Raw genomic sequence first — 206,704 nt, 5'->3', positions numbered from 1 at the left:
GACTCACCGTCCAGGAAACCGGAGTGCTCACCTGCCGGCGGCTACCACCAAGGAGTCTGCCGGATGGCTTACTCCCAGAACTGATTAGGAACCCCCTGCCATGAGCAGCACCGTCTCGCCCACCCTGCGCCAGGTCGTCGGCCTGCCGGCCGAGCCCGCCCGGCTGGCCGACTCGACCCTCGTGCTGATCGACTACCAGAACACCTACAGCACCGGCGTCATGGCCCTGCCGGACGCCGGACAGGCTCTCGCGGCCGGCGCCCGCCTGCTGGAGCGTGCCCGCGCCGCCGGGGCGCGCGTCGTGCACGTCGTCAACGACGGCGGCCCCGGCAGCCCGTACGACGTCCGCGCCGAGATCGGGGCGATCAGCGCGCCGGTCGCGCCGCGCGACGGGGAGCCGGTGGTGGTCAAGACGTTCCCCGACGCCTTCCACCAGACCGAGCTCCAGGACGTCCTGGCGGGCATGGAGGCCGGGCCCGACCTGGTCCTGGCGGGGTTCATGACCCACATGTGCGTCACCTTCACCGCCCAGGGCGCCTTCCGGCTGGGCTACCGCCCCACGGTCGTCGCCGACGCCTGCGCCACCCGCGCACTGGCCGGCCCGAGCGGCGCGCCGCTGCCCGCCGACGTGCTGCACGAGGCCGCCCTGACGACCATCGGCGACCTGTTCGGCCTGGTGGTCCCCACGACCGACGCCCTGCCCGCCTGACCCGTCCCCGGCCGGTCACCTCTCCGGCTCGGGATCCGTCATCCACGTGACGGCTTCCCGCGACACGAAGAGGACTGATCGATGCCGGCCCGGGCGAAGGGCCGGGGCGTCGGTGACCTGAGTCCAGTCCGGGCCGCGGGGTCAGCCGGTGGCCGGGCGGCGGCGGCCGGCGGTCAGGCGGTCGGCCGGCGTCCGGTGACGCGCGGCGGAGGCGTCGGGCCGCCGGTCGGCGGTGCGCCCGGTGGCCACCAGGCGGTCGGCGGGCCGGTCCGTCGTGCGGCGCTCGTCCTGGTCGGTGGCGGGCTGGTCGGTGGCGGGCCGGTCGCCGGTGCGCTCGGCCAGCAGGCGGCGCAGTTCGCGGCGGCGGGCCAGCCTGCGGCCCGTCCCGGCGGCGATCAGGAAGGCGCCGAAGATGAACGCGGCCGCGGTGGCCGCCCCCGCGGCGAACAGCTCCAGGTCGCCCACCCGGAAGGTGACGCCCATCAGCGTCAGCGCGGCGGTGGCGGTGGTCGTCGTCTGGGTGAACAGGACGACCACGGCGGCCGACCCGGCGACCATGAGCAGCAGGCCGAGCAGGACCATGGTTCTCACTCTCCTCGAACGTCGGCGATCACGTTTCATTGCCGCTGCCCAGCATTTCTTTACTTATGTATGGGCATGCGTCCGGCGTCGAAGAAATGGCCGCGCATTCGCACCTGGAATGGCCGCGCGGAGCACCGCTAATTGCTTCGCGAAAAAATCCGCATTGAGCAGCGGCGCTGCGTCCGGCGGGCAGGTCACGGGGTTTGTCGGCCGATGGGCAGGGGAGAGCGGACCAAGAAGGGAAGTGATAGCAGTGAAAGTGGACACTTTCCGGCTCCTGGCGAACTCCGCAGGAGAAACGGTCGTGCTGCATCCGGCCGGGGACCTTGACCTGCACACCGCCGGCGCCATCGAGGACTGGGCGACCGGCTATCTCGACGGCACGCCGGCCGCCGTCACTTTGATCGATCTGTCCGACGTCGGCTTCATGGATTCGGCCGGACTCGGCGCGCTGATCGGCGCGTGGAAACGCATCACCGCCACGGGACGGACGGTGATGGTCGCCGCGCCGACCCCGCAACCGGCCAGACTGATGCGCATCACCGGCCTGGAAGGACGTCTCGGCGTACGCGCCACCGTCGCCGAGGCGCTGGAGGAGATCATTCCCAGACGGTCGCACGCGCCCGCCTAGGCGGCGCCCGTCCGCAGTGCGCGCGGCGTCAGCCGTTCCTCGCCTTGGCGTAGTCGGCGGCGCCGCCCGCGAAGTCGTACAGGACGACCTGTTCGTCCCCGACCACCCAGGCGTCGTGTCCGGGCGGGCAGACGAAGACCTCGCCCGGCCCCGCCTCGGCCTCGGTGCCGTCGTCCATGCGCAGGCGCATGCGGCCCGAGACCACGAAGCCGTTGTGGTGCACCTGGCAGGACGACGTGCCGGCGATCGGCCTGACGGACTCCGACCAACGCCATCCCGGCTCGAACGTGGCGACCCCGAAGGTCAGGCCGCTCAGCTCGCAGATCTCCAGGTGGCCCTTCGGGAAGTCGCGCCGCTCGTCGGGCTTGTCGATGCTCTTGACCTCAATCATGGCTCACCCCCTCGTCAGCTACCTTCTTACGCTGAATTGTCCATACCGAGGGGTTGGCCAGGGCAAATATCCCTTTGTGGGGATGGGTACGGCCCGCGACGGGGCCGTACCCATGACGTGCTGACTATCCGGCCCAGGGCAGCGAGTCGGACGGCCACGCCCGCTTCGTCTGCTTCTTGAGCGTCTCCTCAGGCGTGCCCACCGCGCAGCGGGTGCCCTGCGGCGGCACCTTCAGGTCGATGAGGTACTGGTCGATGATGTCGGTCTGGCACTTGTCCTTGCCGTAGATGCGGTGACCCCAGCCCTCGTAGGTGAGCAGCACGGCCTTCGCGCCGAGCTGGCGGGTGGCGTTGGCCGCCCAGATCCACGGCGTCGCCGGGTCGTGGATCGAGTTGCCGAGCAGCAGCGGGGCCTGGCCGGTGTACCGCAGCGAGTGCGGCGGGTTGGCGGGGGCGCCCGAGTTGAGGCAGATGGGCAGGTCGTCGGTCGGGTACGGGTGGTACTTCGTGTCCGGCGCCAGCAGGCCGGCGGTACGCATGAGGTCGGCGTACTCGGCGTAGCTGTTCACCTTGAGGTTGTAGTCCTGGCAAAGGATCCGGGTCGGCAGTTCGGCGACGTCACCCTCCACCGGGCCCCGGCCGGGCAGCGGGGGCACCCATTCGGGGGCCGGGCCGCCGTTCAGCCAGTTGATCACTTCGCTCAGGGTGCGCCAGTCGGGTCCCTCGTTGCCCAGCGCGGCGTTGTAGATGACCTGCAGCTCGGTCATCCGCTGACCGGTGCTGGGGTAGACCAGCTCGCCGCGGCGGGCCTTGTCCAGCAGGCTCTTCCAGATCGCGCGGATGTCGCGGCCGTTCAGCACGCAACTGGTGTCCTGCTCGCACCAGCCGACGAACTGGTCGAAGCCGTCCTCGACGGCCAGGGCCTCGGTGGCGAAGAAGCCCTTCACGCCGAGGCTGTGGTCCATGTTGCTGTCGAGGGCGAGCGCCCGGATGCGGCCGGGGAACAGCTCGGCGTACATCTGGCCGATCAGGGTGCCGTACGAGATGCCGTAGTAGGTGAGCTTCTCCTCGCCGAGGGCGGCGCGGAGGGCGTCCATGTCACGGGCCACGGAGACGGAGTCCACGTGGTCGTAGAGCGGGCCGGTACGGGCCCGGCAGTCCGGGTGCAGCTTCTTGGTGAAGGCGTTCCAGGCGTCGAAGTCGGCCTGGCTGCGCATGACGGTCGGCGGCATCTGGTTGTAGACCGACGCCGAGCAGATGACCGGGTGGCTGCGGCCCACGCCGCGCGGGTCGAAGCCGACGATGTCGAACCGCTGCTGCAGTTCCTCGGTGTAGGACCCGGGAGCGCCGTAGACGGCCTCCACGCCGGACCCGCCCGGACCGCCGGGGTTGATCACCAGCGAGCCGACCCTGGCGGCCGGGTCGGTGGCCTTGCGCCGCGCGACCGCGAGGTCGATCGAGGGCCCGCTCGGCTGTGCCCAGTCGATGGGCACGGTCAGCTTGCCGCACTCGGCGCTGGGCTCCTCCTCGCAGGGCGCCCAGGTGATGGCGTTCGTCGTGGTGGTGGCGGGGGTCGCGGTCGTCGCCGCGCTCGCCGCCGGAACCGGGATCAACGCCGCCAGCGCCACGAAGGCGGTGGCGAACAGTGGGAGTGTTCTCCGCAAAATGGGGCTCCAATCAACGGCCGGTGCGCCCCCCGTGGGCATCCGGCCGATCTTGATCATTGCGGTTCGTGGATGGAAATGACGGCAAAATCGGAAATTTCCTCAAAGTCGCCCGAGCGCGCCACGCGCCCCGAGCCCTCCGCCGGACCGGCGGATCACCCGATCCGGTAGGCGCGGATCACCGTCTGCTCCACGGTGTTGCCCCTGGTGTCGGCGGCGCGGGCGCGCAGGGAGACGAAGCCCGCCCCGGCCGGATGGCGCAGCCGTACGGCGCCGCCCGCGACCTTTTCCGCCCGCCAGGTGCGGCCGTCGTCGTAGGAGACCTCCACGGCCGGCTCCCGCGCCGCCCCCGCCTGCCCGCGCACGGACACCGGCACCGCGAACGCCCGGCCGGCGGGCGCGCCGCTCGTCCGGTCCAGCGCGGGCGAGAAGACGACGACCGGCAGCGGCAGCGCGCCGTCCCGGCCACCGGCCGAGCGGAACGTCCAGGCGATCGCCGTGCGGGTGGAGAGCAGCTCCGGGCCGCGCTCGGCCGCCACCTCCAGCCGGTAGGCCGCCTCCCCGGCCGGCACGCCGAACCGCGCCTGCAGACCGGGCTCCTCCGCCACCGGCTCGCCGTCCCGGTAGAGGGCGATCCGCGCCCCGGACACGCTCGACATCCCCGGATGACCGGCCCCGTCGGCGTACAGCAAGGGGGCTGCGGAGATCACGTCGCCCGCGCGGGAGACGGGAGGAGCGCCCTCCTCGGTGACCGGCGCGGGACCGAAGACACCGCGGTTCCAGGTCTCGTCGTAGGCGTGTCCCGCCTCGTACCTGCGGGGGATCGAGGTCAGGTCGGCTCCCCAGGTCGGGCCCATCTCGATGAAGTAGTGCTGCCAGCGGAGGCCGCCGCCGGTGTTGACGTACTCGGTGTGGGGGAAGGGGGGCCGGAACTCGGTCACGAACAGGATGCTGTAGAACCGTCCCTCCGCGGGCCAGGCGGCGCTCGCGGCGTTCGCGTCCGTGCGGCCCGCCGGGGCGCCGTAGTCCCTGCGGATCGTGGCCAGGTCCGCGCGCCCGACCCGGCGGCTGAAGCCGGTCGGCACCTGCCCCTGGACGAACCACGCCAGCCGGTACGCCTGAGCGCTGCCCGCCAGGTCGCCGTCCGGGCCCGGCACCGCCCACTGGCCGGCGACCCTGGTCCGCAGGTCGTACCGGCCGGACCCGACCTGCGCGGTGCGGATGCCGGGCGCGGCGTCGAACATGGTGGCCTCCGCGCCCAGGTAGTAGGGGGAACCGTCCCGGGTGCGGCCGCTGTAGGTCACCTCGGTCATCAGGTGCCTGGCCGCCGGATCGGGCGGCGCGATGGACACCGGGCGCGCCTGAGCCGGGTCCAGCCGCAGGGACTGATCCCGGTCCAGGCGCAGGCCGGGATGGACGAGCATGGTCAGACCCTCGCCGTCGGTGGTCCGGCTGTCGACGACGTAGGTGCCCTTGGCCAGCCGCAGCGTGACCTTGTCGCCCGGCTGGACGTCGACCGGGTTCCAGTCCTTCCGGTCGACGTCGGTCCGGTAGAGGGTGGTCAGCGCGTCCGCGGCGCCCGGCCGGTCGAGGGTCAGGTCGTAGCTCTCGACCTCCTTGACCACGGCGAGCGGCGTGCTCACGGTCGTGCCGTCCCCGGCGGTGGCCTCCAGGTAGCCGCCGAGCGGCCCGTCGGCCACGTCGCCGCGGGTGTCGGCGGTGACGGTCGCCTCCGCCCGGCCGCCCGCGGGGACGGTCAGCGTGCCGGGCGACACCTCGAACACGTCCGCGCCGGCCCGCGCCGACAGGCGCAGCGTCACCGGCTCAGGACCGTCGTTGCGGTAGGCGAGCTTCCTGGTGACCGGCTCGTCGTCGTCGTGCGGCCAGGCGAGCACGCCGAAGCTGACCGACGCGGGGGAGGCGGTCACCGTCTGGCCGATCGCGCGGCCCACGTCGAGGCGGCCCGCGCCCTGGGCGTAGATCCCGGTGCCGGGCTGCGGCCGGGCGGTGGCCATGAGGGCGGCCTTGAGCTGCTCGGGCGTCCAGTCCGGGCGCAGCCCGGCCAGGATCGCGGCCGATCCGGCGGCGTGCGGGGCCGCCATGGAGGTGCCCGACATCTCGACGTACGGGCCGTCGCCGGGGGAGTCCTTGCCGCGCGCGGCGCGGATGGCGACGCCCGGCGCGGTGAGGTCGGGCTTCAACGCCGAGTCGCCTGCGCGGGGACCGGCGCTGGAGAAGACGGCCAGGCGGTCGGCACGGTCCACCGCGCCGACCGACAGGGCCGCGTCCGCGGTGGAGGGCGTGGAGACGGTGCCCGGTTTGCCGTAGTTCCCGGCGGCCACGACGAACAGCACGCCGTACCGCTCGGTCAGCGTCCGGACGGCCTCCTCCAGCGGGTCCAGGCCGGGGGTGTCCGGCGAGCCGAGGCTGAGGTTGGCCACCTTGGCCCCCTGCTCGGCGGCCCACTGCATGCCGGCCAGGATCGCCGACTCCGCGCACCAGCGGTCGGCGCACACCTTGGCGTCCAGCAGGGTGGCGCCCGGCGCGACACCGCGGTAACGCTCGCCGGTCCCGGCGATGGTCGAGGCCACATGGGTGCCGTGCCCGGTGAGGTCGGCCGCGGTGTCCGTGTCGGTGAAGTTCCGGCGGGCCGCCACCTTGCCGGCCAGGTCGGGGTGGGTGTCGTCGATGCCGGAGTCCAGGACGGCGACCTTCACCCCGGCGCCCGTGTGGCCCTTCTCCCAGGCGGCGGGGGCGCCGATCTGCTTGACGCTGGCGTCCAGCGACAGGGTCGCCCGGCCGTCGAGCCAGATCTTCCCGGCGCCGGAGGCGAGCGAGGCCCGCAGGTCCGGCCAGGAGCCGGCGGCGGCGTCGAAGCGTACGGCGGCGCCGTTCACGGCGGGCAGGTCGCGGGTCACCGCCATGCCATGGGCGGCCAGGCCCGGCCGGCGGGCGGCGTCCGGGCCCGCGACGATGAGGGGCAGGGCGCCGGGGGCGTACTCCAGCAGGGTCGTCACGTCGAACAGGCGGGGGTCGAGCCGACCGGCGGCCAGCAGGGGGACGGCGTCGCCGGGCACGACGCGGAGCCGGTCGCCGATCTTCTCCGTGCTGAAGACGACGCCCGTACGGCCCTTGCCCGGCGCGACGCGCACGCCGTCGGCGACGAGACTCACCCGGTCGCCCGTGATCAGCGTCACGGTACGTGCGGGGCCGCCCGGCGGGGCCGGCAGCCCGGAAGGGACGGCTCCGAGGAGCGCGATGGTCAGCGAGACCGCTGTCGTTCTGAGGATCACATGTCTACTTGGCGGAATGCCCGCCCCCTCTTCACGGGCTGAGAGGGCGTGAAGAAGGACGGGCGCTCCCGCCAAGTAGGGGTGTGACACAAACCATGACGGTCGAGGACGAGCAGGCGATCGCCGAGTCCCTGCGCCTCCCCGAGCGGTTCGGGGTGCTCTACGACCGCTACTTTCCCGAGATCCACCGGTACGTCGCCGGCCGCCTCGGCACCCAGGCCGCCGACGACCTCACCGCGGAGATCTTCCTGGCCGCCTTCCACGGCCGGGCCGGCTTCGACTCCGGCCGTGGCGTGGTCCGCGGCTGGCTGTACGGCATCGCCACCAACGTCGTCGCCCAGCACCGCAGGAGCGAGCTGCGGAGGTTGCAGGCGATGCAACGGGCGCCGGAAGGGACGCTCAGCGGCGAACAGGCCGAGGACGGGCACGAGGACCTGGTCGCCGGCCGGCTGGCCGCGGCGGGCGTCAAGGACGACCTGGTGACGGCCCTGCAGGCGATGCCGGACGCCGACCGCGACGTCCTGCTGCTCCTGGCGCTGGCCGACCTGAGCTACCAGGAGATCGGCCAGGCCCTCGACATCCCCTCGGGAACGGTCGGTTCCCGGCTGAACCGCATCAGAAGGAAGCTTCGTGCCGCCCTGGGCGGCATCAATCCCCTGCTTGGAGACTCCCGTGGATGACCTGAACCAGGACCTGACCCTGATCCGCGACCTTTACGCGGCCCCGCCCCCCACCCCCGAGGTGCTGGCCGACGGCCGCGCCCGCCTCGCCGACGCCTACGCCTCCCCCATGGACGCCGGCGTCCGCCGGGAGGAGCGGCGTCCGGCGCTGCGGGCGCTGGGGGACGGCGGGAGGAGCCGGCGGCGCTGGCCGCTCGTGGGGGCGAGCCTGGCCGCGGCGGCCGCCGTCACCGTGGCCGCCACCTTCCTCACCGCCCCCTCGACGCCTTCGACACCCGCGGCGTCCGCGGCGCCCGCCCGGCTCTCGGCCGGTGACATCCTGCTGGCCGCCGCCGGCTCGGTCACCCCCGACGCGGGCGACGGCGCGTACTGGAGGCGCGACGGCGTCGCCGGCCGGTACGAACGCGCGCCCGGCGGCCACTACACCCTCAAGACCACCCGCTCGATCGAGCTCTGGCTCCCCAAGACGGCCGACCGCCCCACCTGGGTGATCCGCCAGGAGCTCGGCGCCAAGCCGGCGACGCCCGAGGACGAGACGGCCTGGCGCGCCGCCGGCTCCCCCCGAACCTGGACCCTGAGCCGAGGCACGCCCCCGGTGAAGCTGCAGGCCGGCCCCGGCGAGCGCGACGCCCTACGCGACGACACCGGCAAGACCCTCACCCTGCTGGGCACACCCATGACGCCCGCCACCCTGAACGCCCTGCCGACCACCCCGGAAGGGCTGCGCGACACCCTCGAACGCGTCGTGTCCAAGGGGTACGGCAAGGAGCGGGTGGACATGAACGCCCAGCTCTTCGAGACCGGCGTGCGGCTCGTCATGAACTTCCCGACCTCGCCGGAGGTGCGGGCGGCGACGTACCGGATGCTGGCCGCGCTCCCGGGGGCGAGCGCGGAGAGCGAGGCCACCGACCCGCTCGGCCGCAAGGGCCAGGCGGTCAGCCGGCCGGCCGGGCCGGGTGAGCGGTACCGGTTCGTCGTGGACACCGCCACCGGCCTGCCGCTGGCCCTGGAGTCGACGATCGGCCAGGACCGCTCGTACGAGGCGATCAGGACGGCCGCCTGGACCGACGAGGAGCCCCGGCTCCCGGCCCTGCGCTACGACGCGGATGGCGGCACGTCCCCGAAGGGGGCGGGCTACCGTGGCAAGCATGAGTAAAGGTGGATTACCCGGCACCGCCGCCACGGCCATCCTCGATTGGCGTCACCCCCGCGTCACCGCCATGGCCGCACGGCTCCCCGGAGCGGGGACGCCGCCGCGCGCCCTGGTACGCGCCGCGCACAGCCTGATCAGCCGGACCATCCGCCCGGTGTACGCGATGAACGACGAGCAGCCGGTCTCCGTGACCGTCGCCCGCGGCCGGGGCTCGTGCAGCCAGCGCATGGCCGTGCTGGAGGCGCTGGCCCGCGGCCGGGGGATCGCCACCCGCGTCAGGGGCCGGGTGGTCGACGGCGCGTTCTGGCACTCGCGCTTCCCCCGGATGCGGGCGCTGGTCCCCGACGACGTCATCCTGGCCTGGCCGGAGTTCCTGCTCGACGGGGGCTGGGTGCCGATCTCCGAGCTGTTCGACGGCCTGTGCGTCACCTCCGGCTTCGGCAACGACGGCCCGGAGACCCTCTTCGACGCCGTCACCCGGACGGTCGTGGACTGGGACGGCACGTCCTCGCCCCAGTGCGACCTGTCCGCCCGGGTCCGCGCGGACCTGGGGTACTTCGGCTCCCGGGACGAGCTGTTCCGGGAGCACGGCCAGACGTTGTGCCTGCCGGCCCGGCTGGTCGCCGATCCCGTGCTGAGCCGGCGCTCCGCCTAGGGCGGCGACGGACAGCGATCATCATCGCCGTCACGGCACCACCCACCCTCGTGCGGGAGGTGTCCCTACCGCCCGGCGCGCGCCGCCCTCTACCCGCCGGAACGGGCGATGGCCAGGACATGGCCGACGAGGGCGGCGTTGTCCGCGGCCGGGCCGCCGTCCGGGTCGAGCAGCGTGTCCTCCAGGCCGATCCGGGTGGCGAGGCCCAGCCGTACGGCCTCCGCCACGAGCGGCCACGTCGCCGGCCCCTCGCCGTGCAGCAGGCGGGGGGCGGGCGACCCGGCCAGGCGGTCCAGAATGGCCGCGGCCCGGGGGATCGCCTCCTCGGACGGCGCGTCGATCACCTCGACGAGGATGCGCGTCATCCGGCCGGCCAGCCCCGAGGCGGTCAGCGTCGCGGCGTCGGCCGGCGTCCACACCCCCGCCTCGACCCCGATCCCGGCCGCCAGCAACGTCCGCGCCAGCTCGCCGAACCCGGGCTCGGACAGGTTCACCGAGGCGAAGTCCGGACGGGCGCCGGCGGGCAGCTCCGCCCAGGCGGTCACCGCGTCCAGGCGGGCCGCGGCGTCGCCGCCAGTGATCCACAGGCCGGTGGACACGCCCACGGGCAGCCCCGGCGTCGCCGCCCGGACGGCCGACGTCGCCGCCCCGACGTCGGCGGCGGCCAGCGACTCGCGCCCCGCCGCGTCCCGCGGATGGACGTGCACCGCCCCCGCCCCCGCCCGCCGCACGGCCACGGCGTCGGCGGCCAGCTCGGCGGGCGTCAGGGGCAGCCGGGGGTGCTCGCCCGCCGCCCGGCTCCCGTTCAGACACGCTTTGATGAACATGGGCCCCATCCTTACCCGGGCGAACCGGGCTCAGGCGCGGCGTCCCGGCCGCCGCCCCGAGCTCTTTTTATGGCATCGGGCGGGGTTTCAGTGGGCGGCGTCCAGGCGGGCGCGCTGGTCGTCGGTCAGCTCCAGGTCCACGGCGGCCAGGCTCTCCTCAAGCTGGGCCACCGACGACGCCCCGACCAGCGGGATCACCGGGAACGCCGAGCCGATCTGCCAGGCCAGCACCACCTGGTTCAGGCTCGCCCCGCACTCCTTCGCGACCTCGCGCAGCACCGCCAGGCGGGCCGGGGTGCCGGGGTGGTCGTAGTCCGGCGGCACCTGCTTGTCCTGCCGGGTGTAGGCCCCGCCGAGCAGCGGCGAGTAGGCGACCAGGGTGAGGGCGGGCTCGGCGCGCAGGTAGCTCAGCAGCTCGGCTCCGGCGTGGCCGAGGCTGCCGTCCTGGAAGATCGACTCCGGCACGTCGAAGCGCGGGCGCAGCAGGCTGTGCTGGTACTGCAGCACCTCGTACCCGGGCAGCCCCGACGCGGCGGCCAGGGCGCGGGCCCGCTCCACCCGCCAGATGGCGTGGTTGCTCGCCCCGAGCAGGCCGACCGTGCCCTCGGCCACCAGGGCGCCGAAGCCCTCGACGGTCTCGGCCACCTCGACCGCGCGGTCCTCGATGTGGGCGTAGAGCAGGTCGATGCGGTCCACGCCGAGGCGTTCGCGGCTGCGCTCGGCCGACTCCCTGATGATCTTGGCGGACAGGCCCTCGGCGTTGTCGACGTAGCTGGTGCCCGGCGCGAGCGGCCGCGCGCCCAGCTTGGTGGCGATCACGATCTCGTCCCCGGCGCCGCTGCTGCGCCGCCAGCGGCCGAGCAGCTCCTCGCTCTGCCCGCCCTGGCCGCCGTCCACCCAGAAGGCGTAGTTGTCGGACGTGTCGATGAACGTCCCGCCGGCCTCGGCGTAGCGGTCGAGGATGGCGAACGACGTCTTCTCGTCGGTCACCGAGCCGAACAACATCGCCCCGAGGGCGAGCACGCTCACCTCGCGGCGGGTGTCCGGGTTCGTGCCGATCGTCCGGTACTTCATGCTGTCTCCCCAGTTCGTTACGTTCTGTACGAGGCCCCAGAACGGGAGTCTGGGGGCTGGAGCGAACTCCAGGTCAAGCCGGCGCGCGCCGTGCCGGCCCACCTCGGCTTCACCGCTTCGCACCCGGACAAGGCCCGCCTCATCCACGCGGCGCCGTACACGCTGGACCTCGGCCCGTACGCCGAGCGCATCGCCGCGGCCAAGGCGTCCCGGCTGTCGAGCGACCGCATCTGGTTGTCGCTCAGCGGTCGAGGGGCACGGCGGCGTTCCGGCCGAGAGGGAGGCTCGTCGGCGGTGGGGTGGTCGCCGGTATGATGGGGGCGGCTTCCCGTGCCGGGAGCCGCGGCGGTGGGGCCCGCCGCCTCCCGCCCGTCCGGGGGTAACCGCGGTGCCGCCGCCAACGGTCCCTGCCAGAGATGTGCCACGCTGGTAGGAGATGCCTCATGACCCAAGCTCGTCCCCCTGAACCTGAACCCGGCCGCGCGCATGCCGCCGAAGGGGCGGGGATCGGCGGCCCGTCCCCGGTCGAAGGCGGGGAGGCCGGTGGGGCGCACGCCGTCGGCGGCCCCGGCGCGCAGGTCGATCCGCGGGCCGCGGTCGATCCCGACGTCGACCTCCACGTGCCCGCCCAGCGCGGGGAGCTGGCCCGCGCCCCGGTCGCCACGCTGGCCGTCATCGCGGCCGGCGGCGTGCTGGGCGCGCTCGCCCGCTACGCCGTCCTGACCGCCTTCCCGGTGCCGCCCGGCGGGTTCGCCTGGCCGACGCTGGCCGTCAACGTCACCGGCTGCCTGCTGATCGGGCTGCTGATGGTGGCCATCACCGAGGTCTGGCAGGCCCATCCGCTGACCCGGCCGTTCCTGGGGGTGGGGGTGCTGGGCGGGTTCACCACGTTCTCCACCTCCATCGCCGACGCCCAGGGGGCGCTGGCCGCGGGGCAGCCGCGCACGGCGCTCGCCTACCTGGCCGTCACGCTGGTCACGGCACTGGCCGCGGTCTTCCTGGGCCAGCTGCTCGGCCGCGGGCTGCTCGGCCGGTTCGCCGCTGCCGCCGAGACCACTGCCGCCGAACCCGCTGCCGCCGAACCCGGTCCCGCCGAGGCCGTCCCCGACCAGGGCGCGCGGGCTCCGCGCGGCGGGAGGCGTCCGTGACGACGTTGCTGCTGGTGGTGCTGGGCGCCGCCGTGGGCGCGCCCGCCCGCTACCTGATCGACCGCGCCGTCCAGGCCCGGCACGACAGCCTGTTCCCGTGGGGCACCTTCACCGTGAACGTGACGGGGTCGGCGCTGCTCGGCTTCCTGCTGGCGCTGCCCGCCGCCGGCGGGGCGCAGGCCCTCCTGGGCACGGGCCTGTGCGGGGCGCTGACCACGTACTCCACCTTCGGTTACGAGACCCTGCGGCTGCTGCAGAACGGCGCCCGCACCTACGCCGCGCTCAACGCCGTGGCCAGCATCGCGGCCGGCCTCGGCGCGGCCTGGTGCGGCATCGCCCTCGCCCAGGCCGTCATCCCGTGAGCCGTCCTGGAAGTTCGACGGCGAGCGGCCGGCGCGTTTGACGATCACTCGACGGGAAAGCTGGAAGGGGCCGGCGCGTACCCCTTCCGACCTCCGACAGACGAGACGATCATGCTTGTGGAGTTCGAGCTGCGCTGTCCCATCAGCGCCGATCTGGCGTTCATCCGCGACCTGGTGCGCATCCACGGCCACCACAGCGGATTGTCCGGCGAGCGGCTGGAGGACCTGGTGCTCGCGGTGAACGAGGCCGTCACCAACGTCCTCGACCATGGCGGTTCGGCCGGCCTGGTCACCGCGACCCGGGACCCGGTCGGCGTCTGCGTGGAGATCCTGGACACCGCGGGCCGCCTGACCCCCGACCACCTCGACACCGCAGGCGTCGACCCGACCGCGTCCCACGGGTTCGGCCTGTGGGTGATCCAGCAACTGTGCGACTCGGTCGCGCTGGAGCGGACCGGCCTCGGCTCGCGGCTGCGGCTGCGCATGCTGGTGCCCTCGGAAACCCCCGGCGCCGCCGATCGCCGCCTCAGCAGCACCATGGCCGGCGGCGCCTTCCCCTGGTCCTAGCCCGGCCGGTGCCGGCCGGGCACGTTACCGGGTACACGAAGTCGGCATGTCAGTAATCATCCGATAACGTAGTGTGATGATGGCTGATGGGGGCGACGCCGGACACCGGCCGGAGGGCTCCGGTTCCGGCGCCCAGCCGGCGGAGTGGCTGCTGCGGGCCGCCTTCGAGGGCACGGGCATGGGCATCTACCTCACCGATCCCGCCGGCCGCATCACGTGGGTCAACCCGGGGGCGACGGCCCTGCTCGGCTTTCCCGCCGACGAGCTGCGCGACGCCGACGCGCACCAGACGCTGCACCGCCGCCTCGACGGCAGCCTCCCGCCCCGCTCCAGCTGCGAGCTGGTGGCGGTGTGCCGGCAGGACCGGTCCGTACGCTGCGAGTTCGCCACCTTCGCCACCGCCGGCGGCCGGCTGCTCCCGGTCGCCTGGCTGGCCTCGCCCATCCACCACGACGGCGAGCCGGCCGGCGTCGTCGTGGTCTTCATCGACGTCGTCGAACGCCTCGACGCGGCCGGCCGGCAGGCCGAAGAGCTCGCCCGTGCCCAGAAGCTGACCGAGCAGTTCCGCCTGCTGACCGAGATCAGCACCGTCCTCACCCAGACGCTGGACGTGCGCGAGGCGATGACGCGGCTCGGCCGGCTGCTGGTGCCGCGCCTGGCCGACTGGGCGGCGGTGGACATGTTCCTCGGGCCGCGCGAGCTGCGCCGCCTGGCCATGGCCTGCGCCGGGGCCACGCCGGTGGACCCGTCGTGGTTCGCCGAGCTGCCGTCGTTGCCGAAGGGCCCCTCGCGGTCGGCGCTGGTCCGGGTGCTGCGCGGGGAGCAGGCCCTGCTGCTGGGGCCGGAGCAGATCGCCGCGCCGCCCGACGGGCCGCTGGCCGCCGCCCATGACGCCCTGTTCAACGTGCTCGGCGGCTCGTCGGCGATCGTGGCGCCGCTGCGCACGCCGCGCCGCGTGCTGGGCGCGCTGACGGTGGCGCGCACCGACCCGGCGCGGCCGTACACGGAGGCCGACGTGGAGCTGGTGGCCGACATCGCCCGCACCGCGGCGCTGGCCGCCGACAACGCCTGCCTGTTCGGCCAGCAGCGCGACATCGTCGACACCATGCAGCGCCACCTGCTGACCGCGCTGCCCCAGGTCGATCACCTGCAGCTCGCCGCCCGCTACCTGGCGGCCCCGGCCGGTTCCCAGGTGGGCGGCGACTGGTACGACGCGTTCGTGCTCCCCGACGGCGTCACCGCGCTGGCCATCGGCGACGTCGCCGGCCACGACCTGGAGGCCGCCGGGCAGATGGCCCAGCTCCGCAACATGCTGCGCGCCCTGGCCTGCGACCACAAGGAGTCGCCCAGCCTGATCCTCGACCGGCTCAACAAGGTCATGGCCGTGGCCAGCGACGCCTCCACGGCCTCGGCCATCCTGGCCAGGATCGAGCCGCCCCAGCCGGAGAGCGACCCGGACACGCGGATCCTGCGCTGGAGCAGCGCCGGCCACCTGCCGCCGCTGCTGGTCACCGCGCAGGGGCAGGCCCGCTACCTGGAGGAGGGCCAGTCGCTGCTGCTGGGCGTGCATCTCGACGACGTGACCCGCCACGACGCCCTGGCGCCGCTGCCGCCGGGCAGCACGCTGCTGCTCTACACCGACGGGCTGGTCGAGGTGCCCGGAGTCAACCTGGACAACAGCCTGGCCCGGCTGCGCCGGCACGCCGCGACGCTGGCCCGGCGTCCGCTCCAGGACTTCTGCGAGCAGGTGCTCGCGCTGGCGCCGTCGCCGCGTACCGACGACATCGCGCTGCTCGCCCTGCGCCTGCCGCCGCGCGGGCAGTAGGCGGGACGTCGTCTCCGAGGCGTCAAGGGGCGGTGAGCGCGGCGTCGATCGACGGGCCGTGGCGCTCCAGCCACGCCTCGCGCCGCTTGATCAGGTCGCCGACGCCCTCCTCCCACATCCGGGCCCAGCCGCCGCCCTGTACCTCGGCGATCTGCCGCATCGAGAACCACGACCGCCGGGTACGCAGCACGGCCACCTCGACCAGGCGCGAACGGTCGACGCCGGACATCCCGTACGCGTCGGCGAGCAGGCGGCAGCGGCGCGGCACGTCCAGCCCGCGCAGGGGCGGGTCGGCGTCGGCCGGGTCGGCCAGCGGCGCCCAGTACGACATCGCGCTCATCAGCTCCTCCACCCGGGTGGCCGGCCTGGCGATGTCGAAGTCGATCAGCCCGGCCGCCACGCCGTCGCGGAACACGATGTTGTCCGGCGTGTAGTCCAGGTGCCCGACCAGCTCCGTCGGGTACGGCGGCGCGGGCGGCATGCCCGGCGGCTCGGTGAACCCGAAGTCCGCCCGCACGCCGTCGGGCGGCACGAACCCCGCCACCGCCTCGTGGTAGGCCCGGATCAGCCGGCCCACGGACGCCAGCCGCTCCTCGTCGGCCAGCCACGCGGGCCGCGGCTGCCCGGCCACCTCACCGGGCACGAAGGTCAGCACCTCGCGACCGGCGGCGTCGATGCCGAGGAACCGCGGCGCGCCCGCGAACCCGGCCTCCTCCAGGTGCCCCAGCAGGGCGTGGACCAGCGGGGCGTTGGGCCCCACGGGGCGGCGTACGGTGTCGCCGACGCGTACGACGCCTTCGGTGACGTCGCCGCCGAGGAGCGGGATCTCGGGTTGGGGCTCGGCGGGCTCGGTGTAGGTGGCGGAGCTCATGATTCCCTGGAGTGGTGAGGAAGTGGGCCGGTCATGATGTCAGGCGTGGGCGGCGGAGGGCAATCGTCCACGGCGGGCCGGAGGAGGACCTGGCGCACGATCTCCGCGACGGCGGCCGGGTGGGTGAGGTGCGGGTGGTGCCCGGCCCCCGGGATGACCGTCACAGGGAGGGTGCTGTCGGTCACCGGGTCCAGCTCGCCGGCCACGAGGTGCACGGGGACGGGGCCGCCGAGCAGCGTGCGGAGGGCGGCGCGCTCGGCCGGGCGGTGGGCGGCGCGCAGCGCGCGGGCGGTGCGCCGGGCGGCCCCGGGACGGCGGAGCCCGGCCGCGGCACTCACGACCGCCCGCCGCGCGTCCTCGGGCGGGGACGCCGGGCCGAGCAGGGTGGCCGCGAGCCGGTCGGGACCCGTCCTGCCGAGGAACGAGGCCGCGAGCAGCAGGGTGAGCGCGGACGGCCGGCGCTGGAGGAAGTACGGCGACAGCAGGATCAGGGCGGCGATCCGGTCAGGATGGGCGGCGGCGTACCGGAGCGCCGGGGCGGCGGCGGCCGAGTGCGCGACGATCACCGGACGGGTGCGCACGGGCTCCAGCAACTCGGCCAGCCAGTCCGCCGCCGCGCCCCCGGCGGGCGAGGAACGCCCCAGCCCCGGCAGATCGGCGACGAGCGCGGGAAACCGGTCCGAAACGGTTTCGGGGTGGGTCGCGGGTGGGGTGCTGTCCAGTTCGTCGAGCACGCCGTGCCAGGAGTCGCCGTCGAGCGGAAGCCCGTGCAGCAGGACCAGCCGCGGCGACGTACGCTCACCCGCCACGTACGTGCGCGACCCCGCCACGCTGTGGAAACCACCGGGACGTGCGGCCGGAGCGGCCCCGAAGCGGTCGGCGACCAGCCGGTCGGCCCAGCGGCGCAACGCGTACTCCACGGGTGGCTGCCGGAGCCCCGCGGACGCGGCGACCCGGTCGGCCGACGCCGTGTCGTACCGGTCCTCGGTCAGGAAGCCCAGCGTCTCGGGCTCGGCGCCGGTCAGCGCGGCCGGCAGGCGGCGGATCACGCCCACCGGCACGCGGACGCGCGGCGCGGGCACGCCGAGATGGTCCGCGAGCAGCCGGATCAGGTCGGGCAGGTCGGGCGTGGCGGGATCGAGCACCCAATGCAGCCCGCCGGGCTCGGGGTCGTGCTCGGGCACGGCGGCCATGAACCGGGCGAAATGGTCCACCGTCACCACCGGGACGAAGGTACGGGCGCCGCCCGGCAGCGCGGGCAGCCGCCCGGCCCACAGGTCGCGGACCAGCGAGGCCAGCCCGAGGTACTGGCCGGCCTCGCCGGTCAGCGAATGGCCGACGACGCTGCTCGGGTTCACCACGGTCAGCGGCACGCCGAGCCGCGCCGCGGCGACCCGGACGGCGGCGTCCCCCTCGGTCTTGGAGCCCTCGTACGCCCCTTTGTCCCGGTACAGGGCCGCCAGCTCGGCCTCCGGGAGCGGATGGCGCGGCCGCGGGTCCAGCCCGACGCGGTAGCCCGACACGTGCACCAGCCGGCGCAGCGCGGGACGGGCGGCGGCCCAGTGCAGCACGTTGAGCGCGCCTTCGACGTTGACCGCCCTGGCCTCCTCGCGTCCCATGCCGAAGCGGTAGACGCCGGCGGCGTTGAACACGTCCCGCACGCCCGCCGCCCCTTCGGCGGACGCGCCCAGCCCCAGGCCGGGCCCGGCCGTGACGTCGCCCTCGACGACGGTGAGCCGCGTGCCGGGCACGCCGCGCTCGCGCAGCCAGCGCCCCAGCCGGTCGTCCGCGCGGCGGACGACGGCCGTCACGGCGCGGCCCTGTTGCAGCAGGTGCAGGACCGTCCATCTGCCGACGAAGCCGGTCGCGCCGAACACCACGGCGTCTTCCATGACAATCCTCTCTAGACCGATCTGCATATTTTGCGGGCACGAAAAACCGCCGGCTCAGGCCAGCAGCCTGACGACCTGGCGGCGGACCCGTTCGATCGGCAGCCGGGACCGGCTCGCACGGGCCAGCACCAGCGCGCCCTCGATCATCGCGAGCACGGTCGCCGCCAGGTCGTCGGCGGTGTCGTCGGCGGTGTCGTGCTCGTCGGCGTGCAGGTGGTCGGCCGCGGCGTGCCCGTCGGCGCGCAGGGCGTCGGCCAGCCTGCGCTGCCAGCCTTCGTAGATGCCGGCGCAGACGCGCCGCAGTTGCTCGTTGGAGGAGGCGACCTCCAGGGCCACGGTCGCCACCGGGCAGCCCTTGGCGTACCCGGCCGCCACCATCCTGTCGGCCAGCGCGTCGAGGACGGCCGGCACGAGGTCCCGGGCGTCCGGCAGCGCGCCGGCCAGATCGTCGATCATGGCGTCGACCTCGCGCCCGGCGGCGGCGAGCGCCTCGCCCACCAGCTGGTCCTTGCCGCCGGGGAAGTGGTGGTAGAGCGACCCGCGAGGCGCGCCGGCCACCGCCAGCACCTCGTTGAGGCCGGTGCCGTGACTGCCCTGGGCCTCCACCAGCGTGCGGGCCGCCGCGATGATGCGCGCCCGCGTCTCGTCTCCCTTGACCGCCATGCGGGCCACAATAGACCGGTCTGCATATTTCTGTCCATGTGGCCGCCGGCGGTGGACCGGCCGCCCGGTGTCGTGAGGGGCGGCCGGCCCGGGGGATCAGGCGGCTTCGTGCTGGCGCTGGCAGTTGATGCAGAACCGGGCCAGCGGCCGGATCTTGAGCCGTTCGAACGGGATGCCCGCCTCGCAGTGCGCGCAGCGGCCGTACGAGCCGGCCGTCAGCCGGTCGCGGGCCTGGGTGAGCTCGGCGATGGCCCGGTCGGCGGTGGCGAGGGAGGCCAGCAGCTCCTGCCAGGTGTCGTCCGCGCCGTTGCCGTCCTGGGCCGCGGCCTGCAGGCCCAGCAGGTGGCGGCTGCGCCGCTCCAGCTGCTCGTCGATGTCCTGGCGCAGGGACTGGAGCTGCACGGTGCTGAGGTGGTGGGTCATGGTGGTTTCCTTTCCGCGCTGTGATTGCGGGGGTTCAGAGGGCGATGACGGGCGCCGCGGGGCGCAGGCACAGCCGCAGCAGGCCGCGGACGGTGGCGTGCTGCGGCTCCGGCGCGGCGTTGACCCGCGAGCGAAGGGCGGTGTGCAGGCGGTCCAGCAGCCGCGTCTGGAGCGCGCCCCCGCCGGTGACGGTCAGGCCGTTGTCGCGGACGGCCGGACGGAGGTGGGCCGGCTGGCGGCGCAGCAGGCCCGCGGTCATCTCCACGACGCCGTCCAGGGCGTCCGGCAGCAGGCCCGTGCTGGTCGTGGCGCTGAGCTGGAGCGCCGCCGCGTCGCTGACCGCGCCGCCGCTGACGACGACGGCCTCGACGATGCCCGCCCCCACGTCCAGCAGCAGGTACGGCCCCGGCCCCGCGACGTCCAGACCGGCGCCGGCGGCGGCGGCCAGCGGCGCCTCGACCAGCGTCACCTGGCAGCCGGCCGCCTCGGCGACGGCCGCGCGCACCGCCTGACGGTCGCTGCCCGTCGCGGCCCTCGGCACCGCGGCCATCACGTGCTCCAGCGGCCGGCCGCCGGCCAGCCAGGCGTCCTGCAGCACGAGATGCACCAGCCGCAGGCAGGCGCCCGGGTCGACGACCATGCCCCGGCGGATCGGGCGGACCGGGATCCCGGCCGCGCTCTCCGGCGACGGGACGACGACCGCCGAGGGACGGTCGGCGATGGCGAACCCGTCCAGGGACAGCGAACGGGTGCGTGAGGTGCCCAGGTCGAGCACCACGTGGGCGCGGTGCACCGCGGATGTTCGCGGTGAGTGTCGGTGGACTGATCCGGCGTCGGACATGACGATGATCGGCTCCTTGCTCTGACGCGGAGAACTCGTACGCGAAAGACGAGAGAAAAGGGGCGCATCCCGCACGCGGGGACGCCACGACGGCGACCTCCGGCCGTACGGGAACGCACGTCAAGGACGTGCGGCACGCGCGAGGACGAGCGCGGAACCCGCGGGCGGCCGGGCGACGCGTGGACCCGGCCGTGCGAAGGCCGGGCGCGACGACCGGCCCCGCGGCGCGCTGGGCGGGCCGGGAGGCGGCGACTCGTGAAGAGGGAGGGAGCTAGATCAGCGGCGGGCTGCGCGAGCCCGCGGTGCGGTGCCCGACCTGCTGCGGGTCGCGGATCGCGGCCGCGTCGGAACCGGGCGCGGGGAGCAGCGCGAGGTGCGCGGCCTCGGCGTGCCGCGCGCCGCGCAGCGGCGGCCACAACGACAGCACGTGGTGCTCACGGCCGCTGGACGCCTGGGGCGGCAGGCTGGGCATCCGGTCGGCGCTCTTGTCCGGGGTCCATTCGTGACCGGCGGACAGAGGGCGCGGGGTCGTCTGGTCGTCGGCGTAGGAAGGGCCGGCGACCAGCAGGGACAGCAGAACCAGGCCCACCACGCAGCACAGCGCGATGGGGCCTCGTGGCGCTCTGCACGGTCCCGTCATAAGGCCGACCATAGCCCAGCCGGTGAGAAAAGGCATTACCGTCCGGTTTCCCGTTACGGCGGTATGGCGCGCGGTCGGCGGGGAGGCGGGGCAGGGGCGTCCGGAGGGGCTTCCGGTGCTGGTGGGGGCGGGGGCGTGCGGGGCGGGGCACGCGGAGGTGCGGGTGTGCGGGACGGAGGCGTGCGGGACGGAGGCGTGCGGGACGAGGGCAGCAGGGCGGGGACAGCAGGGCGGGGACAGCAGGGCGGGGACAGCAGGGCGGGGACAGCAGGGCGGGGTTCGCCGGGACATGGGCGCGTGGCCGGTCGCCGGACCGGGAGCCGGTCTTCGTCCGGACGGCCGGTGTGCGCATGTCGCCGGGAACCCCGCCGTTCAGCGTGCTGGTGTGTCAGCGGGAACTTCGCCGCGGGTCATTTAGAACCCGTCGAAGTTCTCGCCCCACTCGCCCCAGTCGTCGTCCTCGTTGTGGTCGTCGTCCTGGCCATGGTCGTCGCGGCCGTGGTCGTCGTCGTGACGGTCCGGCTTGTGGACGGAGCGGCCGGGAGGGCCTTCCGGACCACGCGGGCCCTGGGGACCACGCGGGCCTACGCGGTGGTGGTGGCCGTGGTCGTGGTCGTCGTGGTCGTGACCGCCGCCCCACCAGCCGCCCCAGCGCGGGCCCCACCAGCGAGGACCGCAGTGTCGCCAGCCGCAGCCGCCCCGGAGGACCGGCTTCTCATCGGCTGGGCTCTGATACGACGCCGTGCCGGCCGTGCTGGCCTGGGCGGCCGGCATCTGGCCGCCACCCAGCAGCAGGCACGCGCTCGTGGCGAGCACGGCCGCCGGCTTCTTCATCATTGATTTCATCGCGCTTTCCGTTCAGAAGTTTCCAGAACCGCCGCGGGACTTCTCGACTGCCGTCGGTCTCCGGCATGAGCAGTCTTACCCGCGCATTGAGTTCGGAGTTCTGACAAGACAGGCATGAGCTGCTAAAGCTTGACCAGATTTACCAGGCCCTTAGAGCCGACTTGTCCAGTTTTATTGCGACAAGAAGTGGTGGTGTCGCTTTACTGTGACTCGATCATTCCCTAGCAGTGTCGCCCCGAAAATGCGGCGCTGCCGGGAAGATGCGCTCCGGGCGGCCGGCGCCGCGGGCACGGGGGTGCCGGTTTGGCCGGACGTCCGCTATCGTCACTGTCGTACTCGGACTAGACAGTGAGGTTGAGCGTGACGGAACGTGTGGACGTACGGCTGGAACCGCTGACCGGCGAGCAGGCGCTCGCGCGCCGGGCGGAGCTGATCGACCTCTACCGCGAGGTGTTCACCGGGCCGCCGTGGAACGAGGGGGAGGGCGAGGTCGCCGAGTTCGGCGTCCGGTTCGCCGCCGACGCGGCCCGGCCCGGCTTCCGCGTGGTGCTGGCCGTCGACGGCGCGGGTCCGTGCGGGTTCGGGACGGCCTGGCCGACCGCGACCCCGCTGCCGCGCACCCGCAGTTACGGCAAGGTGCTCGCGGCGCTCGGCTCGGACGGGGTGTCCCGGATGCTGGCCGGCGCCCTCCAGGTTGACGAGCTGGCGGTCGCGCCGCGCGCCCGCGGCCGGGGTCTGGCCGGGCGCATTCTGCACCTTCTGTGCGGCGAAAACCGAAGCTGGCTACTGACCTCCGTGAACGCCCCCGACGCCATTCGCCTGTACGAACGCCTGGGGTGGCAACGGGCGGGCGAGAACGAGGGAATTGTCGTATTCATCAAGCCCGAGTAACCACGAACTTTCACGCAATCTCTAGACTAGTACCGATATCCAGAACAAATCCCCACGAATATCGAATAAGCCAGACATCACCTCCCAGGAAACTTGCAGGACAAACCACCCAGGCTAAAGACATAACCGCCAAATGCCCCCGTGCTGCTCCCGCCGTGCCGCGCTGCCCACGCTGCGCCCCAGTGAGCTGGGTCCCAGCGCTGCGCGCCAGCGGGCTGGGCCCCGTGCTGCCCCTCATCGTGCTGCGCGCCTGCCCCCCCGCTGCCCCGCCGTCGCCCCTGCCGTCGCTGTGAGGGGATTTGCGTTTGAGTGCGCTCGAAGTTCTACCGTTTCGGACATGACGAACGTTGCTGAAGGATCTGACCGTGAACAGCGCTACGAGCACGGCCTGGAGGTGCTGCGGAAGGTCGACGGCGAGGCCGGGCAGCGGGTCGTGGACGCCCTTGCCGACATCTCGCCCGAGCTGGCCCACCAGGTGGTCGCCTGGGCCTTCGGTGAGATCTACGACCGCCCCGGCCTGGCCCCCCGCGACCGCCAGTTGGTGACCCTGGGCGCGCTCACCGCGCTCGGCGGCTGCGAACCCCAGCTCGACGTGCACATCAACGCCGCCCTGAACGTCGGCCTGACGCCCGATGAGATCACGGAGTCCCTGTTGCACTCGGCCGTCTACTGCGGCATGCCACGTGCGCTCAACGCGACCTTCGTCGCCAAGAAGGTCTTCGCCGAACGCGGCCTGCTCCCCGCACCGGACGGCACGGCCTGACCCCAGGCTCCCGCGCGCCCCGATCCGGCCGGTGACAGCGGGCTGCCCGCCCGGTCCGGCCCGATCCGGCCGGGACAGGGGGCTGCCTCCCGAGCGCCCGGTCTGTCATGATCGACGGGGATGAGCGTGCAGGCGTTACAGGCGACGGACCCACCCGAGATCGGCGGCCACCGGCTGCTCGGGCGCCTCGGCGCGGGCGGCATGGGCGTGGTGTACCTGGCCAGGAGCCGCCGCCTGGGCCTGGTGGCCATCAAGGTCATCAAGCACGACCCGGCCGACCCCGAGGCCATGGAACGTTTCCGCCGCGAGGCCGCCACCCTGCGCGGCCTGCGCAGCCCGTACGTGGCGCCACTGGTGGACGCCCGGGTGACGGCGCCCCCGTACTGGCTGGCGACGGCGTACGTCCGGGGGCCGACGTTGTTGCGGGCGGTGGCGGAACGGGGGCCGTTGCCGCCGGAGCTGTGCCGTCGGCTGCTCGCCGGGCTGGCCGCCGCCCTGGCCGACGTGCACCGGCACGGCGTGCAGCACCGCGACCTCAAGCCGCACAACGTCATCCTGTCGCCGCAGGGCCCGCGGCTGATCGACTTCGGCATCGCGCGGGCCCCCGGCCAGAGCACGATCACGACGTCGGGGGAGATCGTCGGCACCCCCGGCTACATCGCTCCCGAGGCCGTACGCCAGGAGCCGGTCACGGCGGCGGCGGACGTCTTCGCGCTGGCCGGCACGATCGCCTACGCCGCCACCGGCCGTCCGCCGTTCGGGCGCGGCGAGCCGATGGCGGTGCTCTACAGCAGCCTGAACGCCGACATCGACGTGGACGGCGTCGAGCCCGCGCTCGCCGAGCTGATCCGCTCGTGCGCCGCGCGCGACCCGGCGGAGCGGATCACGTCCGACCGTGCGGCGGCGCTCGCCGGGAGCGCCGCGGACCCGCTGTCCTGGGCCTCGGACGCGGACTACCAGGCCCTCGTCGCCGTGACCGGCCCCACCGAGGACAACCCGGCCGAGGACAACCCGGCTGAAGGCAACCCCGCCAAGAGCGACCCGTCCAAGGGCGACCCGTCCAAGGGCGACCCAGCCAAGAGCGACCCGTCCGAGGGCGACCCAGCCGACGACGGCGCCACCGGGACGACCCGGCCCGCGCGGACGTCCTGGCCGGGCCGGGCGCTGGCGGCTGGAGCCGTCCTGCTGGCCCTGGGCGCGACGGCCGCCGTCCTGTTCCCCCGGCTCACCACGCCCACGACGGCCCCCGCGACCGGCCCCACGACGGGCCCCACGACGGCCCCCACGACGGGCGGCCCCGCGGCCGTCCGGGCGACCGTGGCGGACGATCCCGGAACCGCGGTGGTCACCCAGCCGCCACCCGGCCCCACCCCCACGACCCCTGTCCGGTGGCAGGCCGTGCACGGCCCCCGGTGCGTGGCCGAGTGGTTCTACGCCGACCCCGCCTGGCGTCCCGTCACCGGCGGCTGGAAGGGCGACGGCTGCGCGGGCGCGGCGCTGGCGCTGCGCGTCGGGAACGAACCGGCCCACTTCAACCAGGTGGTCAACTGGTACTTCGACACCCGCGGCGGCGCCCGCTGCACGATCGACGTGCACATCCCCGACGACCCCCGCTCGACCGGCCTGGCCTTCTACTACCTGGACGACAACGACACGAACCCGCCGCACCTCGGCCCGCCGGTGACCGTGGACCAGCGCGCCTTCCGGGGACGCTGGGCCCCGCTCGGCACCTGGCGGGTGCCCGCCCCGGGCCGGCTCACCGTCCTGGTCGGCAACCAGCCCGTCACGGCCGACGACACCCACGAGGTGACGGTCTCCGCAGCCCGCGCCCGTTGCCACTGGTGACCCGGCGGCGCGGGCTGACGGGTCAGCGCAGGGTTCTGCCCAGGGTGCCCTGTTCGGGGTAGGAGTACCGGACGCGCAGCACGAGCTTGGCCTTGCGCGGCTGGCTGCCGGCGTAGGCCAGCAGGCCCGAGAAGAAGTCGAGGCCGTCGGCGTTCACCCCGACCTCGACGCAGCCGTGGCTGTACCCCTTGTGCGAGTTGTGCAGGTAGAAGCCGCCACGCCCGTACATGTTCCCCTGGATCGGGGTGAGCCGGACGCGGAAGGTGCCCCAGTCGGGGAAGACCGGGCCGTTGCCGCCCACGGGCAGGAACTGGATGCCCTCACCGGGGTTGGAGACGGCCTTGTCGCCCCGCTGGTTCGCCGCCTCGACGGAGTTCTGCCGGGGATCGACGTGGGTGAAGAACGTGTACAGGCCCTCCGGCAGCGGGCCGTGGTCCTTGCTGTTCTGCATGGCGCCGATCTGGTGTCCCACCAGGCCGGACGTGGCCGCGTACAGCAGCGTGCCGGAGCCCTGGAGGGAGGCGGGCATGGATCTGCGCCAGTACAGGAACTTGCCGGTGTAGACCAGGTCGGCCTGGTCGTCGGTGGGGTCGCGGACGTCGAGGTCGAACCGGCCGAGCGTGCGCAGGGCGCCCGTCCGGGGCACTTCGATGGCCTCGAACCGGCCCGATCCGGGCGTCCTGCCGGTCAGCGCGAACACCCGGTAGGAGCCCTGCGGGCCGTAGGAGGCCCGGGTCTCCTCCAGGAACACCAGGCCGGCGGTGTGGTGGAAGAGCACGGCGTGCACGTTGTCGTCGGGCTGCTCGCCCTTCCACATCATCGGCCGGGTCTCCTCGCCGACGGTGAGGGAGATCCGGGAGACCCGGTCGTTCTGGCTTGTCTGGAAGCAGAAGTACGTCATCGGGCCGTCCGCCGCCCTACGAGATCGTCGCGAGGTTGGACGTCAGCGCGATGTCCGTGCCGGACGACGGCGTGTACTCGTGCCACTCGGCGATGAGCGCCCCCTTCTCACCCGGTTGCAGGATCGGCACGGGAGCCTGCGTGCCGCGGTGGGCGAAGCTCAGGCGCTCGACCGTGAGGTGGGTGGAGTCCGGGATGGCGACGACGAGCTGGGCCTCCTGGACGCGGCGGTCGTCCTCGGCGTCCAGCACGACCGGCAGCCCGACGACGAACGCCGAGCTGTTGCCGACCTTGATGTTCACCGGGTTCGGGCTCGGCGCCAGGTCGGATGAGGACGTGGTGAAGGCGGCGTCCTGGAGCCGGGCGGCCGCCCGTTCGGGGTTGGCGGGCGGGATGCCGGGATAGTTGCGGTCGTCGTAGGCCGCGATCTCCTGCGCGATCGTCAGGTACGCCGCCGGGACCGGCGCGCCGACCGCGCCCCCCTCGGCGAAGCGCATCCACTCCTCCTCCCAGCCCTTGCGCACGGTCAGGACGATCCGCGCGCTGCCGGCCCGCAGGAACGCCTGCCTGGTCGGGTCCGGGTGCCGCAGCTGCCGGATGAACGGCCAGCTCGGCGGGACGTCCCAGAAGTAGGAGTAGAGGAACGTCACCACGTTCTCCCACTCGATCGCCTGGTTGATGAAGCGCACCAGGTCCTCGTGCCGCCGCAGCAGCGTCCACTGCTCGGCGCTGAGCCCGAGGCTCGGCCCGTCGAAGCCGATGCCGTGCTGGAGGTCGACGTGCGCGGCCAGGAAGGCGGCCAGGACGTCGGCGGGCATGAAGTCGAAGTCGCTGCCGAGGACGAACCGCAGGACGCACTTCATGATCTCGTCGCTCTCCTCGCGCCGCAGCGTCAGGGTGTCGACGTTCGCCAGCTTGTCCTCGATGGCCGCGATGCGCGCGGCGATGTCCTCCTGCTCGGCGAAGTACCTGGTCTGGGCGGCGTTGTAGAGCGTGTTCCAGACGTCGGTGCGCCACTGCTCGACGGCCTCGTCCGTGAGGTCGAGCCGCACGGCGAGCCCGACGAACACCCGCTCGGAGTGGTGGAAGAAGAACGTGATCTTGTGGCGGCCGGTGAAGCCGCGCATGTAGGGCGTGGCGCCGTCGAAGGACATGATCCGGTGGTCGCGGATGATGAGCGCGTCCGACAGGTTGCGCCACGTCGGCTCCGAACGGGCCCCGATGACGTCGAAGTTCATCTTGTCGTCGGAGTCGTCCTTGCCGACCTGGGCGTCCAGCATGATCTCCCGGATGTGCGTGCCGCCGGGCACGTCGAACTCCAGGTCCAGGAACCACCAGTTCCCGTCGGTGTTGACGTGCGAGCTGACGGTCAGCGGCGTCGGCTCCTCGGGGTGCGGCCGGACGGTCACGCCGTGCCGGTCGGCCAGCCACTGGTACTTCGGGACGCCGGTCGGTGACGGGTGGCCGTCCTGGTCGACGAGCTCCGTGGTGATGTCGGCGTGCTTGACCGGGAACTCGAAGGGGCCCTGCCGCGAGCGCAGCAGTTCGAGCTCCGCGTACGCCCGCCGCATCGACGCCCCCGGCTCGGGGACCGCGATGTCGTACGTCAGGCGCAGCCCGTACCGGTAGAGCCTGACCCGCCACTTGCGCATCAGGCTGAAGTAGTCGATCCGGACGGGGTCGTTGCCGGTGTTCCTCAGCACCCGGGTCGAGGTCTCCTCCGACCCCGTCACGGTGGTGGTGGAGATGGTCACCTTGTGCTCGCGGCGGGAGCGCGAGGACGCCTTCTGCGTGGTGGCGCGGGCGTGCTTGATGCTCTCGGCGGCCGAGGCCGACTCCGAGCCCTGCGCGGTGAACCCGGTGGTGCTCGAACCGGAGATGATCGGGATGCCGCCCTGGACCGTCCCGGTGATGTTGAACTGGTTGGAGTGCTGGCTCTGCGACGACGTCGACTGCGACAGGTCGGTGTTGTCGGTCACGCCCGTCTCGCTGACCTCCTCCAGCGAGTCGGTGACGATGGTGGTGAACTCCTTCGAGGTGACCGACCACTCCTTGTGCGTGACCGCGGTCACCTCACCGGGCGCGAGCGGGATGGTCGAGACGAGCTCACCGCGCTGGATCCCGACCGGGACCATCTCGATGCGTTCCAGGTTGAGCATGCCGATGGGCGGCGCCGCGGTGTTGACCGCCAGGCCGCGCAGGGCCACCGCGGCGGTGTTGAGCGCCTGCGCGGCCCGGCCGGCCGCCTCCCGGGCGCCCGCGCCCTCCGCCTCGCGCAGGCGTTGTGCGCGCAGCTCGACGAGCGTCCCGGCGAACAGCGCCAGCTCGGCGGCCGGCACCCGCGCCAGCGCGGCGGGGTCGGGGCGCAGCGCCGCGACGGGCTGCTCCTCGAAGCGCCTGAGCAGGTCGAACGCCTCGCCGGAGACGCCTTCGGTGGCGTTCCCGGCCCGGAGGCGGTCACGGACCGCGTCGGTGTCGCCGGGGGCCAGCGCGAGCTGCCGGACCGCCCCCAGCTTGACGATGCCGCCGCCCGCGCCGTCATGCGGGTCGTCGTGCGCGCCGGGCACCCGCAGCGGGACGAGCGTGCCCTTCAGCACCTCCCGCGCCGAGTTGTCCAGCACCGGCGCGGCCGGCGGGGACGGCGGCCCCGCGGCCGCCGCGCTGTGGATGTCTGCCATGGTCGTCCCCCCTCGTGGATGAGCAGCTGTGCCGCCATGGTGCGGGCGGGCGGCGGGGGAGGGCATGAGTAGGGGCTACTCAGAAAAAGGCGGCCCGCGCCTCCGCCGAGATGGCCGTCGGAGGCGCGGGCCGTGCACCGGATCTTGTCAGGTGCGGCGCGCGCGCAGCAGGCGAATGGTGATCGCCGCGCCGAGCAGGACCACGGCGCCCACGACCCAGGGCAAGGGGGTGCTCCCCGGGCCGGGGACGCCGTAGCCGCCCGCGTAGCCGTCCCTGGCGTAGGAGCTGCCGGGGAGCTTGGCGGCGTAGCGCTGTTGCGCCAGCCGCCGGTAGTCGGCCACGGGGACGCCCGCCCGGCCCACCGACTGCGCTGCCTCGTCGTTGAGCGGCACGACCGTGCCGTCGCGCAGGGCGTACCAGGCGTTGAGCTGCGGCTCGCGGAACACGGTGCCGGTCTGGCCCGCGTACCGCTGTTCGTCGCCGCCGCTGGCGATGTTGCTGACCACCCACGTCCCCCGGCGGTCGCGGGTGGTCCAGACGGAGGCGGTCTGCCCGTCCGGCGCGGTGGCCCCGGTGGCGAGGAAGGCGAAGCGGGCGATCTCCGCCGACCGTCCGGCCACGAAGTCCGGGTTGAGGTCGTTGACGGCGACCGTGGGCCCGTCGACCCGCGCCGCCACCGGCGCCAGGCTGGTCTGCCTGCCCTGGCCGGCGAAGAAGCGGCCGACCGTGTCGCCGGCGCCCGCGGCGGCGGCCCTGGCGGCGGCGATGTCGGCCTGGGTGGGCGCGCCGGGGTCGGCCAGCGCCGGGCTCGGGACCCACAGGAACAGCGCGGTCAGGGCCGCGACCGCTGCGAAGAGCTTCATGTCGATGGCCTCCTTCACGCGCCGATGTAGTCGAGCGAGTGGGTCCAGAAGAACGAGGAGTTCGAGACGTAGTAGTTGTAGGTGGACCAGTTGTAGCGGGTGCTGGACGGCCACGGGTTGCTCCAGTACACGTACGACGAGCTCTGGTCGTAGCCGTAGATGACCTCCATGTGGCCGCCGCCGCTGGTCCACTGGATGCGGGCCATGATCGGGCGGTTGGCGTCGATCTCCCGGACGATGGCGGCGTAGGTCAGGTAGTCGTAGACGTACACGCCGGGGTTGATGCCGATCTGGCGGAAGGCGGTCTGGTCGTTGCCGAGGGTGGCCTGGTTGTTCGGGCAGCTGGTGTTGACGCCGCGGTTGAAGGCCAGGTTGCAGAACTGGTTCTGGCTGTAGGAGTACCCGTAGTAGGCGGCGACGGAGTTGCCCGTCGCGGCCCAGCACCAGTTGGAGTACTGCTGCGACTGCTGGGTGAAGTTCAGCTTGTACCAGGTCGCGGCCTCGGCCGGGGGGCTGCTCGCGATCCAGGTGGCCGCCGCTAGGGCGAGGGCCACGGCCAGGCGGAACATAGGCGCTCCTTCTGCTGGGGGGTGCTGCGAAGGATGTTCGACCTGCGGAGATGGCCGTACAAGGGGGAGCGGATTTCCCTGACAGATCACTGTGGAAGGTGACATTTCATGACGTTCATGAAGTGATGACGAATCTGTGGAAATCTGTGAACATTCACAACGTGGCGGATGAGCTCCAGGCCGCGCTGCGCGCCGGCCCCTTTCACGTCGCCCTGCGGGCCGCGGTCGGAGCGCGGGGGCTGACCCTCGAACGGCTGCGCCACCGGCTGGCGCAGCGCGGCCTCCACGTCGGGGTGAGCACGCTGAGCTACTGGCAGCAGGGCCTGCGCCGGCCTGAGCGCGAGGAGTCGTTGCGGGCCGTGGGCGCCCTGGAGGAGATCCTCGACCTGCCGCCGCGCTCGCTGATCGGGCTGCTCGGGCCGCCGAAGCCGCGCGGCCGCGCGCCCGGGGTGGCGTACTCGACCCTGTTCCGGCCCGCGCAGGTGGTCTCCGCCATGCTGGACGAGCTGGACGCGGTGGCCGACGACCGCCGCCTGCACATCGCCGTGATGTACGAGTCGCTGCGCATCGGCCCCGACCGCAGCCTCACCACCCGCGAGACCACGCAGGTGGTGCAGGCCCACGAGGAGGGCGCCGACCGCTACATCATGATCTACCGCGGCGACGCCGGCTGCGACGTGGACCGGGTCGCCGTCACCGCGCTGGAGGACTGCCGCGTCGGCCGCGTCACCAGGGACCGCGAGACCGCCACGGTGGTCGCCGAGCTGCTGTTCGACCGGTCGCTGCGGGTCGGCGACACCCACGTGCTGCGGTACGAGATCGCCGACCTCAGCGGCGCCGAGTCCTGCTTCTACGAGCGCGGCTTCCGCTTCCCGGCCGGCCAGTACGTGCTGCGCGTCGCCTTCGACCCGGTCGAGCTGCCGGTGCGCATCCACCGCTTCGCCCGCCGCGGTCCGGGCGGCGGCGAGCTGACCGCCTCCGAGCTGACGCTGAACGCCCAGCACGCCGTCCACCTGATGGCCGCCGCCCTCCAGCCGGGCCTGGTCGGCATCCGGTGGGCCTGGCCCTGACCGGCGCGTCGCTGTCACACTCCGGGCCGCTGCCGCGTCCTGTCGCCGACAATGACGATGAACGGAGAGGCGATGACCATGAGAGCGATACGCGTTCACCGGCCCGGCGGCGACCTGGTCCTGGAGGACGTGCCCGTGCCGCGCCCGGCGACCGGCGACGTGGTGGTGCGCGTGCACGCGGCCGGTTTCGTCCCCGACGAGCTGGACTGGCCGGGCACCTGGACCGACCGGGCCGGACGGGACCGCGCGCCGTCCGTGCCCGCCCATGAGGTGGCCGGCGTGGTGTCCGAGGTCGCCTACGGCACCACCGGCCTGTCCGTGGGCGACCGCGTCTTCGGCCTGACCGACTGGCACCGCGACGGCGGCGCGGCGGAGTACGTCGCGGTCGAGGCGCGCGACCTGGCCCCGATCCCGGCCAACGTCACCTTCACCGAGGCGGCGGCGCTGCCCCTGGCCGGGCTGACCGCCTGGCAGGGCCTGTTCACGCACGGCGGCCTGGAGGCGGGCCGGACGGTCGTCGTCCACGGCGCGGGCGGCGGCACGGGCACGCTCGCCGTCCAGCTCGCCCGCCGGGCCGGCGCGCACGTCATCGCCACCGGACGGGGGAGGGTCGCGGGCCTGGCGGTGGAGCTGGGGGCGCACGAGTTCGTCGACCTGGAGCGGCAACCGTTCGAGGAGGCGGTCGAGCCGGTGGACCTGATCTTCGACACGATCGGCGGCGACCTGCTCGCCCGCTCGGCGGCCAAGGTGAGGCCGGGCGGCGCGCTGGTCTCGATCACCGCGCCGCCGCCGGTGGCGCCCGAGGGCGGGCGGGCGGTGTTCTTCATCGTCGAGCCCGACCGCGCCCAGCTGGCCGAGCTGGCCGCGCGGGCCGGGGCGGGGCTGCTGCGCGCCCACGTCGGCGCGGTGTACCCGCTGGCCGAGACCGGCCGGGCGTTCCGTGACAAGCGCGGCGGCGTGCCGGGGAAGGCCGTGATCGAAGTCTGACGACCGGGGCACATGTATGGATATTTCGGCCTATTGAGGAAACCTTGACCGGCCTGCCGTATGACCGTCCGGGCCACGGGCACGCGCAGTTACGGAGCCAAGCGACCCGCTGACTCCGCGTATCGAAGAAAGGAACCGTCATGGCGCAGAGCAAGGCCCGCAAGACGAAGACGGGCGACAAGGACAAGGACAAGAGCCGGAGCTCCTCGACCCAGAGCCGCACCGGCGCCGACAAGAAGTCCTCCGGCAACAAGTCCCAGGAGAGCAAGAACCTCCCGGGGCACCACAGCTGAGCCTGAGCGGCACGACGGCGTGACACCCGGCCTGCGGGCCGCGGGTCACGCCGTCTCTCTTGTCGGGGTTGTTCCTGTCTGTGGGCAGATGACCAGAATGAGGAGACAGTTCCTCGTCCCTTCAGTCTCTCCATGCACAACGTTCACCCACGCGCTCCAACGTGTCCGCTCGAAGGGCACGCCGCCTCATCGGCTGCCCGTGAACGTCATGGAAGGACCCGATGCAGCCGATGGCAGCACGACAGTTATCAGGCGGTTCGAGGACCAGGGGACGGCTCGCCGTCACCACCGCGCTCGCGGCGGTGCTGGTGGGCGGCCTCGTGACGGCGGCGTACGCCGACCCGGGTGAGCAGGGCCGCGGCCGGCCGACCCCCACCCCCACGAGCACCCCCGCCCCGCCCGCCCTCACCCCCGCCACCGGCTCCTACCTGGAGGGCACCGCGAAGGTCGCCGCCGTCCCGGTCACGGCCGGTGACAGCGTCACGAAGCTCGACCTCGACGGCACCCCCGTCACCGCCACCGCGACGGTGGGCGTCTCCAAGCTGGCCTTCGACGTCGGCTCGAACTCCACCGAGGCGCAGTACCACAGCTACGTGCAGGTCAACGGCGCCTACAAGGCCGAGATCGGCAACTTCGCCAGCCAGCGGGCCACCATCGAGATCCCGAACGAGCACCTGGTCAAGGGCGAGAACACGATCGAGATCGTGGTCGGCACGATCCAGTCGTCCTGCGGGCAGAACTACGACGACTTCGTGCTCTCGGACGTGGGCCTCGAACTGCTCGGCGAGGTGGCCGACGGCGAGGACAACCCGTACACGCTCAACTTCGGCGACGGCAACTGCGGCAGCAACACCACGCTGCTCAAGCGCGCCACGCTCAAGTTCTTCACCCAGTCCGACCCGCGGGGCACGACCGGCCTCGCCGCCGACCTGGACACCACCGAGCTGACCAACGGCGAGCACGTCCTCAGCGCCGCCACCGCGGCGGGCGCGACCGTCCGGAACACCGTGACGGTGAACAACGCCCCGGCCGGCGCGCCGCGGCTGCTGCCCACCGACGGCACCCTCGTGGCCGGCGTCAAGACGGTGAACGCGACCGTCCCGGCGGCCGGCGCGGGCGGCGTCGAGTCGCTGACCGTGGACGGCGGCAAGCCGGTCACCAGGGCCACGCTCGGCAACGGCGCCGCCATGCTCGCCTTCGACGTCGGCGCGGACTCGATCGACGACAAGTACGACGACTTCCTGCTGGTCAACGGCAAGCGCATCGACCTCGGCGGCACCTATGCGAGCCGGCGCGTGACCGTCGCGGTCCCGGCCAGGTTCCTGACGCCGGGCGAGAACACGATCAAGGTCGTCACCGGCGACTACAAGGACGCCTGCGGCGTCAACCGCGACGACTTCACGATCGCGAACCTCGCCCTGACCCTCGACGGCGCCACGGTGACCGGGAAGGACGTCAAGCCCTCGTACGCGCTGGGCGACGGCGACTGCGGCAGCGACCAGGCCCTCCCGCGCGAGGCCGAGCTGCGCTACACGATCGACGCCCCCGCCGTGCACGTCACCGAGACGCTCGGCGCGGGCCAGGCGACGCTCGGCTTCACCGTGGGCAGCAACTCGATCGAGGCCCGATACCAGAACTTCGTGCTGGTCAACGGCCAGAAGGTGGTGCTCGACGGCGACTTCGCAAGCCGCCGGGTGGACCTGCCGATCCCCAACGAGTACCTCGTGCCCGGCTGGAACACGATCGACTTCGTGGCCGGCACGTACCCGACGTCGTGCGGCGCCAACCGGGACGACTTCGCGATCTCGAACATCGTCCTCACCCCGGCGCAGGGCACCGCGGCCGGTCAGATGGTCAAGCCGTCGTACAGCATGGGCGACGGCAACTGCGGCGACACGGCGAACCCGCTGACCGAGATCGACCTGGAGTTCCTGGTGGACGCCCCGGCTCGCGGCCTGCGCGCCGACCTGGACACCACCGCGATCAAGGACGGCCGGCACACCCTGGCGGCCAGGTCCACCTCCGGCCAGGCCGCCGAACGCGTCCTGATCACCGACAACTCCGCGCCGAAGGTCGCGCGCAGCGTCCCCGCCGCGGACGAGAAGATCACCGCGACGGTCGTCCTGGACGTCAAGCTCGAAGACGCCTCCGGCGTCGTGTCCGGGCCGGACGTCAAGCTCGACGGCCAGGCCGTGGAGCTGGGCGCCCGGATCGGCCCCGGGCTCAAGGCGGGCCGGCACACGCTGTCGGTCACCGGCGCCGACGGGCTCGGCAACACCGCGGCCCGGGAGATCGTCTTCGAGTCGGCCGGCATCCCGGACGCCCCCGCCGAGCTCACCCCGGCCTCCGGGGCGGCCGACGTGACCGACCCCGTCACGCTGTCGGCCAAGGTCGGCGAGCCCGGCGGCGGCCCGGTGACGGCCACCTTCTCCGAGGCCAGGATTCTCACCCCGGACGAGGCGTACCAGGGCACGGCCACGACGCTGCCCACGACGCTCAAGGTGCCGGGCGAGCAGCGGATCAGGGCCGACGGGCTCGAACCCGGCGACGGCCGCACGCTCGACGCCCCCACCGGCCGCGACCTCGTCTACCAGCGCTTCGACGTCAAGGTGCAGGGCCACGTGGACGCGCCCGTGCTGCGCTGGGAGGGCGTCGTCGACCCCGAGCGGCTGGCCTCGCTGCGGGCCTGGAACACCGAGGCCAAGGCGTGGGACCTGCTGACCAGCGCCCGCGGCGGGGCCGACGGCAGGACCGTCCTGACCGCCGTCGTCGGCCCCGAGCACGTGGACCGGCAGCAGGTGCACGTCATGGTGACCGGCGAGGACCCGTTCGCCGACGACATCGACCCAGGCGACCCGAACGGCTTCGCCGACCCCGCCACGTACGACTTCTCGATCGTGCACTTCACCGACACCCAGTACATCTCCGAGGGCGCGGTGGAGCAGGAGACCCCGCAGGAGCGCGCGGTGTGGGAGTCGGCCTACGCCGGCATCGTCAACTGGATCACCGCCAACAAGGACCAGCGCAAGATCTCCTACGTCGCCCACACCGGCGACATCATCGAGAACAACATCCGCAAGCCCGCCGACGAGGCCACGCAGCGCGAGGTCGTCGGCGAGTTCGAGGTGTCGTCGAAGCAGCAGCGTGTGCTGGACCAGGCGAACATCCCGAACGGCGTCATCGCCGGCAACCACGACAACCAGTCGGGCACCGAGGACGGCCCCGGAGCGATCTACAACAAGTACTACGGCCCGTCCCGCTACCAGGACGCCTCCCAGGGCTGGCGGCACGCGAAGTACGGCGGCCCGTGGAAGGAGGGCGACAACCAGAACCACTACGACCTGTTCTCCGCGGGCGGCCTGGACTTCGTAGTCGTCGGCCTGTCGTACGGCGTGACCAGGGAGGAGGCCGAGTGGGCCGACTCGGTCTTCAAGAAGTTCCCGGGCCGCAACGGCATCCTGCTCTCGCACGACTACCTCGTGCCGAGCACCAACCCCGACGGCCGCGGCGCCGCCTTCTCCGCCCCCGACGGCTCGATGCTCTACAAGACGGTGGTGGAGAAGAACCCGAACGTCTTCCTCATCCTGGCCGGTCACGAGCACGGCGTGGGCACCAACGTGAAGCCGAAGGTCGGCCAGGTCGGCAACGGCGTGGTCGAGCTGCTGGCCGACTACCAGTTCTACACGGTCTCGGCCGACCGGCTCGGGCTCACCGAGGTCGGCGGCTACAAGCCGGAGGACCAGCTCCAGTTCGGGGCCAGCTACTTCCGGCTGCTGCAGTTCGACGTCAAGCGGGCCGAGCTGAGCGTGGACACCTACTCGCCGCTGCTCGGCGACTTCGGCGCCGGCGAGTTCGACCCGCTGCGCCGCTACGACGGGCGCGAGGACAACATGGTCCTGCCCGTCGACCTCACCACCCGGACGACGAGCCTCAGGACCGACTCCCTGGCGCTCTACAAGCCGACGAAGATCATCGGCAGGAGCACCGCGGCCTCGGGCCAGGTCGCCTCGGTGACGTGGCAGCACCTCAAGGACGACACGGCCTACGCCTGGTTCGTCACGGCCCGTTCCACGGGCGGCGGCGTCACCGCGTCCGAGCCCAGCGTCTTCGTCACCAAGGACGAGCACGGCCGTCCCGGCAAGTGGGACAAGGACTCGCCCATGTACCGCTGGTTCACCCGCTGATCCGCCCCCCTCGCCGCCCCGGGCCCGCGCCCGGGGCGGCGCCCTTCCCCCCGACCCTGGAGACCCGAGACATGCCTCGCTGGCGCTGGCCGTACGCCGTCGTCCTGGCCGTCATCCTCTGCGCGGCGCTGGCCGACCTGCTGCATCCCGCCCCCGCGGCGGCGCACGACGCGACCACGAAGGCCCACGCCGAGGTGACCGGCACGGCCACCGACGTCAGGGTCGTGCTCGACCTGGAGTACGACCTGCTGATGAAGTCCGCCTGGCTCTACGCCGAGGCGTACGAGGCCGAGGAGCGGGCCGAGCAGCTGCGGCAGCTCGCGGTCAACCGCGACGCCGTGTTCGGCTACGTCACCCGCCGCTTCGCCGTCGCCCGCGCCGGCCGGCCGTGCGTCCCCCGGCAGGTGGGCGGGGCGGACGTGCACCCGCGCGGCAAGGCCGCCTTCGCCACGCTGACCCTCGCCTACGCCTGCCCGGCGGTGGACGGGGGCGAGCACACGATCTCCAGTGCCCTGTTCCCCGACGCCGAGACGTTCGTCCACAGCACCCAGACGCTCCTGCGCTACGACCTCGCCGGCGAGCGGGGCTCGGCCGTCCTGACCGCCGCGAGCCCGACCCTGCGCCTGGCCGAACGGGCGGCGGCCGGCCAGATCGGGGAGTTCTTCCTGCTCGGCGTCGAGCACCTCGTGCTCGGGCTGGACCACGTCTTCTTCCTGCTCACCCTGATCATCGGCGCCCGCGGCGCGCGTGACGTCGTGGTCACCGCCTCGGCCTTCACGCTCGCCCACAGCATCACGTTCCTGCTGGCCGCCATGGGCGTGGTGGCCGTGCCTTCGGCGGTGGTCGAGCCGGTGATCGCCGCCTCGATCGTGGTCGTCGCGCTGGCGAACCTGCTGGGCCGCGACCGGCCGGGCGCCTGGCGGCTGCCCGTCGTCTTCGCCTTCGGCCTGATGCACGGGCTGGGGTTCGCGGGCGCGCTCGACATCCGCGAGAGCGGGTCGTGGGAGCTGCTGCTGTCGCTGCTGAGCTTCAACGTCGGGATCGAGGTGACCCAGCTCGCGATCATCGCGGTGCTCTTCCCGCTGCTGGTGCTGCTGCGCCGGACGGCCGCGGCCCGCTGGACGGTGGCCGCGGTGTCGCTGTCCATCGTGGCGGTCAGCCTGTACTGGTTCCTCGACCGGATCCCGCTCCCGCTCTGAGCGCCCACAGCCGGCCGGCTCCCCAGGCGAGCAGGGCCAGCACGCCGGCCAGCAGGTATTCGATGGCCGGGATCCTGATCGCCTCGTTCGTCCCGGCCAGGTCACCGCGCAGGGCGTACACGGCGAGCAGGGCCGCCGCGTAGCAGCCGGTCAGCGCCCAGCGGGTGGCGCGGGACAGGCCCAGGCCGTGCATCTGGGTGATCACGAAGACGCCGAGGAAGCCGAACAGGAACATCGGCCACAATCCGTCCGGGCCCGAGGTCATGACGGCCACCAGGGTGCCGTGGACGACGACGGCCAGCTCCAGCGTCACCGTCCAGTAGCGGTTGGTGTGCGCCCTGGTGAGGAAGAGGCTGCCCTGGAGCAGCAGCAGGAACATGTAGAAGAAGCCGATCAGGTGGCCGGGCGTGGACTCGGCCGGGTGGTACCAGAAGGTGTAGACCGCCGCCCAGCTGAACAGGTAGCCGTGGTACCGGCGGGCGAAGTCGACGATCTCCCGCCTGATGGGCGCGGGCCGGCCGAGGAACAGGCCGCGCCGCCGGTTCTCCATGATCAGGACGACGACCAGCAGGAGGACGACCGAGCCCTGGGAGCTGTAGATCGACACGTCCTGGGCCAGGCCGTCGTAGAACAGGTGGGTCTGCACGGTGTGCAGGGCGACGAACCCGGCGTTCACCGCCAGCGCGACGACGTTGACCGGGTGGAGACCGGCGGAGTAGCGGCGGACCCGGGTCTGGGCGTGGTGGATGAGCCACCAGAACACGAGCTGGTGGGCGGCGTAACCGGCCCAGGCCGACAGCCTGGTCCACACGGTGGGCTCGGGCAGCTTCCAGTAGTACCAGGACGCGCCCTGGTCGGGCAGCAGCACGACGTCGTCCAGCCACCGGCCCAGGAACCAGATCAGCCCGGTCAGGACGGCGCTCGCGACCACCCCGGCGACGAGTACCGTCTCAGGACGGATCGCGGCTAACGTTTTCTTTCCACGATGGAATACTTCCACGATAGAAATATAAGGGGTGACATGACGGCCTATGACCTGATGGTCCTCATCCGCCGGCTCAACGTGGAGAGCGACCGGTTCGTGGAGGGCTTCGCGGTCGGGCACCGGCTGCACAGGACCGACATGAACGCCCTGGTGGTCATCCTCGACGCCCACCTCGCCGGCCGGCCGCTCTCGCCCGGCGGGCTCGGGGCCGCGCTGAACCTCTCCGCCCCCGCCACGACCGCCCTCCTCGGCAGGCTGGAGCAGGCCGGCCACGTCGTGCGGCGGCGCGACGAGGGCGACCGCCGCAAGGTCGAGGTCGTGCTGAACGAGCAGGCCGTCGAGCTGGCGGGCGCCTTCTTCGCGCCGCTCGTCCGGCGGCTCACCGCGGCGATCGACGCGTTCACCCCCGCGGAGCGCGAGGTCGTCGGCCGGTTCCTCGCGGACGCCATCGACGCGACCGTGGCGGCCAGGAAGGAGCACGAGGCGTGAGCGCGTCCCGGTCGATCGTGATCACCGGCGGCACCCGCGGCCTCGGGTTCGGCCTGGCCCGCTCGCTGACCGCCCTCGGCCACCGGGTCACCGTGTGCGGCACCGACCCGGACCGCGTGGCCGCGGCGGGGGCCGAGCTCGGCGTGCCGGCCGTCGTGGCCGACGTCGCCGACCGCGCCCGTCTCCAGGACCTCTGGGACGAGGCCGTACGGCGGCACGGCCGGGTGGACATCTGGGTCAACAACGCCGGGATCTCCCACGACCGCCTCCCGCTGTGGCGGCTGCCCGCCGCCGAGGCCCGCGCGGTGACCGAGGTCAACCTGCTGGGCACGGTCAACGGCTGCGCGGTGGCGGTGGCGGGCATGGCGGCGCAGGACGGCGGCGGCCACGTCTGGAACATGGAGGGGCTCGGCGGCGACGGCCGGACGGTGCCCGGACTCGCCGTCTACGGCGCCACCAAGCGGGCCGTGACGTACCTGACCAGGGCGCTGGCCAAGGAGGCCCCCGACGGGGTGACGGCGGGCCTGCTCAGCCCCGGCATGGTGGTCACCGACCTGCTGACGCACGGCTACTCGGCGGCCGAGCGGGAACGTTCTGCCCGCATCTTCGCGATCCTGGCCGACCCGGTGGAGACGGTGGCGCCATGGCTGGCCGAACGCCTGGTCAGCCGGGCACGGAACGGCGCCCACGTCCGCTGGCTCACCCCCGCCAAGATCGCCTACCGCTTCGCCACCCGCCGCCCCTGACGCGGCTCCGGTTCAGCCGTCCTGTCTGCGGACGAGGAAGCCGCCGCGGCCGTCGAACTCCACCGCGTACACCGCGTCGAAGCCGTCGGAGGCGCGGGGCCGGCGCAGCCGTCTGAGGGTGGCGAAGACGCCCACCTCGGGGACCCGGGCCCGGCCCGTCCGTTCGGCGTTGCGCTGGAGGGAGGCCTTGACGTTGGGCGGGAACCAGTAGGCCACCACCCGCGCGCCGTGCTCGCGGCCGGCCACGATGAGCGGCTGCCACTCCTCGGGCGAGGCGTTGGTGTTGTCCACGGCCACGTTCCGGTCCTCCTCCAGCGCCTCGCGGATCAGCCGGAGCTGGCGGTGCTGACGGCGGCGCGCGTTGGGGAAGTCGTCCTTGCTCACGTGCGCGTGCGTGGTGGCCAGGCAGCGCCGGTAGAAGGTGGACTTGCCGGAGGCCTGCAGGCCGATGAGCACGGCCACCTCCCGATCGATCATGGTTCCACCCTATTTGGTCCTGGACAGGCTAACGCCGTTAGCCTAGAGTTGGCTAACAGCGTTAGCTTCTTGAAGGAGGGCATCATGACCGCGGTGACCGTCAGGCGGGTGGCCGGCCGTTCCGGGTGGGCCGTGCTCGCCGCCTTCTGCCTCGCGTTCCTCGTCTTCGAGGTGGTCAAGCACGGGGGCGCCACGCCGGTCAGCTCGGCGTTGTTCGTGCTGGCTCCGTACGCGACCAGGCTCGGCGGCCCTGCGGTGCTGCACGGCCTCGCCCACCGTCCGTGGATCCCGCTGGCCGTGCTGGTCGGCTACTCCGTCTCGCCGCTGGGCTGGGTGCCGGTCTTCACGGCCGGGCTGGCCTGGCTGACATACGTCGCCGTCGCCCGGCTCCTCGGCCACGGCCCGAGGAGCGCGCGTGGCTGAGCTGTCGCCGCGCGCGGGGCAGATCGTCGCGGCGGCGCGGGAACTGGTCGAGGCGGGCGGGGCGGACGCGCTGACCATGCGCGCGCTGGCCGCCCGGCTGGGGATCCGCGCGCCGTCGCTCTACAAGCACTTTCCCGACAAGTCCGCCGTGGAGGCCGAACTCATCGCCATCGCCCTCGCCGAACTGGCCACCGCCCTGGAAGGCGCCGAGCACGCCGCCCTGGAAGGCGCCGAGCACGACGACGGCGGGGGCGGCCTGGCGGCGCTCGGACGGGCCTACCGGGCGTACGCGCTGGGCCATCCGCATCTGTACCGGCTGATGAGCGCGGGGCCGCTGCCGCGTGACCTGCTGCCCGCCGGGGTGGAGGAGCGGGCGGCGCTGCCGCTGGTCCGGATCGTCCGGGGCCAGGCCGCCGCCCGCGCGGTCTGGGGGCTGGCCCACGGCCTGGTCATGCTCGAACTCGACGGCCGCTTCCCGCCCGGCGCCGACATCGAGGCCGCCTGGACCGCCGGGATGTCCGCGTTCACGACGGCGGCCCGCTGAGGGTCCGTACGGGGTTCAGGGGCGGGGGTGGAGGCCGTCCAGGGTGAGGGTGAGGAGACGGTCGGCGCGGGCCGGGTCGGGGGTGGCCTGGGCGATGCCCGCCGCCAGCTCGACCAGGTCGGCGACCTCGACGTCCGCGCGCACGGCCCCCGCCTCCTGGGCGGGCAGCAGCAGCCGGGTGGCGGCGGTGCGCAACATCGCCCAGCAGTCGACCCCGGCCCCGTCCTGGGTGAGCATCATCCGCGCCCCGAGCCCCCGGTCGGTCATGGCGTGCGCGACCAGCGACCGCAGCCAGGCCACCAGCGCCTCGCCGGGCGGCAGCGCCTGGCCCGCCTCCTCCGCCCGCGCGCACAGCCGGGTCAGCCGTCCCTCGAACACGGCCGCGAGCAGCGCCTCGCGGGTGGGGAAGTGCCGGTAGAGCGTGCCCGCCCCGACGCCGGCCCGTCTGGCGATCTCGTTGAGCGAGGCGTCGGGCCCCTCCTCGGCGACCACGGCGATGGCCGCCGCCACCAGTTGCTCGTAGTTGCGGCGCGCGTCGGCGCGCATGGCCCGTGCCGGCACTGGACACTCCCGCGGGTTGAATCGGAGAACGTCTCCGATTATAGTCCCGACGTAACCGGAGAAGCTCTCCGCATAGACGGGACGGTGACCCATGACCGACGACGTCCACCACGACGACGGACCCCGCCTGGGCAAGCTGGGCCTGTGGACGTTCGCCCTCGAGGCCCACCCCGCCGGGGCGGCGCAAGAGGCCGCGGCCGAGATCGAGGAACTGGGGTACGGCGCCCTGTGGTTCGGCGAGGGGTTCGGCCGCGACTCGGTGAGCCAGTCGTGGCTGCTGCTCTCGGCGACCAGCCGGATCACGGTGGCCGCCGGCATCGCCAACATCGCCCTGCGCGACCCGATCGCGATGGCCGCCGCCGAACGGGCGCTCAACGAGGCCCACCCCGGCCGGTACCTCCTCGGCCTCGGCGGCCACCGCATCAGCGACGAGCCGATCCAGATGGACGGCTACCAGATCCCCAGCCTGGGCCGGGCGGTGACCACGATGGGCGGCTACCTCGACGCCATGGACGCCGTCCCGCTGGACTCGGCGGCCCCGGCGCACGCGCCGCGCCGCGTGCTGGCCGCGCTCGGCCCGAAGATGCTGGGTCTGGCGGCCCGGCGGACGCTCGGCGCCCACACGTACTTCGTGCCCGTCGAGCACACCGCGCGGGCCAGGGAGGCGATGGGCCCCGGCGCGTTGCTGGCCGTCGAGCAGGCCGTCGTGCTGCACCGCGACCCGGCCAGGGCCCGCGAGGTGGCCGCGGAGCACGTCTCCTTCTACCGGACGGCGGCGCCCCACCAGGCCGCCAGCCTGCGCAGGCTCGGCTTCGGCGAGGACGAGATCGAGCACGGCAGCGACAGGCTGGTGGACGCGATCGTGGCCCACGGCGACGCGGCGGCGATCGAGAAGCGCGTACGGGCCCACCTCGACGCGGGCGCCGACCACGTGTGCCTCCAGGTCCTCACCGACCGCCCCGGCGACCTGCCCCTCCCGGAGTGGCGCGAACTCGCCGCCCTGACCTCCCTGTGACGACCATGCCCCGGCACGGGCGGCGGCCGGGCGCGCGGGCCCGGTCAGTCTGCGGCGGCCCGGTAGCCGGTGGCGCGGAACAGGAACGACGCCCACGACCGGTAGGGCCGCCACGACTCGGCGAGCTCGCGGTAGGCGCTCGCGGGGGCGTCCTCGGGCAGCCCGTACGCCTCGCGCAGGATGCCGAACAGCCGGGGTTCGTCGCCGGGGAACGCGTCGGGCGCGCCGGCGCCGCGGATCAGGATCAGCCCGGCCGAGAACGGCCCCACGCCGGGCAGCGCGCGCAGTTCGGCCAGGGCGTCCTCGGGGGTGAGCGAGCGCAGGTGCTCGGTGGTGAGCACGCCGTCGAGCGCCGCCTGCGCCAGGCCGCGCAGCCACTCCTCCTTCTGCGCGGGCAGGCCGAGACCGCCCGCGTCCACCAGGCTCACGGGCGGCGGGAACGCCTGGTACGCCTGCCCGTCCACGGTGACGGCGGCGCCGTACCGGTCGGCGATGCGCTGCTTGACGCGCGCGGCGACGATCATCGACGAGCGCTGCACGATCACCGCCCAGCAGGCCGCCTCCCACGGGCTCCAGAAGCACACCGGCCGCAGCCCCGGGCGGTCCCGCTGCACGTCGCCGAGCACCGGGTCGGCCGCGCCGAGTCCGGCGAAGCCGGTGGCGTCCACGTCGAGTGACAGGATGCGCGCGATCTCGCCCCGGATCGCCGGGCCGGGGGCGCGGGTGGCGGTGACGGCGACGCCGCCGGGAGCGGCGGTGACGCTCACCCCGATCGGCAGCCAGTCGGACTCGGCGCAGTAGGCGAAGCGCAGCGTCCGGCCGTCGGAGGGCAGCGCGCTGGTGGCCGGCCAGTCCTCGACGAAGCGCAGCGCGGCGCCGAAGTCGAACGGGCCCTTCGCGGTGAGCGTGAATCCGTGCGTGGTCATGGGCCGTATGGTAGGCGCCGCGGCGGCATGCTCCCTGGTGGGGCCGGGCCCGCGCATCACGGGGCCCGGCGGGGGCAGCGGGCGGGCATGTGGAAGTTCATGAAGATCTTCGTGGCGCGCTGGCTGGCCCGTACCCCCTGGGGGTTGGCGATCATGGCCGCCGCCTTCCTGCTCGGGCGGCGGAGGAGGCAGGCCGGGCGGCCCGCCGGACGGCCGACCGGCCGCCGGCGGGCGCGCCGCGAGCCCGCCCACCACCGCCGCTAGTCCCGGACGGAGGCGGGACGCCGGCGGTCGCCCTCCGCGGCCGCCGGCCGTCTGTCCCAGGTGCGGTAGAGGACGGACCGCGCGGCCACCACCACGCAGAACACCCCGAGCAGCAGCCCCCACGTCACGTCCGAGAAGAAGTGCATGCCGCGGTAGAGCCGGGAGTAGGCGACGATCAGCGGGGCGGCGATCCCGATCGTCCAGATCACCACCTGCAGGGCCCGGTTGCGCACGTGCGTCGTCAGCACCAGCGCCAGCCCGCAGTAGAACGCGACGGCGGCGCTGACGTGCCCGGAGGGGAAGCTGGAGGTGGGCGGCGCGGGGTCGAGGTGGGGCACCGGCGGACGGCTGCGGCCGACGGGTTCGGTGGTGGCCAGGAAGACCAGCGACTGGCCCCAGACCGCCGCGATCATGAAGATCGACTCCCGCCAGCGCTTGTAGACCAGCCGGAACAGGACCACCGCCACCGCCGTGAAGGCCACGACGTAGGGCGTGTCCGACAGGCTGGTGCCGTAGTCGGTGAGCGTGTTCCACAGCGACGTGCGGATGGAGGCGAAGCCTTTGCTCACGGCCACGTCGCCGGGCTGGGGGACGCCGACGATGAGCAGCCCCATGCCGTACGTGACGGCGCCCATCAGCACCAGAGGTAACACCAGCGACAACGCGTAGTACCGGACATGCTCAGCTCTGCTCATCGGGCACCTTCACCGGTTCGGGTTCCATACCTTCGGTCAGCGGCGCGGTGGGCCGGCGGCCCGTGTCGCGCCGCCACGTCTCGAACGCCGCCGCGGTCGCGGCGATCACCGCCACGCCCAGCACGATCCCCGCCACGACGTCGCTCACCCAGTGCACGCCGAGGGCGATCCTGGTGAAGCCCACCGAGACCACCACGAAACATGCCAGCACCCAGGCGAGCCGGCGCCCCCACCGGGGCAGCATCGGCAGCAGGAGCAGGGTGACGACCCCGGCCCCGAGCGTCACGTTGACCGCGTGGCCGGAGGGGAAGGAGTCGCCGGGCGCCAGCGCGACGGGGTCGGGCAGGTGCGGTCGCACCCGCGCGACGAGAATCTTGAGGCCGAGCCCGATCAGGCCGCCCGCGGTCACGGTCGTGATCGCCCACAGGGCCAGCCGGCGCCTGCCGTGCACCAGCAGCCAGATCGTGAACGCGGCCACCGCGACGCGCCACGGCCACGGCCCGAACAGGTCGGTCCAGACGATCAGCACCCTGGTCACGCCGGGATGGGCGAGCGCGTACTCGTGCAGTTCATGGGCCACCCCGGCGTCCAGCCGGTTGAGCGGCATCTTGGCCACGACGAGCAGCAGGGAGAACGGGATCATGATGAGCGCGACGGCGAACGCCGCGACCGTCATCCGTGGTCCCAGCCTGTCGAGCAGGAATGTCTTCATCAGAACCTCCGCGATCTCCGCAGCTCCGGCGGCCGGCCGTCGGGGTCGACGGCGAACCGGTAGAGCGGCATGGCCATCGCCCTGCGCACCCGGGACAGCGTGGGGGCCGGGTGCGGGCGTAACCGGCCGGGCGGGCGCGGGCCCCGGCAGCCGGCCGAGTGCCACCCCTCCAGCCGGGCCGCCGACTCGGCGAACGCGTCGAACGCGGCGACCGGGTCGCACAGCTCGTCCCGGCCGGACTCCGACTCCTCGTCCAGGTGCTCGGCCATGAGCGCCAGCCGCAGGTCGCGGGCGAACCGCAGGGCGCCGTGCGGCGGCCTCGGGTCCTCCCGCTCGTCCAGGACGGCGCAGCTGAGCTCCGAGTCGTAGGTCCACGAGCGCAGGTTGACGTTGTCCGACCCGACCGACGCCCACACGTCGTCCACCACGCACACCTTGGCGTGCACGTAGACGGGGGTGCCCTGGTGGTTCTCCAGGTCGTAGATCGCGACCCGGTCGCCGCCGGCCCGCATCAGCCGGTCCAGCGCCTCGACCCGGCCGATCAGGCTCGCCGGGCCGGCCAGCCAGCCGTCCTGGTCGGGGTGGCGCGGCACCACGATGATCATGCGCAGCTCCGGCTCGCGCTCCAGCGCCTGGGCGAACGGCTCGATCACGTCCGTGGACCACAGGTACTGGTCCTCCAGGTACACCAGCGACCGGGCCCGGCCGAGCACCTTGTGGTAGGCGTGCGCGATGCTGCGCTCGCCGTCCGGGGCGAACGGGTACGCGCTGTGCCGGGCGGGGTAGGTGCGCAGGAGCTGGACGTGGTGCGTGCCCGCGCGTGGGGGCGGCGGGCCCGGGTCGGGCAGCGGGGGAGCGTCGTCCAGCTTGCTGAAGTGGTCGCGCAGGCGGCGCAGCGGGTCCCTGGTCTCGGGGGCCGGGTCCTCCCAGCGTTCGCAGAAGGTCTTCTCCACCTCGGCGACCGCCGGTCCGTGGATGGCGAGCTGGATGTCGTGCCAGGGCGGGCGGGGGCCGTACACGTCGGGCATCGGGCAGGGCTGCGGGTCGCCCAGGTGCTCGGCGTCGTCGCGGCGGCTGTGGCACAGGTCGATGCCGCCGACGAAGGCCACGTCCGCCGAGGGGTCGCGGTCGTGGCGGAGGATGACGAACTTCTGGTGGTGCGAGCCGCCCGGCTTGGTCCGGGTGTCCAGCAGCGCCTGCCCGTGCGCGTTCTCGATCTTCTCGCCCAGGTGCCGGTTCTCGGCCGCGCTGAACCGCAGGCGGTCCAGGTGGGAGCGCCAGATGAGGCCCCTGACGATGGCGCCGCGCTCGGCCGCCGCCCCGAGGGCGGCGCTCACCGTGGGGCCGTCGTCGGTCAGCCGCTCGTCGGGGTCGCCCCGCCAGTCGGCGAACAGCAGCAGGTCGTCCTTGCGCAGCGCTTCCAGACGGGTCTTCAGCTCGGCGAAGTACGTGGCGCCGTGGATCAGCGGTCGTACGTCGTTGCCGCTGGACCACGCGTCGAGGCCGGTCGCCCGGTTGTCGCGTTCCTCCTCGGTGAGGAACCAGTCCTGGATGCGCATTCGGCCACCGCTACCCGAACAAAAGCCATCAATAACCCGGTAAAGCCCGGGTAGTGCGGGAGGAGTGTCCCCCACTATCGCGGTTGTCGCACATCAGAAGAAAATCCTCGGCGCCGGCCTGGACCGGCTGCGCGTGCTGCTCACCGAGCGGGACGTCGGCGAGCTGATCTGGCACGAGGTGCCCAAGAGCAAGAAGGCGCCCAAGAAGGTGCGCAAGGCGCTCAAGGCGGGCGCGGAGCTGGTGTTCGTCTGGGGCGGTGACGGCATGGTGCAACGCTGCGCCGACGCCATGGCCGGCTCCGGCGTGCCGATGGCGATCCTGCCCGCCGGGACGGCCAACCTGTTCGCCGGCAACCTGGGCATCCCCACCGACCTGGAGGAGTCCGTACGGATCGGCTTCGAGGGCCGCCGTGCCGAGCTGGACCTCGGGGTGCTCAACGGCGAGCACTTCGCGGTCATGGCCGGCGCCGGGTTCGAGGCCGAGATGATCGCCGAGGCCGACGGCAAGGCCAAGCGGAAGTTCGGCAAGCTGAGCTACGTCAAGGCCGCCGTCCGGCACGTCGGCGGGCCCCTGGTGCCGATGACGGTCAAGGTGGACGGGTCCACGTGGTTCGAGGGGGAGGCGAGCTGCCTGCTGCTCGGCAACGTGGGCACGATCGCCGGCGGGGTCGAGGCGTTCGACGACGCACGGCCCGACGACGGCTGGCTGGAGGTCGGGCTGTCCACGGCCAAGGGGCCGATCCAGTGGGCCCGGGTGATGGGCAAGATGGCCGCCGGACGGTCGGAGGACTCGCCGTTCGTGCGCATCACCCGGGCGCGCAAGGTGTCGGCCCGGTTCGGCTCGCCGATGACGTACGAGCTGGACGGCGGCGACCGCGAGGCCACCACCAAGATCAAGGCGAAGGTGGCCCCGGGCGCGCTGACCGTCTGCCTGCCGTCCTAGCCGGCGCGGGCGGCGTCCATGACCCGCGCGGCGTCGCGTTCGAAGGAGGCGCGGGCGCCGAGCGTCAGGAGGCCGCCCACGATCATGGGGACGACCAGCAGGTACATGCCGCCGATCAGCGAGCCGAACCGGTCGGAGGCGATGCCGACGACGAGCGAGCCGAACGCCCCGGCCGCCGTGATGAGCAGTTGCAGGACGGCGAAGCCGAGACCGCGCGCGGCGGCCGGGACGACGTCGGCCAGGCAGGCCGTCATGTTCGGGATCGCGATCGACATGAGCGAGCAGGCCAGCAGGACCAGCGCGGTCATCGGGCCGATCGAGTCCATGGCCAGCGCGCCGGCCAGGACGGCCGCGCCCGCCGTGATGCCGCCGCCGCCGGCCAGCAGCCTGCCGCCTTTGCGGGTGCCGTGCCACCTGCGGCCCAGCCAGGAGCCGACCAGGGTGCCGGCCAGCGTCCCGGCGATGGTGATCAGGCCGCTCAGCGAGCCGGCGGCGCCGACGCCGACGCCGTACTCGCGGACCATGAGCGTGGGCAGCCAGTAGAAGATCCCGGCCAGGCCGAGGGTGAGCAGGCCCAGCCCGACGCAGACGAACAGCAGCGTCGGAATGCGGATGACCTGCCCGAACTGCTGCCAGAAAGGCGCTTTGGCCGGGGTGGCCCGCTCGGCCGGCTCCGCGGCTTCGGCGGGGGCTCCGGCGACCATCCGGTCCAGGTCACCGCGGCCCGGCTCGCGCAGGAACCAGACGAGCACCGCCGTGAGCACGCCCGGCACCACCATCACCAGGAACGCGGTACGCCAGGAGAACACCTCGGCCAGCACGCCGCCCAGCAGCGTGCCGATGCCGCCGAGGTAGGTCGTGACGCGGGTCAGCCCGTACGCCTTGGCCCGGCTGACCGGGGGGTAGTAGTCGGCGAGCAGGCTGCCGGCCGCCGGGTTGTCGATGTTCTCGGCCGCCGCGAGCAGCACCCGCATCAGGTAGAACATCACGAAGCCGGTGGCCAGGCCCGAGCCGAGCGTGGCGACGGCCCACAGCAGCACGACCACCGCGATGATCCGGGTGCGGCTGAACCGGTCGGCCAGGAAGCCCGCGGGCAGGGAGACGATCGCGGCGGCCAGCGCCGCGGCGGTCGGGATCGAGCCGGCGGCGGTGTCGCTGAAGCCCCACTCCTTCTGGACGAGCGGCAGCACCCCCGACAGCAGGTTGTACTCCATGCGGTCCACGAGCCCGACGACGAAGAGCACGACCAGCGGCGCCCAGCCGAACGGCGCCCTGGTCCCCGCGTCGATGACGCCGGCACGCGGCGAACCCAACGTCCTGACCATGCCCACCCTTCCCGTAGGAAAATCTAGAATGCTGTTCTAGGCGAACGTTCTAGCCAGAGTGGCAGAAGTCACACGATTCGTAAATGGGCGGTTTCTGGGAAATTTCGCAGTTTGGGGCTCATGTACGGTGATCGCATGAATGCTGGGCAGGTCACGGGCGCGATGCTGGTCGCCGGCACCACCTCCGACGCGGGCAAGAGCGTGGTCACCGCCGGGATCTGCCGCTGGCTGGCCCGCCAGGGCGTGCGCGTGGCGCCCTTCAAGGCCCAGAACATGTCGCTCAACTCCTACGTCACCGCCGGCGGCGCCGAGATCGGCCGCGCCCAGGCCATGCAGGCCCAGGCCGCCGGGCTGGAACCGGTCGCCGACATGAACCCGGTCCTGCTCAAGCCGGGCAGCGACCGCCGCAGCCAGGTCGTGCTCCTGGGCGAGCCTGTCGCGGACGTGGACGCCATGGAGTACGGCGCGCTGAAGGACCTCCTGCGGACCACCGCCCTGGCCTCCCTGGACCGGCTGCGCGCCCAGTACGACGTGGTGATCTGCGAGGGCGCCGGCAGCCCCGCGGAGATCAACCTGCGCCGCGGCGACATCGCGAACATGGGCCTGGCCAGGGCCGCCGGGCTGCCCGTCGTCGTGGTCGGCGACATCGACAGGGGCGGCGTGTTCGCCGCCTTCCACGGCACGGTCGCGCTGCTGGACGCGGCCGACCAGGCCCTCGTCTCAGGGTTCGTGGTGAACAAGTTCCGGGGCGCCCGCGAGCTGCTCGAACCCGGCCTCGACATGATCAGGAAGCTCACCGGCCGGTCGGTGTACGGCGTGCTGCCCTGGCTCGACGGCCTCTGGCTGGACGTCGAGGACTCCCTCGCGCTGGACAACCGCCGGGTCGCGACCGGCCGGCCGCTGGGCAGGCAGACGTTGCGCGTGGCGGTCGTCCGGCTGCCCCGGATCTCCAACTTCACCGACCTGGACGCCCTGGCCGCCGAGCCCGGCGTGCTGGTGCGCTTCGTGACCGACCCGGTCGAGCTGGACGACGCCGACCTGGTGGTGCTGCCCGGCTCGCGGGCCACGGTCGAGGACCTGGCCTGGCTGCGGCGCACCGGCCTGGCCGACGCCCTGCTCGCCCGGCGCGGGCCCGTCCTCGGGATCTGCGGCGGGTTCCAGATGCTCGGCCGGGAGATCGTGGACGACGTCGAGTCGCGCGCGGGCCGGGTGGACGGGCTCGGGCTGCTGCCGGTGCGCGTCGAGTTCGCACCGGACAAGCGGCTCGCCCGGCCGGTCGGGCGAGCCTACGGACAGCCGGTCAGCGCGTACGAGATCCACCACGGGCGGGCGACGGTCGAGGGCGGCGAACCCTTCCTGGACGGCTGCCGGGCCGGCGACGTGTGGGGCACCACCTGGCACGGCGCCCTGGAGAACGACGCCTTCCGCCGGGACTTCCTGGCCGACGTGGCCGAACGGGCCGGGCGCGCCTTCGTCCCCGCCTCGGACACCGACTTCGGCCGCCTGCGCGAGGCCCGCCTCGACGCCCTGGGCGACCTCATCGAGCAGCACCTGGACACCGACGCCCTGCTCGGCCTGCTGCGCGACGGCCCCGCCCCCGTGCCCTACCTGCCGCCGGGCGCCCCTTCGGCCTGATCCCGCGGGGAACGCTCGCCCTGGGCGGTGATCCAGGCGTCGATCTCCTCCCAGTGGGAGTACAGCCAGCGGACCTGGCTCTCCCGGTCGTCCCTGGGCACCTCGGCCGCCGGCACCCGCCACCACCTGGCCGTGATCCGCGCCGCGTACGGCAGCCTGCGCCACACGTCGCCGATCGTGACCAGGTCGTCCAGGCCGGTGTGCGCGACGAAGACCACGTCGGCCTCCGGGCAGGCGGTGATCGCGGCGATGGCCCCGTTCGGCCGGGGCGGCAGCAGGTGGGTCATGCCGCGCGCCCGCTCCGCCTCCTCGGCCAGCCCCTTGTCCTCCAGCCGGCGGATCGCCAGCCGCCGCCGGCGCGGGGTGAAGTTGCCGCCCTCGGGGAAGATCACCAGCGCGTCGCGGTCGTCCATGGTCGCCGACAGCCGCCGGATCTCCTCGATCACCCGCCGGCGGCCGGACCGCCGCGGCACGAAGGCGTTCGGCAGGCGGTTGACCACGACGTCGAGCGACGGGTCGTACTGGAGGGCGGCCTTCATGACGATCCGCGGGTGCCGCTGGTACACCGCCAGCAGGTGATGGATCAGCAGGAAGGAGTCGCCGGGCCCGGCGTGCCGGGAGAGCACCACGATCGGGCGGCTCAGCCGGGCGGCGCGCTCCTGCGGGGTCGGCGCGGGCTCCTCGACGTCCACGGTCAGCCGGAAGATCCGCACCGCCGCCGCGTACACCTTGGCCAGGAACCAGCGGATCAGCGCGTAGTGCCGCTCCTGCCGCCGGGCCCGCCCGAACGCCCCCGACAGCCACAGCCCGAGGCACGCGATGAGCACCGCCGACTCCAGCGTCAGCCAGGCCGCGCCGAACCAGACGAACCGCAACCCCCTGCGCTGCGGCGGCGGCAGCCGCAAGGACGCCCCGAACGTGACCAGCAGCCACAGCGGCAACGTCACCAGCACCACCACGGTGACCACGATGACGAGCGGAGCCAGCACGATCCGGCGGACGATACGCGGTGGGATCAACGGCGCCTCCCTGAGGTCTGCCTGCCCTGAGGCCCTACCTTCATCCTCCTCTTGTCCGCAGATAGCGCGAAGAAGCCTGGTACGCCCGTTCGATGTAGGTGGAGATCTGGGACAGGTCGCGGTAGCGCAGGGTGGACAGCGGCGCGGCGACCCCGGCGGGCAGCACGTGCACCTCCACCCCCGGCGGCAACGTGGCCATCTCCTCGGCGAACCGGTAGCGGCGCGCGATCTCGAACGCCACCATCCCCACCTCCCAGAACCGCCGGGGCGCGGTCAGCGGGCGCTCGATCCGGCCGACGTGCAGCACGTAGACCCGCCTGGCCCCGAGCTGCACGGCCCGGCCGACGGGGATGCTGTGCACCAGCCCGCCGTCGAAGAAGTGCTCCCCGTCTATCTTCACGGGCGGCAGCAGCCCCGGCACCGCGCACGACGCCAGCACCGCGTCCACCAGGGGCCCGCTGGCGAACCAGTGGGCCGCGGCCCGCTCCACCGAGGCCGCCACGCACTGGAACGGCACCGCCAGGTCCTCGATCAGCTCCGTGCGCACCGTCCCGGCCAGCACCTCCCGCAGGGGACCGTTGGGATGCAGGTGGGTGCCGGTCCTGGCCAGCGTGGACAGCCGCGTCACCCACGACCCGGCGAACGCCGTGCGCACGACGTCGGACCGCCACAACGAGGTCAGCCGGTCGACCGCCCGCGCCGGGTCGGCGGCGATGAGCGCGCCGTTGAGCGCCCCCACCGACGTGCCGACGACCACGTCGGGCCGGATGCCGAAGTCGTCGAGCGCCTGGAGCATGCCCACCTCGTGAGCACCCAGCACGCCACCGCCACCGAGCACGAACGCCGTCTCCACGCTCTTCACTCTGCCCAATTCAGGCTGCCCATTCTTGTTGCCGTGTCCCGGAAGGGAACCGGCCGGGACGCTGCCGACTTCGGCCAGTGACCCCACCACCGCCCCGGCGGGACGATTCCGGCATGACAGCAGTGGTACAGGCCGAAGGGCTGACCAAGTACTACGGCGGGCGGCGCGGCCTCGAAGACCTCACGCTGGAGATCCGGCCCGGCGAGATCTTCGGCTACCTCGGGCCCAACGGCGCCGGCAAGACCACCACGATCAGGTTGCTGCTCGACGTGATCAGGCCCACCCGCGGCACGGTCCGCGTGTTCGGCCACGACCCGCGCGCCGCCGCCACCCGCGCCCGCATCGGCTACCTGCCCGGCGAGCTGGCGCTCGAAGGCCGCGACCGGGCCCGCGACTACCTGGGCTTCCTCGGCCGCGTCCGCGGCGGGGTGCCGGGCAGCCGCATCGAGGAGCTGGCCGAACGGTTCGACGCCGACCTGTCGGTGCCGATGCGCAAGCTCTCCAAGGGCAACAGGCAGAAGGTCGGGCTGATCCAGGCGTTCATGCACGAGCCGGAGTTCCTCATCCTCGACGAGCCGACCAGCGGGCTCGACCCGCTCGTCCAGCAGGAGTTCCTGGCCATGGTCCGGGAGGTGCGGGCGGCCGGCCGGACCGTGCTCATGTCCTCGCACGTGCTGGCCGAGGTGGAGAGCGTCTCCGACCGGGTCGGCATCGTCCGCGCGGGCCGCCTGGTGACCGTGGAGAACGTGGCCGCCCTGCGCGAGAAGGCCGTACGCCGGATGGAGCTGCACTTCGACGCCCCGGTGCCGGCGTCGGCGTTCGAGGGCCTGCCGGGGGTGCGCGACCTGCGCGTGGAGGGCGCCAGCGTCCGGTGCACGATCGACGGCCGCCCGGACGCCCTGGTCAAGGCCGCCGCCCGGTTCACCGTCGTCCACCTGGTCAGCGCCGAGCCCGACCTGGAAGAGATCTTCCTGACCTACTACAGCGAGGAGGACCGGCACCATGATCGCCAAGAGTCTGCGTGACCACCGCCGGGCCCTGATCTGGTGGACCGTCGGCATCAGCGCGTTCATGGCCCTCTACATCAGCATCTTCCGCAGCGTCAGCCAGGACCCCAGAACGTTCAACCAGCAGGCCCTGGCCAAGTACCCCGGCCCGCTCAGGGACCTCATGGGCGGCATGCCCGACCTGGCGCTCGGCGTCAACTTCCTGCAGACGGTCGTCTACCAGCTGTTCGTCCCGATGTTGTTCGTGGTGCTCGCCACCATGCTGGCCAACCGGGCGATCGCCCAGCCGGAGGAGGCCGGGACGCTGGAGCTCGTCGTCACCCTGCCGGTGGACCGCAAGCGGCTGGTGCTCCAGCGGTTCTGCGCGCTGGCGCTGGCGCTGCTGGCGGTGTTCGCCGCGACGCTGGCCGTGGCGTGGACGGCCGCGGACGCCGCGGAGATCGGGGTGCCGTTCGGCCGCGTCCTGGCCGCGCACGTCGGGGTGCTGCTGCTCGCGCTGTTCTTCGGGACCGTGGCCCTGACCGTGGGCGCGGTGACCGGCCGCAGGATGATCGCCTCGTCCGTCGTCGGCGTGTGGGTGGCGGCCGGGTACATCGTCGTCACGCTCGGCCGCGGCGTGGCGGCCATCGCCTGGCTGAAGTGGCTCTCGCCGTTCCACTACTACGCCGAGGGCCGGCCGCTCTATGAGGGCCTGCCGGTCGGGGACTACCTTGTGCTGGCGGGAGCGACGGCAGTGCTCGTGCTGACCGCGATCCTGTCCTTCGACAGGCGTGACGTAGGAGTGTGATGGTGCTCTCCAGGATGCCCGCCGACCTGCTCGGCGGGCATCGTCAGGTGCTGGCCGGGGCGGCCGCCGGGCGTCCGCCCTCGCGGGCGGCGCTCGACGCCTGCCGCGCCGACGGCACGCGCGCCGCCGAGCAGGGCGTCCCGCTGCGGACACTGGTCGACGGCGCGCTCGCCGCCGCCGAGGGCCTGCCGGACGTGCTGCCCGCGCTGCGCAGGGCCGTCTCGGCGCTCATGGAGGGGTACGAACTGGCCCAGCTCGCCGCCCTCAGAGGCGAGGAGACGGCCCGCAGGGAGTTCGTGGACGACCTGCTCCAGGGACGGGCCGAGCGGCTGGCCGAACGGGCCGAGCACTTCGGCCTCCGGCTGGCCGAGTCGTACGTGGTGGCCGCCGCCCGCGGGCTGCGCGACGGTGACCAGGACCGCATCGAGCGCGACCTGATCGCCCGGTTCGGCTCGCACAACGTGCTGGTGGCCGTGCGCGAAGGGCTGCTGGTGTGCGTCGTGCCCGCCACGCTGCCCGCCGCCGTGGGGGAGTTCACCCATCACGTACGCGCCCGCTTCCCGGCCGGGTGGCGGGTCGGCGTCGGACGGCCGCACCGCGGGCCGGGCGGCGTCGTCACCTCCTTCAGGGAGGCGGCCGGGGCGCTGGAGCTGGCCGATGCGCTACGGCTCACGCTCGACGTGGTCAAGGCCGCCGACCTGCTGGTCTTCCCCGTGCTGCTGCGCGACCGCGGCGCGATCGAGGACCTGGTGACCAGCGTGCTGAGCCCGCTGCTGCACGCCAGGGGCGGCCACGAGCCGCTGGTCGAGACGCTGGAGGCGGTCTTCGCCGCGCACGGCAACCAGGCGGCGGCCGCCCGCAGGCTGCGGATCAGCCCGCGGGCGGTGACGTACCGGCTGGAACGCATCCGCCGGCTGACCGGCTTCTCGCCCGACGACCCCACCCAGCGCTTCACCCTGGAGACCGCGGTCCTGGGCGCGCGGCTGCTCGACTGGCCGTGGGATCAGTCGTGAAGGGCGAGCCGGAGCCCGAACCCGACGATGACCACGCCGGTCACCCGGTCGAGGATCCGCCGTACGCGGGCCGACCGCAGGACGTCGCTCATCAGCGAGGCGAACCCGATCAGCACCGCGCTCCACGCCAGCCCCTCGGCCACGTGCACCCCGGCCAGCAGCAGCCCCATCGCCGCGTGCGGCGCGCCGGCCGGGATGAAGTGCGGCAACATCGCCACGTAGAACGCCCCGACCTTGGGGTTGAGCAGGTTCGTGAGCAGGCCGCGCCGGAACCCCTTGCCGAACCCGAACGCCCGCTGCCCGTCCTCCTCCTCGCCCGTCCGCGTCTTGGCGAGGAGCATGCGCACCCCCATCCACACCAGGTACGCCGCGCCCGCCCAGCGCAGGACGTCGTAGGCGAACCGCGAGGCCGCCAGCAGCGCCGACAGCCCCGCCGCGGTGAGCACGCCCCAGACCACCGTGCCGAGCTGGATGCCCAGCACCACTCCCCAGGCCGCCCGCCTGCCGGTGAGCAGCGACGTGCGCAGGGTGAGAGCCGTGTCGAGCCCCGGCGTGATCGTCAGGAGCGCGACGACGGCAGCGAACGACCAGACTGCCGCATTGATGTCCACAAGGGGCGAGCGTAGCGCTAGGGAATCAACAGCAACTTTCCGGTCGTACGCCGGGCGGCCAGGTCCTCGTGGGCCCGTCGCGCCTCGGCCAGCGGGTAGCGCTCGGACACGTTGATCCTGAGCTGCCCCGACGAGATCCAGCCGAACAGGTCGGCGGCCCGCCACAGCAGCTCCTCGCGCTCGGCGACGTAATGGACGAGCGTGGGCCTGGTCAGGAAGAGCGAGCCGGCGCGGTTGAGCACCTGCGGATCGAACGGCGGGACCGGGCCGCTGGCCGCGCCGTAGAGGGCCATGAGCCCGCGCGGGCGCAGCGCCTCCAGGCCGCCGTCGAACGTCGTTTTGCCGACGCCGTCGTAGACGACGTGGATCCGGCCGCGCAACGCGTCGGCGAACTCGTCGTAGCCCAGCACCTCGTCGGCCCCGGCCGCGCGGGCCAGCTTCTCCTTGTCCGGCGTGGAGACCGTGCTGTAGACCTTGGCGCCGCGCAGCTTGGCGACCTGGATCAGTAGCTGGCCCATGCCGCCGGCGCCGGCGTGCACCAGCACCTGGTCACCCTCCTTGACGTCGTACGTCGAGTGGGTGAGGTAGTGGGCCGTCATGCCCTGGAGCATCGCCGCCGCCGCCAGCTCGGCGGACACGCCGTCGGGCACCGGCACCAGCCGGTCGGCCGGCACCACCGCCTTCTCCGCGTAACTGCCCAGCACGCCGGCCCAGGCCACGGTGTCGCCGACGGCCGGCCCGTCCACCCCGGGGCCGACGGCCGAGACCACGCCGGCCCCCTCGGACCCGATCGGGGTGGGCACCGGGAGCGGGTAGACGCCGGAACGGTGGTAGATGTCGATGAAGTTGACCCCGCTGGCCGCGACGTCGACCACGACCTCCCCGTCACCCGGCACCGGATCGGGACGCTCGACGTATTCGAGAACCTCTGGACCGCCCTGGGCGGAGACGATGATGGCATGCATCCCCCCAGTCAACTCCGCCCGAGCCTCCCACCGCCACCCCACCCCACCGCGCCGCCAGGAAGATCCGGGGACCGCCAGCACCCACCACAACCGCTGCGGCCACACCGCCACCCGAATCCACCGCGACCCCGGATCCACCGCGACCCCGGCCCCCCGCGCCCCCGAGGGGATCTGGGGGCCGTCAGCACCCGCCACGGTCGCCGGGGGCCACACCACCGCCCCGGATCCACCGCGACCCTGGGATCCACCGCGCCGCCAGGGGATCCGGGGGCCGTCAGCCCCGGCCACGATCGCCGGGGCCACGCCGCCCTCGGCTCACCGGCGGGGCGCAACCGTTCCCGGCTGGGTGCAACCGTCACTGGACGGGCTCAACCGTCACCGGTCTGGTGTGGCCGTCACGGGTTGGGTGTTGGTCGTCACCGGTTGGGGGTGGTCGTCACTGGGTGGGCGAGGGGGGCAGGACGCGGGCGAGGGCGCCGGCTTCCAGGGCCACCCAGATCGCTCCGTCGGCCCCGACCGTCAGCCCGTGCGGCTCGCTGCTCCCGGCGGCGCCTGCCTCGCCCTGCCCGGCGGTCGCGGACGGCGGCACGGGCACCGAGGGCAGCGGGTGCTCCTCGATCGCGCCGTCGACCGTGATGCGGCCGAGACGCCCGGTGGCCCACTCGGTGAACCAGAGCGCACCGTCGGGACCGGCCACGATGGCGTGCGGACGGCAGGCCCGATCGGGCAGCGGGAACTCGGTGATCTTCCCGGCCGGATCGATCCGGCCGACCTGCCCCGCGCCGATCTCCACGAACCACACCGCCCCGTCGGGCCCGAGCGTGATGCCCACGGGGGCGGCGCCCTCGGTGGGCAGCGCATGCACGGTGACCTCCCCGGACAGCGAGATCCGGCCGACGGCGTGGCCCTGGTTGATCGAGAACCAGAGCGCGTCGTCGCCGCCCACCGTGATGAAGGCGGGCATGCCGCCCTCCACCGGCACGTCGAAGTCGGAGCGCTCGCCGTCGGCGCCGATGCGCCCGATGCGCCCGCTGCCCATCTGGGTGAACCACATCGCCCCGTCGGGCCCGGCGACGATCCCGTACGGCGAGTCGGCCGGGTACGCGGTGACCTGGCCGTCGCCGGTGATGCGGCAGACCCGGCCGCCCTTGCCCTCGGTGAACCACATCGTGCCGTCGTGGCCGGGCACGATCACGCCGGGCTGCCCGTCGGCCGGGTCGAGCTGGTGGATCACCGGCTCGTGCCCCGGCACCAGCCTGCCGACACAGCCCTGATGGACGAGCGTGAACCAGAGCGCGCCGTCGGCGGCGGTGGCCACGCCATAGGGCGAGCCTGCGGAAATCATGGTCAACATATGTGTCCCCCTGCCAGTCGGATCTCGGTGCCCGTGAAACGGCGCCTCAGCGCCCGGTCGTGCGTGACCATGACCACCGCTCCCTGGTAGGCGGCGAGCGCTTGGTCGAGCTCGTCGGCCAGGACGGGCGACAGATGGTTGGTCGGTTCGTCGAGCAGCAGCAGGTCGTGCTCCCTGATGAGCAGCCTGGCCAGCGACAGCCGGCGCCGCTGGCCGACCGAGAGCTCGCCCACCCGCCGGTCGAGCGCGTGCGCCGGGAAGAGGCCGGTGTCCAGCAGGGCCGCGCGCCGCTCGTCGGCGTAGCCGTCGTGCCCGAACGCGGCGAGCACGGCCAGGCCGGGGTCGAGGTCGTCGTCCTGGGGGAGGTGGCCGGCCCGGCACTCCGCGCGCTCGGCCAGGACCCGCAGCAACGTGGACTTGCCCGCCCCGTTGGGCCCGCTGACCAGCACCCGCTCGCCCGGCCGGACGGTCAGCGCCCCGACGTGGAGCCGGTCGCCGACGCGCACGTCACGCAGCTCCACCAGGGGCGCAAGCACGGCCGGACCGTCGCCCGCCGGACCGTCGCCCTGCGGACCGTTGCCCTGCGTACCGTTGCCTGACGGACCGTGGCCCGTCGGAGCGGGAGCGCGGAAGGCGGCCCGGAAGCGGAGCGGGGCCGGCGGGCGGGGGACCGGATCCTCCTCCAGACGGCGCAGCCGCTCGTGGGCGTTGCGCACGCGGGTGGCCACCGAGCTCTGGACGCGGCCCGCGTTGCGGTCGTAGGCCATCTTGTTGTTGTCCCTCATGGCCCGCCCGGCAGCCACGCGGTGGGCGGTGGTGGCGGCGTGCTCGCGCACCTGCCGGACCTCCTCGCGCCAGGCCGCGTACGCCTGCTCCCACCGGGCCCGCGCCGCCGCCTTGGCGGCCAGGTAGCCGCTGTACCCACCGCCGAACCGGGTGACGGCCCCCTCCTCGACCTCCAGGACGGCGGTGGCCACCCGGTCGAGGAAGACCCGGTCGTGGGAGACCACGACCACCGGCCCCCGGTGACCGCGCAGCCGCTCTTCGAGCCAGGTCAGCGCCGGCTCGTCGAGGTGGTTGGTCGGCTCATCGAGCAGCAGCGTGGCCGGGTCGGCGGCCAGCACGCAGGCCAGGCCCAGCCGGGCGCGCTCGCCGCCCGACAGGCTCGACAGCACCCGGTCGCGGGCGACGTGCGCGAGGCCGAGGCCGTGGAGGGCCTTGTCGATGCGCGCGTCGGCCGTGTAGCCGCCGCGGGCCTCGTAGGCGGTCAGCAGCTCGCCGTATTCGCCCATGACGTCGTCGGTGAGCGCCGACTCCAGCTCGCGCAGCCTTCGCTCCATGGCCCGCAGACCGGCGAACGCGTGGTCGATCGCCTGCTGGACGGTGTGACCGGGCGGCAGGCCGAGCGTCTGGCCGAGGTGGCCGACATCGCCGACATCGCCGGTGACGCCGGTGATGGTGATCTCGCCGTCGTCGGGTTGTTCGACGCCGGCCAGCAGCCGGAGCAGGGTGGACTTGCCGGAGCCGTTCTCGCCGACGACGGCCAAGCGCTCGCCGGGGCCCACGGACAGGGACACATCGGTGAGCACGACGCGGTCGCCGTACGACTTGCTGAGCCTTCGGACGTTGATCAGAATAGAACTCCAATCGCAACTGTTGTAGCTTTAGTTTGGCACAGGCGAAGCCGCAAACGCAACTGGAGTAGATTTTGGAGCCGAGCAGACGTCCTGGAGGGCGCAGCGCGCGAGTTCGCGACGCCGTGCGCCAGGCGACCCTGGCCGAGCTGGCCGCCCATGGCTTCCGCGGCCTGACGGTCGAGAACGTGGCCGAGCGGTCGGGCGTGCACAAGACCACCGTCTACCGGCGGTGGGGCAACGTGGAGGGCCTGATCTCCGACGCCCTGGAGCTGGCCAAGGACGAGCCGTGGCCGATCCCCGACACCGGCAGCGTCGAGGGCGACCTCCGGGCGGTCGTCCAGCTCGTCCGCGGCGGGTTCGCCGACCCGGAGCTGGGGCCGGTGTCGTCGGCGTTCGTGGCGGCGGCCGTCCAGAGCCCGGAGGCGGCGCGGGCCCTGCACAAGTTCTTCGCCGCCCGGCACGACCAGTCGGCCGAGGTGGTGCGGCGCGCGATCGCCCGTGGCGAGCTGCCCGACGTCATCGACGTCCGGGAGGTGATCAGGGTGGCCGTCGCCCCGGTCTACTACCGGCTGTTCGTCGCGCACGAGCCGGTGAGCGAGCGGGACGCCGACCGCGCCGCCGACGCCGCCCTGGCCGCCGCCCGCGCCGGGATCCTCTGAGCACCCCGATCACAGCGGCGACCACGAGAAGCGACCGACGGAAGCGGCACCGCGAAGAGACAGCCCGTGCAGGCGGCCACGAAGAGACAGCCCGTGCAGGCGGCCACGAAGAGACAGCCCGTGCAGGCGGCCACGAAGAGACAGCCCGTGCAGAGGGCAACGGAGAGGCGGCCCGTGCAGGCGGCCCCGCGGGAGGCAGCCGATGGGAGCGGCCGCCCGGGTGAGGCGGCCGCGGGGCTGGTCAGTGGCGTCGGGTGCGGAACCGGTCGAGGAAACGCCGGGCCTTCTCCTGGTTCTGCGGGTCTCGGGCCATGCGCTTGGCCTTCTCGACGGTCTGCCTGCCTTCAGGGCTGCGCAGGTACGCGCGCACCCGGTCCATGAGCTTCGCCATCCCCACCCCCTACCCCGATGGCCGCCCGGAACGCGGACCCGCCGGTCTAGGGCTCCTTCTGCCCCCGCAGCTCGAAGTCGTCGAACGTCATCTTCAGCAGCGACTGGGTGTCCTTGGGCGTACGCGCGAACACCCCGACGTACCCGTTGCCGAGCCCGTTGGGGTCGTCGGCCTGCTGCACCCGCTTGTCGTTCACCCACATCGTCAGCCGCACCGCCGTGCCGCGCTGCTCGCACGAGGCCACGATGCGCATCCGGCCCTCCGGCTTGGCCACCTTGGCGGGCTGGGTCAGCGTGCCGCCCGCGCCGTCGTACACGCGGCGGATCCGGGCGTTCCCCTCGGTGTCGAGGCCGAACTCGTAGTAGGTGTCGTCGTCGTCGGAGTTGTGGCAGTACAGGCCGTACTCGCCATTGCCCGCGTACTCCCCGACCTCGGCGGTGACGCCGACGACCACCGACGACGGCAACATCGGCGTGGGCGTGGCCGAGGGGTCGGGGGTGCCGGTGGGCGTGGCGACGAGGAAGGGGATGGGGGCCTTGGCCCGCTGCTCCTCGCGGCCGTCCTCCACGTCGAGCCCGTACGTGCCGTCCGTGCGGTAGCCCTTGCTGCCCGTGGCGTCGGGGTCGTACGTGCCGAGCCAGCCGCCGGAGGTCTGCGTGAAGTCCTCCCGGTACAGGACGGCCAGGTCGTCGGGCGGCCCGCTCGGTGTGAGCACCGCCCAGGCCGTCGCCGCGGCGGCCACCAGCACCGCCGCGGCGGCCGCGCCGATCCCGAGCAGCCTGCCGCGCCGCTTCGCCGCCGTGGCCGCCGCTGTGTCGGCCGCTGTGCCGGCCGCAGCGCTGGCCGCAGTGGGCGCGACCTCGGTGAACGGCGTGGTGGCGTGCTGCCAGGCCACCTGCACGGTGTGCGCCGCCTGCTCGGGCGCCGCCGAGCGGCCCACGAGGTGGTCGAGGAGCTGCTGCGCGGTGGGCCGCGCGGCCGGGTCCTTGCGCAGCGCGGCCCCGACTAGCTCGCGCAGGCCGGGATCGACCTCGTCGAGGCGGGGCTCGGCGTTGAGCACCTGGTAGACGATGGAGGGCAGCGTGTCGCCGCCGAACGGCGCCCGCCCGCTCGCCGCGAACGCGATCAGGCAGCCCCACGAGAACACGTCGCAGGCGGGCGAGACCGGCTCGCCGCGCAGCACCTCGGGGGCCATGTACCGGGGCGTGCCGACCAGCTCGCCGGTGCCGGTGACGCCGCCCAGCGTGTCGAGCGCCCGCGCGATGCCGAAGTCGATCACGCGCGGCCCGACGGGGGACAGCAGCACGTTCGACGGCTTGAGGTCGCGGTGGACCACCCCGGCGCCGTGGATGGCGGTCAGCGCGGTGGCCACGCTGACCGCGAGCGCGTCGAGGCTGGAGCCGCGCAGCGGCCCCGACTGGCGTACGGCCTCCTCCAGATTGGGGCCCGGCACGTACTCGGTGACCACGTAGAGCAGGTCGCCGTCGAGCGCGGCCTCGATCACCGCGGCGGTGCAGAACCTGCGGACGCGGCGAGCGGCGTCGGCCTCCCGGCGGAAGCGCATCCGGAACTGCTCGTGCTGACTGAGCTCCGGATTGATCACCTTGATGGCGACCCGCTGCCCGGTGGGATCCTCCGCGAGGTGGACCGTGCCCATGCCCCCCCGCCCGAGCACGCTCAGCAGCCGGTAGTGCCCGATCTGGGATATATCACCGCTCACGGCGGCCCAGCTTACCGATTGGGGCTATCCGCCGCAGGACGCGCACGCGACGCGCGTACGCCGCGCGTACGACCAGGCCGCCACGGCCATCCCGGCGCCCCACACCACGTACCCGGGCACGGCCACCCAGAAGAACGCCTCGGGCAGATCGCCCCCGGAGAACGGCACGCCCCCGCTGAGCCGTTCGGCGGCCATCTGCCCCAGCGCCACCCCGAAGTAGGCCAGCAGCCCGCCGGACACCCCCGCCCCCGGCCACAACACCAGCCGGCGCGGCACCGGACGCCCGGCCAGCCACGGCACCCATCCCGGCCACACCCGCCCGAACCGGTGGACGAGCGCCAGCGGCAGCAGCGTCCCGGCGAGCAGGAACTCGATCTCGAACGCCACCGCCCCGGCACGGTACGGCACGGCGTCGAACCCGACGGCCGCCTGCGCCGCGATCCGCGCCAGGCAGCCGGCCACGGAGACGTAGGCCGCGGCGAAGGCCCACCCCGGCGTACGCGCGAGCACCCGGGACGCCCGCCGCCCGCACGCCGCGCAGGCCCCCGCGGCCCGCCGCCGGTAGGCCGCGGCGGACCGCCAGAGCAGCACCCCCGAGCCCACGCAGGCCGCCTTGCTGAGCGCCCCCGCCCACGAGAACGGCATGCCGAGCCCCGGGACGACCGCCGACACCACGTCGAGCAGCACCAGCGCCCCCGACACGATGAGCGCGCCGCCCACCGCCCACGCCAGCGCCGGCGGCGCCCAGCCCAGCGGGCCGTCCGGGCGCGCGGCCATCAGGACGACCAGCGCCGCCGCGGCCGCCGCGCACAGGCCCACCGCGGCCCAGCCGGTGAACACGATCAGGTCGGACCCGATCGGTGACATCCGCTCCGGCATGTGGCCGAGCTCCCAGTAGACGCGCAGGCCGCCGTAGAGGACGACCAGCGCGAGCGCGACGGCGGGCGTCCTGACAGATCTCACGTCGGGGCTCATGTGCGGGCTCATGCACGAGATCCTTCCGATGCCCGCGGGCCCGTCCCTCCCCTGCGGGAGGCGGGCTCATCCCCCGTGCGGGGGAGCGCCGCGCAGCCCGGCCCGCACCTGGGCCAGCCCGCGTGCGGGGTCCACCACCAGCACGCGGCAGCCCGCGGCGGTGGCCGCGGCCACGCCCGCCGGGCTGTCCTCGACGGCCACGCACCGCGCCGGGGCCACCCGCAGCCTGCGGGCCGCCTCCAGGTACGGGTCCGGGTGCGGTTTGCCCCGGGCGGTGTCCTCGTCGGCGATCACCAGGTCGAACGCGTGCCCGAGCCGGGGCAGCACCAGCTCCACGATGCTGCGGGGGGAGGCGGACACCAGTGCGGTCGGGACGTCCGCCGCGGCCAGCTCGGCCAGCAGCTCCGGCGCCCCCGGCGCGACCGTCAGCCCGGTCCTGACGCGCTCGGCGAACGCCTCGGTGAGCGCGCCCGCCACCCCCTCCACGCTCATCCCGCCGCCCAGCCCGCCGGTCCCGGCCACCAGGTGCGCGGCCGTGTCGCCCACCGTGCGGCCCGTCACGTGCGGCGCGTCGGCGGCCGTCAGCGCGCGGCCCAGCGACCGGGCCACCGACGCCGCGGCCTGCCACCAGAGCCCTTCGGTGTCCACCAGCGTGCCGTCCATGTCGAACAGGACCGCGTCCGGCATGCCGCCCACAAAGGACAGGGCCGGGTCGGCCGGTCTGTCAGGCATCGGCCGACAACACCGGCGCGGGCGCCGTCACCGTACGGGCGGCCACCAGCACCGGGCGCTCCACCAGCCGGACCGTGACGCGCGCCCCCGCCCCCAGCCGGGCCGCCTCGTGCCCCGGCACGTCGGCCAGCACCTCGCCGCCCGCCAGCGACAGCCGCAGCCGCACCGAGGCCCCCCGGAAGGACGCGGCCAGCACCTCGGCGGCGCCGTCCGGGTCGGGCGTGACCCGGACGGCCTCGGGCCGGATCAGCACGTCCACGTCGGGCTCGGCGGGCGCCGGGCCGTCCACGGGAAGGAGCTGGCCGAGCACGGTGACGCCGTCCCCGGACAGCCGCCCGGCCAGGTGGTTCATGGCCCCGACGAACTCGGCGACGAACGGCGTGGCCGGCCGGTCGTAGACCTCGGCGGGCGGCCCGCACTGCTCCAGCCGTCCCTCGCGCAGCACCGCGACCCGGTCGGCGATCGACAGGGCCTCCTCCTGGTCGTGGGTGACGAAGACGGTGGTGATGCCGAGGTCGAGCTGCAACCGGCGGATCTCCTCGCGCAACGTCACCCGCACCTTGGCGTCCAGCGCCGACAGCGGCTCGTCGAGCAGCAGCACGCGCGGTTCGAGCGCGAGCGCGCGGGCCAGGGCGACGCGCTGCTGCTGGCCGCCGGAGAGCTGGTGCGGGAAACGGTCGGCGTGCGCCGGGAGGCCGACGAGTTCGAGCAGCTCGGCGGCCCTGGCGTGCCGGACGGCCGCGGGCGCCTTGCGGACGCGCAGGCCGAAGGCCACGTTGTCGCGGGCGTTGAGGTTGGGGAAGAGCGAGTAGGACTGGAAGACCATCCCGGCGTCGCGCTTGTTGGCGGGCACGTTCGTGATGTCCTTGCCGTCCAGCAGCACCGCGCCGGAGTCGGGCCGCTCGAACCCGGCCACGCAGCGCAGCGCCGTCGTCTTGCCGCAGCCCGACGGCCCCAGCAGGGCGACGAACTCGCCGGGGGCGATGGTCAGGTCGAACCCGTCGAGCGCGACCGTCCTGCCGAACACCCGGCGCAGCCCGCGGAACTCCACCGCAGCGGTCATGATTTCTTCCTTCCACTGAAGACGGTGGAGACGGCGAGCAGCAACGCCCAGATGAGCAGCAGGCTGAGGATGGAGACCGCGACGGACAGCTGACCCTTGGAGCCGGAGATGGTCACGATCCAGACCGCGAACGGCTCGTAGCCGAGCAGGCTGGCCACCGTGTACTCGCCCAGCACCAGCGCGAGCGTCAGGAACGACGCGCTGGCCAGGGCCGAGCGCAGGTTCGGCACCACGACCCGCAGCAGCACGTGCGGCCAGGACGCGCCCAGGTTCCGGGCCGCCTCGACCAGCGTGCGCACGTCCATGGTGCGCAGCCCGGCGTCCAGCGAGCGGTAGACGAACGGCAGCACCAGCACGACGTACGCGAGCACGAGCACGACGGGGAACCCCGGGTCCTGGATCGCGATCAGCGTGCCCCAGAACGGCGTCGGCGCCAGGATGTCGGCCCCGTCCCGCAACGACGTCGTCAGCCCGGCCACGAACGTGATGGGCGGCACCACCAGCGGCAGCGTGCACAGCACCTCCATCACCGGCCGCAGTCGCGGCGCGAACAGCCGTACGGCCAGCATCGCCGGCAGCGCCAGCAGCAGGACCAGCACGATCGTCGCGGCGGCCAGCGACAGCGACAGCAGCAGCGAGCGCGCGAAGCCCTCGGCCGTCAGCAGCTCGCCGTAGGCGGAGAACGACACCCCGGTGGCCGGGTTGTGCACCGTGTACCAGAGCGAGGCGCCGAGCGGGATCAGGAAGTAGGCCGCGGCCAGCGCGAACACCAGGCCGCGCCACCAGCGGGGCCGGGCGGGCGGTTTGGCCGCCGCGGCGGCGACGGGCTCCAGCCCGGTCAGCGCAGCCATCGGGAGCTCCTCCTCTGCAGCGGCAGGTAGATCGCCATCACCAGCCCGGCCACCACGATCATGTCCAGGCTGAGGGCCAGCGCGATGTTCTCGTAGCCGACCAGCACGTCACCGGTCAGCGCGCTGGCGATCTTCAGGGTGACCAGCGGCACGACGGTGCCCACCATGGCGTTGGCGGTCGCGTACGCCGAGAACGCCGACCCGAACAGCAGCACCACCCCGCCCAGCATCGCGGGCGCGAGCACCGGCAGCGCGACGAAGCGCCAGTAGTGCCAGGCGGTCGCGCCGCTGTTGGCGGCGGCCTCGCGCCACTGGGGCTTCAGCCCGTCCAGCGCGGGCGCCATGACCAGCACCATCAGCGGGATCGCGAAGTACAGGTAGACGATCGCCAGCCCCCAGAACGTGTACAACGACCCCGAGGGCAGCCCCACCAGGCCGCTGATCACGCCCGAGTTGCCCAGCGTGGCGATCCAGAAGAACGCCAGCGGCACCCCGCCGAAGTTGGCCAGCACGCCGGAGGCGGTCAGCACGGCCTCGCGCAGCAGCGTGAAGCGCGAGGTCACCACTGCGTAGGCGAGGAACGTGCCGAGGACGGCCCCGGCCAGCGCCACCACGGCCGACAGCTTGACGCTCCCGGCCATGGCGACGAGGTAGCCGCCCTGGAGGCTCTGCGCGAGGTTGGCCAGGCTCGGCCGTCCCTGGACGGTGAAGGCCCCCGCGACCAGCGCGACCGCCGGGACCCCGAAGACGAGGGCGAAGAAGGCCAGCAGGGGCAGGGCGCCGGCCCAGCCCCTGGAACGCGGGCGGGTCATCCCGAGATCGCGGCGTCCCAGCCGCTGGCCAGCTTGGCCTTGGCCGCGTCGACCTGCTCGGGCGTGGGGAACTCGGGCGTGCCCTCGACCTGGGGCAGCTTCGCGGCCAGCGCCTTGTCCACCGTGCCGTCGGAGGTCATGGACGGCAGCAGCACCGGACGGGCGAAGCCCTTGAGGTAGAGGTTCTGGCCCTCGGCGCTGTAGAGGTACTCCTGCCACAGCCTGGCCGCCGCCGGGTGCGGGGCGTCCTTGTTGACGGCCTGGGCGTACATCTGGAAGTACTTGCCGTCGGCCGGCACGTTCACCTTCCAGTCCAGGCCCTTGGCGGCCATCTGGGGGGCGTAGGCGGCGTTGTTGTAGTCCCAGTCGATGCTGATCTGGGTCTCGCCCTTCTCGATGGTCGCCGGGGTCGTCTCGACCGGGTTGTAGTTGCCGGCGTCCTTGAGCTTCTTGAAGAAGTCGATGCCGGGCTGGATGTCGTCGAAGGACCCGCCGTTCGCGATCGCGGCGGCGTACACGCCGGCGAAGGCCGAGCCGGACTTGGTCGGGTTGCCGTTCATCGCGACCTTGCCCTTGTACTCGGGCTTGAGCAGGTCGGCGTAGCTGGTCGGGCAGTTGGCGATCTTCTTGGCGTCGCAGCCGATCGAGACGTAGCCGCCGTAGTCGTTGGTCCAGAGCCCGGTCGGCTCCTTCTGCCCCTCGGGGATCTTGTCGAACGACTGCACCTTGTACGGCGCGAACAGCCCTTCCTTAGCGCCGCTGATCGCGAACGACTGGCCGAGGTCGAGCACGTCGGGGGCGCGGTCCTGGCCCTTGCGGGTCTTGACGGCGTTGATCTCGTCCGCGCTGGCCGCGTCGGGCGTCTCGCTCTCGATCTTGATGCCGTACTTGGCCTCGAACGACTTGATGATCTCGCCGTAGTTGGCCCAGTCGGGCGGGAGCGCGATGACGTGGAGGTTGCCCTCCTTCTTGGCGGCCTCGACGAGCTTGTCGAAGCCGCCGAAGTCGGCGGCGGAGGCGGCGGTCGCCGCGTTCGCCCCGCCTTCGGCCGTCTTGGTGGTCTGCTGGCTGCTCGGGGCGGCGCCACACGCCGCGGTGACAACGGTAAGGGCCGCGATGACGCCGGCCGTACGGGCGCGAGGTGTGAACACGTCGCCTCCACTCTCCGGGGGGTGTGGAAAGAACCTAAGGGAACTTGTACAAACAAGCGAGCACCAGTAAGTCGCATAAACATTGCTCTTTCGTGAATGGAGAAGGTCGCGAATGGTTGCGCGCTATGAACGGATAGCCGCTGAGCTGCGTGATGACATCCTGGCGGGCGCGTACCCGGTCGGCTCCCAGCTCCCGAGCGAGGCCGAGCTGGCCACCCGGCACCGGGCGGCGCGCGGGACCGTGCGGCAGGCGGTGGCCGTGCTGGTCGCCGAGGGGCTGGTCGGGTCGAGGCAGGGCGCCAGGCGCATCGTGCTCGGCAACGCGCGCAGCCAGAGCTTCGCCGAGCTGCACAGCTTCGCCCAGTGGGCCAGGGCCAACGGCTACCGCATCGGCGGCCAGGTGATCTCCCAGCGCCGCCGGGCCGCCACCGCGCCCGAGTCCGCCAGGTTCGGCGGGGGCGAGGTGCTGGAGGTGCTGCGCCTGCGCTCGCTGGAGGGCGAGCCCGTCCTGGTCGAGCGGACCGTCTACGCCGAGTGGGTGGCCCCCGCCGTCGAGGCGCTGGCCGCCGACTGCGCGTCCGTCACCGAGGCCCTGTACGAGTCCGTCGGCCTGATCTTCGCCTACGGCGAGCACCTCATCGACGCCGTGCCCGCCGGCGCCGGGGACGCCCGGCTGCTGGGCGTGCGGCGCGGCAGCCCGCTCCTGCGCCAGCGCCGCGTCACCACCACGCACGAAGGCCGCCCGGTGGAGTCCTCCGACGACCGCTACCGGGCGGGCAGCGTCACCTTCAGCATCCGCAACTCGATCGGCGCCAACCCTCTGACGCGGCGGGCGGGCGACTTGCGCTTCGGGCCGTAAGAACATATGTTCGATACATAAGCGCCCGTCTTCCCCCGGGTGGCTCAGCAAAGGAACCAGAGCCGCGGGGAGAAGCGTCTTGAGCAGACTCTATGGCGATCCGATAGAGGTGTGGACCAGAGAGGGCGAGCCGACCCAGTTCGTCTGGCGCGACCGGCTCTACCTCGTCCGCAACGTGCTCGACCACTGGGTCGTGGCGCGCGAGTGGTGGAAGACCGGCGAGGGCGACCCCGGCGAGCGCCGCTTCTGGCGGGTGGAGGCGAGCCCGGGGCGCGAGGTCGGCTCGTACGAGCTGCGCTACGACACCGCCGGCCACGGCTGGCTGCTGCTGCGGGCGTGGGACTGATGGCGCCCCCGTTCCCGCACCTCGACGTGGCCTCGGCCTACTCCATGAGGTACGGCACCGCCTTCCCGCACGCCCTGGTGGAACGGGCCGTCGAACACGGCATGGACATCCTCGCGCTGACCGACCGCGACGGGCTCTACGGCGCGGTCAAGCACGTCCAGGCGTGCGCGGACGCCGGGATCGCCCCCGTGGTCGGCGTGAACCTGGCGCTCGACGTCCCGGCCGTCCCGGCGGCGCCCGGCATGCGCGCGCCGCGGCCCAGGACCGGACCGGACGCCGAGGACCGGGTCACCGTGCTGGCCCGCTCCGGCGGCTGGTCGCGGCTGTGCCGCCTGGTCACCGCCGCGCACGCCGCCGGCGAGCGCGGCGCGCCCAAGGTGACCCGCGAGCTGGTCGGCGCCTGGGCCGGGCCGGCGGGCGGCGACCACGGGTTCGGCGCCGAGGACGGGCTCGTGGTGCTGCTCGGGCCGCGCTCCGACGTCGGCCGGGCGATCGCCGAACGCCGCGACGAGCAGGCCAGGACGCTGCTCGGCCGGTGGCGCGCCGCCGTCCCCGGGGTGGTGATCGAACTGGTCGACCAGTACGGCTTCCGCGACGCCATCACGGCCGTCCGCATGCTCGGCCTGGCCGAGTCCGCCGGCGTGCCGGCCGTGCTGACCAACGCCGCCCGCTACCTCGACCCGGCCGACCACCAGGTCGGCGACGTGCTCGACGCGGCCCGTCGGCTCGTCCCGCTGCACCCGCGGCACCTGGAGAGCACCACCTCGCACGCCTACCTCAAGAGCACCAAGGAGATGTGGCAGGTGGCGGCCAAGGTCTGCGGCGCCGACCGGGAGCGGGTGGCCCGGCTGCTGTTCACCACCAGGCGCCTGGCCGAGGCGTGCTCGATGGACCCGCTGCGCCTGCTCGCGCTCAGGAACGACCCGCCCGACCTCAACCTGCCCGAGGTCGGCCGCGACCCGGTGCCGCTGCTGCGCAACCGCGTCGAGGACGGTCTGGTCCGGCGCGGCCTCGACCGTTCGGCGGAGGCCAGGGAACGCCTGCGGGCCGAGCTGGACGTCATCGAGCGCAAACGCCTGTCGGGGTACTTCATCGCCGTGGCCGGCATCACCGACATGATCCGCGGCATGGACATCCGCTGCGCCATCCGCGGCTCGGGCGCCGGCAGCCTGGTCAACTACCTCATCGGCATCGGCGAGGTGAACCCGCTCGAACACGGCCTGCTCATGGAGCGTTTCCTGTCGGAGGGCCGCGTCGGCCTGCCCGACATCGACGTGGACGTGGAGTCGGCCCGCCGGCTCGACTGCTACAAGGCCATCTTCGACCGCTACGGCGAGGCCCGCGTGGCCTGCGTGTCCATGATGGAGACCTACCGCGCGCGCAGCGCCATCAGGGACGTCGCCGGCGCGATGGGCCTGCCGCCGCACGAGATCGACGCCATCGCCAAGGCGTTCCCGCACATCAGGGCCAGGCAGATCACCGCGTCCCTGGCCGACCTGCCCGAGCTGCGCGAGAGCCGGCTCGGCGAGGCCGGGCTCGACCGGGTGTTCCGGCTGGCCGAGAAGCTGGACGGCCTGCCCAGGCACATCGCGCTGCACCCGTGCGGCGTGCTGGTCGGCAACTCGGGCCTGCGCGACAGGACGCCGGTGGAACGCAGCCTGCTGGAGTTCCCGATGTCCCAGTTCGACAAGGACGACGTGGAGGAGGCCGGCCTGCTCAAGCTGGACGTGCTGGGCGTGCGGATGCAGTCGGCCATGGCGTACACGCTGAGCGAGATCAAACGCGTGGACGACATCGAGGTCAGGCTGGACGAGCAGGCCGGCGACGACCCCGGCGTCGAGTACGTCCCGCACGACGACCAGGAGACCTACGACATGATCTGCGCCGGCCGCACGCTCGGCTGCTTCCAGATCGAGTCGCCGGGCCAGCGGGAGCTGGTGGCCAAGCTGGAGCCGCGCCGGATGCACGACCTGATCGTGGACATCTCCCTGTTCCGGCCGGGGCCGGTCAACTCCGACATGGTCACCCCCTACCTGGAGGCCAGGCACGGGTGGCGGCAGCCGTACTACCCGCACGCCCGGCTGCGCGAGGCGCTGAAGGAGACGCACGGCGTGGTCGTCTTCCACGAGCAGGTGCTGAAGATCATCTCGGTGATGACGGGACGCGACCTGTCCTTCGCCGAGACCCTCCGGCGCACCCTCGGCACGCCGGAGGGCCGGGAGCGGGTGCGCACGGCGTTCGTGCCGCTGGCCAGGGCCAACGGGTTCGGCGACGCGGCGGTGGAGCGGGCCTGGAAGGTGCTCGACGCGTTCGGCGCCTTCGGGTTCTGCAAGGCGCACGCGGCGGCGTTCGCGCTGCCCACCTACCAGTCGGCCTGGCTCAAGCGGCACCACGCGGCGGCGTTCTTCGCCGGGGTGCTCACCCACGAGCCCGGCATGTACCCGCAGCGCGTCATCATCGACGAGGCCCGGCAGTGCGGGGTCGAGATCCTGCCGCTCGACGTCAACGGGTCCGGCAAGGACTGGCGGGTGGAACGGCTCGGCCCGCGCCCGCCGCTGCGGCTCCGGGTGAGCCCGTCGGAGCTGGGGGAGGAGCGGCGTCCGGTGCGGCAGGAGTTCAGGATCGGGGAGATCGGCCGCGGTTACGCGCTGCGGGTGCCGTTCTCGGCGATCAAGGGGGTGAGCGAGGCCGAGGTCGAACGCATGGTGGCCGGGCAGCCGTACACGTCGCTGGCCGACTTCTGGGACCGGGCCAGGCCCTCGCGCCCGACCATCGAGCGCATCGTCCAGGTCGGCGGCCTCGACGCGCTGCACGGCCTGCGTCCCGGCGGCCCCCGCTGGCGTCCGGGCGAGCTGACCCGGCGTGACCTGATCGCCCAGGTGGGGGCGCTGGAGCGGGCGTCGTCCATCGGCGTGCGCTCGGCCGCGCCCCGGTCCAGGCGCTACACCGCGGCGCCGCCGCGTCCCCGGGCCGAGCCGCCGTCCACGCAGCTGCCGCTCGGCTTCGGCGAGCACCTGCCGCCCGGCGAGCTGCCCGAGATGACGGAGACGGAGATGGTCGAGGCCGAGCTGGAGATCCTCGGCATCGACGTCAGCCGGCACGTCATCAGCTTCCACGACGAGCTGCTCGACGCGCTCGGGGTGGTGCGCTCCAAGGACCTGCTCGCCCAGCGCAACGGCGCGGAGGTGCTGGTCGCGGGGGTGAAGGTGGCCACCCAGACGCCCGCCGTGCGCTCGGGGCAGCGGGTCATCTTCACCACCCTCGACGACTCGACGGGGCCGGTCGACCTGACCTTCTTCGAGTCGGTGCAGGGCAGGTGCGCGGCGACGGTGTTCGGCTCGTGGCTCATGCTGGCCAGGGGGGTGGTCCGCCGGACGGGGGCCCGCGCGGTCTCCATGCGCGCCGTCGACTGCTGGAACCTGACCGACCTGGACGCGCTGTGGCGGGCGGAGGGCGTGGAGGCCGTCCGCGCCCTGCTCGACCGGGCCCCCGACGAGCGGCCCGGAGTCGGCGGACGCAGGATCGAGTACGCCAACGGCTTCCGGCTCTCGCCCTACTCCGACCTCGGCCCCGCCATCGCCGCCCCGCCCCGGCAGCTCTGGCACGCCAGCCCCGGCAGCTCCGGCCCGACGGCGGCCTGACCCCCGTACCCGGGGGTCGGTCGTCAGCCGGTGTGGCCGAACGGGGCCGAGCCCTGCGCGGGCCGGGTGGTCAGCCGGGTCACGACCTCGGGGCCGGGCGCGGACTCGGCGACCGCCGCGCGCAGCCGTCCGGCCACGTCGAGCCGCTGGACGCGGGTGACCTCGCGGACGGTGGCGGCGCACAGCAGGGCCGCCACCACCGCGCTGCCCAGCTCCAGCAACCCCACCCCGGTCAGCCCGTCGGAGGCGGACTCCAGCGGGAGGCGGACCGTGACCAGCGTCAGCATGCCCAGCCAGCTCAGCCACCACGCCGTCAGCAGCACCAGCCACCGCCCGCGCCGCCCGGACGGCGGCTTGGCCCGCCGCCAGATGTCGTCGACCAGCAGCGCGGGCGCGGCCAGGTTGACGACGGGGATCAGCCAGGCGGCCGCGACCGGCCCGGTGGGGCTGGAACGGTCCTTCACCTGACGGGCGCGCACCAGCCAGGTGACGTAGGCGGCCCCGGCGGCGACGGAGGTGCCCGCGACCAGCATCATCAGCACCGCGAACGTCGTCACCGCCCCCACGACCGCCTCCGCCTGCGCCCCGTGGGGACGGCCGCCGAACGCGGCGAGCTGGACGGCGAGATGACGGCCGCGGGACCGCTCGAAGACCACGAGGGCGCCCAGGGAGAGGACCTGCGCGGCAAGCGTCACATATACGGCGGAAGCAGCTTTGGTAGGCGGTGCCTGGGCGTAGCGCACGATGTTCTCCCCCCGGGCCATGCGCTGAGGTTCTGACTCACTTGTATCCCGTGAGCACCGCTGTTAATCAGCTCACCACGCCGGATTCCCACGCCCAAGCCGCGATTCCCACCCGATTGCGGACACCGAGTTTCGCCTGGATGCTGCCCAGGTGCGTCTTCACCGTCGACAGCGACACGAACAGCTCGGCGGCCACCTCCTGGTTGGTGCGTCCCCTGGCCACCAGGCGCACGACGTCGAGCTCGCGGTCGGTCAGCGGGCCGTTCGGCGGCTCGGCCGCCCGCCTGGGCTGGGTCAGGTGCTGCAGCAGCCGTACGGTGACCGACGGCGACACCAGCGCGTCGCCCCCCGCGGCGGCCCTGACCGCCTCGATGAGCAGCGTGGGGCCGCTGTCCTTGAGCAGGAAGCCGGTGGCCCCGGCGCGCAGCGCGCCGTAGACGTACTCGTCGAGGTCGAAGGTGGTGACGATGACCACCCGCATCGGGTTCTCCACGCCCGGCCCGGCCAGCACGCGGGTCACCTCCAGCCCGTCGAGCTTGGGCATCCTGATGTCGAGCAGGCACACGTCAGGGCGTAGCCGCCTGGCCTCGGCCACGGCCTCGGCGCCGTCGGCCACGGCGGCCACGACCTCCATGTCCGGTTGAGCGTCCAAGATCATTTGGAAGCCGGTGCGCACCAGCTGCTGGTCGTCGGCGATGAGAACCCGAATAGTCACGGCTCAACTCTAAGGATCAGCCGTTCGGCCGAGGCCGAAATGGACGCACGGCCGATCCGCCGCCACCCCCCGCCGCGGAAAGGTTGGGGCCATGAACGATGTGCTTGTTGGACGAGCCCTGGCCAAGCGGTTCGGGCAGACGGTCGCCCTGGGCGGCGTGGACATCACGGTACGGGTGGGAGAGGCCGTGGCCATCATGGGCCCGAGCGGTTCCGGCAAGTCGACCCTCCTCCACTGCCTGGCCGGGATCATGAAGCCGGACGACGGCGAGGTCCACCTGCTGGGCCAGCGCATCGACGCCATGGGCGAGCGGCAGCGCAGCGCCCTGCGCCGCACCCGCTTCGGCTTCGTCTTCCAGTTCGGCCAGCTCCTGCCCGAGCTGCCCGCCGAGGAGAACGTGGCGCTCCCGCTCATGCTGGGCGGTGTGCCGCGGGCCCAGGCCGTACGGCAGGCCCGCGAGTGGTTCCCGCTGCTCGGCCTGCACCAGATGGAGACCCGGCGGCCCGGCGAGCTGTCCGGCGGCCAGGCCCAGCGCGTGGCCATCGCCAGGGCGCTGGTGAGCAAGCCCGCCGTGGTCTTCGCCGACGAGCCGACCGGCGCGCTCGACCAGCAGACCGGCCAGGACACCATGCGCCTGCTCACCGAGGCGACCAGGCACAACGGGGCCTGCCTGATCGTCGTCACGCACGACCCCAACGTGGCCGCCTGGTGCGACCGCACGGTCGAGGTCCGCGACGGCCGCCTGCTCGCCCACGGGGTGACCGCGTGAACCTCGACCTGACCTGGCGGCTGCTCAAGGGCGGCGGCCGCAGGGGCATGCTGGGCACCTGGCTCACCTTCGGCGCGGTCGCGGTGGCCACGGGGCTGCTGCTGTTCGCCGTCGCCGCGAACGTCGCCTTCGGCGCCAGGGCCGACCGCAGCGCCTGGCGCAACCCCGTGGCGGCGGCCCAGAAGGACGCGGTGGCCGTCGAGGCCTCCCGCTTCGACTACGTGGACGGCAAGACGATCACCGTCGTCGACCTGGCCGCGCTCAAGCCGGGGGCGCCCGCCCCGCCCGGCATGCCGCGCTTCCCGGCCCCCGGCGAGGTGTGGCTGTCGCCCGCCCTGTCCGAGCTGGCCGCGAGGTTGCCCGCCGACCGGCTGGCCAAGCGCTACCCGGCGCCGAAGGGCGTGCTGGGCGACGAGGCGCTGGTCCAGCCCGAGGAGCTGGTCGCGGTGGTCGGCCACGCGCCGGACGCGCCCGCGATGACCGCCGAGCGCAGCGACGACTGGATCCTCGGCAAGCCGCCGGTCAAGGTCGCGACCCTGGCGGGCACGCCCAGCGAGGACGCCCAGGCGTACCAGGTGCTGGCGCTGATCGCCAGCGTGCTCATGGTGGTGCCGCTGCTGGTGTTCGGCGGCGCGGCGGCCCGGCTCACGGTCGCCCGGCGCGACCAGCGGCTGGCCGCGCTCAGGCTGATCGGCGCGACGCCTGGCCAGGTGGTCGGCATGACGGTGGCCGAGGCCGTGCTGGTCGCCTTCGCCGGGGCCCTGGCCGGGGCCGTCGCGTTCGGGGCGGCCGTGCCGCTGCTGGCGCGCATCCCGATCCAGGGCGGCACCTGGTTCGTCGCCGACCTGTTCCCGAACCTGCTGATCCTGGCCGGCGTGCTGGTCGCGGTGCCGCTGCTGGTGGGGCTGTCGGCGGTGGTCGGGCTGCGCCGGGTCGTGGTCAGCCCGCTCGGCGTGGCCAAGCGGGAGACGCCGCCCGGCATGCGGTTCGTCCGCGTGCTCGCGCTGCTCGCGGTGCTGGCGGTGTTCCCGCTGCTCACCAGGGGGACCAGCGTGGCGATCGTGGCCGTTGCGCTCGGGCTGGCGTTCCTGTGCCTGAACCTGGCCGGACCGTGGGTGGTCGGCCTCATCGGCAAGGTCGCGGCCGGGACCGCGCGCCGGCCCGCGCGGCTGCTGGCGGCCCGCAGGCTGGTGGACGATCCGCGCTCGGCCTGGCGGACCGTCAGCGGCGTGGCCCTGACCGGCTTCGTGGCCGGGTTCCTCGGCCTGCTCAGCCCCGGCGCGTTCGGCGGGGACGCCGGGCCCGCCCAGCTCAGCGTCGTGGCGCCGGTGGGAGAGACGGCGAAGGTGGCCGGCCAGGCCCGCGACCGGCTGGCGCGGGCGGGCGTCACGGCCACGGTGAGGACCGTCAAGCACACCGTGGTCGCGGCGCTCGGCAGCGGCGCCGACGACGTCGTGGTGGACCGGGCGCGCACCGCGCTGAGCGACCTCGTGCCGGGGCGCACCCCGACGACGAAGGCCGACGACCAGCGCTTCGGCCTGCAGATCCTGGCCGACGTGCGGGTGGGCACGATCGTGGTGCTGTCGGTGTCGTTCCTGGTGGCGATCGCCAGCGCGGGCATCACCGCGGCCTCGTCGGTGCTGGACCGGCGGCAGACGTACGCGCTGCTGCGGCTGGCGGGCACGCCCCTGGAGGTCCTGGACCGGGCCCGGCGGGCCGAGACGCTGATCCCGATGGCCGTGATGGGCGGCGGCGCGATCCTGGTGGGCGCGTTCTGCGCGCTGCCGTTCATGATCGGCGGAGTGAGCACGAGCGGCGTGGTCACGCTGCTGGTCTGCGTGGGCGCCGGGTTCGCGGGCGTGATCGGCGCGGGCGCGCTGAGCAGGCCGCTGCTGCGCTCGGTGACCGACGACCCGGCGCCCCGGCCGGACTGATCGCCGGGCCGGGCCGGGCCCGGCCCGGCACGGGTCAGCTCAGCACGGATCAGCCGAGCACGAGGTCGCGGACCGTGCGCAGCGACTGCTCGTCGCGCGGTCCCATCACCAGCAGGCTGGTGACCGGGCTCTTGTGCCACAGTTCGAGCCGTTCCCTGATCCGGCCGGGCGGGCCGACGAGCGAGATGCCGTCGGCCAGCTCGTCGGGGATCGCCCGGAACGCCTCGTCCTTGCGGCCGGCCAGGTAGAGCGCCTGGATGTGCTCGGCCGCCGCGGCGAAGCCCATGCGGCCGATGATGTCGGCGTGGAAGTTGCGCTGCTTGGCGCCCATGCCGCCGATGTAGAGCGTGAGCATCATCTTGACGCCGTCGAGGGCGGCCCTGACGTCGTCGGAGATGACGACCATCACCATGGCGGCGATCTCGAAGCCGGGGGCGCGGCCGGCCAGCGCGTCGCCGTACATCTCCTCGATCTTGCCGGGGAAGGCGAACAGCGGCAGCCAGCCCTGCGCGATCTCGGCGGCCAGGGCGACGTTCTTCGGGCCCTCCGCGCCGAGATAGACGGGGATGTCGCGGCGCAGCGGGTGGGTGATGAGCTTGAGCGGCTTGCCCAGGCCGCCCGCCAGGGGCAGCGGGTAGTGGTCGCCGTCGCTGGTCACCGGCTCCTCGCGGCGCCACACGCGGCGCATGATCTCGACGTACTCGCGGGTCCTGGCCAGGGGCCTGGCGAACGGCTGCCCGTACCAGCCCTCCACGACCTGCGGGCCGGAGGCGCCGATGCCGAGCAGCAGCCGGCCGCCGGTCAGGTGGTCGAGCGTCATCGCGGTCATCGCGGTCGTGACCGGCGGGCGGGCCGAGATCTGCGCCACCGACGTGCCCAGCTTGATCCGGCTCGTACGCGCTCCGTACCAGGCCAGCGGGGTGAACACGTCGCTGCCGTACGCCTCGGCGGTCCACACCGAGTCGTAGCCGAGGCGTTCGGCGGCGAGGACGGTCTCCGTGGCGTCGTCGGCGTCGCGCTGCCAGTAACCGAGGTTCAGGCCGAGCTTCATACGCACCTCCGGAATAAAGTTCCATTACCGAGGCCGCAGTGTCAATGCGTGATCTCCCGGGGAGATCAGACATTGTGCTCAAGAGTCTCTGCCGTCTCTTCTGCCTGCTGCTCCTGCTGTCGCCGGCGACCGAGCCGACGATGGCCGTGAGCGCCTCGCGGCCGAACATCGTGTTCGTGATGGCCGACGACCTGGAGAGCGGCACGCTGCCCTACTTCCCGGCCATCAACTCGGAGCTGGTGGCGAAGGGCACCTCCTTCAGCCGGTTCTTCGTGACGAACTCCTGGTGCTGCCCCTCGCGCACGTCGATCCTGCGCTCCCAGTACGTCCACAGCCACGGCGTCCTGACCAACACCGCCCCCGAAGGGGGGTTCGACCGCTTCCACTCCCTCGATCTGGAACGTTCCACGATCGGCACCTGGATGCAGCAGGCCGGCTACCGCACCGCGCTGATGGGCAAGTTCCTCAACCACTATCCCGGCGCCACCGCCGACGCCGCCTACGTCCCGCCCGGCTGGGACGAATGGGACGTCCCGGTCCGCAAGCTCTACGAGGAGTACGGCTACCGCCTCAACGAGAACGGCGACCTGTACGACTACGGCTGGTCGGAGGAGGACTACCTGTCCGACGTGCTGGCCGACAAGGCCCGCGACTTCATCACCGGCGCCGACGAACCGTTCTTCCTCTACCTGACGCCCATCGGCCCGCACAACCCGGCCAACCCGGCGGTCCGGCACGTCGCCGACCTGCCCGAGGTCACCGCGCCGCGCACGCCGTCGTTCAACCAGGCCGACGTGAGCAAGGAGCCGCTGTGGCTGCGCTCCCTGCCCTCGCTGACGCAGGAGGACATCGACCGGGTCGACGAGCGCCACCGCAGGCGGCTGCGGTCGATGCTGGGCGTGGACGACCTGGTCCGCTCGGTGATCGAGGCGTTGCAGGCGTCCGGCAAGCTCGACAACACCTACATCATCTTCACCTCCGACAACGGCTTCCATCTCGGCACACATCGGCTTCCCCAGGGCAAGACGACGCCGTTCGAGGAGGCGATCAAGGTTCCGTTCGTGGTGCGTGGGCCGGGGATCCGGGCGGGGGCCACGATCGGGCAGCTCGGCGCGACCGTGGACATCGCGCCGACGATCGCCGAGCTGGGCGGGGCCGCCGTGCCGTCGTTCAGCGAGGGGCGCTCGCTGGTGCCGCTGCTGCGCGGCAGCCCGCCCGCCCAGTGGCGCAAGAACGTGCTGGTCGAGTTCAACAGGCCGGTCAACCGGTCGTCGGCGGCCCAGACCCCGGTGCCCTCCTACCAGGCGCTGCGCACCGAGCGCTACACCTACGTCAGGTACGACACGGGGGAGCGGCAGCTCTACGACCTGGCCGCCGACCCGTACCAGCTCGACAACCTCGCGGCCACCGCCGAGCCGGCGCTGCTGGCCGGCCTCGACGCCCGGCTCCAGGCGATGCGGGCCTGCTCGGGGACGGGATGCCGGGAGGCCGACGCGCGTCAGTGACCGGGGAACAGGGCGGGGTAGGCGTGCGCCAGGTGGTCGGTCACCGCCTGCTGGGCCTCCTCCGGGTCGCCCGCCGCGATGGCCGCGCGGATGCGCTCGTGGTCGGCGCGCAGCACGGACGGGTCGCCGAGGCGTTCGACCGCTTCGATGGCGTTCCTGCGCATCGCGTCCCGGAGTGAGCGCATGATGGCGGCGATGAGCCGGTTGCCCGAGGCGTCCGCGATCGCGCAGTGGAAGGCGGTGTCGTGCTCCACGAACTCCTCGGCCGTGGCCGCCCGGTCCATGCCCTCGATCGCGGCGGCCAGTTCGGCGACGCCGGCCCGGGTCGTCGCCGCCGCGTGCGCGGCCGACCAGCGTTCGATCATCAGCCGGGCGTCGACGACCTCGCGCTGCTCCAGGGTGGCCAGGCCCAGGTTGAGCCGGAGCAGGTCGGTGAGCGCCGTGTCGGGCCGCGAGGTCAGCACGGCTCCCGCGTCCGGACCCCTTCCCACCTGCGAGGACACCACGCCCAGGGTCTCCAGGACGCGTAGCGCCTCCCGCACGGACGAGCGGCCGACGCCCAGTTGCTCGGCCAGCTGGCGTTCGCCGGGCAGCCGGTCGCCCACGGTCAGGCCGTCCTCGGCGATGCGCCGTTCGATCTGGGCGAGCACGTCCTCGAACGCCCGTGTGCGTTTCACCGATGCCTCCCCGGTGCTGGCCCGGAACTGTGTGGTTAGGTATGGTCTGACCATACAGTGGTCGGACCATTCGTTGGGAGAGTCGTGCGAGTCGCCCTGTTCATCACGTGCGTGAACGACACGCTCTTCCCGGGCACCGGCAAGGCCGTCGTGTCGCTGCTGCGCAGGCTGGGCTGCGACGTGGAGTTCCCCGTCGCCCAGACGTGCTGCGGGCAGATGCACGTCAACACCGGTTACCGGGCGGAGGGCGTGCGGCTGGCCAAGAAGTTCACCGAGGTGTTCGCCGGGTACGACGCCGTCGTGGCGCCGTCCGGGTCGTGCGCGGCCATGGTGCGCGAGCAGTACCCGAAGCTGGTGCGGCCGGGCAGCAGGGGCGCGGCGGCCGTGGCCGAGGTCGTGCCCAAGGTGTACGAGCTGAGCGAGTTCCTGCTGGACGTCCTGAAAGTCGACGACGTTGGCGCATATTTCCCGCACCGGGTGACATATCACCCGACGTGCCATTCGCTGCGCGGGCTGCACCTGGGCGACCGGCCCACCCGGCTGCTGCGGAAGGTCCGAGGTCTGGAGCTCGTGCCGCTGCCCGGCGCGGAGGAGTGCTGCGGCTTCGGCGGCACGTTCGCGGTCAAGAACCCGGCGGTGTCGGCCGCCATGGGGGCCGACAAGGTGCGCGGCATCCTGGACACGGGCGCCGAGGTGATCTGCGCGGCCGACAACTCGTGCCTGATGCACATCGGCGGCACCCTGAGCCGTCAGAAGACGGGGGTCAGGACGATGCACCTGGCGGAGATCCTCGCAGCCACGGAGGAGACCCGATGAGCGCGACATTCCTCGGCATGCCCGGAAATTTCCCGAAAAATGCGGCGAAAGCCGTGGAGGACTCGCAACTGCGGTTCAACCTCCGTAAAGCCACCCACACCATTCGCGGCAAGCGCGCCGGCGTCGTCGGCGAGCTGCCCGACTGGGCCGAGCTGCGCGCGGCCGGCAAGGCCGTCAAGGATCACACGCTCCGCCACCTCGACCGCTACCTCCTCCAGCTGGAGGAGGCCGTCCGGCGGGCGGGCGGCACCGTCCACTGGGCCAGGGACGCCGAGGAGGCCAACCGCATCGTCGGCGACCTGGTCGCGGCCACCGGCGAGACCGAGGTGGTCAAGGTCAAGTCGATGGCCACCCAGGAGATCGGGCTCAACGAGGCGCTGGCCCGGCGTGGCATCACCGCGTACGAGACGGACCTGGCCGAGCTGATCGTGCAGCTCGGGGACGACTTCCCCAGCCACATCCTGGTCCCCGCGATCCACCGCAACCGGTCGGAGATCCGCGAGATCTTCCTCGACCGCATGCCCGGCGTGCCCGACGGCCTCACCGACGAGCCGCCCGCCCTGGCCGAGGCCGCCCGGCTGCACCTGCGCGAACGTTTCCTCAGGAGCAAGGTCGCCGTCTCCGGGGCGAACTTCATGATCGCCGAGACCGGCACGCTGGTCGTGCTGGAGTCGGAGGGCAACGGCCGCATGTGCCTGACCCTCCCCGAGACGCTCATCAGCGTCGTCGGCATCGAGAAGCTGCTGCCGACCTGGCGGGATCTGGAGGTCTTCCTCCAGCTTCTTCCGCGCAGCTCCACAGGTGAGCGGATGAATCCGTACACCAGCACGTGGACCGGCGCCACCGAGGGCCAGGACTTCCACCTGGTGCTGCTCGACAACGGCCGCACCGACGTGCTCGCCGACGAGGTGGGCCGCCAGGCGCTGCGCTGCATCCGCTGCTCGGCCTGCCTGAACGTGTGCCCCGTCTACGAACGCGCGGGCGGCCACGCGTACGGCTCGGTCTACCCCGGGCCGATCGGGGCCATCCTCACCCCGCAGCTCAGGGGCATGTCCTCGGACCTGGACGCCTCGCTGCCGTTCGCCTCCAGCCTGTGCGGGGCCTGCCTGGAGGTCTGCCCGGTGGCCATCGACATCCCCGAGGTGCTGGTGGACCTGCGGGCCAGGGCGCCGCACGCGGCGGCCGAGCGCGCGGGCATGAAGGCCGCCGGCTGGGTGCTGGACGACCAGGCCCGGCTGGCCAGGGCGCAGCGGCTGGCCGCCCGGCTGCGCAGGCTGGTGCCCAGGCGGCGGCTGCCCGGCCCGCTGGCGGCCTGGACCGACACCCGGGACGTGCCCGACATCCCGGAAGAATCCTTCAGAGACTGGTGGGAGCGCAACGATGGGCGCGCGTGAGGAGATCCTGGCCAAGGTCAGGAAGGCGGTCGCGGGCGCGCCCGAGACGGAGGTCGCCCGGCACTACCGCACCCGCCCGGACGTGGACGACGTGGTGGGCCTGTTCGCCGAGCGGGTGCGCGACTACCGGGCCGTCGTGCACGTGCTGCCCGACGCGGACGTGCCCGGCAAGCTGGCCGAGCTGGCCGCCGGCCGCCGCATGATCGTCCCGGACGGCTTCGCCTGGGCGGCCCCGAGCAGCCCGGACGCCGGGACCGACCGGCACTGGGACACCCTCGACGCCGCCGACGGGGTGATCACCGGCTGTGCGGTGGCCGTCGCCGAGACCGGGACCATCGTCCTCGACCACGGGCCCGGCCAGGGCGCCAGGGCGCAGACGCTGATCCCCGACCACCACGTGTGCGTGGTGCGCGCCGAACAGATCGTCGCGGGCGTGCCCGAGGCGCTGGCCAGGCTCGACCCGGCCCGCCCGCTCACCTGGATCAGCGGTCCGTCGGCGACCAGCGACATCGAGCTGAACCGGGTCGAGGGCGTGCACGGCCCCCGGACCCTCGAAGTGATCATCAGCACCTGACCGCGACCGCCGGCACGTCCAGGGTCGTCAGTGCCTGGCGCCGCAGCGACGGCGCAGGCAGGTCAGTACCTGAGCACGGCCGCCACGTCCTGCACGTCGTCGGTGAACCACAGTTCGGCGTCCGTCATGGCGGCGGCCCTGACCACGGCCGAGTCCGCGCGCTCCTCGACGGGCTGCTCGACGCCCCAGCGCCGCAGCTCGCCCTGGTCGGTGGAGAGCTGGGTGCCGCCCTCGCCGGTCCACACGGTCCGGTCGAGCTGGGCGGGCATGAGCACCGCGTGCACCCTGCCCTCGCGCAGGGCGTGCGCGACCTGGGACAGGCCGGCCGGGCCCGAGGACTCGCGGTGGCGGTCGAGCAGCTCGGCGCGGCGGCGTTCGAGCCAGTCGTCCAGCGCGCGCTCGACGTCGGCCTCGAACTGGCCGTGGTCGGAGCGGCTGCCGTGCTCGACCATCATCACCCGGTCGGCGGACTTGGTGCTGAGATGTTGCAGCAGGTAGGAGCGCGACTTCGGCTCGCCGGCCACGATGATCAGCTCGGCGCCGATCCTGCGCACCTGCTCGTCGATCTCGCGGGCGACGGCGACCGCGTTCTTCTCCCACGTCTCCTCGGCGCCCCGCTCGTACCGCTTCTGCGACCAGCCGCCCTGGGCGGTCTTCTGCAGCGGCCAGTCGGCCGCCTCCACGGTGGTCGTGCGCGGCGCGCCGCCGCCGAACACCGACAGCTCGGCCCCGGCGTGGTCCACGATGACGCGCAGGTGCGGCACGTTCTCGCCGCGCTGCCTCAGCATCGGCGTGACGTGCGGCAGCGGCGAGACGGTCGCCATCTCGTACGGCGCCCGCGCCAGCGGCTCGGCCAGCACCACCGCGCCGTGCGTGGCGAACAGCGCCTGGCCGGGCGACGGCCGGTTGGCGGCCACCTCCAGGGCGTCGATGGTCTCGGGGTCGGTCCCGTCGAGCTGGTCACGCACGCTGTGCCAGTGCGTCTCCCGCTGCGGCTCGGTGAGCGCGCCCAGATAGACCGAGGCGTACGGGCCCCGCCGCTCGTACAGCGGCCTGATGAAGTCGAGACGCACAGGTCACCACCTCCGCTCTTCGATGCCGAGGCCGAGTGCCTTGGCCACGTCGGCGATGTTCACAAAACGGCGGTCGGGAAGGGATCGCACCATGTCGGCCACCTGGTCGGGGGCGTCCACGTTCTCGGCGTGCTGGACCAGGTCGTCCTTGGAGGCGGGCCAACGGGTGTCGCTGAGCCATCTGGCCAGGTCGCTACGGATGTCGGCGCCGCGCCGGGTGATGCCTTGGGGGGTGCCGGGCTCGTGTCCCGGGGGGTACGACTGCCCTGACTCCTCGCCGGGACCGGGCATGGACTCGGTCTCCTTCCACTCCTCGGCGTGCGTGCTGCCGCCGCCGCGGACCATGCCCTCGGTCTCGTGTTTCTGCTGATCGTCCAGGCGCGGACCGTGCTTGTCGCTCCCACGTTCCATAGTTCCCTCACTCCTCTCGAATCGGCCCCTACCCCCGCTTTCGTGGGCAAACATCGTGACTGTGTAGGGTGCGCACGTGTTCGATCCCGATGCGCGCATCGCCGCCGGACGGCTCGTGCTGCGGCCGTTCGACCCCCGTGACGCCGCCCGCGTGCGGTCGGTGGTGGAGACGGTGGCGCCCGGCGACCGTTTCCTCCCGCCGGGCGCGCCCGTCCACGCCTCCGGCGTCGGCCAGTGGCTCGCGCACGGCGTGCACGAGCTGTACCGCTCGCAGCAGGGCCTGCACCTGGCCATGACCGAGGCCGACGACCGCATCGTGGGCGCCATCAGCCTGTTCAGGACGTCGTGGACGGCGGGCACCACCGAGGTCGGCTACGGCGTCCACCCGACGTACCGGGGCCGCGGCTACGCCACCGAGGCCGTACGCGCCCTGACCGCCTGGGTGTTCGCCACCACCGCCCTGCGCAGGGTGGACCTCACCGCGAACCTGGACAACCCGGCCTCCCTGCGCGTGGCGCTGAAAGCGGGCTTCACCTGGGAAGGCGTGCTGCGCGCCGCCGTGCTGGAGGAGGACGGCCCGCACGACCTGGTCGTCCTCGGCCTGCTGCGCGAGGACTCCGGCGAGCCCGCGCCCGCCCTGCCGAAGACCGAGCTGCGCACGCCCCGGCTGCTGCTGCGGCAGCCCGTCCCCGCCGACGTGCCCGGCCTGGCCGCCACCGGCGCCGACCCGCTCACCCAGGCCAGGACCGGCGTCCCCCGCGACTACAGCGAGGAGCACGCCCGCGCGTTCGTCGACATCTGCGAACGGATGCGGATGAGGGGCGCGGGCATCGCTTTCACCGTGGAGGAGTTCACCACCACCCGTTTCGTGGCCAACGTGGACCTCAGGGACCTCGACTGGCGCAACCGTACGGCCGAGGTCGGCTACATGACCGCGCCCTGGGCCCGCGGCCGGGGCTACGCCGGCGAGGCCGTGGCCGCGATCGCCCGCTGGCTGTTCGAGCGCCACGGCTTCCGCCGGTTGCAACTGCGGGCCGCGGCGTCGAACCCGGCCTCGCAACGCGTGGCGGAGAAGGCCGGCTTCACCCGCGAGGGCGTGGCCCGCGCCGCGCTCGACGGCGAGGACCTGGTCGTCTACAGCCTGGTCCCGTCCGACCTGGCCTGAGGGCACAGCGGACTGGCCGCGCCGGCCCATGGTGAAACCCGGCCGGAACCGTCACCCTGGGGATGAGGACGGTGAGGCTGAATGATCACGGTTGTCGGCTGGGACGGGGTCGAGCTGCCGGCCGGGGCCGCGGGCAGGCTGCGCGAGGCGGAGCTCGTCGTGGGCCCCGCCGCCATTCTCGGCCGGCTCGGGGTCGACGGGCGCGCCGCGGACGACGGCGACGTGCTCCAGGCCCTCGACGGCCATCTCGGGCAGGACCGGGGCCCGGCCGTCGTGGTCGCCGAGGGCGATCCCGGCTTCTTCGGAGTCGTCCGCACATTACGGGCGCACGGCCTGCGGCCGGACGTCCTGCCGGCCACCTCGCTGATCAGCCGCGCCTTCGCCTGCGCCGGGCTCAACTGGGAGGACGCCCTCGTCGTCGCCCCCTCCGGCCCCGGCCGGCTCGCCCGCGTGGTGAACGCCTGCCGCGCCCATCCCAAGGTCGCGCTGCTCGTCGCGCCCGGCGTCGGCCCCGCCGAGATCGCCAGGGAGCTGGCGCCGACCACGCCGCGCGCCCTGATCGTCTGCGAGGACCTCGGCGGCCCGGGACAGCGCGTCACGCACAGCCGCATGGGCGAGGCCACCACCCGGCCGTGGAAGGACCCCGACGTGGTCCTCGTCATCGACCCGCTGCACCGGCCCGGTCAGCCGGGCTGGGTGGCCGGGGCGCAACCCGGCCCGGCGGAGTGGGCGCTGCCGTGGGAGAGCGGGCTGCCCGCCGAGGTGCGGGCGTTCGTCCTGGCCAAGCTGGGTCCCCGGCTCGGCGACCTGGTCTGGGACGTCGGCGCGGGCGAGGGGGAGATCGCCGTCGAGTGCGCCAGGCTGGGCGCGGCCGTCGTGGCGGTCGAACGCGACCAGTCCGCCTGCGCGCGGCTGCGTGCCAACGTGCTGGCCCACGGCGTCAAGGTCGCCCTGACCAGGGGGCAGGCGCCCGCCGCGCTCGAACCGCTGCCCGATCCCGACGCCGTCTTCGTCGGCGGGGGCGGCGACGACGTGGTCGCGGCGTGCGCCGCCCGCGGCCCCCGCGCGCTGGTGTGCGCGCTCGGCACGGCCGAGCGGGCGGTGGCCGTGCTGGAACTGCTGCGCGGGCTCGGCTACCGTGGCGAGGGCACGCGGATCCAGGCGTCCGCCCTGACGCCCGGCGCCGGCGGTTCCCACCGTCTGACCGCGGCGGATGCCGTCTTCGTGGTGCACGCCAGGCCCGAGCACGCAGCGTGACCTGTCCCCCACGGGCACGCATCGGTTATCCTCGCGTGACTTTGTCTACGCACCGGAGATCCCTCAATGAAGCCGCCGCTCCTGCTGATCGGGCAGGGCTCGAACGATGACGCCTACGCCGCGGAGTTCGGCAGGTTCGTCCACCGGCTGCGCTGCCGCCTCGACCACACGGCCGTCGACGTCTCCGGCGGCTATCTGGAACGCGCCACGCCGCGCCTGAGCGACTCCGTGGCGTCCCTGATGGCGCGCGGCCACCACCGTCTCGTCGCGCTGCCGCTCAGTCTCAGCAAGGTGGATGAGGAGTTCCCCGCCGCGATGGCGCTCGAACAGCAGCGCCACCCCACCCTCATGTACGACTACGGCCGTCCCCTCGGCCCCGACCCGCGCGTGCTGGCGCTGCTGGCCGACCGGCTCGGCGAGGCCGCCGCCGAGATGGCCAGGCCGCGCCCCCTGGAGCTGGTCGGCGCCCGGCCCCGGCTGCGCGCCGTCGACACCCTGGCCCTCGACGACGTCCCCGGCCAGGTCGAGCCGGGTGAGACGGCGGTCGTGCTGGTCGGCGAGGGCTCGACCGACGCCGCCGCCAACGCCGAGGTCCACCGGGTGTCGCGGCTGTTCTGGGAGACGCACGCCTACGACTACATGACCGTCGAGACCGCGTTCGTCTCGGTGACGCCGCCCGGCGTGCCCGGCGGGCTCGAACGCTGCCGCCGGCTGGGCGCCAAGCGGGTGATCGTGGTGCCGTACCTGCTGTTCGCGGGCGGCCTGCTGGAGCGCGTGTGGGCGCAGGCCCTGGCGTACGGCGCGGGCCACCCCGACCTCGACATCCGCTGCGCCGAGGTGATCGGCGACTGCGAGACGCTGGCCGACGTCGTGATCGACCGGTACGAGGAAGCGCTCCAGCTCGTCCACTGACGCTCCAGCTCGTTCACCAAATGTCACTAAGTGGAGGTGTCCGTGCTCGCCGAGACCCTGGCGGCCATCCGTCCCGCCGACCCCGAGGCGCTCGCCGAGGCCCGCGCCCACCAGGACCGGCTCACCAAGCCGCGCGGCGCGCTCGGGGCCCTGGAGGAGGTGGCCGTACGCCTGGCGGGCGCGTCCGGCGTCTGCCCGCCGCCCATGCCCGAGCCGGCCGCCCTGGCCATCTTCGCGGCCGACCACGGCGTGCACGCGCGCGGCGTCAGCCCGTGGCCGCAGGAGGTCACGACGCAGATGGTCGCCAACTTCCTGGCCGGCGGCGCGGTCGCCAACGCCTTCGCCGCCCAGGTGGGCGCGTCCGTGACGGTGGTGGACGTCGGCGTCGCCACCGACCTGCCCGACGCCCCCGACCTGGTCAAGCGCAAGGTCGCGTACGGCACCGCCGACCTGTCGCGCGGCCCCGCCATGAGCGTCGACCAGGCCGTCAGGGCGCTGGAGGCGGGCATCGCCGTGGCGCAGGAGCTGATCGACAAGGGCGCCCGCTGCCTGATCACCGGCGACATGGGCATCGCCAACACCACCGCCTCGGCCGCGCTGATCTCGGTGTTCACCGGCAAGGACCCGGCCGAGGTGACCGGCAGGGGCACCGGCATCGACGACGCGACCTACGACCACAAGGTGGAGGTCGTCCGGGAGGCGCTGCGGGTGAACGGGCTGCCCGGCGGCACCGGGCCGAGCGACGCCCTGCGCGCGCTGGCCGCCGTGGGCGGCTTCGAGCACGCGGCCATCGCGGGCTTCGTGCTGTGCGGCGCGGCCAACCGGGTGCCGGTGATCCTCGACGGCGTCATCGCCGGCTCGGCCGCCCTGGTCGCCGCCGCCCTCGACCCCCACGTCAGCGTCCACTGCGTGGCCGGCCACCGCTCGGCCGAGCCCGGCCACGCCGCCGCGCTCGACCATCTCGGGCTGCGCCCGCTGGTGGACCTGGAGCTGCGGCTCGGCGAGGGCACCGGCGGCCTGCTCGCCCACCCGCTGGTGTGCGCGGCCGTACGGGTGATGCACGAGGTGGCCACGTTCGACTCGGCGGGGGTCACGGAAAAGCCCGTGTGATGATGGGGGACACTCGAAACAGCACGTGAGGTGAGCAGTGTCCCGGTACGGTCCCATGTTCGGCCCTGACATCACGTTCCTCGGCGTGGACCGCTGCGACGTCGCGGACCCGGCCGGCTACGCCGGCGCCGACGTGGTGATCATCGGTGCGCCCTTCGACGGGGGCACCTCCAACCGGCCGGGCGCCAGGTTCGGGCCGATGGCGCTGCGCCAGACCTGCTACCTGCCGCACAACGGGTCCCGTCCGAGCCTGGCCCTGCGCGTCGACGCCCTGCGCGACCTGCGGGTGCTCGACGCGGGCGACGTCGAGTGCTACTCCGGCGACGTCGAGGGCTCGCTGGCCGCCATCGAGGACGCGGTGCACCGGATCGCCTCCTCCGGGGCCGTGCCGGTGGTGCTCGGCGGCGACCACACCGTCGCGCTGCCGGACGCGCGGGGCACCGCCAGGGCGTACGAGCCGGGCCGCACCTCGATGATCCACTTCGACGCGCACGCCGACACCGGCGACATCGAGTTCGGCCACCTGCACGGGCACGGCCAGCCGATGCGGCGGCTCATCGAGTCCGGGGCCATCCGGGGCGACAGGTTCCTGCAGATCGGGCTGCGCGGCTACTGGCCCGAGCCCGAGACGCTCGACTGGATGGCGGCGCAGCGCATGCGCTCGTACGAGATGACCGAGATCGTGACGCGGGGGCTGGAGGAGTGCCTGACGGAGTCGTTCGGGATCGCGCTCGACGAGTGCGACCAGGTCTTCCTGTCCGTGGACATCGACGTCTGCGACCCCGGGCACGCCCCCGGCACCGGCACGCCCGAGCCCGGCGGCCTGTCGGCCAGGCAGCTCCTCGACGCCGTGCGCCGGATCTGCTACGAACTGCCCGTGGCCGGGATGGAGGTGGTCGAGGTCTCGCCGCCGTACGACCACGCCGACATCACCGCCTTCCTCGGGAACCGCGTTATTCTTGAGGCACTCTCGGCCATGGCCAGACGCCGCAAAGACGCTCAGGGCGGGCCACGCTGGGACCCGTCGCAGCCTCTTCTTGACGGCCGTTGAGCCATGCGCAGCGAACGACGCACGGTGAGCCGGTAGGTTTACCTCCAAACACAACCTTCGCGAACGGGAGATTCCCCCCATGGGTCCCTACCTCCTCGGCCTGCGGCTTTCCGGCCGCCGGGTGCTCGTCGTGGGCGGCGGCCGCGTCGCGCAGCGGCGCGTCCCCGCGCTGCTCGAGGCCGGTGCGGAGGTCACCGTGGTGTCCCCGGCCGTCACCCCGGCCCTCGACGACCTGATCGCGACCGGCCGGGTCACCTGGCACGCGCGGCCGTACGAGGTGGGCGACTGCGACGGCGCCTGGCTCGTGCAGGCGTGCACCGACGTCAGGTCCGTCAACGCCGCGGTCGCCGCCGAGGCCGAGGCCAAGCGGGTGTGGTGCGTGCGCGCCGACGACCGCGACGCCTCCGCCGCCTGGACCCCCGCCGCCGGCCGGGTCGACGAGATCAGCGTGGCCGTCACCGCGGGCGGCGACCCGCGCCGGGCCGCGGGCATCCGCGACGCGGTCGTCGGCGCGCTGCGCGACGGCATGGTCGACGCCCGCCGCAACCGCACCAAGCCCGTCGGCGTGGCCCTGGTCGGCGGGGGCCCCGGCGACCCCGGCCTGATCACCGTGCGCGGGCGGCAGCTCCTCGCCCAGGCCGACGTCGTGGTGGCCGACCGGCTCGCGCCCCGGGCGCTGCTCGACGAGCTCGCCCCCGACGTCGAGCTGATCGACGCCGCCAAGGTGCCCTACGGCAGGTCGCTGTCCCAGGAGAAGATCAACGAGCTGCTGGTCGACCGGGCCAGGCAGGGCAAGTTCGTCGTCCGGCTCAAGGGCGGCGACCCCTTCGTGTTCGGGCGCGGCGGCGAGGAGATGATCGCCTGCGCGCAGGCCGGCATCCCCGTGCTCGTCGTCCCCGGCATCACCAGCGCCGTCGCGGTCCCGGCAGCGGCCGGGGTGCCGGTGACGCATCGCGGGGTGAGCCAGGAGTTCCACGTCGTGTCCGTGCACGTCGCGCCCGACCATCCGGCCTCCACCGTCGACTGGCCCGCCCTGGCCCGATCCCAGGGCACGCTGGTGCTCATGATGGCCGTCGAACGGCTGCCGAAGGTGGCCGAGGCGCTGCTTCGAGACGGACGTGCGCCGGAGACTCCCGTAATGGTGGTACAGGACGGTACCCTTCCGACCCAGCGGGCGGTAATCGCACCGCTTTCCACCGTGGCCGACCGCGTGTCCGCGGCTGGGATACGGCCTCCGGCGATCGTCATCGTCGGCGACGTCGTGCGGGTCGGCCAGGAGGTCGAGATGGTTCGAGCGGAGCGCTTGCCGTGAACACCGCCATGGATGACGGGCGGCACGAGTCGCTGGGGGAGCAGACGTTGAGCTTCCGCCCGGTGACGGACGACGACCTGCCCGATTCCGGGACTCCCGCGGGTCCGCCGTCTGCGGCCCCCTCCGGCTCGCCGTCTGCGGCCCCCTCCGGCTCGCCGTCTGCGGCCCCCTCGGGCCCGCCGTCTGCGGCTGACGCGGGGGCGCCGTCCGCGGCTTCCGGGGGGCCGTCGGCCTCGGGGGAGCCGTCGTCCGCCGCTGCCCGGCCATCGCTGTTCCAGCCGTCGCCGCGCGCCGACGAGCCCGTCCTCCCTCGGCGGCCCACCGCCCCGCGGCTCCCGGCTGCTGCGCAGGAGCCCTCCGCCGGTACGGACGAGCCCGGCCCGTCCACGGGGCCCAGCCTCTTCACGCCGTCCCGTCCGGCCGACCGTCCGAGCCTCTTCACCCCGGCCCGCGCCGCCGAGCCACGTGAGGGGGACGAGACGCGTCCGAGGCCCGCTGCCTTCTGGGAACGAGCCCCCCAGGAACCGGACGCCGCCCCGTCCCCGGAGACCGAGCCGACGCCCGCGACCCCGAACGCCGCCGCCGCCGACAGCGGAGAGACGCCTTCCGACGCCGCCCCGGACACCGACGCTGCCCCCGACGCCGGTCCCCGGCCCGACGACGACCCCGCTCCTGAAGCCGAAGCGGCGCTCCCCGCGGAAGGCGACGCCGGCCCCGGCGAGGCGCTGGACGCTGACGACAACCGCGCCGTCGCCGACCCCAGCGTCCCCGCCACCTCCGTGGCCACCGAAGACACCACCGGCTTCGACGCCTTCTCCCCGGCCGTCGATGTCCCCTCCGGCGCCGACTACCCCACCGACCCGGGAGACCTGGCGGAGGAGGAGCCCGACTCCGAGGCCGACACCGACGACGTTGCGTCCACCGTCGAGACCGATGACACCGAAGCGACCGCCGACGACCCCACCGACACCGCCCCGGACACCGACGCCGACCAGGACGTCCACCCCGACGCGGATGCCGTCGTCCCGGCGAACGGCGACCCCGAAACCGACCCCGAAACGGACGACCACGCCGACCCGGAAACCGACACGGACGCCGAGGCGAACGCCGAGGCTGACGCGGACACCGAGGCTGACGCGGACACCGAGGCTGACGCGGACACCGAGGCTGACGCGAACGCCGACGGCGCCACCGACACCGACGCTGAGGACGACGCGGAAACCGACGCCGTAGCGGAGCCGGAAGGTGCGCCGGAGGAAGGGACGCGGGTCAATGAGTTGCCGGCCGAGGTCGTCGAGGCGATGACGTCGGCGCTGAACGCGTTGCGCGAAAGCGTGTCCGACCTGCGCTTCAGCCTCGACCTGCCGGGAGCCGAGGAGGCCAGGCAGGCGCGGGCCGACCTGCTGGCCCAGCTGGAGAACTACGTCCTGCCCAGGGTGCGCACCAACACGGCCCCCGCGCTGATCGTGATCGCCGGCTCCACCGGCGCGGGCAAGTCCACCCTGGTCAACTCCCTGGCCGAGCGGAACGTCTCCCGCACCGGAGTGCGCCGCCCGACCACCGGCACCCCCATCCTGGCCTGCCACCCCGACGACCAGAAGTGGTTCGCGGAGGGCGAGCTGCTCAGCGGCCTCGAACGGCTGGACCGGCCCTCGCCCGACAGCGAGACGAGCGGCCTGGTCGTCGTGACGACCGAGAAGCTTCCGCAGGGCGTCGCGTTGCTGGACACTCCCGACATCGACTCGGTCGTCGAGGAGCACCACGAGATCGCCCACCGCATGCTCGACGCCGCCGACCTGTGGATCTTCGTGACCACCGCCGCCCGCTACGCCGACGCGCCCGCCTGGAGCCTCCTGCGCCTGGCCAAGGAGCGCGGCGCCCGCCTGGCCATCGTGTTGTCGCGGGTGCAGCCCCGGTCGGCCGACGTCGTGCTCAAGCATTTCGTCCGCATGCTGACCGAATACGGCCTGGGCGACATCGACCGGTTCGTGATCCACGAGGCGACGGTGGCCGACGGCAGGCTGCCCGACAGCGAGGTCACCGACCTGCGCATGTGGCTGGCCGAGCTCTCGGTCGACGAGGCGCGCCGGGCGCAGGCCGTGCAGGAGACCCTGAACGGGGTGCTCAACAGCTTCCGCACCCGCGTGCCCGCGCTGGCCAGGCATCTGGAGGGCCAGGCGGCGTTCCGGGCCGAGCTGCGCAGCGACGTCGAGGCCGCCTACCTGGGCGCGCTGGCCGAGATCGACAAGGCGTCCAAGAACGGCTCGCTGCTGCACGGCGAGGTGCTGGCCCGCTGGCAGGACTTCGCGGGCTCCGGCGACCTCATGCGCTCGCTGCAGTTCGGCAGGAGCGGCAAGGCGGGCAGGCAGACACCCGAGCGGGTGACGGCGTTCAAGGCGGCGATCCGGGCCGGGCTGGAGTCGGTGATCGTCGCCGCGGCCAACCGCGCCGCCGAGGAGGTGGTCGCGCGCTGGCGGCACCGCTCGGAGCTGGGCGCCAAGCTCGCCGACGGGCTCGACCGCCCGTCGGACAACCTGCTGCGGCACGCCGGGCGCGCCATCGCGTCCTGGCAGGACCACCTGAACGAGCTCGTACGCACCGAGGGCGTGACCAAGCGCTCGGTGTCCAAGCTCGTCTCGTTCGATCCCGACGCGCTCTCCCTGATCTTCACGGTCGCCATGTTCAGCGGCGGCGACGGGTCGGGCGTGCCGCACCGGCTCGTCAACGCGCTGCTCGGCGCGGAGTCGCTGCGCGGCATCGGCGCCAAGGCGCTCAGTGACCTGCGAGCCAGGATCGGCATGCTGTTCGACGAGGAATCCATGCGTTACGTACACGCTCTCGACTCGGCGGGCATCCCCGACGAGTCCGTCGCGACCCGCCTCTACCAGGCGACGTACAACCTTGAGGTCGCCCGATGACGACGACCACGCCCCCGAGGGCGGGCCTCGCGCCGAGGTTGTCCGCGCTCAACAAGGTGGTGGAGCTCGGTCCGGGGCGGCTCGACCAGAAACTGCTCACCGAGGCCGGCGCGCTGCTGACGCGGTCCGGCGACCGGCTCAAGCTGTCGTCCGAGCACACCGTGGTCGCCCTCGCGGGCGGCACCGGCAGCGGCAAGTCGTCCCTGTTCAATGCCATTTCGGGTCTTGAGCTGTCGCCCACGGGCGTACGCCGTCCGACGACGGCCCGTACCCACGCCTGCGTGTGGGGGCTGGAGGGCTCGGCGCCGCTGCTCGACTGGCTGCAGATCCAGCCGCGCCACCGCTTCTCCCGTACCAGCGCGCTCGACAAGGGCGACAGCCAGCTCCACGGGCTGATCCTGCTCGACCTGCCCGACCACGACTCGATCAGGGCGCTCAGCGACAACGAGGCCGACCGGCTCATCGGGCTGGCCGACCTGGTGGTGTGGGTGCTCGACCCGCAGAAGTACGCCGACGCCTCCACCCACCGGCGCTACGTGACCGAGCTGGCCGGGCACGACGCGGTGACCGTGTTCGCGCTCAACCAGGCCGACAAGCTCTCCGCGGCGGAGCTGGCCGAGCTGGTCATCGACCTCAACGACCTGCTGCGAAGGGAAGGCGTCGAGCATCCCAGCGTCGTACCCACCTCGGCCGTCACCGGGCGCGGCGTCGAGAGCCTCAAGAGCGTGATCGCGACCGCCGTCGGCCGCCGCCGCGCCGCCATCCAGAAGCTGGAGGCCGACCTTCAGCGGATGGAGCAGCGGCTTGGCGAGGCCATGCCGCTCGGCGACGCGCTGCTCGTGCCGTCGTCGGTCGACGAGGCGCGCAGGATGGGGCTCACCGACGCGCTCTGCGACGCGATCGGCGTCCCCGCCGTCGGCGAGGCCATGGAGAACGTCTACGCCGAGCGTTCCAGCCAGTGGGTCGGCTGGCCGTATCCGCGGTGGTTCGCCAAGTTCCGTCCGGATCCGCTGAAGAGCCTGCGTCTCGAAGACGTCGGCGACGAGATCCGCGGCATCACGACCGGCTCGGTGAGCGCGCATTCCGCCGAGGTGGCCAATGCCGTGCAGGCGCTCACCGACGGCTTGTCGGCCGGGATGGACCCGGTGTGGCGGACCGCGGTGCAGCAGGCCGCGCGCTCGCACGCGTCCCGGCTGCCGAAGGCGCTGACCGAGGAGCTCACGGAGGTGGCGCCGCGCCTCGACCGGGTGCCCGGCTGGTGGCGGCTGCTCAAGGTCTGGCAGTACCTGCTGGTGGTGGCGTTCGTGGCCGGGGTGGTGTGGCTGGTGGCCGGGCTGACCGTGCCCGCGCAACTGCCCGCGACCCTGCAACTGGTCGGCGACGGCGCGGCGCTGCCGTGGGTGGCGCTCATGATCGCGTCCGTCCTGGGGCTGGGGGCGTTGTCGGGTATCGCCTCGCGCAACTTCGTGGAGCTGGGGGCCTCGCGGGAGCGGGAACGTCTGGAGCGGGAGATGCGCCGCAGGGTGTCGACGGTGTCGGCGAAGCTGGTGGTGGAGCCGGTCGAACGCGAGCTCGGCCGCCATCACGCCTTCTACACGGCCCTGCGCGACCTCTCGGGCTGATCTTCCTCTTCCCGTACGCCACCTGCGCGACCCGGCCTTCATCCACAGCCGCGGTCCCTCACCGTCCCCTCATCCACAGAACGGCGTTCGCCGCCACCCCGCCCGGCCTGCTTCAGGCACCGTGTTCCCAGGTCGCGGGCAGTCCGCCCGCCGCATGGGAGGCACGGATGAACGACATCTACATCACGCTCACCGGAAACGTCGCAGCAGAGCCACGGCAGTACAGCTTCGACGACGGCACGAGGGTCACGTCGCTGAAGGTGTTCACCTCGCACCGCTACTTCGACAGGAAGACCGGGCAATGGACCGACGGTGAGCGCGTCTGTTTCACGGTCCGCTGCTGGCGTGCGCTGGGCGACAACGTCGCCGACTGCGTACGGGCGGGGCAACCCGTCGTCGTGTCCGGCAAGCTTCGCATCCGCGAGTTCGGCGCGGAAGGCGACCGCCGGTTCATGCCGGAGATCGAGGCCAGTGCGGTCGGGCACGACCTGCGCTGGGGCACCGGCGTCTTCACCAAGCCGGAGCGCGGGGGCGGCCTGGGCTCGATGACCAAGGAGATGCGCGAACGCCTCGACGAGGAGACCCAGGACTGGGCGATGGGCACCAAGCCCGTCCGCCCGTCCTCCCTCCACCCGACCGCCGACCCATCGGTCCCCGCGACCGCCGACGCCCCCCGAAGCGCACCCGCGCAGCCTCACGACGACAACGCCGGGCCGGACGCCGACCTCACGACGCTGGCCATAGCCGCCACCGACCCCGACGCCGCCACCCCGCAACCGAACGCACGTCCCGAACCCCAGTCCGACCCCGCCGCGGATGACGACACCACTCCCGGCACGATCACACCAGAGCAGCCGGGCCGCGGTTCGTCAGCCAAGGCCGCCACGGTCCGCGTCCTGGGCGCGTCCAGCAAGCCCCGGACGAAGACACAGACACCGGAGAAGGCCGCAGCCTGACACCATCGCCACCTGACGGCTGAGGCACCTACACCCAGTGGATGCTTCCGCTGTGACGGATACCTGGCCGCCGCTCACGAGGGCGGGCGTCTTCATGCCGACATAGGCAATCCGCCATGAAGACACCCGCCCAACCTGATCAGCACGCTCGCCGCGACGCCCCTACAACCCCACCCGCCAGGTGTGCCCACATCGAGGACACAGGGGGCGGCCGATCAAGCGAAAACCCGCCCCCGGCACAGCGCCAACCCGCCGGCTGCACACCCACCTGCACTGCGCCCGGAGGTGCGTTGCCTCGTTGGGGGCCGGGCGGGTGTCCAGGCGTCTGCTGGGCCGCCTGTTGGCGCAGGGGTCGCCCACGGGAGTCGCCTACCGGTGACGTCCGGATGTGCGGGCGGCCAATGCCGGGCCGGCACAACGGTGAGGCGGGATCCTGGCCCTGATGCCTGCCTCCGGCGGTGCTCGGGCTCGGGCACGCGCAGGCGTCGAAGCGGATGCCATCGCGCGGACATACAGCGTCCTCAGGCGGCGACGCGCACGTGGGCAAGCGCGGGCAAGCCCGATGTGACGGCAGTCGTATGTGTGATGCACTCCTTGATTGCGTAGGCCCAGACGCGCTGGTCATCGAGTTCCTCGACGGACCGGATGAAGGAGTGGTACGACCGATGGTTCACCGGCCATCGGTCAGGGGGAATGCGATCGGGGCGGAGGGCAGCAGCCGATGAGTCGTCGCCCCGCGCAGGGGACGGCCAAGGGGAGGGGGAGGGGCATCGGCTGATGGCCCCGATGTCACCCCGAAGGGGGCCGATGGAGTGTTTGTCCGTGTCAGATACCTAGAGCATGGGTCATGTCCAGGTCACGCCCCGCACCATGGTTGCTCCTTTCCGGCACTGCCCGCTCGCGGAGTGAGCGGGCGTGGTCGTTTCAACGTAGCGGTTCCCATCGCATAACGCACACTCCGCAATTATTGTGTTACACATCGTTAGTCAGGGAGGAGACGAGATGGCGGCGACCAGTCACGCCACGATCAAGTCTCGCGACGGTGTGTCAAGAATGGCCGGTCGTTGGCCATTGCTCGGGCAACGGCGCCCGCTTGTGGCGTATCTGTGCGCCATTGTCGCCCTAGATGCCGTCGCGATCACCTTGTTCACGAGATCTACCGAGTTCCACTGGCCGGATTTGCTGACCTTTGCCGCTCTCATGGCGTGTGGCGCGGTCTGCATCGAGGCCAGCAGGCGTCTGGGCATGCCCGCCGGGGTCTCGCGTGACCTGTTGTCGGCCTGGTGGCTGCCGGTCGCTCTGCTCCTGCCGCCGGTCTACGCCCTCTTTGCGCCGATCGTGCTGCAGATCCTTCTCCAGGTGCGCGTGCGCGCCACAGTTCTCTACCGCCGGGTGTTCAGCTCGGCGGCCATCGGCCTGGCCGGCTGCACGGCGTCGGTCGCCTTCCACTGGGTCGTCCCCGACCCCTGGGTACTGACGCGGGGGAGTGGGCCGCCGATCGCCTACGCGGTTGCGGCCGCCGTGCTGTTCTCCCTGCTCAACATCGGTCTCATCGCGGTGGCGGCGCACACGTCCGATCCTGAGGGGTCGTGGCAGGAGGTGTTGTGGAACCGGGAGAGCGTCCTGCTGGACGTCGTCGAGCTGTGTCTCGGGGTCACGGTCTCGATCGGGTGCGGGCTCAACCTGGCTCTGCTGGTGCTCGCGTTGCCGCCGGTCGTCCTGCTGCAGCGCAGTCTGTTGCATGCGCAGTTGCAGGCCGCCGCCCGTACCGACTCGAAGACCGGGCTGCTCAACGCGGCCGCCTGGCAGCGGGAGGCCGACACCGAGATCCTGCGGGCGCGCCGCAGCGGTGACACGCTGGCGCTGCTGATCATCGACATCGACCACTTCAAGCGGGTGAACGACGCCCACGGGCATCTGGTCGGCGACGAGGTGCTGGCCGGGGTGGCGGCCATGTTGCGCAGGGAACTGCGGGAGTCCGACGTGGTGGGGCGGTTCGGGGGTGAGGAGTTCGTCGTCCTGCTGCCGGGGGCTGACTCCGACGAGGCGCGGCAGGTCGCGGAGCGACTTCGTACGCACATCGGGCACATGGCCATCCCGGTGGACGACGTTCTGATCCGGATCACGATCTCGGTCGGGGTCGCGTTGATGTGCGTGCACGGTGACGATCTGATCGATCTGCTGGCCGCCGCCGACCTGGCTCTCTATCGGGCCAAGGAGCTAGGCCGGGACCGTGTGTGCATCCCCGTCGTCCAGCCGCCGCAACCGCCGTCGCCCGAGGAGCAAGCCGTGTGACGTGCCGTGACGCACGCGGTGCGGTGCGCGGTGGGATGCGCGGGGAATGCGGGCAGGCGCCTGCGGGGCGGATGGATCAGGGGCCTGCCCTTGGGTTGTGGCCTGGACGTCAGGGTGTGGTGACGCCGTCGCAGGTGACGAGGCGGACGGCGGGAGCCGAGACGATCTGGACATGGGGTACGCCGGGGACCTCGACGTTGAGATACCCGCCCTCGATGGCGAACCGCACTCCTTCCACGGTCGACACCTGGCGGCCCTCGGACTTCGTCAGCGTGTAGCCGTCGAGGAGTTCGACGGTGCCGTTTCTCCAGGTGGGGTTCATGCCTGCACCTCCGGGAAGTCCAGCTCGGGCTGGGCGAGGTGGTTGAAGTAGTTGGACAAGGTGTTCAGGGCGATGTGGCCCACGATCTCGGCGAGCTCCGCGTCCGAGACGCCGGCGGCCCGTGCGGCGTCCAGGTCCGCGTCGCTCACCGCGCCGCCCGTGTGCATGATCGCCTGAGTGATCGCCAGGACGGCGGCCGTGTGCGGCTCGTCGTCCGCGCCCTGGCGGGTCTGGAGAAGTTCCTCGTCGGACATGCCCATACGACGTCCGCGCATGGTGTGGGCGCTCACGCAGTACGTGCAGTGGTTCTCCTGGGCGACCAGCAGGGCGATCTGCTCCCTCAGTCTCGGGGTGAGGACGCCCGAGCTGAGGTGTTCGCGCATCGCGAGATAGCCGGCCAGGGCGGCTGGGCCGTTGGCGAGGGCGGCGTACAGGTTGGGGACCTTGCCGAGCTGGCGGCGGGTCTGGTCCAGCAAACCGTCGTTGTCTTCTGTCAGTTGCGGAAGGCGGGACATGAGGTCTCCAAACGGTACTGATCAGTTCCATCTGGGCAAGACGATACCGAACGGTTCCGTTTCAGGGAAGCTCGGGATAGCTTGGCGGTATGCCCACACGTGCACGTGAACGACTGCTCGACGCCGCCGAGGACCTCTTCTACGCGGAGGGGATCAGGGCGGTGGGCGTCGAGCGGATCCTGAGCGTCTCGGGGGTGGGCCGTGCCTCCCTCTACCGGCATTTCCCGAGTAAGGACGACCTGGTCGTGGCCGTACTGCGACGGCGGGACGAGCGGTGGCGGGCCTGGCTGGCCGAACGCGTGGAGGCTCTGGGCGGCCATCCGCTGGACGTGTTCGACGCCCTGGCCGAGCGGTTCGCACGGGCGGATTTCCGTGGGTGCGCCTTCATCAACACCATGATCGAGACGGCGGATCCGGACAGTGCGGCACATCGGGTGGCGGCCGAGCACAAGGAGCGCGTGCGGGCGTACGTCTCGGGATTGATCGAGCGCGACGGCCGGGCCGATGCCGCCGAGCTGGCGCACCTGTTCGTCCTGCTGGTGGACGGGGCCATCGTCACGGCGGTACGTGAGCGCTCGACCCACCCGGCACAACGGGCACGAGCCGCAGCCACCGCCCTCCTCGCAACGGCGGGCACCCCCACGGAGACGACCGCGCAAGCCGCGACTCAGGGGGCCGCGACCTAGGAACCGTGGTGAAGGCGGCCGTGCTGGAGGGGGCTCTGGCAAAGGGCGTCGGGGCAAGGGAGGCCCTGACCAGGGGGCCGGGGAGGGGCTGACGGGGGTCGCGGGCGGCTGAGGCCGGTGCTGTTAGCCGCCCATTACGCCCCTGGGGCGGGCCAGGGACTGGGACGTCATGGGCGTTCCAGCGCACGTGGGCGTCAAGGGTTCACGGGGGCGTCAAGGGTTCGCCTGGCGTCAAGGGGTGCGACACGCGGGCATCGCCATGCTCGCCACCGCGGAGACCGCCGTGGGGACCATCGCAGAGGGCGCCGTGACTCAAGGGCGTGACCTGGGAAGCCGTGGTGAAGAAGGCCGAGGTAGAGGAGGGCGTGCGGGAGGGCATGGCGAGGGAGGCCGTGGCCAGGGGCCAAGGAGGACCGGCGGGGCTCCCGGTCCCGCTGAGGTTTGGGGGGAACAGCGTTCGTCCCCAAGGCGGGCCTGGCTGCCGTCGGGGGTTCAGCGTGTGAGGGCGGCAAGAGGGCGGTGCCGGGACGTCACGGCGTTCGGGGGAGGTGGGGTTGGAGGGGTGGGGGTGCAGGAGGGAGCGGGGACGGGCGGAGGTGAAAGGGGCTGGGCGGCGGAAGCCTGCGTGTGCAGCCTCTAAGCTAGGGAGCATGCCGGAGTACATCTACACGCTGCAGCGCGTGCGCAAGGCGCACGGCGACAAGGTTGTCCTTGACGACGTCACGCTGTCGTTCCTGCCCGGAGCCAAGATCGGTGTCCTGGGGCCGAACGGCACCGGGAAGTCGACGCTGCTCCGGATGATGGCCGGCCTGGAGCAGCCGTCCAATGGCGACGCCAAGCTGATGCCGGGCTTCACGGTCGGCATGCTCCAGCAGGAGCCGCCGCTCAACGAGGAAAAGACCGTTCTGGGCAACGTGCAGGAGGGTGTCGCCGAGACGATGGCGATGCTCGAGCGCTACAACCAGATCGCCGAGCAGATGGCCACCGACTACAGCGACGAGCTGCTGGAGGAGATGGGCAAGCTCCAGGACCAGCTGGAGCACCGCAACGCGTGGGACCTCGACAGCCAGCTGGAGCAGGCGATGGACGCCCTGCGCTGCCCGCCGCCCGACGCCGAGGTGAGCAAGCTGTCCGGTGGTGAGCGCCGCCGCGTGGCGCTGTGCAAGCTGCTGCTTGAGGCCCCCGACCTGCTGCTGCTCGACGAGCCCACCAACCACCTCGACGCCGAGAGCGTGCAGTGGCTGGAGTCGCACCTGGAGAAGTACGCCGGCACGGTGCTGGCCGTCACCCACGACCGGTACTTCCTGGACAACGTGGCCACCTGGATCCTGGAGCTCGACCGCGGTCGCTGCTACCCCTACGAGGGCAACTACTCCACCTACCTCGACATGAAGGCCCAGCGCCTCAAGGTCGAGGGCCAGAAGGACGCCAAGCGCAAGAAGCGCCTGGAGGACGAGCTGGAGTGGGTGCGCTCCAACCCCAAGGCCCGCCAGACCAAGAGCAAGGCCCGTCTCCAGCGGTACGAGGAGATGGCCGCCGAGGCCGACAAGTTCCGCAAGCTGGACTTCGAGGAGATCCAGATCCCGCCGGGCCCGCGTCTGGGCACCACGGTGATCAAGGCGGACCACCTCACCAAGGGCTTCGGCGACCGCCTGCTGATGGAGAGCCTGACGTTCGACCTGCCGCGTAACGGCATCGTCGGTGTCATCGGCCCCAACGGCGTCGGCAAGACCACGCTGTTCCGCATGATCACGGGTGGGGAGACGCCGGACACGGGGTCGATCACGATCGGCGACACCGTGAAGATCTCCTACGCCGACCAGAGCCGGGGCGGCATCGACCCGAGCAAGAACGTCTGGGAGGTCGTCTCCGACGGGCTCGACCACATCAAGGTCGGCAATGTCGAGATGCCGTCGCGGGCCTACATCGCGGCGTTCGGGTTCAAGGGGCCCGACCAGCAGAAGAAGGCGGGGGTGCTGTCGGGCGGCGAGCGTAACCGGCTCAACCTGGCGCTCACCCTCAAGCAGGGCGGCAACGTCCTGCTGCTCGACGAGCCGACCAACGACCTCGACACCGAGACGCTGTCGTCGCTGGAGAACGCGCTGCTCGACTTCCCGGGCTGCGCCGTGATCACCTCGCACGACCGGTGGTTCCTCGACCGCATCGCCACCCACATCCTCGCGTGGGAGGAAGGCTCGAACTGGTTCTGGTTCGAGGGCAACTTCGCCGACTACGAGAAGAACAAGATCGAGCGTCTCGGCGCCGACGCGGCCCGTCCCCACCGGGTGACGTACCGCAAGCTGCACCGCGACTGACGGACACGTCTCATCCGGCACCGGGACGAACGTCTCATTCCTGCGACGAGCGGCGGGCCCCTCCAGGGGCGCGCCGCTTTTCGCGTGTTCCGGCAAGGCCGATCAGCGTTCGGCCTCGGTGAGGACGGTGCAGCGTTCAGCCTCGGTCGGGAAGGGCGCTCGGGTCCGGGCGGGTGGTTCGGGCTCGGTCGGGAGGGTCAATGTTCGGGCTCGGGTGGGATGGTTCGGGTGGCTCGGTCGGGATGGTTCGACCTCGGTCGGAGGGCAGCGTTCGACCTCGGTCGGGAGGGGCAGCGTTCGGGCTTGGGTGGGATGGTTCAGGGTTCGCCCTCGGTAAGGACGGGTCAGCTTTCGGCCTCGGTCAACGCCACCTGGACGGGGGTGGGGGTGGTGCGTCGCCATGGACCGTTGAACAGCAGGATCGCGGGGACGAACAGCACGAGGCAGCCCAGCGCCACGAACAGCCACGTCTGCCAGCTCGTGGCCGCCACGACGTGCGGGATGACCAGCAGCCCGACCACCGCGATCGCCTTGCTCAGGAAGCCGAACAGCCCCCAGGCCGTGCCCTGCAGGCGCGGGTCGGCGTCCTCGGCGTCCTCGGAGTAGTTGGCCATCCAGGGGGCGTAGGCGACGCCGAGTGAGCCGCCGAGCAGGGCGCCGACCACCATGAGCGTGCCGGTGGAGACGCCTTCCTGGCCGAGCGCGACGGCGAGGTAGGCGGTGACCAGCACCGCGGCGATCGTCCCGGCGAGCGAGAACGGCTTGCGCAGTTGCAAGCGGTCCGACAGGCGGCCGGTGACGATCAGCGTGACCAGGTTGAGGCTCCAGAACGCGGCCATGATCGTGGACGCCTGCGCGCTGCTGATGCCGAGCGCGCCCACCAGCATCGTCTGGCCGAACAGCGACAGCGTGATGTAGAGGACCAGCCAGAGCGAGATGCCGACGACGTGGGCCCAGATGTTGCGCCGGGCGAACAACGACCGGACGGTGGGCGGGCGCCGCAGGTCGACGACCTCCTCGGCGGCCCGTTCGGTGTGCTGGATCCTGGCCCGGAGCTCGGGGGACAGGTCGGCGATGTTGAACGCGATGACCGCCGAGATCACCAGCGAGAAGCAGCCCATGATGACGAACTGCGACCGCCACGACTCGTCGAAGATCGGCAACGTCCAGCCGGCGACGGCGGCGGCCAGGAAGTTCGCGCCCACCGGGCCCCACGTCCAGAACCCGAACGCCTGCGCCCGTCCGAGCCGCGGCGAGAAGTCGCGGATCAGCGGGGCGGTGGAGGCCATGGCGACGCCGTCCACGAAGGCCAGCAGGATGCGGGCGATCAGCAGGTCGCGCGGGCTGTGCACGAGCGTCATGGCGAAGCAGCACACGGCGGTGAGGGCCATGAGCGGGATGAGCAGGCGGACCCGGCCGACCCGGTCGGTGAGCCGTCCGCCCAGGATGGAGGCCACGGCCCCGGCCACCGCGGCCGCCCCCGACACCGCGCCGTACGTGGCCAGGGACATGTTCAGGTCTTTGAGCAGCAGGGGTACGACGGGCGCGATCTGCCCTTCGTAGGAGCCGATGAGGATGGCCAGGACGGCCATGGTGAGGATCTTCATCCGGCGGGCGCCGGTCGGGTACTCGTCGAGCTCGCGGACGTAGGACAGCCTCATGACAAGCCTTTCTGTCGAGCCTAGGCCCCCCGTCATGAGTTCTAGAAGCTAGCTCTAGAATCCATTTCTGAGATGCTGCTCCTCACATCGGCCGGCGTCAAGAGTGCGTACCCGGTATCAGATGATTAGAATCAAATTCTAGGATTCGTTCGTAGTAAGGAGCCGGGCGTGGACCTGGAACTTGACGGCCTCGACGTGACCTTCGACCACACGGCCGTGGCCGCTCCCCGGATCAGGGACCTGCTGCCGATCTACCGCGACCTGCTCGGCGGCCGTCATCTGGGCGGCGGCGGGGACAACCGGATCAGCGGGTACCGCACGCTGCAGCTCACCTACTCCAACGGGAGCAAGGTCGAGCTCATGGAGCCGCTGACCGGGTCCACGTTCTTCGACAGCTTCTTCGAGCTGACGCGGGGGCGGGGCGGCGTCCATCATCTGAACTTCCACGTGGGGGACATGGACGCGGCCGTCGCCCGGCTCACCGGGCGCGGCTACCGGCTGCACGGGCTCAACAGGGCCGACGCACGCTGGCAGGAGGTGTTCCTGCACCCCAAGGAGGCGCACGGCGTGCTCATCCAGCTCGCCTGCCCGGGGTTCCGTGACCCGGACGAGGCCCGTCCGACGCTGGAGGAGGTGCTGGCGGGACGCGGCCGCAACGGCGACGGCATCCCCAGCCCCTGAGCCGCCGAGGCTTCCCCGGAACCGAACCTAGCTCTAGAGTGCAATTCTAGAACTAGAGTGGGGAGGCCCATGAAACCGGCACCGAAGCCAACGCCCGAGACCCAGCCGTTCTGGGACGGCACGGCCGCGGGAGAGCTCAGGATCCAGCGCTGCCAGACGTGCGCGCGGCACTACTTCTACCCCCGCCCGAGCTGCCCCCACTGCGGCGGCGGCGACGTGGAGTGGGTGCGCGCGACGGGCCGCGCGACCCTGTACTCGTACGTGATCAACCATCGCCCCGCGCCCGGTTTCGAGGCCGATGGGCCCTATGCCATCGCCGTCGTGGAGCTGGAGGAGGGCGTGCGGATGATGACCAACATCGTCGGCGTGCCCAACACCCCCGAGAACCTGCCGTTGGACATGGAGCTGAAGGTGGTGTTCGAGCGGCGCGGCGAGGTGCACGTGCCGCTCTTCGAGCCCGCGGAGGGCGCCCGATGAACATCGTGATCGCCGGGGCGGCCGAGACCGACGAGATCGGCCGCCTGCCGGACCGCTCCACCTTCCAGCTCCACCTGGAGGCCGCGCGCAACGCCCTCGCCGACGCGGGCATGACGAAACACGACATCGACGGCATCGCCACGGTCGGCACGCCCGGCCCGATCCAGGTCGCCCACGCCCTCGGCATCACGCCCTCCTGGCTCGACGGCACGGGCGTGGGCGGCTCGTCGTTCCTGTTCCACGTGCGGCACGCCGCCGCCGCCATCCGGGCCGGGCTGTGCCGTACCGTGCTGATCACACACGGCGAGTCGGGGCGCTCGCGCGTCGGCGCCGGGCGGTGGGGGCTGGGCGCGGACTCGCTGCTCGGGCAGTTCGAGCTGCCGTACGGGGTGGTCGGGCCGCCGACGTCGTTCACCGTCACGGCGCTGCGCCACATGAAGGAGACCGGCCTCACCCACGAGCAGCTGGCCGAGGTGGCGGTCGCGCAGCGCCGCTGGGCCTCCCGGAACCCGCGGGCCATGTACCGCGACCTGATCACGGTCGAGGACGTGCTCGCGTCCAAGCTCGTCGCCTACCCCTTTCACCTGCTGGAATGCTGCCTGGTGACGGACGGCGGCGGCGCGCTGGTCGTCACCTCCGAGGAGCTGTCGCGCCGCTCGCCGGTGTACCTGCTCGGCTCCGGCGAGGCCATGGACGCGCCGATGGTCTCGCAGATGGAGGACTTCACCACCTCCAAGGGCTTCCGCCTGTCCGGCCGGGCCGCCTTCGCCGAGGCCGGGATCTCCCACGACGACGTCGACCACCTGATGGTGTACGACGCCTTCGCCCACGTGCCCATTTACGGTCTGGAGGACCTGGGCTTCGTCGGCCGGGGCGAGGCGGGGGCGTTCATCGCCGAGGGGCACACCTCACCCGGCGGCCGGCTGCCGATGAACACCAACGGCGGCGGCCTGTCCTACACGCACACCGGCATGTACGGCATGTTCGCCATCCAGGAGTCGGTGCGGCAGCTCAGGGGCGAGGCCGCGGCCCAGGTGCCGGACGTGGAGGTGAGCGTGGTGCTGGGCAACGGCGGCATGTTCGCCTCCGCCGCCACGCTCGTCCTGGCCTCCCGGTTGCCCTAGGTTCCGCACCCGGCCGTCCGGGCAGGCGAGCCCGGACGGCCGATGGAACGGGATGGAACGGAACGGAACGCCTCTCCATCGGAAGCGGAAGATTCCTGAGAAGAGGAGACGGCGATGCCGAAGTTCATGGACGTGCACAGTGGTTTCGTCGGTGTCACCGAGGAGCAGTTGCGCGAGGCCCACGAACGGGACCTGGCGGTCGAGGGGGCCGAAGGCGTGCACTTCGAGCGGGCCTGGCTCGATCCGGACTCGGGCAAGGTGTTCTGCCTGTCCTCGGGGCCGTCGAAGGAGGCGGTGATGCGGGTGCACGAGAAGGCCGGCCATCCCACGACGGAGGTCTACGAGCTGCCCGTCGAGGTCGAGTAGCCACGACCCGGCCCCCGGACCGGTGACGGCCGCCCGCGCTGCTGCGGACGCGGGCGGCCGCCACCGAGACGCCCTGAGCCACGAGCTCCCGGGCGCGCGAGCCCACGAGAAACCGCCAGGCGGGGGAGGGTGCGAAAAAGCGTGCGGGCGGGCGCGTCGGGCGCCCGGATGCGCGCGGGGGCCGTACTAGATTCGTCGGGTGAGCACGGGAGCCGCGCGCGGGCTGGGGCGGTTCGTCAACGGCGAGTCGGTCTACGGGACCATCCTGACGGCCGGCGTCGTCTCCGGGCTCTCGCACTGGATCGCCGACCCGGCCGAGCTGCTGGCGACCGCGATCGGCACGGTCATCGTGTTCTGGATCGCGCACGCGTTCGCGGAGATCGTCGGCGACCGGTCGCCGGACGTGCGCAAGGCGGTGCGGGGCGCGGTGACGCGGTCCACGGGCATGTTGTGGGGGCTGGTCCCGCTCACGGTGATCCTGTGCGTGGCGATGACCGGCGTGATGTCCGTGGACGCGTCGGTGTACCTGGAGATCGGCGTGTCGGTCGTCCTGCTCACCGTGCTCGGCTTCTTCGCGGCGGCGCCCAAGACCGACCGGCTCTGGATCCGGCTGCTCTGCGGAGCGGGCTCGGGCGCCCTGGGAGCCGTGATGATCCTGCTGAAGAGCCTTGAGCACTGAGCAGGGGCGGGGACAGGTCAGGAGGGCGGCGGACGCCAGGTGATGAGCGCGTCCAGGGCCTCGACGCGGGAGCCGGTGACCAGGAGCGGGTTGATCTCCAGGGACTCCAGGCCGTCGCCCAGGCTCTCGGCGAACGCGGCGATCCCGGCCACCACGTCGGCCACCGCGTCCAGGTCGGCGGGCTCGGTGCCTCTGGCGCCGTCCAGCAGGGCCGCGCCGCGCAGCTCGGACAGGGCCCGGCGGACCTCGCCGGCGTCCACCGGCAGCACGCGCAGGGCCGCGTCCCGCAGCACCTCCACCCAGACGCCGCCGAGCCCGACCGCCAGGGTGAGCCCCCAGGCCGGGTCGCGCACCACGCCCGCCAGCAGCTCGATCCCGCCGCCGCGCTGCGGCTGGACCAGGACGCCCGCGTCGGGGGCGTGCGCCCGCGCCGCGGCCACCACCTCCCGGTACGCCTGCCGCACCTCCTCCGGGCCGGACAGCCCGAGCCGCACCCCGCCGATGTCGCTCTTGTGCCCGAGCCCTTCGGCGGCGGCCTTGAGCACCACCGGGTAGCCGAACCGTTCGGCCGCGGCCACCGCCGCCGCCTCGTCCGCCGCGGTCTCGGACGGCACGACAGGCAACCCCGCGGCGGCGAGCAGGGCGGCGGCCCGGTGCTCGGCCCACACGCCGTGCGCCCCCTCGGGCGCGCCCCCGGACACGCTCCCGGATCCGCCGGTGCCCGCCGCCCGCCCGGCCGGGCCGCCGCCGGTCAGGGCCCTGCGGTGGGCCTCCGACCAGCGCACCGCCGCGCCGAGCGCGGTCAGGCCGTGCTCGATCCCGCCCATGACGTACGGGAACCCGGTCTCCCGCTGCACCTGCCGGCCGAACTCCGTGACGTCGGTCAGCACGTTGCTCACCACCACGACCGGCACCGGCGACTCGGCGATGCGCCGCGCGCTGGCCTGGTACATGGCCAGGACGGGCGCGGGGTCCGCAGGGGCGATCCTGGGCGGTTCGGACAGCAGCATGACCAGGTCGATGCCGGGATCGGCGGTCACCGTCTCCAGGGCGCGGCCGAGCAGGGTGCGGTCGACGAGGACGTAGCCGGTGACGTCGAGCGGGTTCTGCACGGTGCCGAACGACGGCACGATCCCGGCCAGCTTCTCGACCGTGGCCGCGGCGAAGGGCGGCAGCTCCAGGCCCTCGTCCTCGGCCCGGTCCGCGATGATCTCGGACGCGCCGCCGGACGGGGTGACGACGCCCACCCGGCGGCCGGGCAGCGGGCCGGTGGCGGCCAGCAGCCCTGAGGTGATGATGAGGTCCTCCAGCGAGCGCACCCTGATCACGCCGAGCTGGCGCAGGGCGGCGTCGATGACGTCGTCGTCGCCCACGAGTGCGCCCGTGTGGGCCTGCGCGGTGTGCGAGGCGAGCCGGCTGCGGCCGATCTTGAGCGCGACGATCGGCTTGCCCGCCACCAGTGCCCGGCGGGCGACCCGGGAGAACTCGGCCGGGTTCCTGATCGTCTCCAGGAACAGGGCGATGACCCGGGTCGCCGGGTCGTCCACGAGGTAGTCGACGACGTCGGTGACCGTGACGACCGACTCGTTGCCCATCGAGGTCAGCAGGCTGATGCCGACGTTGCGGGCCTGGGCGAAGCCGAGCACCGAGCTGGCCAGCGCGCCGCTCTGCAGCACCACGCCGACCGACCCGCGCAGCAGCGGCTCGGGGACGGGCAGCCCGTACGGGGTCACGTCGGCGGCGGCGTTGATGTAGCCGTTGCCGTTCGGCCCGAGGATCGTCAGGCCGTTCTCGCGGGCGAACCCGGCGATCTCCGCCTCCAGCCGCGCGCCCTCCGCGCCGGCCTCCCCGAACCCCGCCGTGAGGATCACGTAACAGCCGATGCCCAGCTTGGCGCCCTCCTTCAGCACGCCGAGCACGGCGGCCGTCGGCACCATGACGTAGGCCAGGTCGACGGGGGAGGGGATCTCGGCCAGGCTGCGGAAGGCCGGCGATCCGTGCACCACCCCGCCCCTGGGGTTGACCAGGTGGACGGGCCCGGAGAAGCCGTGGGTGCGCAGGTTCAGCAGCGTGCTGACCGACCAGCCCGACTTGTCCGTGGCCCCCACCAGGGCGATCGAGCGCGGGTTGAACAGTGCCTCGACCGACATGGACTACTCTCCGATCAGGCCGAGCCTGGCGTGGCCCTTGATGAGGTTGCGGGCGATCGTGCGGCGCTGGATCTCGTCGGTGCCCTCGAAGATGCGCAGCAGGCGCAGCTCCCGGTACCACCGCTCGACCGGCAGCTCCTTGGTGTATCCCATGCCGCCGTGGATCTGCAGCACCCGGTCCACGACCTGGTTGGCCATCACGGCGCCGTTGAGCTTGGCGATGGAGGAGGCGTGCCGGGCGTCCATGCCCTGCTGCACCTGCCAGGCCGCGTGGAGGGTGAGCCACTTGGCCGCCTCGATCTCCACCTGGGAGTCGGCGATCATCCACTGGATGGCCTGGTACTCCGAGATCGTCCGGCCCATCGACTTGCGGATCTTGGCGTAGTCGATGGCCATCTGGAGCATGCGCTCGGCGGAGCCGATGGCACGGGCCGGGATCATGTACCGTCCTTGCCCGATCCACTGCATGGCAAGCTCGAAGCCCTTGCCGAGCTCGCCCAGGATGTTCTCCTCGGGCACCCGCACGTCCTGGAACACCAGCGCGGCCGGTCCCCACTCGCCCATGGTCGGGATGGGCTCGGACTTCCAGCCCATGTCCCGGTCGACCAGGAAGCACGTCACGCCGTGGCCCTCGGCCACCGCGAACACCATGACGAAGTCGGCCTCGCTGCCGCCGGTGATGAACGTCTTCTCGCCGTTGATCACCCACTCGGCGCCGTCGCGGGTGGCGCGGGTGCGGATGTTGCGGGCGTCGGAGCCGGCGCCCGGCTCGGTGATCGCGAAGCAGGACCGCCGTTCGCCCTCGATGGTGGGGACGAGGTAGCGCTGCTTCTGCTCGTCGGTGCCGGCGTAGAGGATGTTGTCGGCGCTGCCGCCGAAGGAGAAGGGCACGAACGTGCGGCCCATCTCCATGGCGATGATCGCGGACATGATCGGGCCGAGCGCCGCGCCGCCGTACTCCTCGGGGGTGTTGATGCCCCAGAAGCCCGACTTCCTGGCCTTGGCGCGCAGGTCGCGCACGACCTCGGGGTCGAGCCCCGGACGCCCTTCGCGCTCGTTGCGCAGGACCTCCGGCTCCAGCGGCATGATCTCTTTCTCGATGAAGGCACGCACGGTGTCGCGGATCTGCCGTTCCTCCGGGCTGAGCGAGAAGTCCACGGCCGCCTCCTGAATTTCTAGAATCAGTCTCTAGTACGCGATTCTAACCCCCGCGCGGCCCTGGTCAAGAATCAGATTCTAGAATTCGACGGGATAGAATGCCTGGCATGGCACGCAAGTCCTCGTGGGAGTGGAGCCGTACGGCTCAGACGCGCAAGAGCATGTTGCAGGCGGCCCGTGAGGTCTTCAGCGAGCACGGCTTCGCCGACTCCAACGTCTCGGAGGTCGTGGCCCGCGCCGGCTCCAGCGTCGGCAGCCTCTACCACCACTTCGGCGGCAAGACCGAGCTGTTCCTCGCCCTCTACGAGGACCATCAGGCGGCCCACGAGCAGGCGTCGGCCGCCAGCGTCGCCAAGGCCAAGAAGGAGGGCGTCAGCGACCCCGTCGAGCTGCTGATCGCCGGGGCCCGCGCCTACCTCGACGGCGCCTGGGACCGGCGCGACCTGGTCCGGCTCTTCATCGACGGCGACGGCCCGCCCGGCTTCGAGCTGATCCGCCGCACCCGCGGGCGCGAGTGGGTGCGCCAGAACGCCGTCCTGCTCGGCGCCGGGGGAGACCCCCTCGACCGGTTCACGGTCGCGGTGCTGACCAGCATCATCGGCGAGGCCGCCCGCGAGGTGGCCACCTCCGACACCGAGGAGGAGGCCAGGGAGATCATCGAGGCGGCGGTGAAGCTCATCCACCGCCTCGATCCCCTCAGGGGGCTCAGCGACGACTGATCGTCGCCCGGCCGCGGTCGATCACCACCGTCCCGTCGTCCTTGGCGGTGCGGAACAGCACGTCGTCGCCGTCGGCCCAGATGGAGACGGTCAGCGGCTCGCCGGGGAACACCGGGCTGCTGAACCGGCCCGACATCGCCCTGAACCGCGACGGGTCCGAACCGGCGAGCGTGTGCAGCAACGCCCGCCCGGTCACCCCGTACGTGCACAGGCCGTGCAGGATCGGCCGGTCGAACCCGGCCCTGGCGGCGAACTCCGGATCGCTGTGCAGCGGGTTGCGGTCGCCGGACAGCCGGTAGAGCAGCGCCTGGTCCGGCCGGGTCGGGTAGGTCACCTTGTGGTCGGGCGCCCGGTCCGGGACCGCCCACTCGTCGCGCGGCCCCCGGTCGCCGCCGAAGCCGCCCTCGCCCCGGATGAACACCGAGCTGCGCGAGGCGATCACCAGCTCGCCCGTCTTCAGGTCCACGGCCCTGGCCTCGGTGGTCACCAGCGCGCCCGAGCCCTTGTCGTAGATGCCGGTCACCTTCGACGTCGTCCGTACGCCGCCCGCGGGCGGCAGCTCCCGGTGCAGCTCGAAGCCCTGCTCGGCGTGGACCAGCAGGGCCGGGTCGTAGTCGCCCAGCCGCCGCCCCGGCGACTGCGCCGCCAGCACCGCGAACGTCGGCAGCACCCGCTGCCCCTTCTCGGTGGCGAACTCCAGCTCGTCCAGGCCCGAGCCGACGCCGAGCGCGTACAGCATGGTGTCCTCGGCGGTCCAGGTGCGCTCGTGGGCCGGGCCCTCGACGCCGATCAGCGAGTGGTCGAGCGGCATGTCAGTCCTCCCGTCCGGGGACGCGGCCGTTGGTCAGGGCGTTGGGGGCGGCCTTGTCCACCAGGGCGGGGATGACCGCGCCCAGCTCGGCCGGGTCCCAGCGGCCGCCCTTGTCCACGCCGGGGCCGGCGTGCCAGCCCTCGGCCACGCTGATCAGGCCGCCGCGCACGTTGAACACCCGCCCGGTGATGCCGCGCGCCTCGGCGCTGGCCAGCCAGACCACCAGCGGCGCGATGTCGTCGGGGTCGGCGCCGGTGGCCCCGGCCGGGATCAGGTTCTCCGTCATGCGGGTGAGCGCGGCGGGGGCGATGGCGTTGACGGTCACGCCGTAGCGCTCCAGCTCCCTGGCGGCGATCACGGTCAGCCCGGCGATGCCCGCCTTGGCCGCGCCGTAGTTCCCCTGGCCCGGGTTGCCGTAGATGCCGGAGGACGACGTCGTGTTGATGATCCGGGCGTCGAGCCGCTCGCCGGACTTGGCCTTGGACCGCCAGTAGGCGGCGGCGTGCCGCAGGGGCGCGAACGTGCCGCGCAGGTGCACCCTGATCACCGCGTCCCACTCGTCGGCGGTCATGTTGACCAGCATGCGGTCGCGCAGGATGCCGGCGTTGTTGACCAGCACGTGCAGGTCGCCGAAATGCTCGACGGCCGCCCCGATCAGGCGCTCGGCGCCGTCGAAGTCGGAGACGTCCTCGCCGTTGACGATCGCCTGGCCGCCCATGGCCTCGATCTCGGCCACCACCTCGGCGGCGGCCCCGGACGAGCCGGTGCCGTCCACCTCCGCGCCCAGGTCGTTGACCACCACCTTCGCGCCCTGTCTGGCGAATTCCAGGGCGTGCCCGCGCCCGATGCCCCTGGCCGCACCCGTGACGATCACCACGCGACCTTCGACGATCCCGCTCATTCCGACACCTCGATCCTTGACCGGCCGATGACTTGAACTGGATTCTAGTATCAAAATCTAGAAAGGACAGGCCCTTGGTGACGACGACCCCCGCTCCCGTCGGCCACGCCTGGCGCACGCTGTCAGTCGTGAGCCTGGCCAGCGTGCTGACCGGGCTGGGCGGCAGCGCGATCAACGTCGCGCTGCCCGAGATCGCCCGGCACACCGGGGCCGACGCCACGGCCGCGGGCTGGATCCTGCTGGGCTTCCAGTTGACCACGACCGTCCTCATGGTGCTGTTCGGCCGGTTAGCCGACATGTTCGGCAGGCGCAGGATGTACCTGATCGGGCTGGCCGTCTACACCGGGGCCGCCCTGCTCGCCGGGCTGGCTCCCAGCGCGTGGGTGATCGTGGCCATGCGGGTCGTGCAGGCCGCCGGCGCCGCGATGTTGCTCACCAACAGCGCCGCCCTGGTCAGCGACGCCTTCCCGCGCGAGCGCCTGGGCGAGGGCATGGGCGTCTACGTGGCCTCCTTCTCCATTGCCGGGCTGATCGGCCCGACGCTGGGCGGCGTGCTCGCCTCGAACCTGGGCTGGCGCTGGGTGTTCTGGTTCAACGTGCCCATCGGGGTGGTCTGCCTGGTGTGGGGCGCGCTCACGCTGCGGCGGGTCGAGCCGGCCGGGCGCGAACGCGGGCTCGACCTGCCGGGCAGCGTGCTCGTGCTGGTCACGCTCGGCGGGCTGCTGCTGGCGTTGTCGGAGTTCGGCAGGCTGGGGTGGGGACATCCGGTGGTGGCCGCCGGGCTCGCCGCGTTCGCCGTGGGCTTGCCGCTGTTCGTGGCCAGGGAGCGGCGGGCCGCCCATCCCGTGGTGGACCTGCGGCTGTTCCACGACCGGGCCTTCGCCTTCGGCACGCTCGCCTCCTTCCTCAACGCCGTCGCGCGGATGGGCATGGTCTTCCTCGTCGCGCTCTACTTCCAGGCCGTGCGGGGGGACGATCCCGTACAGGCCGGGCTGAAGGTGCTGCCGCTGGCGGTGGCGGCCATGGTCGCGTCGGTGACGTCGGGCTTCCTCCAGCGGCTGACCAGCGCGCGCACCCTGGCGGTGGCCGGGGCCGCCACCACGACCTGCGGCCTGCTGGCGCTGCTCGGCACGATGTCGGCGACCACCCCGTACCCGGCGGTGGCCGCCGGGCTCGTGCTCATCGGCCTCGGCTCGGGCGTCTTCCTGCCCTCCAACACCACCGCCATCCTGGACGGCCTGCCCTCCGAACGCCTCGGCATCGTCAACGCCATGCGCCTCATGCTGCAGAACACCGGCAACGTGGTCGGCACCGGCCTGGTGTTGTCGATCATCACCGCGCCGCTGCCCGCCGCGCTGCACCGGCGCGTCTTCGCCGGCACGCTGTCGCAGCTCTCCGGCGACGCGGTCGGCCTGCTCGTGACCGGATACCGCTGGGCGCTCACCTGCATGGCCGCGATCTCGGTGCTGACCGTGCTGGCCTGCCTGGCCCGCCGCAAGGCCCGGTGACCAGCGGGCCGGACGGTACGGGTACCGTGGCGGACGTGGCAGAACCCTCCCCGGCGCACCGGCACGTCTTCCTCCGCATGGTCAGATTCGCCGACATCGACTCCCAGGGGCATGTGAACAACGTGCGCTTCCTCGACTACCTGGAGGACGCCCGCTTCGGCATGTTCGCGATCGATCCGGTCAGGGCGGGCGAGGCGCCCTTCGGAGGGCTCGTGGTCACCCGCCACGAGATCGACTACCGCCGCCCGCTGGGCCTGCGCCCCGAGCCGGTCAGGGTCGAGACCTGGGTCACGCAGCTCAGACCGGTCCGCTTCACCCTGGCCTACGAGATCCGCGACGACGACGAGGTCTACGCGACCGCCACCTCGGTGATCGTGGCCTACGACGTCGAGCGGGCCGCGCCGCGCCGGCTCAGCGAGGACGAGCTCGTCCTGCTCAAGCGTTACTCGGCCCAGGGCTGACCGCCCTGGAACCGCAGCCGCCCTCCGGCGCGGGCAGGAAACGCTGGCTGATGCTCGCGCTGGGCGTCAACGCCCATGCGAGCGTCACCTTAGGACTGTTCGGCCTGCCTCTCGTCATGCCGGAAATTGAGCGACATTTCGGTGTTCCGCTGGCAGTGGCCGGAGTCATTGGAAATGCCCCCGGAATCGGCGTTCTGGTGGCGCTCGTCGCCTGGGGGGCGCTGGCCGACCGGCACGGCGAGCGCCTGGTGCTCGGCATCGGCGTGAGCCTGGCGGCCGTGCTGCTCGCCGCCGTCGCCTTCGCCGGGCCCGCCTGGGCGGTGATCGCGCTGCTCGCGCTGGCGGGCGCGGCCGGCTCGGCGGCCATGGTCGGCGGCGGCCGGATCGTCCTGCGCTGGTTCCAGCCGCCCGAGCGCGGGGTCGCCATGGGCCTGCGCCAGGTGTCCTACACCCTCGGCATGGCCGTCGCGGCGTTCGTGCTGCCGCCGGTCGCGCGGGCGCACGGGCTGCCCGGCGTGCTGCTGGTCTGCTCCGCCGTGAGCCTGCTGGCCGCCGTCCTGGCCGCGCTGTTCCTGGCCGAGCCGCCGCGCTCGATCGCCGGGGGGAGCGCGGGGCCGGCGCGGTCGCCGTACCGGCAGCCGGCGCTGTGGCGGGTGCACGCGACCAGCGGGCTGCACGCCGTGCCGCAGATCGTGGTCAGCACGTACGGCGTCACCTGCCTGGTCGGCCTGTACGGCTGGGACGCCGTGGCCGCCGGCCAGCTCTTCGGCCTGTCGGCCGTCGCCGGGGCGGTGGTCCGGGTGGCCGTCGGCCGCTGGTCGGACCGGCTCGGCCTGCGGATGCGTCCCCTGCTGCTGCTCACCTGCGCCTGCCTGGCCGTGCTCGCCCTGCTGGTCGTGGGCACGGCGACGGACAGCCTGCTCGGCCCGGTGGCGCTCGCCACGGCCTCGGTGCTCACCGTGTCCGGCAACGGGCTGGCCTACCTGAGGGCGGGCGAGCTGGCCGGTCCCGCCTGGGCGGGCAAGGTGCTCGGCACCCACAACACCGTCCAGAACGTCGTCGCCCTGGGCGTGACGCCGCTGGCCGGGGCGCTGATCACCGGGACGGGGTACTGGGCGGCGTACGCGGCCGGCCTGGCCTGCGCGCTGGTGTCGCTGCCCGTCATCCCCGTCCGCGGCGAGCAGCGGGCCGGCTCCCGGTCATGACTCCCGGCGCAGCCACACGGCGGCGTCCGGCGGCAGCGTCCCGGCCTGGACGGGGCCGCTGGACAGCAGCACCGCGTCGTGCGCCGGCAGCCGTACGGGCTCCAGCCCGCAGTTGATCGCGCAGATCAGCGGACCCCGGGAGAAGAAAAGCGCTCCTTCGGGGGAGTCCAGCCACTCCAGGGTGTAAGGAATCACCCCCGCCAGCTCCCGGCGGCAGGCCAGGGCCCGGCGGTAGAACTCCAGCGTCGAGTCCGCGTCGCCCTCCTGCTTCTCGGCCGTCAGCTCGGCGAAGGCGGCCGGCTGCGGCAGCCAGGGCCGCACGCCGGGCGGCGAGAACCCGTAGGAGGGCGACTCCGCCGACCACGGCAGCGGCACCCGGCAACCGTCGCGGCCCGGCAGCTTGCCCTGCGACTGGAAGAACACCGGGTCCTGCCTGGCCTCGGCCGGCAGGTCGGTCACCTCCGGCAGGCCCAGCTCCTCGCCCTGGTAGAGGTAGGCCGAGCCGGGCAGCGCCAGCATCGTGAGCAGCGCCGCCCTGGCCCGCGCCAGGCCCGTGCCGGGGTCGGCGGTCTCGTAGCGGGTGCGATGGCGTACGACGTCGTGGTTGGACAGCACCCAGGTGGCGTACGGGACCGAGGCCAAGGTGTCGTCGATCACCTTCTTGAACGCGGTCGGCGACCACGGCGCCTGCAGCCAGGCGAAGTTGAAGCTCTGGTGCAGCTCGTCGGGGCGTACGTAGAGGGCGAGGTCCTCGGCGCTGTCGGTCCAGACCTCGCCGACGGCCATGCGCTCGCCGGGGTAGCTGTCCAGCACCTTGCGCCAGTCGCGGTAGACGCCGTGCACCTCCGGCTGCCCCCAGACCGGCGAGACCGCCTTGAACGACTGGTCGCCGACGTCGGGCAGTCCCTCGGCCTTGTACAGGCCCATCGCCACGTCGATGCGGAACCCGTCCACGCCCTTGTCCAGCCAGAAGCGCAGGACGTCGAGGAACTCCGCGTGCACCTCGGGGTTGCGCCAGTTGAAGTCGGGCTGTTCGGGGGCGAACAGGTGCAGGTACCACTGCCCGTCGGGGACCTGGGTCCACGCCGGGCCGCTGAACGTGGACTGCCAGTTGTTGGTCGTGTCGCGGAAGATGTACCGGTCGCGTCTCTCGCCCCGCAGCGCGGCCTGGAACCAGGGGTGCTCGGAGGAGCTGTGGTTGGGGACGATGTCCACCAGCACCTTCAGCCCGTGCCCGTGGGCCTCGGCCACCAGCGCGTCGAAGTCGGCCAGCGTGCCGAACAGCGGGTCGACGCCGCGGTAGTCCGCCACGTCGTAACCGCCGTCGGCCATCGGAGAGGGGTAGAACGGCGTCAGCCAGATGGCGTCGACCCCCAGCCTCCTCAGGTACGGAATCCGCTCCCGCACCCCGGCCAGGTCGCCGACGCCGTCTCCGGAGGCGTCGGCGAAGCTGCGAACGTAGATCTCGTAGACGACGGCATCACGCCACCAGGGGATATCCATGTGGGCGTCATGCCCGTTATGTCGGCGAGTTCACCAAGCTGTGGGCCGCATAGACCAGATAGTCCCAGAGCCTGCTCGCCTGATCGTCGGGCAGGCCGAGCGAGTCGACCGCGTCACGCATGTGCCGCAGCCAGGCGTCGCGCTCGGCCTCCCCGATCACGAACGGCACGTGCCGCATGCGCAGCCGGGGATGGCCGCGCTCCTGGCTGTAGGTGTTGGGGCCGCCCCAGTACTGGATGAGGAATCCGCGCAGCCGGTCCTCGGCGCCCGTCAGGTCGGGCTCGGGGTAGAGCGGCCGCAGCAGGGGGTCTTCCGCGACACCTTCGTAGAAACGGTGGACGAGGCGGCGGAAGGTCTCCTCGCCGCCTACGGCGTCGTAGAAGGAGGTCTCTGTCACGTTCTCACCTTATGCAATGGCGACCATGGGGATTCCGGCGGAGTCCAGGGCGGCCTTCACCCTGAGCCGGATCTCCCGGGCGACCTCGGCCTGGCGGGAGGGCAGCGTCTTGGCGGTGATGCGGAACACCAGCGCGCTGTCGGACAGCTGCTCCACGCCGTAGACCTGGGGCTCCTCCACGATCACGCTCTCGCGGAACTCGGGGTCGGCCCAGATCTCCTCGGCCACGATCTCCAGTGCCGCGCGCACGGCGGTGATGTCGGCGTCGTAGGCCACCGGGACGTCGAAGTAGGCCCGCGACCAGCCCTGCGACTCGTTGCCGACGCGGGTGATGGTGCCGTTGCGCACGTACCAGACGCGGCCGTCGGCGTCGCGCAGCCGGGTGACCCGCAGGGTGACCGCCTCGACGGTGCCGACGGCGGCGCCCGCGTCGATCACGTCGCCCACGCCGTACTGGTCCTCCAGCAGCATGAACATGCCGGCGATGAAGTCCTTCACCAGCTCCTGCGCGCCGAAGCCGATCGCGACGCCCAGGATGCCGACGCTGGTCAGCAGAGGGGCGATGGGGATCGTCAGCCGGTCGAGCACGGTCAGGATGGCGGTGCCGAGGACGACGATGGAGGCGATGTGCTTGAGCACCGACCCCATGGTCTCGGCCCGCTGCTTGCGGCGCTCGTGCAGCAGCGCGTCGATGCCGTCGGTGGCCGCGTTGCGGCGGAACCTGTTGGCGAGCGAGCCGCCGGTGGCCGCCCGGTTCACCACCTTGGTGATCACCCGGTGCGAGATGTTCCGCACGACGAACCCGAGCACCAGGATCAGGACGATGGTGATGAAGCTGGCCAGCAACGGCGCCCAGGAGGCGTTGTCGAGCCAGTCGACCAGGGGACCACAGAACACTGTGTCACCTTGACAGGCTTGCGCCATCTGCGAGCTCACTTTGTCCAAGTCCTGCACGAGCGACGAATCTGCCGGCGTGGGCGTAGGCGATGGCCCTGGTGTCACCAACAGGAACACTGGGTGGATTCCCCCTCAGGAAGCGGTTCGGTCAGCGGCAAATCAGTCCAATTGGATCTAAAAATACCGCTGACCGAACCGGCCGCCGTCACATCACGCCGGGGAAGACGGGGTCGCCCGGTCTCTGGGCCGCGGAGGGAGAGACCGGACGCTCCGATGACGGTCGGCTCGGACGGGCCACACACCCGGAAGCATGGCCCGTTCCGGTTCCAAGGGGGGAGATGATCCCCCCGGCACCCGGCGGGCGCACCCGCCGGGCTGATCTGCGCGCACGGGCGTGCGCCCGCGCGAAGGGGCCGGAACCGGCGGGACGATCAGGGGCCCGGGAACCCGGACGCCCTCCGCACCGATCGTCCCGCCGGCCCCGCGGGGCCGCCGTGGGGGCGGTGACCCGTGGTGGCTGCGCTCCACCCGGATCACCGCGTGGTCACTCTCCCACCGCGGCGAGCACGCGTGCGACCTTGGTCGCGGCACCGGCCGGGTCGTCGGCCGTGTGCATGGGTTCGCCCCAGGACCAGCAGTACCACCAGTCGGGAAGGTCCGAGGCGTTCGCCGGCCGGCAGGTGACGTTCTCGGACAGGCTCGTCGCCTTCGGGTTGATGACGCGTACGAACTGCCGGCCGCTCTGGGTCTGGACCACTCGTGCGAGCAGACCACGAGCGCCGAGCTCGGATACGAGGCGCTGCAGATGTCCGATCTTGTCGTCCGTCACCTTCTCGTCCTCCTTGGGAATCGTTGCTGGTGGGCCAAACATGGCTCAAGTCAACAGCACACGCAACGCCACCCTGCTGATCACAGGGAGTGGCTATTCCCTCATGGGTTGTAAGAAACAGTCCCTCGGAGGACGATCCTTAACCGTAGGCTTGATGAGCACGTTTCCAAACGGCTCTCACTGCTTCATAGTCATCTCTAGGCGAAGAGCTACCTGAGGGCTACGCTGAGTCACCAGTCTTGACGGGTCGAGACATCGGGAGAGGGGCCGGGATGTCCGGCAGGCAGCACAGGGAAACGGAGATCGCCCGGCGGATCAGGGCCAAGGGCCTTGCCACCGGGCGCACCTCCGCCCAGATAGCTGAAGAGATCCACGAGGCGTGCTCGCCGCAGTTCAGCACGACCCGCATCAAAGCGCACCGCCTGTCCTACGGCATCGCGCTCGCGGACGTGATCGAGCAGGTGCGCGCGTTGTTCGAGCGCGACGCCAAGGCGCCGCCGGGCATCGGCGAGACGTTGCTGTCGGCGTACGAGAGCGGGCTCAAGCGGCCGGGCCCCGAATACCTCCACTACCTGTGCTCGGTCTACCGGGTCGAGCCCATCGAGCTCGGCTTCGACGGGCCCTGCATCTGCGGCCACGGCCACCGGATGCCCGGCGTGCTCGGCGAGCCCGCCAATCGTGTGCCGGGGTCGGCGTCCCTCCCGCGCGACCTGGTGATCCATCCGATGACCGTCGAGGCCGACGCCCAGGAGGACGAGAACATCCTCCGGCGCACGTTGTTAAACCTGCTCGACACCGACGTCTCGTTCAAGCAGCAGTTCGACGGGCCGGTGCTGGGGGCGTGCGAGGGCATCCGGCGGCGGATGGACGAGACGCTGGTCTCGGCCACCGTGTCGGGCGGCATGCTCGACCAGTGGGAGGAGGCGACGCTGGCCTTCGGCCGCCAGTACACCACGACGCCCCCGCTGCGGTTGTTGTGCGACGTGCTGCTGGAGCTGAGCGCGGTCCGCACGGCGTTGTCCAGGCGTCAGCCGATCGACCTCCAGGACCGGTTGTGCCGCATGGCCGCGCAGCTGGCCGGCCTGAGCGGCATGGTGATGATCAACCTGGGCGACCACCGGCTGGCCCGGTCGTTCTTCCGCACCGGCCGCATCGCCGCCGACGAGACCGGCGACCGCGCGCTGCGGGCCTGGATCACGGCCAGGGAGTCGCTCGTCCCCCTCTACTACGGCGACGCCCGCGAGGCGCTCAACCTGGCCAAGAAGAGCCGCGACCTGGCGGGCGCCACGCCGTGCGTGGCCCAGGCCATGGCGCCGGTCGTCGAGGCGCGGGCCCTGGCCATGCTCTCGGGCACCGACAGCAAGAAGGAGGTCGTCGACCAGGCCAAGCGCGCGCTGGCCCGGGCCAGGAGCGCCTTCTCGCACATGAAGAGCGAGGAGCAGGAGGACATGGCCTTCGGCTACACCGAGAAGCAGCTCTACTTCTACCAGGGCGACGTGCTCACCAAGCTCGGCCAGACCATCGAGGCCGAGGTAGTGCTCGACCAGGCGCTCGGCAAGTACGAGGACCACGTCCTCGACCAGACCCTGATCAGGCTCGACCAGGCCCAGTGCCGCCTCCTGGAGGGGGACATCGACGAAGCCCTGCAAATTGGTACGGACGCCTTGCGAAATCTGGGGGATGAATACCTTACGGACCTCATCATCCGCCCGGCGCTCGCGCTGGAGCAGCAGATCATGAAAAAGGACGACAAACATCGGATGCTGGCTGAATTCAGCGCCCAGTTGCGGCGTCGGAAGCTGGCCCAGAAGGAAGGGAGCGGTGGATGACGTTGAAGATCCGGCGGTACCGCTGGTCCGATCTCGACACCATCCTCGCGCTGCACCGGATCTGCCTCGCCGAGGTGGGTCTCCAACCCGGCGACGGCGTCTACTACGACGACGACTTCCCCCGCATCCAGGAGATCTACCTGGCCTGCGGCGGTGACTTCATCGTGGGCGAGCACGGCTCGCGGGTGGTCGCCATGGGCGGCCTGAAGCCCGTCGACCGGGAGACCGCCGAGGTGTGCAGGCTCAGGGTCCATCCCGAGTTCCAGCGGCGCGGCTACGGCGGCGTCATGCTCTCGGCCCTCGAAGACCGCGCCCTGGAGCTCGGCTTCAGCAGCCTGCGCGGCGACACCACGCTCAACCAGGGCGCGGCCCTCGCGCTGTACGCCCGTCAGGGCTGGCGTGAGCTGTCCCGCCGCCAGGTGGGCGACCTCGTCGTCATCTACGGCGAGAAACGGCTGGCGCGCACGCCGGCCATGGAGCTCTAGCTCCGGCGACGACGCCGCGGTCCGACGCTTCCGGATCCGGCGGCCACGCCCCATCCCCTCCTGGGGCCATGGCTTGTTTCCTCTTTCCGCCCCCGTGGCGCTGCTGCGACCTCTACGCTCAGGCGTGACCACACCGCCTCGCGTTGATCGCAGAGAGTGACGGTCTCCGGGGCGAGGCATCGGCCCGTTCGCACGGTACGCGCACGCGTCCGTACACAGTGCGAATGTGGAGAGCTCGGCCGTACCGGGCAGTAACCGCAGGAAAGAGCAGTTTTCGCCGCCACCGGTATGGATGTTTCGGGCCTGGAGTGAGGGTCTTAACTCCAAGTGGAACAGTAACCTCACCGGCTTCGCCGCGTGCTCTGGTGAATGCATTTAGTAGTGGCATGCTCTGCTCCATGGCAGGCATGCCCGCTCCCCGACCCCTCCTGGGAGCCGTGCTTCTGTTGTTCGTCAGCGCCGCTTGGGGGTCGGCGTTCCCGCTGATGAAGGATCTCATTCTCCGGTTACCGGTCGAGGATCTGCTGGCCGAGCGGTATCTCATCGCCGCGGTGACGCTGCTCGTCATCCGGCCGCGCTCGCTGCGGGGGCTGCCGCGCCGGACGTGGGTCAACGGGCTCGTGCTGGGGCTGCTGTTCGGCGTCGGGCAGACCGCCCAGGCGCTGGCGCTGCACAGCCTGCCCTCGGCGGTGTCGGGGTTCGCCGTCGGGTGCAGCGTGGTGATCACTCCGGTCCTGGCCCTGGTGATGTTCAGGAGCCGGGCGCCGCGGCGGGTGTGGGCCGGGGTGGTGCTCGCCATGGCGGGGATGACCGTGTTCACGCTGCTGCGCGGAGTCGAGGACCACGAGGTCTCGCTGCTCGCGCTCGGCGTCACGCTCACGGCCGCGGCGCTCTACTCGGCCCACACGCTCATGCTCGCCGAGCTGTCCAAGAAGGGCGAACGCTTCCACGCGTACGCGCTGACCACGATCCAGCTGTTCACGATCGGCATCCTCACCGGGGGCTTCGCGCTGCGCGGCGGGATCACGCTGCCGTCCAGCCTGCCCGACTGGGCGATCCTGGCGCACCTGGCCGTGGTGTCGTGCGCGCTGGGGTTCCTGGCCCGCTCGTACGGGCAGAAGCACGTGCCGGCCGTGCCCAGCGCGATCATGATGTCCTCGCAGCCGCTCTGGGTGGCCGCCATCGCGGTGATCTGGTTCCACGAGCAGGTGGGCTGGAGCATGGTGATGGGCGGCGGGCTGATGGCCGCGGCGATGCTGCTGGCCCTGCCCGAACGGGCGGCCGGGGGAAAGGAGAGCCGGCCGGGCAGGCGCGACCTGCTGGAGGTCTCCCGCCGCGCCGCGCTGGTGCTGGCCGACCTGCGGATCAAGCGTGAGGACCGGCTGCGGTTCGAGCCGGGGCCGGCGCCGTTCATCGCCAAGAGCGCGTGCAAGGACGTCGAGGCGTGCCCGTGGAACGCCCACGCGCTCAAGGGCGGCGCGGAGCCGAGCCTGGAGCGGCTGATCGAGCGGGCGACCGCGATCGTGCGCGCCAAGAAACTGCCCGGGCCCGGCTGCTGCCAGTCCGTCACGCTGGTCGGGCGGTGCCTGTGCACGTTGATGGAGGAATCGGAACAGACGCGGGTCGCGGCGGACGATCATTGGTTTCGGTCTCAATAGGCTGCGGGACGCACCCAAATGCCAGGTGCTTCTTATTCGTTAAACCGCCACTTATTCACCATAAATCTTGATATCCGGTTGGGTGTCCGAATAATGGATAAGCACACCCATCGGAGAGGCACGTCATGAAGCGCATCGTCGTCCGTAAGCCAGGCACCGCGAGGCTCGCAGGGACCGCAGGCGTCATTCACAAGGGGTGACCGAGGACAGGTCCCACCTCAGCGTCCAGGGCGGCCCACCCGCCCGATGGGGGGCCGTGCGGCTGCTGATGCCGGTCATCGACGCGCATCGCCGGCCGCGCGGCCCCTACACCGTGGGCGCCGCGCTGCTGCGGCAGCTGGTGCCGGACGCCCCGCGCGAGCTGGTCGCGGCCTACGACATCGAGATCCGGGCGGTCGCGCCCGAGCTGGCCGGGCAGGTGCCCGTCCGGCGGACGACCATCGACGCCGGGCTGCCGGACGAGGAGCGCATCCTGGTGCCGGCGCCCCGCCGTACGCTGAGGCTGGCCAACGGGATCGCCGAGTTCGTCCGCGCGGCCGTGCGGCCGGGCGCGACGCTGGCGGTGTGCAACGGCGCGCACGCCGACCCCACCGACACCGAGCTTCTCGACGTCCTGGCCCGGCGGATCCCGGCCGGCACGCTGGCCGTCACGGTCTACGCCGAGGGCCCCGAGCCGCCGGCCGACGAGCGGAGCGCCGACGAGCTGTGGTCCCTGGTCGACCGGTGCATGCGCGAGGGCTTCCTGCACGCCGCGGCCGAGCTGGGGCACCTCGGCCTGGCCCGGACGGAACCGGGGGAGACCCCGTGGTGGCGCTTCGCCCAGCGCACCGCCACCGCGCTCGGCGGGCTCGCCCGCGTCCAGGAGGCGCGGACGCTGTGGGACCGGGCCCGCGCGGCCAGCCAGGACCCGGTCGTGCACGCCGCCGCCGCGTACGGGACGGCCATGCTCGACGCCCGCCACCCCGACCCGGCGCAGCGCGACCTGGACAGGGCCCGCCGCTGGCTCAACGAGGCCATCGCCATCTCCGGGCTGCTGCCCGACCCCCTGGAACGGGCCTTCAAACTCGGCTTCGACCGCAACGGCCTGGCCCTGGTCGAGCTGCGGCTCGGACGGCTGGAAGCCGCGCTGTCGCTGGTGGAGTCGGCCGTCGAGCTGGCCGGCGAGCTGGGCGACCGGCACCCGCTGCACCGGATGGTGCTGCTGGCCAACCGCGCCCAGCTGCTCGGCGCGCTCGGCCGCACCAAGGAGGCCCTGGAGGACTACACCGCCGCCATCGCCCTCGACCCCGGCTTCCCCGACACCTACCTGGAACGCGGCAACCTGCTGTTCCGGCTGGGGGAGCCGGCGGAGGCGCTGGCCGACTACGAACGGGCCATGCGGGCCGGGCCGCCGCTGCCCGAGGCGTACTACAACCGGGCGGAGCTGCGTACCGTGCGCGGCGACGTGGAGGGGGCGCTCGCCGACCTCGGCACGGTGATCGAGCTGGACCCCGGCTACCTGGACGCCTACGTCAACCGCGCCGGGCTGCTGGCGGCGGCGGAGCGGGACGAGGAGGCCAGGGCCGACGTCACGGCCGGGCTCGCCCGCGCGCCGGAGAACCCGCACCTGCTCACCGTGCTCGGCCAGCTGGAGACCGCGGCGGGCCGCTTCGACGAGGCCGCGGCGGCCCTCGACCTGGCCCTGGAGCGCGCCCCCGAGCTGGCCGCCGCCTGGGGCAACCGGGGCGTGCTGCGGCACGCCACGGGCGACGCCGAAGGCGCGCTCGCCGACCTGACCCGGGCCGTCGAGCTGGACCCGCAGCCCGACCTGTACGCCAACCGCGCCGTCGCCCTGCGCGCCCTGGGCAGGATCGCCGAGGCGGAGGCCGACGAGCTCCGCGCGGCCGCCTCCGCCTGACAGTGGGACGATTGATGCATGACGGGGCGTATTGGGCGAGCTGCGGGGGTGTGCGGGGCCCTGGGGGTGTTGTGGTGGGCCACCGCCCGGCTGGCGTGGGCGGGCGTCGGCTGCGCCGACTGGGACTGCCTGGCCCCGGCCCTCGGCACGCTGCTGGCGATCAGCCTGGTCATGCTCGCCGGAGCCGCGTACGTGCTGGAGCGCGTGGACGTGCGGCCCGCGCGGCGCGCCGCCCTGGTGGCCGCCGGAGCGGCGGTGGCGTTCTGGGCGGCCGGGAAGCTGCTGCCGTCGGTGCCGTACACCGCCGCGCAGGCGGTGGGCGCCGCGGTCGTGTTCGCCGGGGCGGGGGCCGTCGCGGCGTTCGTGACCGGGCCGGGGCTCGCGTTGCGGTGGCGGGTGCTGATCGCGCTGGCGCTGGCCGGCCTGCCGTGCGGGGTGTTCGCCGTGCTCTGGTTCGGGCTCGGCGGCTGACGCCCCGGCCCCGGGACCGGCGGCCCCGGGCCGGGTCAGGCGGGGAACACCTGGACGTGGTCGGCGGCGACCCGCAGGCGCACCTGGTCTCCTGGCGACAGGCCGGCGGCGGCCCTGGACGGCACGTCGGCGAAGATCACCGAGGGGCCCGCCTGGGCGTACACGCGGGTGGTGGCGCCGAGGAACACCGTCACGTCGACGACCGCCCGCGCGCCGGGGCCGTCCGCGGCCAGCTCGACGTCCTCGGGGCGGAACATGCACAGGACGCGCGGCGCGGGCGCCTCGACGTCGAACGCGCCGCCCGCGGTGACCCGGCCGTTCACCGCGTCGAGTTCGAGGGTGTTGCGGTTGCCGACGAAGCCGGCGGCGAAGCGGGTGGAGGGCGCGGTGTAGATCTCCGCGGGCGGCCCGCACTGCTCGATGTCGCCGGCGTTCATCACCGCGACCCGGTCGGAGATGGCCAGGGCCTCGGCCTGGTCGTGGGTGACGAAGACGGTGGTGATGCCGACCTGGTGCTGGATGCGGCGCACCTCGTCGCGCAGGCGGTGGCGTACCTGGGCGTCCAGGGCGGACAGCGGCTCGTCCAGCAGCAGCACCTCGGGGCGGGGGGAGAGCGCGCGGGCCAGGGCGACGCGCTGCTGCTGGCCGCCGGAGAGCTGGTTCGGCAGGCGGTCGGCGAGGTGGTCGAGGCCGACGAGGTCGAGCATCTCGGCCACGCGGTCCCTGACCTCCTCCTTCGGCCGCTTCCTGACGGTCAGGGGGAAGGCGACGTTGCCGCCCACGGTGAGGTTCGGGAACAGCGCGTAGGACTGGAAGACCATGCCGATGGGCCGCTTGCGCACCGGCACGCCGGCCATGTCGGCGCCGCCGATCGTCAGCCGCCCGCCGTCGAACCCGGTCAGGCCCGCGATGCAGCGCAGCAGCGTGGTCTTGCCGCAGCCCGACGGGCCGAGCAGGGCCAGCAGCTCACCCTGCTCGACGCTGACGCTCACGCCGTTCAGCGCGGTGTGCCCGGCGTAGCGCTTGGTGATGCGGTCGAGTACGACGTGGCTCATGGAGTGGTGCCCTTCTGGACCGGAGCGGTGGCCATGGACGCGCTCACCCGGCCGCGGCCGAGCCAGACGACCAGCGCGGACAGCGCGAACAGCAGGCCGAAGGTGAAAATGGTGACGACGGCCAGCGCGTTGGGGTCGCCGAGCGTCCGGGAGACGAACTGCCTGGCCGACCAGAGCGGCAGCGTCTCGTAGCTGACGCCGGTGAGGATCTTGGCGAGCGCGAACTCGTTCATGGCGGTCGCGATGACCAGCAGCGCGCCGGAGACGACGCCGCCGCGGATCGCCGGCAGGATCACGCCGACCAGCGTGCGGGCGGGCCCGGCGCCGCACGTGGCGGCGGCCTCGCTGAGCTGGACGGCCCCCGCCGCCAGCAGCGAGCTCTCCACCGCCCGGTACATGAACGGGAACGCGATCGCCGCGGTGGCCGCGGCCAGCAGCCAGAACGTGCCGAACAGCTCGGGCGCGACCGACTTGGTGACGAGCTGCAGCCCCGCCCCGACGACCACCCACGGGACGGCGAACGGGATCACCGCGATCGTCTGGACGATCGACCCGATGCGCGGGTTGTGCACGACCGACCAGTACGCGGCCGGCACCACCAGCACGATCTCGATCACCACGACGACCGCCGAGAGCACGAGCGAGCGGCCGAGCGCGGCCATGACGTCCGGCTCGGCGAACACGCCGGCCCAGTGGGCCAGGGTGTAGCCGTCGGGCAGCGGCGTGTCGGTCCAGCGGGTGGCCACCGAGTACAGCAGGGCGGCCAGCAGCGGCAGCCCGAAGTAGACCGCCAGCAGGCCGAGGAAGACGCGCCGTCTCACAGCCACCTCGCAGCGCGCCTGAGCGAGAGCCGGTAGAGCAGCGTCGCCCCGATGGCCAGGATCATGAGCAGCACCGACAGCACGGCGGCCCGGCCGAGGCCGAACACCGAGGACTCCAGCGTGCTGCCGATCTGCAGCGTGATGAGCTTGGTCGCGCTGGGGGAGGAGCCGATGGCGTACGCGACGGCGTAGACGCCGATCGTCCAGGTGAAGACCAGCAGCCAGCCCGCGATGACGAACGGCGCGAGCACCGGCAGGCCGACGTACCGCCAGAACTGCCGTCGCGTGGCGTGGCAGACCGCGGCGGCCTCCTGCCAGTCGTCCTTGAGCACGCTGAGCGCGGGCAGCGTGAGCAGCACGAACATCGGGACGTTGAAGTACAGGTAGACGACGTTCATGCCGTTGAAGGAGCCGAGCGAGGGGAACGGGTTGTCCTCGATCCCGAACAGGCCCTTGAGCACGAGCGTCAGCATGCCGGTCGAGCCGATCAGCGCGACGAAGCCGAAGGCCAGGCCGATGCCGGCGAAGTTCGAGGCGACGTTCATCAGCGACAGCCAGAAGGCCCGGCCGCCGAGGCGCATCCGGGTGATCAGCCAGGCGGCGGGCGCGCCGAGCGCCGTGGCCAGGGTGGCCTGGGTCAGGCCGAGCGCGAGCGAGCCGCCGATCGCCTGGCGGTCCACCGGGTTCCGCGCCACCTTGACGATGTGGTCGAGGCCGTAGCCGCCGTCCGGCAGGGCGAAGGTGTCGTGCAGCAGCCGCAGCGCCGGCAGCACCAGCGTGGCCAGCGTGAACAGCAGCAGCGGCAGGGCCGGGCCCCAGGCGGTGAACAGCCTGCCGGGGGCCCTGCGGCGCGCGGCGGCCGGGGGAGCCGCCACGGACTCCGTGATGTGGGACGTCACGCGAGGACCTTCGCCTCCCAGTCGGCGACGATCTGCTCGGGATTGACCTTCGTGATCTCGATCTCCTTGACCGGCGCGTACGACTCCTCGGGCAGCCAGTTGGCCTTGGCGTCGGCCGGGAGTTGCAGGTCGCCGTTGAGCGCGCGGACGGGCCGGGCGCCGAACTTGGCGAACAGCGTCTGGGCCTCGTCGGAGAGCACGTAGTCGAGCAGGCCCTTGAGGAAGTCGCCCTTGGCCGTGTTGTACTTGTTGATCATCATTCCGGACGGCGACCAGACCGAGCCGTCGGAGGGGATGATCACCTCCACGTTGACGTTCTTGGCCTTCAGCGCGGCCTTCTGGGCCAGGCCGTTGAAGTCGTAGTTGATCTGGATCGGGGCCTCGCCCTTCTCCAGGGTCTCCTCGCTCATCTTGACGTCGCTGAGGTTGCCGGCGTCCTTGAGCTTCTTGAAGTAGGTGTAGGCGGGGGTCAGGTCGTCCACCGAGCCGCCGGCCGCGACCGCGGCGGCGACGACCATGGCCTGGCCGGTGCCGGAGGAGGCCGGGTTCTTGATGGCGATCTGGCCCTTGTACTCGGGCTTGAGCAGGTCCTGCCAGCTCTTGGGCGGGTTGCTCACCTTGTCGGTGTTGACCACGAACGCGGGCGCGCCCACGAACGTGGCGACCCAGCCGCCCTTGCCCTTCTGCCAGTCCTTCAGCTTGGCCGCCGACGGCGGCAGGTACGCCGGCACCACGCCCTTGGCCTCGGCCACCGGCCCCCACATGAGGCCGATGTCGCTGGCCGTGCCGATCGGGTTGTCCTTCTCGGCGTCGAACTTGACGATCTCCTCCGAGGAGGACATGTCGGTGTCCTTGTGGGCGCAGGTGCCCTGGTACTTGGCGCAGAACGTCTTGACGACCTCGCCGTAGTTGGCCCAGTCGGGGGCCAGGCCGTAGGTCGGCAGGTCCTTGCCCTGGGCGGCGATCTTGCCGGTGTCCGGGGCGGCGGACCAGTCGTATTCACCGGCGCCGGCCGAACTGCCGCACGCGGTGAGGGCGAAAAGGGATGAGGCGGCAATTACCGCCCATGTGCGATGCTTCATCTGGACCCTCGGTTAATTCCGGGTGAATTCGACAAGTGCCGTGAGCAGGTCTTTTCCCCGGCATGTCTAGTGCAGCGGAACGGTCCGGCCAATGCGTGATTTGCCTATCGCCGCTATAGGCGGAGCCGTATAACGGCTGCCTATCGGGGGCATCGGTCTAATCCCCCTTGTCCGGAACATCCCAGGCCGTGAGGCTTTGCCGTATCAGAAGTTGACCGGAAAGGAACCCGATGGCGACGATCCCGAGTCGCTACCTGCTCAACCACATCGGCGGCGAGTGGCGTGCCCCCGAGAGCGGGCAGACCCGGCCGAACATCAACCCCGGCGACCTCTCCGACCACATCGGGGACTTCGCCGAGTCCGGTGGCGCGGACGTCGAGCTGGCCGTGGAGGCCGCCGCGGCGGCGATGCCGGAGTGGAAGGGACTCGGGCCGATCAAGCGCGCCGAGTACCTGTGCGCCGCCGAACGCCTGATCGAGGAGCGGGCCGAGGACTTCGCCCAGGCGATCACGCGTGAGCAGGGCAAGCTCATCAAGGAGGCGCGCGGCGAGGTCAGGCGGGCCCTGGCCATCCTCGACTTCACCGCGGGCGAGGGGCGCAGGCTGAAGGGCGAGACGCTGCCCGCCGAGGAGCCGCGCACGTTCTCCTACACCTTCCGCGCGCCCATCGGCGTGGTCGGCCTGGTGACGCCGTGGAACTTCCCGCTCGCCATCCCCATGTGGAAGGTCGCTCCCGCGCTGCTGGCCGGGTGCGCGGCGGTGCTCAAGCCGTCGCCGTTCACGCCGCTGACCTCGGCGCTGCTGGTGGAGGCGTTCGTGGACGCGGGCGTCCCGGCCGGGGTGCTCAACCTCGTGCAGGGCGACATCGCGGCGGGCGAGGCGCTGGTGACGCACCCGCGCGTGGCCGGGATCAGCTTCACCGGCTCGCTGCCCGTGGGCCTGGCCATCCACCAGGCCGGCGCGCCGCGGCTGCTGCGCACCCAGCTCGAACTGGGCGGCAAGAACGCGGTCCTGGTGCTCGCGGACGCCGACCTGGACAAGGCGGTCAAGGCCACCGTGTTCGGCGCGTTCGGGCAGTCGGGGCAGCGGTGCAGCGCCACCTCCCGGGTGATCGTCGACCGGGCCGTCAAGGAGGAGTTCCTGACGCGGCTGGTCGCCGAGGTGGCCCGGCTCAAGGTGGGGCCGGGCCTGTCGGAGGAGGCCACGATCGGCCCGGTCGTGAACGAGACCCGCATGCGCGCCTGCCTGGACGCGGTCAAGGCCGCGCAGGAGGCCGGGGCCAAGATCGCCGTCGGCGGCGAGCGGCACACCGAGGGCGTGCCCGAGGGCTGCTACGTGCAGCCGACCGTGCTGCGTGACGTGCCCTGGGACAGCGAGATCGCCCAGGAGGAGATCTTCGGCCCGGTGTTGTCCGTGGTGGACTGCGACGGCTTCGACGACGCCATGCGCATCTCCAACTCGGTCAGGTACGGCATGAGCGGCACGATCTTCACCCAGGACCCGGCGACCATCTTCGAGGCCCTGGACCGCTTCGAGGCGGGCATGCTGCACGTCAACCGGCCCGGCGTCGGCGCGTACGCGCACCTGCCGCACATGGGCGCCAAGCTGTCGCAGTTCGGCCCGCCCGAGTGCTCGCCGCAGGTCTGGGACTTCTACACCGAGTGGCGGTCCGCGTGCATAAGTTACTGACGGCCGCCGAGGCCGTCGCCCGGCACGTCCCCGCCGGGGCCGTCGTCGGGATGGGCGGCCAGAACATCAACCGGTGCCCGATGGCGCTGGTGCACGAGGTGATCAGGCAGGGGATCGGCGGGCTGACCGTGGTCGGCTGCAACCTGTCGCTGCCGCTCGACATGCTGGTGGCCGCGGGCCTGGTGGCCCGGACCGAGCAGGGCACCGGCAACCTGGAACGTTACGGCACGCTGTTCGCCTGGCGCCGGGCCGTCGAGCGCGGCGAGGTCGGCGCCGGCGACCACTCGCACCTGGCGATGGCCACCCGCTTCGCGGCGGGGGCCGTCGGGGTGCCCTTCCTGCCGACGCGCAGCCTGCTCGGCACCGACCTGCTGGCCGACCTGGTCTCCGACGGGGTGGCGGTGGAGTCGGCCGATCCGTGGACGGGCCGGCCGGTCGTGCTGCTGCGGGCGATGACGCCGGACGTGGCGATCATCCACGCGAACCGCGCCGACCTGGCCGGGAACGTCGTGATCGAGGGGGTCACCTCCCACGAGGTGGACATGGTCAGGGCCGCCCGCGCCACGATCGTGTCGGCCGAGGAGGTGCTGCCCGCCGGGGCGTTCGCCGACCGGCCCGAGCGGGTCACCATCCCGGAGGCGTACGTGACGGCGGTCGTCCACCAGCCCTTCGGCGCCTTCCCGACCTCCGTCTACCGCGCGTACGACTTCGCCGAGCCGGAGATCAAGGAGTACCAGGCGCTGGGCCGGGCCGGGGACGCCGAGCTGCGTGAGTGGATCGGGGCCAACCTGGGCGCGTCCTTCGACGACTACCTCAGGGCCCGCGACCCGGCGGGCACGCTCAGGGCCGGGCTGACCGAGCAGATGGGGAGGCTGGTGTGAGCGCCGAGTGGACCGCCCTGCCGCGGGAACTGCTGGTCGTCGAGGGCGCCCGGCAGATCCGCGACGGCGACCTGGTGATCGTCGGCACCGGCCTGCCGCTGCTGGCCGCCACGCTCGCCCAGCGCACCCACGCGCCGGAGGCCAAGCTCGTCATCGAGTCGGGGGTGATGTTCCCGAAGGTCGTGCCGACGCCGGTGTCGGTGGTCGATCCGCGGCTGATGCGCGGCGCCGCGCGGCACGGGTCGCTGTTCGAGGCGCTGGGCGGGCTGGTGCAGCGCGGGTTGGTCCGTACGGGGTTCCTCGGCGGGGCCCAGGTGGACGAGTACGCCAACATCAACTCCACCTGGGTCCCGAGGCCGGACGGCTCGCGGGTGCGGCTGCCCGGCAGCGGCGGCGCCAACGACATCGCCAGCCACTGCCGGCAGGTGGTGATCCTGACCGACCACGAGAAGCGGCGCTTCCCCGCCCGCTGTGACTACGTCACCAGCCCGGGGTTCCTGGGCGGGCCGGGGGAGCGGGCCAAGGCCGGGCTCGGGCCGTTGCGCGTCAAGGTCGTCACCGACCTGTGCGTGATGGAGGCCGAGGACTCGGCGCTGACCGTGACGGCGCTCATGCCGGGGGCGAGCGTCACGGACGTACTAGACAACACCGGCTTTACCCCGAAATTTCGGGATTCGTTGGAAATTGTGGTGCCGCCGGACCCCGACGACCTCCGCCTGCTGCGCGAGGAGATCGACCCGGCGTGCGTGTACTTCCCTGAAAGGAAAGGCCGTTGACCGACAAGAAGCCGTTCGCCTGGGAGACGGCGATCGCCTGGAAGAACAAGGACCGGATCGTCGTGCGCGGGTACGACGTGAACGAGCTGACCGGCAACATCTCCTTCGCCGAGCACTTCCACCTGGTGCTGCGCGGCGAGTTGCCGACCCCCGAGGTGGGCCGGATGACCGAGGCGATCCTGGTGAACATGGCCGAGCACGCCATGTCGCCCTCCTCGGCCACCGTGCGCTTCGCCACCTCCGGCGGCGCCGAGCTGAACGCGGCCGTCGCGGCGGGCGTCGCCGGCATCGGCCGCCTGCACGGCACCGCCGACCGGCCCGCCGAGATGTTCCTCGCGGTCGGGGAACGGGCCGAGCGCGACGGGCTGAGCGACGAGGAGGCCGCCGCCAAGGTCGTCGCCGAGATGCGCGAACGCCGCGAGCGCATGCCCGGGTTCCACCACGCCCAGCACATCCGCGACCCGCGCACCGCCCGCCTGCTGGAGCTCTCGGACGAGCTGGGCGTCACCGGCCGGTACGTCCGCATCGCCCGCGCGATGGAGGAGGCCACCGAGGGTGTCTTCGGCCGCCGGATCTGGCTCAACGGCCCCGGCTCGATGGGCTGTGTCGGCCTCGACATGGGGTACGAGCCGCTGCAGCTCAAGGCCATGTTCATCGTGTGCAGGTCGTTGTCGCTGTGCGCGCACTCGATCGAGGAGATGACCAGGGAGAAGGGCTGGCGGGCCTCCGCCAACTCCGACATGGTCCAGCCGCTGGGCCTGTCGATGCAGGGGCCGGACCACTACGACGGCCCGGCCGACCGCACCCTGGCCTGACCCGGCCCGGCCTGGCCCGGCCCGGTCTGACCGCTGACGGCGCCTCCGTGCCGCCCCTTGACACCCGCGTCCCCATTGGAGGAGCGTGGGTGCCCCAAGGTGTTCCGTAAACGGAACGAGGCATGGAGGTGCGGTCATGCGGCCCAATTCCCGGTTCGCGCAGGTGCAGCCGTTCGACATCGACAAAGTGGCCGCGGCCGCCGGGGCGGACGCCGACGTCCTGCGCCTGGAGAACCTCGACACCGACGTCCCGCCGCCGCCGTCCGCCCTGGCCGCGACCAGGCGGTCACTGGAGGAAGGGACGGGCAACAGCTGGCTGCCGTTCACCGGGCTGCCGGTGTTGTGCCAGGCGGTCGCCGCCGAGCTGCGGGCGCGTACCGGGCTCGACTACGACCCCCTGCGGCAGGTCTGCATCACCTCCGGCGGGACGTCGGCGGTGATGCCCGTGCTGCTGGCCACGACCGAGCCGGGCGAGCCCGTGCTGCTCACCGACCCCACCTACGCCGGGCTGCTGCAGCGGGTGCGGCTGTCGGGCGCGCGTCCGCACCTGGTGCCGCTGCTGGTGCAGGACGGGCGCTGGCGGCTGGACCGCGAGGCGCTGGCCCGGGTGCCCGCCGCGGCGGCGCTGCTGCTGATGAGCCCGTCGATGCCGTCGGGCGTGGTCTTCGACCGGGAGGACTGGCAGGCGGTCGCGCGGGTGTGCGAGCGCACGGGCGCGTACCTGATCTACGACGCCGCCATGGAGCGCATCGTCTTCGACGGCCACCCGCGGATCAACCCCTGCCAGGTGGACGGCCTGGCCGAGCGCACGATCATCATCGGGTCGATGTCCAAGGAGTACCGGATGATCGGCTGGCGGATCGGCTGGGTCGCCGGCCCGGCCGACATCATGTCCCGGATCATGGTCGCGACCATCTACAACACCACCGTGGCCAGCGGATACCACCAGTACGGCGCCGCCGCCGCGCTCACCGACCCGGCGGGCGCGGGCGTGGCGGAGGCGGCGGCCGAGTACCAGGCCCGCCACGACACCGTGCTCGCCCAGCTCGACGGGCTGCCGGTGGTCCGGGCGGGCGGCGGCTGGTCCGTCCTGGTGGACGCCGAAGCCATGGGGCTGACCGCCGAGGACCTGTCGGCCCGCCTGCTGGACCGCGGACGCGTGGCGGCCACCCCCATGACGGCCTGGGGTGACAGCGTGGCCCCCCGGTACGTCCGCCTCGTCTACAGTGCCGAGCCGGTCGGCCGCCTGGCGGAGCTGCGGGCCCGCTTCGACGCGGCGCTGTCCTGACCCGGCGTCAGCGGGGAAGCCGGTCGCGCAGGAAGGACTCGAACGTGCGCAGGCCGGGGTGGCGGGCGCGGAGCGCGGCGATGTCGGCCTGGTAGCCGCTCTCCAGGAACCACTCGTACATGCGCTCGCCGCCGGGCGCGGTCTGCTCGAACCGGGTGGGCGTGCCGGTGACCCGCTGGTAGACCTCGGCGATCTCGGCGCCGGTCAGCTCCTCGCTCGCGATCTCCAGCGCCCGGCCCGCGTACTCCGCCGGACGCTCGAACGCCTCCGCCGTGAAGTGGGCGATGTCCTCGGGCGCGACGAGCTGCATGCGCCGGAACGGCAGCGCGATGACCCGCTCGTCCCCGGCGGGCTCGGCGTAGTGCAGCAGGTTCGTCATGAAGAACGCCGGGCGCAGCACCGTCGCCCGCAGGCCCAGCCCGGCGATGTGCCGCTCGATCGCCCACTTGCTCGCGAAGTGCTCGATGCCGGTGTCGCGCTCGGCGCCGCCGACCGAGCTGTAGACCAGGTGCGCCAGGCCCAGCCCGGCGGCCAGGTCGGCGGCCGCGACGCCCTGGCGCACCTCGCGGGCCAGCTCCTCCTCCGTCACGGCCAGGGCCTGCACGCTGAACACGCCGTGCACGCCGGTCATGGCCGTCCGGAGCGAGGCGGGGTCGTCCAGGTCGCCCTTGGCCAGGGTGGCGCCGAGCGCGGCCAGGGCCTGGGCGGCGTCCGAGGCGGGGTCCCTGACCAGGGCGCGGACCGTCCAGCCGCGGGCCAGCAGGGTCCGGGCGACCGCGCCGCCCTGGTTGCCGGTGGCGCCGGTGACCAGGACCGTCCTGGCCCGTGCGGGCAGCAGCAGGGTCTTCCCGGTGACCGCGCGGGCCTCGACGGCGGCGTGCGCCTCGGCCGCCGACTCCAGGGGGAGCACGTTGCCGACCGTGGGACTCAGGCGGCCGGCCGCGGCCAGCTCCAGGGCCTCGCGGGCCAGCTCGCGCGGGTCGGCCGCGGGCCAGGCGACGGCGGTCACCCGGGGGTCGGGGGTGGTCATGGGGCCGCCGGCCATGCCGTACACGCTGAGCCGGCCGCCGTCCTTCAGCAGGTCCTGCGCCTGGGCGCCGATCTCGCCGCCCACCCCGTCGAAGACGACGTCCAGGCCGCCGGTCGCGGCGCGCACCTCGTCGGCCCAGCCAGGGGCGGTGTAGTCGACCGTCAGCTCGGCGCCGAGGCGTGCGGCCAGCTCGCGCTTGGCGGCGCTGCCGGCCGCGCCGACCACGCGCGCCCCCGCGGCGTGGGCGAGCTGCACCAGCAGGCTGCCCACCCCGCCGCCGGCCGCCTCCACCAGCACCCACTCGCCGGGCCGCGGCGCGGCGGCGCGGACCAGCCCCACGGCGGTGCGCCCGTCGGCCAGCAACGCCACGGCCTCGCGCGGCGACAACCCGGCGGGCACCGGGATCAGGTCCTCGGCGGCGGCCACCGCCAGCTCGGCATAGCCGCCGGACCCGCCGAGCGTGGTGACCACCAGGGAGCCCGTCAGCGCCGCGGCCACGCCCTCGCCCACCGCCAGGACGGTGCCCGCCACCCCGTTGCCCAGGATCGCGGGCAGCTCAGCCGCGCGCGGCCCCCGTCCGGCGCGCACCTGCGTCTCCACGAACGTGACGCCCGCGACCGCCACCTCGACCAGCACCTGACCCGGCCCCGGGACGGGGTCGGGCACCTCCTCCACGACGAGCGACTCCGGGCCGCCGAGCTCCCGCAACACCACCGCACGCATGACAGACCTCCTTTATCGGAGCGAATCGCTCCGAAAGGAACCGTATATCGGAGCGCAGTGCTCCGCAATATTCTGTACGGCATGGCAGGACGCGGCAGGCAGGCCGAGGCGGCGCGGAACGATCTGCGGCTGCTCCAGGCGGCCCACGAGGTGTTCACGACCCAGGGGTTCGACGCGCCGGTCTCGGCCATCGCCAGGCAGGCGGGCGTCGGCATGGGCAGCCTCTACCGGCGCTACCGCACCAAGGAGGAGCTGCTCCAGCGGCTGTGCCTGATCGCCATGGAACGCGTGGTCGACAACCTGGAGTCGGCCCTGGCCGAGCCCGACCCGTGGACCGGGCTGGAGGCGTACGTGCGGGCCTGCGTGGCCGGCCGCTCCGGCGCGCTGGCCCCGGTGGCGGGCACGATCGAGGTCACCGACGAGATGTGGCGCACCTCCCGCCGGGCCACCGAGCTGGCCGGCACCCTCGTCGCCAGGGCCCGCGAGGCCGGCGCGCTGCGGCCCGACGTGACCACCCTCGACGTCTCGCTGCTCATCGAGCAGTTCAGCAGGCCCGCCCCCGGCCCGCCGAGCGAGGAGCACCAGCGGGTCAAGGAGCGCCTGCTGGCCATCGCGCTCGACGGCCTGCGCGCCCCCGGCGCGACCCCGCTGCCCGGCGAGCCACCGAGCGCGGAGTGGTACGAAGGACGCTGGCGGACCGCCCGGTAGGTCTACGGTGGGACGGTGGCCTTCAATGACCTGCTGAAAGACCTCCAAGACAGCGCCGGAGCACAGGCGGCGGGCATCAGGCGCGGCTACGGCGGCCCGCCCGCCCGGACGATGAGCGTGCGCTCCGGCCCGGCCCGGTTGCGCTGCGCCTCGCTGCTCAAGCCGCTCTACGCCTGGGTGGCCGCCGACCACATCGACGACGCCGACCGCTGGCGCCGCCACGCCGAGCCCGCCGTGGTCGTCTCCTCCAACGCCGACACGCTCAGCCTCTGGCTGTCCATCGGCCCCCGCGTGCTGCTGGACGACCTCTACCGGCGTACCGGCGTACGGTGGGCACAGCCGGGCGGCGACCCGTCACGCTTCGGCTCGGTGGAGGTCTCGGCCGAGGAGGTCGCCGCCGCCTACGCCGTGTTCGCGCAGGCCGCGGCGGCGGGCGACCCGGTGGCGGCCACCGTCCTGGCGTGGATGCGGCAGGTGACGGGCGAGCAGACGTTCGGCGCCCGCGAAGCGCTCGGCTCGCCCGAGGCCGGGGTCAAGTGCGGCTGGTACGGCGCCCCCGACGAGACCTGCCTGCGCACCCACGCCGTCGCCGTCCTGCCGCGCGGCGGCACCCGGGCCACCGTGGTCGTGGCGATGACCGCGCTGCCCTACACCGGCGAGCGCGACCGCGAGTCCTACCACGCCCGCATCGCCCAGGGGCTGCCGGTCGAGTCCGTGCACGAGGGCCTGGCCGGGCCGCTGCTGCGGGGCCTGATGTCCACCACGCTGGCCGAGCTGGGGCACCAGCCCCGATAAGGTCGTGGTCGTGCTGATCACAGTGCTGGGCGGATGCGGGGCTTGGCCGGCGGCGGGCCAGGCGTGCAGCGGATATCTCATCGAGCACGACGGGTTCCGCGTGCTCGTCGATCCCGGCTACGCCACGCTGCCGCGGCTGCTGGAAACCACGCCGGCCGAGCGGGTCGACGCCGTCCTGGTCAGCCACGGCCATCCCGACCACTGCTCCGACCTCAACCCGCTGCTGCGCGCCCGCGCCCTGGGCGACGCCCCGCCGGCCGCGCTGCCCGTGCACGCGCCGCCCGGCGCGCTCGACGCCGTGCTCGCGCTCGACCGGCGCGGCATGCTGGCCGGCAGCTTCGAGCTGCACGACCTGGAGCCGGGCGCGCCGCGCGAGATCGGCCCCTTCCGGCTCGACGCCTTCTCGCTGCCGCACCACGTGCCCAACGCCGGGCTGCGGCTGAGCGCGGGCGGCCGGGTGATCGCCTACACCGGCGACACCGGCCCGTCCGCCGACCTCGTCACGCTGGCCGCGGGCGCCGACCTGCTGGTGGCCGAGGCCACCTATCCCGAGCAGGTGCCCGGCGAGGACGCCCCCTACCTGTCCAGCGCCGCCGACGCGGGCCGCACCGCCGCGGCGGCCGGGGTCGCCCGGCTGCTGCTCACCCACCTGTGGCCGGGCACCTCGCCCGAGCCGGCGCTGGCGGCGGCGGCCAGGTCCTACCCGGGCGACCTCGCGGTGGCCACGGCGGGCCGCACGATCGAGGTGTAGCGACGGGTTCAGCGGCGGGCGGCGGCGGTCCAGCGACGGGTTCAGCGGCGGGGTCGGCGGCGGGTCAGCGGCGGGCGGCGGCGCGCAGGGCGGCCACCACGTCGGCCAGTTCCGGCGGCTCGACGCCGTAGGGCATCTCCTCGGCCCAGGTGTGGCCGCGGTAGACGCCGAGCTCCTCCTCGGTGAGCGCGGCGGGGGTCACCCGCGGGCGCGCCTCGTCGAAGATGGCCAGGAAGAACGGCTCGGTCTTCACGTAACGCACGCCCAGCCAGGAGAAGTCGCGCTCGACGTCCACCCGGTGCTCGCCGACGGCCGAGCCGGGCAGCCCGGTCTCCTCGGCCAGCTCGCGCCGGGCGGCCTCCAGCGGCGTCTCGCCGGGGTCGAGGCCGCCGCCCGGCGGTTCCCACACGTCCGTGCCGCTGACCGGGTCGTACCAGTGCATGAGCAGGACGCGCCCGTCGCGGTCGAGGCAGACGACGCGGGCGGCGGGACGTTGGCTACTGCCCATTTGGGCCCCCTTTTCCCTCTATGACGTCCATCGGAAAGACGCTCTTCACGCACCCGCCTGACGCTGGAGATCCTTCAGCCGGATCACCCAGCACTCAGCGAGGAGTACGTCCATGCAACGATGGCGCATCCTGCCCGCTCTCGTGGCCGCGGCCGTGTCGGTCCCCGCGCCGGCGGCCCTGGCGAATCAGGCGGCCGATCCCGCACCCGCTCCCGAGGGCAAGGTCCTCAACGGCGCGACCGCCCTGGCCGCGCCCGTGCCCGTGCCCGACGTCCCGAACGGCATCAGCAGCGACAAGGTCCTGGTGATCGGCCTCGACGGGTTACGCCACGACCGCATCGCCCCCGCCGACGCCCCCAACCTCGACGCCCTGATCAGCGGCGGCACGTTCGGCACGAGCCTGCTCTACACCAGCCCGATGGCCGCCACCTCCAGCGGCCCCGGCTGGTCCACGATCGCCACCGGCGTCTGGCCCGACCTGCACGGCGTCAAGGACAACACCTTCGCCGGCAAGCACTACGACCGCTACCCCGACTTCCTGACCAGGCTGGAGAACACCGGCGCCGGCCACTCCACCTACGCCGCACTCGACTGGAAGCCGCTCGCCGACCAGGGCACGTTCGGCCCCCGGATCGACGCCAGGGTGGTCCTGGACGGCGACGCCGACGGCTACCCGGCCGAGGACGAGCGCCTCACCCAGGTCAGCGAGACCGTCCTGCGCACGAAGAACCCGGACGCCGCCTTCGTCTACCTGGGCGCGATCGACATCGCCGGGCACGGCAGCGGCGCAGGCTCGGCCGCCTACCTGGCCGCGATCCACGACGCCGACGCCCGCATCGGCCGGTTGCTGGCCGCGGTCAGGGCCAGGCCGACGTACGCGAGCGAGCGCTGGACGGTGATCGTGGCCACCGACCACGGGCACACCGACGCGGGCGGGCACGGCGGGTCCTCGATCGAGGAGCGCCGCACGTTCGTCCTGGCTTCCGGGCCGGGCATCGCCGCCGGGGCGCGGCCGGCCGACACGCGCCTGGTGGACGTGACGGCCGCGGTCTTCACCGGGCTGGGGCTGGCCGTGCCGGGCGGGATCGACGGCCGGCGGGTGGACACCAGGACCGGCGACCCGTTCGAGGGCGTCGCGCTGTCCGGCAGGACCGACGAGACCGGCATCCCGGCCGGCCTGCTCGGCTACTCGCACACGCCGCCCGCGGGCTGGTCGGTGGACGCGTCCAGGATGCCGTCGGGGGGCGTTCAGGAGTGGCGCGGCTGGGCGTTCACCACGGACGAGTTCTGGTCGCGGGCGGCCCGTGACCAGCAGCGGGAGCTGAACGTCCGGTCCAGGGGCACCTTCGCGGTGGCCGACTCCGACGAGTGGGACGACAAGTCGCACGGGACCGGGACGTTCGACTCGACGCTCGTCTCGCCCGCCTACACCGTGACCGGCCGGACGTCCGTCACCCTCGCCTACGCCACCCACTACCGCGTGGACGGCGCGCAGAAGGCGCAGGTGCTCGTGTCGTTCGACGGCGGCGCGGACACGCTGGTCAAGAACTACACGGCCGACGCGGTCGCCAGGAACGAGTCGCTCGCGGTGGCCGTGCCGGCCGGGGCCAGGTCGATGAGGGTCAAGTTCCACTACTTCGACGCGACCAACAACTGGTACTGGGCGGTGGACGACCTGCGCGTCTCCTGACCGCGCGGGCGGGGCCCCGCCTTCGGGCGGGGTTCCCGGTCAGGGGTTGCGGGCGGCGATGGAGGCGTTGAGCGCGGTGGCGAAGGCCGTCCAGCCGACGTAGGGCAGCAGGGCCAGCCCGGCGCGGCGGTCGGCGCGCAGGAAGCGGCGCAGCAGCACGAGGTTGGCCGCGTCGAGCGCGACGATGTCGGCCAGCGCCAGGCGCGGGGAGCGAGCGCCGAAGAACAGCGGGGTCCAGGCGGCGTTGAGCGCGAGGTTGGCGCCCAGGGCGCGGGCCAGGCCGGCCCGGTCGTCGCCGCTGGTCAGGGCGCGCGCGCCGGCGTAGGCGATGAGGGCGTAGACCGGCGTCCAGACCAGGCCGAACGCCTGCGTGGGCGGCTGCCAGCGGGGCTTGCGCAGCCCGCGGTACCAGTCCGAGCCGGAGGAGGTGGCCAGGCTGCCGAGCGTGGCCGTGGCGGTGACCGCGGCCGTGGTGGCGAGGAGGTTACGGGCGAACGGGCGCATCTGCATGGCCCTGCCCCTACCCGCCCAGCCTGCCGCATGCCCTAGGCGCCCTCCGGCTCCTCGACGACGAGGGCGAGCAGGCCGGGGAACCGTTCGTCGAACTCAGCGCGGCGCAGCCGGTTGAGCCGGCGGGCGCCTTCGTCGCGCTGCTCCAGCAGGCCGACCTGGCGCAGCACCCCGAAGTGGTGGCTGAGCGTGGACTTGGCCACCGGCAGGTGGGCGAACGTGCCGCAGGCGCGCGCCCAGTCGGGCTCTCCGGCCAGCTCGCGGACGATGCGGCGGCGGACCGGGTCGCCGAGCGCGTCGAGGGCGGCCTGCAGCGACACCTCGACGGGCGAGGTGTGGGTCAGGCCGCGCGCTCTGTTCGATGGCGGTCGAACATTGGTGTAGTGTTCCATCTCGATCGAACATCCTAGTCGAGGGAGCGGCCATGGAGACCGGGCACTTCGGGGTGTGGCACCCGCTGATCGGCAAGGCCCCCGCCGAGCAGGCGCGGCGCGCGGCGGCCCAGATTGAGCGGCTGGGCTACGGCTCCGTGTGGATCAACGAGGGCCGGCAGAGCAAGGAGCCGCTCACCACCGCGGCCGTCCTGCTGGCCGCCACCACCCGCGTCGCGGTCGCGACCGGCATCGCCAGCATCTGGGGCCGCGACGCGACGGGCATGACGGCGGGCGCGAAGACGCTGGCCGACGCCTTCCCCGGCCGTTTCGTGCTGGGCATCGGGGTCAGCCACGGCCCGCTGGTCGGCAGCCGCGGCCACGCCTACGACAAGCCGCTGAGCGCGATGCGCGCCTACCTCGACGGCATGGACGCCGCCGAGGAGGGCCTGCCCGCGGCGCGGGCGCCCCGGCTGCTGGCGGCGCTGCGGCCGCGGATGCTGGAGCTGTCCAGAGACCGGGCCGACGGCGCCCACACCTACTTCGTGCCGCCCGAGCACACCGAGCAGGCCCGCCGCGTCCTCGGCGGCAGCCGGCTGCTGGTGCCCGAGCAGGCCGTGGTGCTGGAGACCGACCCGGCAAGGGCCCGCGAGATCGCCCGCGCCCACCTGGCCTACTACCTGACCCTGCCCAACTACCTGGGCAACCTGCGCGCCCTGGGCTTCACCGACGCCGACTTCGCGGGCGGCGGCAGCGACCGGCTGGCCGACGCCATCGTGGCCTGGGGCGACGAAGGGCAGGTCGCCGCGCGGTTGCGGGCCCACCTCGACGCCGGGGCCGACCACGTGGCCGTCCAGCCGCTGTCGCCGGGCGCCCCCGACCTCGACGACGCCCTGGGCCAGCTCCAGCGCCTGGCCCCGGCACTCGGCCTCTGATCCGGGCGGCGGCCCGGCGGGTCGGTTTGACTTAGAGCGCACTTCAATTCGTAACGTCGGTCCCATGACAACGCCTCAGCACAGGATCGGTTCGGGTTTCGGCGCGAGAAGCACCGCGGACGAGGTGCTCAAGGGCATCGACCTCACCGGCAGGGTCGCGCTCGTCACCGGCGGCTACTCCGGCCTCGGCCTGCAGACCACCCGCGCGCTCAGCGGGGCCGGAGCCCAGGTCGTCGTCCCGGCCCGGCGTCGCGGCGCGGCCGAGGAGGCCCTGGCCGGCATCGACCGCGTCGAGGTGGGCGAGCTCGACCTGGGCGACCTCGACAGCGTGCGGCGCTTCGCCGAGGAGTTCCTGGCCTCCGGCCGCGACCTGCACCTCGTGATCAACAACGCCGGCATCATGGCCTGTCCCGAGACGCGGGTCGGCCCCGGCTGGGAGGCCCAGTTCGCCACCAACCACCTCGGCCACTACGCGCTGGTCAACCGCCTGTGGCCGGCCGTCGAGCGCGGCGGCGGCCGGGTCGTGGCCGTCTCCTCCGCCGGCCACCGGCGCTCCGGCATGCGCTGGGACGACGTGATGTTCGAGCACGGCTACGACAAGTGGCAGGCCTACGGCCAGGCGAAGACGGCCAACGTGCTGTTCGCCGTGCACCTCGACGCCCTGGCCAAGGACGCGGGGGTACGGGCGTTCGCGGTGCACCCCGGCGGCATCCTGACCCCGCTCCAGCGCCACCTGACCAAGCAGGAGATGGTCGAGGCGGGCTGGATCGACGAGCAGGGCAACCAGCTCAACACCAGCTTCAAGACCCCTGAGCAGGGCGCGGCCACCCAGGTGTGGGCGGCCACCTCGCCGCAGCTCGACGGCATGGGCGGCGTCTACTGCGAGGACTGCGACATCGCCGAGCCGGCCGACGGCTCCGGCGGCGGGGTCCATCCCCATGCCACCGACCCCGGGCAGGCCGCCCGCCTGTGGCGGTTGTCGGCCGAGCTGACCGGCGTCGACGCCTTCGCCGGGCGGGCGGCCTGACGGTCAGCGTTTCATGGCGCCGTCGGCGATGGCGTCCGCCGCCTCGCCGATGGCCATGCCGACGATCTCCAGGCGGCGCACCAGCTCGCGCTGCTTGAGCGCGTCCGAGGTGACCTCGCCGGAGAAGATCCGGGAGATCTCGTACTGGTACATGCGCCGGATCGCGCCGCCGGCCTTCTTGGCCTCCAGGGCGTCCTGCACCACCGCCGAGGGCCGGGCGGCCAGGCCGCGCACGGCGCTCTCCAGGGCGTCGATGCCCACGATGACCTGGTCGAGCAGCGGCGTGAAGCGGATCTGGTCGGGCACCCGGTACAGGTGCGACTCGCGCACGAAGTCCCGCAGCGAGTCCAGCACGTCGTCGATCGAGCGCGACAGGCGGAACAGGTCCTCGGGGTCGATGGGCGTGACCAGCGCGGTCTTGAGCTCCTCGACCAGGCGGGCGCGCTCCTCGTCGCCGAGGTGCTCGATCGCGCGCATCCGCTCGTGCGCGCCGGTCCTGCCCACCTCGCCGCCGATCATGGCCATCGCCAGCCACGCGCCCTGCTTGGTGGCCTTGAGCTGGCCGAGCAGGGCGCCGGTGAGCGCGCCGTCCATGCGGCCGGTCATGAGGTCCCGGATCCGGCGCCATCGCTTCACCACGTCCCCCTCAGCCCCTTCAGGACGAACGCCGCCGTCGCGGCCAGCAGGCCGCTCAGCGGGAGTGTCAGCAGCCAGGCCACGACGATCTTGACGGCGGCGTACCAGCGGACCCGGCCGCCGCCCTGCGCGACCCCGGCGCCGACCAGCCCGCCGGCCACGGCCTGCGTCATGCTCACGGGCATACCCAGCGCGGCGCAGGCGAGCACGGCGCTGCCCGCGGCCAGTTCGGCGGCGACGCCGTGCGCGGGCCGGGAGACGATGATCTCGCGGCTGAGCGTACGGCCCGCCCTGGGCAGCCCGTAGAGCGCGCCGAGCCCGAACAGCACCGCCACCAGCGAGGTGCAGGCCAGGGGTGCGCCCTGGAAGCCGAGCGCGATCATGAAGACGGCCAGCATCTTCTGCCCGTCGTTGGCCGCGTAGGCGAGCGTCTGGAGCAGGAACCCGGCCCAGTGCCAGCGGGCCAGGCCGGGCGCGTCGGTCACCCGGACGAGCAGCCGGATGAGCAGCCACGACAGCAGCGCCCCCACGAACGGCGCGGCCAGCCCGAAGACCAGCACGAGCGCCACCGAACCGCCCGACACCGGCAGCCCCCAGCCCAGCCCGGCCCCGGTGAGCCCGCCCACCACGGCCAGCGTGAGGCTGGTCGGCCGGCCCTTGGCGCTGAGCGTGAACACCACCGCCAGCGCGCAGAGCACGGCCACGGTCATCGCGGCCTGGCCGCCGGGGGCGTGGAAGCCCGCCAGCCGGTTCACGAACGTCAGCGCCACCTGGTGAGTGACCAGCGGGACCACGGTGACGAGCAGCACCAGCGAGAGGATGCCGACGGCCGGCCTGATCACCGGCAGCTTGAGCCCGGTCGCCAGCAGCGCGCCGCCGTCGTTGATCCCGGACACGACGGCGAACAGCCCCGCGACCCCGATCAGTACGACGGTCTCCAACGGCACGTGTCCCATCCCAGTCGGCGCTGCTCGGCACGGAAAAGCCCGATTCCCTTATGGCCCTCATAGGCGAAAGGCGGCTGTCCCATGCGGCGCCACCCCGGATAGCGTCCGTAATGCCCGATAACTACCCAAGATCGAGTGGATTGATGGACGAAGAACTCATTCTGTTGAATCCCGGGCCCGCATGTACGTCGAAGCGGGTCAAGGACGCCCTGCTTCGCGGCGACCTCTGCCACCGCGAGCCCGAGTTCACGGAGTTGCTGTTCAGGATCCGCGAGGCCCTGCCCCGGTGCCTGAACCTCGGCGGCACGCACGAGGCGCTGCTGGTCACCGGGTCGGGAACCGCGGCCATGGAGATGGCGGTCATCAGCTCCGTCCGCGCGGGACGCGGCGTGCTCGTCGTGAACAACGGCGTCTACGGCGACCGGATGATCAAGATCGCCAAGGCGCACGGCATCCCGTTCCACGAGGTCAGGAGCGACTGGACGGTCCCGGCCGACCCCGAGGCCGTCCGGACGGCCCTCGCCGGGCGCGACGACGTGGACGCCGTGGTCTGCGTGCACCACGAGACCACGACCGGCCTGATCAACCCGATCAAGGAGATCGGCGAGGTCGTGGCCGAGCACGGCGCGCTGTTCGTGATCGACGCGATCAGCGGCACCGCGATCGAGGACCAGGACCTGGCGCAGGTCAGGGCGGACGTCGTCTGCGGCACCGCCAACAAGGGCCTGCACGGGCTGCCCGGCATGTCGTTCATCCTGTGCAGCGAGGCCGCGATCGAGCGGATCCAGGAGGCGCCCGCGCGCAGCCTCTACCTCAACGCCGCCGGCTACCTGGCCGGTCAGCGCAAGGGCGACGTGCCGTTCACCCCGGCCGTGCAGGTCTGCTACTCCCTCGACGAGGCGATCAAGGAGTACGAGGAGGCGGGCGGCTTCGCGGCGCGGACCCGGCTGTACCGCGAGCGGGCGGCCCTCGTCCGCGGCCAGTTCGGGCGGCTCGGCCTGGACATCCTCGTTGATGAACAATTCAGATCAAACACCGTAACAATGCTTCATCTGCCGGAAAACGTAACTTATGCGGCGCTTCATGATGAGCTCAAAAAGCGCGGTTACGTTATCTACGCCGGTCAGGGGCGACTTTCCGCGGACTTCTTCAGGATCTGCACCATGGGCGAGATCCCCTGGCACCGGCTGGAACAGCTCGAGGACGCGCTCCGAGAGTCGATCGAGGCAGCTAGGGGTTAACGACGACATGCAGCTCAACCTGCACCGGCTCTGGATCTTCATGACGGTCGTGGAGTGCGGCGGCTTCTCGGCCGCGGCGCAGAAGCTCTACCTCAGCCAGCCGTCCGTGTCACACCAGGTCAGGCAGCTTGAGCAGGCGCTGCGCGCCACATTGATCGACCGCAGCGGCGCCCGCATCAGGCTCACCCCCGAGGGCGAGGTGATGCTGGAGTACGCCAGGCGGGTGTTCCTGCTGGCCGACGAGGCTGTGGCCGCCATCCGGCAGGTCTCCGGGCTGCAGACCGGCAAGCTGGTCGCGGGAGGCACCACCACCGTCGGCACGTACCTCCTGCCGCCGTTGCTGGCCGCCTTCCGCGACCGTCATCCGGGCATCGAGCTGGGCATCCAGGTCGGCAACGGCCAGCGGGTCGAGCGCGGCCTGGTGGACGGCGAGATCGGCGTCGCGGTGCTGGCGGGCGAGCCCGGCGCGGCGCAGCTCGTCAGCGAGCCGATCCTGGAGGACCGGCTCGTCGTCATCACCCAGCCGGGCCACCGGCTGTCCAGCAAGGGCCGCGCCGAGCCCGCCGACCTGACGGGCGAGTTCTTCCTCATCCGCGAGCCCGGCTCCTCCACCCGCGAGCTGCAGGAGCAGGCGCTGGAGACGTGGGGGCTCGAAGAGGCCGGCCGCAGCGAGATCTGGGGCCCGGAGACGATCAAACAGGCGGTCGCCGCGGGGCTCGGCGTTTCGCTGGTGTCCGAGCACTGCGTCGAGCAGGAGCTCGCCGACGGGCGGCTGGCGGCCCTGGAGGTGCTGCCCGCGCCCAAGCCCCGCCCCATCGTGCTGGCCCACCGCCGCGACCGGCTGCTGGGGCCCGCCGAACAGGCGTTCATCGCCATGCTGCGCAACGTCCGCAGCTGGCCGGGGATCAATCGCTTGAGGAGCATCTCGTGACATCCCTCCCCTCCCGGGCACAGGTCGTGATCATCGGCGGCGGCATCGCGGGCTGCAGCGTGGCCTACCACCTGGCCCAGCTGGGCTGGACCGACGTCGTGCTGCTCGAACAGGGGCAGCTGTCCTGCGGCACCACCTGGCACGCCGCCGGGCTCGTCGGCCAGCTCCGCAGCACCGAGAGCATGACCAGGCTGATCAAGTACAGCACCGACCTGTACGCCCGCCTGGAGGCCGAGACCGGCTTCGGCACCGGCTGGAAGCAGTGCGGCAGCGTCAGCGTGGCCCGCACCCCCGAGCGCATGACCCAGTTGCGGCGCACCGCGGCCGCCGCCCGGAACTACGGCATCCAGGCCGAGGTCGTCAGCGCGCGCGAGGCGGGCGAGCTGTGGCCGGTCATGCGCACCGACGACCTGGTGGGCGGCGTCTGGCTGCCCGGCGACGGCAAGGCCAACCCGTCGGACCTCACCCAGGCGCTGGCCCGCGGCGCGCAGCGGCACGGCGTCCAGGTGATCGAGCGGGTCCGGGTCACCGGCGTCACCGTGCGCGACGGCGCCTTGCGCGGCGTGCACACCTCCGAGGGCCACATCGAGACCGAGGTGCTGGTCAACTGCGCCGGACAGTGGGCCAAGGAGGTCGGCGGGATGGCCGGCGCGACCGTCCCGCTGCACTCGGCCGAGCACTACTACGTGGTGACCGAGCGCATCCCCGGCGTGCGTCCCGACCTGCCCGTGCTGCGCGACCCCGACGGCTACGCCTACCTCAAGGAGGAGGTCGGCGGCCTGGTCGTGGGCGGCTTCGAGCCGGACGCCAAACCCTGGGGCATGGACGGCATCCCCCACCCCTTCGAGTTCCAGCTCCTGGACGCGGACTGGGACCAGTTCGCGATCATCATGGAGAACGCGATCCAGCGCGTCCCGGCGCTGGAGAGCGCCGGGATCAGGATGTTCTACAACGGGCCGGAGAGCTTCACGCCCGACAACATGTTCCTGCTGGGCGAGACCCCCGAGGTGCGCGGCCTGTTCGTCGCCGCCGGGTTCAACTCGGCCGGCATCGCCTCGGCGGGCGGCGCCGGCCGCGCGCTGGCCGAGTGGATCGTGAACGGCGAGCCGACCGGCGACCTGTGGCCCGCCGACATCCGGCGTTTCGCCCGCTGGGCCGGCAACGACACCTGGCTGCGCGACCGGGTCACCGAGACGCTGGGGCTGCACTACGCGATGTCCTGGCCGGACCGGGAGCCGGAGACCGCCCGGCCGCTGCGCCGCTCGCCGGTCCACCACCTGCTGGCGCAGGCCGGGGCGCGCTTCGGGTCGAAGATGGGCTGGGAGCGGGTCAACTACTTCGGGCCCGCCACGCCGTCCACGTTCGGGCGGCCGGGATGGCAGCCGTACGTGGACGCCGAGGTGGCGGCCTGCCGGAACGCGGCGGCGCTGTTCGACCAGACGGCCTTCTCCAAGTTCGTCCTCAAGGGCCCGGAGGCCATGGAGGCGTTGCAGTGGCTGTGCACCGCCGACGTGGACGTCGAGCCCGGCCGGGTCGTCTACACCGGCCTGCTCAACGACCGGTGCGGCTACGAGTCGGACCTGACGGTGACCCGCGTGGCCCGCGACGAGTACCTGATCGTGACCGGCTCGGCCCAGACCACCAGGGACTTCGACCACATCTCCAGGGGCCTCGGCGACCGGCGGGCGGTCCTGGTGGACGTCACCGGCGCGTACGCGGTCTTCGGCGTGATGGGCCCCTCGTCCAGGACGATCCTGCAGTCGGTCTCGAAGTCCGACTTCTCCGCCTTCGACTTCGGCACGTCCCGCCTGGTCGACCTCGGCCACGCCACCGTACGCGCCACCCGCGTCACGTACGTGGGCGAGCTGGGCTGGGAGTTGTACGTGCCCGCCGAGTTCGCCGTCACCGTGCACGAGACACTCATGGCCGTCGGCGGGCTGACCCAGGCCGGTCACTACGCCATCGAGGCCATGCGCATCGAGAAGGGCTACCGCGCCTGGGGCCGCGAGCTGGGCCCCGAGATCACCCCAGCCGCCGCCGGACTGCGTTTCACCTGCAAGAAGAGCGGCGGCTACCGGGGAGCGCGGCACGCACTGGAGGCGCCGTCGCGCAGGGTAGTCTCGATCGTGCTGGACGACCCCGCCGCACACCTGTGGGGCGGCGAGTCCCTGCTGTCCGACGGCGTCCCGGTGGGCTACGTCACCTCGGCGGCCCACAGCCCCACGCTCGGCAGGTCCGTGGCGCTGGGCTTCGCCACCGAGGTCTCGCAGGAAGGCGGCGTCACGCTGGAGAAGGTGGAGGTCGACGTGGCCGGCGACCTGTACTCTGCCCAGATCAGCCTCAAGGCGCCCTACGATCCCACGTCCGCGAGAGTGAAGGCATGAGCAGCCACGCCGAGTACATCCTGACCCTGTCCTGCCCCGACCGCCCCGGCGTGGTGGCCGCCGTCTCCGGCCTGCTGGCGGCGCACGGGTGCAACATCATCGAGAGCCAGCAGTTCGGCGACCGGGTCGCCCAGCGGTTCTTCATGCGCGTGCAGTTCTCCGGCCCGCTCGGCGAGGACGAGCTGGGCGCCGCCTTCGCCGCCCTGGCCCCCGACTTCGCCATGGAGTTCCGGCTGCGCGACGTGGCCAGGAAGCCGCGCGTGCTGATCATGGTCAGCCGGTTCGACCACTGCCTCAACGACCTGCTCTACCGGGTCAGGTCGAAGACGCTCGGCATCGAGGTCGTCGCGGTCGCCTCCAACCACCCCGACCTGCGCCCGCTCACCCAGTCGTACGGCATCGACTACCACCACTTGCCGATCACGCCCGAGACCAAGCCGAGGCAGGAGGCCGAGGTGCTGGCGCTGGTCGAGCACTACCAGGTCGACCTGGTGGTGCTGGCCCGCTACATGCAGGTGCTGTCGGAGGACCTGTGCGAGAAGCTGGCCGGACGGGCGATCAACATCCACCACTCGTTCCTGCCGTCGTTCAAGGGCGCCAAGCCCTACCACCAGGCCCACAACCGGGGCGTCAAGCTCATCGGCGCCACGGCCCACTACGTGACCTCCGACCTCGACGAGGGCCCGATCATCGAGCAGGAGGTCGCCCGGGTCAACCACAGCCACTCGCCGGACGACCTCGTGCGCATCGGGCGTGACGTGGAGTGCGTGGCGCTGGCCCGCGCGGTCCAGTGGCACGCCGAGCAGCGCGTCCTGCTCGACGGCCACAAGACCGTCGTCTTCCCCCGCTGACCGCTTTCCGCCGCCTTACGGGCGGTAGGTCCCGAAGAACCAGGAGTTGCCTTCGGGGTCCTTGCAGGCGTACTCGCGCGAGCCGTACGGCTGGTCGGTGAGCTCCATGGTGATCACGGCCCCCGCGGCCCTGGCGCGATCGTGGTGGGCGTCGACGTCGTCGACCGCGATGTAGACGCCGGGCCCGCCCGGCCTCCCCCGGCCGATCATGATCAGGTCGTCCTCGACGAACAGCTCGGCGTGCTCGACGACCCCGGACCCGTCCTTCGACGACTCGTGCACCCGGAACCCGAACGCCCCGGTCAGGAAGTCGAGCGCGGCCTGCGGGTGCTCGTAGCGGGCCAGTGCGTAGACAGTGCGTTTCATGGCTCCAGCATGCGCGGCGGCCCGCCCGCGGGTCTTGGACGAATCTGACCGGGCGTGGTGCCGCCGAGCGCCCGGAACTCGCGGTTGAGATGGGCCTGGTCGTAGAAGCCGCACTCGGCCGCGACCGCGGCGATCGGCCTGCCGGAGCGCAGCAGCCGCGCCGCCCGGCCGAACCTGATCACCCGGGCCGCCGTCTTGGGGGCCAGCCCGACCTGGTCGTGGAAGCGGGCCACCAGATGCCGGTGGCTCCAGCCCAGCGACGCGGCCAGCGACGACACGCCGAGCCGCCCGCCCGACTCCAGCAGCCGCGCCCACGCCCACGGCAGCTCGGGGCCCACCTGCGGCCCGGCCAGGATGCGCGCGGTCAGCAGCCGGTCGGTCAGGGCCAGCCGCTCCCGCCACGACGGCGTCGCGGCCAGCCGGTCGAGCAGCTCCCCGGCCCACGGCCCGAGCACGGCCTCCACCGGGACCACCCGGCTCGTCAGGTGGCGCATCGGCAGCCCGTACAGCCGCCGCGCCCCGAACGGCGTGAGCACCACCTCCACGCCCTCGCACGGCCCCTCGACGCGGGTGACCGCGAACCGGTCGGCGAGCCCGCCCGCGAACGCCCTGACCCGCTCCCCGTACGCCTCCATCGGCGCGCCGACGCCCAGGATGAGCACCGCCCCCGGAAGGGCGGCCTCGGCGCGCGTGACGGGCGCGGGATAGTGCTCGCGGTAGGCGCAGAGCCGGGTGACGTACGGCCGCAGCGCAGCGCTGGGGACGGCCTCGACGATGGCCGGCCCCAGGCTGCTCATGCCTGCGACACTACAGACCGGTGTGCTGGGCGAGGAAGGTCAGCGTGTCGGCCGACAGGTCGACCGTCCGGCTCACCGAGCGGGCGCCGTGGCCCACCTCGGCCTCGTTGCGCAGCAGCACCGGCCGCCCGGCCGTGGAGGCGTGCTGCAACGCCGCGCACATCTTCCAGGCGTGCAGCGGGTGCACCCGCGTGTCGGACTGGAAGACGGTGAACAACGTCGCCGGGTAGGCCACCGACTCCTCGACCCGGTGGTAGGGCGAATACCCCCACAACCAGCCGAACTGCTCCGGGTCGTCGGCGCTGCCGTACTCGACGTTCCAGGTCGCGCCGAGGCCGAACTTCTCGTACCTGATCATGTCGAGCAGCGGCGCCGAGCAGACCACGGCCGCGTACAGGTCGGGACGCTGGGTCAGCGCGGCGCCCACCAGCAGGCCGCCGTTGGAGCCGCCGGAGATGCCCAGCTGCTCGCGGGTGGTGACGCCGGTCTCGATGAGGTGCTCGGCCGCGGCGTGGAAGTCGTCGAACACGTTCTGCTTGTTGGCCAGCATGCCCGCGCGGTGCCAGTCCTCGCCCTCCTCGCCGCCGCCGCGCAGGTTGGCGATGGCGTAGACGCCGCCCGCCTCCACCCAGGCCAGGATCGAGGCCGAGTAGCCGGGGGTCATGGACAGGCCGAAGCCGCCGTAGCCGTACAGGATCGTGGGGCGGGGGCCGGGCCGCTCGTCGGCGGGGGAGATGATCAGCATCCGGACGTCGGTGCCGTCCTTGGACCGGTACACCACCTGCGACGTGCGCACCGGCGGCACCTCGACCGCGCCCGGCGAGGCGGCCCACAGCGTGGTCTCGCCCGTGCGGGCGTCGTAGCGCTGGATCGTCGGCGGCGTGGTGTTGTCGGTGTAGCCGAACCACGCCTCGAAGCCGCCCTCGGGACGCTCGGAGATGCCGCCGATCGTGCCCAGCCCCGGCGTCGGCACCGAGCCGACGCGCTCGCCGGTCGCCAGGTCGTGGACGGTGATCTCGCTGATCGCGTGGCGGGTCCAGCCTACCAGCATGACCGGGCGCTCCAGGTCGTCGAGGATGGCGAAGTCGGACAGCACCGCCTCGGGGTCCTCGGGGATCAGGTCGCGCCAGGTCTCGTAGCCCGGGTCGGCCGGGTCGGTCACGCACACCCGGCCGCGGGAGGCGTCCCTGTCGGTGTGGACGTAGAGCCGGCCGTCGCGGCCGAACACCAGGGCGGTCTGCGCGTCGACGCCCTCCTGCACGACCTTCAGGTCGGGGGCGTCGGCGGGCGAGGCGGTCAGGTCGGCCACCCACAGGTCGTTGCGCGGCGCGGTGCCCTCGTGCGCCGAGACCTGGAGCCAGTGGCCGTCGCGCGAGACGGACACGCCGTAGTAGTTGGTCATCTTCAGCCCCTGGCCGAAGATCATCACGTCGTCCTCGGTCGAGGTGCCGACGCGGTGGAGGTAGACGCGGCGGTGGAACTGCGCCTCGTTCTCCGGCACCTCGGTGCGCGGCAGCCTGCGCACGTAGTAGAACGCCTCGCCGCCGGGCAGCCAGGCGATGGGGGAGTAGCGGCAGCGGTCGATCGGGCCCTCGACGCGCATCCCGGTGGCGACGTCCATGACGTAGAGGACCGACTCCTCGTCGCCGCCCACCGAGATCTGGTACGCCAGCAGCCGCCCTTCCTTGTCGGGCTGCACCGCGTCGAGCGTGGTGAGACCGGACGGGTCGATCTCCATCGGGTCGATCAGCGCCCGCTCGGTGCCGTCGGCCTCGACCACGTAGTAGACCGCGTGCTCCTGGTCGGGCGTGCGGCGGGAGAAGAACCGGCGCTCCCCGCGCCAGGCCGGAGCCCCCACCGAGCCGGACCGCAGCAGCTCGGCGATGCGGTCCTTGAACCGCTGCTCGCCCCGGCTGGCGTTGAACAGCTCGGCCTGCGCGAGCAGCCACTCCTTGGTGTCCGGGCCGTCAGGGTCCTCCAGCCACCGGTACGGGTCGGGGACGGGCGTTTCGTGCAGGATGTCGACGACGTCTTCGCGGCGTGCCGTCGGATAGGGCTCTCGCGTCATGCCAGGAACCCTACTGCCAAGGTGGGGGCGTAAAGCGCTGGTGAAGCGGGCATAAAACGTAACGTGTGTCCCTCTGGTCATTCCGGCTTGAAGATTATGGGGTGGCGGGGACGCTACGGCTAACGCCAGACTTGGTGACAGGACGGTGCCGTGGTGACCATCCGCTGGACCGTCCGGCGGAGGTCCATGTGACGGAAGCACCAGTGCCCCAGGAGGGGCCGACAGGCGGGACATGCCACGGCATGTCCCCTTTGATACGCGCGCGGCAGGGAGAGGCCCGATGACGCGCCAGGTCCTGCTGCTCAACGCCACCTACGAGCCGCTCACCACGCTCTCGCTCCACCGGGCCATCGTCCTGGTGCTGCGGGAGAAGGCCGACGTCGTGCACCGAGACGGGCGGGGCACCCAGCTCCGCTCGGCGAGCTGCACCCTCGACGTGCCTTCGGTGATCAGGCTCCGCAGATACGTCCGCATCCCCTACCGGTCCCGAATCCCGCTGACCAGGGCCGCCCTCATGCGGCGCGACGACTACCGCTGCGCCTACTGCGGGCAGCGGGCCGAGACCATCGACCACGTCATCCCGAGATCGCGCGGCGGCACCCACACGTGGGAGAACTGCGTCGCCTCGTGCACAACCTGCAACCACCGCAAGGCCGACAAATACCTGGAGGAGCTGGGCTGGACGCTGCGTGTCCTCCCGGCGGTGCCGAGGGGCGCCCACTGGCGGCTCATCGGCGCCTCGCTCGTCGGCGATCCGCAATGGGCGCCCTACCTGGAGGCGGCGGCCTAGGAATCCCTTTTGAAGCCGGAGGCCACCGCCTGCCACCATGACGGGTATGTGGACCTTCACCTCCGATCCGGAGGAATTCGCCGCGGTCGCCGAGCCGTTCCTGCTCGGCGACCCGGTCGGCAACACGGTTCCGCTGACCGTCCTGGCCAACCTGCGCGCCGGCCATCCCGCCGACGCCGCCTTCTTCGCCTGGTGGACCGCCGGGGGCCAGGTGCGCGCCGCCGCCTTCCGCACGCCGCCCGCCCCCCTGAGCCTCACGCGCATGCCCGCCGAGGCCGTCGCCCCGCTGGTCGAGGCGCTCGGCGGCGACCTGCCCATGGTCGTGGGGCCGGTCGAGGTGACGGCCGAGGTCGTCCGGCTGCTCGGCGAGCCCGACCGGACGGTGTCCGAACGGCTCTACCGTCTCGGCGCGCTCGCCGTCCCGTCCGTGCCCGGCCGCGGCCGGCTCGCCGGGCCTGGCGACTTCCCGCTGATGGTGAGCTGGTACCAGGCGTTCGGCGCCGAGGTCGGGCTCGGTGAGGCGCACGACGTCGCCGAGCGGGTCGCCCAGCGGGTGGCCGGGCGTGAGCTGTTCGTGTGGGAGGCCGAGGGCGTGCCGGTCTCGGTGGCCGGGCTCGGCCGGGCGGCCGGCGGCGTGTGCCGCGTCGGACCGGTCTACACGCCCCCGTCGTGCCGCAGGAAGGGCTACGGGGCCGCGGTCACCGCGTACGCCAGCGAAGTGGCGCTGGCCGAACGGTGTGAGCAGGTCGTGCTCTTCACCGACCTGGACAACCCGACCAGCAACGCGATCTACCGGTCGATCGGCTACGAGCCCGTCTCCGACCATGCGCACCTGACCTACGCCGGCTCCCGCTCACCGGCCACAGCGGGTTAGGCTTACCGCATGCCGCGTTACGACTTCCGCTGCCGCGCCTGCGGCTCCACGTTCGAGGTCTCCCGTCCCATGTCGGCCTCAGACGAGCCGGCGACCTGCCCGGAGGGCCACGGCGACACGGTCAAGCTGCTGTCCACCGTGTCCATGACGGGTGGCGCCGCCGCTCCCCGTCCGGCCGGCGGAGGTGGCGGCGGCTGCTGCGGCGGAGGTTGCTGCTCCTCCTGACCGGCGGGCCCGGGTGAACGCCTCCACGGCGAGCCGGGCCGCCTGTTCCACGGTCGCCACGCCCGTCGCCATGTCCGGGCTGCGCTCCGACAACACGGCGATGAGCAGTTCGTGCCCGTTCAGCACGATCCGGCCCACGCTGTTGACCGTCCACCGCCCGCCGTGCGCGTCCACCGGCAGCCAGCCGTTCTTGAGCGCCACCTCGCCGCCGGCGGCGCTGACGCCCCACGCCTGCGACCGGTCCACCGACGACATGAGGCCCAGCGCCCAGCGGCGGCTCGCGGCCGGCACCGGCCCGGCGGGGTCGGTGAGCTGCTCCAGCACCCGCACCTGGTCCGACGGGTGGCTGAGGGTCATGCCCCACGACAGGCCCGCGCCCGGCCTGGTGTCGCGCACCTCCAGCGCGCCCAGGACCCGGCTGAGCCCCTCCTGGCCGCCGACCGTCATGTACAGCTCGTGCGCGCTCTCGTTGTGGCTCTGGCGGATCATCCGGGAGGCGAGCCTGCGTTCGTACGCGCCGAGCCGCCGGTGCTCGCTCTGCCTGAGCAGCAGCAGGGCGAGCAGGATGTCCACCTTGGCCACGCTGGCCAGCACGAACGGCCTGCCCTCGGCGTAGGAGTACCGCACGCCCGTCGCGCGGTCGTACACCGACAGCGCCACCCGCCCCGGACGGCCCCGCAGCTGACGTTCCAGCGCCCGGTCGAGCGCCCGCCGCGTGGCCGGCGGCAGCAGGCGTTCCACGGCCACCGCCTGGCGGTGCGCCACGATCGGGAGCGGGGCCGGACGCCGGCCCGCCGCGCAGGCGGACACCACGACGGGCACGACGACGGGCAGCAGGGCGGCGATGAGCGAGATCCCCCGGACGCGCATGTGCGCGAGCCTGTCACGCCCCGCACCAACGCCCGGGGGCCCGAGGGTCAAGCTTGCGGCAGGTTACGCCGCGGTGGTTCTCGTGCGGCTCATGCCGCGGGGGTGCGCCGGCGGCGGCGCTGGAAGGGCAGGAACCGGTCGGCCAGGTGCGGCCGCGACGGGGTCAGGGTGGGCTCGACCGCGATGATGCGGTCGAACCGGAACGCCCTGATGGCCCGCCGCATCCGGCACACGCCGACCAGGTACCAGTATTCGCGGTGGACCAGGCAGGTCACCGGCTCGACGTCGCGGGAGGTGACGGCCCCCGAGGCGTCGCGGTAGTGGAGGCGGATCATGAGGCGGCTGGTGATGGCGTCGGCGATGAGCCTGGCCCGGGAGGCGGTCTCCACGGGCAGCGGCTCGGTCAGGGTCGCGAGCGTGGTCGCGATGACGTCGTCGTCGAGCTCCAGGTGCTCGAGCGCGTGTTGCAGGCCGCGCCGTGCGGCGACGGCCTGCGGGCCCGCTCCGAGGTGAGCGAGGGAGAGGGCGATGGCGGCGATCTCGGCGGTCGTCAGCGGGCGAGTCTCGTCCTTCACGACTGTCGTCATACCCCAAGAATAGGGACGACCACCGACAATTTTCGAAAATCTGTGCGGTGGACCGGGGGTCCACCGCACCCTAACTATCGGGACAGCTGCGACAGATCACGCGAGGCGCCGGTCGAGGCCGACGTGGTCATCGCCGCGTACGCCTGCAGCGCCACGCTCACTGGACGGTTGCGGTCGCGCGGCCGGTAGCCGCCCAGGTCGGCCAGCAGCCGCTCGCGCCGCGCGGCCAGCTCGGCCTCGGGCACCCGCAGCTCCATCGACCGGCCGGGGATGTCGATGTCGATGACGTCGCCATCCTCGACCAGCGCGATCGCGCCGCCCTCGGCCGCCTCCGGCGAGGCGTGCCCGATCGACAGCCCGGACGTGCCGCCGGAGAAGCGGCCGTCGGTGACCAGCGCGCACGCCTTGCCCAGACCCTTGCCCTTGAGGAAGGAGGTCGGGTAGAGCATCTCCTGCATGCCGGGGCCGCCCTTGGGGCCCTCGTAGCGGATGACCACCACGTCGCCCTCCTTGACCCGCCCGCCGAGGATGCCCTCGACGGCCTGCTCCTGCGACTCGAACACCACCGCGGGCCCGCTGAACCTCCAGATCGACTCGTCGACCCCCGCGGTCTTCACCACCGCGCCGTCGAGCGAGATGTTGCCGTAGAGCACGGCCAGGCCGCCGTCGGCGCTGTAGGCGTGCTCAAGGTCGCGGATGCACCCCTGCGCCCGGTCGAGGTCGAGGGAGTCCCAGCGGTTGTCCTGCGAGTACGCCTTCACCGTGCGCACGTTGCCCGGCGCCGCGTGCCACAGCTCGACGGCCTCGGGCAGCACGGTCGGCGACTTGACGTCCCAGGCGGCCAGCGTGTCGGCCAGCGTGCCCCCGTTGACCGTGGGCACGTCGCGGTGCAGCAGCCCGGCCCGGTCGAGCTCGCCCAGGATGGCCGGGATGCCGCCGGCGCGGTGGACGTCCTCGACGTGGTACTTGCTGGTGGCCGGGGCGACCTTGCACAGGCACGGCACCCGCAGCGAGATCTCGTTGATCTCCTTGAGGCCGAAGTCGACCTCGGCCTCGCGGGCCGCGGCCAGGATGTGCAGGATCGTGTTGGTGGAGCCGCCCATCGCCACGTCGAGCGCCATGGCGTTCTCGAACGCCGCGCGGGTGGCGACCGAGCGCGGCAGCACCGACTCGTCGCCGTCCTCGTAGTAGCGGCGGGTGATCTCGACGAGCTGGCGGCCGGCGTCCTCGAAGAGCTGCTTGCGCCGCTTGTGGGTGGCCAGGATCGTGCCGTTGCCGGGCAGGGCCAGGCCCATGGCCTCGGTCAGGCAGTTCATGGAGTTGGCGGTGAACATGCCCGAGCAGGAGCCGCAGGTGGGGCAGGCGTTCTCCTCCATCTCCAGCAGCTCGGCGTCGGTCACCGACTCGTCGGCGGCGGCGATCATCGGGTCGATGAGGTCGAGCTTGCGGCCCGGCGTCTTGCCGGCCTCCATGGGGCCGCCGGAGACGAAGATCGTGGGGATGTTCAGCCGGAACGCGGCCAGCAGCATGCCCGGCGTGATCTTGTCGCAGTTGGAGACGCAGATCAGCGCGTCGGCGCAGTGGGCGTTGACCATGTACTCGACGGCGTCGGCGATCAGCTCGCGGGACGGCAGCGAGTAGAGCATGCCGCCGTGGCCCATCGCGATGCCGTCGTCGACGGCGATCGTGTTGAACTCGCGCGGGATCGCCCCCGCCTCGCGGATCGCGGCCGAGACGACGTCGCCGACCTCGCGCAGGTGCACGTGGCCCGGGACGAACTGGGTGAAGCTGTTGGCCACCGCGATGATGGGTTTGCCGAAGTCGCTCCCGGCTACGCCGGTCGCCCGGAGCAGGGCCCGGGCGCCGACCATGTTCCTGCCGTGGGTGACCGTACGTGACCTGAGGGCCGGCATTGTGCTTCTCCCATCATGAGGCGAGTCTTCACATGTTACGGCCATCCGCCCGGCACCTGAGACGCGTGTCCACTCCCCGGACGCCTCCGGACGCCTCCGGACGCCTCAGTCCGGCAACCGTACGGCCGCGAGCTGGGTCGCCTGGGCCACCAGCCGCCCCTTGGAGTCCCACACGTGGGCGACCTCGTCCATGCGGTCGCCGCCGACGTCCGTGGCCGACAGGCGGACCCTGACGGGGCCGGGGGCGGGCAGCCGGCGGATGTAGGCCGACAGCTGAATCGTCGGCACCCAGCCGGACAGCCCGAGGTCGAACGAGACCGGCGGCACCGGGTCGAGCGCCACCAGCAGGCTCAGCGGGTCCCAGTCGGAGCCGTCGGCCAGGCGCTGCCAGCTCGCGATCTCGCCCTTCCTGGTCGGCGCCCCGAACGCGAACGCCAGATGCGCCGGATCGACCCGCTCCTCGACCACGGCCATCAGCGGCACGGCGAAGTCCGCGCCGGGCGGGTCGGTGGGCGCGAGGAAGCAGTCCTCCTCGGCCGGCAGCTCGACCGGCGGGAGCGAGGTCCACCAGGGGTCGCCGTCGTCCAGGACGCCGAGCGTGACGTGCGACTCGACGCGCACCCTGCCCTCCTGGGCCAGCGAGACCCGGACCTGGGCCAGGCTCCGGCCGATCCGCAGCGGCTCCACGCGCACGTCCGCCGGGCCGGGCGCGGGCGGCTCGACGAAGGCGCCGCTCACGGCGGTCACGTGCGGGTGCCGCTCGCCGGCGCCGCTCTGGCAGGCGGCGCGGGCCAGCACCGCCAGCAGGTAGCCGCCGTGCAGCTTGGTGCCCACGCTCCACTGGGCGTCCAGCGTGGCGCCGAACTCGTCCGCGCCGCGGGCGACCAGCGCGGTCGCCTCCCCGAAAGTCCCCATTTTTCGCGATATCCCTTCAGATATCCGTTCAGCAGAAGGTCAGATTGACACCGTCAACCTGACGGCGTCAATCTGAGATCCATGACCGCTGCGAGACGTGTGCGCGCCCGGCGCGGAGAAGGCGGCCTGCTGCGGGAGGAGATCCTGCGCGCGGCCGAGGACCTGCTGACCGAGTCCGGCAGCGAGGACGCCCTCACCCTGCGTGCCGTCGCCCAGCGCGCCGGGGTGTCCACGCCCTCGGTCTACCTGCACTTCGCCGACAGGGAGGCGCTGCTGGAGGCCGTCTGCCTGCGCGTGTGGGACGAGTTCGGCCGGATGTTCAGCGAGAACCTGACCGGCGACCCGTTCCTCGCGCTCGGCCGCTGCGGACGGGCCTACGCCCGCTTCGCCCTCGACCATCCCGTGCAGTACCGGGTGCTGATGATGCGGCCATCGGCCGTCCAGGGGGTGCCGCCGGCCGCCGCCGCGTGCTTCCGTCACATGGTGGACGCCGTCGCCGCCTGCGTGGCGGCCCGCGTGCTCGAAGGCGACCCCGAGGAGCTGGCGCTCGGCCTCTGGTCGGCCGTGCACGGCTGCGTCTCGCTGCTCATCGCCCAGCCGTCCTTCCCCTGGCCCGAGGACCGGGAGGCGCTGATCGACCACATCGTCCGCATCGCCGGGGTGGGCACGGCCCTGCTGTCCCGCCTGCCGGACGCGCTGCCGCCCAGCGGCGTGCTGGCCGCCGAGCTGGACGACTTCGGCGCCCGGCTGTCGGCGGGCACGTCGGCGGGCACGTCGGCGGGCGTGAAAAAACCCCGCGGAGCGTGACTCCGCGGGGCAGGCCGGCCGTCCTAGCCCTCGCCGTACCGGGCGGGCAGGACCTGGGCGGCGATGTCGTAGAGCCGGTCGATCTCGGCCGGGGTGAGCGCCCGCTCGCGCTTGGTGATCCACTTGCGCGCCCGGTCGCCCTGGTAGACGTCCACGCCGCGGATGGTCATGATCTTCCACGGCACGGGCGGCCCGTAGATGGCCAGGGAGGGCACGACGACGACCTCACGGCCGAACGCCTTGCTGATCAGCTCGCTGGCCTGGGACGCCTCCCACTTGGCCTCGGTCAGCCTCGGCTTCATGTCGAAGGGGCCGTGGAAGAGCTTCTTGCCCGACTGGACGCGGACGGGTAGCCGTTTGTCCCACTTCTCGGAGTCCACGGCGTAGACGCCGGTCGGCCCCACCACGAGGTGGTCGATCTGGGCCTCGCTGCCGGGGATCGCCCTGGCGTGCAGGGTGCGGTAGCCGCTGCGCTCCAGCCTGCGGAGCTGCCCCTCGGTACGCCGCTCGGCCACGGACGCGCGCCGCCACGCCGGCACCGTGGAGTGGGACCGCGCCCGGTAGACCGCTTCGAGGATGGCCGCGACCACCCCGGCGGTCACGCCCAGACGCCAGTCGCGCAGCAGGAAACCCACCACGATCGCCACGCCGATCGCCACGAGCGCGCGATTGCGCATGCGGCGGAAGCGCGGTTCCTGGAGCAGGTCACGCACGGACGCGCGTTCCACGGGCGCGTAGGTGGTGGTGGGCGCCGATGGTGTCGCGGCGGCGGTGCGCTCGCCCTCTGGCCGGTCGCTCACCCAGATGGGTGACGCGTTGTGACCGTCTTCTCGCTGGTTGTCGGAGTCCACGTAACTCACCGTAGCTCGGAGATCGGAACGATTCCTAGTGTTGACCTGTCCATAGTTTTATGGCCCAGCTCATCGTGTTCCACTCATGTTTTCGGGGTATGTCTTACGTTCTTCTCTAGAGATGCCTAGTGTGCCGATCGTGCGAGAAATACACGAGCTTTCCGCGCTCGAGCAGGCCCGGGCCGTCCGTGACCGTGACGTCTCACCGGTCGAGCTCGCCCAGCACTATCTCGACCGGATCGAGCGGATCGATCCCTCGGTCGGCGCGTACGTCACCGTGACCGCGGAACAGGCGCTCGACCAGGCGCGCCGCCTGGAGAAAGAGCTGCCTGACGGGCCGCTGGCCGGGGTGCCGATCCCGGTCAAGGACCTCAATCTGGTCAAGGATGTGCCGATCACCTTCGGCTCGGCGGTCTACCGGGGGTTCGTCGCGCCGGTGGACGACACGGTCGTGACGCGGCTGCGCGAGGCCGGCACGGTCATGCTGGGCAAGACCGCCACCCCCGAGTTCGGGCTGCCCTGCTACACCGAGACCGACGTCTCGCCGCCCGCCCGCTCGCCCTGGGACCTCGGCACGTCGGCCGGCGGGTCCAGCGGGGGAGCGGCCGCCGCCGTGGCCGCCGGGCTCGCGCCGGCCGCCCAGGGCAGCGACGGCGCGGGCTCGATCCGCATCCCGGCCTCCGCCTGCGGCCTGTACGGCATCAAGCCCACCCGGGGCCGGATCAGCTTCGCCCCGATCATCCCCGACCTGGCCGGCATGTCCACGAACGGCCCGATCGCCCGTACCGTGGCCGACGCCGCGGCCCTGCTCGACGTCATGGCGCACAACGAGCCCGGCGACCTCTACCTCGCGCCCCGGCACGAGGGCACGTACCTCGCCTGCGCCGGCCGCGACCCCGGACGGCTGCGCATCGCCCGCTACGCCGACCCCATCGTGCCGGGGGCCGAGGTCGATCCCGAGGTGCTGGCCGCGTACGAGGGCGCCGCCGCGATCCTCGCCGGCCTCGGGCACGAGGTCGTGGAGATCCCCAGGCCGTTCGGCACCGACCTCGTGTCGCAGTTCGTCACCCTCTGGTACACCTTCGCCTGTATGCACCCGGTCGCCGACGACCAGCGGCACCTGCTCAGGCCGCTCACCCGGTGGCTGCGCGAGCGTGGCCTGGCCACCACCGCCCCCGCGTTCCTCCAGGCCCAGGCCGCCCTCCAGCTCGCCACCCGGGGCGCGCTCACGATCACGAACGCCTACGACGCGGTGCTCACCCCGACCCTCACCCAGCCGCCCAGGCCGGTCGGCTGGTTCGAGGACGTGGACGACGTCGAGGAGACGTTCGAACGCATGAAGCGCTTCGCCGCCTTCCCGGCGATCTACAACGTCAGCGGCCAGCCCGCGGTGAACCTGCCGCTGCACTGGAGTGCCGAGGGCCTGCCGATCGGCGTCATGCTGGCCGGGCGGATCGGCGGCGAGGGCACCCTGATCTCGCTGTCGGCCCAGGTCGAGGCGGCTGTGGGCGGGTTCTGGGGCGAGCGGCGGCCGTCCGTCTGGTAGGAGGTGCCCGTACGGGTCTGGCCGGGCACCCGCCGGAGGATTACGTTCGTCGTGTGAACAGCGCGGCGGAAAGTCTGCTCTTTCTCATCGGGGTGTCCTTGGGGCTGTTCGTACTGATCAGCCTGCTGGTCATGGTGCCGGGGCGGGGCTCGTCCCGGGTGGCGGAGCCGGGCCCGGTGTGGCTGGGCGGGCCGTCCGGGAGCGAGCACGGCGTGAGCACGTCGGCACGCGTGCTGGCCGACGGGCCCGCTCCCTGGGCACGGACGCCCGAACCGGACTGGGCGGCCGCGGCCATGGCCGTCGAGCCGGACGAACCCCTCGGCGGCGCCTCGGCAGGCTGGTGAGGTCACGATGCCCCCCTCGAACCAGCCCTCTGAGCAGGCACCGGAGCATCCCATGGAACGGCCCTCGGAGGGGCCTCCGACACAGTCTTCGGCGCAGGCGCCGATGCGGACGCTGACCCGTGTGCCGAGGCGGGCGCTGACGACGGCTCAGGCCGACGATCTCAGGCGGGCCGTCCAGAGGGCCGAGCGGCGCAGCGGGTTGCGCTTCGGCGTCTTCCTGGGCGAGCCGGTCGGCGCGCGACGACACTTCGCCGAGCGCCTGCACGCCGCCCTGGGCGCTGAGTCGGCCGATGCCGTGGTGGTGTTCGTCGATCCGGCGGGACACGCCCTGGAGATCGTGACCGGCGCGAACGCGAGGCGGCGGCTGAGCGACGGCGCCTGCCGGCTCACCGCCCTGTCGATGGCCACCGCCTTCAGCGCGGGCGACCTGATCGGCGGCCTCCTGTACGGCATCACCGCCCTCGCCGACCAAGCCAGCCACCGCCACTAATGGCACCACCGGAGCCTCGGCGGGCTGTGCCCTGCGGTGGTGTCAGGGGTGCGGCCCTCAGGGCCCGGGTGCGCTGCGCCCGTCGGCCGAGGTGTGTTGGGGCGGGCGTGGTCAGGCGCGTTGCAGCAGGGTGACGACGTGGTCGCTGACGCCGGCGAGCAGGCTGGACGGTTCGATCGGCGCTCCGGCCACGGCCGAGAACAGGGCGGGCAGCCCCGGCAGCGGGAAACCGTCGTCCTTGGCGGCGGTGGCGCCCACCGCGTTCTTGTCCAGCGCCGTCCGGCTGCGCTCCCAGGCGTCGAGCACCTCCTCCGGCGACGGCACCCCGAACCCGTGCCCGACGGGCGCGGCGTGCCGCAGCCGGACGAGCGGCGTCTCGGCGAAGGTCAGCGCGGTACGGGCGCGTACCTGCAGGTCGGCGCGGGGCTCGGGGTCGATCCAGTCCATGGCCGTGCAGGGGTTGCGGCAGGTCGCGACGCAGACCGCGAGCGCGCCCGCCAGCTGGCTGTGCTGCCGGTCGAAGTAGGCCCGCCAGCCCTCGCCGGGTTCGACCGACACCCGCAGCGTGCGGTTGGTGGCCGACTGCTCGGACTTGGTGTGGTCGCACTCGCGGTCGCCGATCACGCCGAACCTGCTCCCGGGCGCGCTCAGCCCGGCGGGCCAGCGGGCCGGGTCGCCGGCGTGGCCGAGCTGTGGCTCGAACGCCAGCAGCGGCAGGTATTCGCTGGCGATGTGCACGGCCGCGATCATGGGGCTCAGCTCCCGCCGGTGCCAGCGGACGGCGATCACCTCGAGCAGCAGGCCGTAGGCGGGCTTGAGCGACTCCAGGGCTCCGCGCGGCTGCTCCCGCGGCGTCTGCGGCATGTGGCAGGCGCGGGCGAGCCGGCGCAGGTCGGCCGGTACGGACCTGGCCTCGGCGGCGAAGTCCTCGGCGTCGAGCGAGAGCAGCCGCTGCCCGAACTCGCACACGTCGGAGATCTCGGCCGTGGGGGCGAGCGCCCCCAGATCGGCGAAGGCGTACCGGCGGGCGAGGGCGATCAGCAGCTCACGAGTCGAATCCACGCGAAGACTTTCTCACGATCTTGCAGCAGTCACGGACATGGGGCGCACACGCACCAGACGCCCCGAAACGGTCACCGGCTCAGGGCGCGTGGGCGCGGGACGGCCCGAAACGGTCACGGGCCTGGGGCGCGTGGGCGCCGGGCGGCCCGGGGTGGTTACGGGCATGGGGCGCGTACGCATTGCACGTCTTCCGGCGGGCTGGTGACCGTGGGCTCGTCCGTGGGCTCCTCAGGGGGCTGGGTGGGCTCCTGGGTCGGCTCGGGCTCGGAGGTGGTCACGGTCGGCGTGGGCTTCGGCGAGACGGTGGGCGTGGCGCTCGGGGTGGTGGGGGCCACGGTCGGGCCGGGGGTCGCGCTGGTGGTGCCGCTCGGCTTGGCGCTCGGCACGGCCTTGGTCGGCGGCGCGGGCTGCCTGGTGGTGTGCTCGGGGCTGCTCGGGCTGTGGACCTGCGTGGTCTCGTCGGCGGGCGGCAGCACCTGGCCCGTGCTGGCGGGCTCGGCCGGACGCAGCCACACCGACCCCGCCACCGCGGCCGACACCACGACGGCGGCCGCCATCGTGGCCACGGCCGTCAGCGTGCGACGACGGCGGGAGCTGCCGCCGGCGGGAGCCGAGGGCATGGTGAGCGGCGAGCCGGGGTCGGCCGCGGGCATGACGCCCGTCGGCTGGAGGCCCGGGTGGGCGCCCGTGGGAAGACCCGGATGGGAGCCCGTGGGAGAAGCCGCGGGGGAGCCCATGGGCAGACCCGTGTGGGGGTCCGTGGAAAGACCTGTATAAGAGCCGGTGGGGAGACCCGAGTGGGAGCCCGTCGTGGGCGGGGTCGCCGGAGGGGCGGTGAGCGGCGGGCCGGGCAGAGCCGCGCCGGTGACCGACGCACGGGCCGCCCGCGCCATGTCGGACGCCGACGACCAGCGCTGCGCCGGGTCCTTCTGCAGCGCCCGCGTCACCACCTGGCGCACGGCCGGCGGCAGGTCGGCGGGCGGCTCGGGCACGGGCGCGTTGAGATGCTTGAAGATGATCTGCACAGGGGTGTCCCCCTGGTACGGCAGCCGCCCGGTCAGGCACTCGTAGGCCACCACGCCCAGCGCGTAGACGTCGACAGCAGGGGTGACCTCGTTGCCCGCGGCCATCTCCGGCGCGCAGTAGGCGGCCGAGCCGAGCATGGTGCCCGTGGCCGTGAGATGACCGGCCGAGCCGGAGTGGGCGACCCCGAAGTCGGTCAGCGCCACCTGCCCGTCGGGCCGGACCATGAGGTTGGCCGGCTTGACGTCCCGGTGGACGATGCCCTGCGCGTGGGCCGCGGCCAGCGCGTCGCCCACCTCGGCGACCAGGCGCATGGCCTCCTGCGCGCCGAGCGGGCCGCGCCGCAGGACCCGGTCGAGCGACTCGCCCCGGACGTACTCCATCACCAGGTAGCTGACCCGGCGCCCGTCGGCCTCGTGGACGCCGTAGTCGTAGACGCCGACCACGCCGCGGTGCCTGAGCGTGGCCATGGCCCTGGCCTCGTTCTGGAAGCGCTGGGTGAAGGTGGGGTTCTCCGACAGGGCGGGCATCATCACCTTGACCGCGACGGCCCGGCCCAGCACCAGGTCGTCGGCACGCCAGACCTCGCCCATGCCGCCGCCGCCGAGGCGGTCGGCCAGCACGTAGCGGTCGTTGAGCGTGGTACCGGCGCCTAGCACGTACTTGAGGCTAACACCCGGTCTCCATGCTCAGGCCGTATTCGGCGCAGCGCGAAGCCGGGTCCCCGCCGGGTGTGGCGGGGACCCGGACCGATCAGGCCGACGCGGCGTCGGTCTCGCGGTTGCGCAGGGCGCGGCTGACGCCGTCGGCGCCCTCCAGGATCAGCCTGCGCAGGGCCTGCGGCGGCTGCTCGGCGGCCAGGAAGTCCTGGGCCGCCTTGACCGTGGCGGGCTCGATGAGCAGCGCGGGGAAGCAGTTCATGGCGAACGTCGAGGCCTTCTCGAACGTCCACTCGCGGTAGACGCGCCCGACCTCGGCGAAGTACTTCTCCCGGTACGGCTCCAGCAGCTCGGCGTGGTGCGCGTCCTGGAAGCCGGCGATGGTGTTGCGGGCGATGTGGTTGGCCAGGTCGCCGCCCACGATCCGGTCCCAGGCCGCCGCCTTGGCCTCGGCCGTCGGGATCGCGGCCCGGCACAGCGCGGCCGACCGCTCACCCGTCGCCGTAGGGTCGCGCTCCAGCTCGGCGGCGATGTCGGGCTCGCCCAGGCGGCCGCCGGAGACCAGCGCGGCCACCAGCGTCCAGCGCAGGTCGGCGTCGACGGTCAGGCCCTCGGGCACGCCGGTGCCGTCGAGGATGGCCTGCAGCAGGTCGAGGTCGGCGGCGGCGACCGCCACCGGGGCGAACGCCTGGAGGAAGGCGAGCTGGTGGTCGGAGCCGGGCGCGGCCGAGCCGAGCAGCGAGCGCAGCTCGGCGGCCAGCAGCGCCTCGCCCTCGGCCCGCCAGGCCGGGGCGGCGTACTGCTGGACGGCCTGGCGCGCCTGGCGCAGCACCGCCTGCAGGACCGTGATGTCGGAGACCGTGCCCGCCCCCGAGACGACCAGCCTGACGTAGTCGCGGGTGGACATCTCGCCGTCGCGGGTCATGTCCCAGGCCGCCGACCAGCACAGGGCGCGCGGCAGCGACTCGGTGAAGGCCGCGATGCCGCCCTCGACGAGCGTGCGCAGGGAACGCTCGTCCAGCCTGATCTTGGCGTATGTCAGGTCGTCGTCGTTGAGCAGCACCAGGTCGGGCTGCTCGGCGCCGACCAGCTCGGCCACGCCGGTACGGGCGCCCACCACGTCGAGCTCGACCCGCTTGGTCCGGGTGAGCACGCCGTCGGCCAGCGAGTACAGGCCGATGGCGATGCGGTGCGAGCGCAGCGTCGGGTAGTCGGCCGGGGCCTCCTGGAGCACCTCGAAGGAGGTGAAGCGGCCGTCGGACACCTCGAAGGAGGGCCGCAGCGTGTTGACCCACGCGGTCTCCAGCCACTCCTTCGACCACGACGACAGGTCGCGGCCCGAGGTGCGCTCAAGGGCGGCGAGCAGGTCCTTCAGCTCGGTGTTGCCCCAGGCGTGCTCGGCGAAGTAGTCGCGCACGCCGGCCAGGAAGTTGTCCAGGCCGACGTAGGCGACGAGCTGCTTGAGCACCGAGGCGCCCTTGGCGTACGTGATGCCGTCGAAGTTGACCTCGACCGCCTGCATGTCGGGGATGTCGGCGGCGATCGGGTGGGTGGAGGGCAGCTGGTCCTGGCGGTAGGCCCAGGACTTCTCCACGTTGGCGAACGTGGTCCAGGCGCCGTTGCCCCAGCGGGTGGCCTCGGCCTGGGCCAGCACGGACACGTACGTGGCGAAGGACTCGTTCAGCCACAGGTCGTCCCACCAGCGCATGGTGACCAGGTCGCCGAACCACATGTGGGCCATCTCGTGCAGGATCGTCTCGGCGCGCCGCTCGACGACCGCGTCGGTGACGCGGGAGCGGAAGACGTAGTCCTCCAGGAACGTCACGCAACCGGCGTTCTCCATCGCGCCGGCGTTGAACTCGGGCACGAAGAGCTGGTCGTACTTGGTGAAGGGGTAGCGGACGCCGAACACCCGGTGGAAGAAGTCGAAGCCCTGCCTGGTGACCTCGAAGAGGTTGTCGGCGTCGAGGTGCTCGCCGAGCGAGGCGCGGCAGTAGAGCCCGAGGGGGATGCCGTCGTGCTCGGAGGTGACCTTGTAGTACGGCCCGGCCACCAGCGCGGTGATGTACGTCGAGATCACCGGCGTCGGCTCGAACTCCCAGCGCCTGGCCGCCTGGACGCCGCCGTGGCGGCCGGACTGCCCTTCGAGGTCCTCGACCTTGGCCGCGGCGCCGTTGGAGACGACCTCCCAGTCGGCGGGGGCCAGCACGGTGAGCTGGAAGACGGCCTTGAGGTCGGGCTGGTCGAAGCAGGCGTACATGCGGTGGGCATCGGCCGTCTCGAACTGGCTGTGCAGGTAGACCTTCTGGTCGACCGGGTCCACGAAGCGGTGGAGACCCTCGCCCGTGCGCATGTAGCTGCAGTCGGCGTCGACCAGCAGCTCGTTGGACTCCGCCAGCGAGGGGAGCGGGAAGCGGCCCTTCTCGGCGTCGTAGGAGGAGACGTCGAGGTCGGCGCCGTTGAGGGTGACCTTGCGCACGTTGGCGCCGTGCAGGTCGATGAAGGTGGAGGCGCCCGGGCTGGTGCTGGTGAAGCGCACCGTCGTGACGCTCTCGAAGCGCTCGTCCCCCTCCGTCAGGTCGAGTGCGACCTCGTACGACTCGACCTTCAACAGCCGGGCGCGCTCGCGAGCCTCGTCCCGGGTCAGGTTGCCTGCCAAGTTGCGCTCCTTTTCACCACTTCGTTGTAGTTTGTCGGTATCCTGCCACGCCGGGAATAGGACCTCGACACCCTCAGGTTATGGCCACACGTGACTGAGAAGATTCCCGTGGACCTGTGGTTCGATCCTTTCTGCCCATTTGCCTGGGCGACGTCACGATGGCTTCTCGAAGTGGAGAAGGTACGCGCCGTCGAGCCGCGCTGGCACGTCATGAGCCTCAACGTCCTCAACGAGGGCAAGGACGTGCCCGACTCCTACCGTGAGGCCATCGTCAGGGCCATCGAACCCGTCCGCGTGGTGGCCGCCGCGCGGGCCGCGCACGGCGACGAGGTCGTCGGCCCGCTCTACACCGAGCTCGGCACGCGCCTGCACAACGAGCGCGGGATGAAGGACCTCAGCCGCCTCGGCGAGCTGATCGAGGACTCCCTGGAGGCGATCGGCCTCAGCCGCGACCTCGCCGCCGCCGCCCACTCCACCGAGTGGGACGACGCCGTACGCGCCTCCCACCAGGAGGGCATCACGCTGGTCGGCCAGGACGTCGGCACCCCGGTCATCCGCGTCGGCGCCAACGCCTTCTTCGGCCCCGTGATCACGTCCATCCCGAAGGGCGAGGACGCGGGCAGGCTGTGGGACGGCGTGCTTCTCGTCACCGAGTTCGAGGACTTCTTCGAGCTCAAGCGCACTCGTACCAGACAGCCCACCTTCGACTAGATATGTCGCCACCGCCGGGGTAAGACTCATACCCTGGCGGTAGGTTCTCGGACGCGCGGAGGATGAGGAATCCCCCTCCGCTCGATCCGTGGTCTCGCCGGCCCCACGACGCGCACGCGAGGATGGCCCCATGCGCCAGCTGTATATCGGCGGTTCCTGGAACGCCTCTACGTCAGACGAGTCCATCGAGGTCGCCAACCCGGCCACGGAGGAGATCATCGACCGGGTGCCCGCGGGCACCCCCGACGACGTCGAGGCGGCGGTGTCGGCGGCGCGGGAGGCGTTCCCCGTCTGGTCCGACACCTCGGCGGCCCAGCGCGGGAAGCTCCTCGGCCACGCGGCCGAGCTGCTCAAACAGCGCGCCGAGAGCGTCGCGGCGACGATCGCCACCGACATGGGCGCGCCGCTCGGCTTCGCGCTCAAGGTGCAGACGCTGATGCCCGCCGCCGTCCTGTCCTCCTACGCGCAGCTGGCCGAGAGCTACCCGCGCGAGTCCCGCATCGGCAACTCGCTGCTGGTCAAGGAGCCGATCGGGGTCGTCGCGGCGATCACGCCGTGGAACTACCCGCTGCACCAGATCATCTGCAAGGTCGGCCCCGCGCTGGCCGCCGGCTGCACGGTGGTGCTCAAGCCCAGCGAGGTGGCGCCGCTGGCGGCGTACGCGCTGGCCGAGATTTTCGACGAGGTGGGCCTGCCGCCGGGGGTGTTCAACCTGGTCAGCGGGCGCGGCCCGGTCGTCGGCGAGGCGATGGCCGCCCATCCCGACGTGGACATGGTCTCCTTCACCGGCTCCACCGTGGCCGGCCGCCGGGTCGCCGCGCTCGCCGCCGAGACCGTCAAGCGGGTGGCGCTGGAGCTCGGCGGCAAATCGGCCAACATCATCCTGCCCGACGCCGACCTGGCCACGGCCGTCAAGGTCGGCGTGGCCAACTGCTTCATCAACGCCGGCCAGACGTGCTCGGCCTGGACCCGCATGATCGTCCACCGCGACCAGTACGACGACGCCGTCCGCCTGGCCGTCGAGGCCACTCGCAAGTACACCGTCGGCGACCCCTTCGACGAGGCCACCAGGGTCGGGCCCCTGGTGTCGGCGGTCCAGCGCGACCGGGTGGTCCGCTACATCAACCGGGGCCAGGAGGAGGGCGCCAGGCTCGTCGCCGGCGGCACCGAGCGCCCCCGCGAGCGCGGCTTCTACGTCGAGCCCACGGTCTTCGCCGCGGTCGAGCCGGGCATGACGATCGAGCAGGAGGAGATCTTCGGGCCCGTGCTGGCGCTGATCCCGTACACGAGCGAGGGCCAGGCCGTGGAGATCGCCAACGACACCAAGTACGGCCTGGCCGGCGCGGTCTGGTCGGGCAGCCAGGAGCGCGCGGTCGCCGTCGCCCGCAGGCTGCGCACCGGCCAGGTCGTCGTCAACGGCGGCCAGTTCAACCCGCTGGCCCCCTTCGGCGGCTACAAGCAGTCGGGCGTGGGCCGCGAGCTGGGCGAGTTCGGCCTGGAGGAGTACCTGGAGATCAAGTCGATGCAGCTGTAGGCCCCGGCCCGCCGCGGCCTACGCGCGCAGCATGATCCTGCGGGCCTCGTCCTTCGGCAGGCGGTCGACGTACAGCCTGCCGTCGAGGTGCTCGGTCTCGTGCTGGAAGCAGCGCGCCAGCGAGCCGCGGGCCTTGATGCGCACGGGCCGCTGCAGCCGGTCGACGCCCTCGACGGTGACGCCCGCGGCCCGCGCGACGGGGGCGTAGATCGGCGTGCGGGTGCGGCGGTCGGGCACCGACAGGCAGCCCTCCTCGTCGGAGACCTCCTCGGCGTCGTCGACGGTGAGCACGGGGTTGGCGACATGGCCCTTGCGCCCGGCGATGTCGTAGACGAACAGCCGACGCGACACGCCGATCTGCGGACCGGCCAGGCCCACGCCGTTGACCGCGTACATCGCCTGGAACATCTCCTCGATCAGGCGGCGCAGCTCGCGGTCGAAGTCGGTGACGGGCTCGGCGGGCGTGCGCAGCACCGGATCGCCGATGACGCGGATCTCACGCATGCGTCTCCACTTTCGTAAGGACTGGGGAACGGTAGGGGTCCTTACTCTAGCCAGCGAGTGGGATCGGCGGGGCTGTGGAAGACTGGACGGGTGCGTGTCTACATCGGTGCCGACCATGCCGGCTATGAGCTCAAGAACCACCTCGTGTCCTGGCTCAAGGACCACGGCCACGAGGTGACCGACTGCGGTCCCTTCGTCTACGACGCCGAGGACGACTATCCGGCGTTCGTCCTGCGCGCCGCCGAGGGCGTCGCCGGCGACCCCGGCAGCCTGGGGGTGGTGATCGGCGGCTCGGGCAACGGCGAGCAGATCGCGGCCAACAAGGTGCGCGGCATCCGCGCGGCCCTGGCCTGGAGCGAGGAGACCGCCTCGCTGGCCCGCGAGCACAACAACGCCAACGTCGTCAGCATCGGCGCGCGCATGCACACGACCGAGGAGGCGACCAGGTTCGTCGAGGTCTTCCTGACCACCTCCTTCTCCGGCAGCGAGCGCCACAGCAGGCGCATCGCGCAGCTGACCACCTACGAGACGATCGGCCAGCTGCCCTCGCTGCCCTAGGTCTTGCGCCTGGCCTCGCGCCGGGGCGTCTCGTCGCGCAGGGGCCGCCGGTCGGCGGCCTCCTGCTGCTCCTTCGACGGCCTGGACACGTCGCGGGCCCGCATGGCGATGGTCGCGGTGATCTGCAGACTTTGCAGGGCCATGCTCAAGAGCCTACGTCGTGCGTCTCAGAACACCAGCCCGGCCAGCGGCTTGGGGCTCCACGCCATGGCCGCGGCCAGCGCCCGCACCGCGCCCGGCGTGTGCTCGCGCAGCAGGCCCGCGTCGAGCTGCGCGCCGAGCAGGCCATCGCCCAGGTACGCCGAGCCGAGCGCGGACACCGGCACCGTCAGGTGCGGCTCGTCGTCCACCGGCTTGCACTCCGCGCCGGTGGTGTCGGCGGTGAGCCGCCGGCGGCCGGCGTTCCAGGGGCACACGTCGTCCTCGATCTCGATCACCAGGTCCACGGGGGCCGCGTAGGCGCGGGCGGTCAGGGCCCTGTCGACGTCCACCAGGCGTACCCACAGCTCGTCTGACCAGGTCGCGCGCAGCTGGCGGGAGTCGGCGAGCAACGCGATCAGGGCGTCGTCCACCGGCCGCGCGTACGTCTCCAGCTTGGTGATCAGGTCGCGGTCCAGCATGTCGCGCCACAGCAGGGCGTAGGCCGCCGGATCGGTCGCCTCCAGCTCGAACACCCGCAGCTCGCCGCTGGGCACGCCGTTGGCGTCCCACGCCGACTTGGTGCGGAACAGCGCGTAACCGCGCACCTCCCGCTCGTCCTCGGCGAGCACCGCGCGCAGCGAGCCCCAGCCGCCCCTGTCGTGCTCCTCGTCGGCCAGGAAGGCGTCCCAGACGTGCCGGGTGCGCTCGTACCGGCCCGGACGCCTGGTCACGACGGCGGCGAACAGCTTCTCGAAATCGGCCCTGGCCTCGGTGGGGGAGACCACCCTGAGCCGGAGCGCCGGGTCGGTGGGGGCGTCCCGCACGAAGGCCGAGCGGTGCTTGTCAATCTTGTACGACAGTTCGCTGGCCGCCCTGCCGTACCCGAACCTGCCGTAGATCAGCGACTCGGAGGCGTAGAGGGCGGCCACCGACTCGCCGCGGTCGCGGATGTCGGACAGCTGCCGGCGCATCAGCGCGGACAGCACGCCGCGGCGGCGGTGCGAGGGAAGCACGCTGACCGCGGTCACCCCGCCCACGGGGATCTGGCGTCCGCCGGGGACGGTCATCGTGAGGCTGAAGACGGACGTGACGCCCGCCATGGTGGTGCCGTCGAAGGCGACCAGGGTGCGGTCGAACTCCGTGGCGGCCTTGTACCGCTCGTCCTGGGTGGGGTGCGGCGTCCAGCCGAAGCCCTCTGCGAGCACGCCGGCGAAGCCCGGCCACTCGGATTCGTCAATGGGACGGATCGGATAGGTCATCCGTCCACGGTAGGAGCGGGCAAAGGGGGACGGCCACCCAATATCCGTGCTTAATGATCAAGGCCTTGGTCAAGTGGGCTGCCCAAACAGGGGTCAGACCGATACAGTCACACGCATCATGAGTTCCCGTCCGGCGCCGCTGATTCCGCCACGGGTCCGTGCGGTCCTGGTGCGGGTGCCGTTCCTGGTGTCCGCCGTCCGGTTCGTCCGGAGGGGGCCGCTGGCCCGTGACCGCAACCTGCTCATCACGCTGACCGTGCTCTCGCTCGTCATCGGGCTGCTGGCGGCGAAGGTGTCCACCGAGTGGTTCTCGCCGTCGCTGCTCATCCTGGTCACCCTGATCGGCGGGCTGCAGCTGCGGCTGCGCAGCCTGGTCAAGCTGCTGGTGGCGGTGGGCGTCGCGCTGACCTACGTCGCGGCCACGCTCGGGGTGGCGCGGGTGGGGCTGGGGCTCACGGTGACGATCGTGTTCACCACCGTGCTCGCCGTGCTGATGGCCCGTACCCGGGGCAAGCTCGGTGTGCAGGGGCTGCGCGGCGACGCGATGCTGCTGGAGCTGCGCGACCGGCTCAGGAGCCAGGGCGAGCTGCCCCCGCTGCCCAAGGACTGGGGCGGCAAGGTGGTGCTCAAGCAGGCCGGGGGCTCGTCGTTCGGCGGCGACTTCCTGGTCTCCATGCGCGACGGCGACTCCGTCGAGATCGCCCTGGTCGACGTCTCGGGCAAGGGCGTCGACGCCGGCACCCGCGCGCTGCTGCTGTCGGGCACGTTCGGCGGGCTGCTCGGCTCGGTCGACGACTTCCTGCCCGCGTGCAACGCCTACCTCCACCGCCAGCGCGGCGACGAGGGCTTCGTGACGGCCGTGCACGTCCGCCTCGACCTCGCCACCGGCGACTACACGATCACCTCGGCCGGCCATCCGCCGGTCGTCAAGCTCGACTCGGGCACCGGCAACTGGCAGGTCGCCTCGGCCAAGGGCGTGGTGCTCGGCGTGGTGCCCGACCTCCACTGCGAGCCCGACAGCGGCACGCTGCGCAAGGGCGACGCCCTGCTGCTCTACACCGACGGCCTGATCGAGCAGCCGGGGCGCGACATCGACGCCGGCCTCGACCGGCTGCTCGGCGAGGCCGAACGGCTGCTGCCCTCCGGTTTCCGTGACGGCGCGAGGGCACTGGTCAACGCGATGTCCTCGGGCCACAACGACGACTGCGCGCTGGTGTTGATCTGGCGTCCGTAGTGACGTTTCACATGGGTCAGGTCGTGATGGCGGTCACTGGCAACGGGTTCGGCGGGCTGAGATCATTCGACTGTTCGGGTCCCGGCGGAGCGGCGCGGCTCCACCGGGCCCGTCATCTCGTCCGGTTCCGCACGACCAGCACTACAACCAGCCGCTGTCGCTGGCGATGCGCACGGCGTCCAGCCGGTTGCGGGCGCCCGTCTTGCACATGATCCGCGACAGATGGTTGCGCACGGTGCCGACCGACAGGAACAACTGGTCGGCGATCTCGGTCGATCTCGCCCCGCCCGCCGCGATGCGCAGCACGTCGAGCTCGCGCCGGGTGAGCGGGTTGGCGGCCGACTGCAGGGCCGCCACCGCCAGCTCCGCCTCCACCGCCCGCCCGCCCGCGGCGACCTGGCGCACCCCCTCGGCCAGCCGCTCGGGCGCCACCCGCAGGCTCATGAACCCCAGCACGCTGCCGTTGAACGCCCTGCGCACCTGGCCGGGGCTCGGCCGGGCGGAGAGGATCAGCACCGAGCAGCGGGGGACCTGCTCGGTCAGCTGCGTGGCGACCGGCAGGCCGGGCAGGTCGAGGTCGACGATCGCGACGTCGGGCGCGCTCGACCGCGCGGCCGGCAGCACACCGTCGGGGCTGCCCGTCTCGGCGACCACCCGCAGGTCGGGCTCGGCTTCGAGCGTGGCCTGCAGACCGCGTCGCACCAAGGGCAGGTGTTCGGCGATGAGTATGCGGATCAAGACGTCCCCCTCCATCGTCTCCCAGGGTGATCGGCTGATCGCTTACTGTCAATGCGGTCCGTTGATTCACCAAAGTGCGGGCAAGCCCGAGGGATGTGCGGAGTTCGACTAGTCTGGGAACGTCGAGACCGTCTGTCTGCCTGGAGCGCGCGTAGATGAACTGGCTCTTTGTCGCCGGGATCCTTCTGTTCCTGGTGGGGTTGATGGTCTCCGTCGGCCTGCACGAGGTGGGCCATCTCGTGCCGGCCAAGATCTTCGGCGTCCGGGTCACCCAGTACATGGTCGGCTTCGGCTCGACGGCCTGGTCCATCCGCAGGGGCGAGACCGAGTACGGCATCAAGTGGCTGCCGCTCGGCGGCTACATCCGCATGATCGGCATGCTGCCGCCGCGTCCCGGTGACGCTCCCGGCAGGCTGCGGAGCGCGTCGACCGGGCCGTGGCAGGGTCTGATCGAGACCGCCCGCGAGGCCGCCATGGAGGAGGTGCGGCCCGGCGACGAGGACCGCGTCTTCTACCGCAAGAAGTGGTGGCAGAAGATCATCATCATGTCGGGCGGCCCGGCGATGAACTTCGTGCTCGCCTTCATCTTCTTCAGCATCCTGCTGGTCGGCATCGGCCTGCCCAAGACCGCCCCGATCGTGTCGCCCGACACCAACACGTGCGTGATCCCCACCACCGAGGTGCGCAAGACGTGCGCGCCCACCGACGAGCGCACCCCGGCCGCCAAGGCGGGCGTCAAGGTCGGCGACCACATCGTCTCCCTCGACGGCCAGAAGATCGCGACCTGGCAGGACGCCACCCGCCTGATCCGCGGCCACGGCGCCGGCCCCGTCAAGCTGGGCATCGTCCGCGACGGCAGGCCGATGACGCTCGACGTCACCCTCATCGCCCGCGACATGGCGAACCCCACCGACGAGACCAAGATCGACAAGGGCGTCGGGTTCCTCGGCGTCGTGCCCTCCCAGGTCTTCGAGCAGCAGAGCATCGGGCAGGTGCCGGGCTACATGAGCGACCTGACCGGCCGCGTCGTGGGCTCGATGGTCAACCTGCCGGCGAAGATGGTCGGCGTCTGGAACGCCGCCTTCTCCGGCGACAAGCGCGACCCCGAGGGCCCGGTCGGCGTGGTGGGCGCGGGCCGGCTCGGCGGCGAGATCCTGGCCTCCGACATGTCCAACAAGAGCAAGCTGTTCACCTTCGTCAGCCTGCTGGCCGGGTTCAACCTGGCGATCGGCCTGTTCAACCTGATCCCGCTGCTGCCCCTCGACGGCGGCCACATCGCGGGCGGCCTGTGGGAGGGCATCAAGCGCGGCTACGCCAAGATCATGCGCCGCCCCGAGCCCCGCTACGTCGACATCGCCAAGGTGCTGCCGCTCACGTACGCGATGGCGTTCGTGCTGATCATCATGGCCGGTCTGCTGGTCTACGCCGACCTGGTCAACCCCCTCACGCTCGGCTGACCCGGCCGGCGCGCCACGGGCGGGGGCTACCGGGCCTGGCGCACGCTGCGACGCCAGACCTCGGCGATGTCGCCGACGGCGGTGACGTCCCGGGTGGCGTCGCCCTCGACCAGCACCAGGTCCGCGCGCAGACCGGGGCGATCCGGCCGCGGTCGGCCAGCCCGAAGTGCCGGGCGGGCACGCTGGTCGCGGCGGCCGGCGCCTCCTCGGCGCCGAGCCCGGCCTCGGTGAGCAACCGCAGCTCGCGGTGCAGCCCGGCGCCGAGGGCGGGCACGAACGGGGTGGCGTCGGTCCCGGCGGGCAGCGGCACGCCCGCGCGGCGCAGGGCCCGCAGCGCGCCGACGGCATGGGCGGAGCTGCCTGGACGAACGCCGGCGCCTGCGCCGGGTCGGGGACGAAGTCGATCGCCGTGACGTCGAGCCCGTCCAGGACGGTGTCCGCCAGGGCCGCCGGCAACTGGGTCGGGTGCCCGCCCGGAGCGGTGGCCAGCGTGCCGGCGCTGCGCAGGTCGGCCACGTCGTCGTTCTCGGCGGCCGGCCGCCGCTGCCCGGCGAGGATCTGCGGCAGGCAGAACATCACGCCCGAGGGCGACCGGATCGCCGCCGTCTACTCGGTCACCAACCCCGGCAAGCTCGCCGGCATCCGCTGAGCCGCCGGTCCGCGGCTAGTTCATCGAGATGTGCACGTGGTCGTAGTGGTTCTCGGTGATGCTGCCGCGGTCGGACATCGGGCGCCAGCCCGAGCCCTGGTTGATGCGCTGCTTCCAGATCACGTACTTGACGCCCAGCTTGGCCTTGTTCTTCAGCGCCCAGTCGGCCAGGCGGTCGCCGAGGGCGTTGTTGACGGCGCTCGGCATGGTGCCGCCCGTGCTCATCATGAAGTCGCAGGCCCGGCCGAGCGGGTGCTCGCCGCTGGAGCCGGACCGGAAGCAGCCCACCTCGTACGGCAGCGAGAAGCTCTTCTGCACCTGCGCGCGCATCAGCCGGGTGCGCGGCGTGATGTTGTCCGAGCCGGACGGCAGCTCGGGCGCCCAGCTCCCGTCGGACTTCTTGCCCGGCCCGAACGGCACGAGGTCCTGCAGCTTCTTCTTGATGTCGTCGATGACGTCCTGGGCGTCGTCGCGCTGCTCGGCCACCTCCGCCGTGCCTGCCTTCAGCTCCGTCGCGAGCGTGGCGGCGGCCGTGACGGCCTTCTTCTGGTCGTCGCGGGCCTTGGCCACGCTGTCCACGACCGCCTGCTGCTCGGCGGTGAGCTGTTCGAGGACGGCCGCGCCGCCGCCGTCCGGGGTCAGCATGAAGCCCGGAAGGGAGGCGTCGCGGCTCTGGTAGCGCAGCCGGGCGATCTCGGCGACCCGCTGCTCGGCCGTGGCCACCGCCTGCTCGGCGGCGGCGAGCCGCTGCTGGGCCGCGGTGGCGGCCTGCTGGGCCTTGGCCAGCTCGACCCGCTTGAGGTTGTACGTCTCGATGAGCTTGTCGACCTTGCGGTTGAGCTGCTTGAGCTGGGCCCGCAGCTGCGCCTCGGACGGCTTGGGCGCGGCTGCCACGGCGGCTGACCCGGAGACTGTGGCGGCCGCCGGATGGACGAGCAGGGCGGTGGCGGTGATGAGACCGACGGCAAGACTCGCGGGGGACGAAGCCGCCACGTGGTTGTTCCTCTCCCTCTGCCGGCCGGGTTAGCTGACGGGTTCGGGCACGGGAGCAGTCCCTACCACTTGCGCGGATTCACCCCGGATGCGATGGGTCCCCGGCTCCCGGGCAACACGCCCGGGATTAGGCGTACAACGACCGTTATGGCCGGTGTCTAACGGGATATTAGTGGTAGATCACGAGTCATGCGACTTTAATGAGAAACCAATTAGTGATCAATTCGTGATCGCAACATGCGTGCCGCCTCCTCCGGCAGCACGTCGTTGACGAAGGCCCCCATGGCAGACTCCGAGCCCGCCAGGTACTTCAGCTTCCCGGGCGCCCGCCTGATGCTGAACAGCTCCAGGTGCAGGTAGGCCAGCTCGCGGCCGTACCGCACCGGCGCCTGGTGCCAGGCCGAGATGTACGGCATCGCCACCCCGAACAGCGCGTCGAGCGCCCGCAGCACCGAGGTGTACAGCGGCGCGAACGCGGCCCGCTCCTCCTCCGACAGCGCCGCCAGGTCGGGCACCTGCCGGTGCGGATACACGTGCACCTCGAACGGCCAGCGCGCGGCGGCCGGCACGAACGCCGTCCAGAGCTCGTTGGCGGCCACCACCCGCGTGCCGGCGGCCTGCTCGGCGGCCAGCACGTCGGCGAACAGGTTGCCACCCGTGTGCCGCGCGGCGGCCCCGAGCTGGACCTTGGTGCGCGGGGTCACGTAGGGGTAGGCGTAGATCTGCCCGTGCGGGTGGGGGAGCGTGATGCCGATCTCCTCGCCCCGGTTCTCGAAGCAGAAGACCTGCTCGACGCCCTCGATGCCGGACAGCTCGGCCGTGCGGTCGGCCCACGCCTCCATGACCAGCCGGACCTGGGCGTTGGAGAGCCTGGAGAAGGAGGAGGAGTGGTCGGAGGTGAAGCAGACCACCTCGCATCGTCCGACACCCGGCCGCACCTCACTCAGGCCGCCGACATCCCCGTAAGTCCCAAAATTTCCGGAGAAAGAGGGAAAGCGGTTCTCGAACACCACCACGTCGTAGTCATGGGCCGGGATCTCCGACGCCCGCGTGGCGGACGACGGGCACAACGGGCACTCGTCGGCCGGCGGCAGGAACGTCCGCGTCTGCCGGTGGCCGGCGATCGCGATCCACTCCTCGGTCAGCGGGTCGTAGCGCAGCTCGGAGGCCACCGGCCGCGGGTCGAGCGGCCGCCGGTCGATCGCGCTCCGGTCGGCGTCGTCGCGCCGGTCGAAGTAGATCAGCTCTCGGCCGTCTGCCAGGTGGGTGATGGTGCGCTTCAAGGCGTGCCCTCCGCGATGATCAGTTCTCCGGCCCGTTCGGCCAGCTCGGTGCGTGCTTCCTCGGGCAGCCCCGCGTCGCTGATGACCACGTCGGCCTCGGTCAGCTCGGCGATCGTGCTGATGCCGACCGTGTTCCATTTGGTGTGGTCGGCGGGGACCACCAGCCGGTGCGCCGCGGCCACCAGCTCCCTGTCGGTCTCGGACTCCAGCAGGTTGGGCGTGGTGAACCCGGCGCGCAGGCTCATGCCGTGCACCCCGAGGAAGAGCGTGTCCACGTGCAGTCGGCGGATGGCCGCCACCGCCACGGGGCCGACGAGCGCGTCGGAGGGCGTGCGCACGCCGCCGGTCAGCACGACCGTGCGGTCGGCGCGCGGGTTGCGGTGGAAGACCTCGGCGACGGGGATCGAGTTGGTGATCACGGTCAGCTCGGCCACCGCGACCAGGTGGTGGGCCAGCGCCCACGTGGTGGTGCCGGCGGAGAGCGCCACGGCGGTGCCCGGCCGGACGAGGGTGGCCGCGTGCCGCGCGATGGCCTCCTTCTCCTGCTGCTGGCGGGCGGACTTGGCGGTGAAGCCGGGCTCCTCGGTCGAGCCGGGGCCGAGGGCCGTCGCGCCGCCGTGGACCTTCTCCAGCAGCCCGCGCTCGGCCAGCACCTCAAGGTCGCGGCGTATCGTCATGTCGGAGACGCCGAGCTCGCGCACGAGGTCGGCCACCCGGACGCCGCCGCTGCTGCGCACGCGTTCGAGGATCGTCTGCTGACGCTGCTGTGCGAGCACGCCCACCCCTTCCAACAGATTCCACCAAATTATGACACGACTTTGTTGAGGAATGTTAGGTCACGGCGTATCGCTTGTGCGACCCGCGGGCAGGGGAGACCTTGAAGGTCACGATCCCGACCGCAGGAGGTGAGCCCATGGCGAAGCGTGCACGCAAGGGCAGGGGGCGCAAGAAGAAGAAGGCGAACCACAGGAAGCGCCCGAACGCCAACTGAACACGGGTGGCCGCGGGTCTCGCGGCCACCCGTGTCGTCTCAGCCGGGCAGCTCGGTGAGCGCCTGGTCGAGGCGCTCTTGCGGCAGCGAGTAATCCTCCAGTTCGCCGGCCAGGTGGCGGTCGTAGGCGGCCAGGTCGAAGTGGCCGTGCCCGCACAGCGCGGTGAGGATCACCTTCTCCTCGCCGCTCTCCTTGCAGCGCAGCGCCTCGGCGATGGTCTCGGCCAGCGCGTGCGTGGGCTCCGGGGCCGGGACGATGCCCTCGGTCCGCGCGAAGCGCACACCCGCCTCGAAGCACTCGCTCTGGGTACGGGTCACCGCCTCGAACAGCCCCAGCTCGTACATGTGGGACAGCAGCGGCGCCATGCCGTGATAGCGCAGCCCGCCGGCGTGGATCGGGTCGGGGACGAAGGAGTGCCCCAGGGTGTGCATCTTGAGCAGCGGCGTCAGCCCGGCGGTGTCGCCGAAGTCGTAGGCGTACACGCCACGGGTGAACGACGGGCAGGCGGCCGGCTCGACGGCCCTGAACCGGGTGCCGATCCGTCCGGCCAGCTTCTCCCGCAGGAAGGGGAAGGCCAGGCCGGCGAAGTTGGAGCCGCCGCCGGTGCAGCCGATGACCAGGTCCGGCAGCTCGGGCAGTTGCGCCAGGGCCTCCTCGCCGATCACCGTCTGGTGCATGAGGACGTGGTTGAGCACCGAGCCGAGCGCGTACCGGGCCTCGGGGTTCGCGGCGGCCACCTCGACCGCCTCGCTGATCGCCAGCCCCAGGCTGCCGGGGGAGGCGGGGTCGTCGGCCAGCGCCTTGCTGCCCGCGCCGGTGAGGGGCGAGGGGCTGGGGTGGACGGTGGCGCCGTACACGCTCATGAGCGAGCGCCGGTACGGCTTCTGGTCGTAGGACGCCCGAACCATCCAGATCCGGCATTCGATGTCGAACTGGGCGCAGGCGAACGCCAGGGCCGACCCCCACTGTCCCGCGCCGGTCTCCGTGGTCAGCAGCCGCACGCCTTCCTTGGCGTTGTAGTACGCCTGCGGCACGGCGGTGTTCGCCTTGTGCGACCCGGCCGGTGAGACGCCCTCGTACTTGTAGTAGATGCGGGCCGGCGTGTCGAGGGCCTTCTCCAGCCGGCGCGCCCTGATCAGCGGCGTCGGCCGCCACAGCCGGTAGACGTCGATGACCTCCTTGGGGATGGGCACGTAGCGGTCGCCGCTGACCTCCTGCGCGATGAGTTCCATGGGGAACAGCGGCGCGAGGTCGTCCGGCCCGACGGGACGGCGGGTGCCGGGGTGCAGCGGCGGCGGAGGCGGCACGGGAAGATCGGGAACGATGTTGTACCAGTTGCCAGGGATCACCGTTTCAGTTTGAGCCGCCCCTGTGGGCCGTCAAGGGTCTGGACGCCGACACGTTCCTTCTTTACCTTGGTTGAAACACTTCACAGGAGGAGCATATGAAAATCGATGCGGTCGTGTTCGACATCGGCGGGGTGCTGGAGCTGACGCCGTCCCTGGGCGTGACGGCCAGATGGGAGGAGAAGCTCGGCCTGCCCGCCGGGCACATCGACGCCCAGCTGGAGCCGACCTGGCTGGCCGGGGCGGTCGGCGAGATGACGGAGGAGCAGGCCGGCGCCGAGGTGGCCAAGGTGCTCGGGGCGCACGCCGGGGCGTTCATGGCCGACGTCTGGACGGAGTACCTCGGCACGCCCAACACCGAGCTCATGGCGTACCTGGGCGCCCTGCGTCCGCGCTACCGCACGGGCCTGGTGAGCAACAGCTTCGTCGGCGCCAGGGAACGCGAGCAGGCCGCGTACGGCTACGCCGGCCTGGTGGACCACATCGTCTACTCGCACGAGGCGGGCGTGCGCAAACCGGACCCGCGCATCTACCTGATGGCCTGCGACGCCCTCGGCGCCGACCCCGCCGCCACGGTGTTCCTCGACGACCACGAGCCGTACGTCGAGGGCGCCCGCGCGGCCGGCCTGCACGCCGTGCGCTTCACGTCGAACGCCCAGGCCGTCGCCGAGCTGGACGCGCTGCTCGGGCTCAGCCGTCCGTCAGCACCGCCGGCCGGTCCGGATGGTCGGCCCTGACCACCACGTCGGCGGCCCGCTGCGGGCGCGCCTCGCGTTCGTACCGCTCGTAGGCCGGCAGCCGCCACCGCTCGTCCTGCGGCGTGCGCCGCGCCAGCGCCGCCGCCGACAGCCACACGTGCACGCTCACCTCGAACGGCAGCCCCCGCCCCAGCAGCAGCGTGCCGTCCACGAGCACCACCCCGCCCGGCGCCAGCTCCCGGTAGGGCATCCGGTACGCGCGATCGATCCCGCTGTCCCACAGCGCCGGCAGCACCCGCCCCGAGCCGCCCGGCTCCAAGGGTTCGAGCACTTCGCGCAGCAGGCCCTTGACGTCGAGCCAGTCCTCGTAGAAGACGTCGGGATCGGTCCGGCCGTGCTCCAGCCGGAGCGAGGCCGGCCGCAGGAAGTCGCCCGCCGACACGCGCAGCACGGGCCGGCCGCGCAACCGCAACGGCGCGACCAGCTCGTCGGCCAGCGCGCCGGGCCTCGCCGCGGGCGCCCCGTCGACCGCCACCCGCACCCAGGCGTCCTTGGGCCGCGCGGCGACGAGCTCGGCCAGCTCCTCGACGAGCGCCTCCCGGGAGATCGGACGTGCACGCATCGACGCCAGCCTACGCCCTGCAAGATCACAAAAGGCCAGGCCCCGGGCGGGTACGGCGGCGCAGCTGCGAGCTCCCGGATTGTGCTCGTGCCAGGATGGCCGCATGGACCACCGTGGGCCTGTGCCGGACGAGGGCCTCCTACTCCTCGTCGGTCGCGAAGTGTCAGCCGTCTGTTTCGTGCGGGATCACGTTGAGCTGCATTTCGACGGTGTGATCCTCCGAGCCCTCGCCGGTCCGTTCGGTTTGTACGGATGCCGGGGCTGGCGTTTCCCGCACGGCGACGCACCTGTGGTCATGCGCCACTACATCGGCCACGTGATCGACGGCTACGAGATGGTGCCGGCCGGGCTCCTGGCGGTTGACTCCGGCGCGCACCGGTTCGCGATCCCGCTGGGCGAAGACGCCCGTGTCGGTCAGGAGGCCGCACATCTCGTCGTCCCCGAGGGCGCGGCCCGCGGCGGGCGGCACGGCATGTGGATCTGGTGAAGGGAACGCCTGAGCAAGTGCTCTCCATCGTGTCGCCGCCGTCGGCGATGATCCAGTGGAAGGCGCACAAGCCTCGTCATCTCGGGGTGGTCACGCCGACGAGGCGAACAGAAGGACAAGATCGGATAACAGTGAGGCCCAGGCTCGGGATCATCTCCCGGACCTGGGCCTTCGTGCCTGGAGCGGACGACGGGAATCGAACCCGCGTAGCTAGTTTGGAAGACTAGGGCTCTACCATTGAGCTACGTCCGCGCGAACCGGTCGAACTCTGGTCTAGACTTCATCCGGTCGTCAGGGCGTAAGCGTACCGGAGTCACGGACCGCATGCGCACCCGGCGAGGCGGGGCGTGGCGCAGCTTGGCAGCGCGCTTGCTTTGGGAGCAAGAAGTCGCAGGTTCAAATCCTGTCGCCCCGACCAGCCAGAAGGCCCCATCCGAATCGGGTGGGGCCTTCTGAGTGACTAAGTGGGTGACTAAGCCGGAGATCATGTCTCCTCGCCTCTCTCGAAGATGCGGTCCATGGCGATGGCACCGGCCTGCAGAACCGGGCGGATCTGCTTGCGGTAGATGGCCTCGGTCACGGCCGTGCTGCTGTGGCCGACGAGCCGGGAGATCTCCTCCAGCGGGATGCCGTTGTCCGATAGCAGTGACACAAAGCTGTGGCGCAGCTCGCGCGGCGTCCACTCGGCTGCGTTCAGGCCCTCGGCCTCCTTGATGACGGTCCGGAAGGCGCGACGGACGTTCGACGCGTCCAGCTCGGTGCCTGCCGCTGAGGCGAACACCAGGCCGGTCGTGGACCAGGAGTCGCCCTGACGACGCCGTTGGTCATCCCGATGAGCCTTGAGCACGTCCACGCAGCGACGGGGGAGTGCCAGAGTACGACGGGACTTGCGGGTCTTGGTGTCCCCTCCGACGCGCACGGAGCGCCACACGGCCACGTGAGGAGGTACGGGTGGGTTCGTGTACGGGTTCCCTTCCAGGTCCACATGATCCCATGTGAGGGCCCTCAGCTCCTCTGTACGGGCCCCGGTCAGCAGGGATACGACCACGTAGGGCTCCATCCATGTCCCTTCCGCAGCCTTGAGTACGGCGCTCGCCTGGGCGAACGTCAGAGCCTTGGAGGGACGGCCCGCTCTGCCCGCTGGTACCGAGCACAGCTCCACGACGTTCCGCTTGACCTTGTCGCGTGCCATGGCTCGCTTGACGGAGCGGTTCAGGCATGACCGGATGATCTGGAGCGTACGGGTGCTGAGCGTCTTCGCCTTGGCGGCGAGCCATCTGTCCACGTCTTCCGCGCTGAGGTCGCGCAGCTTGCGCCTGCCCAGGGCAGGGATGACGTGCTTCATGCAGAGGATGGTGTACGAGTCGACAGTGCGTTGATCACGGCCGATGAGACCGTACGCCAGCCAGTCCAGGACGGCCCGCTCCACGGTGTAGTCCCCGGGGGCGATGGCCAAGCCGTCCTCGTAGTCGCGAACGATTTCCTTGAGCTTGTCCTTGGCGGCGGTCTTGGTCTTGCCGCTGGCCTTCTTGACGATGCGCTTCCCGGCGGGCGTATAGCCGACGGTGAGGGAGGCGATCCAGCGTTGCCGGGACTCGTCCCAGTGCAGGCCGCCGTCCCCGCGGCTGCGGCGCTTGGTCATGATGCCTCCCGCTGCAACAGGGCGATGTACTCGGCCAGGGCGCTGGCCGGGATGAGACGGCATCGGCCCTGCTTGACCGAGCGGAGGCGGCCGGAGCGGAGCTGTTCGTAGATGACGCTGCGGCTCATGCGGAGCTTGGCCATGGCGTCAGGGACGCGGTAGAGCTGGGTGTCATCGGCCATGGTCATCTCCTTCGTTGATCGAGGCGGCGAGGGCTTGTTCGCCAGGTGTGAAGCCCTGTCCGGCGTACTGCCAGTGGCCGAGGACGAAGGTCGTCTCGGGTTCGTACGGCAGTCGTGCGCGCGTCCAGTCGATGCGGGCTTGCCGGAGGTCGCCCAGGGTGGTGGAGTACGTGCGGCTCTTGGTCGAGAAGTGGCCTCGGAAGCCGAGCATGTGGGCCCAGTCGCGGAATCGTAGGTGGGCGAGGTCCGGGTGCGCGGTCGGGTTGCCGAGTGCCCAGGCGGTACGGATCAGGCGGGCCGGATGGTCGGCGATGCCGAGGAGGTGGAGCTGGCGGATGGTGGCGTGGGTGAGCGGCCGGTCGAGGGTGCCCGATGTCTCGGCGGCCTTGGTCGCGTACTTGGCGATGTAGCCTGCGACCTTCTGTTCGGTCATGCTGCCGTCGTCTTCGGCTGCGGGACGGATGTGCTTGATGTCGAGCTGGTCTCCCCAGACGAGGTGGCGGGTCGGCTGTCCAAGGTCGGGTGCGGGTAGGCGAACCGCTCGCGCGGCTGAGTGGATGGCGTCGTCGAGCAGTTCGGCGGTTGCCCAGGCGGGCGGTGGAACGGGTGTGTTGTCGTTGGCGCGGCCGTCGAGCCGGATGACGGCGTGGAAGTGCACGACCCCTCGGGACTGGTACTCGGCGACCTTGGCGAAGGAGACGCGGGCAGTCTCGTTGAAGGTCTTGCGGGTCAGCCCGGAGGCGGCGGCCAGGTGCCGGCGGAGGTAGATGGTGAAGCGGCGCCAGAGGTCTCCGGCGAAGGCGTTCCACAGGACGTGGCCGATGTAGTCGTAGGTTTCAGGGTCGAGCGGTTGGCCGATGGCAGGGTCTCCTTCCTGATGGCGGGTGAAGCAGGACGGGCCGTTGCGTCGTGGATGACACACCGGGCTTGTGCCGTCCTTGGCCGGGCCTCGGTGGACCGGGCCGAAGGTGGGTGCGGTGAGGGTGGCCAGTACGCGCGGATGCGTACGGACGGTGGACGGGACGTTCTTGTCGCCGCCGAGGAGGCCCGCGCGGATGAGGTGGAAGGTGTCGCGGCGGTAGGTCTCGGCGCAGGCCGGGCAGCGGGAGGTGCGACGGTTGCCACAACGGACGAGTAGTTGGCCGTGTGGTTCGTCAGCGGTGGTGTAGTGGGTCAGGAGTTCGCCGGTGTGGTGGTTGACGGTTGCGGACTCGCCGGTCAGGCGGATCGGTTCACGGCAGCCGCGAAGCCGGTCCACCTGGCGTAGCCAGCGGGTGATGTCGTGGCCGGAGCGTCGGGTCAGGTCGCGGATGACCGGGCCGAGGAGGCCGTCGATGGGTGCGGGTAGCTCGGGTGCCGTGGTCATGAGGCGTCCGTTCCGGAGCCTTCGCAGCACGGGCAGTAGATGGTGATGAGCTGGTGGGTACGGACAGAGCGGACGCGGACGGAGCCGTATCCGCCGCATTCCGGGCAGGGCCGGTGGCGCATACTGGAGTTCCTTCGTTGAGTGCGGAGGGTGACGCCCCACGGGGACGGCGGGCTGCCAGGCTTGAGCCGTCCCGTGGTGGCGTCGTTGGCGTTCAGTTCTGGTTGTCGATGCCGGTGCCGGAGCAGTCGCGGCAGGTGTCGTCGTCGTACAGGCCAGTGCCGTTGCAGGTGGCGCAGGCGTAGGCGCGGATCTCGTCCGGGTTCATGTGGGTTCTCCGGTGGTGCCGCAGCAGTCCAGGCAGAAGGCCCAGGTGTCGATACGGATGGCGTTCTTGCCGCGCCCGACGATCTCCCAGGTCTCCACTTGGCCCTCTCCGTTGCAGGTCGAGCAGGTGTCGTTCTTCTTGGGACGGCTTCGCTTCGTGGTCATCGGGTCGGCCTCCTTCGACAGGTAAGGCAGGTTTGTGCGGCGGTCGGGTCGGGGCGGGTGGGTGCATAGCAGCTCATGACGGGGCCGGAGCCGACGCAGCGGCGGCAGTAGAGGTGGTTCATGCGGGGCCGCCCTGGATCGGGAGCCAGGCGGCGCGGTTGCCGTTGGCGTGGCGGACGGCGGCCACGACGTAGCCGAGGTTGGTCGTGTCCAGGCTGGTGAGGGCCGGGCCGAGTTCGACCGGCGCGGCGTGGGCGATGGACAGGGCGATGCGGAGCATGGCGGCCTCGCCGGGGGAGCAGGGCAGGTGGCCGAAGGTGAGCGCGTCGTGGGCGGCCTGCCAGTCGATGACCGCGAACGGCTCGTCCAGGTCCACGGCGAGGGTCTGGAAGTCTGATCGGCGTAGCCAGGTGCCGTGGTGGATCAGCAGTTCCACGGCGGCTTCCATCGGGTAGGAGCCGTGGGCCCAGGAGCGGGCGGCCTCGATGATGAGGTCGTGGTGGTTCATGCGACGGGTTCCTTTCGGATCAGGGTGAGCAGGTCGTTGGCCACGTCGGCCGAGACGTGCATGCGCGTGGCGAGTTGGTCGCCGGTGATGGGCCGGTGGTGCTTGGTGTGGTGGTCGTCGGCCAGGCGGCGGGCGTAGGCCAGCAGCGCCGGGGACACGTCAGGTTCGGGTGTGGGTTGGGCTGGCGGCAGTTCGACGGGCTCGAATTGGACGACCTCGGGAATCTTGGCGTCGGTCTCTTCGGGCTCGGCATCGGCCGGCCTTTCTGCGCGGTGCGAAGCGCGGCGCTCCAGCATCGACACCGAGACCAGAAAAGCCACGGCGGGTGTGGCGGCGGTGATCCAGCCCCACACGGTGGGCCGGGCGGTGGCCAGGTTCGCTGCCAGGGTGAGGACGATGCCGCCGGTCAGCACGAGTGCGGGCCAGGACATCAGGCCGCGCCGATGGCGGCCGGTGCGCTTGTCGCGTTGGAGTTCGCGGGCGGCCATGACGCACATCAGGTCGATGCACACGGCGACCGCCCAGGACTGCCAGCCGACTTGTCCGTGCCGGGCGGCCAGGGCGCTGATGTGGGTGAAGGACCCGACAGCGGCGATGACCGCCAGGACGAGCACGGGTGCGGTGTCACAGATGGTGGAGCGGATGCGGTCCATCCGGGTCGCCTCCCTTCTTGAGACATGGGGCGGGTAGGGACCTGGCGCGATGGGCTCGCGCCGGGCCGAGGCGGGCGGGATGGTTAGGTGGGTTCGCCTTCGCGGGCCAGCGCTTCCAGCTCCGCGTCGGTCACGGTGAGTGCGTCGGCGGCGGTGAGTAGGTCAGCCCAATTGGGGGCGAGGTCGGCGTGTGCCTGGGCGGCGGCCTCGGCAACCTCTTCACTGACGTAGACGGAGCGGGCTCGGTACCAGCGCCCGTCCTCACCGACCACGATGGCGGTGCCGGGCATGTTGGCGGGGATCTGCCGGGCCGCGTTCAGGGCGGCCGGGTCGGTGTCGCCGAGCGTCATGGTCGCGGTCTCGGGGTCGTTGACCCGATGGCAGACGCGGCCGGAGAGCTGGGAACGCAGGGCGGTGACGCCAGGGCCAAGGTCGGAGCCGACCCGCTGTCCGCAGACGAACAGGTAGACCCCGAACGCGCGGCCGAGCTGAGCCAGTCGCAGGAGTGCGGTGGCGGTGGAGGCGATCTCGTCCTTCTCGCCCTTGTGAGCCATCAGGAACAGTTCGGCGACCTCGTCCACCAGAACCACGACCGGCATCGGCCGCAGTGTCTCCGGCAGCTTCCAGACGTTGCGGGCCTTGTTGTTGCGACACAGCGCCATCCGGGTCTTGACCAGGCAGATCAGGTCGTCGAGCAGGCCGAGGCATTCGGCGCGTTCGGTGGCAATGGCGGACAGACGCTGGCCGTAGCAGGTCAGCTCGACACCGCCCTTGAGGTCGAAGCCGACCAGGGCCACCGGTTGTGCCGACAAGCCGGTGATCAGGGCGTTGAGGAGCGTGGATTTGCCGGATTGGGTGGCTCCGGTGTTGAGCCAGTGCGGGACGGTACGGAAGTCGAGCACCCAGGGCGCGCCGGTCTCCAGGAGGCCGACTCGTACTCGTAGCAGGCCCTCGGACAGGACAGGCGTGGACACGGCAGCGAGGGGGTCGCCGTTGGTGGCGAGCAGCGTGACGCGGCCGGGCTTCCAGGAGATGAGACGTACGGAGTGCACACGCCAGGCGTGCGAGAGGTTGGTCAGGCGGGCGGCGTAGTCGTCAGGCGTCTGCCCGTCCATGAGCTTGATGTTGACTCGGAAGCCGAGTCGGCACGGGCGGATGATGCCCAGCCGGGGCGGCTTGTCGATGTCCACGCGACGGATCGTCCGCTTCTGGGACAGCGAGATGCTTGCGTGCCCCACGACGGGGAGGCCATCGAGGGTGTAGCGCCAGCGGCGGCGCTTGCGAGTGAGCGTGCAGCCGTGGGCGACGTTTCCCCACGTGAAGTAGACGTGCAGGGCCTTGAGCGGGTAGCCCAGGCAGAGCCAGAGTGAGACGGGGTGCAGCATGCGCCACACCAGCAGGACCGTGCAGACCGTGGCGACGGTGATGGCCAGCGGGATCAGCCAGTCGGACATAATCGGACTGTCCTTTCGAACCCTCGAAGGGAAGGCCCCGGAGCGGGCGGTTAGCTGCCAGGCGATGCGCCCGCTCCAGGGGTGTCACAGGTGCGGCTAGGCCGCCTTGGGGTTGGCCAGGCTGATGGCCTCGGCGCGAAAGCCGAGCCCGGACCGGCCGTTCATCGACCAGAAGAACGCAGCCAGGCCGACCGGCCGGACCTGCACGCCCTCGGGGATCTGCGGGAACGTCTCGCTCGGGAACGTCACCACGATCACCGGGTTGCGCCGGTCGTCGTTCGGCTTGGGCAGGAGCGGGATGGTGTAGAGCTCCCGGCCTTCCGCGTCCCTCTTGACCTCGCCGGTGGCGCGGTCCACGATCTTCGGCTCGGGCTCGCCAGCGACCGTGAACGCCAGGGCGGAGATGTCGACGGGGATGTTGCGCATGCTGGTCCTCCAGACCTCAGGTCCTCAACTCCTAATGAGGACTTGCAACACGATGATTACCCGCAGTGCTCCTGTCGTCAACTCCTAATGAGGAGTAGAGTTCGTGGCGAGAGCAGTTTTTACTGTTCGGACACCAGCGAGGCGGAACAGTGACATCAGGTCTGGGCGGATTCGCCCCGAAATACCAGCAAATCGCGGAGGCCCTGCGGCACGACATCCAGGAAGGCCGCTACGAACCCGGCGAACGTCTCCCTGCGGAAACGGCTCTGGCAGAGCGCTTCAAGGTGAGCCTGCCGACCATCCGCCAGGCAGTGGGAGTGCTCCGGTCGCAGGGCATCGTGGAGTCCAAGCACGGCATCGGCACCTTCGTGCGGCAGGACCACCGGCTCGAACGCCGCTCCCGCAACCGCTACGGCCGGGCACGCGGCGACCAGAAGCTCCTCACCTCACACCTGCGTCACGACATCGTGTTCGCCGGACCGGAGCAGGTGCCGGCGCGCATCGCCGAAGCCATGGGCATTTCCGAAGGGGCCGAGGTCGTCACCCGCCGCCGCGTGCTCTACGACAAGGAGACCAACACTCCCGAGGAGATCGGCGCCAGCTACATCCCGGCCGACATCGCCCGAGGCACCTTCCTGGAGAAGCGCGACGTCGTACCCAAGGCGCTGTTCCTCTGCGTCGAAGACCTCAGCGGCAAGCGGTACCACCACGCTCGCGACCAATGGATCGCCCGCAGCGCCACGCCCGAGGAGATCGTCACTCTCGGCCTGCCGCAAGGCGGCCACGTCATGCACGTCATCCACACCGCCAGAGCCGAAGATGACACGGTGTTGGAAGTCTCGGAGTCGATCTGGCCAGCGGACCGGGTAACCATCATCGATGAGTACCTGATCGACCAGGAGGCGAACGTCCCGAACGTTCCCTCCCAGATCTGAGGCAGGCCGATGACCCTACAGAACACGGATGAGGTGCGCTCTCACTGGTGGCCTCGTGAAGGCTGGCGGCCGGGCCGCCTGGTTTACACCTGGCACCTGACCTTCGAGCGCGCGCCACAGCTTCACCGACTCGCCGAGCGCTACCAACAGGCCCTGTCGACGATCGACGGGCACAACCCGGTGCCTGCCCAATGGCTCCACCTCACCGTGCAAGGCGTCGGCTGGGTGGACGAGGTGCCCGACGAGAGGCTTGATCAGATCACCCAGGCTGTCGCGGTACGGCTGGGCAAGCTCGCGCCGGTGGTAGTCACCTTCGACCGGCCGGTCATCCTCGGTGAAGCCATCGTCTTGGCGCCTACACCTGCGGAGCCACTGCACGAGATCTGGGGCGAGATCAGGAACGGCATCGCCGAGGTAACAGGCGAGGCGCCTACGGCGGCCGAGCAGGTCAGAGGGTTCCGTCCGCATGTGAGCCTGACCTACATCAATACGCCGGGACCAGCGCAGCCTTACGTGGAGGCGCTGAGTGGTGTCGAAGCAGAGCCGGTCAAGGTGGATGTGGATCGCGTCGCGCTGATCGTGCAGAACCGCGTGCTTGACCCTGAGTGGGTATACCGCTGGAACACTCACGCGGTCGTACCGCTGGGAGCCGGCAAGGACGTCTGAGCAGCCTTGGGGCAGGCGCGGCGCGGCCTGGTGGCGGTGAGTGGTTACAACCTTCTATACGGGTTCAAGCCGCCGCCCGATGGGCGGCGGGCGGCCGGGCGGTCCGGGCGGGCGTGCGGCCTCTCCGGGCCGGTCCCGCCCGGCCACCCCGCCGCACCATCGAACGCAGGCAGAACCGCGTACAGAACGTTTCCCAGCACCACGAGGGACGCCGACTCTCGGATTGAGCCGATGAGGTCAAAGCATGCCTCCGGCGGGAGCACTCCGGCCCCGAGGTGATCGCCACACGGCCCTGAACGTAGATGGGTGGCTGAGGGGCTGATCACCTCGCACACCATCGACTCAGGCAAGCCCAGCAGACCGGCTCCTCCGTATCAAGCTCGGCTGTGACCGCAGGGCAACGAATGATCGAGGAACGGCGACCGGTGAACGTACACGCGAAGCCGAGCTTGACACTCCGTCCCCGGCCCGCTGCCGCTACGCGGTGAGTCGACGGCGTACGAGGTGATCAGGGTGGGGCGTGCTGCTGCTCATTGCAGCGATTGGTGGGAGGACTGGCTCGCCAAAGTCATAGTGCTGAGGGTGGAGGCGTTCTCAGAGGCGATGGCGTTCTCTACACGCTCAACGAGCAACTTGAAGGCGGCTTCGTTTTCGAGGCCCTCGAACACACCCGTCCGGGTCTTGTAGTGGAACAGTTCGTGGCCGAGTGCCTGCTCAGTGGACCGATAGTTCTTCCACTGCTCCCTGTAGTGATACACGCTCTCAAGCGACACCAAGATCACGACCATCAGGCTGATGAGCGTCGTAGCGATCTCGACATAGGGCAGCTTGATATTCACGAGCACAGGGACAACCGCTGCTCCAACCACAGCTAAGGTTCTGAGGCGGAGATGGAGAGCCTTGGTCTTGACCGCCTTACCGTCGTACCAGCCTCGGTACTGCTCTAGGCGCTGCTCAATGTACTCGGTAGGCCCGAGCGTCGTGTCTGCCTGAGACGGCTTTACAGCGGAAGCGGGTAGGTCTTCTGCCATGCTCGAAGCTCCTGCATGCTCAACGATTCGGAGTGGCACGCACTACACGCGGAGCCCCAGCCGGGACGACCGGTGCAGGTGATTTTATTCGTCTGCGAGATCGCTATGCCACCAGTGAGTGACCTACTGGGTGACGATCGAAGCGTACGAGCGCGGACGTTCACGGACCCTGTCAGACCGTTCCCGCAGGTCGAAACGCGATCTGAGCCTGGTCTGGGTCCTGATCAAGTGGATTTGGGAGCAAGAAGTCGCAGGTTCAAATCCTGTCGCCCCGACCAGGTCATCGGCCCCCTCCCATGCGGAGGGGGCTTCTTGGTTCGCGGACCCGGACGAAGTGCCCATTAAGGTCGAGGCGTGACAGACAATCGTGTGCCCCCGCCCTTCGCCGGCGACGAACGGACCGTGCTCGGCAACTGGCTCGAATGGCATCGCGGCACGCTGGCCGTCAAATGCGCCGGCCTGACCGACGAGCAGCTCAGGCTCCGCTCCGCCGAGCCGTCCGCCATGTCGCTGCTCGGCCTGGTCCGGCACCTGGCGCACGTGGAGCGGGTCTGGTTCCGCCGCGTGCTGAACGGCGAGGACATCCCCCGCCTGTGGAACAAGGACGTCGACAACGACGCCGACTTCAACGACGTGGACCACGCCTCGGTGGAGGAGGCGTTCGCCACCTGGCAGGACGAGATCGAGCGCGCCCGCGCCATCTCGGCCGCCAAGCCCCTCGACGCCGTGGGCGACCGGAACGGCCAGGACTGCACCCACCGCTGGATCCTCGTCCACATGATCGAGGAGTACGCGCGCCACAACGGCCACGCAGACCTGCTGCGCGAGCGCATCGACGGCGCCACCGGCGAGTAGCGGCCAGGTCGAGGGGGCAGGTCGAGAGGTCAGCCCTCTTCGGCTTCGGAGCCCTCTTCGGCGCGGAACAACGCCCACACGGCCTTGCCGCCGCGGTCGAGCGGGTCCCAGCCCCAGCACTGGCTGTAGGTCTCGACGATGTAGAGGCCGCGCCCGTTCTCGGAGACGAAGTCCGGCTCCTTGCGGCGCGGCACCTCGTCGCTCGGGTCCGCCACCGCCAGCAGCACGTGCGGCGACACGCGCATCAGCAAGAGCTCGATCTCCCGCCGGCCGGCCGCGTACATCGCGTACCTGACGGCGTTCGTCACCAGCTCGGACACCACGAGCGCGGCGTCGTCGCTCAGCTCGTGCAGGCCCCATCCCCGCAGCGTGGAGCGGGTCACGTCCCTGGCGGTCTTCACCGAGTCGGCCTGGAAGGGCAGGGGACACGCGGTCGTGTTCGGCTTCCCGCCCTTGAGCAGGTGGTCGAACCCCACCTCACGGGTGATCTGCAGGCAATCGGCAGTGGCCAGAGGATCCTCCACCATGCCGCCGATACCTCCCCGTAGCCCTCGGTTTAGTGCATGTTTGGCCCACAATGCACTAAGCCATCATGGGTCACGAACGCGGCGGCTGCAAGACCCAAATGCACGTGCAGCTGCAATGTGCAACAGCATGCGCCTTTTGGGGCAAATCTCTCCTAATCGGACACGAGGTTGAGACCTTGTCATACCCGGCGATGTGGTGTCACTGTGTGTGCGGACCTTGATAGGAGGCAAAGTGACGCAGAACCAGCCGGGTTCCGGGCCGACGGCGCTGCGCATCCTCCTGGGCTCCCAGCTGCGAAAGCTCAGGGAGGCGAAGAACGTCACCCGCGAGGAGGCGGGGCACCTCATCCGCGGCTCCGAATCCAAGATCAGCCGCATGGAGCTGGGCCGGGTGGGGTTCAAGGAACGTGACGTCTCCGACCTGCTCACCCTGTACGGGGTCGTGGACCCGCAGGCGCGAGCCGCCGTCCTCGACCTGGTGGCCACCGCGAACGAACCCGGCTGGTGGCACCGGTTCAACGACGTCCTGCCCACGTGGTTCCAGGCGTACGTCGGCCTTGAGGAGGCCGCCGCCCGGATCAGGACCTATGAGGTCCAGTTCGTGCCGGGACTGCTGCAGACCAAGGAGTACGCCCGGGCGGTCGTCACCGCGGGAGCGGCGGGCATCGCGGCGGAGGAGATCGCCAGGAGGGTCGACCTCAGGCTCGAACGCCAGCGCATCTTCGACCGGCCGGACGGTCCCGTCTTCTGGGCCGTGATCGACGAGGCGGCGCTGCGCCGGCCCATCGGCGGCGTCGAGGTCATGCGCGCCCAGCTCGAACACCTCATCGACCTCATGCGTCAGCCCAGCATCACCATCCAGATCATGCCGTTCAGCTTCGGCGGCCACAGCGCCGAGGGCGGCGCCTTCAGCATCCTGCGCTTCCCCGACCGCGACCTGCCCGACGTGGTCTACGTCGAGCAGCTGGCCAGCGCGCTGTACCTGGACAAGCGTGAGGACGTGGACCGATACACAGAAGTCATGGAGCGGCTGTGCGCCGTGAGCACCACTCCTGATGAGACGATCGATCTGCTGCGGACGATCGCCGAGGAGTTCTGACGGCGACGGCGTCGTTGTTCGGTACGCATCTGCCCTAGACTGGCCATCGGCGTTGGATCCCGCCGTGGCGGAGCATGCCCAACGCCGCTCATGTGGGCGCGGCGCGTGAGCCGTACCGAATGGACGCGCCCGCGATCACTCGTAGCTTGATCAAGGAGACCATTCCGTGAAGACCGCTGTCGAGGAGCTCAGCCCGACCCGGGTCAAGCTCACCGTCGAGGTGCCGTTCGAAGAGCTGCGCCCGAGCATGGATGCGGCGTACAAGAAGGTCGCGCAGCAGGTGCGCGTCCCCGGGTTCCGGCCTGGCAAGGTTCCGGCCCGCATCATCGAGCAGCGCTTCGGCCGGGCGGTAGTGCTGGAGGAGACCCTCAACGACGCGGTGCCCAAGCTCTACGGCCAGGCCGTCGACGAGGTCGACGTGTTCCCGGTGAGCCAGCCCGACATCGAGGTCACGAAGATCGACGACGGTGAGCAGATCGAGTTCACCGCCGAGGTCGACATCCGGCCCAACTTCGAGGTGCCCGACTACCAGGGCGCCGAGATCACCGTCGACTCCGCCGAGGTCTCCGACGAAGACGTCGACGCCCAGCTCGACTCGCTGCGCCAGCGCTTCGCGACGCTGACCGGCGTCGAGCGCGCGGCCGCCAACGGCGACTTCGTGGTGATGGACCTGCGCGCCGAGATCAACGGCGAGAACATCGAGGAGCAGCAGGCCAGCGAGGTCTCCTACGAGGTCGGCGCCGGCTCGGTGCTCCAGGGCCTCGACGACGCCCTCGTGGGCATGTCCGCGGGCGAGGAGAAGAGCTTCAAGACCGAGCTCGTCGGCGGCGAGAACGCCGGCGAGGAGGCCGACGTGATCATCAACGTCAAGTCGGTCAAGGAGAAGGTCCTGCCCGAGCTCGACGACGAGTTCGCCCAGCTCGCCAGCGAGTTCGACACGCTCGACGAGCTCAAGGCCAGCATCCGCGAGCAGGCCCGCCGCAACAAGCTCATCGACCAGGTCGTCCAGGCCCGTGAGAAGGCCCTCGACGCGCTGCTCGAGAAGATCGACATCCCGCTGCCCGAGAGCGCGCTCAAGGCCGAGGTCGACGCCCGCAAGCACAACCTCGACCACCAGATCGCCGAGAGCGGCCTCAGCCGCGACGCCTTCTTCCGTCTGTACCAGACGACGGAGGAGGAGCGTTTCGCCGAGTTCGACAGCAACTCCGCCAAGGCGCTCAAGGTCGGCTTCGTGCTCGACAAGATCGTCAAGGCCGAGGAGCTGGGCGTCAACGAGCAGGAGCTGACCAACTTCGTGGTGCGCCGCGCCATGGAGATGGGCGTCCAGCCCAACGAGCTGGCCAAGCACCTGGCCGACAACGACCAGCTCACGCTGGCCATGGTCGAGATCGTCCGCGACAAGGCCAAGTCCGTGCTGGGCGACGCCGCCAAGGTCGTCGACAGCGAGGGCAACGAGGTCGACCTCAAGGCCATCTACGCCGAGATCAACGGCGCCCCGGTCGAGGAGGAGGCCGACGAGGCCGCCGAGTCCGAGGAGAAGGCCGAAGCCTGACCTTCCCCGAAGCCCCCGAACCCCATGGGTTCGGGGGCTTCGTGCTGTCCGGCCGCGGCGGCGCGCCTCGCGCGTCCGTGAGCACGACCGAGCGCCTGTACGCGCCCAGAAGCCACCTGACGGTCCCGCGGGCCGCGAGCGGCCCCTCAGTCGCCTGGGCCGCCCTTCGACGGCTCGACGGCCCCTCACCGCCACCGTCCGCGCGACCGCCTCCCCGCCGCCGGACGGCATCCACCGGTACGCAACCCCACAAGCTCCACGAGCCCCACCAGCACGGCACCATCCCCGCCGAAACGCCCACAGGGCCGGACCATGAGCTGGACGTGGAGGAACGGCGTAGGCTGACAGAAGACCGGTCACCCAGACCTGCGCCGTCAGCGAACAGTACGGGGGACCGGGCATGACCTGTGGGCGTCGCGCGTTAAGGTCACAAGCAAAGCCAATCACTTACGACGCATCGGAAGGTGACGCTGTGACCAGCCCGCCGACCTTCTATCAGCCTGAGTCGCGAGGCCGTGAGAACGGCTCGTCCTTCCGGCTTGAGGACCAGCTTTACCAGCGCCTGCTGCGTGAGCGCATCATCGTGCTCGGTCAGGAGGTCAACGACGAGATCGCCAACCGGATCTGCGCCGAGCTGTTGCTGCTCGCGGCCGACGACCCCGAGCGCGACATCACGCTGTACATCAACTCGCCGGGGGGCTCGGTGAGTGCCGGTATGGCGATTTACGACATGATGGAATATGTGCCCAACGACGTGTCCACGGTGGTGATGGGCATGGCCGCCTCCATGGGGCAGTTCCTGCTTACCGCCGGCGCCCGCGGCAAGCGCTACGGCCTGCCGCACGCCCGCGTCATGATGCACCAGCCGTCCGGCGGCATCGGCGGCACCGCGGCCGACATCGCCATCCAGGCGGAGCAGATGCTCTACGTGAAGAAGACGCTCGCCGAGCGGATCGCCTTCCACACCGGGCAGCCGCTGGACCAGATCGAGTCCGACTCCGACCGTGACCGCTGGTTCACGGCCGAGGAGGCGAAGGACTACGGCTTCATCGATCACGTGGTGCGCAGCGCGCGGCAGGTGCCCTCCGTGGGCCCGGTCTCCTAGGGGGAGCTGACATGAACATCCAGAGCCGTTACGTTCTCCCCTCCTTCGTCGAGCGCACGTCCTACGGCGTGAAGGAGATGAACCCGTACAACAAGCTCTTCGAGGACCGCATCATCTTCCTCGGAGTGCAGATCGACGACGCGTCGGCCAACGACGTGATGGCCCAGCTGCTGACGCTGGAGTCGCTCGACCCCGACCGTGACATCAGCATCTACATCAACTCGCCCGGCGGCTCGTTCACGGCCATGACGGCGATCTACGACACGATGCAGTTCGTCCGGCCGGAGATCCAGACCGTCTGCCTCGGCCAGGCCGCGTCCGCCGCGGCCGTGCTGCTGGCCGGCGGCACCCCGGGCAAGCGCTTCGCGCTGCCCAACGCCCGGGTGCTGATCCACCAGCCCTCCACCGAGGGCGGTGGCCAGGGAAGCGACATCGAGATCCAGGCCCGCGAGATCCTTCGCATGCGATCCCTCCTTGAGGACATCGTGGCGAAGCACACGGGCAAGGCCTCCGCCGACATCCGCAAGGACATCGAACGCGACAAAATTCTCAACGCGGACGAGGCAAAGGCGTATGGTCTGATCGACGACATCATCCCGACCAGGAAGAAACGAGCTCAGGCCGTCGCTTCCTAGTTGAGATGTGACGCACCGGAGCGCTGCCCAATAGGGCACGTTCCGGTGCGACTCGCCGCTAGGGGGCTCACTGAGGGCCCAGAAGACGGTAACGTCGAAACCTGAGCGGTTCGGCCTAGTCCGGAGGATGTCCGGAGACACTGCTCGCGTGAGCAGGGCGGTCCCACGCAAAGGAGTATCTGGGGTGGCACGCATCGGCGACGGGGGAGACCTGCTGAAGTGCTCTTTCTGCGGGAAGAGTCAGAAGCAAGTCAAGAAGCTCATTGCCGGTCCAGGCGTCTACATCTGCGATGAGTGCATCGATCTCTGCAACGAGATCATCGAGGAGGAGCTCTCCGAGTCCTCCGAGCTCAAGTGGGACAACCTGCCCAAGCCGAGGGAAATCTACGAGTTCCTCGACGCCTACGTCATCGGACAGGACAAGGCGAAGAAGGCGCTCTCGGTGGCGGTCTACAACCACTACAAGCGGGTGCAGTCCGGTGACCGGGGCAGAGACGACGGCCTTGAGCTGGCCAAGAGCAACATCTTGCTGCTCGGGCCGACCGGGTCGGGAAAGACTCTCCTCGCACAGACTCTGGCGAAGATGCTCAACGTGCCCTTCGCCATCGCCGACGCGACGGCCCTCACCGAGGCCGGCTACGTCGGCGAGGATGTCGAGAACATCCTGCTCAAGCTCATCCAGGCCGCCGACTACGACGTCAAGAAGGCCGAGACGGGCATCATCTACATCGACGAGGTCGACAAGATCGCCCGCAAGAGCGAGAACCCGTCGATCACCCGCGACGTCTCCGGCGAGGGCGTGCAGCAGGCGCTGCTGAAGATCCTCGAAGGCACGACGGCCTCGGTGCCGCCGCAGGGCGGGCGCAAGCACCCGCACCAGGAGTTCATCCAGATCGACACCACCAACGTGCTGTTCATCTGCGGTGGAGCCTTCGCCGGCCTCGAAAAGATCATCGAGTCGCGCATCGGCAAGAAGGGCATCGGCTTCAACGCCATCATCCGCTCGAAGGAAGAGGTCGACACGGCCGACATCTTCGGCGACGTGATGCCCGAAGACCTGCTGAAGTTCGGCATGATCCCCGAGTTCGTCGGCCGCCTGCCGGTCATCACCTCGGTCCACAACCTCGACCGCGAGGCCCTCATCCAGATCCTCACCGAGCCCCGCAACGCGCTGGTCAAGCAGTACCGCAAGCTGCTGGAGCTCGACGGCGTGGAGCTGGAGTTCACCGACGGCGCCCTGGAGGCCATCGCCGACCAGGCCATCCTGCGCGGCACCGGCGCCCGCGGGTTGCGCGCGATCCTGGAGGAGGTGCTCCAGTCCGTCATGTACGAGGTGCCCTCCCGCCAGGACGTCGCCCGCGTGGTCATCACCCGCGAGTCGGTGCTGGAACACGCGATCCCGACGCTCGTCCCGCGCGACCAGCTCGCCGCCAAGCAGCAGCGCACGCCGCGCGAGAAGTCGGCCTGACCGTCCTCGAAAACGCCCCCGGGTTCGTCCCGGGGGCGTTTCGCTTGTCCGGCTCCCTAGAATTGGTGCTTGTGACAACGCAAGAGCTGCCCACCCAATACACGCCGGCCGACGTCGAGACCCGTAGCTACGAGCGCTGGGTGTCCGAAGGCTACTTCCACGCCGACCCGGGCAGCTCGCGCGTGCCGTACAGCATCGTCCTCCCGCCGCCCAACGTGACGGGCGTCCTGCACATCGGTCACGCGCTCGACCACTCCATCCAGGACGCGCTGACCCGCCGCGCCCGCATGCAGGGCCGCGAGACGTTGTGGCTGCCCGGCATGGACCACGCCGGCATCGCCACCCAGAACGTCGTGGAGCGCGAGCTGGCCAAGCAGGGCCTGTCCCGCCACGACCTGGGCCGCGAGGCGTTCGTCGAGCGCGTCTGGGAGTGGAAGGAGGAGTCCGGTGGCCGGATCCTCGGCCAGATGCGCAAGCTCGGCGACGGCGTCGACTGGGAGCGCGAGCGCTTCACCATGGACCCGGGGCTCTCCCGGGCCGTCCAGACCATCTTCAAGAAGCTCTTCGACGACGGGCTCATCTACCGCGCCGAGCGCATCATCAACTGGTGCCCGCGCTGCCTGACCGCGCTGTCCGACATCGAGGTCGAGCACAGCGAGGACGAGGGCGAGCTGGTCTCGATCCGCTACTCCGACGAGATCGTCGTGGCCACCACCCGCGCCGAGACCATGCTCGGCGACACCGCCGTGGCCGTCCACCCCTCCGACGAGCGCTACGCCCACCTGGTCGGCACGATGGTCGAGGTGCCGCTGACGGGCCGCATGATCCCCGTGGTCGCCGACGAGCACGTCGATCCCGCCTTCGGCACCGGCGCGGTCAAGGTCACCCCGGCCCACGACCCCAACGACTTCGAGATCGGCCGCCGCCATTCGCTGCCGTCCCTCACCGTCATGGACGAACGCGGCGTCATCACCGCCCACGGCCCCTTCCAGGGGCTCGACCGCTTCGAGGCGCGCCCGGCCGTCGTCGCCGCGCTGCGCGCCGAGGGCCGCATCGTCGCCGAGAAGCGTCCCTACCTGCACTCGGTCGGCCACTGCTCGCGCTGCAAGACCGTGGTGGAGCCGCGGCTGTCGCTGCAGTGGTTCGTCAACGTCTCGCCGCTGGCCAAGGCCGCCGGCGACGCCGTGCGCGACGGCCGCACCCGCATCCACCCGCCGGAGCTGGCCAAGCGCTACTTCGACTGGGTCGACGACATGCACGACTGGTGCATCTCCCGTCAGCTGTGGTGGGGCCACCGCATCCCGGTCTGGTACGGCCCGGGCGGCGAGGTCGTCTGCGTCGGCCCCGACGAGGAGCCGCCGGCCGGCTACACCCAGGACTCCGACGTCCTCGACACCTGGTTCTCCTCCGGGCTGTGGCCGTTCTCCACGCTCGGCTGGCCCGACTCCACCCCGGAGCTGGAGAAGTTCTATCCGACCTCCGTGCTCGTCACCGGCTACGACATCCTGTTCTTCTGGGTGGCCAGGATGATGATGTTCGGCCTCTACGCCATGGACGGCCGTCCGCCGTTCCAGACCGTGGCCCTGCACGGCATGGTCCGCGACCAGTACGGCAAGAAGATGTCGAAGTCGTTCGGCAACGTGGTCGACCCGCTCGACTGGGTCGAGCGCTTCGGCGCCGACGCCACCCGCTTCACGCTGCTGCGCGGCGCCAACCCCGGCGCCGACGTGGCGGTGAGCGAGGAGTGGGCGGCCGGCTCGCGCAACTTCTGCAACAAGATCTGGAACGCCACCCGGTTCGCCCTGATGAACGGCGCGGCGGTGGGCTCGCTCGACGGGCTCGACCTCACCGCGGCCGACCGCTGGATCCTGTCCCGCCTGCAGACCGTGGTGAGCGCCGCCGACGCGGCCTTCGACGAGTACGAGTTCGCCAAGGCCTCCGACCTGCTCTACCACTTCGCCTGGGACGAGGTCTGCGACTGGTACCTGGAGCTGGCCAAGATCCAGCTCGGCGAGGGGCTCGAACACACCCGGCTCGTGCTCGGGCACGTGCTCGACGCGCTGCTGCGGTTGATGCATCCGCTGGTGCCGTTCGTCACCGAGGAGTTGTGGCGGGCGGTGACGGGTGGCGAGTCGATCGTCGTGGCCCCCTGGCCGCAGACCGACGCCCGTTACGCCGACCCGGCGGCCGAGGCCGAGATCGACGCCCTGCAGGAGCTCGTCACCGAGGTCCGCAGGTTCCGTTCCGACCAGGGGCTCAAGCCCGGCCAGAAGGTGGCCGCCCGTCTGGGGTTGTCCGGCACGCCGCTGGATGCCCAGGAAGGGGCGATCCGTGCGCTGCTGCGGCTGACCGAGCCGGCGGAGACGTTCAATGCCACAGCGCGCCTCAGCGTGGGCGCGGTGACCGTGGAGATCGACACCGCGGGCGCCATCGACGTCGTGGCCGAGCGCAAGCGCCTGGAGAAGGATCTGGCGGCCGCCCGGAAGGAAGCCGCGCAGGCGGCCGGCAAGCTGGGCAACGAGCAGTTCATGTCCAAGGCGCCCGACGACGTGGTCGCCAAGGTCCGGGGCCGGGCCGAGCAGGCCGCCGCGGACATCGCGCGCCTTGAGGCACAGCTGTCCGGGCTCGGGGTTTAGAGCATACGAACGCGGGGAAGGTCCATTCGTTACCGAAGATGGACCTTCACCGTCCTCAGGGCTGCTAGAGTTTTCAACGCGGGGCCGATCGGCACCGACACCCCTTCTGATCAACCCCGACTTTCGGGCTGTCTGACCTGGCGGTTGGACAAAGGCCGGAAGTTCGAGTAAGTTAGCAGGGTTGCTCCAAAACGGAGCAGGTCCGGAAGCTCCCGGATCGGGCGGTTTGACAAGAATCGTCCGGATCTGGTAGACTGAAGAAAATGAAATGTGAGCGCCTCTGCGCGAGGATCCGGGAACGGGTTCTGGTGAGGAAGTACGCGTCCGTTTCTTGAGAACTCAACAGTGTGTTAAAAGCCAGTGCATGAAACACATGCAT

General features: G+C 72.1%; 200 protein-coding genes, 2 tRNA genes, 1 pseudogene and 1 riboswitch. Of the genes and pseudogenes, 106 read left to right on the top strand and 97 right to left on the bottom strand.

The features are described 5' to 3' along the window. Window positions 1–100 precede the first annotated feature (100 nt). Window positions 101–709, top strand: a complete 609-nt coding sequence (locus ABT158_RS34585; protein ID WP_352360766.1) for a cysteine hydrolase family protein — start codon at window positions 101–103, stop codon at window positions 707–709. Window positions 710–850: 141 nt separating this feature from the next. Here ABT158_RS34585 and ABT158_RS34580 read toward each other — a convergent pair whose 3' ends face one another. Then, the gene (locus ABT158_RS34580; RefSeq protein WP_352360774.1) at window positions 851–1,300 is read right to left on the bottom strand and encodes a hypothetical protein; all 450 of its coding nucleotides are present in this window, start codon (window positions 1,298–1,300) and stop codon (window positions 851–853) included. On the opposite strand from ABT158_RS34580, the gene ABT158_RS34575 reads away from it, so the two are divergent. Beyond that, window positions 1,266–1,922, top strand: coding sequence for an STAS domain-containing protein (locus ABT158_RS34575; protein ID WP_352360764.1), 657 nt, complete (start codon window positions 1,266–1,268; stop codon window positions 1,920–1,922). The two genes, ABT158_RS34580 and ABT158_RS34575, sit on opposite strands and share 35 nt — an antisense overlap. 28 nt (window positions 1,923–1,950) lie before the next feature. On the opposite strand, the gene ABT158_RS34570 is transcribed toward ABT158_RS34575, so the two are convergent. The 3 genes from ABT158_RS34570 to ABT158_RS34560 form a co-directional block, all read right to left on the bottom strand. After that, entirely contained in the window at window positions 1,951–2,313 is a 363-nt protein-coding gene (locus tag ABT158_RS34570; protein WP_352360762.1) for a cupin domain-containing protein, read from the bottom strand. A gap of 124 nt (window positions 2,314–2,437) precedes the next feature. Next, window positions 2,438–3,976, bottom strand: a complete 1,539-nt coding sequence (locus ABT158_RS34565; RefSeq protein ID WP_352360760.1) for an alpha/beta fold hydrolase — start codon at window positions 3,974–3,976, stop codon at window positions 2,438–2,440. 155 nt (window positions 3,977–4,131) lie between these two features. Continuing rightward, the gene (locus ABT158_RS34560) at window positions 4,132–7,269 is read right to left on the bottom strand and encodes a S8 family serine peptidase (RefSeq protein ID WP_352360758.1); all 3,138 of its coding nucleotides are present in this window, start codon (window positions 7,267–7,269) and stop codon (window positions 4,132–4,134) included. 95 nt (window positions 7,270–7,364) lie between these two features. Here ABT158_RS34560 and ABT158_RS34555 point away from each other — a divergent pair, with 95 nt between their 5' ends. From ABT158_RS34555 to ABT158_RS34545, 3 genes are read left to right on the top strand one after another with little or no spacing between them, the layout of a single operon-like run. Next, a complete protein-coding gene (locus ABT158_RS34555; RefSeq protein WP_352360756.1) occupies window positions 7,365–7,949 on the top strand; it encodes an RNA polymerase sigma factor in 585 nt (194 codons plus the stop codon). Beyond that, window positions 7,942–9,105, top strand: a complete 1,164-nt coding sequence (locus ABT158_RS34550; protein ID WP_352360754.1) for a CU044_5270 family protein — start codon at window positions 7,942–7,944, stop codon at window positions 9,103–9,105. Before ABT158_RS34555 ends, ABT158_RS34550 begins: the two co-directional genes overlap by 8 nt. Further along, window positions 9,098–9,757: a transglutaminase-like domain-containing protein gene (locus tag ABT158_RS34545; protein WP_352360752.1), complete on the top strand. Its 660-nt coding sequence runs from the start codon at window positions 9,098–9,100 to the stop codon at window positions 9,755–9,757. The genes ABT158_RS34550 and ABT158_RS34545 overlap by 8 nt, the downstream gene beginning before the upstream one ends. A gap of 89 nt (window positions 9,758–9,846) precedes the next feature. On the opposite strand, the gene ABT158_RS34540 is transcribed toward ABT158_RS34545, so the two are convergent. Further along, entirely contained in the window at window positions 9,847–10,584 is a 738-nt protein-coding gene (locus ABT158_RS34540) for a 3-keto-5-aminohexanoate cleavage protein (protein WP_352360750.1), read from the bottom strand. An 87-nt stretch (window positions 10,585–10,671) separates the two neighbouring features. Further along, a complete protein-coding gene (locus ABT158_RS34535) occupies window positions 10,672–11,658 on the bottom strand; it encodes an aldo/keto reductase (protein ID WP_352360748.1) in 987 nt (328 codons plus the stop codon). A gap of 90 nt (window positions 11,659–11,748) precedes the next feature. On the opposite strand from ABT158_RS34535, the gene ABT158_RS34530 reads away from it, so the two are divergent. From ABT158_RS34530 to ABT158_RS34510, 5 genes are all read left to right on the top strand, one after another. Next, window positions 11,749–11,973: a hypothetical protein gene (locus ABT158_RS34530; protein ID WP_352360746.1), complete on the top strand. Its 225-nt coding sequence runs from the start codon at window positions 11,749–11,751 to the stop codon at window positions 11,971–11,973. A 128-nt stretch (window positions 11,974–12,101) separates the two neighbouring features. Then, complete coding sequence (locus ABT158_RS34525; RefSeq protein ID WP_352360744.1) at window positions 12,102–12,806, top strand: fluoride efflux transporter FluC; 705 nt, start codon at window positions 12,102–12,104, stop codon at window positions 12,804–12,806. Beyond that, on the top strand, window positions 12,803–13,168 hold the full coding sequence (crcB, locus tag ABT158_RS34520) for a fluoride efflux transporter CrcB (protein ID WP_352360742.1): 366 nt from the start codon (window positions 12,803–12,805) through the stop codon (window positions 13,166–13,168). The genes ABT158_RS34525 and crcB overlap by 4 nt, the downstream gene beginning before the upstream one ends. A 111-nt stretch (window positions 13,169–13,279) precedes the next feature. Next, window positions 13,280–13,735 carry an ATP-binding protein gene (locus ABT158_RS34515; protein ID WP_352360740.1) on the top strand — a complete coding sequence of 152 codons (456 nt, stop codon included), beginning with the start codon at window positions 13,280–13,282 and terminating at the stop codon, window positions 13,733–13,735. 76 nt (window positions 13,736–13,811) lie between these two features. Further along, window positions 13,812–15,560, top strand: coding sequence for a SpoIIE family protein phosphatase (locus tag ABT158_RS34510; protein WP_352360738.1), 1,749 nt, complete (start codon window positions 13,812–13,814; stop codon window positions 15,558–15,560). Window positions 15,561–15,582: 22 nt separating this feature from the next. Here ABT158_RS34510 and ABT158_RS34505 read toward each other — a convergent pair whose 3' ends face one another. From ABT158_RS34505 to ABT158_RS34475, 7 genes are all read right to left on the bottom strand, one after another. Beyond that, complete coding sequence (locus tag ABT158_RS34505) at window positions 15,583–16,431, bottom strand: phosphotransferase (RefSeq protein WP_352360736.1); 849 nt, start codon at window positions 16,429–16,431, stop codon at window positions 15,583–15,585. Continuing rightward, complete coding sequence (locus ABT158_RS34500) at window positions 16,428–18,323, bottom strand: alpha/beta fold hydrolase (protein WP_352360734.1); 1,896 nt, start codon at window positions 18,321–18,323, stop codon at window positions 16,428–16,430. The genes ABT158_RS34505 and ABT158_RS34500 overlap by 4 nt, the downstream gene beginning before the upstream one ends. A gap of 54 nt (window positions 18,324–18,377) precedes the next feature. After that, window positions 18,378–18,986: a TetR/AcrR family transcriptional regulator gene (locus ABT158_RS34495; protein ID WP_352360732.1), complete on the bottom strand. Its 609-nt coding sequence runs from the start codon at window positions 18,984–18,986 to the stop codon at window positions 18,378–18,380. Between the two features lie 96 nt (window positions 18,987–19,082). Beyond that, on the bottom strand, window positions 19,083–19,409 hold the full coding sequence (locus tag ABT158_RS34490; protein ID WP_352360730.1) for a TraR/DksA family transcriptional regulator: 327 nt from the start codon (window positions 19,407–19,409) through the stop codon (window positions 19,083–19,085). 34 nt (window positions 19,410–19,443) lie between these two features. Next, entirely contained in the window at window positions 19,444–20,202 is a 759-nt protein-coding gene (locus tag ABT158_RS34485; protein WP_352360728.1) for a rod shape-determining protein, read from the bottom strand. 319 nt (window positions 20,203–20,521) lie between these two features. After that, the gene (locus ABT158_RS34480; RefSeq protein WP_352360726.1) at window positions 20,522–20,842 is read right to left on the bottom strand and encodes a hypothetical protein; all 321 of its coding nucleotides are present in this window, start codon (window positions 20,840–20,842) and stop codon (window positions 20,522–20,524) included. Window positions 20,843–21,304: 462 nt separating this feature from the next. Beyond that, window positions 21,305–21,736: a hypothetical protein gene (locus ABT158_RS34475; protein ID WP_352360724.1), complete on the bottom strand. Its 432-nt coding sequence runs from the start codon at window positions 21,734–21,736 to the stop codon at window positions 21,305–21,307. Between the two features lie 360 nt (window positions 21,737–22,096). Between ABT158_RS34475 and ABT158_RS34470 the strand changes: the two genes are divergently transcribed. The 3 genes from ABT158_RS34470 to ABT158_RS34460 all read left to right on the top strand — a co-directional run bounded on the left by ABT158_RS34470 (window position 22,097) and on the right by ABT158_RS34460 (window position 25,235). Continuing rightward, window positions 22,097–22,627 carry a GNAT family N-acetyltransferase gene (locus ABT158_RS34470; RefSeq protein WP_352360722.1) on the top strand — a complete coding sequence of 177 codons (531 nt, stop codon included), beginning with the start codon at window positions 22,097–22,099 and terminating at the stop codon, window positions 22,625–22,627. Between the two features lie 337 nt (window positions 22,628–22,964). Beyond that, on the top strand, window positions 22,965–23,390 hold the full coding sequence (locus ABT158_RS34465) for a carboxymuconolactone decarboxylase family protein (RefSeq protein ID WP_352360720.1): 426 nt from the start codon (window positions 22,965–22,967) through the stop codon (window positions 23,388–23,390). A 120-nt stretch (window positions 23,391–23,510) separates the two neighbouring features. Further along, a complete protein-coding gene (locus ABT158_RS34460) occupies window positions 23,511–25,235 on the top strand; it encodes a serine/threonine-protein kinase (protein ID WP_352360718.1) in 1,725 nt (574 codons plus the stop codon). 22 nt (window positions 25,236–25,257) lie between these two features. On the opposite strand, the gene ABT158_RS34455 is transcribed toward ABT158_RS34460, so the two are convergent. The 4 genes from ABT158_RS34455 to ABT158_RS34440 form a co-directional block, all read right to left on the bottom strand. Beyond that, entirely contained in the window at window positions 25,258–26,136 is an 879-nt protein-coding gene (locus ABT158_RS34455) for a hypothetical protein (protein WP_352360716.1), read from the bottom strand. Window positions 26,137–26,152: 16 nt separating this feature from the next. Then, window positions 26,153–28,813, bottom strand: a complete 2,661-nt coding sequence (locus ABT158_RS34450) for a hypothetical protein (protein ID WP_352360714.1) — start codon at window positions 28,811–28,813, stop codon at window positions 26,153–26,155. A 147-nt stretch (window positions 28,814–28,960) separates the two neighbouring features. Then, complete coding sequence (locus ABT158_RS34445; RefSeq protein WP_352360712.1) at window positions 28,961–29,677, bottom strand: hypothetical protein; 717 nt, start codon at window positions 29,675–29,677, stop codon at window positions 28,961–28,963. A gap of 14 nt (window positions 29,678–29,691) precedes the next feature. Then, entirely contained in the window at window positions 29,692–30,246 is a 555-nt protein-coding gene (locus ABT158_RS34440; protein ID WP_352360710.1) for a papain-like cysteine protease family protein, read from the bottom strand. 161 nt (window positions 30,247–30,407) lie between these two features. Here ABT158_RS34440 and ABT158_RS34435 point away from each other — a divergent pair, with 161 nt between their 5' ends. The 5 genes from ABT158_RS34435 to ABT158_RS34415 all read left to right on the top strand — a co-directional run bounded on the left by ABT158_RS34435 (window position 30,408) and on the right by ABT158_RS34415 (window position 37,979). Then, the gene (locus ABT158_RS34435; protein ID WP_352360708.1) at window positions 30,408–31,316 is read left to right on the top strand and encodes a hypothetical protein; all 909 of its coding nucleotides are present in this window, start codon (window positions 30,408–30,410) and stop codon (window positions 31,314–31,316) included. 78 nt (window positions 31,317–31,394) lie between these two features. After that, window positions 31,395–32,303, top strand: coding sequence for an NADP-dependent oxidoreductase (locus ABT158_RS34430; RefSeq protein WP_352360706.1), 909 nt, complete (start codon window positions 31,395–31,397; stop codon window positions 32,301–32,303). Between the two features lie 140 nt (window positions 32,304–32,443). Next, window positions 32,444–32,596 carry a hypothetical protein gene (locus ABT158_RS34425; protein ID WP_352360702.1) on the top strand — a complete coding sequence of 51 codons (153 nt, stop codon included), beginning with the start codon at window positions 32,444–32,446 and terminating at the stop codon, window positions 32,594–32,596. A 230-nt stretch (window positions 32,597–32,826) separates the two neighbouring features. Continuing rightward, window positions 32,827–36,780 carry a metallophosphoesterase gene (locus ABT158_RS34420; RefSeq protein WP_352360700.1) on the top strand — a complete coding sequence of 1,318 codons (3,954 nt, stop codon included), beginning with the start codon at window positions 32,827–32,829 and terminating at the stop codon, window positions 36,778–36,780. Window positions 36,781–36,851: 71 nt separating this feature from the next. Continuing rightward, on the top strand, window positions 36,852–37,979 hold the full coding sequence (locus ABT158_RS34415; protein WP_352360698.1) for a HupE/UreJ family protein: 1,128 nt from the start codon (window positions 36,852–36,854) through the stop codon (window positions 37,977–37,979). Here the strand turns inward: ABT158_RS34415 and ABT158_RS34410 are convergent. Next, entirely contained in the window at window positions 37,936–38,910 is a 975-nt protein-coding gene (locus tag ABT158_RS34410; RefSeq protein ID WP_352360696.1) for a hypothetical protein, read from the bottom strand. The two genes, ABT158_RS34415 and ABT158_RS34410, sit on opposite strands and share 44 nt — an antisense overlap. A 90-nt stretch (window positions 38,911–39,000) precedes the next feature. Between ABT158_RS34410 and ABT158_RS34405 the strand changes: the two genes are divergently transcribed. Next, complete coding sequence (locus ABT158_RS34405) at window positions 39,001–39,453, top strand: MarR family winged helix-turn-helix transcriptional regulator (protein ID WP_352360694.1); 453 nt, start codon at window positions 39,001–39,003, stop codon at window positions 39,451–39,453. Next, window positions 39,450–40,199 (top strand): SDR family oxidoreductase, encoded by a 750-nt coding sequence (locus ABT158_RS34400; RefSeq protein WP_352360692.1) that lies wholly within the window; start codon window positions 39,450–39,452, stop codon window positions 40,197–40,199. Before ABT158_RS34405 ends, ABT158_RS34400 begins: the two co-directional genes overlap by 4 nt. Before the next feature lie 12 nt (window positions 40,200–40,211). Here the strand turns inward: ABT158_RS34400 and ABT158_RS34395 are convergent, their stop codons facing one another. Then, window positions 40,212–40,676 (bottom strand): AAA family ATPase, encoded by a 465-nt coding sequence (locus ABT158_RS34395; protein WP_352360690.1) that lies wholly within the window; start codon window positions 40,674–40,676, stop codon window positions 40,212–40,214. Window positions 40,677–40,760: 84 nt separating this feature from the next. Between ABT158_RS34395 and ABT158_RS34390 the strand changes: the two genes are divergently transcribed. Then, on the top strand, window positions 40,761–41,099 hold the full coding sequence (locus ABT158_RS34390; RefSeq protein WP_352360688.1) for a hypothetical protein: 339 nt from the start codon (window positions 40,761–40,763) through the stop codon (window positions 41,097–41,099). Further along, window positions 41,092–41,643: a TetR/AcrR family transcriptional regulator gene (locus tag ABT158_RS34385; protein ID WP_352360686.1), complete on the top strand. Its 552-nt coding sequence runs from the start codon at window positions 41,092–41,094 to the stop codon at window positions 41,641–41,643. The genes ABT158_RS34390 and ABT158_RS34385 overlap by 8 nt, the downstream gene beginning before the upstream one ends. A gap of 15 nt (window positions 41,644–41,658) precedes the next feature. Here the strand turns inward: ABT158_RS34385 and ABT158_RS34380 are convergent, their stop codons facing one another. Next, complete coding sequence (locus ABT158_RS34380) at window positions 41,659–42,204, bottom strand: TetR/AcrR family transcriptional regulator (protein WP_352360684.1); 546 nt, start codon at window positions 42,202–42,204, stop codon at window positions 41,659–41,661. Window positions 42,205–42,295: 91 nt separating this feature from the next. Between ABT158_RS34380 and ABT158_RS34375 the strand changes: the two genes are divergently transcribed. Next, window positions 42,296–43,219, top strand: a complete 924-nt coding sequence (locus ABT158_RS34375) for a TIGR03620 family F420-dependent LLM class oxidoreductase (RefSeq protein WP_352360682.1) — start codon at window positions 42,296–42,298, stop codon at window positions 43,217–43,219. A 44-nt stretch (window positions 43,220–43,263) separates the two neighbouring features. On the opposite strand, the gene ABT158_RS34370 is transcribed toward ABT158_RS34375, so the two are convergent. Further along, complete coding sequence (locus tag ABT158_RS34370; protein ID WP_352360680.1) at window positions 43,264–44,145, bottom strand: DNA-3-methyladenine glycosylase family protein; 882 nt, start codon at window positions 44,143–44,145, stop codon at window positions 43,264–43,266. A 99-nt stretch (window positions 44,146–44,244) separates the two neighbouring features. Between ABT158_RS34370 and ABT158_RS34365 the strand changes: the two genes are divergently transcribed. Then, window positions 44,245–44,409: a DUF6203 family protein gene (locus ABT158_RS34365; RefSeq protein ID WP_352360678.1), complete on the top strand. Its 165-nt coding sequence runs from the start codon at window positions 44,245–44,247 to the stop codon at window positions 44,407–44,409. Here ABT158_RS34365 and ABT158_RS34360 read toward each other — a convergent pair. The 3 genes from ABT158_RS34360 to ABT158_RS34350 are packed head-to-tail and all read right to left on the bottom strand — an operon-like array spanning window position 44,406 to window position 47,375. Then, the gene (locus tag ABT158_RS34360; RefSeq protein ID WP_352360676.1) at window positions 44,406–45,104 is read right to left on the bottom strand and encodes a phosphatase PAP2 family protein; all 699 of its coding nucleotides are present in this window, start codon (window positions 45,102–45,104) and stop codon (window positions 44,406–44,408) included. The two genes, ABT158_RS34365 and ABT158_RS34360, sit on opposite strands and share 4 nt — an antisense overlap. Further along, window positions 45,091–45,816, bottom strand: coding sequence for a phosphatase PAP2 family protein (locus tag ABT158_RS34355; RefSeq protein ID WP_352360674.1), 726 nt, complete (start codon window positions 45,814–45,816; stop codon window positions 45,091–45,093). Before ABT158_RS34355 ends, ABT158_RS34360 begins: the two co-directional genes overlap by 14 nt. Beyond that, window positions 45,816–47,375: a phospholipase D family protein gene (locus ABT158_RS34350; protein WP_352360672.1), complete on the bottom strand. Its 1,560-nt coding sequence runs from the start codon at window positions 47,373–47,375 to the stop codon at window positions 45,816–45,818. Before ABT158_RS34350 ends, ABT158_RS34355 begins: the two co-directional genes overlap by 1 nt. Window positions 47,376–47,439: 64 nt before the next feature. On the opposite strand from ABT158_RS34350, the gene ABT158_RS34345 reads away from it, so the two are divergent. Then, complete coding sequence (locus ABT158_RS34345) at window positions 47,440–48,318, top strand: diacylglycerol/lipid kinase family protein (protein WP_352323514.1); 879 nt, start codon at window positions 47,440–47,442, stop codon at window positions 48,316–48,318. On the opposite strand, the gene ABT158_RS34340 is transcribed toward ABT158_RS34345, so the two are convergent. Beyond that, window positions 48,315–49,643 (bottom strand): MFS transporter, encoded by a 1,329-nt coding sequence (locus ABT158_RS34340; RefSeq protein WP_352360669.1) that lies wholly within the window; start codon window positions 49,641–49,643, stop codon window positions 48,315–48,317. The genes ABT158_RS34345 and ABT158_RS34340 overlap by 4 nt on opposite strands. A gap of 135 nt (window positions 49,644–49,778) precedes the next feature. Between ABT158_RS34340 and ABT158_RS34335 the strand changes: the two genes are divergently transcribed. Continuing rightward, window positions 49,779–51,278, top strand: coding sequence for a cobyric acid synthase (locus tag ABT158_RS34335; protein WP_352360667.1), 1,500 nt, complete (start codon window positions 49,779–49,781; stop codon window positions 51,276–51,278). Here ABT158_RS34335 and ABT158_RS34330 read toward each other — a convergent pair. Beyond that, complete coding sequence (locus ABT158_RS34330) at window positions 51,248–52,297, bottom strand: 1-acyl-sn-glycerol-3-phosphate acyltransferase (protein WP_352360665.1); 1,050 nt, start codon at window positions 52,295–52,297, stop codon at window positions 51,248–51,250. The genes ABT158_RS34335 and ABT158_RS34330 overlap by 31 nt on opposite strands. A gap of 40 nt (window positions 52,298–52,337) precedes the next feature. Next, window positions 52,338–53,150 (bottom strand): patatin-like phospholipase family protein, encoded by an 813-nt coding sequence (locus ABT158_RS34325; RefSeq protein WP_352360663.1) that lies wholly within the window; start codon window positions 53,148–53,150, stop codon window positions 52,338–52,340. Window positions 53,151–53,272: 122 nt separating this feature from the next. Between ABT158_RS34325 and ABT158_RS34320 the strand changes: the two genes are divergently transcribed. The 3 genes from ABT158_RS34320 to ABT158_RS34310 are packed head-to-tail and all read left to right on the top strand — an operon-like array spanning window position 53,273 to window position 55,966. Further along, on the top strand, window positions 53,273–54,184 hold the full coding sequence (locus ABT158_RS34320) for an ABC transporter ATP-binding protein (RefSeq protein WP_352360661.1): 912 nt from the start codon (window positions 53,273–53,275) through the stop codon (window positions 54,182–54,184). Beyond that, entirely contained in the window at window positions 54,162–54,953 is a 792-nt protein-coding gene (locus ABT158_RS34315) for a DUF2705 family protein (protein WP_352360659.1), read from the top strand. The genes ABT158_RS34320 and ABT158_RS34315 overlap by 23 nt, the downstream gene beginning before the upstream one ends. Continuing rightward, window positions 54,953–55,966: a PucR family transcriptional regulator gene (locus ABT158_RS34310; protein ID WP_352323507.1), complete on the top strand. Its 1,014-nt coding sequence runs from the start codon at window positions 54,953–54,955 to the stop codon at window positions 55,964–55,966. Before ABT158_RS34315 ends, ABT158_RS34310 begins: the two co-directional genes overlap by 1 nt. On the opposite strand, the gene ABT158_RS34305 is transcribed toward ABT158_RS34310, so the two are convergent. The 4 genes from ABT158_RS34305 to ABT158_RS34290 form a co-directional block, all read right to left on the bottom strand. Then, a complete protein-coding gene (locus tag ABT158_RS34305) occupies window positions 55,957–56,577 on the bottom strand; it encodes a LysE family translocator (RefSeq protein ID WP_352360657.1) in 621 nt (206 codons plus the stop codon). The genes ABT158_RS34310 and ABT158_RS34305 overlap by 10 nt on opposite strands. Window positions 56,578–56,594: 17 nt before the next feature. Beyond that, on the bottom strand, window positions 56,595–57,542 hold the full coding sequence (locus ABT158_RS34300; protein ID WP_352360655.1) for a quinone oxidoreductase family protein: 948 nt from the start codon (window positions 57,540–57,542) through the stop codon (window positions 56,595–56,597). A gap of 436 nt (window positions 57,543–57,978) precedes the next feature. After that, window positions 57,979–58,896 carry a virginiamycin B lyase family protein gene (locus tag ABT158_RS34295; protein ID WP_352360653.1) on the bottom strand — a complete coding sequence of 306 codons (918 nt, stop codon included), beginning with the start codon at window positions 58,894–58,896 and terminating at the stop codon, window positions 57,979–57,981. Further along, the gene (locus ABT158_RS34290) at window positions 58,890–60,533 is read right to left on the bottom strand and encodes an ABC-F family ATP-binding cassette domain-containing protein (protein WP_502911590.1); all 1,644 of its coding nucleotides are present in this window, start codon (window positions 60,531–60,533) and stop codon (window positions 58,890–58,892) included. Before ABT158_RS34290 ends, ABT158_RS34295 begins: the two co-directional genes overlap by 7 nt. 122 nt (window positions 60,534–60,655) lie before the next feature. Between ABT158_RS34290 and ABT158_RS34285 the strand changes: the two genes are divergently transcribed. Further along, on the top strand, window positions 60,656–61,192 hold the full coding sequence (locus ABT158_RS34285) for a TetR/AcrR family transcriptional regulator (RefSeq protein ID WP_352360649.1): 537 nt from the start codon (window positions 60,656–60,658) through the stop codon (window positions 61,190–61,192). Between the two features lie 241 nt (window positions 61,193–61,433). Here ABT158_RS34285 and ABT158_RS34280 read toward each other — a convergent pair whose 3' ends face one another. Genes ABT158_RS34280 through ABT158_RS34245 form a run of 8 tightly spaced genes read right to left on the bottom strand, consistent with a single transcriptional unit; the run spans window position 61,434 to window position 68,887 of the window. Continuing rightward, window positions 61,434–61,583, bottom strand: a complete 150-nt coding sequence (locus ABT158_RS34280) for a hypothetical protein (protein ID WP_352360647.1) — start codon at window positions 61,581–61,583, stop codon at window positions 61,434–61,436. A 46-nt stretch (window positions 61,584–61,629) separates the two neighbouring features. Next, the gene (locus tag ABT158_RS34275) at window positions 61,630–63,303 is read right to left on the bottom strand and encodes a serine/threonine-protein kinase (protein ID WP_352360645.1); all 1,674 of its coding nucleotides are present in this window, start codon (window positions 63,301–63,303) and stop codon (window positions 61,630–61,632) included. A gap of 24 nt (window positions 63,304–63,327) precedes the next feature. Then, on the bottom strand, window positions 63,328–64,290 hold the full coding sequence (locus ABT158_RS34270; RefSeq protein ID WP_352360643.1) for a hypothetical protein: 963 nt from the start codon (window positions 64,288–64,290) through the stop codon (window positions 63,328–63,330). A gap of 54 nt (window positions 64,291–64,344) precedes the next feature. Then, window positions 64,345–65,010: an HAD family hydrolase gene (locus tag ABT158_RS34265; protein WP_352360641.1), complete on the bottom strand. Its 666-nt coding sequence runs from the start codon at window positions 65,008–65,010 to the stop codon at window positions 64,345–64,347. Then, the gene (locus ABT158_RS34260; protein WP_352360639.1) at window positions 65,003–66,073 is read right to left on the bottom strand and encodes an ABC transporter ATP-binding protein; all 1,071 of its coding nucleotides are present in this window, start codon (window positions 66,071–66,073) and stop codon (window positions 65,003–65,005) included. The genes ABT158_RS34265 and ABT158_RS34260 overlap by 8 nt, the downstream gene beginning before the upstream one ends. After that, window positions 66,070–66,924 carry an ABC transporter permease gene (locus ABT158_RS34255; RefSeq protein WP_352360637.1) on the bottom strand — a complete coding sequence of 285 codons (855 nt, stop codon included), beginning with the start codon at window positions 66,922–66,924 and terminating at the stop codon, window positions 66,070–66,072. Before ABT158_RS34255 ends, ABT158_RS34260 begins: the two co-directional genes overlap by 4 nt. Continuing rightward, the gene (locus tag ABT158_RS34250; protein WP_352360635.1) at window positions 66,912–67,736 is read right to left on the bottom strand and encodes an ABC transporter permease; all 825 of its coding nucleotides are present in this window, start codon (window positions 67,734–67,736) and stop codon (window positions 66,912–66,914) included. The genes ABT158_RS34255 and ABT158_RS34250 overlap by 13 nt, the downstream gene beginning before the upstream one ends. Beyond that, entirely contained in the window at window positions 67,733–68,887 is a 1,155-nt protein-coding gene (locus ABT158_RS34245; protein ID WP_352360633.1) for an ABC transporter substrate-binding protein, read from the bottom strand. The genes ABT158_RS34250 and ABT158_RS34245 overlap by 4 nt, the downstream gene beginning before the upstream one ends. A gap of 112 nt (window positions 68,888–68,999) precedes the next feature. On the opposite strand from ABT158_RS34245, the gene ABT158_RS34240 reads away from it, so the two are divergent. The 3 genes from ABT158_RS34240 to ABT158_RS34230 all read left to right on the top strand — a co-directional run bounded on the left by ABT158_RS34240 (window position 69,000) and on the right by ABT158_RS34230 (window position 73,733). Continuing rightward, entirely contained in the window at window positions 69,000–69,746 is a 747-nt protein-coding gene (locus tag ABT158_RS34240; RefSeq protein WP_352360631.1) for a GntR family transcriptional regulator, read from the top strand. 79 nt (window positions 69,747–69,825) lie between these two features. Beyond that, on the top strand, window positions 69,826–70,092 hold the full coding sequence (locus tag ABT158_RS34235; protein ID WP_352360629.1) for a DUF6504 family protein: 267 nt from the start codon (window positions 69,826–69,828) through the stop codon (window positions 70,090–70,092). Further along, window positions 70,092–73,733 (top strand): DNA polymerase III subunit alpha, encoded by a 3,642-nt coding sequence (locus tag ABT158_RS34230; protein ID WP_352360627.1) that lies wholly within the window; start codon window positions 70,092–70,094, stop codon window positions 73,731–73,733. The genes ABT158_RS34235 and ABT158_RS34230 overlap by 1 nt, the downstream gene beginning before the upstream one ends. Before the next feature lie 23 nt (window positions 73,734–73,756). Here ABT158_RS34230 and ABT158_RS34225 read toward each other — a convergent pair whose 3' ends face one another. Together ABT158_RS34225 and ABT158_RS34220 are read right to left on the bottom strand one after the other, a co-directional pair. Continuing rightward, window positions 73,757–74,428: a DUF4328 domain-containing protein gene (locus tag ABT158_RS34225; protein WP_352360625.1), complete on the bottom strand. Its 672-nt coding sequence runs from the start codon at window positions 74,426–74,428 to the stop codon at window positions 73,757–73,759. Window positions 74,429–74,543: 115 nt separating this feature from the next. Further along, on the bottom strand, window positions 74,544–75,191 hold the full coding sequence (locus tag ABT158_RS34220) for a response regulator (protein WP_352323489.1): 648 nt from the start codon (window positions 75,189–75,191) through the stop codon (window positions 74,544–74,546). Window positions 75,192–75,282: 91 nt separating this feature from the next. Between ABT158_RS34220 and ABT158_RS34215 the strand changes: the two genes are divergently transcribed. Both ABT158_RS34215 and ABT158_RS34210 read left to right on the top strand, forming a co-directional pair. Beyond that, window positions 75,283–75,960 (top strand): ABC transporter ATP-binding protein, encoded by a 678-nt coding sequence (locus ABT158_RS34215; protein ID WP_352360622.1) that lies wholly within the window; start codon window positions 75,283–75,285, stop codon window positions 75,958–75,960. Then, window positions 75,957–77,894, top strand: coding sequence for an FtsX-like permease family protein (locus ABT158_RS34210; protein ID WP_352360620.1), 1,938 nt, complete (start codon window positions 75,957–75,959; stop codon window positions 77,892–77,894). The genes ABT158_RS34215 and ABT158_RS34210 overlap by 4 nt, the downstream gene beginning before the upstream one ends. A 49-nt stretch (window positions 77,895–77,943) precedes the next feature. On the opposite strand, the gene ABT158_RS34205 is transcribed toward ABT158_RS34210, so the two are convergent. Continuing rightward, the gene (locus tag ABT158_RS34205) at window positions 77,944–78,945 is read right to left on the bottom strand and encodes an LLM class F420-dependent oxidoreductase (RefSeq protein WP_352360618.1); all 1,002 of its coding nucleotides are present in this window, start codon (window positions 78,943–78,945) and stop codon (window positions 77,944–77,946) included. 74 nt (window positions 78,946–79,019) lie between these two features. On the opposite strand from ABT158_RS34205, the gene ABT158_RS34200 reads away from it, so the two are divergent. Then, entirely contained in the window at window positions 79,020–80,450 is a 1,431-nt protein-coding gene (locus ABT158_RS34200; RefSeq protein ID WP_352360616.1) for a sulfatase family protein, read from the top strand. On the opposite strand, the gene ABT158_RS34195 is transcribed toward ABT158_RS34200, so the two are convergent. After that, window positions 80,444–81,127: a FadR/GntR family transcriptional regulator gene (locus tag ABT158_RS34195; RefSeq protein WP_352360614.1), complete on the bottom strand. Its 684-nt coding sequence runs from the start codon at window positions 81,125–81,127 to the stop codon at window positions 80,444–80,446. The two genes, ABT158_RS34200 and ABT158_RS34195, sit on opposite strands and share 7 nt — an antisense overlap. Window positions 81,128–81,211: 84 nt before the next feature. On the opposite strand from ABT158_RS34195, the gene ABT158_RS34190 reads away from it, so the two are divergent. The 3 genes from ABT158_RS34190 to ABT158_RS34180 are packed head-to-tail and all read left to right on the top strand — an operon-like array spanning window position 81,212 to window position 83,911. Beyond that, complete coding sequence (locus tag ABT158_RS34190) at window positions 81,212–81,943, top strand: (Fe-S)-binding protein (protein ID WP_352360612.1); 732 nt, start codon at window positions 81,212–81,214, stop codon at window positions 81,941–81,943. Beyond that, window positions 81,940–83,337: a lactate utilization protein B gene (locus tag ABT158_RS34185; protein ID WP_352322454.1), complete on the top strand. Its 1,398-nt coding sequence runs from the start codon at window positions 81,940–81,942 to the stop codon at window positions 83,335–83,337. Before ABT158_RS34190 ends, ABT158_RS34185 begins: the two co-directional genes overlap by 4 nt. Beyond that, complete coding sequence (locus ABT158_RS34180) at window positions 83,324–83,911, top strand: LutC/YkgG family protein (protein ID WP_352360609.1); 588 nt, start codon at window positions 83,324–83,326, stop codon at window positions 83,909–83,911. Before ABT158_RS34185 ends, ABT158_RS34180 begins: the two co-directional genes overlap by 14 nt. 62 nt (window positions 83,912–83,973) lie before the next feature. On the opposite strand, the gene ABT158_RS34175 is transcribed toward ABT158_RS34180, so the two are convergent. Together ABT158_RS34175 and ABT158_RS34170 are read right to left on the bottom strand one after the other, a co-directional pair. Continuing rightward, on the bottom strand, window positions 83,974–84,984 hold the full coding sequence (locus tag ABT158_RS34175; protein WP_352360607.1) for a baeRF2 domain-containing protein: 1,011 nt from the start codon (window positions 84,982–84,984) through the stop codon (window positions 83,974–83,976). 3 nt (window positions 84,985–84,987) lie between these two features. Beyond that, window positions 84,988–85,395: a DUF2795 domain-containing protein gene (locus tag ABT158_RS34170; RefSeq protein ID WP_352360605.1), complete on the bottom strand. Its 408-nt coding sequence runs from the start codon at window positions 85,393–85,395 to the stop codon at window positions 84,988–84,990. Window positions 85,396–85,471: 76 nt separating this feature from the next. Here ABT158_RS34170 and ABT158_RS34165 point away from each other — a divergent pair, with 76 nt between their 5' ends. The 10 genes from ABT158_RS34165 to ABT158_RS34120 all read left to right on the top strand — a co-directional run bounded on the left by ABT158_RS34165 (window position 85,472) and on the right by ABT158_RS34120 (window position 99,993). Next, window positions 85,472–86,560, top strand: a complete 1,089-nt coding sequence (locus ABT158_RS34165) for a GNAT family N-acetyltransferase (RefSeq protein ID WP_352360603.1) — start codon at window positions 85,472–85,474, stop codon at window positions 86,558–86,560. 81 nt (window positions 86,561–86,641) lie between these two features. Continuing rightward, window positions 86,642–87,817 (top strand): bifunctional cobalt-precorrin-7 (C(5))-methyltransferase/cobalt-precorrin-6B (C(15))-methyltransferase, encoded by a 1,176-nt coding sequence (locus ABT158_RS34160; protein WP_352360601.1) that lies wholly within the window; start codon window positions 86,642–86,644, stop codon window positions 87,815–87,817. A 66-nt stretch (window positions 87,818–87,883) separates the two neighbouring features. Beyond that, window positions 87,884–88,729, top strand: coding sequence for a sirohydrochlorin chelatase (locus tag ABT158_RS34155; RefSeq protein ID WP_352360599.1), 846 nt, complete (start codon window positions 87,884–87,886; stop codon window positions 88,727–88,729). A 42-nt stretch (window positions 88,730–88,771) separates the two neighbouring features. Then, window positions 88,772–89,839, top strand: a complete 1,068-nt coding sequence (gene cobT / locus ABT158_RS34150) for a nicotinate-nucleotide--dimethylbenzimidazole phosphoribosyltransferase (protein WP_502911589.1) — start codon at window positions 88,772–88,774, stop codon at window positions 89,837–89,839. 55 nt (window positions 89,840–89,894) lie between these two features. Then, complete coding sequence (speB, locus tag ABT158_RS34145) at window positions 89,895–90,890, top strand: agmatinase (protein WP_352360597.1); 996 nt, start codon at window positions 89,895–89,897, stop codon at window positions 90,888–90,890. Between the two features lie 79 nt (window positions 90,891–90,969). Continuing rightward, window positions 90,970–92,202: a uroporphyrinogen-III C-methyltransferase gene (gene cobA / locus ABT158_RS34140; protein ID WP_352360595.1), complete on the top strand. Its 1,233-nt coding sequence runs from the start codon at window positions 90,970–90,972 to the stop codon at window positions 92,200–92,202. Further along, entirely contained in the window at window positions 92,199–95,120 is a 2,922-nt protein-coding gene (locus ABT158_RS34135) for a dynamin family protein (RefSeq protein ID WP_352360593.1), read from the top strand. The genes cobA and ABT158_RS34135 overlap by 4 nt, the downstream gene beginning before the upstream one ends. Beyond that, window positions 95,117–96,742: a YfjP family GTPase gene (locus tag ABT158_RS34130; RefSeq protein ID WP_352360591.1), complete on the top strand. Its 1,626-nt coding sequence runs from the start codon at window positions 95,117–95,119 to the stop codon at window positions 96,740–96,742. The genes ABT158_RS34135 and ABT158_RS34130 overlap by 4 nt, the downstream gene beginning before the upstream one ends. 167 nt (window positions 96,743–96,909) lie before the next feature. Beyond that, complete coding sequence (locus ABT158_RS34125) at window positions 96,910–97,698, top strand: single-stranded DNA-binding protein (RefSeq protein ID WP_352360588.1); 789 nt, start codon at window positions 96,910–96,912, stop codon at window positions 97,696–97,698. Window positions 97,699–98,898: 1,200 nt separating this feature from the next. Then, complete coding sequence (locus ABT158_RS34120) at window positions 98,899–99,993, top strand: GGDEF domain-containing protein (RefSeq protein WP_352360586.1); 1,095 nt, start codon at window positions 98,899–98,901, stop codon at window positions 99,991–99,993. A gap of 109 nt (window positions 99,994–100,102) precedes the next feature. Here the strand turns inward: ABT158_RS34120 and ABT158_RS34115 are convergent, their stop codons facing one another. After that, on the bottom strand, window positions 100,103–100,315 hold the full coding sequence (locus ABT158_RS34115; RefSeq protein ID WP_352360584.1) for a hypothetical protein: 213 nt from the start codon (window positions 100,313–100,315) through the stop codon (window positions 100,103–100,105). Then, the gene (locus ABT158_RS34110) at window positions 100,312–100,830 is read right to left on the bottom strand and encodes a carboxymuconolactone decarboxylase family protein (protein WP_352360582.1); all 519 of its coding nucleotides are present in this window, start codon (window positions 100,828–100,830) and stop codon (window positions 100,312–100,314) included. Before ABT158_RS34110 ends, ABT158_RS34115 begins: the two co-directional genes overlap by 4 nt. Window positions 100,831–100,919: 89 nt before the next feature. On the opposite strand from ABT158_RS34110, the gene ABT158_RS34105 reads away from it, so the two are divergent. Both ABT158_RS34105 and ettA read left to right on the top strand, forming a co-directional pair. Further along, window positions 100,920–101,516: a TetR/AcrR family transcriptional regulator gene (locus tag ABT158_RS34105; protein WP_352360580.1), complete on the top strand. Its 597-nt coding sequence runs from the start codon at window positions 100,920–100,922 to the stop codon at window positions 101,514–101,516. A gap of 650 nt (window positions 101,517–102,166) precedes the next feature. Further along, on the top strand, window positions 102,167–103,831 hold the full coding sequence (gene ettA / locus ABT158_RS34100; RefSeq protein WP_352360578.1) for an energy-dependent translational throttle protein EttA: 1,665 nt from the start codon (window positions 102,167–102,169) through the stop codon (window positions 103,829–103,831). A gap of 344 nt (window positions 103,832–104,175) precedes the next feature. On the opposite strand, the gene ABT158_RS34095 is transcribed toward ettA, so the two are convergent. Further along, window positions 104,176–105,492 carry an MFS transporter gene (locus ABT158_RS34095; RefSeq protein WP_352360576.1) on the bottom strand — a complete coding sequence of 439 codons (1,317 nt, stop codon included), beginning with the start codon at window positions 105,490–105,492 and terminating at the stop codon, window positions 104,176–104,178. 168 nt (window positions 105,493–105,660) lie between these two features. Here ABT158_RS34095 and ABT158_RS34090 point away from each other — a divergent pair, with 168 nt between their 5' ends. The 5 genes from ABT158_RS34090 (at window position 105,661) to ABT158_RS34070 (ending at window position 108,819) form a co-directional block, all read left to right on the top strand. After that, window positions 105,661–106,173, top strand: coding sequence for a VOC family protein (locus ABT158_RS34090; protein WP_352360575.1), 513 nt, complete (start codon window positions 105,661–105,663; stop codon window positions 106,171–106,173). A gap of 69 nt (window positions 106,174–106,242) precedes the next feature. Next, window positions 106,243–106,650 carry a Zn-ribbon domain-containing OB-fold protein gene (locus ABT158_RS34085; protein WP_352360573.1) on the top strand — a complete coding sequence of 136 codons (408 nt, stop codon included), beginning with the start codon at window positions 106,243–106,245 and terminating at the stop codon, window positions 106,648–106,650. Then, on the top strand, window positions 106,647–107,774 hold the full coding sequence (locus ABT158_RS34080) for a thiolase C-terminal domain-containing protein (protein ID WP_352360571.1): 1,128 nt from the start codon (window positions 106,647–106,649) through the stop codon (window positions 107,772–107,774). Before ABT158_RS34085 ends, ABT158_RS34080 begins: the two co-directional genes overlap by 4 nt. A gap of 114 nt (window positions 107,775–107,888) precedes the next feature. After that, entirely contained in the window at window positions 107,889–108,140 is a 252-nt protein-coding gene (locus tag ABT158_RS34075; RefSeq protein ID WP_352360569.1) for an SCO4226 family nickel-binding protein, read from the top strand. Window positions 108,141–108,339: 199 nt separating this feature from the next. Further along, the gene (locus ABT158_RS34070) at window positions 108,340–108,819 is read left to right on the top strand and encodes a hypothetical protein (protein WP_352360567.1); all 480 of its coding nucleotides are present in this window, start codon (window positions 108,340–108,342) and stop codon (window positions 108,817–108,819) included. A gap of 17 nt (window positions 108,820–108,836) precedes the next feature. Here ABT158_RS34070 and ABT158_RS34065 read toward each other — a convergent pair whose 3' ends face one another. Then, entirely contained in the window at window positions 108,837–110,969 is a 2,133-nt protein-coding gene (locus ABT158_RS34065; RefSeq protein ID WP_352360565.1) for an acetate--CoA ligase family protein, read from the bottom strand. Between the two features lie 3 nt (window positions 110,970–110,972). Next, window positions 110,973–112,127 (bottom strand): acyl-CoA dehydrogenase family protein, encoded by a 1,155-nt coding sequence (locus tag ABT158_RS34060; protein WP_352360563.1) that lies wholly within the window; start codon window positions 112,125–112,127, stop codon window positions 110,973–110,975. Window positions 112,128–112,234: 107 nt separating this feature from the next. Between ABT158_RS34060 and ABT158_RS34055 the strand changes: the two genes are divergently transcribed. After that, a complete protein-coding gene (locus ABT158_RS34055) occupies window positions 112,235–112,846 on the top strand; it encodes a TetR/AcrR family transcriptional regulator (RefSeq protein ID WP_352360561.1) in 612 nt (203 codons plus the stop codon). Here the strand turns inward: ABT158_RS34055 and ABT158_RS34050 are convergent. Both ABT158_RS34050 and ABT158_RS34045 read right to left on the bottom strand, forming a co-directional pair. Further along, a complete protein-coding gene (locus tag ABT158_RS34050) occupies window positions 112,833–113,657 on the bottom strand; it encodes a MaoC family dehydratase (protein WP_352360559.1) in 825 nt (274 codons plus the stop codon). The two genes, ABT158_RS34055 and ABT158_RS34050, sit on opposite strands and share 14 nt — an antisense overlap. Window position 113,658: 1 nt before the next feature. Beyond that, window positions 113,659–114,558, bottom strand: a complete 900-nt coding sequence (locus ABT158_RS34045; protein WP_352360557.1) for an SDR family oxidoreductase — start codon at window positions 114,556–114,558, stop codon at window positions 113,659–113,661. A 77-nt stretch (window positions 114,559–114,635) separates the two neighbouring features. Between ABT158_RS34045 and ABT158_RS34040 the strand changes: the two genes are divergently transcribed. From ABT158_RS34040 to ABT158_RS34030, 3 genes are all read left to right on the top strand, one after another. Then, a complete protein-coding gene (locus ABT158_RS34040; RefSeq protein WP_352360770.1) occupies window positions 114,636–116,066 on the top strand; it encodes an MFS transporter in 1,431 nt (476 codons plus the stop codon). A gap of 77 nt (window positions 116,067–116,143) precedes the next feature. Continuing rightward, window positions 116,144–116,527 (top strand): acyl-CoA thioesterase, encoded by a 384-nt coding sequence (locus ABT158_RS34035; RefSeq protein WP_352360768.1) that lies wholly within the window; start codon window positions 116,144–116,146, stop codon window positions 116,525–116,527. Between the two features lie 50 nt (window positions 116,528–116,577). After that, entirely contained in the window at window positions 116,578–117,732 is a 1,155-nt protein-coding gene (locus ABT158_RS34030; RefSeq protein ID WP_352360555.1) for an MFS transporter, read from the top strand. Here the strand turns inward: ABT158_RS34030 and ABT158_RS34025 are convergent. The 4 genes from ABT158_RS34025 to ABT158_RS34010 all read right to left on the bottom strand — a co-directional run bounded on the left by ABT158_RS34025 (window position 117,727) and on the right by ABT158_RS34010 (window position 121,358). Beyond that, window positions 117,727–119,235, bottom strand: coding sequence for a glycoside hydrolase family 13 protein (locus ABT158_RS34025; RefSeq protein ID WP_352360553.1), 1,509 nt, complete (start codon window positions 119,233–119,235; stop codon window positions 117,727–117,729). The two genes, ABT158_RS34030 and ABT158_RS34025, sit on opposite strands and share 6 nt — an antisense overlap. A 16-nt stretch (window positions 119,236–119,251) precedes the next feature. Then, entirely contained in the window at window positions 119,252–119,632 is a 381-nt protein-coding gene (locus ABT158_RS34020) for a globin (protein ID WP_352360551.1), read from the bottom strand. A gap of 9 nt (window positions 119,633–119,641) precedes the next feature. Continuing rightward, window positions 119,642–120,529 (bottom strand): mechanosensitive ion channel family protein, encoded by an 888-nt coding sequence (locus tag ABT158_RS34015; protein ID WP_352360549.1) that lies wholly within the window; start codon window positions 120,527–120,529, stop codon window positions 119,642–119,644. 544 nt (window positions 120,530–121,073) lie between these two features. After that, on the bottom strand, window positions 121,074–121,358 hold the full coding sequence (locus ABT158_RS34010) for a hypothetical protein (protein ID WP_352360547.1): 285 nt from the start codon (window positions 121,356–121,358) through the stop codon (window positions 121,074–121,076). A gap of 272 nt (window positions 121,359–121,630) precedes the next feature. Here ABT158_RS34010 and ABT158_RS34005 point away from each other — a divergent pair, with 272 nt between their 5' ends. From ABT158_RS34005 to ABT158_RS33985, 5 genes are all read left to right on the top strand, one after another. After that, on the top strand, window positions 121,631–123,187 hold the full coding sequence (locus ABT158_RS34005; protein ID WP_352360545.1) for an NsdA family TPR-like regulatory protein: 1,557 nt from the start codon (window positions 121,631–121,633) through the stop codon (window positions 123,185–123,187). Next, window positions 123,184–123,672, top strand: a complete 489-nt coding sequence (locus ABT158_RS34000; RefSeq protein WP_352360543.1) for a GNAT family N-acetyltransferase — start codon at window positions 123,184–123,186, stop codon at window positions 123,670–123,672. Before ABT158_RS34005 ends, ABT158_RS34000 begins: the two co-directional genes overlap by 4 nt. Before the next feature lie 437 nt (window positions 123,673–124,109). Then, window positions 124,110–125,330: a DMT family transporter gene (locus ABT158_RS33995; RefSeq protein WP_352360541.1), complete on the top strand. Its 1,221-nt coding sequence runs from the start codon at window positions 124,110–124,112 to the stop codon at window positions 125,328–125,330. A 196-nt stretch (window positions 125,331–125,526) separates the two neighbouring features. Beyond that, a complete protein-coding gene (locus ABT158_RS33990; RefSeq protein ID WP_352360539.1) occupies window positions 125,527–127,227 on the top strand; it encodes a tetratricopeptide repeat protein in 1,701 nt (566 codons plus the stop codon). 18 nt (window positions 127,228–127,245) lie between these two features. Beyond that, on the top strand, window positions 127,246–127,698 hold the full coding sequence (locus ABT158_RS33985; RefSeq protein WP_352360537.1) for a hypothetical protein: 453 nt from the start codon (window positions 127,246–127,248) through the stop codon (window positions 127,696–127,698). A gap of 35 nt (window positions 127,699–127,733) precedes the next feature. On the opposite strand, the gene ABT158_RS33980 is transcribed toward ABT158_RS33985, so the two are convergent. Genes ABT158_RS33980 through ABT158_RS33965 form a run of 4 tightly spaced genes read right to left on the bottom strand, consistent with a single transcriptional unit; the run spans window position 127,734 to window position 131,555 of the window. Then, complete coding sequence (locus ABT158_RS33980; RefSeq protein ID WP_352360535.1) at window positions 127,734–128,753, bottom strand: ABC transporter ATP-binding protein; 1,020 nt, start codon at window positions 128,751–128,753, stop codon at window positions 127,734–127,736. Beyond that, window positions 128,750–129,574, bottom strand: a complete 825-nt coding sequence (locus tag ABT158_RS33975) for an ABC transporter permease (protein WP_352360533.1) — start codon at window positions 129,572–129,574, stop codon at window positions 128,750–128,752. Before ABT158_RS33975 ends, ABT158_RS33980 begins: the two co-directional genes overlap by 4 nt. Next, the gene (locus ABT158_RS33970; protein WP_352360531.1) at window positions 129,571–130,473 is read right to left on the bottom strand and encodes an ABC transporter permease; all 903 of its coding nucleotides are present in this window, start codon (window positions 130,471–130,473) and stop codon (window positions 129,571–129,573) included. The genes ABT158_RS33975 and ABT158_RS33970 overlap by 4 nt, the downstream gene beginning before the upstream one ends. Further along, window positions 130,470–131,555 carry an extracellular solute-binding protein gene (locus ABT158_RS33965; protein ID WP_352360529.1) on the bottom strand — a complete coding sequence of 362 codons (1,086 nt, stop codon included), beginning with the start codon at window positions 131,553–131,555 and terminating at the stop codon, window positions 130,470–130,472. Before ABT158_RS33965 ends, ABT158_RS33970 begins: the two co-directional genes overlap by 4 nt. Window positions 131,556–131,785: 230 nt before the next feature. Between ABT158_RS33965 and ABT158_RS33960 the strand changes: the two genes are divergently transcribed. The 5 genes from ABT158_RS33960 to ABT158_RS33940 all read left to right on the top strand — a co-directional run bounded on the left by ABT158_RS33960 (window position 131,786) and on the right by ABT158_RS33940 (window position 137,003). Continuing rightward, complete coding sequence (locus ABT158_RS33960; RefSeq protein ID WP_352360527.1) at window positions 131,786–133,243, top strand: aldehyde dehydrogenase family protein; 1,458 nt, start codon at window positions 131,786–131,788, stop codon at window positions 133,241–133,243. After that, window positions 133,228–134,124 (top strand): CoA transferase subunit A, encoded by an 897-nt coding sequence (locus tag ABT158_RS33955; protein WP_352360525.1) that lies wholly within the window; start codon window positions 133,228–133,230, stop codon window positions 134,122–134,124. The genes ABT158_RS33960 and ABT158_RS33955 overlap by 16 nt, the downstream gene beginning before the upstream one ends. Beyond that, window positions 134,121–134,900 carry a CoA-transferase subunit beta gene (locus tag ABT158_RS33950; protein WP_352360523.1) on the top strand — a complete coding sequence of 260 codons (780 nt, stop codon included), beginning with the start codon at window positions 134,121–134,123 and terminating at the stop codon, window positions 134,898–134,900. Before ABT158_RS33955 ends, ABT158_RS33950 begins: the two co-directional genes overlap by 4 nt. Then, window positions 134,897–135,715, top strand: a complete 819-nt coding sequence (locus ABT158_RS33945) for a citrate/2-methylcitrate synthase (protein ID WP_352360521.1) — start codon at window positions 134,897–134,899, stop codon at window positions 135,713–135,715. The genes ABT158_RS33950 and ABT158_RS33945 overlap by 4 nt, the downstream gene beginning before the upstream one ends. A 136-nt stretch (window positions 135,716–135,851) precedes the next feature. Further along, the gene (locus tag ABT158_RS33940; protein WP_352360519.1) at window positions 135,852–137,003 is read left to right on the top strand and encodes a pyridoxal phosphate-dependent aminotransferase; all 1,152 of its coding nucleotides are present in this window, start codon (window positions 135,852–135,854) and stop codon (window positions 137,001–137,003) included. A gap of 7 nt (window positions 137,004–137,010) precedes the next feature. Here ABT158_RS33940 and ABT158_RS33935 read toward each other — a convergent pair whose 3' ends face one another. Continuing rightward, window positions 137,011–138,756 carry an NmrA family NAD(P)-binding protein gene (locus tag ABT158_RS33935; RefSeq protein ID WP_352360517.1) on the bottom strand — a complete coding sequence of 582 codons (1,746 nt, stop codon included), beginning with the start codon at window positions 138,754–138,756 and terminating at the stop codon, window positions 137,011–137,013. Window positions 138,757–138,837: 81 nt separating this feature from the next. Between ABT158_RS33935 and ABT158_RS33930 the strand changes: the two genes are divergently transcribed. From ABT158_RS33930 to ABT158_RS33920, 3 genes are read left to right on the top strand one after another with little or no spacing between them, the layout of a single operon-like run. Continuing rightward, on the top strand, window positions 138,838–139,464 hold the full coding sequence (locus tag ABT158_RS33930) for a TetR/AcrR family transcriptional regulator (RefSeq protein WP_352360515.1): 627 nt from the start codon (window positions 138,838–138,840) through the stop codon (window positions 139,462–139,464). A 15-nt stretch (window positions 139,465–139,479) separates the two neighbouring features. Beyond that, on the top strand, window positions 139,480–140,259 hold the full coding sequence (locus ABT158_RS33925; protein WP_352360513.1) for a hypothetical protein: 780 nt from the start codon (window positions 139,480–139,482) through the stop codon (window positions 140,257–140,259). A 10-nt stretch (window positions 140,260–140,269) separates the two neighbouring features. Then, window positions 140,270–141,010: an MBL fold metallo-hydrolase gene (locus ABT158_RS33920; RefSeq protein WP_352360511.1), complete on the top strand. Its 741-nt coding sequence runs from the start codon at window positions 140,270–140,272 to the stop codon at window positions 141,008–141,010. Window positions 141,011–141,074: 64 nt separating this feature from the next. Here the strand turns inward: ABT158_RS33920 and ABT158_RS33915 are convergent, their stop codons facing one another. Further along, a complete protein-coding gene (locus ABT158_RS33915) occupies window positions 141,075–141,518 on the bottom strand; it encodes an NUDIX domain-containing protein (RefSeq protein ID WP_352360509.1) in 444 nt (147 codons plus the stop codon). A 112-nt stretch (window positions 141,519–141,630) separates the two neighbouring features. Here ABT158_RS33915 and ABT158_RS33910 point away from each other — a divergent pair, with 112 nt between their 5' ends. Continuing rightward, complete coding sequence (locus ABT158_RS33910) at window positions 141,631–143,208, top strand: alkaline phosphatase family protein (RefSeq protein ID WP_352360507.1); 1,578 nt, start codon at window positions 141,631–141,633, stop codon at window positions 143,206–143,208. A 39-nt stretch (window positions 143,209–143,247) separates the two neighbouring features. Here ABT158_RS33910 and ABT158_RS33905 read toward each other — a convergent pair whose 3' ends face one another. Beyond that, entirely contained in the window at window positions 143,248–143,718 is a 471-nt protein-coding gene (locus ABT158_RS33905) for a TspO/MBR family protein (protein WP_352360505.1), read from the bottom strand. 35 nt (window positions 143,719–143,753) lie between these two features. Further along, a complete protein-coding gene (locus tag ABT158_RS33900) occupies window positions 143,754–144,110 on the bottom strand; it encodes an ArsR/SmtB family transcription factor (protein WP_352360503.1) in 357 nt (118 codons plus the stop codon). Between the two features lie 32 nt (window positions 144,111–144,142). Here ABT158_RS33900 and ABT158_RS33895 point away from each other — a divergent pair, with 32 nt between their 5' ends. Together ABT158_RS33895 and ABT158_RS33890 are read left to right on the top strand one after the other, a co-directional pair. Then, complete coding sequence (locus ABT158_RS33895; protein ID WP_352360501.1) at window positions 144,143–145,024, top strand: TIGR03620 family F420-dependent LLM class oxidoreductase; 882 nt, start codon at window positions 144,143–144,145, stop codon at window positions 145,022–145,024. Between the two features lie 64 nt (window positions 145,025–145,088). Then, entirely contained in the window at window positions 145,089–146,051 is a 963-nt protein-coding gene (locus ABT158_RS33890; protein ID WP_352360499.1) for an SDR family NAD(P)-dependent oxidoreductase, read from the top strand. 3 nt (window positions 146,052–146,054) lie between these two features. On the opposite strand, the gene ABT158_RS33885 is transcribed toward ABT158_RS33890, so the two are convergent. Together ABT158_RS33885 and ABT158_RS33880 are read right to left on the bottom strand one after the other, a co-directional pair. After that, the gene (locus ABT158_RS33885; protein WP_352360497.1) at window positions 146,055–146,687 is read right to left on the bottom strand and encodes a DUF47 domain-containing protein; all 633 of its coding nucleotides are present in this window, start codon (window positions 146,685–146,687) and stop codon (window positions 146,055–146,057) included. Then, window positions 146,684–147,634 carry an inorganic phosphate transporter gene (locus tag ABT158_RS33880; RefSeq protein ID WP_352360495.1) on the bottom strand — a complete coding sequence of 317 codons (951 nt, stop codon included), beginning with the start codon at window positions 147,632–147,634 and terminating at the stop codon, window positions 146,684–146,686. The genes ABT158_RS33885 and ABT158_RS33880 overlap by 4 nt, the downstream gene beginning before the upstream one ends. A gap of 143 nt (window positions 147,635–147,777) precedes the next feature. On the opposite strand from ABT158_RS33880, the gene ABT158_RS33875 reads away from it, so the two are divergent. Genes ABT158_RS33875 through purU form a run of 4 tightly spaced genes read left to right on the top strand, consistent with a single transcriptional unit; the run spans window position 147,778 to window position 153,041 of the window. After that, window positions 147,778–148,875, top strand: a complete 1,098-nt coding sequence (locus tag ABT158_RS33875; RefSeq protein WP_352360493.1) for a pyridoxal-phosphate-dependent aminotransferase family protein — start codon at window positions 147,778–147,780, stop codon at window positions 148,873–148,875. Window positions 148,876–148,882: 7 nt separating this feature from the next. After that, window positions 148,883–149,806 carry a LysR family transcriptional regulator gene (locus ABT158_RS33870; protein ID WP_352360491.1) on the top strand — a complete coding sequence of 308 codons (924 nt, stop codon included), beginning with the start codon at window positions 148,883–148,885 and terminating at the stop codon, window positions 149,804–149,806. Beyond that, entirely contained in the window at window positions 149,803–152,190 is a 2,388-nt protein-coding gene (locus ABT158_RS33865) for a GcvT family protein (RefSeq protein ID WP_352360489.1), read from the top strand. The genes ABT158_RS33870 and ABT158_RS33865 overlap by 4 nt, the downstream gene beginning before the upstream one ends. Beyond that, window positions 152,187–153,041: a formyltetrahydrofolate deformylase gene (gene purU, locus ABT158_RS33860; protein ID WP_352322831.1), complete on the top strand. Its 855-nt coding sequence runs from the start codon at window positions 152,187–152,189 to the stop codon at window positions 153,039–153,041. Before ABT158_RS33865 ends, purU begins: the two co-directional genes overlap by 4 nt. 15 nt (window positions 153,042–153,056) lie before the next feature. Here the strand turns inward: purU and ABT158_RS33855 are convergent, their stop codons facing one another. Genes ABT158_RS33855 through ABT158_RS33845 form a run of 3 tightly spaced genes read right to left on the bottom strand, consistent with a single transcriptional unit; the run spans window position 153,057 to window position 156,272 of the window. Continuing rightward, entirely contained in the window at window positions 153,057–153,407 is a 351-nt protein-coding gene (locus ABT158_RS33855; protein WP_352360486.1) for a VOC family protein, read from the bottom strand. After that, complete coding sequence (locus tag ABT158_RS33850; RefSeq protein WP_352360484.1) at window positions 153,404–154,204, bottom strand: helix-turn-helix domain-containing protein; 801 nt, start codon at window positions 154,202–154,204, stop codon at window positions 153,404–153,406. Before ABT158_RS33850 ends, ABT158_RS33855 begins: the two co-directional genes overlap by 4 nt. A 10-nt stretch (window positions 154,205–154,214) precedes the next feature. Next, on the bottom strand, window positions 154,215–156,272 hold the full coding sequence (locus tag ABT158_RS33845; protein ID WP_352360482.1) for a prolyl oligopeptidase family serine peptidase: 2,058 nt from the start codon (window positions 156,270–156,272) through the stop codon (window positions 154,215–154,217). Between the two features lie 280 nt (window positions 156,273–156,552). On the opposite strand from ABT158_RS33845, the gene ABT158_RS33840 reads away from it, so the two are divergent. Genes ABT158_RS33840 through ABT158_RS33830 form a run of 3 tightly spaced genes read left to right on the top strand, consistent with a single transcriptional unit; the run spans window position 156,553 to window position 158,161 of the window. Further along, a complete protein-coding gene (locus tag ABT158_RS33840; RefSeq protein ID WP_352360480.1) occupies window positions 156,553–157,062 on the top strand; it encodes an HNH endonuclease in 510 nt (169 codons plus the stop codon). A gap of 46 nt (window positions 157,063–157,108) precedes the next feature. Continuing rightward, on the top strand, window positions 157,109–157,936 hold the full coding sequence (locus ABT158_RS33835) for a GNAT family N-acetyltransferase (protein WP_352360478.1): 828 nt from the start codon (window positions 157,109–157,111) through the stop codon (window positions 157,934–157,936). Window positions 157,937–157,945: 9 nt separating this feature from the next. Further along, on the top strand, window positions 157,946–158,161 hold the full coding sequence (locus tag ABT158_RS33830; protein ID WP_352360476.1) for an FmdB family zinc ribbon protein: 216 nt from the start codon (window positions 157,946–157,948) through the stop codon (window positions 158,159–158,161). A 27-nt stretch (window positions 158,162–158,188) separates the two neighbouring features. On the opposite strand, the pseudogene ABT158_RS51345 reads toward ABT158_RS33830, so the two are convergent. The 4 genes and pseudogenes from ABT158_RS51345 to ABT158_RS33815 form a co-directional block, all read right to left on the bottom strand. After that, window positions 158,189–159,031 (bottom strand): annotated as a pseudogene (locus tag ABT158_RS51345) (serine hydrolase); the annotation flags it as partial. A gap of 89 nt (window positions 159,032–159,120) precedes the next feature. Further along, a complete protein-coding gene (locus tag ABT158_RS33825; RefSeq protein WP_352360474.1) occupies window positions 159,121–159,618 on the bottom strand; it encodes a helix-turn-helix transcriptional regulator in 498 nt (165 codons plus the stop codon). Between the two features lie 74 nt (window positions 159,619–159,692). After that, complete coding sequence (gene ilvD / locus ABT158_RS33820; RefSeq protein ID WP_352360472.1) at window positions 159,693–161,531, bottom strand: dihydroxy-acid dehydratase; 1,839 nt, start codon at window positions 161,529–161,531, stop codon at window positions 159,693–159,695. 105 nt (window positions 161,532–161,636) lie between these two features. Beyond that, entirely contained in the window at window positions 161,637–162,446 is an 810-nt protein-coding gene (locus ABT158_RS33815) for a thioesterase family protein (RefSeq protein WP_352360470.1), read from the bottom strand. An 81-nt stretch (window positions 162,447–162,527) separates the two neighbouring features. Here ABT158_RS33815 and ABT158_RS33810 point away from each other — a divergent pair, with 81 nt between their 5' ends. Further along, a complete protein-coding gene (locus ABT158_RS33810; RefSeq protein ID WP_352360468.1) occupies window positions 162,528–163,253 on the top strand; it encodes a TetR/AcrR family transcriptional regulator in 726 nt (241 codons plus the stop codon). Window positions 163,254–163,276: 23 nt separating this feature from the next. On the opposite strand, the gene ABT158_RS33805 is transcribed toward ABT158_RS33810, so the two are convergent. Beyond that, window positions 163,277–164,104 (bottom strand): nuclease-related domain-containing protein, encoded by an 828-nt coding sequence (locus ABT158_RS33805; RefSeq protein ID WP_352360466.1) that lies wholly within the window; start codon window positions 164,102–164,104, stop codon window positions 163,277–163,279. Between the two features lie 139 nt (window positions 164,105–164,243). On the opposite strand from ABT158_RS33805, the gene ABT158_RS33800 reads away from it, so the two are divergent. The 3 genes from ABT158_RS33800 (at window position 164,244) to ABT158_RS33790 (ending at window position 166,484) form a co-directional block, all read left to right on the top strand. After that, entirely contained in the window at window positions 164,244–165,650 is a 1,407-nt protein-coding gene (locus tag ABT158_RS33800) for an amidase (RefSeq protein WP_352360464.1), read from the top strand. A 53-nt stretch (window positions 165,651–165,703) separates the two neighbouring features. Further along, window positions 165,704–165,994 carry a hypothetical protein gene (locus tag ABT158_RS33795; protein ID WP_352360462.1) on the top strand — a complete coding sequence of 97 codons (291 nt, stop codon included), beginning with the start codon at window positions 165,704–165,706 and terminating at the stop codon, window positions 165,992–165,994. A 121-nt stretch (window positions 165,995–166,115) separates the two neighbouring features. Continuing rightward, window positions 166,116–166,484 (top strand): DUF5130 family protein, encoded by a 369-nt coding sequence (locus tag ABT158_RS33790; protein WP_352360460.1) that lies wholly within the window; start codon window positions 166,116–166,118, stop codon window positions 166,482–166,484. Window positions 166,485–166,595: 111 nt separating this feature from the next. On the opposite strand, the gene ABT158_RS33785 is transcribed toward ABT158_RS33790, so the two are convergent. The 3 genes from ABT158_RS33785 to pepN form a co-directional block, all read right to left on the bottom strand. Beyond that, window positions 166,596–167,546 carry a hypothetical protein gene (locus tag ABT158_RS33785; protein WP_352360458.1) on the bottom strand — a complete coding sequence of 317 codons (951 nt, stop codon included), beginning with the start codon at window positions 167,544–167,546 and terminating at the stop codon, window positions 166,596–166,598. 155 nt (window positions 167,547–167,701) lie between these two features. After that, window positions 167,702–169,228, bottom strand: a complete 1,527-nt coding sequence (locus ABT158_RS33780; protein ID WP_352360456.1) for a serine/threonine-protein kinase — start codon at window positions 169,226–169,228, stop codon at window positions 167,702–167,704. Between the two features lie 94 nt (window positions 169,229–169,322). Then, window positions 169,323–171,887 carry an aminopeptidase N gene (gene pepN, locus ABT158_RS33775; protein ID WP_352360454.1) on the bottom strand — a complete coding sequence of 855 codons (2,565 nt, stop codon included), beginning with the start codon at window positions 171,885–171,887 and terminating at the stop codon, window positions 169,323–169,325. A 90-nt stretch (window positions 171,888–171,977) separates the two neighbouring features. On the opposite strand from pepN, the gene ABT158_RS33770 reads away from it, so the two are divergent. Together ABT158_RS33770 and ABT158_RS33765 are read left to right on the top strand one after the other, a co-directional pair. Then, window positions 171,978–172,598: a mycothiol-dependent nitroreductase Rv2466c family protein gene (locus ABT158_RS33770; RefSeq protein WP_352360452.1), complete on the top strand. Its 621-nt coding sequence runs from the start codon at window positions 171,978–171,980 to the stop codon at window positions 172,596–172,598. A gap of 130 nt (window positions 172,599–172,728) precedes the next feature. Further along, window positions 172,729–174,132, top strand: a complete 1,404-nt coding sequence (locus ABT158_RS33765; RefSeq protein ID WP_352360450.1) for an aldehyde dehydrogenase family protein — start codon at window positions 172,729–172,731, stop codon at window positions 174,130–174,132. A gap of 18 nt (window positions 174,133–174,150) precedes the next feature. On the opposite strand, the gene def is transcribed toward ABT158_RS33765, so the two are convergent. Next, window positions 174,151–174,636 (bottom strand): peptide deformylase, encoded by a 486-nt coding sequence (gene def, locus ABT158_RS33760; protein WP_352360448.1) that lies wholly within the window; start codon window positions 174,634–174,636, stop codon window positions 174,151–174,153. Window positions 174,637–174,726: 90 nt separating this feature from the next. Here def and ABT158_RS33755 point away from each other — a divergent pair, with 90 nt between their 5' ends. Then, window positions 174,727–175,194 (top strand): ribose-5-phosphate isomerase, encoded by a 468-nt coding sequence (locus ABT158_RS33755; RefSeq protein ID WP_352360446.1) that lies wholly within the window; start codon window positions 174,727–174,729, stop codon window positions 175,192–175,194. Here ABT158_RS33755 and ABT158_RS33750 read toward each other — a convergent pair. Together ABT158_RS33750 and ABT158_RS33745 are read right to left on the bottom strand one after the other, a co-directional pair. Next, window positions 175,191–175,337, bottom strand: a complete 147-nt coding sequence (locus ABT158_RS33750; RefSeq protein WP_352360444.1) for a hypothetical protein — start codon at window positions 175,335–175,337, stop codon at window positions 175,191–175,193. The two genes, ABT158_RS33755 and ABT158_RS33750, sit on opposite strands and share 4 nt — an antisense overlap. A 24-nt stretch (window positions 175,338–175,361) precedes the next feature. Then, a complete protein-coding gene (locus ABT158_RS33745) occupies window positions 175,362–176,594 on the bottom strand; it encodes a GNAT family N-acetyltransferase (RefSeq protein ID WP_352360442.1) in 1,233 nt (410 codons plus the stop codon). A 118-nt stretch (window positions 176,595–176,712) separates the two neighbouring features. Between ABT158_RS33745 and ABT158_RS33740 the strand changes: the two genes are divergently transcribed. Next, the gene (locus ABT158_RS33740; protein ID WP_352323620.1) at window positions 176,713–177,828 is read left to right on the top strand and encodes a PP2C family protein-serine/threonine phosphatase; all 1,116 of its coding nucleotides are present in this window, start codon (window positions 176,713–176,715) and stop codon (window positions 177,826–177,828) included. 141 nt (window positions 177,829–177,969) lie between these two features. On the opposite strand, the gene ABT158_RS33735 is transcribed toward ABT158_RS33740, so the two are convergent. Further along, on the bottom strand, window positions 177,970–178,566 hold the full coding sequence (locus ABT158_RS33735; RefSeq protein WP_352360440.1) for a response regulator transcription factor: 597 nt from the start codon (window positions 178,564–178,566) through the stop codon (window positions 177,970–177,972). A gap of 155 nt (window positions 178,567–178,721) precedes the next feature. On the opposite strand from ABT158_RS33735, the gene ABT158_RS33730 reads away from it, so the two are divergent. Together ABT158_RS33730 and ABT158_RS33725 are read left to right on the top strand one after the other, a co-directional pair. Next, window positions 178,722–180,023 (top strand): M50 family metallopeptidase, encoded by a 1,302-nt coding sequence (locus ABT158_RS33730; protein ID WP_352360438.1) that lies wholly within the window; start codon window positions 178,722–178,724, stop codon window positions 180,021–180,023. Window positions 180,024–180,189: 166 nt separating this feature from the next. Beyond that, window positions 180,190–180,672, top strand: coding sequence for a hypothetical protein (locus ABT158_RS33725; RefSeq protein WP_352360436.1), 483 nt, complete (start codon window positions 180,190–180,192; stop codon window positions 180,670–180,672). 15 nt (window positions 180,673–180,687) lie between these two features. Here the strand turns inward: ABT158_RS33725 and ABT158_RS33720 are convergent, their stop codons facing one another. The 3 genes from ABT158_RS33720 to ABT158_RS33710 all read right to left on the bottom strand — a co-directional run bounded on the left by ABT158_RS33720 (window position 180,688) and on the right by ABT158_RS33710 (window position 183,724). Continuing rightward, window positions 180,688–181,665, bottom strand: a complete 978-nt coding sequence (locus tag ABT158_RS33720) for a VldE C-terminal domain-containing protein (RefSeq protein ID WP_352360434.1) — start codon at window positions 181,663–181,665, stop codon at window positions 180,688–180,690. A gap of 5 nt (window positions 181,666–181,670) precedes the next feature. Further along, window positions 181,671–181,809, bottom strand: a riboswitch (cyclic di-AMP (ydaO/yuaA leader). 68 nt (window positions 181,810–181,877) lie between these two features. Next, the gene (gene galT / locus ABT158_RS33715; RefSeq protein WP_352360432.1) at window positions 181,878–182,948 is read right to left on the bottom strand and encodes a galactose-1-phosphate uridylyltransferase; all 1,071 of its coding nucleotides are present in this window, start codon (window positions 182,946–182,948) and stop codon (window positions 181,878–181,880) included. After that, a complete protein-coding gene (locus tag ABT158_RS33710) occupies window positions 182,945–183,724 on the bottom strand; it encodes a DeoR/GlpR family DNA-binding transcription regulator (protein WP_352360430.1) in 780 nt (259 codons plus the stop codon). Before ABT158_RS33710 ends, galT begins: the two co-directional genes overlap by 4 nt. A gap of 137 nt (window positions 183,725–183,861) precedes the next feature. Between ABT158_RS33710 and ABT158_RS51340 the strand changes: the two genes are divergently transcribed. Next, window positions 183,862–183,939, top strand: coding sequence for a 50S ribosomal protein bL37 (locus tag ABT158_RS51340; protein WP_387679150.1), 78 nt, complete (start codon window positions 183,862–183,864; stop codon window positions 183,937–183,939). A 39-nt stretch (window positions 183,940–183,978) separates the two neighbouring features. Here ABT158_RS51340 and ABT158_RS33705 read toward each other — a convergent pair whose 3' ends face one another. Beyond that, a complete protein-coding gene (locus ABT158_RS33705) occupies window positions 183,979–185,289 on the bottom strand; it encodes a TrpB-like pyridoxal phosphate-dependent enzyme (protein ID WP_352360428.1) in 1,311 nt (436 codons plus the stop codon). A gap of 95 nt (window positions 185,290–185,384) precedes the next feature. Here ABT158_RS33705 and ABT158_RS33700 point away from each other — a divergent pair, with 95 nt between their 5' ends. Further along, window positions 185,385–186,023: an HAD family hydrolase gene (locus ABT158_RS33700; RefSeq protein ID WP_352360426.1), complete on the top strand. Its 639-nt coding sequence runs from the start codon at window positions 185,385–185,387 to the stop codon at window positions 186,021–186,023. On the opposite strand, the gene ABT158_RS33695 is transcribed toward ABT158_RS33700, so the two are convergent. Then, window positions 185,977–186,606 carry a nucleoside/nucleotide kinase family protein gene (locus tag ABT158_RS33695; protein ID WP_352360424.1) on the bottom strand — a complete coding sequence of 210 codons (630 nt, stop codon included), beginning with the start codon at window positions 186,604–186,606 and terminating at the stop codon, window positions 185,977–185,979. The genes ABT158_RS33700 and ABT158_RS33695 overlap by 47 nt on opposite strands. A gap of 121 nt (window positions 186,607–186,727) precedes the next feature. Between ABT158_RS33695 and ABT158_RS33690 the strand changes: the two genes are divergently transcribed. Then, complete coding sequence (locus ABT158_RS33690) at window positions 186,728–187,093, top strand: hypothetical protein (RefSeq protein WP_352360422.1); 366 nt, start codon at window positions 186,728–186,730, stop codon at window positions 187,091–187,093. A gap of 178 nt (window positions 187,094–187,271) precedes the next feature. Here the strand turns inward: ABT158_RS33690 and ABT158_RS33685 are convergent. After that, window positions 187,272–187,345 (bottom strand) — tRNA-Gly (locus ABT158_RS33685). 89 nt (window positions 187,346–187,434) lie between these two features. On the opposite strand from ABT158_RS33685, the gene ABT158_RS33680 reads away from it, so the two are divergent. Further along, a tRNA-Pro gene (locus tag ABT158_RS33680) sits at window positions 187,435–187,511 on the top strand. Between the two features lie 66 nt (window positions 187,512–187,577). Here ABT158_RS33680 and ABT158_RS33675 read toward each other — a convergent pair. The 8 genes from ABT158_RS33675 to ABT158_RS33640 form a co-directional block, all read right to left on the bottom strand. Continuing rightward, entirely contained in the window at window positions 187,578–188,735 is a 1,158-nt protein-coding gene (locus tag ABT158_RS33675) for a site-specific integrase (RefSeq protein ID WP_352360420.1), read from the bottom strand. Continuing rightward, complete coding sequence (locus ABT158_RS33670; protein WP_352360418.1) at window positions 188,732–188,917, bottom strand: helix-turn-helix domain-containing protein; 186 nt, start codon at window positions 188,915–188,917, stop codon at window positions 188,732–188,734. The genes ABT158_RS33675 and ABT158_RS33670 overlap by 4 nt, the downstream gene beginning before the upstream one ends. Next, the gene (locus ABT158_RS33665; protein WP_352360416.1) at window positions 188,907–190,283 is read right to left on the bottom strand and encodes a replication initiator; all 1,377 of its coding nucleotides are present in this window, start codon (window positions 190,281–190,283) and stop codon (window positions 188,907–188,909) included. Before ABT158_RS33665 ends, ABT158_RS33670 begins: the two co-directional genes overlap by 11 nt. Window positions 190,284–190,607: 324 nt before the next feature. Continuing rightward, entirely contained in the window at window positions 190,608–190,775 is a 168-nt protein-coding gene (locus ABT158_RS33660) for a hypothetical protein (protein ID WP_352360414.1), read from the bottom strand. Window positions 190,776–190,893: 118 nt separating this feature from the next. Further along, a complete protein-coding gene (locus tag ABT158_RS33655; protein WP_352360412.1) occupies window positions 190,894–191,283 on the bottom strand; it encodes a hypothetical protein in 390 nt (129 codons plus the stop codon). After that, complete coding sequence (locus tag ABT158_RS33650; RefSeq protein ID WP_352360410.1) at window positions 191,280–191,936, bottom strand: DUF2637 domain-containing protein; 657 nt, start codon at window positions 191,934–191,936, stop codon at window positions 191,280–191,282. Before ABT158_RS33650 ends, ABT158_RS33655 begins: the two co-directional genes overlap by 4 nt. Before the next feature lie 83 nt (window positions 191,937–192,019). Then, window positions 192,020–193,390: an FtsK/SpoIIIE domain-containing protein gene (locus ABT158_RS33645; RefSeq protein ID WP_352360408.1), complete on the bottom strand. Its 1,371-nt coding sequence runs from the start codon at window positions 193,388–193,390 to the stop codon at window positions 192,020–192,022. Window positions 193,391–193,486: 96 nt separating this feature from the next. Then, on the bottom strand, window positions 193,487–193,816 hold the full coding sequence (locus ABT158_RS33640) for an SCO3933 family regulatory protein (protein ID WP_352360406.1): 330 nt from the start codon (window positions 193,814–193,816) through the stop codon (window positions 193,487–193,489). A 149-nt stretch (window positions 193,817–193,965) separates the two neighbouring features. Between ABT158_RS33640 and ABT158_RS33635 the strand changes: the two genes are divergently transcribed. Both ABT158_RS33635 and ABT158_RS33630 read left to right on the top strand, forming a co-directional pair. Next, the gene (locus ABT158_RS33635) at window positions 193,966–194,751 is read left to right on the top strand and encodes a GntR family transcriptional regulator (protein ID WP_352360404.1); all 786 of its coding nucleotides are present in this window, start codon (window positions 193,966–193,968) and stop codon (window positions 194,749–194,751) included. Window positions 194,752–194,760: 9 nt separating this feature from the next. Further along, the gene (locus ABT158_RS33630) at window positions 194,761–195,417 is read left to right on the top strand and encodes a 2'-5' RNA ligase family protein (RefSeq protein WP_352360402.1); all 657 of its coding nucleotides are present in this window, start codon (window positions 194,761–194,763) and stop codon (window positions 195,415–195,417) included. Between the two features lie 530 nt (window positions 195,418–195,947). Here the strand turns inward: ABT158_RS33630 and ABT158_RS33625 are convergent. Continuing rightward, window positions 195,948–196,448 carry a DUF4231 domain-containing protein gene (locus tag ABT158_RS33625; protein ID WP_352360400.1) on the bottom strand — a complete coding sequence of 167 codons (501 nt, stop codon included), beginning with the start codon at window positions 196,446–196,448 and terminating at the stop codon, window positions 195,948–195,950. Window positions 196,449–196,802: 354 nt separating this feature from the next. Here ABT158_RS33625 and ABT158_RS33620 point away from each other — a divergent pair, with 354 nt between their 5' ends. Next, window positions 196,803–197,303: a DinB family protein gene (locus ABT158_RS33620; protein ID WP_352360398.1), complete on the top strand. Its 501-nt coding sequence runs from the start codon at window positions 196,803–196,805 to the stop codon at window positions 197,301–197,303. Window positions 197,304–197,332: 29 nt separating this feature from the next. On the opposite strand, the gene ABT158_RS33615 is transcribed toward ABT158_RS33620, so the two are convergent. After that, entirely contained in the window at window positions 197,333–197,830 is a 498-nt protein-coding gene (locus ABT158_RS33615; RefSeq protein ID WP_352360396.1) for an ATP-binding protein, read from the bottom strand. 232 nt (window positions 197,831–198,062) lie between these two features. Here ABT158_RS33615 and ABT158_RS33610 point away from each other — a divergent pair, with 232 nt between their 5' ends. The 6 genes from ABT158_RS33610 to ABT158_RS33585 all read left to right on the top strand — a co-directional run bounded on the left by ABT158_RS33610 (window position 198,063) and on the right by ABT158_RS33585 (window position 206,325). Beyond that, on the top strand, window positions 198,063–198,929 hold the full coding sequence (locus tag ABT158_RS33610; RefSeq protein WP_352360394.1) for a Sco1979 family transcriptional regulator: 867 nt from the start codon (window positions 198,063–198,065) through the stop codon (window positions 198,927–198,929). Between the two features lie 166 nt (window positions 198,930–199,095). After that, window positions 199,096–200,481, top strand: a complete 1,386-nt coding sequence (gene tig, locus ABT158_RS33605) for a trigger factor (RefSeq protein ID WP_352360392.1) — start codon at window positions 199,096–199,098, stop codon at window positions 200,479–200,481. Between the two features lie 472 nt (window positions 200,482–200,953). After that, a complete protein-coding gene (locus ABT158_RS33600; RefSeq protein ID WP_352323605.1) occupies window positions 200,954–201,586 on the top strand; it encodes a ClpP family protease in 633 nt (210 codons plus the stop codon). Between the two features lie 11 nt (window positions 201,587–201,597). Then, window positions 201,598–202,221 carry an ATP-dependent Clp protease proteolytic subunit gene (locus tag ABT158_RS33595; protein WP_352323604.1) on the top strand — a complete coding sequence of 208 codons (624 nt, stop codon included), beginning with the start codon at window positions 201,598–201,600 and terminating at the stop codon, window positions 202,219–202,221. A gap of 184 nt (window positions 202,222–202,405) precedes the next feature. Further along, entirely contained in the window at window positions 202,406–203,689 is a 1,284-nt protein-coding gene (gene clpX / locus ABT158_RS33590; protein ID WP_185067261.1) for an ATP-dependent Clp protease ATP-binding subunit ClpX, read from the top strand. Window positions 203,690–203,751: 62 nt separating this feature from the next. Next, a complete protein-coding gene (locus ABT158_RS33585; RefSeq protein WP_502911588.1) occupies window positions 203,752–206,325 on the top strand; it encodes a valine--tRNA ligase in 2,574 nt (857 codons plus the stop codon). The last annotated feature ends 379 nt before the right edge of the window (window positions 206,326–206,704 follow it).

This window comes from Nonomuraea sp. NPDC001636 (assembly GCF_040298265.1).
GTDB lineage: Bacteria > Actinomycetota > Actinomycetes > Streptosporangiales > Streptosporangiaceae > Nonomuraea.
The sequence above is the reverse complement of the archived record's forward strand: the minus strand, read 5'-3'. Positions and strand labels throughout refer to the sequence as shown.

Bases quoted from the DNA above. Each gene is read 5' to 3' on its own strand.
- ettA (WP_352360578.1), top strand. From the start codon at position 102,167: ATGCCGGAGTACATCTACACGCTGCAGCGCGTGCGCAAGGCGCACGGC.
- ABT158_RS33815 (WP_352360470.1), bottom strand. From the start codon at position 162,446: ATGGGGACTTTCGGGGAGGCGACCGCGCTGGTCGCCCGCGGCGCGGAC.
- ABT158_RS34125 (WP_352360588.1), top strand. From the start codon at position 96,910: ATGAACGACATCTACATCACGCTCACCGGAAACGTCGCAGCAGAGCCA.
- ABT158_RS33835 (WP_352360478.1), top strand. From the start codon at position 157,109: ATGTGGACCTTCACCTCCGATCCGGAGGAATTCGCCGCGGTCGCCGAG.
- ABT158_RS34170 (WP_352360605.1), bottom strand. From the start codon at position 85,395: ATGGAACGTGGGAGCGACAAGCACGGTCCGCGCCTGGACGATCAGCAG.
- ABT158_RS34575 (WP_352360764.1), top strand. From the start codon at position 1,266: ATGAGCAGCAGGCCGAGCAGGACCATGGTTCTCACTCTCCTCGAACGT.
- ABT158_RS33645 (WP_352360408.1), bottom strand. From the start codon at position 193,390: ATGTCCGACTGGCTGATCCCGCTGGCCATCACCGTCGCCACGGTCTGC.
- ABT158_RS34460 (WP_352360718.1), top strand. From the start codon at position 23,511: ATGAGCGTGCAGGCGTTACAGGCGACGGACCCACCCGAGATCGGCGGC.
- ABT158_RS34110 (WP_352360582.1), bottom strand. From the start codon at position 100,830: ATGTCCCGCCTTCCGCAACTGACAGAAGACAACGACGGTTTGCTGGAC.
- ABT158_RS34280 (WP_352360647.1), bottom strand. From the start codon at position 61,583: ATGGCGAAGCTCATGGACCGGGTGCGCGCGTACCTGCGCAGCCCTGAA.
- ABT158_RS34585 (WP_352360766.1), top strand. From the start codon at position 101: ATGAGCAGCACCGTCTCGCCCACCCTGCGCCAGGTCGTCGGCCTGCCG.
- ABT158_RS34545 (WP_352360752.1), top strand. From the start codon at position 9,098: ATGAGTAAAGGTGGATTACCCGGCACCGCCGCCACGGCCATCCTCGAT.
- ABT158_RS34005 (WP_352360545.1), top strand. From the start codon at position 121,631: ATGTCCGGCAGGCAGCACAGGGAAACGGAGATCGCCCGGCGGATCAGG.
- ABT158_RS34450 (WP_352360714.1), bottom strand. From the start codon at position 28,813: ATGGCAGACATCCACAGCGCGGCGGCCGCGGGGCCGCCGTCCCCGCCG.
- ABT158_RS34510 (WP_352360738.1), top strand. From the start codon at position 13,812: ATGATGGCTGATGGGGGCGACGCCGGACACCGGCCGGAGGGCTCCGGT.
- ABT158_RS34095 (WP_352360576.1), bottom strand. From the start codon at position 105,492: ATGAGGCTGTCCTACGTCCGCGAGCTCGACGAGTACCCGACCGGCGCC.
- ABT158_RS34065 (WP_352360565.1), bottom strand. From the start codon at position 110,969: ATGTCGGTCGAGGCACTGTTCAACCCGCGCTCGATCGCCCTGGTGGGG.
- ABT158_RS34160 (WP_352360601.1), top strand. From the start codon at position 86,642: ATGATCACGGTTGTCGGCTGGGACGGGGTCGAGCTGCCGGCCGGGGCC.
- ABT158_RS33745 (WP_352360442.1), bottom strand. From the start codon at position 176,594: ATGACCTATCCGATCCGTCCCATTGACGAATCCGAGTGGCCGGGCTTC.
- ABT158_RS34355 (WP_352360674.1), bottom strand. From the start codon at position 45,816: ATGAAGACATTCCTGCTCGACAGGCTGGGACCACGGATGACGGTCGCG.
- ABT158_RS34395 (WP_352360690.1), bottom strand. From the start codon at position 40,676: ATGATCGATCGGGAGGTGGCCGTGCTCATCGGCCTGCAGGCCTCCGGC.
- ABT158_RS34310 (WP_352323507.1), top strand. From the start codon at position 54,953: ATGGTGCTCTCCAGGATGCCCGCCGACCTGCTCGGCGGGCATCGTCAG.
- ABT158_RS33750 (WP_352360444.1), bottom strand. From the start codon at position 175,337: ATGGCCCTGCAAAGTCTGCAGATCACCGCGACCATCGCCATGCGGGCC.
- ABT158_RS34430 (WP_352360706.1), top strand. From the start codon at position 31,395: ATGAGAGCGATACGCGTTCACCGGCCCGGCGGCGACCTGGTCCTGGAG.
- ABT158_RS33765 (WP_352360450.1), top strand. From the start codon at position 172,729: ATGCGCCAGCTGTATATCGGCGGTTCCTGGAACGCCTCTACGTCAGAC.
- ABT158_RS34370 (WP_352360680.1), bottom strand. From the start codon at position 44,145: ATGACCACGCACGGATTCACGCTCACCGCGAAGGGCCCGTTCGACTTC.
- ABT158_RS34515 (WP_352360740.1), top strand. From the start codon at position 13,280: ATGCTTGTGGAGTTCGAGCTGCGCTGTCCCATCAGCGCCGATCTGGCG.
- ABT158_RS34500 (WP_352360734.1), bottom strand. From the start codon at position 18,323: ATGGAAGACGCCGTGGTGTTCGGCGCGACCGGCTTCGTCGGCAGATGG.
- ABT158_RS34240 (WP_352360631.1), top strand. From the start codon at position 69,000: ATGGTTGCGCGCTATGAACGGATAGCCGCTGAGCTGCGTGATGACATC.
- ABT158_RS34465 (WP_352360720.1), top strand. From the start codon at position 22,965: ATGACGAACGTTGCTGAAGGATCTGACCGTGAACAGCGCTACGAGCAC.
- ABT158_RS34050 (WP_352360559.1), bottom strand. From the start codon at position 113,657: ATGCCGCTCGACCACTCGCTGATCGGCGTCGAGGGCCCGGCCCACGAG.
- ABT158_RS34105 (WP_352360580.1), top strand. From the start codon at position 100,920: ATGCCCACACGTGCACGTGAACGACTGCTCGACGCCGCCGAGGACCTC.
- ABT158_RS33640 (WP_352360406.1), bottom strand. From the start codon at position 193,816: ATGCGCAACATCCCCGTCGACATCTCCGCCCTGGCGTTCACGGTCGCT.
- ABT158_RS33890 (WP_352360499.1), top strand. From the start codon at position 145,089: ATGACAACGCCTCAGCACAGGATCGGTTCGGGTTTCGGCGCGAGAAGC.
- ABT158_RS33900 (WP_352360503.1), bottom strand. From the start codon at position 144,110: ATGGAACACTACACCAATGTTCGACCGCCATCGAACAGAGCGCGCGGC.
- ABT158_RS34255 (WP_352360637.1), bottom strand. From the start codon at position 66,924: ATGGCTGCGCTGACCGGGCTGGAGCCCGTCGCCGCCGCGGCGGCCAAA.
- ABT158_RS34130 (WP_352360591.1), top strand. From the start codon at position 95,117: ATGACGACGACCACGCCCCCGAGGGCGGGCCTCGCGCCGAGGTTGTCC.
- ABT158_RS34030 (WP_352360555.1), top strand. From the start codon at position 116,578: ATGCTCGCGCTGGGCGTCAACGCCCATGCGAGCGTCACCTTAGGACTG.
- ABT158_RS34445 (WP_352360712.1), bottom strand. From the start codon at position 29,677: ATGAAGCTCTTCGCAGCGGTCGCGGCCCTGACCGCGCTGTTCCTGTGG.
- ABT158_RS33650 (WP_352360410.1), bottom strand. From the start codon at position 191,936: ATGGACCGCATCCGCTCCACCATCTGTGACACCGCACCCGTGCTCGTC.
- ABT158_RS33915 (WP_352360509.1), bottom strand. From the start codon at position 141,518: ATGGGCAGTAGCCAACGTCCCGCCGCCCGCGTCGTCTGCCTCGACCGC.
- ABT158_RS34475 (WP_352360724.1), bottom strand. From the start codon at position 21,736: ATGAAATCAATGATGAAGAAGCCGGCGGCCGTGCTCGCCACGAGCGCG.
- ABT158_RS34525 (WP_352360744.1), top strand. From the start codon at position 12,102: ATGACCCAAGCTCGTCCCCCTGAACCTGAACCCGGCCGCGCGCATGCC.
- ABT158_RS34440 (WP_352360710.1), bottom strand. From the start codon at position 30,246: ATGTTCCGCCTGGCCGTGGCCCTCGCCCTAGCGGCGGCCACCTGGATC.
- ABT158_RS34375 (WP_352360682.1), top strand. From the start codon at position 42,296: ATGACCGACGACGTCCACCACGACGACGGACCCCGCCTGGGCAAGCTG.
- ABT158_RS34205 (WP_352360618.1), bottom strand. From the start codon at position 78,945: ATGAAGCTCGGCCTGAACCTCGGTTACTGGCAGCGCGACGCCGACGAC.
- ABT158_RS33845 (WP_352360482.1), bottom strand. From the start codon at position 156,272: ATGACGCGAGAGCCCTATCCGACGGCACGCCGCGAAGACGTCGTCGAC.
- ABT158_RS33830 (WP_352360476.1), top strand. From the start codon at position 157,946: ATGCCGCGTTACGACTTCCGCTGCCGCGCCTGCGGCTCCACGTTCGAG.
- ABT158_RS33625 (WP_352360400.1), bottom strand. From the start codon at position 196,448: ATGGCAGAAGACCTACCCGCTTCCGCTGTAAAGCCGTCTCAGGCAGAC.
- ABT158_RS34215 (WP_352360622.1), top strand. From the start codon at position 75,283: ATGAACGATGTGCTTGTTGGACGAGCCCTGGCCAAGCGGTTCGGGCAG.
- ABT158_RS33855 (WP_352360486.1), bottom strand. From the start codon at position 153,407: ATGAAACGCACTGTCTACGCACTGGCCCGCTACGAGCACCCGCAGGCC.
- ABT158_RS33730 (WP_352360438.1), top strand. From the start codon at position 178,722: ATGAACTGGCTCTTTGTCGCCGGGATCCTTCTGTTCCTGGTGGGGTTG.
- ABT158_RS33840 (WP_352360480.1), top strand. From the start codon at position 156,553: ATGACGCGCCAGGTCCTGCTGCTCAACGCCACCTACGAGCCGCTCACC.
- ABT158_RS34425 (WP_352360702.1), top strand. From the start codon at position 32,444: ATGGCGCAGAGCAAGGCCCGCAAGACGAAGACGGGCGACAAGGACAAG.
- ABT158_RS33660 (WP_352360414.1), bottom strand. From the start codon at position 190,775: ATGACCACGAAGCGAAGCCGTCCCAAGAAGAACGACACCTGCTCGACC.
- ABT158_RS34495 (WP_352360732.1), bottom strand. From the start codon at position 18,986: ATGGCGGTCAAGGGAGACGAGACGCGGGCGCGCATCATCGCGGCGGCC.
- ABT158_RS34555 (WP_352360756.1), top strand. From the start codon at position 7,365: ATGACGGTCGAGGACGAGCAGGCGATCGCCGAGTCCCTGCGCCTCCCC.
- ABT158_RS34505 (WP_352360736.1), bottom strand. From the start codon at position 16,431: ATGAGCTCCGCCACCTACACCGAGCCCGCCGAGCCCCAACCCGAGATC.
- purU (WP_352322831.1), top strand. From the start codon at position 152,187: ATGAGCAGCCACGCCGAGTACATCCTGACCCTGTCCTGCCCCGACCGC.
- ABT158_RS33695 (WP_352360424.1), bottom strand. From the start codon at position 186,606: ATGCGTGCACGTCCGATCTCCCGGGAGGCGCTCGTCGAGGAGCTGGCC.
- ABT158_RS33670 (WP_352360418.1), bottom strand. From the start codon at position 188,917: ATGGCCGATGACACCCAGCTCTACCGCGTCCCTGACGCCATGGCCAAG.
- ABT158_RS34360 (WP_352360676.1), bottom strand. From the start codon at position 45,104: ATGAGCAGAGCTGAGCATGTCCGGTACTACGCGTTGTCGCTGGTGTTA.
- ABT158_RS34365 (WP_352360678.1), top strand. From the start codon at position 44,245: ATGAAGATCTTCGTGGCGCGCTGGCTGGCCCGTACCCCCTGGGGGTTG.
- ABT158_RS33655 (WP_352360412.1), bottom strand. From the start codon at position 191,283: ATGAACCACCACGACCTCATCATCGAGGCCGCCCGCTCCTGGGCCCAC.
- ABT158_RS34230 (WP_352360627.1), top strand. From the start codon at position 70,092: ATGGCGCCCCCGTTCCCGCACCTCGACGTGGCCTCGGCCTACTCCATG.
- ABT158_RS34455 (WP_352360716.1), bottom strand. From the start codon at position 26,136: ATGACGTACTTCTGCTTCCAGACAAGCCAGAACGACCGGGTCTCCCGG.
- ABT158_RS34265 (WP_352360641.1), bottom strand. From the start codon at position 65,010: ATGCCTGACAGACCGGCCGACCCGGCCCTGTCCTTTGTGGGCGGCATG.
- ABT158_RS33700 (WP_352360426.1), top strand. From the start codon at position 185,385: ATGAAAATCGATGCGGTCGTGTTCGACATCGGCGGGGTGCTGGAGCTG.
- ABT158_RS34295 (WP_352360653.1), bottom strand. From the start codon at position 58,896: ATGTTGACCATGATTTCCGCAGGCTCGCCCTATGGCGTGGCCACCGCC.
- ABT158_RS33595 (WP_352323604.1), top strand. From the start codon at position 201,598: ATGAACATCCAGAGCCGTTACGTTCTCCCCTCCTTCGTCGAGCGCACG.
- ABT158_RS34000 (WP_352360543.1), top strand. From the start codon at position 123,184: ATGACGTTGAAGATCCGGCGGTACCGCTGGTCCGATCTCGACACCATC.
- ABT158_RS33940 (WP_352360519.1), top strand. From the start codon at position 135,852: ATGCGGCCCAATTCCCGGTTCGCGCAGGTGCAGCCGTTCGACATCGAC.
- ilvD (WP_352360472.1), bottom strand. From the start codon at position 161,531: ATGCCGGCCCTCAGGTCACGTACGGTCACCCACGGCAGGAACATGGTC.
- ABT158_RS34260 (WP_352360639.1), bottom strand. From the start codon at position 66,073: ATGACCGCTGCGGTGGAGTTCCGCGGGCTGCGCCGGGTGTTCGGCAGG.
- ABT158_RS33980 (WP_352360535.1), bottom strand. From the start codon at position 128,753: ATGAGCCACGTCGTACTCGACCGCATCACCAAGCGCTACGCCGGGCAC.
- ABT158_RS33895 (WP_352360501.1), top strand. From the start codon at position 144,143: ATGGAGACCGGGCACTTCGGGGTGTGGCACCCGCTGATCGGCAAGGCC.
- ABT158_RS33825 (WP_352360474.1), bottom strand. From the start codon at position 159,618: ATGACGACAGTCGTGAAGGACGAGACTCGCCCGCTGACGACCGCCGAG.
- ABT158_RS33870 (WP_352360491.1), top strand. From the start codon at position 148,883: ATGCAGCTCAACCTGCACCGGCTCTGGATCTTCATGACGGTCGTGGAG.
- ABT158_RS34085 (WP_352360573.1), top strand. From the start codon at position 106,243: ATGAAACCGGCACCGAAGCCAACGCCCGAGACCCAGCCGTTCTGGGAC.
- ABT158_RS34415 (WP_352360698.1), top strand. From the start codon at position 36,852: ATGCCTCGCTGGCGCTGGCCGTACGCCGTCGTCCTGGCCGTCATCCTC.
- ABT158_RS34335 (WP_352360667.1), top strand. From the start codon at position 49,779: ATGAATGCTGGGCAGGTCACGGGCGCGATGCTGGTCGCCGGCACCACC.
- ABT158_RS34115 (WP_352360584.1), bottom strand. From the start codon at position 100,315: ATGAACCCCACCTGGAGAAACGGCACCGTCGAACTCCTCGACGGCTAC.
- ABT158_RS34350 (WP_352360672.1), bottom strand. From the start codon at position 47,375: ATGCGCATCCAGGACTGGTTCCTCACCGAGGAGGAACGCGACAACCGG.
- ABT158_RS33665 (WP_352360416.1), bottom strand. From the start codon at position 190,283: ATGACCACGGCACCCGAGCTACCCGCACCCATCGACGGCCTCCTCGGC.
- ABT158_RS33935 (WP_352360517.1), bottom strand. From the start codon at position 138,756: ATGCGTGCGGTGGTGTTGCGGGAGCTCGGCGGCCCGGAGTCGCTCGTC.
- ABT158_RS34055 (WP_352360561.1), top strand. From the start codon at position 112,235: ATGGCACGCAAGTCCTCGTGGGAGTGGAGCCGTACGGCTCAGACGCGC.
- ABT158_RS34075 (WP_352360569.1), top strand. From the start codon at position 107,889: ATGCCGAAGTTCATGGACGTGCACAGTGGTTTCGTCGGTGTCACCGAG.
- ABT158_RS34340 (WP_352360669.1), bottom strand. From the start codon at position 49,643: ATGGTCAGGACGTTGGGTTCGCCGCGTGCCGGCGTCATCGACGCGGGG.
- ABT158_RS34270 (WP_352360643.1), bottom strand. From the start codon at position 64,290: ATGAGCCCGCACATGAGCCCCGACGTGAGATCTGTCAGGACGCCCGCC.
- ABT158_RS34300 (WP_352360655.1), bottom strand. From the start codon at position 57,542: ATGCATGCCATCATCGTCTCCGCCCAGGGCGGTCCAGAGGTTCTCGAA.
- ABT158_RS33910 (WP_352360507.1), top strand. From the start codon at position 141,631: ATGCAACGATGGCGCATCCTGCCCGCTCTCGTGGCCGCGGCCGTGTCG.
- ABT158_RS33740 (WP_352323620.1), top strand. From the start codon at position 176,713: ATGAGTTCCCGTCCGGCGCCGCTGATTCCGCCACGGGTCCGTGCGGTC.
- ABT158_RS33675 (WP_352360420.1), bottom strand. From the start codon at position 188,735: ATGACCAAGCGCCGCAGCCGCGGGGACGGCGGCCTGCACTGGGACGAG.
- ABT158_RS34180 (WP_352360609.1), top strand. From the start codon at position 83,324: ATGGGCGCGCGTGAGGAGATCCTGGCCAAGGTCAGGAAGGCGGTCGCG.
- ABT158_RS34405 (WP_352360694.1), top strand. From the start codon at position 39,001: ATGACGGCCTATGACCTGATGGTCCTCATCCGCCGGCTCAACGTGGAG.
- ABT158_RS34535 (WP_352360748.1), bottom strand. From the start codon at position 11,658: ATGAAGTACCGGACGATCGGCACGAACCCGGACACCCGCCGCGAGGTG.
- ABT158_RS34155 (WP_352360599.1), top strand. From the start codon at position 87,884: ATGAAGCCGCCGCTCCTGCTGATCGGGCAGGGCTCGAACGATGACGCC.
- ABT158_RS33905 (WP_352360505.1), bottom strand. From the start codon at position 143,718: ATGCAGATGCGCCCGTTCGCCCGTAACCTCCTCGCCACCACGGCCGCG.
- ABT158_RS51340 (WP_387679150.1), top strand. From the start codon at position 183,862: ATGGCGAAGCGTGCACGCAAGGGCAGGGGGCGCAAGAAGAAGAAGGCG.
- ABT158_RS34315 (WP_352360659.1), top strand. From the start codon at position 54,162: ATGATCGCCAAGAGTCTGCGTGACCACCGCCGGGCCCTGATCTGGTGG.
- ABT158_RS34250 (WP_352360635.1), bottom strand. From the start codon at position 67,736: ATGACCCGCCCGCGTTCCAGGGGCTGGGCCGGCGCCCTGCCCCTGCTG.
- ABT158_RS34570 (WP_352360762.1), bottom strand. From the start codon at position 2,313: ATGATTGAGGTCAAGAGCATCGACAAGCCCGACGAGCGGCGCGACTTC.
- ABT158_RS33810 (WP_352360468.1), top strand. From the start codon at position 162,528: ATGACCGCTGCGAGACGTGTGCGCGCCCGGCGCGGAGAAGGCGGCCTG.
- ABT158_RS34045 (WP_352360557.1), bottom strand. From the start codon at position 114,558: ATGAGCGGGATCGTCGAAGGTCGCGTGGTGATCGTCACGGGTGCGGCC.
- ABT158_RS33930 (WP_352360515.1), top strand. From the start codon at position 138,838: ATGGCAGGACGCGGCAGGCAGGCCGAGGCGGCGCGGAACGATCTGCGG.
- ABT158_RS33965 (WP_352360529.1), bottom strand. From the start codon at position 131,555: ATGAAGCATCGCACATGGGCGGTAATTGCCGCCTCATCCCTTTTCGCC.
- ABT158_RS34035 (WP_352360768.1), top strand. From the start codon at position 116,144: ATGGTCAGATTCGCCGACATCGACTCCCAGGGGCATGTGAACAACGTG.
- cobA (WP_352360595.1), top strand. From the start codon at position 90,970: ATGGGTCCCTACCTCCTCGGCCTGCGGCTTTCCGGCCGCCGGGTGCTC.
- ABT158_RS34080 (WP_352360571.1), top strand. From the start codon at position 106,647: ATGAACATCGTGATCGCCGGGGCGGCCGAGACCGACGAGATCGGCCGC.
- ABT158_RS34420 (WP_352360700.1), top strand. From the start codon at position 32,827: ATGGCAGCACGACAGTTATCAGGCGGTTCGAGGACCAGGGGACGGCTC.
- ABT158_RS33875 (WP_352360493.1), top strand. From the start codon at position 147,778: ATGGACGAAGAACTCATTCTGTTGAATCCCGGGCCCGCATGTACGTCG.
- ABT158_RS34320 (WP_352360661.1), top strand. From the start codon at position 53,273: ATGACAGCAGTGGTACAGGCCGAAGGGCTGACCAAGTACTACGGCGGG.
- ABT158_RS34490 (WP_352360730.1), bottom strand. From the start codon at position 19,409: ATGACCCACCACCTCAGCACCGTGCAGCTCCAGTCCCTGCGCCAGGAC.
- ABT158_RS34540 (WP_352360750.1), bottom strand. From the start codon at position 10,584: ATGTTCATCAAAGCGTGTCTGAACGGGAGCCGGGCGGCGGGCGAGCAC.
- ABT158_RS33985 (WP_352360537.1), top strand. From the start codon at position 127,246: ATGACGGGGCGTATTGGGCGAGCTGCGGGGGTGTGCGGGGCCCTGGGG.
- ABT158_RS33850 (WP_352360484.1), bottom strand. From the start codon at position 154,204: ATGAGCAGCCTGGGGCCGGCCATCGTCGAGGCCGTCCCCAGCGCTGCG.
- speB (WP_352360597.1), top strand. From the start codon at position 89,895: ATGTTCGGCCCTGACATCACGTTCCTCGGCGTGGACCGCTGCGACGTC.
- ABT158_RS34120 (WP_352360586.1), top strand. From the start codon at position 98,899: ATGGCGTGTGGCGCGGTCTGCATCGAGGCCAGCAGGCGTCTGGGCATG.
- ABT158_RS34185 (WP_352322454.1), top strand. From the start codon at position 81,940: ATGAGCGCGACATTCCTCGGCATGCCCGGAAATTTCCCGAAAAATGCG.
- ABT158_RS33615 (WP_352360396.1), bottom strand. From the start codon at position 197,830: ATGGTGGAGGATCCTCTGGCCACTGCCGATTGCCTGCAGATCACCCGT.
- ABT158_RS33960 (WP_352360527.1), top strand. From the start codon at position 131,786: ATGGCGACGATCCCGAGTCGCTACCTGCTCAACCACATCGGCGGCGAG.
- ABT158_RS34390 (WP_352360688.1), top strand. From the start codon at position 40,761: ATGACCGCGGTGACCGTCAGGCGGGTGGCCGGCCGTTCCGGGTGGGCC.
- ABT158_RS34025 (WP_352360553.1), bottom strand. From the start codon at position 119,235: ATGGATATCCCCTGGTGGCGTGATGCCGTCGTCTACGAGATCTACGTT.
- def (WP_352360448.1), bottom strand. From the start codon at position 174,636: ATGCGTGAGATCCGCGTCATCGGCGATCCGGTGCTGCGCACGCCCGCC.
- ABT158_RS33630 (WP_352360402.1), top strand. From the start codon at position 194,761: ATGACCCTACAGAACACGGATGAGGTGCGCTCTCACTGGTGGCCTCGT.